We start from the raw sequence: 230,686 nt of genomic DNA on the forward strand, positions 1-230,686 counted from the left end.
TGAAACAGTACCTGAAACCGGACGCCTACAAGCAGTCGGAGCCGCCTTGAGCGGTGACGGCGTACCTTTTGTATAATGGGTCAACGACTTGGTCTCACGAGCAAGCTTAAGCCGTTAGGTGTAGGCGCAGCGAAAGCGAGTCTTAAAAGGGCGCATGAGTTCGTGGGATCAGACCCGAAACCGAGTGATCTAGCCATGGCCAGGATGAAGGTAAGGTAACACTTACTGGAGGTCCGAACCCACACCTGTTGAAAAAGGTCGGGATGAGCTGTGGCTAGGGGTGAAAGGCCAATCAAACTCGGAGATAGCTGGTTCTCCGCGAAAGCTATTTAGGTAGCGCCTCGGACGAATACCTTGGGGGGTAGAGCACTGGATGGGTGATGGGGTCCCACAGACTTACTGAGCCTAACCAAACTCCGAATACCCAAGAGTACTATCCGGGAGACAGACGGCGGGTGCTAACGTCCGTCGTCAAGAGGGAAACAACCCTGACCTACAGCTAAGGCCCCCAATTCGTGGCTAAGTGGGAAAGCATGTGAGACGGCCAAAACAACCAGGAGGTTGGCTTAGAAGCAGCCATCCTTTAAAGATAGCGTAACAGCTCACTGGTCTAGATAAGCTGTCTTGCGGCGAAGATGTAACGGGGCTCAAGCCACGAGCCGAAGCTTAGGATGCACACTCAGTGTGCGTGGTAGCGGAGCGTTCCGTGATATAGTTCCATGTCTCTTTGATCCCCTCGGGGAGATTGGAGACAAGGAGCTTACTGTGAAGCCGGGCCGTGAGGCATCCGGTGGAGTGATCGGAAGCGAGAATGTTGACATGAGTAGCGACAAACAGGGTGAGAGACCCTGTCGCCGAAAGTCCAAGGGTTCCTGCTTAAAGCTAATCTGAGCAGGGTAAGCCGGCCCCTAAGGCGAGGCCGAAAGGCGTAGTCGATGGGAACCAGGTTAATATTCCTGGGCCAGGAGATGGTGACGGATCCCGAAGGTAGTTCATCCTTATCGGATTGAATGGGCTGCTTAGGGGTTCCTGGAAATAGCCCTCCATGAGACCGTACCCTAAACCGACACAGGTGGACTGGTAGAGAATACCAAGGCGCTTGAGAGAACCACATTTAAGGAACTCGGCAAAATACCTCCGTAAGTTCGCGAGAAGGAGGCCCCATTCGCAGGCAACTGTGGGTGGGGGGCACAAACTAGGGGGTGGCGACTGTTTACTAAAAACACAGGGCTCTGCGAAGTCGCAAGACGACGTATAGGGTCTGACGCCTGCCCGGTGCTGGAAGGTTAAAAGGAGGGGTGCAAGCTCCGAATTGAAGCCCCAGTAAACGGCGGCCGTAACTATAACGGTCCTAAGGTAGCGAAATTCCTTGTCGGGTAAGTTCCGACCTGCACGAATGGCGTAACGACTTCCCCGCTGTCTCAAATGTGGACTCAGCGAAATTGAACTGTCTGTCAAGATGCAGACTTCCCGCGGTTAGACGGAAAGACCCCATGAACCTTTACTCCAGCTTCGCACTGGCATCAGGATTGCGATGTGCAGGATAGGTGGTAGGCTTTGAAACCGGGACGCCAGTTCCGGTGGAGCCACCCTTGAGATACCACCCTTCGCACTCTTGATGTCTAACCGCGGCCCGTTATCCGGGTCCGGGACCATGCGTGGCGGGGAGTTTGACTGGGGCGGTCGCCTCCCAAACAGTAACGGAGGCGCGCGAAGGTTGGCTCAGAGCGGTCGGAAATCGCTCGTTGAGTGCAATGGCAAAAGCCAGCCTGACTGCAAGACTGACAAGTCGAGCAGAGACGAAAGTCGGCCATAGTGATCCGGTGGTCCCAAGTGGGAGGGCCATCGCTCAACGGATAAAAGGTACTCTGGGGATAACAGGCTGATGATGCCCAAGAGTCCATATCGACGGCATCGTTTGGCACCTCGATGTCGGCTCATCTCATCCTGGGGCTGGAGCAGGTCCCAAGGGTATGGCTGTTCGCCATTTAAAGAGGTACGTGAGCTGGGTTTAGAACGTCGTGAGACAGTTCGGTCCCTATCTGCCGTGGGTGTAGGAGACTTGAGAAGAGTTGCCCCTAGTACGAGAGGACCGGGGTGAACGCTCCACTGGTGGACCAGTTGTCGTGCCAACGGCAGTGCTGGGTAGCTATGAGCGGACAGGATAACCGCTGAAGGCATCTAAGCGGGAAGCCCCCTTCAAAACAAGGTCTCCCTTGAGAGCCGTGGAAGACCACCACGTCGATAGGCCGGAGGTGTAAGCGCGGTAACGCGTTCAGCTGACCGGTACTAATTGCTCGATAGGCTTGATTTGATCCAGTGGAAGACAGGCATAAGCCTCCACTGTCAAAAGCAAAACAAAACGCGGAAAACAAAACTGATGTCCCCGGACAAAAAATCCGGGGGAGCTTCTCCTCAGGTCTGGTGGTCATAGCACGAGCAAAACACCCGATCCCATCCCGAACTCGGCCGTTAAGTGCCGGCGCGCCAATGGTACTGCGTCTCAAGACGTGGGAGAGTAGGTCACCGCCAGACCTGACGAGAAGCTCAATCTCTGAACGATAACAAACCACCGCGGGGTGGAGCAGCCCGGTAGCTCGTCAGGCTCATAACCTGAAGGTCACAGGTTCAAATCCTGTCCCCGCAACCAGAAAATACCGATATATCCAAGACTTACAAGCCACCCGATGGGGCGGCTTTTTGCGTTCCCGCGACGACTCAACACCAACTCAACAAAAGCAGGCTGGGTGGGGAAAATGAATTCGGGCCGCAGTATGGCAGGCGATTGGCCCTGACCTGCCCCCCGCGAGATCCCTCAGTCGTAAGCGTTGCATCTGGCCCCCGCCACGCCACCTGAAAACCTCGTTCCAAGCATGGTATGCTGTCTCTCAGCCCATGAGGAACAAATGTCAGTCAACAGCAATGCCCCCCTTGAGGCCTTCGGCTTCTCCATCCCAGTCACTCCTGCCGGACGGAGGGTCTGGCCTCCTAGGTTCAAGCGGTACGTTCTCGAAAAGATGGATGCGGGCGAACTTACCTTGGAACAGATCACGCAGACATGTGGGGTGTCGAGATCCTATGTCTATCAATGGCGCATGCAGGCCCAGGGCAAACCGGTGACTGCGGCGGAATGGCGCGCAAAGGCGCAGTTTGCCGAGGTCGTAGTCTCGGAGGATGACCAACCCTCCGCAGCGGCGATCGCCCCGCTGGATCAGATCACCGTGTCTGGATCGAGAACGGAGATCACCCTACCCGGCGACTACCCTGTCTCTGATCTCGTTCAGATCATTCGGGTCCTGGAGGCCCCGGACACCGCCGGAGTTGGCTCGTGATTTCGCCGTCTGGCAATTTCAGGATCTATCTGGCAGCCCAGCCAGTGGACTTCCGCAAGGGAATGGACGGTCTGGCCGCAATCGTGCAGTCGGAATTCGATCTCGACCCGTTTTCCGGCGCCATTTTCGTCTTCAGATCCAGGCGGGCCGATCGGCTGAAGGTTGTGGTCTGGGACGGCACCGGGCTGGTGCTGGTTCACAAACGCATCGAAGGCGCCGGATTCGTCTGGCCGCCGAGCCGTGACGGTATCGTCTCGCTCACTCGCTCACAATTCGAGGCATTGTTCGAGGGGCTGGACTGGACCCGCGTTAGAGCCCGTATGCAGCGAAAGCCCATATTTGCCTGAGGAACTGGGAATGTCGAATTGGGCGGCTAGCCGCCTGAGGGCAGTGCGGCGTTGCACCTGCAGCAAATCCGGGAAGGCGGCCATCCATAACGTAGAAGAATTTCCGGCGCGAGCTCGATACCTTAACTGAAATTCATCGCATGCTACGGCTGAGCCCGTTTATACTGAGTGTTTCCCATGATCACGAACCTACCCACACACGAAAGCCTGACAGAAGCCGCCCTGAAGGCTTACTTCCGCGCATGGGAAGACCTACTGGCGATCTGGAGTGACTTCGACGGATACTATGAGAGCAGTGAGTATCCGGTGATAAGTTCAGAGTGGCAGCAGGAATGGGATGAGTATCTCGTACAGTGCCAGTCGGACTTGCAAGCCATCACTTCCCTGTTGCAGCAGTCCATGGAGCTTGGTCTCAAAGCCCGCATCTGTGCAGTCAGCCCGTATTTGTTGCTTCTGGATAGCGGCCTGAAGCTCTCGAGCAAAGGAGGCAGCATCGACTACTCGGAGCTCAGGACGCTCGATGCCGTGGATCTTCCGGGTGCTGTGAACACATTGGCTTCGACGCCTGTGTCCGATGCGTTCATCACCGAATACACACAGACACGCGTTCTCCGGAACAAGATCATTCATCAGGGGGGCACCAGTGTCACCCTGCACCCCAAAGCCGTTTTCCAGAAGGCTATCAAGATTTACCGTTTGCTTTGGAATGACAGGCTGTGGCTTCAAGATCGGGTAACCTTTGCCATGCAGACACGGATTGGATTCCTGCACGACGGAAAATACACATCGGCCCACATGATTGTTTTTCATGAAATTCCGACTGTCATGGCTTTGCTTTCGAAAAGCGAATTCAAGACCCTCTTCAAGCAAGAAAAATCGAAGCGTCGATATCTGTGCCTGAGTTGCCTAGATGCAGGGAACACCCGATACGCGGACATCGACATCGAAAAGGTTGGCACTGCCTACCTGGCGCCAGATGGCTCTGTGGTTCACTGTCTGATGTGTGATCAGGTCTACAAGATCAAGCGTGTGCCTTGCACCCAAAATTGCAAAGGCGACGTCATGGGTGCCAACGATGACGACTGGAGCGAACACTGCCACACTTGCGGTCAACTGAACGAAGATCCTAAAGAGTCAGGGAAACCACTTATCTCTGTCGTGCAGTAGCACTCAGTCGCAGTGCTGGTGCCAGATTTCTTTTTGGCTTTTGCGTATGTTAAGAACAAGTAGTCGCTCAAGATCACTTTTATCAATGCCCCATGACGCGCCATCCTGCGGAGCGACCTTTACTTCGATCCAGCTTTCTGGACCGCCCCGTTTCCTGATGGCATGGCGTCGTGGCTGTCGGGGACGACGCGAGCCCATGTCTTAATTGACATCGACGTGGTCTGGTACAACGCCCGCCGCACCCGTGAGGGCGCCATTGGCACCAGCCTGGGCCTCCGCTGGAGCAAGGGCCGCTTGACGGCCAAGGGAATCTTGGTCGCTCCCTTGTTGGAGGGAGGCGTGTCAGGCTGGGCGACGCGTTAGCGAAGCAGCAGGTCGGGCAGACCCAAGCGGGAAACTCGTCGGATCAGCTTGAAGACCGGGTGAAGACGAACCGCCGCGATGCCGTCATGGTGGCGGACTTGCATCGAGCCGGCGATCTGACAGCCCTTTAGAACGGTCTTTCCTGTGGTTAGAACCTCAACTGAGCTCTCAAAAAAGGAGTGTACGAAAATTAGGGCTAGGGTCAGGACCCATTGATCATCTGCTCGCGGCGTGATTCAGGCTCCGGGAGGAGACTGACCAATGAGCAACCTTTTCTGGCTGACGGACGCGCAGATGGCGCGGCTTCAACCCTTCTTCCCGAAGAGCCATGGTAAGCCGCGGGTCGATGACCGGCGGGTTTTGAGCGGCATAATCTTCATTGATCGCAATGGCTTGCGTTGGCGTGATGCACCTAGGGAATATGGCCCGGCGAAGACCCTCTACAACCGTTGGAAACGGTGGAGCGACAAAGGTGTCTTCGCCCGGATGATGGACGGCCTGGCAGCCGAGGCGGCCGTTCCGAAGACGGTGATGATCGACGCGACCTATCTCAAGGCGCACCGCACGGCGACCAGCCTGCGGTCGAAAAAGGGGGACCCGGCGACCAGAGGGGTCGTCTGATCGGTCGAACCAAGGGCGGCATGAACACCAAGCTGCACGCCGTCGCCGATGCCGATGGTCGCCCGATCCGCTTCTTCATGACCGCAGGTCAGGTCAGCGATTATACTGGAGCAGCCGCGCTTCTGAGCTGCCTGCCTTCAGCGGACTGGCTCCTGGCCGACCGGGGTTATGATGCCGACTGGTTCAGGGAAGCGTTGAAACACAAAGGGATAAAGCCCTGCATCCCCGGCAGGAAGTCTCGCGCCAAGCCCATCAAGCACGACAAGCGCCGTTACAAACGCCGCAACCGGATCGAGATCATGTTCGGGCGGCTCAAGGACTGGCGGCGGGTCGCAACTCGCTACGACAGATGCCCGAAGGTCTTCCTCTCCGCCGTCGCCCTCGCCGCAACAGTCATGTTCTGGCTATGAAACGAGAACGAGTCCTGACCCTAAGGGCCGAGTTGCAGTTGAGGCAACGATGTTCGTCCTGTGCCCCGGAATTAATGAGAATCCTTTCTTGCACGCTTTCGGACGGCGTCAATAAGCTTCATGCCGAGGTCTCTCCCAGCTTCCGTCGTAGACGGCTTCACCGCCAAAAGCTGTGCCAGCCTATCCCGTGTCCTCAGGACGTCGGGGGCGAGCGCATCTGTCATCGAAGCCCGAACAAGCAGTTCCAAGGTGGATCGCATAGTCGACGGAGCTTGCATGCTGTCGCGGATTTCCATCGCGGCAATCACATCGTCCGCCATTCGCGCCTCGAGCCAGGCGAACAGCGGATTTGTCCGATCACCACCAGCACGGCGAAGCCGTCCCAGACGGCATGATAGCGCGCCGATCTGACGGTCGCCTGCGGCCTGCAGGGCCGTGTGAAGGTTTTGCGCCGCTTCAAGCACTTCGGATCGCCATTCCCTTCTGATACCCATGTCCAGCAGATCATGGGCCCGCCCCGTGCCCATCAGTGCCGCAACACCTGCTACTGGCCCAAGAACCAAGGCCCCGGCGGGGCCCAGTATCACAAGCCCCAACAACGCGCCTCCGGCTTGTCCCACGCCGGCCAGGCCCCCGCGGATCGTCAGATCGATGACTAGCCATGCCGGCAGGTCTTCCATCGGGATCTGTCCTGTCCATGCCCTGTGCGCAGCACGCGCGCCGCCGATCAGTGTCGCGTAAAGCGGCACCGCGACGTCTCCCAGCTCTGTAGCAGCCAAGAGGGACTGTTCGACCAGGCTCTGCACCTGATCGAGGTCAAAACCTGTGGCCGTCGTCACCATCGGCGCCCAAGCCTCGTCCGATGCCTGTGCCTTCAAAGCCAGAGCGTTGTCTGCGATGACGGGTATGTCGGGGTATTTCGCGAAATGCTCCTTGAGCAATGAGATGTCGGCGCCGCACTTGATCTGGACCTGAACGCCATCGACGATGAGGTCGTAGCCAGGGGTCGTTGCGCCATCGGCAAGCATCACATCGTGACCGTCCTCGATCAGCCGCGCCATGACGACCTGCTCGGCGCTGTAGCCTCGAAGCGAGATCCGGGCACCTTGCGAGGCGAAGCTCGCAACACAGACCGCAAGGTCAAGCGGCGTTTCCAATTCCGCGACCCTCGAAAAATCTGCGGCCGCCAGAACAGCCGGATCAACCGCCGCTGCGTGATAGAGCATATCGCCTGCGGTAAGCCCCGCCACGAGAGCTACATCCTGACGATCTGTCACCTCGTCGAGCACGAGACCTGTTCCCCAGAGGCCCGGCGCCGCCCGCGACGCGGCCGGAATCTCCATCAAGAGGGTCCCGGCGATCGATCCAGCCTTTAGCCGGATCTCCTCGCGTTGCTGCTTGTCGAGATGGGAAAGGTGCGCGTCGCTCATCCGGTGAAGCCCGCGGAATGCGTTCACGAGTGTGTCCACCCCGTCCTCTGCACCCAGCCCCCGCACGGCCAGAAGAGTGGCGACCCTGGCTGCAGCGACCTCACGCACCAACCTTGCCGCTGATCGCCCAATAGCCAAGGGCGGCGCTGCCTGCCAGCACCGTCATCGGGTTGATCATGACGAACAACAATGAGGTGAGGGCCGGCCCCGAGACGAAGGGGAGCACGGCTGAAAGTTGCGCCGCGACGATATATGGCGCAAATCCCGCGGCCCCGATCGCCCCCGCCAGCGCCGCCCACCCGCCTCCCGCAATGACTGCAGTGGAGACCGCCTGCTGGCCTTTGCGTATGGCCTCCGCGACTTCGGGGTCCAGCTCGCCCCGGCTTTCGGCTGCCAGCAGGCTTTCCATGATGGTGGCAAGCTCGTGCGCGACGACGTCCGGAAACGTCACGGCCGAACAGGCACGCTTGCGCACACCCGGAACGGCGCGGAGGAGCTTTCGTCCCGCCCGCGCTAGGATCGACACGTCGGCCTCTGCGCTTTCATGCTGTGCATCTGCAATGGCAGGAGCGAGAATCTCCGACGCCCGCACGGCGATGGCTGCGGCCTCCTCAACCATGCCTCGCATCGACAGAGGGTAAAGGCCCGGCAGGCCAAGGCTCCGCTTCACGCCGAGCCAGAGCTGAGCCCGCAACGCATCCGTCGGGACCGATCCCTCCATCAAGCCATTGGCGAACTCAGCCACTCGATCAGCCGCAGGGGTGACATCCGACACAAGCTTCCGTCGCGCGACTTCACCTAGGGCGCCTGTGATCTTGACCAGTCGCGCGGCATCCAGCAGGGCGAGAAGACCGCAGATCTCCTCGCGAGAGGCATCGCCCAATCCTGCGGCTATATGGCGGGGTGACGGGAGGGCGCGAGGTTGGATCAAGGTCAACATCCTAGAAAACTACAGAGAGCGTGAGATTCAGGGAACCCCTGCAGTGCCTAAGCCACGCGCAATTCCACCGGCGGTCGCTGCCGACGTCGGCAGTTCGATTCCGTGGCATCTAGCACGACGGTCCAGCCTGAGAGTGTTTCATCGTCGCGTTTGGAAATGTCCAACTGTCTGGTCGGGGGCCAATGCCGACCTTCCCGCCGGTGGATTTCCGCACCCAGCTTCCAACGACCGCTTTGGGGAGGCCGCCACACAGCATCCGCAGCTGGCGACCGTCAGCTAAGGGCCGAGGCTGTGTCAAAACTCGTCTTTATGACAATGCCTTAGAATAAAACTCTCCAAAAGTGTCCGGGCGAGGCAGATAACGCGCACCCACGTGAATCTATAGACCGCCGAAGGGAACAACGTTCTCCTCCGCGTCGCCAGAACCGAGTTTTGACACACCCTCGGCCGAAAGCAGATCTTGGGGTTAGCGATGCTCTGATGTGTCTGGCGAAGGGTTCCCGGAGCGCTGTGTTCTCAGAATTCTTCGGATTGTCGAGCGATCAATTCGGAGCGCTGCCGCAGCTTTCGAAATCCCGCCGTGCTCGGCGATAGCAGCCTGTACCGCCGCAACGCTTGGAGACCTCGTTCCCCGACCCGGCCTGACTTCGACACCGGCTCGGTTGAGGATGTCGATTATGGCTTTACGAGTACAGGCATGGCCCAAGCGTAGCTGTTCTACACCGCAGCCTGCCCGGTACTGATCTGCCACCAGCCGATCAAAATCGAAGCCCGCATATCGCAGCGCCTTCCGAATTCTCCCCGGCGTCGAGTCCGCCCAACGACATAGGTACGCAATCGAATGACAAACCTCCATGGCCATAGCGACATCGGCCGCGCGGCGCGACAAATCATCCGCCGGATGCTCGTTGGGGGAGTGGTATCTGATCTGAAGATCATATTCCGTATCGCCCCACGGAAGGATGGGTTGCCTCATTCGAATCTTAGCCCTCCATGCGGCGTTCGCGCACATCTCTTTTTGGTTGTCGCCTTTTGGTCCCCAAAAATGAAAATGCGCGAGAACGCACCAACTTGTTGATAATAAAGAATACTTGCACAGGAAACTCCATTCGAAATATAGCCTATTAAAGGTGATTCGCATGGGGCATGTGGAGGGCTCTGAATCGATGGAAGCCGATATGCGCTCACATCTCGCTGTTAAAAGAATGCTTAAGGCGAGTGGCCTGAGCTTCTCCGAGGTTGCGAGGCAAATGGGGCGAACTACAACGACTGTGCTCACCGCCAGCATGGGGCGATGCCGGTCACGTCCCGCAGAGATCGCTATCGCGACAGCTCTAGGGACCACACCTGAGGCGCTATGGCCGCATCGATATCACACACGCAGGAGATTCTGATGCCGAAATGAAAGTTTGAGTGGCATGAAAGAGCGAGGCCCGGCAGGTTGCAGCCTGAACCGAGCCTCTAAAATCGCTTAGCTGACGATCTGATCTTTCATCCCACCGGTCTCGCCGAAAGTCAAGGTAAGACGCGCTTTTCTGCGCGTCGCCAGACGAGCTGTTTGTCAGCTCCACGGGGTGAACATAATGGATACGATACAGGACGCCTGCGCGAGCTTGGCGGGCCATCGGGATAACTTTGTGCGAGATAAAGCGGAGGAAATCGCTAGTGCGGATCGTCTTCGCTCAGGTGAGCATATGAAGTTGCAGGCGCGGATCACCCATCTTGCTGCTGAAGTGAAAACACTCCGAAAAGCGCTGAAGAAGGCCAATCACAGGCTCTACAGCCCTACGGCGGATCGTCCGCCCCAGAAAGCCGACACTGCTGAAGCGCCGCAGGATGCCCCCATCACAGATGACGCACCTCATGCGGAACCTGCGCAGGCCATCGCAATCGCGCAACCGGCCAGAAGGACAAATGCTTATCGCGGCGGCCGCGCGCCCAAAACCTTTGGCCTCGGTGTGGAAGAGCGCGAAATCCTGATCGAAACGCCAGACCGAACCTGCCCCTGCAGCTGCGGCGGAGGTATTCGCGGTTATGACATTGATCGAACTGTCGAGTGCATTCCCGCTCAATACTACGTCGCCGTGCGGAAATATGCCCGGTATCGCTGCCGGAGGGAGGATCGGATCATCGGCACCCGCTTTGAGGCGAGGATTCTGGCGCAGACGGGCATGAGCACCAGCTTCCTCGCCCAGATCATGTGCCTGCGCTATGCGTGGTATCTGCCCTGGTTCCGTCAGGAACAGATCATGGTGGCGCAGGGCTTCCGTTTCCAGCGTTCGACCATGGCTCGCTGGGCCAGCCGGGTGGCACTTGAGGCTTTCAAGCCGATCTATGATCTCATGCTGGAAAATCTTCTGGCGCGCTCGGCGCGTCTTTTCATGGATGAAACGACCGTCAAACAGCTGTCACCCGGCGACGGCAAAACGCGAACCAGCTACATGTATGCGTTGCACCGCGATGATCGTTCCTTTGGCGGCAATCTCCCGCCGGGAACGGTCTATTTGTCGCGCAGAACGCGAGCGATGTACAATATCAATCAGTTGCTCGCCGACAGGAGCCTGATCGTTCACCATGATGGCTACGCCGGGTACGGCCATCTGGGGCGCGCAGAAACGCCCTATGCCCATATCGTATCTGTTGACTGTTGGGCGCATGTACGGCGCCTCTTCACCGATGAGATCAAGGCAGAGAAATCCCTATATGCAACGGAGATCGTCGACTTGATCGCGGAACTTTATGCGGTCGAAAAGCCGATCAACGGCAAAGCGCCTGATGTTCGCGCCGAGATCAGGCAACGACAATCAGTACCAATCCTGGACCGGATCCGGTTCCGGCTCGCTGAAGTCGAAAACAAGTATCTGGGAAAGAGCGATATGGGTAAAGCGATTCGCTATGTCCAGGACCGTTGGACCGGCCTTACCCGTTTCGTCGAGAACGGATATATCGACCTCGACAACAACCCCGTCGAGCGGCAGTTCAAGCAAACGATCCTGCTTCGCAACAATGTCTTGTTCATCGGGAGCGACGAAGGCGGAGAAGCATGGGCAATTACCTCGTCCCTGCTTCAGAGCTACAAACTGAACCGGGTCGATCCACATCGCTATCTCGTCTGGGTGCTGGAGCAGGTGCGTGCCAGGAAGCCGCGCGCCGAATATGCCGAGCTTCTGCCGTGGAACGCGCCGCTGAGTTGCCGGATTGACGTGCCAAGAACCAGATAAGAGCTGGGCCGGGGGACACTTGCTCACTGCCTCCCGAAATTCTTGGCACGTCGCCAGAGTGGTTCGGGCGCGAAGCGCCTGTTGCTGTGGGTGCCGCCGCCCTGTAATCATCGCCCATGACAACGTGGCGCCCAGTACCCAGAATTCGCTTCAAAGCTCTCGGCCTGCACTGGCGTGACGGTCGGCTTCTTGCTGCCGAAGTGCTGGATGATGCGGGCCGCGTGAAAGGTGTTCGCCCCCTTGGCGGCTCCGTTGAGTTCGGTGAAACCGCTGAGGCGGCGGTCATTCGCGAGTTTCACGAAGAGCTCGGGATCGCGGTGACGATCCTCGGACCTCCTGTTTTCATGGAGAATATCTACGCTCATGAAGGCGCCCAGGGGCATGAAGTTCTGGCGATCTTCGACGTGGCATTTCCCAACGAAGCCCTTTCAGGCGCAATCCGCGTCGAGTTTCACGAGGATGATGGCAGCAGATGCTTTGCAGAGTGGTATGATCTCGACGCGTTGGATCTGCCTGACGGCCCGCAACTCTACCCGGAAGGGTTGAAGGCTCACCTGCTACGGCCTCGATGAGCGTTGGCTATCCGCTCTGCGAGATCAGGTACCGACGCGACCCAAATGGCATGGCAAGGGTGCGCGTGAAGCCCGTCGCCGAAAAAGTTAGTAAAAACAGCATCCCGTATTGGCGCGTAGCGCCAATATACGCCCTAGCGGCAATCCTCAAAAGAAGTGAAAGCGGGGGCCAGTTGCAACGCTTACGCCGCACCGGCTTGCGCCTGCGGTTCATTTATCGCCGCAGAGGGCCGAGCCTTCTAGTGGCCGAGGGGCGGCTGAACACCAAGGGTCGCGCCGTGGCGTCACGGTCGAAAACCGGCCGGGGCGTCGTGACCGCGCCGATCTTCCTGCTGGTGCCGCAGGTGAAGCTGCCGAAACGGCTGGATCTGGCGCGGGATGCAGAGCGGGCTGTAGACGGTGTGCCGGGGCTGATCGTGGCGAACTGGGTTGACGGCAAACTGGCTTAACGTGGGCTATGCAGACGAAGCGGTCGTTCGGGACGCGACGATAGGGTTAGCGCTGAGCTTTGAGGCACACTAGACTGACACCAAAGGTCCGTCTGCCGAGGCGAGTCTTTCTTCATCCAAGGGACGCTACCGCTGCCCGGCGCTTGCGCTCCATCTCCGCGATCGCGGCTTGGATCTCTGGGGAAACCGGGTTGTTTGGCCCCGACGGCGGCAGGTAAGCTAGGTGCCGCCAACGCTCATCGAGGCCAGCAAGTGACACCTCGTCGGTATGTCCGCGCCGGGCTTGTCGGCGGAACAAGCTTTCCAACTCGCTCGATACGGGTTTGCCTTCGCGCATCCGTTTGGCGGTCCAGAGCGTGACGTCGACCAGTTCGAGTCCTGCGCTTTCATCGCCAGGTTTGTATTCAGGCGGAATTTCCGGAAGCATCGAGTAATTAAACTCGGGCATGCCAGGGCCCAGACTCGATTTGTGGCCGCGTAGCTTTTGGTAGATATCCGCCAATTCCGCCTGAGCCTTGTTAAATTCGGTTTGGCGGTCGACCGTTACCCTATGCACTTTCTGCCCCATAGCGGTTGCCTCCCTTCCGATGCCTTGTAGAACCGGCTGGAAGCCCACTAAGTTTGGGGATATCTGCAACGAGGTGTCGTAGTTTCCAACGCCGTAGCTGATTGCGTCCGGATGTGCGTCTGCCCAGCGGATGGCTCCGTCTATGATCTCTCGCGAACGAGCATCGGGCAGCCTGTTGATGTTCGCAAGAAGCTGCCTGTGGACGTTCTGAAGCATAGTGGCACAGCGTGCAGGATTTTTCTCGAGTCGGGCCTTCCATGCGGCTTTTGCGATGTCATCATCAAAAAGATGCGCTACTTTGAAAAGCAATGGATAGCGCAACGGCGTCCAATAATGGTTCCATGCGACTGCATCATTCAGGCCAGCAGCGAAGACTTGGTCGAAGTAGCTGATGATCGCATGGTCCTTCTTATTCACTGTGAAGACAGAGAATCTTAGGTCGTTTTTCTTGCTAAATTGTTCGATGCGCCCGGCGATAGTTGTCAACTTTGCGACGCCGAGTTCGTTGGAGTGGATGCGGTTCACACCCAACTCCCTTCTAAGCGCCCGCAGCAAAGGTTCAGCAATGACGTCTAGATTGGCACGTGCTCCGAGGACGCCATAATAGAGCAGGGGTTGGTCAGGGTCGAATAGATGCAGCCCGGTATTACCGCTCTCATCGACGAAATAATACATGCCTGCCCTCGATAGCCTGACCAACTCATAGCTATTCGGGAGTCTCGCATTCAGCCGCCCGGCTGCCAAGCCCATAGTCTGACGATCCGCACAGGAAACCGCGATTGGTTGAGTACGAAGGTTCGCTTTGGCGGGCACGACTGTCGGCCAAGACCTAAGAGCCGCTTTGGCAGAGCCTCGACATTGAGAACAGAAAATGTCCACCCCCCGTGAAACCATCCTCACCACGCTGCACGCGCGGCTCTCGGCGCTGCCCGCCACGGCCCTGCGCGGCGACGTGCTGCCAGAGCGCGTGCCAACCGCAGGCCTCCTGATCCTGCGCGACGGCGAGCCGGGGGAGCCCGAGGTGACGCTGTCGCCGCTGCGCTACCACTACCAGCATCGGGCCGAGATAGAGGCGGTCGTCCAGGGGGCCAACCGTGACGCCGCCTTCGACACTCTCTGCGCCAGCATCGGCGCGGCGGTTGCCGCCGACCGCACGCTGGGTGGTCTCTGCGACTGGGTCGAGGCAGAAGCGCCGCGTCCGGTCGATCTGCCGGTCGAGGGTGCCGCCAGCCTGAAGACGGCGGTGATCCCCGTCATCTTGCACTATTCCACGGCCGACCCGCTCGGCTGACCCCAATCACCAAAGGAGAACATGATGGCACGAGCCCATGGGGCGCGGGCGCAGATGGCGCTTGCGTTCGAATCCGTCTATGGCACCGCGCCCGCCACGGGCTATCGCACGGTGCCGTTTGCCAGCACCACGCTCGGCTCCGAACAGCCGTTGATCGCCTCGGAACTGCTGGGCCAAGGGCGCGATCCGCTGGCCCCGATCAAGGATGCGTTCACCGCCGACGGCGATGTCGTGGTGCCGATCGACGTCGAGAACCTTGGGCTGTGGCTGAAGGCAGCCTTCGGTGCACCTGTTACCTCTGGCACCACACCAAAGACCCATACGTTCCAGTCCGGCAACTGGACGCTGCCGAGCATGGCCATCGAGACGGCGATGCCCGAGGTGCCGCGCTATGCGATGTACACTGGCTGCGTCTGCGATCAGCTGTCGTGGCAGATGGCACGCTCCGGCCTGCTGACCGCCACGGCGCGGCTGGTGGCGCAGGGCGAAAGCGTTGCAGTCACCATGGCGGCCGGTACGCCGACCGCGCTGGCCCTGCAGCGGTTCGGCCATTTCAACGGGGCGATCACGCGCAACGGCTCGCCGCTCGGCAATGTCATTTCCGCCGAGGTGACCTATTCCAACGGTCTCGACCGGATCGAGACCATCCGCTCGGACGGCCGCATCGAAGGGGCTGACCCCGGCATGGTCGCGCTGACAGGCCGGGTGGAGGTGCGCTTTGCCGACAGCACGCTGATCACGCAGGCCATCGACGGCACGCCCTGCGAGCTGGTCTTCGCCTGGAGCCTTGGTGCCAACGCCAGCTTCACCTTCACCGCCCATGCCGTCTACCTGCCGCGCCCCCGGATCGAGATCCCCGGCCCGCAGGGCATCCAGGCCACCTTCGACTGGCAGGCCGCCAAGGCCGTCAGTCCCGCCCGCATGTGCACCGCCGTCCTCGTCAACACCGTTGTGAGCTATTGATCATGATCAGACTGAACCTGACCGCAGCCCCTGTGTGGCTTACCCTCGCCCCCGGCCTTCGCTTGCAAGTCGCGCCTCTGACCACCGCACTGATGGTCTCGGCCCGCGCCGATCCTGCCATCGAAGCGTTGCCGGACACCGCCACACAAGAAGAACTGGCGCTGGCAATGGCCAAGGCCGTCGCCCGCCGCGCGGTCCTGGATTGGGAGGGGGTGGGTGATGACGCGGGGGATGCTGTCCCGGTCTCGCCCGAAGGCATCAATGCACTCTTGGAAATCTGGCCCGTCTTCGAGGCGTTCCAGACCCAGTACGTTGCCAAGGGCCTGATCCTGGGCGCGGAAAAAAACGTCTCCGCGCCCTTGCCGAATGGTCCTTCGGCGGGGGCGACCGCTACTGCGCGGCCTGCACCGGGCGCTGCCCCGACTGCCCCGCACGACTGAACCGGCCGCAGACGAAAGAAGGCTGGCAGGTCTGGGATCTCGTCGGCCGCCTTGGTGGGCAACTGCGGGTGATCCCCGGCGCGGTGCTGGGCTGGGACATGGGCGCGGCGCTGGCGATGGCGCAGGCCCTTGGGATCGACACCCTTATCGCCGCCGAACTGCTGCCCGAGATCGAGGCAGTGATGGTGCGCAAGCTGAACGAACAGATCGGAGAGGGACATGGCTGAGAAGAGGGTCTCTGTCCGACTGGTCGCGGAAGGCGGCCGTCAGGTCCGGGCTGAGTTGGAAGGCATCGGCGAGGCTGGCACGCGCGGGTTTGGCCGCCTGTCTTCCGAGATGGAACTGGCCAATGCCCGCCTCGGCAGCTTTGCCCGCAAGGCCGGGATCGCTCTGGCGGCGGTTACCGCCGCCGCTGCCGCTGCGGGCGTGGCGATGGTCCGCTCAGGGCTTGATGTCATCGGCGCACAGGCCGACATGGCCGCTTCGCTCCGGACCACTGTCGAAAGCCTGCAGGTGCTGACATGGGCTGGCGAGTTGGCCGGTGTCTCGATGGGCGACATCGACCAGGCCACCAAGAAGCTGACCACGCGGCTTTCCGAAGCAGCAGCCGGATCGGGTTCGGCCGTTGGGGCTTTGCAGCGGCTGAACCTGACAGCCGCCGAACTACAGGCCTTGCCGCTCGACCAGCGCATCGTCGCCATCCAGGACGCCTTGGCCCGTTATGTTCCCGAGGCCGAACGCGCCGCCGTGGCGTCCGACCTGTTTGGCGACCGTGCCGCACTGGCGTTTCTGCGCATCGACTCCGCGACCTTGCGAGAGGCGGCGCAGGATGTGCAGGATTTCGGGGTGGCGGTCAGCGCGGCTGATGCGGCACAGATAGAACGCACCGGCGATGCCATCGCCAAGTTGAGCCTGATCTGGCTTGGCCTGACCAACCGCCTGACCGCTGCTGTCGCCCCGGCACTGGAAACGGTGGCGAACGCGCTGTCCAACATGGCGCGCGGCACCGGGCCCATCGGCGGTGCAATCACCGCAGTCTTCGATAACCTCGCACGCCTCGCCACCTATGCCGCGACGTTTACCGCCTTCATGGCGGGTCGTTGGGTGGCGGGGTTGGCAGTGGCGGCCCTGTCCGTACGCGGCCTCGCCACGGCGCTGGTCTTTCTGCGCGGGGCGCTGATCCGCACGGGCATCGGCGCGTTGATCGTTGGCGCGGGGGAACTGGTCTATCAGTTCTCGCAGCTTGTGACCCGTGTCGGCGGTGTGGGCGAGGCCTTCCGCCTGCTCGGCGATCTGGCATCGGAGGTCTGGTCGCGCATCGGCCTCGCTCTCGACGCCGCATTCGCCAACATGGCTGCGGGCTGGGAGGGTCTGAAGGCGGCCGGGCTCTCGGCCCTCGAGGGCACCATCGCGGGCGTGGTCAGTTTCGGGGACCGGACGGCTGCGATCTTCCAGGGCGCTTATGATGCGGCGGTCGCAATCTGGGGCAGTCTGCCCGGCGCCATCGGCGATTTTGCCTTCCAGGCCGCGAACGGGCTGATTTCCGGGGTGGAGGCGATGCTGAACGGCGTCGTCACGCGCATCAACAATTTCATCAACGGATTGAACGCTGCCTTGGACCTTCTGCCCGACTGGGCGGTCGGCGAAGGTGGGGTGCGGATCGGCACGCTTGACCCCGTGGAACTGGCGCGGATCGGCAACCCGTTCGAGGGTGCCGCAACCGCCGCCGGGGCGGCCGCAGCAGATGCCTTTTCAGCCGCGCTCTCGCGCACCTATCTCGAGCCACCCGACCTCGGGCTTGGCACGATGGCAGATGACGCGCGTGGCCGGGCCGATGGCTATCGCGAGGCGGCTGGCATGTTGGCAGATGCTGCCGGCCGTCCACTGGCCAATTGGCAAGCCTTACGCGACGCGGTGACCGGCACAGGGGCGGAGGCAGAAGCCGCGCTGGCAGATGCCGCCAACTCTGCGGATGCCCTGAACACCGAACTGGACGACACCGCTGCTGCTGCCGGGAATGCAGGCGCAGCGGCGCGTGACGCCGGGACTGACGCTGCCGCAGGGGCTGACCAGGCTGCGACCGGATGGGGTGCCGTATCAGCCGCGCTCGCCGACTATGCCGCCAAGGCGCGCAACATCGGCGGTGATATCGGGAGCGCGTTGGTCGGGGCCTTCACCTCGGCGGAGAACGCCGTGGGCGAGTTCGTCAAGACCGGCAAGCTCGACTTCCGCGATCTGGTCACGTCGATGATCGCCGATCTGGCCAAGCTGGCGGCGCGGCGGTTCATCCTCGGCCCCATCGCCAATGCGCTGTCGGGAGCGCTGGGCGGTGCGGGTGGTATCTTCGCAAACATCCTCCACGCCGGTGGCATGGTCGGATCGCCGGGGCCGGGCCGCATGGTCCCGGCGCTGGCCTTCGCCAATGCCCCGCGCATGCATGCAGGCGGCTGGGCCGGGATCAAGCCCGACGAAGTTCCGGAGATCCTTCAGAAGGGCGAGCGCGTGCTCTCCCGCCGCGAGGCAGCAGGTTACGGCCAATCCAGCGCGCCTGCGGTCAACGTCACCATCATGGCGCGCGACGCCGAAAGCTTCCGTCAGTCGCGCACGCAGGTGGCCAGCGACATCGCGCGCGCTGTGTCCCTCGGCCGGAGGGGCATGTGATGGCATTCCATGAAGTCAGGTTCCTCGACAACATCAGCCGCGGGGCACGGGGTGGGCCGGAACGGCGCACGCAAGTGGTCGAACTGGCCTCTGGCGACGAGGAGCGCAACGCCAGCTGGGCCAACAGCCGACGCCGCTATGACGTGGCCTATGGCATCCGCCGCGCTGACGATCTGGCGGCGGTCGTGGCATTTTTCGAAGCCCGCAACGGCCGCCTGCACGGCTTTCGCTACAAGGATTGGGCCGACTACAAATCCTGCCTGCCCTCGCAGGCGGTGGCCCCGACCGACCAACCCATCGGCACCGGCAATGGCGCGGTCACCACCTTCGCCCTGCTGAAGCGCTACACTTCCGGCGCGCAAAGCTGGACCCGCGCGATTGCCAAACCCGTGGCGGGCACTGTCCGTCTTTCCCTGAACGGCGTCGAACAGATGTCGGGCTGGAGCGTCAACACCGCCACCGGCAGCGTGACCTTCACCACCGCCCCGGGCGCGGGCGTCGCAATCACGGCGGGCTTCGAATTCGACGTCCCCGTCCGCTTCGACACCGACCTGCTCGACGTCACACTCGACCTCGAGCGGCTGGGTTCGATCACATCCATTCCCCTGCTGGAGATCCGGCGATGAACGAAGAAACTGGCTTTGTTGCCGCCGTCTTGCGCGATCTGGCGACCTCCACCGCCGTCATCCTGGCGGCCTGGGGTGCACTGGGCGGTGCGACCAATGCGCTGACTACGCGGATGCGGCTGCGCGACGCTCTGCGCCACATCCTGCTCGGCGGGCTGATTGCCGCCGGGATGGGCAGCCTGTCGATGGCGGTCATCACCGCATGGCTCAGCCTGCCGTCGCAGGCGATCCCCGCCGGGGGTGCGGCGGGGTCAGCCGCCTATCTGGTCGGTGTCTTCGGCCCCGCCTTCATCGAGGTCGTCCTCGCCCGCCTGCGCAGCGGGAAGGGGGCAACCCCGATGCATGAACTTCTCCGTCTCGCGCGCGCCATCCGCTGCGAAGCAGCCGACCCGGCACAGGCCTTCAGTCACCGCCTGCGCATCGGCCTTCTCGTCGCCGTCCTGATCCTGATCCTCTCAACACTCTTCGGGTGATCCCATGCACATGACTGATCGGGGCCTGCTGGCTCTTGTCCGGCACGAAGGACTCGTTCCCGGACCCTATCTCGACGTCAAAAACATCTGGACCTTCGGCATTGGCCACACCGCTGCCGCCGGTCCGCCCGATCCCGCGCGGCTGCCCCGCGGCATGCCTGCCGATCTCGATGCGGGGATCCGTGAGGCCTTTCGGGTCTTTCGCACCGACCTCGCCGCTTACGAGGCCGAAGTTCTGCGCGCCGTGAAGGTGCCGCTGGAGCCGCACGAGTTCGATGCGTTGGTCAGCTTCCACTACAATACCGGTGGCATCGCGAAAGCGTCGCTGACCCGCCACCTGAACGCGGGCAACCGCGCCGCCGCTGCACCGTGCCTATCTGCAGGCGAATATCGCGGGCGGTGAAGGGTTCGACTGGTTCTATGCCAGCGCCGCTGACCGCTCCGCGCAGATCCGCACGCCCATCACCGATGGTGCGGCGGCCAAGCCTTGGGTCTTTCGCCCCAAGGATATCCGCGCCTGGTGGACGAACCCGCACTACAACCGGCCGGGCGGGGTGGAAAGCGGCTTGGCCACCGCATGGGTGCCGCAATCGAAACCCATCCGTTTCACCGAACTGGGCTGCCCGGCCATCGACCGGGGTACGAACCAGCCCAATGTCTTCTTCGACCCGAAGTCGTCCGAGAGCTTCACGCCTTATTTCTCGCGCGGCTGGCGGGACGACGCGATCCAGCGCGCCTATCTGGAGGCGAGCTACCTGCATTGGGGTGACCCGGCCAACAACCCGATTTCCGCCGTCTATGGCGGCCGGATGGTCCACGTCCCCGAATGCGCCGCGTGGACCTGGGATGCGCGACCCTATCCGTTTTTCCCCGAACTGACGGACGTCTGGACCGACGGTCCGAACTGGCGGCTTGGCCACTGGCTGACCGGGCGGCTGGGGGCAGTGTCGCTGGTGGCCCTCATGCGCCACCTCTGCCTGCGCGCCGGAATGCCGGAGGCGTTGATCGACGTATCCGGCCTCTGGGGCGCGGTAGAAGGCTATGCCATCACTGCGCTGGAAGCCCCGCGGTCCTCGATCAGCACGTTGGCCCGGCATTTCGGGTTCGATGTCATCGAGACCGAGGGCATGATCCGCTTCGTCATGCGCGGGCGGGCGACGGTTCTGACCTTGGCCCATGACGACCTTGTCGCCTCCCGCGAAGGCGAGGCGCTGGAACTGGTCCGCGCGCAGGAAACCGAACTGCCGCAGGCACTGAAGTGGCAGGTCGCGCGCGCCGATGAGGACTATGACGCAGCGCTCGTCGAATCTCGCCGCATTACCGTCGACACCACCCGCATCGCGTCCGAATCCTTCCCGATGGCGATCCCGCCCGAAGAGGCCGAACGCCGCTGCCGCCGCGCGCTGATGGAAGCCTGGATCGGGCGCGAAAGCGCCACCTTCCGCCTGCCGCCCTCACGGCTGGCGCTGGACCCCGCCGACGTGATCCGGCTTGTGCATGATGGCCGCGAGATCGAGTTGCGCCTTGTGTCCATCGCCGATTCCGATGGCCGGGGCGTTGAGGCCGTCCGCCAGGATCGCGGTGCCTATGACCTGCCGCCCGGCGATCCGCGCCCGGCATCGCTGACCCGGTCCGTGGTCTTCGGTGCGCCGGATGTGGTTCTGCTGGACTTGCCACAGCTTTCCGAGGACCAGCCCGCGCACCGGCCAATGGTCGCGGCGCATGCCGTTCCCTGGCCAGGCGAGATGGCGGTGTTTCGCAGCCCGGGGGCGGATGGGTTCGCCTTGCTGACCACCTTCGGCAGCCGCGCCAGGATCGGCACGCTGGTGTCGGACTTCTATCCGGGCCCGACCTCGCGCTTCGATCTCGGAAATGCGCTGGTCGTCGATCTGGTCTCAGGCACGCTGGAAAGCGTCACCGATCTGACCCTGTTCGGCGGCGCCAACGCGCTGGCGGTGGAATCCGCGCCAGGCTTCTGGGAAATAGTGCAGGCGGGTGCCGCCGAACTGATCGCCCCCGGCCGCTATCGCCTGACCCGCATCCTGCGCGGTCAGCGAGGTACCGAAGCTGCGATGGGCAATCCCACCCCGGCCGGGGCACGAGTGGTGGTGCTGGATTCCGCCCTTGCCCCACTGCCCATCGCGGAGGCCGATCTCGGTCTGCCGTGGAACTGGCGTATCGGCCCCGCGGCGCGGTCCGTCAGCGACGCCAGCTACACCGCGCTGGCCTTCACGCCAGCCGGTCGCGGCCTCGTTCCCTTCGCCCCGGTCCATGTCGCGCAGCCGTGGCGCACGGCGCGCAGCCCGGGCGATTTGACGATCCGCTGGACGCGGCGATCCCGCGCGCTGGTGGCTGATGCCTGGGAGCAGGTCGAGGTGCCGCTGGCCGAAGACCTGCAAAGCTATGACGTCCAGATCCTCGACGGGGAAGCGGTCAAGCGGACGCTGACCAGCACCACGACATCCGTCCTCTACACTGCTGCCCAGCAGGCCGCCGATTGGGGCGCGCCGCTCAGTTCCGGTCAGTCACTCGCGATCCGCATCTACCAACTCTCGAACCGCCTCGGTCGCGGCGATCCCGCCACCGTCACTCTCCAGTTCTGAAGGCCCGCCATGTCCAACACCTCCACCCATCTTGGCCTGCCATATCTTCTCGCGGCTCAATCCTAGAAGCATGTCACCCACAACGAGGCGCTGCGCCTGCTCGACGCCATGGTGCAACTGTCAGTCCTCGACCGCACGCGCACCACGCCCCCGGCCAGCCCCGCTGATGGCGACCGGCACCTCGTCGCATCCGGCGCGACGGGCCTCTGGGCGGGGTGGGATCTGAACGTGGCCTTCTGGGTCGATGGCGTCTGGCTGCGCCTTGTTCCGCGCCCCGGCTGGCTGGTCTGGATCGCGGCAGAACAGATGTTCCTAGTCTGGAACGGCAGCGCCTGGGATCCGGTCGGTGTGCCCCAGGACGTTTCCGACGCGATCTTCAGCCTCGTCAGCGACGCCGATCCGACGAAGAAGGTGCTGTTTTCGCTGTCGGGGATTACCACGGGCACGACCCGAACCTACAGCCTGCCGAACACCTCGAGCGAACTGGCAATCCTCGCGGGCACCCAGACCTTCACGGGCAATAAGACCTTCTCCGGCACGCTGACCGCCTCGGGCACTGTCACGGTTTCGGCGGCCTCAGCCAGCATCGGCACAGCGACGACGACCGCCACTTACGGCATGGGCACCGGGGCGACGACCACCGGCGTCACCAAGACCGTGAACCTCGGCACTGGCGGCGCATCCGGATCGACCACGGTCGTCAACATTGGCTCGGCCACGGCAGGGGCCGGGGGCCCCACGGTGGTGAACACGCCCACCGTAACTTTCGCCAATGCGGTGACACAGGTCGGCATGCCCCAGGCAAACCTGACCGCGCAGCTTCTCGGCCTCGGCGGGGCGACCGCCGACAGCGACAACCGCGTATCGGTCAACACCCCGGCGCTCCTGTTCAACAACGCAGGCGCCGGGATCGAGGCCACGGTCAACAAGGCGGCGGCCGGGAACGATGCAGCTTTCGCCTTCAAGACCGGGTTTTCGGCCCGAGCGCTGATCGGCCTCTTGGGCAACGACGATTTCAGCTTCAAGGTCAGTCCGGATGGCTCGGCCTTCTTCGATGCCATCAGGATCGACCGCACCAGCGGCCAGGTGGAACTGCCGCAGCCGACAATCCTGCCGGGGCTCAGCGCCGCTCCATCCCCTCCGCCCACCGGCAAGGCGGCCGTCTATGCCCGCAACCGGGCGGGGGCACCGTGGATCGACGTGATGCGCCCCTCCGGCCGAGACTTCCCGCTGCAACCGCATTTCGGTGTCAACCGGATCGCCAACTGGTCACCATCTGTCACCACCACGATCACCACCGAAGGCTTGCCCGTCACCTCGGTCGGCACCGTGTCCACCCCCACGCTTGCCGCAACGAACCTAGCCGCCAGCATGCGCCGCTGGCGGCTGACTTCGGCGGCGGTGGTGGACTCAGCGGCCGAGCAGCGTTCTGCCGGTTGGGCCTGCTGGCGCGGCAACGCGGCGGGGCTGGGCGGTTGGACCTTCGTCACGCGGATTTCGCTGACGACGCTGCAGGCAACCGGCATGGGCTTCTTCGGGCTTTACGGATCGACCGCCGCTCTCGCCACCACGCTGGCGCTGGCCGCCGCCATCAACTGCATCGGCATCGGCTTCCAGCGCGGCACCCACACCCGCTGGCAGCTGGTCGCAAACGACGGCACCGGCGCGCCCACGCTGATCGACATGGGGGCGAGTTTCGCCATCGCGACTGGCGGGGTGCTGACGCTGTTTATCGCGGCACCGCCGAACGGCAGTTCCGTCTGGGTGCGGGTGGTCGACGAGGTTTCCGGTGCGGTCTTCGAGCAGGAGATCACCGCCGACCTGCCCGCCGCGACGCAGTTCCTGTCGCCGCGGCTGTTCCTGAACACCGGGGCGACCGCCGCCGCAGTCGCCTTCGATTGTGCCGGAGTCTACCTGGAGACAGACTTCTGACACGCCGAGAAGCACCTGAAAATGAGCGGACCATGCGGGCCATCTCCTTCCGATGACAGCCATGTCAGGCCTCGCCGCCGATCTCGATCTGTCCTTCGCCTCCTCGCAGCCATTCTTCGAACCTGCTGACAACCTCATTCACCCGATCGGGCTTCCGCAAGGCGCACTCCCAGATCGTCGCGACACGCCAGCCTGCCTCTACAAGTTCTCTTCGGACAGCGCTGTCTCGTGCAATGTTCGCTGCGAACTTCGCCTGCCAGAATTCCGGTCGGGTAGAGGGGCTGGTTGTGTATCGACACCCCTTGTGACGATGCCAGAAGCAGCCGTGCACGAAGACGACTGCATGGTGCTTTGGCAGCACGAGGTCCGGCCGTCCGGGTGCGCCGGTGAAATGAAGCCGGAAGCGAAAGCCGCGCGCGTGTAATGCGCGCCTGAGAGCGAGCTCCGGCTTGGTGTTCTTTCCCCGTATTCCGGACATCATCCGGGAACGGGTCTGCTGATCGACGATGTCCGCCATTGTATCCTGGTCTTCGTCCCTGAACCTGGTATACACCGGCTGGATCAAATTCGTCAGGAGCCCGATTTGCCTTCCACTTTTGGCATTGTCGATCTGTTTGCCGGTCCGGGCGGACTTGGCGAGGGGTTCGCTTCCCTCATAGAGGACGGTCATGCGCCGTTCCGGATCGGCATCTCGGTCGAAAAGGAGGCGTCGGCTCATCGAACCCTGACCTTGCGCGCATTCCTGCGGGAACATCGCGCTAGCCATGGCACCCTTCCGGCACAGTTTGTCGATTTCCACGCTGGACTCGCTTCCGAGCCGGACTGGTCAGCCGTCGATCCGCACGCATGGCGTCACGCCGTCGAAGAGGCGCGTCCGCTCGAACTCGGTACTGAAGTCGCGGCGACCGCAATCGACCGGGCAATCGAGAAGTTGAAAGCCGCTTACGACGACACAATCCTGATCGGGGGCCCGCCTTGCCAAGCTTATTCCCTCGTGGGGCGCGCTCGGTCGAGGGGCAAGGTCGGCTATATCCCGGAGGAGGATGCGCGGCACTATCTCTTCCGTGAATACATCCGGGTCCTCGACAAGCTTCGCCCCGCAGCCTTCGTGATGGAAAACGTCAAGGGCATGCTCTCGTCGACGGTCGAGAGCCGACTGGTCTTCGAGATGCTGATGGAGGACCTGTCCTCTCTCGGTACTGGGCGTGACCATCATTACGAGCTGCGTGCAATCCGTATCCAAGATGGCAAGGCCAGCCTGAACGAAGCGATGCAGCCATCTGACTTCATTGTCCGGGCCGAGGCGTTCGGCGTCCCACAGCGCCGCCACAGGGTGATCATCGTCGGGATCCGCTCTGATCTCGCGCACCGAGCCGCAGGTGCCGAGATCGCCGTGTCAGGAGAGACCAGAACGGTCAGCGATATCATCGGCGCCTTGCCTGCCCTGCGCAGCGGCATCAGCCGTGGTCACGACGACTCATCGGCGTGGCAGCAAGAAGTCACCGATGCCGCAAGACTGTTAGCCAGCATCTACAAGGGCAAGGATGACGGAGCGCTTCGTGAAGCCTTTCAGTCCATATCAAGCCGTATGCGAGTTGCGCCACCGGCTGTTCGAACGGCCTCGTGGCTTCCCGAAGGCTATGGCACCGCGAACGATGAATTGCTGCGATGGCTGGAACGGCCGGGCCTGCGCGCGATAGCTCAGCACGAAACCCGCGGGCACATGAAGTCGGATCTGGGCCGCTATCTCTTCGCGGCCGTGTTCGGGTCTGTCCGTGGCTACAGCCCGAAGGCGGCTGATTTTCCCTTGGTGCTCAGCCCGGACCACCGCAACTGGCACAGCGGTGTCTTCAATGACCGTTTTCGCGTCCAGCTCGCCGACGAGGCATCGACCACTGTCACGAGCCATATCTCGAAGGATGGTCACTACTTCATCCATCCCGATCCGTTGCAGTGCCGTAGCTTGACGGTTCGCGAGGCGGCACGACTGCAAACCTTTCCCGACGACTACCTTTTCCTAGGAAACCGGACACAGCAGTATGTGCAAGTTGGAAACGCAGTGCCGCCCTATCTTGCACGTCAAATCGCCAGACTGTTGATAGCCGGTATTGACGGAGTCTAGTCTTGCGAAAATGCATCGTGCGTGCAGACATTGTCTATCGGTAAGATTTGTCTCGCTATCAAGTCTCCCTGATTGCGGCACCCTCTCTTGCTGAAATAATGAGTAATTCGCTGGCGCTCGCAGTACTGATTATTGCCGAAGAGTGGGTCGCAACGAATATCTGGCCAAATCTCTGTGAAGCGAAATCCATCATTCGAACCTGCAGGTCTGGGTGAAGATAGATATCCGGCTCGTCTAGGATCAAGACGGCACTGGCTGAGCCACGCAGGAACTGAAGAACCATCTGCATCCAAACCTGGAGGCCAAATCCTGACCAGAAGATCTCTCGCGGAATTCCGTTTTCGAAGAACATCATCTCCAGAGGCTCTCCGCTGCCAAAAACTTTAGGGCGATCGAGAGTTATCTCTGGCCAAGCGGCTGAAACATTCTCTGAAAACTCGTGAAACTCTCTATCTGTTCGTCGTACAAGGATATTCCGAAGGTGCCGATGTGCGGTGCGCGTATTCTCACTGCTAGAGATGGTCTTGTCGGTCAGATAGTGCTCGCGTTCTTCAACCGGACCCAAGGTAGGCACTACCACCAACGATAAAGGGAACTGGCGTTGAAAGGCTGCGGTTGTTCTCGGCGGCGGCCCATCAGCAAGCAAGTAAGCCTTGATTGGATGATCCGGATGGAGAATGATCACAAGCTGCGCGCCATTTCTCAAGGTTATACGCACTGAAGCCGGATTGTCCGAGTAGTTCCACGCAATGTTTGTTATTGGAATCCTTAGTACTGTGGTGGGCAGCGTGAAGCAAGCGCAGCTTCTGCCCTCAAATTCAGTTAGATCCGGCACTCGTCTAGACGCAAACCGAAGGACATCGTGTGTCACCCTTAGCGCGTCAAGGATGCTCGACTTACCAGCATTGTTTTTTCCAGTCAGAATATTCTTTGGGCCTGCATCTAGCCGAAATCCTCTGAACTTCTTGAAGTTCTTCAATTGAATGGACGCGATATGTCCGTCAGTTATCGCGCTCCTTGTGCTTCCACTTTCATTGACCACCCCTCTCGAAGAGGTGACCTTGGGTTTGGAGGTGTGCCTGTCCTGCTCTCGAAGTGCAGGTTGTCCTTCAACTTCATATGTTACGACTGGTGTGTGTGAATTTACCCAGTCGATTGACCAGTCAGATTCTTCATGTTCCCAGCTGGTGTAATTGACCTCGGAGAATCCACCATGTGAGGCGGGAGCAGATCTCGCTCGATGGAAAGCTTCTGCGGCGGTTTCCGATTCGAACTCCGATGGCGAGTACTCTGGGGAACGGTCAGAGGTCATCTCTACATCAGTAGTTGATTCTTGGCGAACTCGGCGAGGTTTATGATCTTCTTGCATCTTTCACCTTGTAGTGGCCTCGAGGAAGACCTGAGTGTCCTTTACGGGATTGGAGTGGCTCAAGGGCAAATCCATGCTGTAGGTATCCAAGTCACAATCCCTAAATAAAACACCGTTCTTCCCGTTGCGCTCGATGATGTGATAGTTCTGGAGGCATAGCCAACTGTTTGGCTCAATGGCTCTTCATCTCGCTTATTCCCTCTACTTGGTGTGTGAAGTCTGCCGACTTAATTCGATCCCAGACATCGCGGCGTTTTGCCACCTCTGATATCTGCTGGCCTGGAGCTATTCTGTTGAACTCGGCGTTTACGACGACGGCCCAGTCCCACAGAAGGTCGCGCAAGCCAGCAGAAATCCCTTGTCGCATCCAGATTTGTTCGAGGTCGAGCCGATCACCAAGACGGTCCGAGACCACCGCTAAGACGTAAGTGGCGATGTCGCTCCAAGCTTGTGTGAAAGTCGATTTCGCTGCTTTCGCATTGATCATTTGCTGGATCGAGTTGTACAAGATGGCCTTTGCGATCATTTTCCGATACCAGATCACGTCGAGTGGTTCAGGAACGATTGATGGGTCTTCATCAAGCGCCTTCATGAAGGCGGCAAAATTCTTCTCACCTTTCAGCGCCACTTGGTTCGGCTTGCCGCGCCACGCTTCGTGGTATTTCGCTATGTCGTTTTTGGTCAGCTTGCGCTTCGGCGGAATCATTTCCTGAAGCTTTCTGCGCCTTGCAGGCGTGTTGCCGTCCCTGAGCAGCATGACATTGTAGGCACCCGCTGCCCGTTCGTAGAACCAGCGTGTTGCGCCATCCGGGCACCAGGTCTCGTTCGCGAGCTTTTCAAGCTGGACGTGGAAAGGCCGGTTTGCCGAAAGATCAGACATCTTCACTGCGTTCTGACTGTTTGCGTAACGAGAGACGTTGCTGATCAGCCGTTCGCGTGCATCGTCCTGCGATCCCTTCAGGATGATGATCTTGGCCGGAACCATGACGTGGCTCAGGTCGATGGTCCTGTCATCACGCGATGCGAAGTAGATGGACGAAGTTGTCTGCCCTCCATTGACGATTTGCAGACCCTTGAGGAAAGAGAGTCCAAGATTCCCGTCATCGGCGCGCTCGAATTCGGCAACGTCACAAACGAGCACGAGGCCGTTATTGAAGGCTAGAAAGTGCTCAGGCTCCTTGCGAAGCGTCTCGACGATCCCCTTGTTCACGGCCTTCTTGGTGCCGAGGAATGTCCTGACATTGGCCTCAAGGAGGCGTGGTCCGAAGCGCAGGTAAAGATCGCGGATCAACTGTCCCGGAATTGCAGTCAGGGCATACTCGTAGTCGGCATCGGGATCAGGAACGTGGACGCAAGGAAGCGGCCTGCCGATTGACTGGACGAGGCTAAGGGATAACTCGTCTCGGGGTTTACCATCGGTATGCCGGAACAACCTCTCCATATCCATGGCCTCGACGGCCACCATCTTGTCATGGACTTCCTTGTTCGAAAAACGCTTGGTCTTTGTCTTGCCGTCGGTGATTACGAACACACGGAGGCGGTCGATATCTCCCCATCTGGAGCGAATGGTTGCAACCAGGTCTCGCACCGAATGAGTTGGGTCGATCCTTGCATCAAGGTTTCCACTTGCCGCGCGAAATAGGAAGCGAACACCTTCGCTGGCGGTGGCTGTTGCATCTGAGTCGACCAGGTCCTGAAGGTTCTCAGTCCCGAAGTAATGGGTGACAAAAAGATCGAGGGCCGTTTCGTCAGCGCTGAGGGCATAGCCTGTGATGCGCAGCTTTGCATTGCCGACCTTGCCGTTCCAGTGACAGACTATGGGCTCTTCGCAGATGCCGGTCTCTGCCACATGTTCCATCACCTTTTCTGCAAAGACGAGTTCTTCCGAAGGAAAAGGTCCTTCACCAGCTTCAATACGCTCTGCAATCGTCGCTTGAAGATCGGAACGGAAATTGCGGTGGAATTCCTCAAGGCTCATATCATTCCAATCCAAATGCGATGATCAACTCTGGCATTCCGGCATAAGGGACTTCCAGTGCGTCAATGTCGAGGACATAGGCTGCCGACCGGATGGCCGCTTGCAGTGCGGTGCGTGTGAGGCGCGGCATATCGCCCTCCACAGGGATAGCTTTCGAGTCCTTCAAGATGAGCGTGCGGCCGTAGAGAGCTGCATGTTCGTCGAGGTATCCCATCACCATGAGCAGTGCTTCGAAAGCTCGCTGGACTCCCGCTAGACGGAACTTCTCCCGGAGTTCAGCCACGAGATCGACAAGAGACATCCCGTCCGTATTCTCTTCGAAGCGGAGGGCGCAGAGGAACAGTGGCTCCCTATCGTCATCCAGCTGCTCGATACTGTTGATGCGAGCGAGGAAGCTACCAGTACGGACTGTGCTCTTCACCTCGATCGCTCCTGCTCGAACGTGGAAATCCTGTGCCGCTCGTAGCGGCCCCTGCCAGCAGTTCAGAGCACCCGCGCCCAGTGAGGTATCGATGAGGCGTCGAAGAATCCAGAGTTCGCCAAAGAGTCCGATCTGCGCGTCTGGGGAGAGCGGGCGCTGGGTTCGCGCCATGAACGACTGCCACTCTCGGACCCGCTCGAGAAAGGCCTCTATCACGTCCTTGGTCGCGTTTGCAGCTGAGAATTCGAGCGTTCTCAGAACATCAACCACCATGATGGCAAAAATGTCCGGAGACCCCTCCGGCCTTCGTACCAGTGCGATGGCGGTCTTCCCTGCGAAGGCGTTCTGACCCTCAATGCTGGTGACATCGAAGCCCTTTCCTTCCGGGAGCCGCGCGGCATTTACCGGCGAGGATCCTGGAAAGGAAACGATCAGCGCTTCGCGGCCGAGCGGAAAGTGGCACCCCGCCTCCACGGACACCGCTCCCATGTCTGTCAGATGGACAAATCGCCAGTCTTCTGCGGCTTCCTGTCGAGCGAGTGCTCGCCATGCGCGCGTCAGTCCCTCTTCAGTCCACCCACTCATTGAGGCCTCCCCACAGCACGCTATTGGCGATGTACCTCGAGTTGGAGACTCTTCTGTCTGAAGTGCTTGATGGGAAACTTATTGCCCATGCAACGATGGGGTCTGCATCCTTCAACTCATCGACCCCCGCGCCGTCAGGATCGAGCAGATAGAGCATAAGCAGTCCGCGTTCCCTGCGGGCTGCGATGCCTGCTTCTGCTATGCCTTGGCCAAGGATGTGACGGATCTGCGGACCTCTAGGCTCTGACGGTGGCTCTTTGCCCTCGTTCCGATCAGTGTCGTTGCGCCAGGTTTTCTGGCTAAGCTCCAACGCTGCCTTCCATTCGGCTTCCGTCAGATCTATGGCCTGATCACGGGGGGAGATCAGGGTCTTGATCGAGTATCTATCAGCGTGTTCTGTGGTGCGCTTGCGCTGGAGCATGTTGACAGAACAGCCGCCAATCTCTCGAAGCTTGTCGTCCGGGCCACTATCCTTGCCGATCAGTGCTACCGTCCAGCGCGAGAGCTCGTCATCCTTGTTCATTTCCTCGATGAAATCGGCAATCAGCGGACTCATGATCCTGAAACTCGCTGGGTGTGTCCGGTAATCTCGGAGAAAAGAGATGACGCTGAGCGAAGGTGCTTCGCGCCAGAGATGGCCATTCCACTTCTGATTTTCTGGAACATAGAACTGGTCATTCAAGTCCCGCGAGGTTCCAAGCGCAGCGATGAAGCGATCTGTAGCTTTGAAGTTTGCCGTGATGTCGTCCTTGCGGTTGGGAAAGACGATGGTCTGCAGGAGGTCGCCCGAATAGGTCAGCTGCATCGCCCGAGCGTTTCTCATCTTGGCAGGCGATGTCACGGTCAACACTGAGTGCGACTTGACGCGAAGGCCAAACTGCTTCGGCGTTGCCCCAGCAGCGACCATGTTGTCGAACTCCTGGCGCAACTCTTCGGCGGCATCGGCGATGTGGCCGAACCACTCCACCATTTCCTGGGAGGTGTAGAGGCGGCAGACATCCAGATAGCCGTCACGGTAGCCAAACCAACGCCCCATCTGCATGAGCGTATCGTACATGCGTGCAGTTCGAAGGAAGTAGCTCGTGCAGAGGCCCTCTAGCGTGAGGCCGCGCGCCAACTTGTCGCCGCCGATTGCAATGACCTTGAGGCCGGTGCCGTCATTTTCGGCGTAGTCGAGTGCGTCCTTTGCAGTGCCGTTGATCTCACGGACACGAATGTCGGAAAGGACATCCGGCAGGACGGCGCGCAGATCATCCCACGAGAAATCCGTCAGAGTTTCGCCTTCCACCAGGGCCGACCGGATCGCCTGCATTCCCGGAACGAATGTGTCCTGGTACTCCTTGCACATGGACGCCTCGAGTTCCGCAAGCTCGATGCCGCGGGTGAAGCGGCCTTTCATGTTTCGTACGTACTCGGCAACCTGGGTGACCACTTCACTCTGCACCGAAGTGTAGCGCGTCACGTGGATGAGCATTGAAGAATGCTTGTTACCTTGTCCGCGCAGCTTTCGTACAGCACAGGCGTAGACGAATGATCGGATTGCCTCCGCGAGCGAGTCCGGCACCCGGTCTTCACCTTTCCACCTGGGCCGATGTCCGTTCTTGTGCGGTTTGATCTCCGGCGAAGTCGTCGTCTTGCTCGGCATCCACGGCTGGAACTCTTCTTCCGTCAATGGGCGAACGAGCGGCAACTCCTCAGGTGTGCTTGATGCCGACCCAAATACGCGACCCGGTCCAACATAGTTCGATGGCGCTGCGAGGTTCGTGATGAACGCAGCCGGAAACAGGTCCGGTCCGTGCTCCTGTGTTTCTCCGCGGTCATGAATGAAGATGTTTGCGAAAGGCGTCGCAGTGTACCCGACGTAGGCCTTCCTCGAAAAGTGATGAAGGATGGAGCGGATCAACCTGTTGATGGTCTTGGGCTGATGCTCAAGGTCAGGGTTGCCGTTCTCATCCACGACGTCTTCGCCAGTGTCGACCGAACCGTGATCCGACTCGTCGTCGATCACGAGCAGCGGCAGGTTCGTAACGAGTTTGCGCCCGGTCTCGGGATCGACATGATTGGCGACACGGTTGCGGATCCAGTGGAGCAGCCGCTCGAGCACGGTCTTGTTCTTCTTTACGACGAACAGCCACGGACGCTGTTCCGGGCTGATGTTCATCTTCGCCGCAACCGCAGTGTTGAAGTCTCCCTTTTCACTTCGATTGGTCGCGGCGTTTGGACGGACGGACACGTCCTTGTCGATCAGCCCCACCCCAACCGCAGGGAGCTCGTCAGCGTCAGCGATGGTCGCAAAGCCAAGAAACCCTTCGTCGAGGCGGATTTGTGTCTGTGCTCTGAGGTTGTTGTGGAGACCAGCCAGCACGATGATGATCTTGTAACCGGCGTCAGCAGCCTTGCAGATCAGGCCGGTGTAGTTGCCGGTCTTTCCCGACTGGACATGGCCGACGACCAGCCCGCGGCGATCCCAGGCACCCTCCCTGGTAGGGTCCTCAAGCTGTGAGAGGACTTCGTCCGTGGCGACATCGAGGGCATCGAGGGCGGTCCATGGGATCCGCGCTTCCATGTACTCGGAGTAGCGCTGCCAATAGGTCCAGCCCTTCTTCCTCTCCGCATCAAGCCACGCGACATGGTCCTCTCCGCTGGAAAGGGTAGCATTGTCGCCCACGGTGCGGCTTGAACGCCGGATCAGTTCATCAACCAGCGCGTCACGATCGACGAGCACGAAATCGTCCTCCATCATGATCGCAAGCTTGTTGAGTTCCTTCTCGATCATTTCCGGCGTGACCGGGCTTTGGGCGCGCTCTGCCGCGAGTCGCAGCATGTTCTGCGCCATGGAAAGGATCGAGTCGAAGGCCTTCTGGTTTGAAATCGTCATTTGGCATCTTTCACTTCAAGTGCCGCAACCAGATTTAGGTGGCGGTCGAATGGGGGCGTGCGACCCAGCCGCTCGCGTGCCTCGGTCGGGCTGAGCCCTCGGAACTTCACCAGGGCTTCAAACATCGAAGACAGGGTTTCCATCACTTCGCTGTCGGGCGCCCCTGCAAATCCAGTTCTCGGCGTTTCCTTGTCTTCTGCCGTATCGAGCCAGATGCGCTGCACCGGTACTGTCTCCTCAATCAACCTGAGAAGCACGAGGATGTCGGACTTCAACGGGCCTGCCCTGTCGAGGATCGAAGCAACGAGATCATGGTCACGCGCAATCCGGTACGATGTCCCTTGTGCCGTTCGGCGCACTTGCCACGCGTCGGCAACTGCGCTCGAGCGAATGCCTGACACCGGGGTGATGTGACCCCGGTGGGCAAAAACACGTCTGGCAGTGTCTCGGGTTTCAGAGGCGAGACGGTGGAGCTGTGAGCGCAGCCGAACGGGTGGACTAGCCGTCGACTTCAGGACATTGATCTTCCACTCGGCGTCGGCAGTGTTGGGAATGTCGAGTCGGATGCGAGCAAGACGATGAGCTTCATCCCGTGGCCATGGCTTGCCGCCATCGCCCAAGCCAAGCCAGCCTCCGGCGAGAAGCAGCCGCCTGTTGCGATAGACGTAGAAGCCTTCCTGCTGCGTCCAGCCACCGGGTCCTGCAGCAGCTTCCTGTTCGTTCGTCTTGAGCATGTCGCGATGAGGAAGCACGTGACATTGAACAGTGACGCCGGTGGTGTGGAGTATGCGATATTCGGGGCTTTCGAGCGCCTTGCCAGGATGGCCCATCAGATACGGGTCCCAGGGCCTGATCGCTTGCCCGTTTAAAAGCAGGCGAAGTGCAGGTGTCTGGCCGTCGAGGAGACGATGGAAGACCATTGCAAGATGCGCGTCGATGCGATCTGCAAGCTCGATCATGTCGCTGGCGACGAAACCGTCTGTCACGATACGGTCAAGCTTCTCCCAGAGGACAATGGTGCCGTGTTTCATCTGGCCAAGAGGCTCAAGCAGATGTTCTGATCCAGGCGCGGGCCCTTCGAAAAGCGGCCAATCGGCGTCGGGCTCCGTTCCAATCAGGTCCAGATCCCAGCGTAGACAAACGACCGGTCCGTCAGCGCGTCGGCTTGCGACTGTCAGCCGTCGAGCTTGCGAGAAGCTCGCAGTCTTCAGCCCCAAGCCGAAGCGCCCAAGATCGCTGGCTGCACGCTCACTTCTTGGATCACGCGCACCGAGCCGCATCCCGGCTTCGAGGGCCGCGTCGTCCATTCCCTCACCGTCATCGACGATCCTGATCCAGCTTTCCGGTCCAGCCCATTCCAGACGAATAGCGACATCGCCCGCACTCGCTGCGATCGAATTATCGACAAGATCGGCAAGGGCAGTAGGGGTGGCATAGCCGAGACCGCGAAGGGACTCGAGCATCGAACTGGCATGGGGGGGAGCATTTCTAACAGCCATCAATAAGCCTATCTTTCAGCTTCTACCAAGCCAAGGCGACTTAGCTTGCCAATGACAGCATTCCGGCTGGTGCCCCCCAATTTCTTGGCGATCTCATTCGCACTCATCCCGGCTCCCCATAGCCGCTTGAGGCGATCCACCCGTTCATCTGTCCAAGGCTTCATTGTTCTGCCGTCTCCTTGAACTCCGTCCGGATTCTCTTCACCAAGTTCAGTCGAAGTGGAAGGAGTGGATCTCCTGCCACCATCATAGGCCAACAAGGTACGGAGACGGCGAATGCGCCCCGGGTGAGAAAGAAAGTCGAGAGCCTTGGCCTCGATCTGACGAATGCGCTCGCGCGTTACTCCGTAAATCTGGCCGACTTCCTCTAGGGTCATGTCAGATTCACGCCCTATCCCAAAACGCATACGGATTACATCTGCCTGCCGATCCGGCAGCTCACCAAGGATTTCAGTGATGACGCGTTCTGTCTCCGCCCGACCAAACACATCTGACTCGGCGGGCTCCGGTAGCAGAGTATCCCACTCGTCACTGCCATCCGGATATTCGGCCGCGCGCGGAATCCTGCGGAACTGTCGGACCTGATCAGCGGTCCATTCCAATTCTATGGCGAGGTCATCGTCTGAGACCGTGCCGTGGCCACGGATAGCGAGCCTGTCAATCGCCGCATCAAGTTTAGCCAGGTCCTCGTGCCGGTGCACAGGTACGCGAATAGAACTGCCTTCATCTGCGCGCCATCGTGTCAGCGCCTGTTTCATCCAGAACGCACAATAGATTACGAAACGGACCCCACGATCTGGGTCGAAACGTCTTGTTGACCGCTGCAATCCCGTGAACGCCACCTGAAAGACGTCTTCCGGATCCTCGGCAGGCTCTACGTTCCTTGCCGCAAAACGCCGAGCATAAGGCAGGTGCTCGACGATCAGGCGCTCATTCGCGGTCTCGTAAGCCGAAATCAGCCGATCCAGCTGGGCCGCCTGATCGAAGTCCATCTCTCTTGCCTTGAGAGAAGCGACCAAGGTCTTCTGGTAGGCTAGGGAGAGGTCGAGTGCGTCCAGCGCCGCAAGAGCCTCCCTTCGTCGTTTCCCGTCCATAACGCGACCACTGATGTGCCAGGACTTCAGAGCTTCCGAAGCTGCCATCACTTCAGACGTCTCGGAGTGTCCCGGGCCCGAAGGGATAATCGTTCTCAGGGAGAAAGAACCAGGATCTCGCGAACCGTCAGCAATCTTGTCGACCGCCTCAATGATCGCGTCGACAGCAGCTTTCGAGGCAAGAATCCCAAGCAGGAGTTCTTGCTTGGCCCGCATCATGGGCTCGAGCAGCTGTTGCTCATCAGACTTGTCCATGACGAAGCGCTGCGTACCGGGAAGGCGCGTCGCGCGCGTCAGCGTGGCCTCTAGGATATCGGCGAGATCGTCAGCTGATACTTCAGACTTGGCGTCCCAAAGGCCAGCCTCTTCCGGGTCCTCGCCATCAGGTGTCAGGCCAACAAGTTCGAGGTTGCGCTCAAGATTGATGCGAAGCTCGTCTGTATCACCGTTCCCTTCGCAATTGTCGATGAGTTGATCCAAGTCACCGCCAGAACACCAGCCCTTCGCGAGCACTTCTTTTGCCCACGCCAAGCAGAAGTCCGGATCTATCGTCAGCTGTGTGCCGGTCTGAATGACAGCCTTCTTGGTCGACTTCCGCCCTCGGTTGCGGGTCTTGAGGAAGCCATGTTCGTCACCCTTGTCTGGCAACGATTGGCCGGTCGACCCGATGCCATCTCCGGCAATCTGTGCCGGCGACAGGTCAAGGTTCCAATCCCCATCCTCTTGATCTGGAACTGAAGGTGCCGAACTGACAAGCGCGACGAATGTCCCGGAAGCTTTGGTGCCGACCGACTGACCGAAGTAGGCCTCTGGCTCTTCCTCCGCCTCGAACTGGAGGAGGTCATCAAGCGAGTCCAACTCCGCACGAATTGCAGGCTGTTGTTTGCCTGTCTTCGGCTCTTCTACCTTCGCGCTTAAATGCGCCACGGCCTCTGCCTTCGAAGCTGCCCTTGAGGTATCTTCGAAATCACGGCGCCTTTCATCCAGCAACGGTTCGGCTCGGAGCTGCTCGATATCGGGGCCGTAAGTCTCGAGGGACGGCTGAGGCCCATGGGGCTCCGGAATGCTGTCGCCCGTTGGCAGGACTATTGCCTCTCGCGGCTTGTTCAGTAGCCCCAAGCGGAACAGTTTGCTCAGGACGGCATTTCTGCTCGTATTCCCAAGTTCCCTGGCGATCTGGTTTGCACTGTGCCCCTCCGACCACAGCTTTCTCAACAGGACGACGCGTTCTGTGGTCCATGTTGTTGTGGCGCTCTGTGCGGGCTCCCCTTGATCTCGGTCTTCATGCTCTCTTGACTCGAATGCATTGGTGTCGGGCAGATGCGTCGGACTTGCCGTCTGTCTTGACGCATCTGGATGCGGTCCAATTGTCTGCCCCTCGATACCTTCGGTGCGTCCGGAGTTGGCAGAAAGTGAATACAGAAGCTGCGCTACGAGCGCGTGACCTTCTGCAAGAGCCACATCGGCAGATGTCTGTCTGCCATGGTTGAGGGCAAGAGGATCGGCGCCAGCCCTTACCAGGATATCACAAAGCGCAAGCTTACCCATTCTCGCGGCAAGGTGGAGTGGGCTATCACCCTTTGGATCGACAGCGTGCAGTCTGCCAGAAGCAATGAAGCCACGAAGTGCCTCCGGTTGACCAGAAATCACCAAGCGGACTTCCGACGGCGACAAAGGCAAACAGTCGGCTCGCACTATTGGCGCGATGGCACCAGCGACGCTGGGCTTGCACCCGTCAGGAGAAGCCAGGTGATGCACCCGAGGTTGCTCTGGTGCCGATGGGTTGGTCTGAGGTGGATCAGTCTCGTCACAGGTGTCCGAAGGATGGAACCATTCATGATTGCAGTTCGAACACTGCATGTCACGCCCGTCCGGAGGGATCAGTTCGCCGCCAACCTCATAGATCGCCTTGCACCCAGGGCATTCGATCTTGACCAATGCGACTATGGTTTCTTCGAAGGCTCCGGGTTTCTGCTCACAATCAGCTGGCTCAGTAGAATCCGATTCAATCCTATCATCGTTTTCATTTGTCGCGCCTGCAGTTGTATCTGCGTCAACTATCGTAGGAGCAAGATCGGCGATGAATTCCGAGGTATCGTGCTCGGTTTCCCGCCAGCTCAGGCGTTCTGACATCTCGACGTTTGCCTCGTTGCTGGCTCTCGAACCCCGAGGGTTGTCCGCTGAACGAGGATTATTCGTGACAATAGAGTGGCATTGGCCGGTTGCAGATACCGTTTGCCCCTGATCAATCGATGAAGCTTCGCCCGAAGATATGGTCTTTTCGGAGTGAGGGGCTTCATGCGGCGCCACCAGATCCGGCGGTTGTGGGTGAGCGAAGCTTCTGTCACCCGACCCTGATGCCCCCTTGTGACCTGATGAACTATCGTCAGCAGCAACGATTTCGATATCACTCGTCGCAGTCTGCTCACTTTGATGTTGGGGTCTGTCTGCTTCTGTCCTGATGCTATCCGGAAGGCGACCCAGGAGGCGAGACAGCCTATCCATGAATTTCATGCATGCCCTCCCTGTTCAGCAGAACAATCTGCTGCTCGTGGGGCTTCCTGGCCGCGGGATCGGTGTCAAGCCCTAGCCGCCGGAGCGCATAGTAAAGCAATGCCCGTCGAACCCTGATCTCTGCCTTGCCACCGCTCATGCCGTAGTCGAGCGCGATCACCTTGGCCTGCGTCTCTGACAGGGCAGGGTGGGGGCCGATTTCCAGCGTTGCGAAGGTGTGCCAGTCCTGATCGTTGTCGCCCAGAACGTCGGACGTGCGCGATCCGCGGATGTCGAGGATCCGCGACAGCAGGAAATCCTTGAACACCTCGTCACTGGAGCAGAATGCGCGGGCATGCCAGCGGAAGCCATCGAAGGCGATTGCATGCGGCGCGATCCAGCGCCACCGGGGCTCTGGGTTGGACAGGGACTGGTACTGCACTTCGATCGCTTCGCATCTGCGGATTGCGTCGACCACGGACCGAAGGGTTGCAGGATCGACGCCGCGCGCTGGGGTGGGGGCGGAATCGTAGGTGGGCAGACCCGCGATCCAGCAGTCGTCCTGATCGAGGATGCCGTCGGCGACCGAGCGCAGCTGGGCCAGGTATCGACCAGCATCGAGCTTGTCGAACACAGGCTTGAAGCCCGGTTGGCGCACATATGTCCGCAGGCTGCGATCATAGTCCATGTTATGAGGGGCGAGGCCGATGTAGCGGCTCAGGTCGGAGGATGCCTGGTTCACCGACAGCCCGAACTGCTCCATCACATCGCTGCGGTTCACATGCCCCTCCCAGAACAGGCGGAACTCGATGAACTCGAGCCTTTGCTCGACCCCCCAACGAAGCTCCGACCTGTCGTTGCTCACCACGCTCTCCCGTCATCGGTCGATGCGCATGGAAATTATGCGCGCCCAATTTCTGGGCTTTCTTCGACCGTAGCCGCGCGAGGCTTGGTGATCAATCAAAAAGGGAAGGGTTTGTGCGTAGTTATCCCAAGGATTGCCGCAGGTTCTGCGCGACGGCGTCGGCCGCCATCCGCACTGGTTCCGCCGCGAGATGTGCGTATCGCGCCGTGGTCTGGACCTGCGTGTGGCCAAGGAGCTTGCCGATCATCGGCAGGCCTTGACCCGACGCCACGGCCGTGGACGCGAAAGTGTGGCGCAGGTCGTGGATGCGGACGTCCTTGACCCCGGCACGGGCGCGGACGCGCTGCCAGAAGGGTTGCAGATCGCTCGGGGCTTGCCGGGCAGGGTGCCGGTGATCACCCACGGGTTGCCGTCAATGCGCAGGGCGTGCCGCAGCAGGTCCGCCACCGGCTGGCCGACGTGCACGACCTTCGCCCCTGTCTTGGAATCCGGTAGGCGCAGGACAGGGACGTCGAGATCGACGTAGGACCATTTCAAGGACATGATCTCGTTCAGGCGGCATCCATTCAGGATCAGCAGGCGCGCCGCGAGGATGGCCGAGGGCAGTTCCACCCCTTCTACTTCCATTTCGCGCAGCACCTCGCCAATCCGCCGCAGCTCCGCCGCGCTCAGGAACCGTTCGCGCTTCTCCTCGAGGTATTTCCGGATGTGCTTGCGCGGGTTGGTCCCGTCCGGACGCAGGCCCCACATTTCCGACAGGCTGAACATCTTCGAGATCACCTCGAGGCAGCGGTTGGCCTGATAGGGGATGTGGCGCAGGTCGTGGTGGAACTTCGCGACATCCGCCCGCGTGATCCCCGTGACCGTCAATTGCCCGAGCGCGGGCAGGATGAAGCGCTGCAGGTTCCGGCGATACTCTTTTCCCGTGCTGGCCTTCACACGGATGGCGATGTGTTCCTTGTCGAACCTCTCAGCCAGTTCCTTGATCGTGATCGCCTTGCGCCCGGCGTCGCGTTCGGCCGCCGGGTCCAGTCCGTTCCGTGCTGCGGCCACGATGGTGATGGCGCGGGTGCGTGCCTGTTCGCAGGCCATCACGGTGCTGGGGCCAAGGCTGATGCGCCGCGACCGGCGGCCAGCGCGGTATTGCACGACGTAGCCTTTCCGCCCGCTTGGCAGCACCCGAAGTCCGAAGCCGGGGATGTCGCTGTCCCAGACGAAGTATTCGGCGGCTTGGGCTTCTGCGGCGTCGACGATGCGCTTTGTGAGTTTGGGCATGGGGGTGGCTTCCGGGTTCTCTGGCTTCCACAGTGCGCAATGCGGGGGGTTAGTCAACGAACACATTGATATTGCGTGTAAAAAGGAAAATCCGCGCAATCTCACGCAGGGGGTGAATCGCTGCCGTGGGCGAAAACTCTGGTCCCCGCGAATCAGAACGCAGGTTCCGGTCTTTCGACCACGCTGCTAAGGTCTGCGAAAAGAAACGGAATTCCGATGGCGTCGAAATCCACCCTGAATGCAAAGAACCTGGAGGCGCTGGGGACTGAGCGTCTGGCGCAGCTGCTGATCGAGATCAGCACTGGCGACGCCGCTGCCAAGCGAAAGCTGCGGCTGGCGCTCGCCGGAGCGGAGGGCCCGAGGGAAGCGGCGCGGGAGCTCACCAAGCGGCTGACCAGCATCGCAAAGGCGCGGACCTTCGTGAACTGGCAAAACCGCAAGCCGTTGGTGAAGGATCTTCAGACCCAGCGTAGCGCCATCATGGAACAGATCGCCCCGCATGATCCCGGTGAGGCGCTGGCGCTCTTGTGGCGGTTCATGGGACTGGCCACGCCCGTGTTCGAACGCTGCGACGACAGCAGCGGCACTGTCATTGACATCTTTCACCAGGCCTGCGCCGATCTGGGCGAGGTGGCCAAGGCGGCTGATGCGGCGCCGGAGGCACTGGCGCGACAGGTTCTCGATGCGTTGCAGGACAACGGTTTCGGTCAGTATGACGGTCTGATCGCCATCATCGCCCCGGCGCTGGGCCCCGAGGGCGTCGCGCGCCTCAAAGAACTGGTCGAAGAGCTTGGACGTACGCCCGTGCCGGTGCCGCCGAAGAGCGAGTGGCAGGCCGTTGGCTGGGGCAGTGGTGGCACGCGCTATGCCCACGAGATGGAGGAACGCGCGCGGCAGAGCACGGTCGAAATGGCGCTGAAGGAGATTGCCGACGTGCAGGGTGAAGTCGATGGCTTCATCGCCCAGTACGACCCAAAGACCCGCAAGGTGCCGAAGATCGCGGCCGAGATCGCGCAGCGATTGCTGGCGGCGGACAGGGCAGGGGACGCGCTTGGCTTCATCGAGCGGGCGGAGGTGGACAAGGCGCGCTGGATCCCGCCCGAGTGGCAGGACGCACGCCTTGCCGTGCTGGAGGCGCTTGACCGGAAGGATGAGGCGCAAGCATTCCGCTGGGCGTGTTTCGAGCGCGACCTGTCGGGGGAGCACCTGCGGGCCTATCTGAAGCGCCTGCCGGATTTCGAAGATATCGAGGCCGAGGAACGCGCGTTGGCGCATGCTGCTGGCCATACCGACCTGCTGGCTGCGTTGGCCTTCTTTCTGAACTGGCCATCGCTAGCCCATGTCGCGCGATTGCTGATCGACCGGCAGGACGAGGTCGACGGCGATCACTACGAATTCCTGGCACCAGCGGCCGAGACATTGGCCGAGAAGCATCCGCTGGCCGCGACGGTGGCGCTGCGGGCGATGATCGATTTCACGCTGACCGAGGGGAGGCAGAAGCGCTATGGCTATGCTGCCCACCACTTGGCAACCTGTGCCGACCTGGCCGGACGGATCGAGGACTTCGGACCGGTCGAGCCGCACCCTGCCTATGCCGCGCGCCTGAAGGCCGAGCATGGCAAGAAGACCGGCTTCTGGTCGCGGATAGACGGATGATGGACGTGCTACCGAAAAATCATTCCGCCACCCATTGGAAGCATGGTGGAAGCACGAGGGGGAAAACCGCTGCGCAATCCTGACAATCCGCGCGCAGTCCAAGCTTGTGGGCCCATCTCGCAACTGGCAGGATATGCGAAAGAAAACGCGATTCGTCGCGCCTGATCGTGTTTCGTTTGACACGACTCATAACCTGAAGGTCACAGGTTCAAATCCTGTCCCCGCAACCAAAATACACAAACCTCCGTAGCAAAAAGCACGGAGGTTTTTTGCATCTGGGCCGCCGCACCAACAACCTCACGCATAGGCAGTCCGCAGGCCAGACGCAGCAGGCTCGCCAGTGCCCCGTGAAGGTGGATCGCAAGGCCAAGTTTGCCGCTGATTGCGGATTTGGCGCCCCAGGCGTCCTCGGCTGGAAACCGGCACCAGTTCCACTTTCTCGACCAAGGCCCGCAGCGCATCCTTGAACACCTCGGGCGTCTGCAGGACGCGCCGGACCTTGGTGACGATGGCGTCCTCGACCATGCTCGCAGACAGGCGGGTCGGCGCTTGACCTGCGCCGCTGTCGTCCTCCGTCGTGCGGTTCTTGATCACGTCCATCGACACGTAATAGCGGTAAAGCTTGCCTCGGTTCTTGGTCGCGGTCGGGGTCATCGTCGCGCCGGTATCGGTGAAGATCAGGCCCTTCAGCGGCGCGGGCGTCTGCATGCGGCTGTTGCTGGACCGCGCGTGGCGGTTGGCTTCGTTCATCGTTCATCGTTCATCGTTCAGCCGTCCGGAGGCGGCTTCTCAACTTCAGAACTTATATCCGATATCGAGGCACGCATTCAGGTTTACGACCTAATCCTCAAACTTCGCACTGTGGTTGCCGATACGCTAGGACGCGACATGCAGTCGGCGCTCAGCTGGTCGTCCGACCTTCAGCGCGCAACCTCCTTGATGCGGATTTTCGGCGTGAGTACGATCCCGGCGATTAGGGACCCACTGCCGGCGGGCGTGTCAGGGGCGCGATTTCTCGTCGATCTTGCGGGTTGTCGCCAACTCCCCAGGGCGCGGATCGACGCACTCGTTTCTGCTGAACGGGCGCTGATGCCTCCTTGAGGCCTCGGAACCTCGCTATTCGGCGAGGCAACCCGCCAAAGCCTGATGCCTTCGGTCCATCACCGCCATGACGTTGGATTCAAGAGTGATTAGGCTTGAGTTCGACTTCTGTTCCACGTCGCGAATGCCACTGGCATGGAAGTGTTCAGCCCGTTTTCCAAGAAAATCATCTTATATCAGACACCTAGAGGCTAAGCACTAGAATGCCCCAATCAAGAGGTCCGGAGAATATCCGCCTTGAGAGACCACTTCCAGCCCTCCTGGCGCCGGTGCCAGTGCTCAGCCCCTCCCGCATAACCCTCGAATACAACGAGAAAATCCGGTTGCAGCCGGATCAGGAGAACGCTTTCGCGAAGGCAAGTGGCGGGCCGAAGCCGACGAAACGGAGAACTACACCTACGCCATAGCCCTCCAAGACGGTGCCTAGGAACAGAATCTAACACGCGGAAATCGTCGATCGGCACGAACATATAGTCTAGATCACTCCTCCGCGAGTTGATAGATTTGCTTCACGAGGTCTCCCCTCGCATACGCGCTGTAGTAACTGCGGCGTAAGAGCTAATGTCTGCACATATCGTGCGCGCCATATCGACAATGCGACACATGGCGTGATTGGAAGGGAGACCTCGTGCCGCCGTCCTTTTTTGGTATCCCCGTCGTACGAATTGCAATTCCTCCCGAACTGGCTAGTGAGGCGGCGCTTCTTACCTACCTGGGCGTATCGGCCAAAGAACTGAAAAAGATCTGGTGGTTTCGTGGTCGCATGTACCACCAATTCGAGATCGCCAAGGGGAACGGCAAGTCCAGAATCATCAGCGCGCCCGACAAGCGCCTCAAATACATTCAGCGGAAGATCGCGGCGCTGCTTGGCCTGCTCTATCGCGTCCGGCATCCCGTCCATGGCTTTGTCGCTGGAAAATCCGTGAAAACCAATGCATTAGCCCATCTACGCAAACGCTTTGTGCTCAACATCGACCTGAAAGATTTCTTTCCGTCGATCACCGAAAATCGGATTATCGGCGTCCTCGAATCACTTGGCATAGACAGCCGGGTGGCAAACATCATTGGCCGACTGTGCTGTCACAACTCTCACTTACCGCAGGGCGCGCCGACGAGTCCCGTCCTCTCCAACATGATCTGCTTTCGCTTAGATAAGGAGCTACTCGCTTTCGCGAAGGCGTCGCGGTGTATCTATACTCGCTACGCGGACGACATCACGCTTTCGAGCCACCAGCCAATGACGGCGCTGTTCGAGGCGGTCCCACCCTCGGGACATTTCGCGCCCGATCAGCTTTCGCTGGATTTCCGCAATATTATCATTACGAACGGATTTGCGATAAACCCCGACAAAGCACACTATGCCGACCGGCACTCGCGTCGAACAGTTACGGGACTCAAGATTAACGAACTTCTCAATGTTGATCGCCGCTATGTCCGGAATATTCGTGCGGCACTCTATTCAGTGGAGACTCTGGGGAAGAAGACTGCGCAGAATAAATTTGAGAGCAGTCATCGCGGTACATCCGATCTAGGTAAACATCTTGAGGGAAAGATCACTTGGCTCCGACACATCCGAGGCCAATCTGACCCTGTATTTCGTTCGATCGCAGTTCGATTCAACGCTAGTTTCCCAGAGCGTAAGATCGAGGTGACACCGACTGCGGCTGAGGTCCGCGACAGGGCTGTATGGGTTGTCGAGCATTTCGAGGGCGATATGGCGCAGGGAAGCGCCTTCTTCCTCAAGGATGTCGGCTTAGTCACTGCTGCCCATTGCGTCGCGGGCGTGGAAGAAGTCGAGGTATACCATCCGAGCAAGCCGTCTAACACCTTCAAGGCGAAAGTACTGAAGCGCGACGAGCCTCGTGACCTTGCTATTCTCGAACATGCAATCCCGCCTACCGAGTATTTCGAACTTGAACAGTCGAACCATTCCGTCGTGGTCGGTGAAGGGCTGGTTGCTTTCGGATATCCAAGCTTTGGCCCAGGCGACAGGCTAAATGTTCGGGACGGGAAGGTGAGTTCGCTGCCTGTCAAACATGGTGTCAAGCTGATCGAGGTAACACAGAAGCTGTCGCAAGGAATGTCAGGCGGCCCTCTGCTCGACCATAACGATGCGGTCGCGGGAATCATTCATAAAGGTGGCCCCGGTGAAGGTCGTGACTTCGCTATCCGGATTGAGATGCTGAACGATTGGCTCGCTGAATAACTTCGAGGTGGACAAGGGGAAGACGTTCGATGCTCACAACCGAGACGGTGTGTGTTTAATATTCACAGGCAGGGTGGCATCCGATAGTCTTCGTAGTGGGGGGAAACGATGTACCTACATTCCTATCGACTGAGAAATTTCCGACGGCTTCGGGACGTGCATGTCGAGCTTGCGTCCGACATCTCCATTTTCGTTGGGGCGAATAATAGCGGAAAAACCTCCGCGACGCAGGCAATGCAGATGTTCCTTGCCGGCGGTAAAGATTCTTTCTCACTGTACGATTTTAGCTCGCACGCTTGGCCGCTGCTCGACGAGATTGGCGAACGAGAGGGGGAGGTCGCCGAGGCTGAGTTCCCAACCGTCTCGCTCGATCTTTGGTTCGAGGTGGGAGCCGATGACCTTTATCTTGTCATCCCCATTCTGCCTTCGACGTCTTGGGCCGGGACGCTTGTTGGCATCCGCGTCGAACTCGCGCCCAGAAACATCACCGAATTGATCCAGCGTTATCGCACCGCTCGCGATGATGGTCGAGCCAAAGCGGCGGCGCTAGTCGGCGGCGCAGGCGATTATGTGCCTTGGCCAAAATCGCTGTCGGCTTACCTGCTTAAAGAACTGAGACACGAGTATGAGCTGCGATATTACGTCCTCGACCACAGGCAATTTGATGCGAAATTTCAGGCGGTGGAGGGATATCAGCCGCTGCCGTTGGGTAACGAGCCCGGCGGCAGTGCTGTACTAAAATCGCTCATCAAGGTAGACTTTCTCAATGCACAGCGGCACCTTGCGGACCCTTCAACTGCTTCCGGAAGCGGCCGTTCGGAGGATTTGTCGAAGCGTCTGAGCCGCTTCTATCAACGCAATCTCGATCAACGTCAGGACGATCATCAGGCGCTCAAAGCGCTGTTTGAGTCTGAGGTGGGCCTCGACAAGCATCTCGCGGAAGTTTTCAAAGGCACATTGGAGCGGTTGGGGCGTTTGGGTTATCCCGGCCTCAATAACCCAAGGCTAGAAATCAAGTCAGCCCTGAACCCCGCGTCCATCATGACACAGGATGCGCGCGTCCACTACATCGTGGGCGAAGCCGCGCAGACGGTCATGCTGCCCGACACCTACAATGGCCTCGGCTTCAAAAACCTGATCTATATGGTGGTCGAAGTGCTCGACCTTCAGGAACGCTGGAAAGCCGAAGAGGAGAAGCGTGCGCCTCTCCATCTCATATTCATCGAGGAGCCAGAAGCACACCTTCACGCGCAGCTCCAGCAGGTTTTCATTCGCAACATTCTCGACTTGCTGGTCATTCCGGGCGAGGCGGGAGGATCATTCGTCACACAAGCGGTCATTACGACCCACTCGCCGCACATCCTGTACGAACGCGGCTTTCAGCCGATCCGCTACTTCCGGCGCGATTTGGTCGGAAACGATCAAGTCACTGAAGTGCTCAACCTCTCCGCGTACTATGCGAAGGAAACCGAACACCGCGATTTCCTGCAAAGGTATCTCAAACTTACCCACTGCGATTTGTTCTTCTCTGACGCCGCTGTGCTCGTGGAGGGCAATGTCGAGCGATTGCTGCTCCCGATCATGATATCAAAGACGGCGACATCGTTGCGATCCTCCTGCATTTGCATTCTGGAGGTGGGCGGTGCCTTCGGCCATAAATTCAAATCGCTGATCGAATTCCTCGGGATCGTCACGCTGATCATCACCGACGTAGACAGCGTTACCTTGTTGCCTGCTGATCATGACGGCGATGATGACGACGATGACGAGCTGGAGATCGAAGTCGAGGCCCTTGAGGTGGACGCTGCCAACGATGTCGATGAACTACTTGGTGGCGATGCTCCGGCCGCACAAGCTGGCGATGCCGCCGATCCTGCCCCCGCCCGACGTTACGGAAAAAAGTGCTTGCCCGGTGTCGCCGGGGCAATCACGTCTAACCAGACTCTCGTGAAATGGCTTCCGGCCAAGCTGTCGATCGACGAGCTTTTCGCAGCACTGGAGCAGGAGAAAGAAACGCCGGCGGATGTAACGCCCCGTGTCCGCGTGGCGTATCAGACGCCCGTTCCAGTCGCATGGAATGGTCAGAACGTAGAGCTGGCTGGTCGGACGTTGGAAGAATCGTTCGGACTGGAAAACGCCGAATGGTGCCAGAGCGCAGAGCAGAGAAGATTGGGTCTACGCCTCCGCGGTGCACTAGCGGACCCGGCGGCGTTGGCGGCCGGCCTTCACAAAAGGGTCAGCGGCGATAAGTTCGACAAGACCAAGTTCGCGCTTGGAGTGCTTACGGCTCGACCGGAAGAGTGGCAGGTTCCGAAGTACATCCGTGAAGGTCTGGTTTGGCTTAAGGCGCAGGTCGATCTCGAAGTTGAGGCCGAACTGGAAGGCGGTGTAGTCGGTGAGTAGCCGCGCGCAACAGCCCGACACACAGGCCGACGTAGATCTTCGGCAGTGCTTGGAATCTCAGCCGCCGACCAGTTTTAACATGGTCGCCGGCGCGGGTTCGGGCAAAACCACTTCGCTGATCAAGGGGCTCGCCTCGATCCTTGCCATCCATGGCGAGCGTTTGCGACTACGCAGGCAGCGCGTGGCCTGCATAACCTATACAGAGATCGCCGCCGGAGAGATTTGGGCTGACGTGGGAAACAATCCTCTCGTCCACGTCTCCACGATTCATAGTTTTCTTTGGTCCATCGCACGCGGCTTCCAACAAGATATCGCCGCTTGGGTTGCAAATAGGATCGACGAGCGGATCACGGAATTACAGCACGATGCCGCCAATTTTGACCCACGCGTTCAGCAGAAAACGCGAGACAAGAACGCCCGCGATATAACGCGCTACGAGCAGCAGCGTGAGGCTATCACTCAAGTTCGTAGTTTCACTTATGGAACAGGAAGTGACTACGCCAAAGGCATCCTCGGCCACGATGACATCATTAAGATGGCTTCGCAGTTGATGATTCAACGGCCGCTTTTCCGAACTCTCGTCGCACAACAATTTCCGTTTGTTTTCGTGGATGAGAGCCAAGATACCTTTCCCGTTATCGTCGAAGCGTTGATGGCGGTTCAGCAGCAGGAGCAGGCCCGCATCTGCCTCGGGTTCTTCGGCGACCCGATGCAGCGCATCTATCCCACCGGCATCGGCACAGTTCCCAAACCCGATGATTGGCGGGCGATCCCCAAGCCGGAAAATTTCCGCTCGCCCACCTCGATATTGAACCTCGCAAACGCCATTCGGCGTGAAGGTGACGATCTGGTTCAGATTGGTGGCCGAAAGGAAAAAAGTGGTGACCAGGAAGTGTCGGTGATCGGAACGGCGCGATTGTTTGTCTTGCCGACTGATGCTCATCGCGACGAACGCGTGGCTCAGGTTCGGGCGTGGATTTCGAACGCAAACGATGACGAGTTGTGGCAGCCCGCCGACGAGAACGACCCAGTGAAAATGCTGGTGATCGTGCATCGCATGGCGGCGAAGCGATTGGGGTTCGGCGATCTGTATGCGGCGCTCAACGATAAAGCGCCTGAGGCCTTCAAGAATGGCTTTCTGGACGCGTCCGCGTGGCCGCTGCGCCCGTTTGTGTCGTTTCTACTGCCGCTTGCGGAGGCCGTTCGGGACGCGCGAGACTTCGAGACGATGCGGCTGCTTCGGCTTCATTCGCCGTTGCTAGCAAAGGCCAACCTTCAAGGCGTGAACATCGCCGAGCGGCTCAATGAACTTCAGGCGGTGAGCAATCAGGTCGGTGAGCTGATGGGACCTCAGTCGCAGGCCACCATTCGTGACGTGCTGACGCTTGCCAAGGAAAGTCGCTTGGTGGAGTTCGACCCGCGCCTGTCCGCGTACCTTGAGGATGTTGCTGTGAACGAGGCAGAAGTCGAGGCCGATGACAATTTAGACGAAGGCGAGGAAGGCCTTTCAAACGAGATCAATTCAATGGCCGCGTTCCTAGCCTGTCCGGCTAAGCAGCTTCGACCCTATCAGGCCTACGTCAACGAGGAATCGCCTTTTTCCACGCAGCAGGGCGTGAAAGGGGCCGAGTTCGATCGTGTGCTTGTCGTCCTCGATGACGACGAAGGCACGCACTTTCAATTCTCCTACGAGAAATACCTTGGATTGAAAGAGCTTTCTGCGCGAGACAAAAAGACTTTGCAGGACGGCGGCGAAACAGGCGTCGAACGGACGCGGAGACTTTTCTACGTTTGCTGCACACGAGCGCGGCAAAACCTAGTGGTTATCCTTTTCGTGGCTGATCCTGCAGCGGCGATTGCGCATATTCGCGGGCTCGGACTCTTTCCAGAAGCGGATATCCTCTCGCAGGATGCACTCGCTTGACTGAATCGAGAGCCAAGTCAGATGAGGCTGCGGGCGTAATACTTGAATTACCCTTTTCCTAGAACTTAGGGCTCCGCCCTCGGCGCACTTCGAGAGGCTTCCGCCCAGCTTCCTCCACGCGTGCCGCGCTCCGTGCAGCCGGTTCCCCGCGAAGCCTCCCTCCGTTTGCACACCCGGTCTCGGCGACGGCCAGAAGGTCAGGCGCGGCGTTCCGCTTCGCTGACCTTCAGACCCGAGGATCAGAGACATGACCAACGTATCCGACAACAGCCCCCGCATCTATGTCGCCTGCCTTGCCGCCTACAACAACGGCTATTTGCACGGGGCTTGGATCGACGCGGATCAGGACGCCGGCCAGATCAGGGACGAGATTGCGGCGATGCTTGCCCGTTCCCCTGTCGAGCACGCGGAGGAATACGCCATTCACGACTACGAGGGCTTCGAGGGCGTCAGCATCTCCGAATATGCCGGCATCGACAGCGTGGCACGGATGGCCGCTTTCATTGCAGAGCATGGCGCACTCGGCGCGGGCCTGCTGGAGCAGTTAGGCGGCGACATGGAGCAAGCGGAATCCACTTTTGAGGACTGCTATCATGGTCTGTTCTCCAGCCTTGCCGACTACATGGAAGAGCTGACCACCGGAAGCCTCACGATCCCCGAGGCGCTGCGCTACTATGTCGATTGGGAGGGGATGGCGCGCGACGCCGAGATGGGCGGCGATCTGTTCACTATCGAGACCGCGCGCGGCGAGGTCCATGTGTTTTCAAGCAGGTGAAAACATGACTGCCTGTCCGTGCTGATACGGGCAGGCATCTCGAAAGCCCCAGCTGTTGCGAAGCTAAAAACACCAAAGAATGATCGGGTTAGCCGCTCAAGGTATCTGCTTTGAGCGGCTTCTATATTTCCGGTGATCCTTGAACCTCTTTTTGCCGGGCGCTGCCCAGCATCCCGGCTTGGGGAGGTGACGCCATGCTCAGCATCGATTGGCGATCTCCGGCGGCATATGGGCACACAAAACACATTCCAGCCGCTGGCTTCGCTTGGGAATATTTGCGCCGCAACGACGAATATCGTCGGGACTGCCAGACCATCGCACTGACCGGACAGCCGGGTAGCCGCGACCTTGAAGCGTTCGCGCATCGCTGGGGGTTGCGATTTCCCGTGCGATCCCGACGCGCCGCATGACCGGCAATCGCCGATCTGGAGTCCGGGCCTTCAACCGCAAGTCGTGATGTTGTCGCCGGTCGTTCACAAAAACGACGACACCGAGCCGATATTGATGTTGGCGCATCTTGAAGGTCTCGACCTGCGCCGCGCCGCAGATGGCTGGCACGGCATCTGGCAGGTGGATGGCGTCAAACATCAATTCTGGCTGCCCGAGGCGGTGCCCGACTCAGCCGCCTTCTATGCCGTCACCCTGCCGATGGATTCCTTTCTGGAACTGCGCGCCCACGCCGCCCGCCGTCTTTGGCGGTCCGCGATCACTTCGAGCTGGAGTTCAACGTTCGCAAGCTCGCCAAGAATGGCGTCCGGCTGGTGTCCATCACGCAGGAAATGGGCGACGACCCCATGCACGTCATGATGCGGCAGATCATGGCACTGTTCGACGAATACCAGTCGAAGGAGAACGCCAAGCACGTCCTGCGCGCCTTGAAGGAGAACGCCCGGCAAGGCTTCTGGAACGGCTCGCTGCCGCCCATCGGCTACCGCGTCGTCGATGCCGAGCAGCGCGGCACGAAGATGAAGAAGAAGCTGGAAATCGACCCGCTGCACGCCGACACCGTGCGGCTGATCTTCCGCCTAGCATCGGAAGGCGACGGCACGTCCGGCCCCATGGGCGTCAAGAACATCGTCAGCTACCTCAACAGGCACCGCATGTTCACCCGCAGCGGCGGGCGTTGGGGCATCGGCCAGCTTCACCGCGTCCTGACCTGCCGCACCTATATCGGCGAACACCGCTTCAATCGCCGGTCCAAGAAAGGCGAGGTGAAGCCCGAGGAAGAAGTCGTCACCGTCGCGGTGCCGCCGCTGATCGACCTTGAGATATTCGAGGCGGTGCAGAGGCGGTTGCAGGTCAACAATCCGAAGGTGACGTCGCCGCGCGTCGTCAGCGGCCCGAACCTGCTGACTGGTATCTGCTATTGCGGCAATTGCGGTGGGGCCATGACGCTGCGCACGGGCAAGAACGGCCGCTACCGCTATTATGCCTGCTCGATCCGGGCGCGGCAGGGTGAAACCGGCTGCAAGGGCCGCGCGATCCCGATGGACAAGCTGGACCGCATCGTGGTCAGCCACATCGAGGAAAGGCTGCTGGACCCCGAGCGGATCGAAGACGTGCTCGCCTCGCTGCTGGATCGCCGGCAGGAGAGCGTCGAGCGGCGCAGCCAGCACATCACCGAGTTGAACCAGCGCGCGGCCGAGGCCGATATGTGGCTAAAGCGGCTCTACGAGGCTATCGAGGCGGGTTCGCTCGACCCGGCCGAATCCGCCCTCGGCGAACGCATCGCGGGCCTTACGGCGATACGGGATCAGGCACGGGCCGACGCCGTAAGGACCGAGGCCATGCTGAAAAGCTCGGCCCACAAGGGCCTCACAGGCGCGGCCGTGCGGGAATTGGCGAGCGAGGCGCGCACCGGGCTTCGGCTCGAAACGGGCGGCTATCGGCGGGATCACGTCCGGGCTTTCGCGCAGCATGTCGAGGTCGCGGACGATGCGATCTACATCAACGGCAGCAAAAACACGCTGTTGAGGGCGCTGATAGCCACTAAGGGAGGGAAATCGGCGGGAATCGGCGTTCCCGGTTTTATACCGAAGTGGCGGAGTGGAAGGGATTCGAACCCTCGAGACGGTTTCCCGCCTGCACCCTTAGCAGGGGTGTGCCTTCGACCACTCGGCCACCACTCCGCTGGCCGGTATAGGGGGGAAGAAACGTGAAAACAAGGTCAAATCCTCCTTCCGTGAAGAGACGAACATTATCGTTATACCCCAGTACAGTATGCGTTGTTTACAACTTGGCCGCTCTTGTTGATGTCCTCCTGAGGCGGGGCAACACCGTTGTTCAAATGCGGCGATAGCGTTGGAGCGGTGAGGCTATCCTCCCGCACTGAAGGTTCCGCTTGATCGTGCCTCCGGCATCACCAGCTTGGTCTGCCAAGACTATATTATCTTCTGCAAGCTGAAGCTCGATGGCAGCCTTAGTGTCTCCGATATCCGAGCGGTCTGTGAGGTGCGGACCTCTGTCCCGAGATGCGTCTCCTGAATGAAGCTCAATGCAGCGAACAGCAGTTCGGGAGTTGCGCCAAGCCACTCCAGCGCGTGGTGCGGGGGCATCCTTCGACCTATCGGATATTGGCCGAATACAAACAGACAACTTCCGGCAGATCGCCGGCTGTCATCGAAACAAGAACCCGCCACCGGCGAAGCTCATCGGGGTGCCGCCGCGAGGGAAGTGTCTCCGTGCTGGCGGGAGCGCGTCCGCCCGTCATGCAGCGTCCGTTCGATCTCGATCAACCGCTGCTTTCGCCACAATCCGCCGCCGTAGCCGGTGAGAGAGCCGTCGGCGCCGATCACGCGGTGACAGGGGATCATCAGCGCGATTTGATTAGCGCCATTGGCACGCGCCACGGCCCGCGTGGCTGCGGGGCGGCCGATCTGGCGCGCTATGTCGCTGTAACTTCTGGTTTCGCCTACGGGTATCTCACGCAGCGCCTGCCACACGTCACGGGTAAAGGGGCTGGCCGCAAGCGCCAGCGGAACAGTGAATTCTGCCGAGCGTGCGGAGAAATAGGCCTCCAGCTCCGCCGCCGCCTGTTCCGAGGGCGGGGCGCTGCCCACGCCAATCCCTCCGGGTGCGGAGGACCGCAGGCGGGACAATTCGGCGGGAAGCGCCTTGCGGTCGATGAATTCCAGCAGATGCAGGTGGGTCGGGCTGCTGACGGCGATCATGTCGCCCAGCGGGGTGGGGATCCATGTCGCCTGCAGCAGCGCCTGGCTTCGGAGCGCACCGGGAGCGCAGCCCATAAGCCGGGCAAAGGCAGTGCGGAAAGCGCTCGGGCTGTCGAAACTCGCCTCGTGCTGAGCGGTAATGACTTTCGCCCCGGCGGCGAGTGACTGAAAACCGTCGCGAAGCCGCCGTTGGCGCGCCATTTCGAGGAAGGTCATCCCGAACTGTCGCCGGAAACTGCGCCGCACGGTCGAAGGGTCGTGGCCAAGACGTTCCACCTCCGCTTCGGTCCAGCGGAAGCCGGGCCGTTCCTCCATCGCGGCAAGCAGCGCGGCGATGGTCGGATCGGCCAGCGCTGCGGCCTTCAGCGGGTGGCAGCGTCTGCAGGGACGGTAGCCCGCCTCGATACATTCGCCGATGGTGGCATAGAACGTGCAGTGTTTTGCCAGCGGCTTGCGGGCGGGGCATGTGAGCCGGCAGAAGATGCCGGTGGAGGAGACGCAGACAAATGCCTGCCCGTCGAAAAGCGGGTCCCGCGCGAGCAGGGCGTCATACAGCGTGGCGGGATCAGGAAGATTGAACAGCATGGGCCAGTATCTACCACACACGCATAAGACGTGACGCCGGAAATCGGGCGTCTATTCTTTTCAGGGCAGGGGGAGCTCCTCGCTCCACTCCTGCGAGGTGATCCAGTCGCAGAGCACCGCAATCATCGGGCGGCGGCGATGAGCGCGCGGAAGGACGAGCGAAAAGGCGGGCACATCGGCGGGCGCCATGTCGGAGAGGGCGTCGATACCGAGGGGGGCGACAAGCCTGCCCGCACGGATATCATCGAGCGCATCCGCTCGTGAAAGCAACCCCACACCCAGCCCGGCAAGTGTTGCGCGGCGCATGGTCTCGGCATCCTGGAACGACACGCCGCCCTCTCCGGCAGACAGATCGACCCCCAGATGCCCGAGCACCTTGGCCCACATCTTCGGCGCCGCCATTGTGTGCAGCAGCGGCGCATGTTGCAGATCGTCCGGCCTAAGGAGGGTCTCCGCGACCGAAGGCCGGGCCGCGATGACCTTTGGATCCCGGATGAGCAGGTGGCTCTCATGCCCCGGCCAGTTTCCGAAACCCCATTGTACCGCGACGTCCACCTCGTCCCGCTCGAAATCCGGCAGTTCGACCATGGTGGTGAGGCGAATATCCGCAGCGGGCGCGATCTCGCGAAAGCTGGCAAGCCGTGGCAGCAGGTAGCGGGTGGCGAAATAGGGGCTGGCGTTCAGGGTGATGCGCGCGCGTCGGGGGGATGTCACGCGGCGGATCCCTTCGGCCATCTCCTCGAAGCCTGAAGCGACGTAGTGGCCCAGCAGCAATGCCGCTTCCGTCGGCTCCGCAGCGCGCCCGCGCCGCTCGAAAAGCGGCAGGCCGAGCACGCTTTCCAAAAGCCTCACCTGCTGGCTCACCGCCTGAGGGCTGACGCGCAGCTCGTCCGCCGCGCCGCGAAAGCTGCGCGCACGCATCACCGCGTCGAAGGCGCGAAGGGAGTTCAACGGGGGCAGGGAGTTTCGATCTGTCACCGTCTCTCTCGCCCGCGCGCGGCAGCCGGGGGCGAGGGGGCTCGATGCCCCCGCGGCGCCGATCTCCCCGCGGTCAGGAGATCACCGCCTTTTCGAGAAACGGCCGCCCCGCCGCGATCCTGTCGAAACCGGCGTCGCTGAGGTCGAGCGTGCGGAACCCGCCATAGGTGATGAGCTCGGAAATCCCCCGGCCCGCTGCCGGTCCCTGTTGCAGCCCGTGGCCTGAGAAGCCGGTGGCGAAGTAGAAGTTCGGCAATTCGGGCGCCGGCCCCACGATCAGGTTGTGATCGAACACGTTGAAGTCGTAATGCCCCGCCCATTGGTTCACCACGCGGATCGCCTCGAAGTTCGGGGAGCGCTCGGCCAACGCAGGCCAGATGATGTCCTCGAATTCCGAATAGATCGGCTCGAAATCGTCGTAATCCACCGCCACGTCGTTTACGGGCGGCGCTCCCGCCAGGAAGTAGCGCCCCTCCGGCCGACAGAAGATGCCGGTCGTGTCGATCATCAGCGGAAGCCGCCCGCCCGCGACCGTTGCCGTGCCTTCCGGGCTTCTCTCGCAGGAAAAAACGAAGAGTGTACGCTTGCGCGGCTCCACCGGCACGGTGAGGCCCGCCATCTCCGCCGTACGCTTCGACCGCGCACCGGAGGCGTTGACGACGATCCCCGCGCCGATGACCCGGCCCGATTTCAGCGTGACGGAGGCGACCTGTCCCCCTTGGCGCTCGATGGCCACCACCTCATCGGTTGTGTATTCCGCACCGAGCGCCGCCGCCTTCTTGCGGAAGCCCCACATCAGCCCGGTGTTGGAGAACCATCCCTCGCCCGTCCGCCCGTAGGAGGCGAGGAGGAGGTCGTCCGTGTGCAGATGCGGGAAGGCGCGCGACAACTCCTCCCGGTTCCAGAGCACGGTATCGGCGCCGCAGGCGGCCTGCACGGCATGGGCTTCGTGAAGATAATCGGCCATGCCCTGCGTATTGGCGAGGTAGAGATATCCCGCCTCATGGAAGTTGAGGTCGGGCCGTTCATCCCCGGGCACGCCCATGATCTCGGGGAAGCGCTTGATGAATTCCACGCCGAACTTGCCGATCTCCACATTGATCGGATTGGAATACTGCTGCCGGATGCCCGCGGCGGAAAGGGAAGTAGAGGCGGTGCGATAGGTGGAATCCCGCTCCACCACCAGGATGCTACCGTTGAAATCGGGGTTGGCGGCAAGGAAATAGGCACAGGCGGAGCCGATTACCGCCCCTCCCACGATCACCACGTCATATTGGTCGCGCATCGCTTCGTCTCATCATCAGGGCGGGCCGCCCGGGGGAAACCGCCCGGGCCGTTCGCCGGGCGGGAGGTTGTCTCAGAGCAGCGGACCCGGTCCGGGTCGGCCCCGTGTTGACGGCAGGTCGCCGTTCGCGCCTGCCACCGATCCTTGCCTGTTCCGTCGTGTCAGGCGGGACGGCGATCAGGCCCGGAAACCCCCGTCATGGGTGGTAGCTCGTGGTGCGCCGGTGGCGGAACCCGTGGTATGGCCAGGCTCGTCCCAGATGCGGATGCCCGCTGCGCCCGCCCGTGACGGAACAGGCGCCGAGCCCCGTCACGCCGGGTCGTCCGGATGCGGGAAGGTCACATAGACGCCGCCGTAGCGCTTGACTTCGGGCGCGTGCGGGTCGGGCCAGGGGACCGATCCTTCCACCTTGGCGCGGAACGCCTCCGTATTGTCCTGCGGCTGGTAGCCGATGTGGCCAGCCTTGGAATCGTCCACAACTTTCAAGCGGTTGTCCGACATGCCGAAGGCGATGGTATGGCCGACGCGCGGCGCCATCAGCCCGCGGGTGACATACTGCACACAGTCCCTGAAGGAGAGCCAGGACCACAGGTGACGGTGGTCTTCCGGCTCCGGGAAGGAGGAGAAGATGCGCAGGCACAGCGTCTCGATCCCCCATTTGTCCCAGTAGAGCCGCGACAGGTCTTCCACGAAACATTTCGACAGGCCGTAGAGCGTGTCGGGCCGCGGAGGTGTCGTCGCGTCGATATGGCTTTCCAGCTTGTGGAATCCGATGGCATGGACGGAGGAGGCGAAGACGATCCGCTTCACACCATGCTGCCGCGCGCTCTCATAGATGTTGTAGCTGCCGGCGATAGTGGAGTTCAGCACGTCGTCCCAGGGGCGCTCGCGGGAGGCGCCGCCGAAATGCACGATGGCATCGACGCCCTCGACCATCCCGCTCACCGCGGCCATGTCGCCCAGATCGCAGATCACGGCTTCTTCGTTCGGCTGAAGATCGGCGATCTCCACCCGGTCGTTCAGCCGCAGCTTGCGGGCGAAGGGTGCCAGACCCTTGCGCAGTTCCGTGCCCAGCATCCCGGCCGCGCCGGTGATGAGGATCGTGTCATAGCGGGGGGTGGTCATGCGGCCTCCGATCTGGTTTCTGGCGATGGTATGCCGAGGCGCGCGCCGGCGCCAGAGACTGCTGTTCGGCGGCCTCCGGGCGGGCAGGCATGGGCCGTCCGTGTGGGCCCGGCGCGTTCGGGGCACTGCTTGCTGGACGGGCTGCCGCGGTGATCTGCTGTCGCAGACGAGCCTGCCGCCTCGGGGCGGGTGCCCTTCCCATCGGCGGCACCACGGAATGCTCCGCGCGGAAGTCCCTGGCGGCAATGCCCGTCATTGATGCGCAGGAGCGTATCCGGCGGGGCGGCATCGTGATCCACAGGGTAATTCAAGTGTCGGTCTCCCCACGCCCCGCTGCGGTGGCCTCCCCCGTATCCCCGGTCGTATCCCCGGTCGCGCCGGTCTCCGTCACATAGCCTTTCCGGCGGTCGTTCGCACGATCCTCCGCACGCCTGTCGGCCGGATCGCCGAACCCGCCACCGCCCGGAGCCTTCAGGATGAGCCGTCGGCCCGCGGGAACATGTTGCCAGCCCTTCGGCCGCATCACCGTGCCGTCATCCAGCTCCACCGCGCCCTTTGCACCATCCTGCCCGCCCTCACGCCCCTTCGGCGCATGGTGGACCCGGTCGAACATGGCAGAGAAGTCGATCTCATGGCCCGCTGCCGGCGCGATCTCGATGATCTGGCCCAGCCCGCCGCGCTGCGCGCCCTCGCCACCCGAATCCGGGCGGAGCTCCTTCCGCCAGATGACGATCGGGCCGGTCTGCTCCGTCGCCTCGATCGGCATGGTCATCACGCCAGAGGGGAAGGCGGTGGCCGACAGCCCGTCAATGGCGGGCCGCGCGCCGCCGCCGCCCGAGTTGAACATCAGCACTTCCGCCCGTCGTCCCGCCTGTCCGGCCACCGGCTTCACCGACAGATGGATGTTCCACAGCGACCCGGCCCCTTCCGCTTGCACCTGCCCGGGAAGCGCCTGCGCCACCGCGCCGAGCACTAGGTCAGGCACCATATGACCCATGACGTGTCGCAGGCTCACCGGTGCGGGCCGTTCGGCGTTCAGGATGGAACCTGCAGGCGCCGCCACGGTGAAGAGCGCGAGCGAGGCGGAATTGTTGGGAATATCGGGGGCCACCACGCATTTGAGTGCGTAGCAGGCATAGGCCTTGGTATAGATCACCGGCACGTTGATGCCCCAGCGGCTGACAGGATCGGTGCCGGCGAAATCCACATGCACCCGGTTGTCGCCGATCGTCACCTCGCAGGCCAGCTTCACCGGATCGTTGTAGCCGTCCGTGACCAGCACGTTGGACCAGGAGCCCTTGGGCAGCGCGCGGATCCGCTCCAGCGTAGCGGCATGGGTCCGGGAAAAGATGAACTCGCCCAGCCGGTCCAGCGTGTCGATCCCCACCTCGCGCATCATGGCCACCAGCCGGCGGTGGCCCACCTCATTGCAGGCGGAGAGCGAATAGAAATCCCCCACGACCTGATTTGGCTCCCGCACATTGGCGCGCAGCAGGCGGATCAGGTCGCGGTTGACCTCTCCGCGCTCAGCGAATTTCATGATCGGGATCTGGATGCCTTCTTCATAGACGGATTTCCCGTCCGCGCCGAAGCCGCGCCCGCCGACATCGACGACATGGGCCGTGCAGGCAAAGAACCCGACCAGCCGACCATCCAGAAACGACGGTGAAACCATGGTGATGTCGTGAAGGTGCCCCGTGCCCAGCCAGGGATCATTGGTCACATAGGTATCGCCCTCATACATCTCCTCCCGCGGGATTTCCGCGAGGAAGTTCAGCACCGCCTCCGCCATGGTGTTCACGTGGCCGGGCGTACCGGTGACGGCCTGTGCCAGCATCCGCCCTTCCGGGTCGAACACCCCCGCCGAGAGGTCTCCCGCCTCCCGCACCGATGTGGAGAACGCGGTGCGGATCAGCGTCAGCGCCTGTTCCTCCACAACGGAGATCAGCCGGTTCCACATCACCTGCATGCGGATTTCGTCAACGCCCGTCATCTCGTTCATCGGATCGTCTCCTGCGCTGCGGCGTATGGGGCGAAAAGCGAGGCGGCCGGGAAAGACGCAGCCGCGAGCGGGAGGACGGCAGGCTTCATGCCGCGTCCTTACGGGTGAGGAGGAGGGAGCGGTCGTCCTGCATGGTGACATCGAAGGGGTAGGTCACGACCGTCGATGTCTCCCGCTCCACGATGATCGCGGGGCCGGCAACATACGCGCCTGGGGTCATAGACCCGCGATCCACGATGGTCGTCGGCAGATGCCGCCCGGCGGCCGGGTCGAATACCTCGCGCGTCGGGCCGCTCGCGGTCTCCGTTCCTGTGCGGATCGTCCGCGTCTCGGGCAGGGGACGTTCGTCCTCCACCCGGACGGACCAGGTGACGATCTCCACCTCCAGCCCGCCCAGCCCGTCGATGGCGCGCCCGAAGAAGCGGGCGTAAGCCGCGCGGAACGCCTCGCGCAGTGCCTCGGCATCGCCTTGTGCGAAGGGCCGGTCGGCGAGCGGAACCGGGATCTCCCAACCCTGTCCGGCATAGCGCATGAAGGCGGTGATCTCGCGCCGGATCGGCCCCGTCGCCCCCTCCCGTACGAAATGCTCCGCTGTCTCCTTCAGCTCCGCGAGCATCGCGTTCACCGCCGCCACATCGAAATCCGACAGCCGCGTCAGCTTGGAGGCCAGCGCCTCATATCCGAAGGGCGCACGCAGGAAGCCGATGGCGGAGCCGACGCCCGCCCCCTCCGGGATCAGGCAGCGGTCCACCCCCAGCTTCTCGCACAGCCGGGCCGCATGCAGGGGCGCCGCGCCGCCGAAAGCGATCATCACGTTCTCGCCGATGACCTTTCCGTTCTCCACCGCGTGAACGCGGGCGGCGTTGGCCATGTTCTCATCCACCACCTCGGCGATGCCGAAGGCCGCGTCGAGCGGCGTGAGGTTCAGCCGTGCGGCCACCTCCCGCTCCACGGCGCTGCGGGAGGCACCAGCGTCCAGCACGATGGCACCGCCCGCGAAATTGTCGGGGTCGATCTTACCCAGCAGCACATCCGCATCGGTGATGGCGGGACGCTCGCCCCCCCGGCCGTAACAGGCGGGCCCGGGTTCGGAGCCTGCGCTTTCCGGCCCGGTCTGGATGCGGCCCATCGCATCCACCCAGGCCAGCGATCCGCCGCCCGCCCCTATCTCGATCATCTCGATCACCGGGATGGAGATCGGCATGCCCGAGCCCTTGGCAAAGCGGGTGGTGCGGGCGACCTCGAACGTGCGCGCGGTCTTGGGCTGGAAGCCTTCGATCAGGCAGATCTTCGCCGTGGTGCCGCCCATGTCGTAGCTGACGACCTTTTCCAGCCCGAAACGGCGAGCGATGTCTGCAGCAAAGATGGCGCCCCCCGCGGGGCCGGATTCCACCAGCCGCACCGGGAACTCCGCTGCCGTCTCGACCGAGATCAGGCCGCCGCCCGAGTGGATCATGAAGACGGGGCAATTCGCGCCCATTTCCCGCAGGCGGACCTGAAGCCGGGCGAGGTAGCTGGCCATCTGCGGGCGGACATAGGCATTGGCGGCGACCGTGTTGAACCGTTCGTATTCCCGCATCTGTGGGGATACTTCGCTGGAAAGCGAGATCGGCACGTCGAGCCGGGCCGACAGGATCTCCCGGGCGCGGCGTTCATGCGCAGGGTTCATGTAGGAATGGATGAACCCCACTGCGACGGCGCCGAACCCGTCTGCCGCCAGCCGTTCCGCCAGTGCCTCCAGCGCCGGTTCGTCCAGCGGTTGAAGTTCGGAGCCGTCCACCGCTATGCGTCCGCGCACCGGAAAGCGGTGCTCTCGCGGGATAAGCGGCTCCGGCAAGCGGATGTTGAGGTCATACTGGTCGAAGCGGCTCTCCGTCCGCATCTCGATCACGTCGCGGAAGCCTTCCGTCGTGACAAGCGCGGTTTTCGCGCCCCGCCGTTCGATCAGCGCATTTGTGGCAAGCGTGGTGCCGTGGATCACCAGATCCAGATCGGCAGGCGACAGGCCGGCATCGGCGAGAACGACGGCTATCCCATCCAGAATGGCCTGTTCCGGCGCGGTATAGTTGGTCAGAACCTTGGTGGAGAAGATGCGTCCGTCACGTTCCAGCGCGATGTCGGTGAAGGTGCCGCCGATATCGGCGCCAAGACGGACGGGCGTTCGGGTCATGCTGTCTCCTGAAGGCGGCATCGGCGCAGAGCGCCGTTTTGCCCGTCAGGTTGCGCCCGCGACTTGCGTCACACAAGCAAGAAACGCTGAATGGTGACAAGAAATACTTGTCTCCCCAGCGCAGCCGCTCCGAGTATGAGTCAGCGTATGAGTCAGCCGCAGGGGCGGCGGCGTGCCTCTACAGTCGTTGCATCGCCCGAGATCAGCCGGGACACCAGCAAGGCGGCCTGAGCGCGAATATCGACGATGGCCAGCCCCTCCCAGCTTGCCGCCCGCGCGGCGGGGCCGATGGCATGGAGCGGCGCGGCGGGCGTGCCCGGGCGCGGGAGAACCTGTCCCTCGGCCGTCACCTCCAGCCCGATGCGGAGCGCATCTATCCGCGCCATACCGCCGTCCACGAGCGACCGGACGAGCGGTGTCGCATGGTCCTCCGGGTCGCGCAGCAGGCCGCGCCCGTCGGTGATCTGCGTCACCTCCACCGTTTCCAGTTCGCCCCCGCGATGGCGCAGCGTCACGCTGTGCCTGCCCTCCCGCTCGGCGGCGGAGAGGAGGGTGCCGGTTACCAGCCGCACCTGCCCGGCAAGGCGCGCGGTATCCAGCCGTGCGGCCACGGGCGCGGGAATGCGATGGCGGTGGATTTCCCAGAAGCGGCGGGCGTGGCGCAGGAAGCGGCCGCGGGTTTCGGGCGGTACGCTCTGCCACCAGAGGGCAAGATGACCGCGCGCGCCATCCACGATGTCACGCCAGTCACCGCCGCGCCCTTCATGCCAGCGCACCTGCTTCCGCAGCCAGCGGAGCGCGTAGCCCGCCCCGGCGCCAAGCGGCAGGTCCGCCCTGTCCAGCTCGATGGGTCTGCTCGGACCGTTGACGCGTGGAAGCAGTCCGCGGCGGGAAAGGATCACGATCTCCCCCCGATGACCCGCCTCCAGCAGACGCATGACCCGGTCCACCATCGTCAGCCCGGTGCCGACGATCAGCACTCGCGCCTCTGGACTTTCGGGAAGCGGGGCGTGCCAGGGGTCGAACTCCGCGCGTTCGAGCATGTCCGTGCCCGCCTGGAGGAGGGGATGTCCGGTCGCCAGCACCGCCCTGTCGGCGAGGATCATCCGGCCGTCGGCCAGATGGGCGGCGATGCGTCCATTGCTCCCGTGGGTCAGCGATATGCATTCCTCCTGTTCCCGTCGCAGCCGGGCCGCGGAGGAGACGAGGCTTTCCAGATAGGCGGCGTAGAGATGGCGGGGCACGAAGGCGTCCCTGTCGCCAGGTGTCCCCTGCGCGGCCAGCCAGTCGTGGAAATGGTCTGGCCGGTCTGCGAAGGCGCTCATCGCCCCGACGCGGGTATTCAGCAGATGGGCGGCATGCGGCGTGTCATAGGCGATGCCCCGCCCCAGCCGTTCCCGCCGCTCGACCAGCGTGAGTCGCAGGCCGGGCGGCCCGTTGCGCAGCAGATGCGCGGCAAGGATGGTCCCGCTCGCCCCGCCGCCGATGATGAGGATATGGTGCGGCTCGGTCATGCCGTGCTCCCGCCGCGTGTCAGCCCCGCGCGGCTCGGAGAATGGTGTCGTCCTCGTCCTCCGCATGAAGCGGAAGCTCTCCCATGGCCCGCAGATCCGCGATGGATTTGCTGTCGAGCACACTGACGATCGCCTCCCGCACCTCGAGCATCGTCAGCCGCACGGCGCAGCGTGTCTCGTCCGGGCAGTCGTTGCAGCGCACATAGGCCGTCCGGCTCGCGCAGGGGATGGGGGAGAGCGGGCCTTCCAGGACGCGCAGCACATGCCCGGCCATCAGCTGTTCCGGGGGGCGCGCCAGCATGTAGCCGCCGTTCCGCCCCTTGCGCGTGGCGACGAAGCCTGCGTTGCGCAACTCGCCCAGGATGGTGTCCAGGAACTTCTTGGAGACCCCCTCGGCCTCGGCGATCTCCACGGACTGCGCGAGTTCCCCGCTGGGCCGCCCCGCAAGGTTGATGAGCGCCTTGAGCCCGTATTTGCCCTTCATCGTCAGCATGGCAGCCCCTGAAAAGGCGGTATTCCGCCGCGTTCGTCCATAGCATTTCTATACGGAGGCCGCGCCGAAGGCGAGACGGAAACGGACGCTGCGGCGAACGGGTCATGCCATGCTCCCAAGGCTGCGGATCGCGCGGAGTCTAACGCAGCTGGCGCCTCGTGCGAATTCCAAGGTTTCGCGCCCCGCAGCGATGGCGTTCTCTTTCCCTGACTTCCGCCAGTGAAAATCCTCTGCCGCCCCCGGTGCCGCTTACCCCTCAGGTGAGCACGTAGTCATCGGGGCGGGGGATGGGGGGCAGGTCCGTCTCTCCCAGTTCCCGGCGAAGCGTGATCTCTATCCCCGTGGCATAGGAGGCGATGGGCAGGTCGTTGGGCATCAGTCCGAACGGTTCCTCCAGCTCATCCGCCAGCGCGTCCAGCCCGAAGAACGTATAGGCCATGAGCGCCACCGCCAGCGGCGTGGCCCAGCCCAGACTGTCGGCAAAGCCGAAGGGCAGCAGGAAGCAGAAGATATAGGCCGTCCGATGAAGGAGCAGCGCATAGGCGAAGGGCAGCGGCGTATTGGCCAGCCGCTCGCAGCCGACCATGCCCTGCGACAACCGGACGAGGCTTTCGTTGAGCGCGAGCGACTCCACCGGCTCCAGTGCTCCCGCCCGCAGGGATCGTGCCACGATGAGCGTTGCGCGTTTCAGCAGCGTGTCGGCCGTGGGTTCGGGCATTTCGCCTCGCAGGCTGCGCGCGCCGGCATGGGCGAAGCTCATGACTGCATACAGAAGATCCCGCCGCGTCTCGGGCGCGGTATCACTCAGGATCGCGGTCTGGCGGGCGATGTCGCGCGCCGACTGGATGATCTGACCCCAGAGCTTGCGCGCCTCCCACCAGCGATCATAGCTCGCCCCGTTGCGAAAGCCGAGAAAGATGGACAGCGCAATCCCGATCAGTGCGAAGGGGGCGGGGTTCATTCCCGGCACCCAACCCGGCAGCCATCGGTGCGCGGCGACGATGAAGGCGGAGAGCAGTGCCACGCTGAGAAGCTGCGGCCAGATACGCTGGACGATGGAACCTTTCATCACGAAGAACAGGCGGAGCGCGCTGGGTCTGTCTCGGACGATCATCGGGCCATCGGTTTTCGGGCCGCAGGGCGGGCGGCATGGGAACGGCCCCGGGGCGACTCGCCGCCGGGGCTGCCTAGTGTCCTGCGCCGCCTCGGGAACCGCAAGGCGGCTTCAGCGTCAGGCCCGTTTAGCGTCAGGCCCGCTTGCGGCGCGCCACCAGGCCGAGTGCGCCCAGCCCGGCCAGTGCCAGCGGCAGGGCGGCCGGCAGCGGTACGGGCGCGACCTCATAACTGGCCACCACGGCGACGGCATAGTCGGGATTGTCGGTGATGATCCCGTCGATACCCCATTCGATGAACTGCGCCATCTGGGCGAAGGCTGCGTTCAGATCGGCAGGGCGGAACGTCCAGGCATAGACCGGCAGGCCCAGGTCATGGGCGGCGTCGATCAATTCCTCCGTGATGCTGCCCGAGGTCAGCGACAGCGCATCGGCATAGGTCGCGAGGCCCGCGAGCGTGATCTTGCCGTCGATGTAGAACTGCCCGTCCAGCCCCAGTGCCGCGCCGCCAAGCTGGGAGACCGGCAGCGTCAGGCCCATTTCCTCAAGCTTGCCCGCGACGTCGTGGACATTCTCATGGCTGAAGGATTGGAGGATCGCCTTGTCCGGCGTGTCGTAACCATGGGCGATCAGCGTGTCGATGGCCTTCTGGTTCGACACCGGATCATAGCCGTATTTCAGCTCCGCCACGATGCCGACATCCGTGCCGTAGGCAGTATTGTACGCGGTCAGCGCGTCGAGCTGTTCGGCGAAAGTCGGCACACGGAAGGGGTTTTCGGTCGTCGGGGTGAAACCGGGATAGTCCTGGCTCTGGGAATCGACCGTCAGCGTGCGGATTTCTTCCATCGTGAAGTCAGCGACCTTATAGCCGCCGTTCCGGGGGGCAAAGAGCGACTCCACATTGGTGGTCCGCTCCAGCGTGCTGTCGTGCATGACGACGAGGACGCCGTCCTTCGTGGGCTGCACGTCGTTCTCGATCCAGCCGGCGCCCTGGCGTACGGAAAGCTCCGTCCCCGCCAGCGTATTCTCAGAAAGATAGGCGGGAGCGCCCCGGTGGGCGATCACCGCGGGTGCGGCGCCGGTCAGTGTGTCGAACCGGGCGCCGAAGGTCGCGGCCTCAGTGGAGAGCGGCAGCACGAACGCGAAAGTCACGCCAAGTAAGGCATGGGAAAGTTTCATCTTGTACCTCTGGAGTTGTGCGCGCCGCGGCGTTTCCACCGCGACAGTCAACGCCGGCAAGATCACAACCGTTTGAAACGAAATGGTTTACGGATGATGACGGTTCTGGGACAATCCGCGGTGGTTGTGCGTCCGTGGTCATCGGCACGCCATGTCCGCCGGGGAAGAAAGCGGCAGCGCGATTGCCAGCCGCCGCCGCCGGGGATAGAGGCGGAGGATGGCCACACAGGACACAATCATACTTGGTGCGGGCGCGGCGGGACTGTTCTCGGCGATCGAGGAGGCACGGCGCGGGCGACGGGTGCTCCTGATCGACCATGCCCGGCGAGCGGGAGAGAAGATCCGCATTTCCGGCGGCGGGCGGTGCAATTTCACCAATCTCGGCATCGCCCCGGAGAAGTTCCTGTCAAGGAACCCGCGCTTCGCACTGTCGGCCCTCAAGCGCTATACCCAGTGGGATTTCATCGACCGCATGGCGAGCTGGGGCATCCCGTGGCACGAAAAGACGCTCGGGCAGCTGTTCTGCGACGGTTCGGCCAAGGATCTCGTGGCCGCGTTGCTTCAGGATCTGCAACAGGCGGGCGGTGATCTTTGGCTTGAGACGGCGGTTGACGGGGTCACACGGCGCGGGCAGGACTTTGCGGTGGCCACCTCTCGCGGGGTGCTGACGGCAGGCAAGGTCGTTGTGGCGACGGGTGGCAAGTCCATCCCGAAGATGGGCGCGACCGGCATCGGCTACCGCATCGCGGAGAGCTTTGGCCTCCCTCTGGTGGAGACGCGGCCCGGTCTTGTGCCGTTCACGCTTTCGCCCCCGGATCTGGAGCGCCTGGCCCCGCTCGCCGGTACTGCCGTTCAGGGCAGCGCGCGCCACGGGCGCACCGCGTTCGACGAAGCGATCCTGTTCACGCATCGCGGCCTCTCCGGCCCCGCGATCCTCCAGATCAGCTCCTACTGGCGGGAGGGAGAGGAGATCCGGCTCGATCTGGCCCGCGGTCAGGATGCCGGTGCGCTGCTGCGGGAGGCGCGCGCCACTGCCGGTCGTATCGCGCTGCGCACCGCCCTGTCGCGGGTGATGCCGGAGAAGCTCGCGCGGCATGTGGAGGCGATCAGCGGCCTGTCGGGCAACCTTGCCGAACAGCCGAATGCGGCGCTCGACCGGCTGGCCGCGCTGGTGCATGACTATCCGCTGCGCCCCGCCGGAACGGAAGGCTACCGCACTGCGGAGGTGACGCTGGGTGGCGTGGACACCGACGCGCTGGATGCCCGGACGATGCAGGCAAAGGCCGTCCCGGGCCTGCATTTCATCGGCGAGGTAGTGGATGTGACGGGCTGGCTCGGCGGCTACAACTTCCAATGGGCATGGTCGTCCGGCTGGGCGGCGGCTGCATAGGCGCGGGGCACCGGATCGTGCCGCTTGTTCGACGCGCAACGGGCGGCGTGTAACGGTCGCGATGGCGGGGCCTTCGACGCTTCAGAACCACCATCCGGGACGGACCCGCCCGGGACGGCAGGCGAGTGATCCCATGCGGCAATGGCTTCCGTGCCGGATACCGCCTTTCGGATTGGGCGCGCGGGCGGGTGGTTTTCAACAGGCGGCTGAAAGCTTGGTTTCGGCAGCCGACGCGGTGGCCTATGCCGAAAGTACGTATCTCCGCTTGCATGGCCGGAGCCTTGACAGGAGATGTCCCTCGGACGCTGTCGAAAGACCGGCGCAGGTCATAGGTGACGCGTACCGCCCTGCGCGGCCGAATGTCTCGAGGGGTGCGATACTCGGGTGCGTCCCGGCCCGCGTGGACGAAGGCCCGAAAGCCGATCCGGACAAGCACATGGAGCGGAGGCCGGCGGCCTGCGCGCGGGTCATGACCGACGACCTTATCCCCGCCTGTCCGGCCCGCGCGTCACAGGGGCCGTCTGGCCATTCCCTGTGGCCTGCGCGCCGCGCGGGCGATAGGCTCCCGCCGGATCAAGCGGAAAGGATAGCCGTGAGCAGGTTGTGGAGCCCCTTCGTCCAGCATCTCGTCCCCTATGTCCCCGGCGAGCAGCCGAAGGGGGAGCGGGTGGTGAAGCTGAACACCAACGAGAACCCTTATGGTCCCTCGCCTCTGGCGCTGGAGGCGATAAGGGCGGTGACGGATGATGGCCTGCGGCTCTATCCCGATCCCACAGGTTTCGCGCTTGCGACGGCAATCGCGGAACCGCTGGGCCTTGCGCCCGATCAGGTCTTTCTCGGCAACGGCTCGGACGAAGTGCTGGCCCATGCCTTCAATGCCTTCTTTCGCGACAAGGGGCCGGTGCTGTTTCCCGATGTGACCTACAGCTTCTACCCCACTTACTGCAGCCTTTATGACCTGCCGTTCCGGCGGCTGCCTCTGGATTCGGATTTCTGTCTTGGCGGGGGACAGTATCACGGTCCTTGCGGAGGCATTGTCATCGCAAATCCGAATGCGCCCACAGGGATCGCGGTGGGGCTTGATGTGCTGGCGGATATTCTGCGGCGGAACCCTGATGTGGTCGTTCTGGTCGATGAAGCCTATGTCGATTTCGGTGCGGAAACCGCGACGTGCCTGATCGGGGAGCATGACAATCTTCTGGTGGTCCAGACATTCTCCAAGTCGCGGAGCCTCGCTGGGCTCAGGGTCGGTTTCGCGCTTGGCCAGCAACCGCTGATAGAGGCGTTGCGGCGGATCCGGGACAGCTTCAATTCGTATCCCCTGGACAGGCTCGCCCTTGCCGGGGCAGAGGCCGCGTGGCGCGACCGTGACTGGTTCGACCAGACCCGCACCCGTCTGATGGCCGACCGGGAGCGGATGATCGTGGGATTGAGGGCGCAAGGCTTCGAGGTGCTGCCCTCGCGGGCGAATTTCGTCTTTGCCCGCCATCCGGATCTGGCTGGAGAGGCCGCGCTGGCGGCACTGCGCGCGCAAGGCATTCTTGTCCGCCGCTTCGGTCAGGACCGGATCGCCGATTGGCTTCGCATTTCTATCGGCACGGCGGAGGAATGCGACCTGCTTCTCTCCGCGACCTCCGGGCTTCTGTCCCGCTGAAAGGCGGAGAGATCGAAACAAGGACGAATGCGAATGCCGTGCTACATAGTTCTTCGCATGATTCCGATGCGAAAGGGAGAAAACCCATGACTGGACTCGATGCCTTTGATCCCGCTGATCGGGACCGCATAGCTGCAATGCCCATGTTTGCTGGCATGGCGGTGACCGCTGCGGATCCCAGTGGCCTCTTCGGGGCCATCAAGGAGAGCGCGGCGATGGCGAAAGCGCTCAACAAGGCGCGAGATTCGAAGGATAATCCGTTGATCTCTGCGGCTGTGGAAAGTTTTTCCGCCCCCGAAGGACGTTCCGCCGTGACAGCCATCCTCAAGGAACAGGTGAAGGGGAAGGATCCGAAAGGCATCGCGGACAGCCTGATCGGGGAGATCAGCCGGCTGTCGGGCATCATTGCGGAGAAGGCTCCGGATGCCGCGCCCGGCTTCAACAGCTGGCTTATCGACATCGCGCAGAGCGTGGCTGAGGCCTCGAAGGAAGGCGGCTTTCTTGGCTTCGGCGGGGTAAAGGTCAGCCCGGAAGAAACCGCGACAATCGAGCGGCTGAAATCCGCCCTGTCCAGCACCGCCGCCCCCGCCCCGACGAGCCAGACGCCGCCGCCTGTGGCCTGAACTCGGACGAACGACGCTCCGCGTTGATGCCCGAAGGGACTCCCGTGCCACCCGGCACGGGAGTTTCTTTTGGGGCGCCCTATGGATCTGCGTCAGATGGTGCTTTTGCCGATCCGGCGCGGCTGGTTCGCCCGAAGCCGCGCGAGGCGTGGAACCCGCGCTGAGCTTTCGACCGGAGTATCCGGTTGTGGAGACAGGGTTTCAGGCCCGATCGGCGGTAAAAGTCCGGCCCCCTGTCGCGGGGGGCCGCTGGCTCATTGAGGGCCGATGGGGTTTTCAGCCGCCGCTACCCGATAGGGTCACGTCCTGAAACTTCGGCTTGCCCAGCAGGTTCGGCGCGAAGTTCGCGACCTGCTTCGTCGCTGCATCCGTCTCATAGCGGAAGGAGATCGGCGCGGTGAGCGCGTTCTGCATGACGAGCTTTTGTACCTTGGCAAGTGCAGTCGCGCGGGCCGCCTGATCGTCGGTGGCGCGACTTTCGGCGATGGCTTCGTTGAAACCGGGCAATGGCGCGACCCGGCCCGGGTTATAATAGGATTTCTCGTCATAGAGCGTGACATAGGTCACGGTCGGGTCCGCGCGTCCTGTCCAGGCGGAGAGATAGACATCCCCTTCGCCACTGCCAAAGACGCGGCTGTCGGCCTCTGCAATCGGCGCATTGAGGAAACGCCCCCGGATCCCCACCTTGGAAAGCTGGTTGAGGATCACCTCCTGACGCTGCACCGCCGCCTGATCGGGATAGCTGCGGAAGTCGAGCTGCAACCCGTCGGCATGGCCCGCCTCCGCCAGCAGGCGCCGGGCAAGATCGGGATCGTAGCGGGTGTATTCCTCGGCTTCCGGCGCATAGGCCCAGTGGGATTTCGGGAGGTTCATCGCCGCGGCCTCTCCCAGCCCCTGTTGCACGGCCTGAATGAAGGAGTTGCGGTCGATCGCATGATTGATCGCCTGCCGCACACGCACATCCGCCAGCGGACCCTTGGATCCGTTGAGGTAGAGTTGATAGATGTAGGCCGTGGGCCGCGTGATGGCCGTGAGTTTCGGGTTGCGCTCCACCACCGGTATGAAACGCTCGGAGACCAGATAGGCGATGTCCACTTGCCCGGACTGCACCGCGCGAAGCCGCGTCGCCGCGTCCGGGATGATGAAGAACTCGATCTCCGCCGCGCCGGGGCGATCCTGCCGCCAGTAGGCGGGGTTGGCTTCGCCGATCAGCCGCTCCGCATCGGTCCAGGTCACGTATTTCCAGGCGCCGGTGCCGACCGGATTGCGGTCGATCCGGCCCTGTTCGCTGGCCTTCAGCGCGGTGGGCGACGCGACCATGCCGGGCCGGTCCGCGAGGATGAGCGGCATCGCGCTGTCCGGCACCTTGAGGCGCAGCGTCACCTGCAGCGGGCCGGTGACCTCCACGGTGTCGATGGTGGACATCTCGGCCTTGTGGTTGGACAGCGGCGAGCTGCGCATCCGGTCGAGGTTGAACTTGACCGCTTCGGCATCCATCGGCGTGCCGTCATGGAAGGTGACACCATCCCGAAGGTCCAGCACCAGCGTCTGCGGATCGCTGAAAGCATAGCTTTTCGCAAGGCCGGGGCGCGGAGCGAGCGTATCGGGGTCCCATTCCACCAGAGTGTCGTAGAAATTGAACAGATAGACGTGGTCGGAGCCAGAGCCGCTCGTCGCCGGGTCAAGGCTGGATGGGTTGGCGATCCCCGCGATCCGCAGCCGGCCCGTCGCCCCCGCAAAGGCGCGAATCGGCAGGCCGAGGCTTGCCACGGCGCCCGCCGACGTCATGCCGATCAGCAGCTTCCTGCGGCTGAGGGCGGGAAAAAGCCCGCGCGAAGCGGATCTGTGCTCACCAAAATTCACCCTGTTCCTCCCTGTCATGTCCGGCCGCGATCTGCCGCCAAGCGGCAAAAGCACCGTTTGATCTGCGAAATCCCTTCTCCTCCGAAGGGTCTCCACCGTCACGACAGCATCCGACAGCCTGCATGTCAACGGATTCCTTACAAGCGTCAGGATTTCAGGGAGGGCATGGTTCCACTCTGCGAAACACCAAAGGAATAAGGCGATCCGGTAAAACGGGTTCGAGAGAATTATCGGCGTTGTCTGCCGCAGGATTTGGATCTACGGTCGCCTTACATTTGTCAGGAAACGGGGAGGCAGGTGGATGGAGATGTCGCCGGCGGAGCTTGCGGAGCGCGTGGGAGAGGAGATCGGGCTGTCCGACTGGGTGGTCATCGACCAGCCATTGATCGACGCCTTCGCCAAGGTGACGGACGATCACCAGTTCATCCACGTCGATCCCGGCCGCGCCGCCGCCGAAGGGCCGTATGGGACAACGGTCGCCCATGGGTTGCTCACGCTCGCGCTCCTGCCCGCCCTTGCGAAAAGTGCGTTGCCGAAGCTCACCAATGTGCGCTCCAGCGTGAACTACGGCTTCGACCGGGTCCGCTTCGTGGCGCCTGTTCCGGTCGGCGCGCGCATTCGGGGTCGGTTCCGGCTGACGCGGGCTGACTGGAGGTCACCCGACGCTCTCCTTGCCGTCTGGGGGGTGACTGTGGAAATTGAGGGGGCCGACCGGCCCGCGCTCCTCGCTGACTGGCTCGGACTGCGCTATGTTGGAAAGGAGGCCGCATGATGCGGACACTCAAGGATCTCCCCGCCCCGTTCCGCAGGCTTCGCCTGCCGCTCGTCGCGTCGCCCATGTTCATTCTCTCCGGCCCGGATCTGGTCATCGCCCAGTGCAAGGCGGGGATCGTTGGCAGCTTTCCTGCGCTCAATGCGCGCGAAGGGGCCGGCGAGCCGCCGCTTCTGGAGGCGTGGCTCCGCCGCATCACGGAGGAACTGGACCGCCACAACCAGGCCAACCCCGATCGTCCCGCCGCCCCCTTCGCAGTGAATCAGATCGTTCACCGCTCCAACGCACGGTTGGACCGGGACGTGGAGATCTGTGCCCGGTGGAAGGTGCCGATCTGGATCACCTCGCTCGGCGCACGACCCGAGGTGAATGCGGCGGCGCATGACTCGGGCGCGATCGTGTTGCACGATGTCATCAACAACACCTTCGCCCGCAAGGCGATCGAGAAGGGCGCGGACGGGCTGATCGCGGTTGCTGCCGGTGCGGGCGGCCATGCCGGGATGCAGTCCCCCTTTGCGCTGGTGCAGGAAATCCGGTCCTGGTTCTCTGGCCCGCTGCTGCTGTCGGGAAGCTTGGCTACGGGGCAGGCGCTGCTGGCGGCACAGGTGATGGGCGCTGATCTGGGCTACATGGGTTCCGCGTTCATCGCGACCCAAGAAGCGCAGGCCCCTGCGGAATACAAGGACATGATCGTGGGTTCCGGGGCGGAGGACATCGTCACCTCCTCGCTTTTCACGGGCGTCTCGGGCAACTACCTCAAGGCGTCGATCCGCCGCGCGGGCCTCGACCCGGACGCGCTGCCGCAGGGCGACGTGAGCACGATGAACTTCAAGGATGGTGCCTCCAAGCCCAAGGCCTGGAAGGAGATCTGGGGTGCGGGTCAGGGGATCGGCGCGGTGAAGGGCGTGGTGCCTGCCGCCGATCTGGTCGCGCGGCTGGAGCGTGAATACCGGCACGCCGTGGAGGGTGTCGTGGCGCTCGACGAACGCGTGCCGGGCTGAGATGGTGGAGATCACCCTCGTCCGGCATGGGCAGGCGTCGTTTGGGGCGGCGGATTACGACCGTCTCTCGCCGCTTGGCCATGAGCAGGCCCGCCTGTTGGGCGAGAGTCTTGCCTTGCGGGGCAGGGCGCGCCCAGCCCGGGTGTTCCTCGGAAGCATGCGCCGCCACCGGGAGACCCTGGAAGGGCTGGCCCCCGCGCTCGGGCTGGATCCTGATGCCGCCACCGTTCACGAGGGCCTGAACGAGTTTGACGGGGGTGCGCTGCTTGCCTGCCGGTTCGGCTGCGCGCTGCCCGAGGATGTGCGGCGCGACAAGCGTCTCTACTTCCGCACCCTGCGGGAGACGGTGCTGGCCTGGCAGCGGGATGAGGTAGAGGCCCCGCCCGAAAGCTGGCGCGATTTCTCCGCCCGCGTGTCCGACGCGCTTGCGTCGATGCGTGCGGCGGGGGGCGATGTCCTTGCGGTCAGCTCGGGGGGCGCGATCAGCCGAATGCTGGTGGAGGTGCTGGGCGCGCCCCCCGCGCAGATGATCCTGCTCCAGCTTCAGATGAAGAACTGTGCGGTATCGCGTCTTGTCGGCAGCGGGCGGGGGCTGTTCCTGCATGCGTTCAACGAAGTGCCACATCTGCGGACGGAAGAGGACGACCGGCTGCTGACCTATGCCTGAAGGAGACAATCCATGGATCAACCCGTGTCCGGCACCTTGCTGACCGAAGATCCCTATCCGTTTCAGAAGCTTCTGGGCTTCCGCATGCTCGATTGGGGTGCCGATCGCGCCCGGTTCGAGCTTCCGCTGGGGGAACATCTTCAAAACCGCTACGGCATTCCGCATGGCGGCGTCTATGCGGCCCTGCTGGACACGGTGATGGGCTACAGTGGCAGCTATACCGGCGATGCCGAGAACCGGCGCAAGGCGATGACCCTGTCGCTGACCACCAACTTCCTCTCGCGGCCGGCCGGCACGGTAATCGTCGCGGAAGGCTGGCGTGTCGGCGGCGGTCAGAAGACCTTCTTCGCAGAAGGGCGGATCACCGATGCCGAGGGGACGATCGTAGCGACCGGCAGCGGCGCCTTCCGCTACACCGGCGCGGGGAAGTGACGAGACCTGCGGCAGCGACCGCAGGTTCATGCCAATCGCCTGCAGCATAGGGCGCGGCATGGCCCTTAGAAACTTTGCTGCCGCAGGATAACCGGCGCGGCGCGAGGGAGGAGAAACCCGCGCTGCACTGCACCACGAGGGGGGAGAGAATGGCTGAGATAGCCGCGATGTCCGGCATGGCCGGAGGGCAGATGGCATGCGGGTGGCCGAAATGAATGGCGCGGAGATGCGCCTCTGGCCCGTCCCGGTGGAGGAGGAGGTGCTGGACATTCCGCACCGGATCCGCACCGCAGCCAGTCGTCGGCCTGAACATATCGCCCTGATCGACGGACCGCTGGAGATCACGGCAGCCGCACTGGTGGACCGCATGGATAGGGTGGCGGCGGCGCTGGCTGCCCTCGGTCTGGCCGAAGGCGACGTGATCGCCACGGTGGGTGGGCTGACCGCTGACCATCTGGCGCTTTATCTGGGTGCTGCGGCGCTTGGCGTCTGTGTCGCGCCGCTGCCGACCTCCGGCCATCCCGAGGCGCTGGCCCGGATGCGGGAGAATGCGGGTGCCGCGCAGGTCTTTGCCGACGCCGCCGCGCCGGAGACGCCGGGCGCTCATGATCTGGAGCGTTTCGTCGCGGAGGCGCAGCACCTAGCGCCCCTGTCAGCCCGGCGCATCGGGGCGGATACCCTGTTCGACATCATCTACAGCTCTGGCACCACGGGCGCGCCCAAGGGGATCGAGCACGACGTCCGGTTCCGGGACAATCAGGTGGACCGGTTCCGCCGCTTCGGGTTGAGTGAGGATTCGACGGTTCTCTTCTCGACGCCCCTCTATTCCAACACCACGCTCGCGACACTGATCCCGGTGCTGGCGATGGGGGGTCGGGTAATCCTGATGCGCAAGTTCGACGCGCGGGGGTTCCTAGCGCTTGCAGAGACGCATCGCGTTACCCACAGCATGATGGTCCCGGTTCAGATCCGGCGGGTTATCGAACACCCCGATTTCGACCAGTTTGACCTGTCCTCCTATCAGGCGAAGCTGTCGACCAGCGCGCCGTTGAACCCGGCGGTGGTGAAGCAGGTGCTGGCCCGCTGGCCGGGCCGGATGATAAATATCTACGGCATGACGGAAGGGGGGGTGAGCGCGGTGCTCGACTGCTCCGCCTGGCCCGACAAGCTTCACACCGTCGGCAGGCCGGGAGCGGGGGCGGAAGTCCTGATCCTGGACGAGGCCGGCCGCCCGCTGCCTCAGGGCGAGACAGGAGAGGTCGTGGGCCGGTCTACCACGATGATGCGTGGCTATCGCAACGCGCCGGAAGCCACGCGCGATCTGACCTGGATCAGCCCGGAGGGTGTGCCCTATATCCGCTCCGGTGACATGGGGCGGCTGGACGAGGACGGCTTCCTGACGCTGCTCGACCGGCGGAAGGACATGATCATCTCCGGCGGCTTCAACATCTTCGCCGCGGATATCGAAGCGGTCCTTTCCACCCATCCCGATGTGACGGACTGCGCCGTGATCGGTGTGCCCAGCCCTGAATGGGGGGAAACACCGGTGGCCTGCGTCGTGCTCGCTCCCGGTGCGCAGGCGGAGGCGGTCCGGGACTGGACTAACGCCCGCATCGGGCGGTTCCAGCGGCTTGTGGGGATCGCCGTCCTGCCGGAACTGCCCCGCAGCGTGATCGGCAAGGTATTGAAGCGGGAGCTGCGGGACCGCTGGCCCGAGCTTTCGGCCCGCCCCGATGCGTCGCGCAAGGAGGCCGCCGATGTCTGATCCCGCCCGCCCCTGGCCTGCGGGTGTCCCCGACCGCCTCGACGCCCCCCTGCACAACGTGGCAGAGAACCTGCGCCTGTCGGCGGAGCGGGTGCCGGAGGCGGTCGCGCTCATCTATCACGGTGCGGAGATCACCTATGCCGGGCTTCAGGAGCGGGTCTTGCAGCTCGCGGGCTGGCTTCAGGAGCAAGCGGGTGTGCGACGGGGCGACAGGGTCGTTCTCTACATGCAGAACAGCCCGCAATTCATCATCGCCTTCTATGCCATCCTGCGGGCGAATGCGGTCGTCGTGCCGGTGAACCCGATGAACCGGCTACGCGAGATCGAGCATGTCGTTACCGACAGCGGCGCGCGCGTGGCCATCGTGGGGCAGGAGCTTCTGGACTACATCGCGCCGCTCATTGGAACGTCGCTGGTGGATGTGCTGGCCACGGCTTATGCCGACATGGCCGATCCGGCCTGCGACATCCCGCTGCCGCCGGGACTTCAGGAAGGCGAGCGGGAGGATTTCCCGGCGGGCATCACCGGCTGGCGCGCGATGGAGGCGGCGGGCCTGACCCCCGGCCCCGTCACCACGGGCGGAAATGATCTCGCCGCGATCCCCTACACCTCTGGCACGACGGGCCGGCAGAAGGGCTGCATGCACAGCCATACCACACTGCAGACGACGCTCGTCGGCAGTGTGGTATGGAACCCGCTGGGGGAGGGGGGTGCGACGCTTTCCGTCCTGCCGCTGTTCCATGTCACGGGGATGCAGAACTCGATGAACGGGCCGCTCTATGCGGGGGAGACCATCGTGCTGATGTCCCGATGGGACCGGCGCGTGGCGGTGGAATTGATCCGTCGCTACCGTATCGCACGCTGGCGCAGCATCTCCACCATGATCGTCGATCTGGTGAGCGATCCCGGCGTCCGGGCCGAAGATCTGGCAAGCCTCCAAACGCCGGGAGGAGGCGGCGCGGCCATGCCAGCGGCCATCGCTCAGCGTCTGAAAGGGTTGACGGGGCTCGATTATCTCGAAGGCTACGGCATGACGGAGACGATGGCGGGTGTCATCATCAATCCGCATGACGCGCCCCGTCCGCAATGTCTTGGCATTCCTGTATTCGACGTCGATGCGCGGATCATCGACCCCGATACGGACCGGGAACTCGGCCCGGAGGAGCCCGGGGAGATCATCGTCAGCGCGCCGCAGGTGTTCCATGGCTACTGGAACAATGAGGAGGCGACTCGCGCCGCCTTTCTGGAGCGGGACGGCAAGCGGTTCCTGCGCACCGGGGATATCGCGCGTTATGACCGGGACGGCTATTTCTACATCGTCGACCGGGTGAAACGGATGGTCAATGCCTCCGGATTCAAGGTGTGGCCGACAGAGGTGGAGGCGCTGATGCACGCCCATCCCGGTATCGTGGAGGCCTGCATCGTGGGCTATCCTGATCCGCGGCGGGGGGAGTCGGTGCTGGCCTATGTCGTGGCCAAGGACGAACTGCCGGAGGCCGAGCTGATCGCTTGGTGCCGGGAGCAGATGGCCGCCTACAAGGTACCGCGCCGCGTCGTCTACGTGGAGACGCTGCCCCGCTCCGGCAGCGGCAAGGTCCAGTGGCTGGAGTTGCAGGAGCGCGCGGCGCGCGACTTCGGGCAGCTCTCCGCCGCCGAATGAGGGGGCGGCGCTTCCGCAGCGCCGCCCGTTTCCGCCCTACGCGCCCGCGAAGGCCGCCTTACGCTTCTCCACAAAAGCCGCCGCCGCCTCCCGGTGATCTGCGGTCAGCATGGAAAGCGTGTGGTTCCGCGCCTCCTGATCCAGACAGTCCGCAAGGCTGCCCCCAGTGGCGGCGAGCGTGAGGTTCTGCTTCATCCGCCCATAGGTAAGCGTCGGCCCGGCGGCGAGATCGGCGGCAAGGCCGCGCGCCGTTTCCATGACGGCGCCCGCGGGAAGCGCACGGGTAACGAGACCGATCTCCGCAGCCTCCACTCCGGAAAGCAGCGGCGACAGCAGGTAAAGCTCCCGTGCCTTGGCCCCGCCGAGGATATGGGTGAGGAAATAACTTCCGCCGAAATCCCCCGACAGCGCCACCTTGGCAAAGGCGGTGGTCAGCTTCGCGTCCTCCGCGCAGATCCGCAGGTCGCAGGCCATCGCCAGCGACAGGCCTGCCCCGGCGGCAGAGCCTTCAATGGCGGCAATGGTGGGCTTCGGCATGGTGTGAAGGTAGAAGGCCGCGCTCATCCGGTCGCGGAGCGTGTGGAGACGCTGGCCGAGCGGCCTGTCCGCGCCTGCGCCTTCGTTCATCGCTTTCACATCGCCGCCCACGCAGAAGTGCCCGCCTGCTCCTGTCAGCAGGACCGCCCGAACCGCATCATCCTCGGCCGCGGCTGCGAGCGCCTCGGTCAACGCCGCCGTCATCGCGGGTGTCATGGCATTGCGCCGTTCGGGCCGGTTCAAGGTGATCGTCAGCAGGCCGTCCTGCCGGTTCAGAAGAACTTGATCGGTCATGGCTTCTCCCCCTATATAGAATCCTGACAATCGTCAGTCTATTCAGGTTAGCGGTGCCGCGTGCCCGAGGCAACACGGGCCTTCGACGGATGTGCGGTTTCCGCGCGGATGGTTGAGGTGCCGTCCGCCGCCGCATAGATTGGCGCCACCCTAGTGACGGAGCCACAGCGTGACATCGCCCCCCCCGACCGGAAAGCAGAGGAAGCCCAGGACAGGCTTTCTTGACGAAGCCGACGTGGATGTCGTGCGCAACGAGGATCTTGTCCGGCGGCGGCGTGAGCAGATCTGCGATGCCGCGCTCGACCTGTTTCTGGAGAAGGGCTTTGCGTCCACCACCATCCGCGACATCTGCGCGCGCTCTGGCGTCAATCACGCCAGCATCTATGATTATGTGGCCAACAAGAACGACGCGCTGCGGCGGCTTTTGAACCAGCTCTGGTTCCGCAGCGATGTGCCGCTGCTGACTGACCTCCTCTCGGATGAGGACAGGCCGCTGGAGGATGCACTGGCTGAATATCTGCGGGAGACATGGGACAAGAAGCGCAAGGGCACGCTGCTCATCTACCGCTCCATTCCGCATATGCTGCCGGAGGACCGTGCCGCCATGCGAGAGCGGGAGGAGAAGCTGATGGCCGAAGGGGGAGCGCTGCTGTCCCGCCGGGCCGGATTGCCGCCTGATGATCCGCGTGGGATCACGGCGGCGAACCTGCTGGTGTTCCTGTCCGCTTTCGCGCCGATGCGGGACTGGCTGCAGCCGCGGGCTACCCGTGGCGACCCTCTGGTGGCCGCGGTGGCCCGTGGCTCGGCCGTGATGGTGACGGCCATTCTGGAAGGGCCGGAGATTACAGAAGAGCCTGCCGACTGAGCAGGGCGGTCGCGGGCGACAACCGGCGCCCGCGATCCTGTCACGCTTGTCCGGCCTCATAGGCCCGTGCGATTTCCGCGCCGCGCTCGGCGACCATCCGCGCCCGCGCGCCATCCCTGACGGGGTCGGCGCTTGCGCTGCTGGCGGTACCCTGCGCCGCCCGCGCCGCCACGCCCTGCACGATGGCCGCGTAGCGGAAGCAGTTGAAGGCAAGGAACACCGGCCAGTCGGGAATGTCCTTCCGCCCCGTCCGCTCGACATAGCGGGCGAGCATCTGCGCTTCCTGAGGCAAGCCCGAAGCTGGCAGATCGGGCGCACCGGGAAGCGCGCCTGTCAGCCGGTAGGGAAGGCACAGATAGGCCAGATCGGAAAGCGGATGGCCGATGGTTGAAAGCTCCCAGTCCAGAACCGCCACGACCTTTGGTTTCTCTGGATGCAATATCGTGTTGCCGACGCGGAAGTCGCCATGCGTGATCGCGCTTTCCTCCTGCACGGCGGAGTTTGCGAGCAGCCAGTCCCGCAGCCAATCCATGCCCTTGTAGTCGAAATCCGCGGGCAACGCCGATTTCGACGCCTCGTATTGCCCAGACCAGCGCGATGTCTGCCGCGCGAGATAGCCTTCCGGGCGACCGTAGTCCTGAAGCCCGCAGGCCTGCCAGTCGATCTTGTGCAATTCCGCCAGCGTATCGACGAGTGAGAATGCCACGTCCCGCCTGTCATCCCGCGCGACCGGTGCCATGGCCGGATCGGAGATGATCCGTCCTTCCACGAATTCCATCAGGAAGAACTCAACCCCGATCACCGATGGGTCGTCGCAATAGGCCACCATCTGGGGCGTGGGAACGGCTGTCGGGCCAAGCGCGTGCATGATCCGGTATTCCCGGTCCACGGCATGGGCCTTGGGCAGCAGGTCTCCCGGCGGCTTCTTGCGCAGGACAAATCGCCGCCCGTCCGCCAGCCGGACGAGGAAGGTCGGGTTCGACATCCCGCCCTGGAACTGCAGGAGCTTTATGGGTTTCTCCGGCTCGTCCAGGGCCTGGGCCATCCATGCTGAAAGCGCGGCTTCGTCAAAACGATGCTTCGCGAGCGGCTCGATGAGCATGATGTCCGAGGGCTGCGCCGCCCTCTGGCCCGCATGCTGATCCGTGGTGCTGCGCAATGGCGTCGCGCGCGCTGTGCTGTCCTGCGCCGTCATGTCCTGTGCCTCTGGTGGCAGGCCCGCCTTGGGCCTGTGAGTGGGGGTCAGATCGCCTTGAGGGCGGTGTGCGTGAAAAGGCTGGGTGCCAAGCCCCGTGCCTTTATGCGGCTTGGGCCGATGGTCCGCGCCGCAGCGGTAAGCGCTGTCGGTGTCATGTCGCTGCCTCCCCTCTGCCGCGCATTGCCCGCAGCGGTTCCGCGCCTTTTCCGGCGGCGCCCGTTTATTGACTGACAAATGTCAGGAAGCACCTTAGGGGACCGGTTGACAGCCGTCAATCGGCTTCTCGCAACGGATCAAGTTTGCCGAAATTACGCCAAGGCAAAGTTTTCTCTTGTCCGGTGCGGGGTGGCTGTCGTAACCCTGACATGTGTCAGGAATGCACCCCGCATCGATGCGCTCCGGGGAGGGAGCGGATGCCGGGTCGGTTGCCTGACCCTACTGCCTGGGAGGATAAGATGACCGAAGCCTTGCCGAGCCATGCCTCTGTCGCCGCGCGTCTCATCCGCGAGGACAACCGTTTCGCGGTGGAGCGGAAACAGATCAATGGCACGGAATACACGGTTTTTGCCAATGCTCCCCCGAATGTCCGCGCGCTGTTCGAACAGGCGGAGGAAGCCTATGCGGGGCGAGAGATGCTCGTCGCGGGCAACCGCCGCTGGAGCTATGGTGAAGTCCGCCGCGATGTCGCCGCGCTGGCCAATGCTCTCATCCACCATCACGGGATAGGGCCGGGCGACCGGGTTGCCGTCGGCTCGCGCAACCATGCGGAGATGATTCTGCTGGTCCTCGCGATAACCGCGACGGGTGCCAGCGTCGTGCCGCTGAACTCATGGGGAAGCGGGGCGGAGTTGCTCCGCGCACTCAACGATTGCGGAGCACGGCTTGTCTTTGCGGATGCCGAACGCTTCGCGCGGCTCGCCCCTGTGATTCCCGAGGGGCTGACGCTCATCGGGATCCACGATGCGCCCGACACCTCCCGCTATGAGCAGATGCGCGCCTGCGATCCGGTCTGGCCGGAGGTGGAGATCGGGCCGGAGGCGGAGTTCGCCGTGATGTATTCCTCCGGCTCCTCGGGTGTACCGAAGGGCGTGATCCAGACGCATCGCAACGTCATCTCGGCCATCTGGAGCTGGTATCTGCTTCGCGTCATGGCGCCGGAACTCGCGGTTCCCGCCCGTGCCCCGGCGATGCCCGCCTGGCTCATCATCTCGCCGCTGTTCCATGTCACGGCACTTTACGCGAACTTCTTCCAGGGGTTGCAGATGGGGGCGAAGATCGTGCTCATGCCCCGCTGGAATGCCGATGAGGCCGCGGAGCTGATCCGCGCGGAGGGCATCACGCGTATCAGCGGCGTGCCCACGCAGTCCGCCGACCTGGCCGAAACCGTGGAGCGCCGCGGGCTGACCTTGCCGTCGCTGGAAAACATCACTGGCGGGGGCGACAAGCGCCCGGCCGCGCAGGTACAGGATCTGAACCGTGTCTTTCCGGCGACGACCATCGCCATCGGCTGGGGCATGACGGAGACCTGCGCCCTGGGCATCAACCTTTCCGGCCCGGAATATCTGGAATACCCGGACGCGGCGGGGCGGCTGGCCCCCCCCGTGCAGGAAATGCGCATCGTCGATGACGCAGGCCGGGACGTGGCGCCGGGCGAGATGGGCGAGCTGCTGATCCGCAGCCCCGCCGTGACCCCCGGCTATCTGAACGATCCCGAGGCCACGGCGGCCGCGCTCCGCGATGGTTGGCTGCTGACCGGGGATCTCGCGCGTTTGGGGCCGGAAGGGTTCATCCACTTCTGCGGTCGCAAGAAGAACATGATCGTGCGGGGCGGCGAGAATATCGCCTGCGCCGAAGTGGAGAACGCGATCTACGAACATCCCGCCGTGGAAGATGCCTGCGTCTTCGCCGTCCCTCATCCCCGGTTGGGAGAGACGGTGGGAGCGGCCGTGCATCTGTTGCCCGGTACGACGCTGACGGTGGAGGAACTCGCCGTGTTTCTCGCGCCGCTCGTCGCGCGTTTCAAACAGCCCGAGCGGCTGTGGGTGCTGGAAGCACCCCTGCCGCGCGGCGCCACGGAAAAGATTGATCGCAAGGTAATCCAGCGCCACTGCCTGTCGTTGCAGGCGGATGGTGCTCGCTGAGAAAGGCAGGACAATGGACAGACCCTCCCTGACGGATGTCGAAAGCTACGTGGCCCGCGCCACCCGCGAGGCAGCGGTGGTCGAAGGGCTGGACCCGGCAACCGCACTGCGCCCGATCAACCGGGTGGGCATCATCGGCGCCGGTACGATGGGTGGCGGCATCGCCATGAACTTCGCCACCGCCGGCATACCGGTCACCATCGTTGAAACCGCGCAGGAGGCGCTGGACCGGGGCATCGCGCTGGTCCGCAAGAACTACCAGAACAGCGCCGACAAGGGCCGTTTCCCGCAGGCGGAAGTCGAGGCGCGCATGGCGCGCATCACCCCGGCGCTGGACCTCGACGCGCTGGCCGACTGCGACCTCATCATCGAGGCCGTGTTCGAGAACATGGATCTGAAGAAGCAGATCTTCGCCCGTCTGGATGCCATCGCGAAACCCGGGGCGATTCTCGCCACCAATACGTCCGCTCTGGATGTCGATGAGATCGCCTCCGCCACCTCACGGCCGCGGGATGTGATCGGCCTCCACTTCTTCTCCCCCGCGAATGTCATGAAACTGCTGGAGATCGTGCGGGCGGACGAGACGGCGGACGATGTGGTCGCGACCTCGATGGAACTTGCGGGCAAGATCGGGAAAGTTCCTGTGCTCGTCGGTGTCTGCTACGGCTTCGTGGGTAACCGGATGCTGGCCGCGCGACGGGAGCAGGCCAACAAGCTGCTGTACCGGGGCCTGATGCCCTGGGATATCGACGCGGCCATTACGGGTTTCGGCTTCAAGATGGGGCCTTACCAGATGTCGGACCTCGCCGGCTTGGACATCGGCTGGTCAAAGGGAGCGAAGACCGCGAACCCCATCCGCGACGCGCTCTGCGAAAAGGGCAGGCGCGGGCAGAAGACGGGCGGCGGCTTCTACGACTATGACGCGGCGCGCAATGGAAGCCCGTCGGAGGAAGCCGCAGCCGTCATCCGGGAAATCACCGGCGCCGCGCCCGCCACGCTTCCCCCGGAGGAGATCGTGGAGATGCTGATGGCACCCATGGTCAATGAGGCGGTCAAGATTCTCGAAGAGAACAAGGCGCAACGCCCGTCTGACGTCGATGTGGTCTGGCTGAACGGCTACGGCTTCCCGGCGTCAAAGGGCGGGCCGATGTACTGGGCCGATCAGGTTGGTGCGGCGCGCATCCTCGCGCGGATGGAGGCACTGGGCGCCGAGGATCCGGCGTTTGCGCCAGCAGAATCGTTGCGGCGGCTGGCAGCGGAGGGCGGGCGATTCCTCGACCTCGAGCTTGGTGGTCTCAAAACGGGGGGGAAGGGCTGATGGACCTCGAATTCACCACGACGCGGCGGGAAGGGAACATTCTCGTCGTCACCATGAACCGGCCGGATGTCTACAACGCCGTCCACGCGCCGATGCACCATGAGATGTCGCGCATCTGGGATGCGTTCGAAGCGGATCCGGAGCTTTGGGTTGCCGTGCTGACCGGGGCGGGCGACAAGGCCTTCTGTGCGGGCAATGACCTTAAATACACCGCGCAGGGCGGCAACATGAAGGGGCCGGAGACCGGCTTCTCGGGCCTCTCCTCCCGCATCGACCGGCTGAAACCGATCGTTGCGGCGGTGAATGGCTTTGCCATGGGCGGCGGGTTTGAAACCGCGCTGGCCTGCGATGTCATCATCGCGTCGGAAAAGGCCCGTTTCGCGCTGCCGGAGGTGAAGGTAGGTTTCTTCGCGGCAGCGGGCGGCATCCAGAGGCTGAGCCGCGAGATCCCGCGCAAGCAGGCGGTGGAGATGTTCCTGACCGGCCGTCAGGTCGGCGCGGAGGAGGGCGCGCGCATGGGCTTCGTGAACGAGGTCGTGGCGCCTGAACGCCTGATGGAGCGGGCAATGGAAGTGGCGGGAGAGATCGCTGCCGTCTCCCCCTCGTCCATCCGGGCCTCGCTCCGCGTGCTCCGGGCGATGGACGACATGGACAATCTGCAGACCAGCCTCCGTTACAGCCGCCAGGTGATGTCCGACCTGCGCGAAACCGAAGACTTCCGTGAAGGCGTCACCGCCTTCGTCGAGAAACGCAAACCGAATTGGGTGAACAGATGAACGCGATCGACACGAAGAAAAAAGGTGCCAGCGCCGCATCGGAAGACATGCTGAACAACCTCGGCATGTCGGAGGGCGCGCGTCCCCTGCTGGCCCGCGTGATGGAGCATATCCGCACCAACTGCGATCCGGCCTATGAGGAATACGAGCGCCTGGGCCGGAACCGTGCGGAACGGTTTTCCTACGCGCCGGGGCAGCTCGAGATCCTCGCCGATCTGAAGGCGAAGGCGAAGGAGGCCGGGCTGTGGAACTTCTTCCTGCCCAATGCCGAGACGGGCGAGGGGCTGTCGAACCTCGACTACGCCTATATCGCTTTTGAGCTTGGCCGGAACCCGCTTGCCTCGCAGTCTCTGAACTGTTCCGCGCCCGATACCGGCAACATGGAAGTGCTGGAGCGTGTGGGCACGCCCGCGCAGAAAGAGCGCTGGCTGAAACCGCTGCTCGCCGGTGAAATCCGCTCCGCCTTCGCGATGACGGAGCCGGACGTGGCCTCCTCCGATGCGCGCAACGTCTCCACCACCGCGGTGCTGGAAAACGGCGAATGGGTCATCAACGGCGAGAAGTACTACATCTCCGGGGCTGGCGATCCGCGCTGCAAGATCATGATCGTCATGGTCAAGACCTCTCCCAATGCGGAAGCGTTCCGCCAGCAGAGCCAGATTCTCGTCCCCATGGACACGCCCGGCGTGGAAATCCTCGGGCCGATGAATGTGTTCGGTCACGATGACGCGCCGCATGGTCACATGCATCTGCGCTTCACCAATGTGCGGGTGCCGGAGGAGAACATTCTCTGGGGCGAGGGGCGCGGGTTCGAAATCAGCCAGCTTCGTCTCGGGCCGGGCCGTATCCACCATTGCATGCGCTCCATCGGTGCGGCGGAAAAGGCGCTCGACCTGATGATCGCGCGCGGCCTCTCTCGCGAGGCATTCGGCAAGCGGATCATCGACCTCGGCAAGAACATGGAGACGATCAGCCGCTCCCGCATCGAGATCGAGGCCATGCGCCTCATGGTGCTGAAGGCGGCCCGCGCGATGGATGTGCTTGGCAACAAGGAAGCGCGCATCTGGGTTTCCATGGCGAAGGCGATGGTGCCGGAGCGCTGCTGCAAGATCATCGACGACGCGATGCAGGTCTATGGCGCCACGGGCGTGAGCCAGTGGACGGACCTGCCCGAGATGTACATGAAGCAGCGCACCCTCCGTCTCGCCGACGGGCCGGACGAGGTGCACCACGCCGTCGTCGCCCGGGCCGAGCGCAAGGCGTTCGAGGAGTCCAATGCGCGCCGCGCCGCTGCAGCCACCCGGCGCGCGGGTGGCATGTTCGAAGGGCCGTGACATGAAGGATCAGCAGATGGAACGGGGCCTGTTCGACCTGACCGGCAAGGTGGCGCTGCTCACCGGCGCCTCGCGCGGGATGGGCCGCCAGATGGCAGAGGCGCTTGCGCGGCAGGGGGCGACGGTCGTCATCTCCGCCCGCAAGCAGGATCAGCTGGATGCGGCGGCGGCGGAGATCAACGCCGCCATCGGCGAGACCCGGGTGTATGCCGTCGCGGCCAATGCCGGACGCAAGGAGGATCTGGAACGGCTGGTGGAGGAAACCCACCGGCTCGCCGGGCCGATCGACATCGTGATCGGCAATGCCGGGGTCAACCCGCATTACGGCCCGATCGGGGAAATCCCGGACGACGCCTATAACAAGATCATGCAGACCAACGTCCAGTCGAATCTGTGGCTGGCGCGGCTCGTGGCACCCGACATGGCCGCCAAGGGGTCCGGCTCGATGATCTTCACGGCCAGCGTCGGCGCGCTGAAGCCGTCGCCCACGCTTGGCACCTATGGGATGTCCAAACTGGCGCTGATCGGGCTGGTGCGGAACCTCGCGCTCGAATACGGGCCGCAGGGCATCCGTGCGAACGCGATCTGCCCCGGCGTGGTCAAGACCGAGTTCGCCCGCGCCCTCTGGGACAGCGAAGCGGGGGAGGAGCGCGCGCGGACGCAGGTGCCGCTCCGCCGCTTCGGCCAGCCGGAGGACTTCGCGGGTGTGGCCGTGTTCCTGGCCTCCGACGCCAGCAGTTACATGACCGGGCAGGCGCTGACGCTCTGCGGCGGCACCAACATGTGGAGCTGAGCATGGACGTTCAGGGGAAGGTCGTCGTCGTCACCGGCGCAGCAGGGGGGATCGGCCGGGCGCTCGCCCTCGCGCTGGCGGAGGCAGGAGCGGCCCATGTCGTTTGTGCCGACATCGACGCGGAAGGCGCACGCCAGACGGGGGAGGCCATCGGCGGCACCGCGATGACGGTGGACATGGCCAGCGATGCCGATATCCGCCGCCTCGTCACGGAGACGGAGCGCGACATTGGCCCCATCGCGCTTTTCTGCGGCAATGCAGGCATCATGGCACGGGGCGGTGAGGAATTGTCAGACGAGGTCTGGCAGCGCATGTGGGACGTGAACGTCATGGCCCATGTCCGCACGGCCCGCGTTCTCCTCCCGTTGATGCGGGCGCGCGGTGCCGGGCATTTCCTTATCACCGCTTCCGCGGCGGGGTTGCTCAATCAGGTGGGTTCGATGCCCTACGGGGTGACGAAACATGCGGCGGTCGGCCTTGCCGAATGGCTGGCGCTTACCTATGGCGACGACGGGATCGGGGTCACCATCCTGTGCCCGCAGGCCGTCCGTACGGCGATGACCGCGGGCCGGGAGATGGGCGTGGCCAGCATCGACGGCATGCTGGAGCCCGCGGAGGCTGCGGCCGTCGCGCTCACCGCCGTGGCGGAGGGGCATTTCCTCGCCCTGCCGCACCCGGAGGTGCTGGGCTACATGCGCCGCAAGACCGAAGATTACGACCGCTGGATCGGCGGTATGCGCAAACTCAACCGTCAGTTCAGTCCGCGCGCGAAGAGCGCCTGACGGCATCACAGGATACAGGGGAGAAGACAATGCGCGAGGCGCTCATCGTTTCCACGGCACGCACGCCGATCGGCAAGGCCTTCCGGGGCGCGTTCAACAACACCCAGGCGCAGGAGCTGATCGGCCATGCGGTGAAGAACGCGGTTTCCCGCGCGGGCCTTGAAGGCGGCGAGATTCAGGACAGCGTGATCGGCTGCGCCATCCAGCAAGGCTCCACCGGCGGCAACATCGGCCGTCAGGCGGTGATCCGTGCGGGGCTTCCGACATCTGTCGCGGGCATGTCGATGGACAGGCAATGCGCAAGCGGCATGATGGCCATCGCCACCGCCGCCAAGCAGGTCGTTCATGACGGCATGGAAATCGTCATCGGCGGGGGCGTGGAATCCATCAGCCTCGTGCAGAACCAGAACATGCGGCAGGACCGGCGCACCGATCCATGGATCGTGGAGCATGTGCCGGAGCTTTACATGTCCATGCTGGAAACGGCGGAGATCGTGGCCGACCGCTACGGGATCAGCCGCGATGATCAGGACGCCTACGCGCTCCGCTCCCAGCAGCGGACGGCCGCGGCGCAGCAGGCGGGCCTCTTCGATGACGAGATCGTGCCCCTGACCTCCACCATGGCGGTGGTAGACAAGGAGACGAAGGAGGTCTCCTACCGTGAGGTGACGCTGGAGCGGGATGAGGGCAACCGCCCCTCCACCACGCTGGACGATCTCACCTCGCTGAAACCGGTATTCAAGGACGGGCTGACTATCAAGGAAGGCCATCACATCACGGCAGGCAACGCCTCGCAGCTCTCGGACGGGGCATCCGCAGTTGTCATCATGGAGGGCAAGGAAGCGGAGAAGCGCGGCGCGCAACCGCTCGGCCGTTATGTCGGCGTGATGGCCGCCGGGCTGGATCCGGACGAGATGGGCATCGGCCCGGTCTATGCGGTGCCGCGTCTGCTGGAAGCGCATGGTCTGACCATGGACGATATCGGCCTGTGGGAACTGAACGAGGCATTCGCCTGCCAGGTGCTCTACTCCGCCCGGAAGCTCGGTATCCCGGAGGATCTGCTCAACGTCAACGGCGGCGCGATCTCCATCGGCCATCCCTACGGCATGTCGGGAGCGCGCATGGTCGGCCACGCGCTGATCGAGGGCAAGCGGCGCGGCGCGAAATACGTTGTCTGCACGATGTGTGTCGGCGGCGGCATGGGCGCGGCCGGCCTCTTTGAAGTGCTGTAAGGGAGCGATCGCGATGGACCTGTCTTTCAGCCCCGAGGAAATCGCCTTCCAGCAGGAAGTTCGTGACTTCCTCGCCTCGCATCTGCCGGAGCATATCTCCGATGCCGTCCGCTCGGGCGTGGAACTGCCGCGCGAGATCTATCAGGAATGGCACGAGATCCTCGGCCGCAAGGGTTGGCTGTGCACGAGCTGGCCCAAGGAATACGGCGGCCCCGGCTGGACGCCCGTCGAGCGCTACCTGTTCGACGTGGAATGCAGCCGCGCCCATACGCCCCGGATCGTCGCCTTCGGCCCGCATATGCTCGGCCCGGTGATCCAGGAGTTCGGCAACGATCGCCAGAAGGCGGAGATCCTGCCCTCTATCGCCTCTGGTGAGGTCTGGTGGGCGCAGGGGTATTCCGAACCCGGCGCCGGGTCCGACCTTGCCAGCCTCAAGACGCGTGCCGTCAGGGATGGGGACCACTACGTCGTCAACGGCCAGAAGACATGGACCACGCTCGGTCAGCATGCCGACAAGATCTTCTGCCTCGTGCGCACATCGACAGAGGGCAAGCCCCAGCAGGGGATCAGCTTCCTGCTCATGGATATCGACACCCCCGGCATCGAGGTGCGGCCGATCCGTCTGATCGAGGGCGGCCACGAGGTCAACGAGGTGTTCTTCGACAACGTTCGCGTGCCTGTCGAGAACCTCGTGGGCGAGGAGAACAAGGGCTGGACCATCGCCAAGTTCCTGCTGACCCATGAACGGACCAACATCGCGGGCGTCGGCACCTCCATGCAGGCGTTGGTGGAGGTCAAGGATCTCGCCCGCCAGATGAAGCGCAACGGCCGCCCGCTGATCGAGGATCCGCTGTTCGCTGCCCGCATCGCGCGGGTGGAGGTCGATCTCGAGGCGATGAAGATCACCAACCTCCGCATGCTCTTCCAGGCGCAGAAGCAGGGCCATCCGGGGCCGGAAACCTCCATCCTCAAGATCAAGGGGACGCAGGTGAACCAGGAATTGCGCGACCTTGCACGCCGCGCTCTGGGGCCAGTGGCCGCGCCCTTCCCGGGCCAGATGACGGAGACGAACCTGCTCTTCGGGCCGGCGGATACGGAACACAATGCGGCCATCTACTTCAACAACCGCAAGACCTCCATCTTCGGTGGATCGAACGAGATCCAGCGGAACATCCTGACCAAGACAATGCTGGGGCTGTGAGCGATGAATTTCGACCTGACCGAAGACAGGCAGATGCTGTCGGAAAGCCTGAACCGCTACCTGGCCGACCGTTACAGCCTGAAGGAACGCAATCGCATCGCCTATGAGGCGCCGTTCAGCGATACCAAACGCTGGGGAGATATGGCGGAGCTTGGCGTCCCGGGCGCGCTTGCGATGGAGAAGGACGGCGGCTTCGGCGGCACGGGCTTCGACATCGCCGTGGTGTTCGAGGCGCTCGGCCGCCATCTCTGCCCCGAGCCGTTCCTCGCAACGCTGCTGGCGAGCCGGCTGCTGTCGGCTGCCGGAGCGGATCAGTCTGGGCTTGTAGACGGCTCCATCCGCTACGCCGTTGGCCTGTCGGAGATCGACGCGCCTTATGGCCTGGCCGGGACCGCCACCACGGCGCGCAAGCAAGGTGACGGGTATCGCCTCTCGGGCCGCAAGTCTGCGGTCTATGGCGGCCAGGTCGCAGACGTGCTCCTCATCGTGGCGATGCTTGACGGCAAGCCTGCGGTGTTCAGTGCTGCGGCGGGGGATGTGAACGTTGTCTCCTATGGGATGATGGATGGCGGCGGGGCGGCGGAGCTGCTGCTCGACGATACCCCCGCCACGCTTCTGCTGGCAGATGCCGAGGCCGCGCTGACGTCGGCCGTGGCCGCAGGGCAGGTGGCACTCTGCGCCGAGGCGGTAGGTGCGATGACCGCTGCCTATGATCTGCTGCTCGACTATCTCAAGACCCGCCGTCAGTTCGGGACCACGATCGGGAGCTTTCAGGCGCTTCAGCATCGCACCGTGGATCTGCTGGCGGAAATCGAGCAGGCGCGCTCCATCACCATCGCCGCAGCGGCGGCGCTGGACAGTCCGGAGGCACGGCTCAAATCCGCCATGGCCAAGAACCTCATCGGGCGCGCGGCGCGGCTTGTGGCAGAAGAAACCGTGCAGATGCACGGCGGTATCGCCATGACCTGGGAATATGCCGCCTCCCATTATGCGAAGCGGCTCGTCCTGCTGGATCATCAGCTTGGTGACACCGATTACTGCCTTGAGATCGTGATGCAGTCCTACGCCGCCTGAGCGCGGTTGCTGTCGGGGGAGAGAGATGGCGGTCGCAAGCAGGCCCTTTGCCGGCCCGGCCAGCAGGCCGATTTCTCTCGACCCCCGCAGGATCAGTGCGATTGTCCTTATCGCGCTGATCTTCGCCGTTCTGGGAGAGGCGGTGTTTCGTTCCGATCTGCTTCGGCAGGCCGCGCGGGTGCTGCTGATCTCCTATCTCGCGCTCGAATGGCCGGGTATTCAGCGCACCGGGCGGGTGATGATCGCCGTTGCCGCGGCACTTACCGTCGCAGGCGGCGTGCTTGCCGCCGATCCTGTGGCGGCCGTTTTCCGGGCGCTGGACCAGGCGGCGTTCTTCGCGACCTTCTTCGCCAACCAGTTCTTCCTGCGGGAGCCGGCGCGCACCTCGCCGCTCGTCCGCCGCTCCGCCTCCTTCTTCATCGACCAGCCGCCCGCGCGGCGCTACGGGCTGCTGACCTTGGGCGGCTTCCTGTTCGGCATCATCCTGAACATCGGGGTTTTGAGCCTCCTGGGCCTGATGATCCGCCGCTGGCTTTCCGCCGCGGGGGGAAGTGCCGCGATCCGCGCGGTGAGGGAGCGGCGTATGGTGCTGGCCGTGCTGCGCGGCTTTTCGGTGGCGCCGCTCGGCTCTCCCATCTCCATGGTCATGGCCGTGGTGCTCTCTGTCATGCCAGGGCTGTCGTGGACGACGGTCTTTCCGCTCGGGCTGATGACGGCGGCACTGCTCCTCACGCTCGGTTGTGTGCAGGACCGGCTGGAGGCGCCGCGCCAGGGGGCGCCCGTTGTCGTGGTCAACGGCGCGCGCGATCCGATGGCGCTGCTGGGCATCGTCGGCATCGTGCTTGGCGTCTTCGTGCTGGCGGTGTGTATCGAATTCGCCGCCGACATTCCGCTGGCCCGCGCCGTGCTGGTGGCCGTGCCGCTCTCCGGGTTGATCTGGCTCGGCTGGCAGCATCGCCGCTTTGGTCCCGTAACGGGGACGCGGCTCGTTTCCCGCAGGCTGGTGCGCGAAGGCGCGCGGCTTTTCCCCCGTTACAGGACGGAGATCGCGGTGCTCTCCTCTGCCGGGTTCATCGGAACGCTGTTCTCCCTCCTTATCCCGCAGGGGCGGCTGGCGATGCTGCTTCTGCACCTGCCGGTGCCGCTGATTTTGCTGCCGGGACTGCTTACTGCGCTGGTCGTGGGGGTTTCCCTGATCGGCGTGAACCCGATCGTGAGCGTGACGATATTCGCCTCCGCCTTTCAGGGTGTACCTGATGTCGGCATTCCCACGGAAGTGCTGGCGCTGGCGCTGATGGCGGGTTGGGCTATCGGCGTGAACGCCTCGCCGCTGACCGCCTCCGCCATGATCATCGCGGATATGGTGGATCGTACCGCGCGGGAGGTGACGCGGGACTGGAACGGGCGCTACGTGGTGCGCGCGCTGCTGCTGATCGCCGTCTGGCTGGCGGCGTTGACGGTCTGGCTTGGCTGATCGAGAGTGGTGACGAAGCGGGTGAAGGACCGGGCGGGTTCACGCGGGACCGGAAAACAGTTCTCCGGCGCGGTGGTATCTGCCACGCCAAGCGCCATTCCGCAGATCACCTGCCGCTCCGCTGGAATGGACAGTAGCCCTGCGATGAGGCCCGGATAGCGTGAGAATGCTGCCTGAGGGCAGGTATCCAGCCCGAAAGCCCGGGCCGCGATCATGATGTTCTGCAGGAACATGCCCAGATCGAGCCAGCTCCCGATCTCCATATCCCGATCAAGGGTGAAGATCAGCCCGACCGGAGCGCCGAAGAACCGGAGATTGCGAGCGTTCTGCGAAGCCATCGCCTGCTTCTGACCCCGCTCTATGCCCAGTGAGGCGTAGAGCGCCCACCCCACCTCACGCCGCCGCGCCAGATAGGGCTCTCGCCACGCCCGGGGGTAATAGTGATATTCGGGATCAGCGGCGCCGCCCGCAAGCTCATGAGCCTCAAGCGTCGCGCCAAACGTCTGGAGCGCCTCGCCCGTCAGGACGATCACCTGCCATGGCTGGATATTCGATCCTGATGGCGCGCGCGCGGCAGCTGTCAGGATACGCTCGATCGTCTCGATCGGAATTTCGGCAGGAAGGAAGGCGCGAACGGAACGCCTGCCTTCGATCGCTTCAAGAACGACGTCATTCACTTCGTGCATTACCTCCCCCAGTTGAAGGGGAGGCTAGACCATTCACAGAGGGTCAGGCAATCGGTTCAGATTTCATAATCCAGATCGCCGATGCACGCCATTTCCGGCTCATCCGGAACGACCTTGCGACGGGATTTTACAAGTTTCGGAGCGACAGGCTTACCGGAGAGCGACTTTTTCAGGACAACCGTCATGGCGATTCCTCCATTGCTTCACAGAAGAATACGCCTGTTCTTTCGTTAGCGCAAACATTTAATGCTAGCGGTAACAGAAACCCGCGGTCTGACGCAGGTCGCCAGACTCGAAACTCCGCCTTCTGAGGAATTGCCGCTTACGGTCCGACCTTCACATCCATGACGAAGCCGTCGTCGGAAGGTGTCAGGTCAATGGAGATCGGCCCGATCGCCCGCGGATCGAGCATGTGGACGCCACCGCAAGGGATATCGACAGTGCCGTTCTCCAGCGTCGCGCGCCATGTCCGCCGGCCGGAGAGCGCGTCCTCTGCCGGAAGCACCTCGATCCGCCGGATCCTGCTCAGCATGGCATTGGCTTCCGTCGCGATGGCATTGGCAAGGCCGGCGCTGTCCTGCCGGAAACGCTCGGCGTCAAACCCCGCCTTCCGGGCGCTCTTGCCGATCCTGTAGGTCTCCCGGCTGCCATAGGGCGCGATACGCGAAGCGGCGATGAGCTTCTGGTCGGTGTTCGGCTGCCCCTGACCATCCTCCGAAATCGGCTTTTTCCAGTAGGACGCGAGCACCCGGTTGAGGGCCAGCGCGGCTATATGGGCGGCGGTATGGCCTGTAGCCAGCGCATCGCGGCTTGCCGGATCGACGCGGAGAGTGACCTCCATCCCTTCCACCAAGGCAGACGTGTCGCCGACGATATGGCCCACCTGAAGCGCCACTCCCTCCGCGCCGCGCGGTGTGGTGGCAGGATCGACGACAGCGCCATCGGCCAGCACGATTGCCTCGGGCACCTCCAGCGTCACGCCACCCGCAAGCATCACACCGCTGTCCGACGGCTGGTCGGGCCACCAGGGATCAATGGGGTGGAAGGGCGTGCGGTCGGTGACGACCGCGCTCCGCCCCTCGGCCAGCGGCAGGATACGGAGGACGGTCGCGGTCTCCTCCAGTCGACCTGCGGGAAAGGTGACATGTGTGTCCATGCCGCCGATATAGCGCAGCGTCATGGCTCGTCAGCCCTTCATCCCTCTTTGCACCACCCATGAGGCTCTTTATTTGCATCGCGCCGATGTGATCGAAATCGCCGGGGCCGCCGCGCGACCCTCGCCCGAACGGAGTCCGCGATGAGTTACTTTCCGAAATGGCCCCTGACCCGCAATACCGTCGTGCTGCCGGATGAGCGACTCTCCTGGGGTGCGACGGTGCCGATGGGGGTGCAGCACCTGCTGGCGATGTCCGGCTCCACCATCCTCGCGCCGCTGCTGATGGGGTTTGACCCGAACCTCGCGGTGCTGTTCTCGGGCATCGGCACGCTGATCTTCTTCGTGCTGACAGCGGGGCGGCTGCCGAGCTATCTCGGCTCCTCCTTTGCCTTTATCGCAGTGGTCATCGCCGTGACGGGTTATTCCGGTACGGGGCCGAACATGAATATCGGCCCGGCGCTTGGCGGGATCATCGCGGCAGGGGCGCTCTATGCGGTGATCGGCCTCATCGTCATGGCTGTGGGGACCGGCTGGATCGAGCGGCTGATGCCGCCTGCCGTGACCGGGGCCATCGGTGCGGCCATCGGCCTGAACCTCGCGCCTGTGGGGGTGAGCAGTCTTCAGGGCAGCGGGGCGCATATGGTGGCCGCCCTTCTGACGCTGGGCTCCGTTGCGCTGTTTTCGACCTATGGGTCCATCGTGACGCGCCGGGTCTCCATCCTGCTCGGGATCACGGTGGGCTATCTTGCGGTGCTCGTCATGGGCAACGGCTTCGGCTGGCTGCCGCCGGTCGATTTTTCGGAGCTTGCGGCCGCGCCATGGGTGGGCATCCCGACCTTCCACAGCCCGACGTTCAACCTCTCCGCGATGAGCCTGATCGCGCCGGTGGCGCTGATCCTCGTTGCGGAGAACCTCGGCCATATCAAGGCGATTGCCGCGATGACGGGGCAGAACATGGATCGTTACATCGGGCGCGGCTTTCTGGGCGACGGAATCGCGACGATGGTTTCCGGCTCCGGCGGCGGAACGGGCGTGACCACCTATGTGGAGAACATGGGCGTCATGGCAGTGACCAAGGTGTTCTCCACCCTCGTCTTCGTCGTGGCGGCGGTGGTGGCCATCGCGCTCGGCTTCTCACCGAAGTTCGGGGCGCTTCTGCGGACCATTCCCGCGCCGGTGCTGGCGGGGCTCGGCGTTGCGGTGTTCGGGTTGATCGCGGCGGCGATGATCCGTCTCTGGGTGGACAATCGTGTCGATTTCTCGGACCCGCGCAACCTGTTCACCGTTGGGATCGCGCTGATCTTCGGTGCGGGGGATTTCTCGTTCTCCATCGGTTCCTTCACGGTCGGCGGGATTGGCACCGCGACCCTGGCGGCGCTCATCATGTATCAGCTTCTGGGCATCGGCAGGCGCGATCAGGGCTGAAGCCGCGGATCGAGGGCAAAGCGTCCCTGCGTGATGTCCGTCATCATGTCTCCCGTCGTCGCTCCGGCGATGAAGATCACGTTCCAGCTGTGCCGGGACACCGCGCTCGGGATCAGGACGAGGGGATGCGCGGTCAGCAGGGCGTCGCCAAAGGTCTGCTGATTGCGGTTCGGCGTCGCGGGAGAAAGCCAGTTGGGGTTCGGCACATCCTCGGGCCGGACCACGTGGAGGGCGGCCGGGTCGATCCGGGCGGAGGTGAGCACATGCGGCTCCGTGTCCAATACGTGGAATCCCTTGTGCACTGCCACTTCCAGCACTGCCGTGGCAGGGTCGAGCGAGGCGTAGACCGCCCGCACGCCGGGAGAGTTCCATCGCCCGCCCACGCGGAAACTGCCCTCACCACTCGCCCAGACGGGGGCGTGGATGGCCCGGTCCAGCCGCCAGAGCCGTAACTCCCCCGTCCCAAGCGGCGGGGGGAGTGGCGTCACGTATAGACCCCGTAGTCGATCCGGGTCAGGTAGTCCTCAACCGCTTCCACACCTATGGCAGTGGCCAGCAGGTCAATAGGGCGGCGGTTGTCCAATCCGAGGGCAGGGGTGCTCATCCAGCCCTCCGCCGCCTCGCGGGAGCCGAAGATCTCCGTCGCCCGGCCGAGGATTTCGGCGAATTTCCATGTCCGGCTGCTTTGCTCCGTATTCAGGACGCGCTCTCCTTCCTCCCGCTTGCGGCGCTGAAGCGTGCGTGTGCTGATGCCGATGGCCTTTTCCAGCGCGGCGTCGGAGCCAAGGAAGCTGACCTCTCGTGTCAGGTGGACGAGCGCGGAAGAGGGCAACCCGCGCATCAGCAGGTCATGGGCTTCAAGGCTCGTGCGGATGGGTCGGCGTATGGTGCGCTGCCCCCCGAGGAGCGCGTAGGTCCGCTCAATGTCGTGTTCGATGGGAGCCAGTTCGTTCATGGAAGTCTCCCCAAGATGACATATGACGGATATTATATGACAGGTGACGCCGCATTTTTCAAGCGTCTCGACAATAGCCCGAACATGATGCATCATGTTTGGATGACGCCACTTTCCATCCCCGATCATGACAGCCTTGGCGGCGCGGTCTACGCGATGCTCTGCGACGGGCTGATGAAGGGACGGTTTCAGCCGGGGGACCGGCTTCGTATCCGGGAGCTGGCGGAGCAGCTCGGCACTTCCGTCACCCCCGTACGGGATGCGATCCTTCGGCTTGTGCATGACGATGCAGTGGTTTTCCGCTCGCCCCGCGATATCCGCATCCCGGCCATTACCGCTGACCGCTACCGGGAGATCCGCGACATGCGCCTTCGGCTGGAGGCGATGGCAGCGGAAGCCGCGGCGCTTGCGGCGACGCCGGACGATATCCGTCGTATCGAGAAGACCTTGAACGACAACGAGAATGCGCTCCTTTCCCATGACCGGCGGGCGGCGACCGCGCTCAACCAGTCCTTCCATTTCCTGCTGCCGGAAATCGCAGGGATGCCGGTTCTGCATGGCGTGCTGCGCCGGCTCTGGCTCCAGATGGGGCCGCTGATCGCTGATAGCTACGATGCGGGCGGCCGCGCGATGATCGACTATCACTACCCTGTCCTCGATGCGATACGGCGGCGTGACCCGGCGGGGGCGGCGGTGGCGATCATGAGTGATATCACGCTTGGCGGCGCGGCCATCGCCGCGAGGGTCGGACAGGCGACGGAATCATTGCCCCCGCGCCATGCTCCGATTATGATGCATCAAACTTCCTGAGGTGCCGCCGTGACCGCTGAACGCCCCATCATGCTGCTGACCGGTGCAAGCCGGGGTATCGGCCATGCCACCGTCAAGCTTTTCCAGCAGCGCGGCTGGCGCATCCTCACCGTCTCGCGCCAGGCGTTCTCCGCGGAGTGCGCCTGGCCGGAGGCGCGCGAGAGCCACATTCAGGCCGATCTCGCCGATCTGGACAGCATCGAGCGACTGGCAGAGGATGTCCGCGCGCGCCTGCCGGACGGCAAGCTCCACGCACTGGTCAACAACGCCGGTATCTCGCCCAAGGGGCCGGAGCGGACACGGCTCGGCGTGATCGGCACCGATGCCCATGCCTGGACGCAGGTGCTCAACGTCAACCTCGTCTCCACAGCACTTCTGGCGCGCGCGCTTCTGCCGGAGATGGAGCGGGCGAAGGGTTCCATCGTCAATGTCACCTCCATCGCCGGGTCACGCGTGCACCCGTTCGCCGGGGTGGCCTATGCGGCCTCGAAGGCGGGGCTGGCGGCGCTCACGCGCGAGATGGCGCATGAGTTCGGTGGGCGGGGTGTGCGCGCGAATGCCATCGCGCCGGGAGAGATAGAGACCTCCATCCTTTCGCCCGGCACGGATGCGCTGGTGGCGGCAGAGGTGCCGATGGGGCGGCTCGGCAACCCGGCGGAGGTTGCGTCCACCATCTACTTCCTGTGCTCGGATGCGTCGTCCTATATCAACGGCGCGGAAATCCACATCAATGGCGGCCAGCATGTCTGACCGGCTGCAGGAGGCGGCCCGGCTGCTGCTGGTCCCTCCTCCCGGCGTATCGGAGGCGGAGGCGGAAGCCTTCGCGCGTCAGCATTATGGCCCGGCCGCGTGGGATGGCCAGAGTGCATCGGGCGGTCAAGGGGCACGGGATGGCCAAGGCGCAGGGGCGCAGGCGCTCAATGGTGAGCGGGACAGGAACTTCCGTCTGGGCGGCGCGGTGCTGAAATTCTACAATCCGGCGGAGGAGGCGAGCACCCGCGCGCTTCAGCATGGCGCGCTCCGCCATCTCGCGGCGGAGGGGCTGCCCACGCCCCGACTGATCCCGACACTCACCGGGGCTGAGGAGGCGGTGGCGGAGATCGGAGGGCAGGCGGTCGCGGCGGTTATGTTGACCTGCCTTCCGGGCCGGATGCCTGCAACCGTGACGCCCGCGCTCCGCCGCGATGTCGGCGCAGTCGCGGGGCGCCTGATGGCGGCTTTGGCAGGCTACACCCATCCGGCGGCGGAACGGGTGATCCTCTGGGACATGATGCGTCTGCCGCTGCTGCGACCTTTGGCGGAGACGGAACCCCGCCTGCTGCCTTGGTTTGAGCGGTTCGAGGCCGAGGTGGTTCCCGCAGCCGCCAGCCTGCCGCATCAGGCGATCCACAACGATCTGAGCCTGTCGAACCTGTTGGTAGGGTCGACGGGCGCGGTCACTGGCGTGGTCGATTTCGGCGATCTGGTCCTTGCCCCGCGCGTGAACGAACTGGCCATCGCTGCGAGCTACTTCATCACCCCTAGGGACGATCCCGTCGCCGCGGTGGCGGAGATGCTGGCGGAGGCCGCCCCCTTCGTTCGGCTCACGCAGGCGGAACTCCTGCTGCTGCCCGACCTGATCCGGGCGCGCCTTGCCACGCGCATCCTGCTCTCCACCTGGCGCGCGGGACTGTTCCCGGAGAATGCCGCCTATATCCTGCGGAGCAACACTGCCGCCTGGGCGCTATGGGCCCGGTTGGAGGGGGAGGGCGACATGGCCCCTCACCTCGCCGCGCTTGCGGGGGAGACGGCATGAGCGACGAGACCCTGATCGCGCGGCGGGAAAAGGTGCTCGGCCCCGCCTACCGGCTGTTCTACGACCGGCCCCTGTATCTTGTCCGCGGGCAGGGCGCCCGCGTCTGGGATGCGGAGGGACGGGCTTATCTCGACGCCTATAACAACGTGCCCTCCGTCGGCCACTGCCACCCGAATGTGGTGGCTGCGCTGGCGGAGCAGGCAGCGGCGCTGAACACCCATACGCGCTACCTGCACGACAACGTGGTGGATTACGCCGAACGGCTGGTCGCTACCTTTCCCGCGCCGCTCTCACAGGTGATGTTCACCTGCACGGGGAGCGAGGCGAATGACCTCGCCCTCCGCGTTGCTCGGTCGGTGACGGGGGCACAGGGGATCATCGTGACGGCCAATGCCTATCACGGGGTGACTGCGGCGCTGGCGGAGATCTCTCCCTCCCTGGGCCCGGCCAATCCTCTTGGCGCGCATGTCCGCGTGGTGCCCGCCCCCGACAGCTACCGGCTGGGCGCCGAGGGTGCAGAGCGCGCGCTGACCCAGGGTGTAAAGGACGCCGTGCGGAGCCTTCAGGCTGCCGGACATGGCGTGGCCGCCTTCCTCTGCGACACGGTGTTTGCCAGCGACGGGGTCTTCACCGATCCCGTTGGGCTGCCTGCCGGAGCGGTGGCTGCCGTCCGCGCGGCGGGCGGGCTCTTCATCGCCGATGAGGTGCAATCCGGCCTCGCCCGCCCCGGTGGGAGCATGTGGGCATTCGAGCGGCACGGGCTGATCCCGGACCTCGTGACGCTGGGCAAGCCCCTGGGCGACGGACATCCGATCGCGGCTCTGGTCGCCCAGCCACAGTATCTGGAAGAGTTCGGCAGGAAAACACGATATTTCAATACGTTCGGAGGCAATCCTGTTTCCGCCGCCGTGGGGCGCGCGGTGCTGGACGTCATCGCGGAGGAGGGGTTGCAGGAGAATGCCCGCCGGGTTGGCGCCGCTCTGCGCGCAGCGCTTCAGGGTCTTGCCGCGCGGCATGAGGTGGTGGGAGATGTCCGCGGGGCCGGTCTTTACGCGGCGGTGGAACTTGTGTCCGACCGTGCCGCGAAAACGCCGGATGGTGCGCGGGCCTTGCGAATGGTCGGCGCGCTGCGGGAGGCGGGCGTGCTCGTCGGCTCCTGCGGGGCGGCGGCGAACTGTCTGAAGATCCGCCCGCCGCTCTGCTTCTCTGAGGCTGATGTGGAGGAACTGGTCGCGGCGCTTGACCGCTGCATGACGCAGATCGCGGCGCCCGCCTGATCCTCAGCCCGCCTGATCGTCAGCCGGGTCGTGGCAGTCCCGCCACCTCACCCCGCTACACCAGATCGCGGCAAAATGCGGCAAACCGCGCGATTACCAGCGGCGGGTTCAGGCCGCGCATCGTGAGCAAGCCGATACGGATGGGGCGGCTTTCATCGGTGATAGGCACGAAGGCCAGCCGCCCGCCATCCAGCGCCAGATTGGATTCAGGCCGGATATTGGCGATGGAATAGCCAAATCCATTGGCCACCATCGCCCGCATGACAGACATGTCGCGCGTCCGCTCCGCGATCCGCGGGACAATGCCGCGCTCCCGAAAGAGCGACAGGAAATAGGCCGTGCTGTGCGGCAGGTCGAGCAGGATCATCGGCTCGCCTGCCAGTTCGGTCACGCTGATCGCCGCGCGGGAGGCAAGTGGATGCGTTTCCGGCAGGACGACATGCGGCGGGAGGGTGGCCAGCGGTTGAAAGGCCACGTCGGGCGGAATGTCCATGTCATAGCTGAGCGCCACGTCGAAACGGCCGGAGCGCAGCCCTTCCAGAAGTTCCGCGTGGTCCCGCTCGAACTGCGCGAATTCCACCTCCGGGTGCGCGTCGCAGAAGGCGCGGCGCAGGGCGGGGATCACGATCTGTGCGAAGGTGACGAGACAGCCGACATTGAGCGGCCCCCTGACCTGTCCGGTCAGCGCGTTGGACAAGGCATTGAGCTTGCCCGCCTCCGCCAGAATGTGCCGCGCCTGCTCGACAAAGCGCCGCCCGGCTTCCGTCATCGCCAGCCCGTGTGCGTGACGGCGCACAAAAAGCGTGAGGCCGAACTCCCGCTCCAGCTGGGAAATCGCGGTAGAGACAGAGGGGGCTGAGACATTCACCCGCTCCGCCGCCTCCGTGACGGAGCCAAGCTCGCCGACGGCGACGAGGTATTCCAGCTGACGGAGTGTGAACCTGAGCATCGGTCTCCCTCTCTGCCCGCTGAACTTAACGGAAGTGCAAGAAGCGGGATCAGGCCGCGCTTTCCGCACGCTGCTCCGCGATATGATCGGCAAGATACGAGGCGTCGTGCCATACCCCCCAGATGAAGGAGGATGCGCGGCGCGAGAGCCATGGCAGGCCGAGGAAGTAGAGCCCCGGAACTTCCGACACGCCACGCTCATGCCGGGGGCGGCCCTTCTCATCGAAGGTGTCGAACGCGATCCAGCCGTAATCAGGAACATAGCCCGTGGCCCACAGGATGGTGGTGACACCCGCTTCCGCCAGATCCAGCTGCGCGAGCGGATGCGTAACGCAGTCCGGGTCCGGCGGCAGGTGACGGGCTTCAGGCTCTTCGGGAAGGTCGAGTCCCTCCTTCGCCACATAAGCATCCGCCTCATCCATGAGCGACGAGTGGTTGGCATCGCCAAGCGCGATGTTTCCCGCCAGATCGGGGGCGAAACGCAGCATGCCGCCCTCGAACGCTTCCGCCCGGCCGACCAGGGTCATCCCTTCGGCGGCGAGGCGGCGGAAATCCACCGTGCGCCCGCCGTTCGCGCCGCTGACGGCGATCGTCACATGCTCCGTACCGGGGGCGGGCACCTTCTTGTCCCAGATGCCCAGCACCCCGAGCCACCACACGAAATCCTTGCCGCGATAACTGCGGAATGGCCGGTCATGCGGCCCGACCGAAAGATACACCCGCCGGCCGGAGGCAAGAAGCTCTTCGGCGATCTGCGTCCCGGAGGATCCCGCGCCCACGACCAGCACCGCGCCCGCCGGCAGTTGCGACGGGTTGCGGTAGCTGTGGGAGTGAAGCTGATGCAAACCGGCGCATTCCGGGACGATGGCTGGGATCACCGGCCGCTGGAAGGCGCCTGTTGCCACGACCACGGTGTTCGCCTCCACCATTCCGGCGGAGGTCGTGGCCCGGAAACCACCACCCGGTGCCGGTTCGAGCTGGGTCACCGTCACCCCGGTGCGGATCGGTGCATTGATCCGGCCTGCGTAACTGACGAAGTAATCGGCCACTGTTTCCTTTGGGGGGAAAGCCTCGGGATTGCCTGCGAATTCCATTCCCGGAAAGCGGTCATGCCACGCCGGGCCGTTGGCAACGAGCGAATCCCAGCGTGCCGTACGCCAGCTTTCCGCGATGCGGCTTCTTTCGAGCACGAGATGCGGAATGCCTTGCCGGGCAAGGTGTTCACTCATTGCGACCCCGGCCTGTCCGGCCCCGATCACGAGCGTATCGACTTTCTCGACGGCCATAGCGGCATTCCTTTCGCGGGCATGTGAATGTGAGACCGGATCTACAGCAGCGCTCCCGGGCCGCACATGATCCTTTCGCTCACCTCTGCTTAGGGCGCGGCTAACCAGCGGGCGCTTCCTTCGGACTGCGTTCTTTCGCGGTAAAAACAGGCAGAAACGCCCGTCGCTTTCTTTGCCCTGCCCGGAGAGGATTGTTCTCTTGCGAGCGGCATGAGAAGCGAGGATTTCTCGCGCTCAGCTGGGCGGATGTTCAGCCAAAATGGCGAATATTGAATTATAAACAGTATATTATGGGGATTTCTTCTTTCTACTTTTGCACTCCTTTGCCCCTCCGCCACGCGCCTCCTCCGTCTATTGACGTAGAGGATTTTTACTGTCGTTTCTGCTTCCCATATCCCGAAACCCGCAGACCGGGCAGGAGCAGGAAATGAAGATGATGAAACGGACCCTCGGCGTCGGCACCGCGCTGCTGGCTGCGACGCTCGCCGTGGGGGCGCAGGCGGATGTGCTGAAGATCGGCTATCAGAAGGCTGGCCTTCCCGTCATCGCCCGGCAGCAGCACCTGATCGAGGATGCGTTGAAACCGGCTGGCGTCGATGTGCAATGGGTGGAGTTCTCTGCCGGGCCGCCGCTGGTGGAGGCGCTGAACACAGGCGCGATCCAGGTGGGCTGGACGGGCGATGCGCCGCCGATCTTCGGGCAGTCCGCGGGCGCAGCCATTGTCTATGTCGCGGCCCTTCCGTCCAACGGCAAGGGGGAGGCGATCATCGCGCGGGCGGATTCCGGCATCGCGACACTGGCTGATCTGAAGGGCAAGCGTGTGGCGGTTGGCAAGGGAACCAGCGCGCACAACCTGCTGGTCGCATCGCTGGAGAAGGCCGGCCTCGCCTTCACCGATATCGAACCGGTCTATCTCAGCCCTGCGGATGCCGCAGCCGCGTTTGCATCCGGCAAGGTCGATGCGTGGTCGATCTGGGATCCCTTCCTCGCCATCGCTGAGACGCGGCAGAAGCCGGTCGTGCTGGTGAAGTCGAGCGATGTGCTGAACGTCAACACTTACTTCCTCGCCAACCGGGATTTCGCCGCCACGCATGGTTCGGAGATCACCTCGGTCATTGGCGCACTGGAAAAGGCGGCTGCATGGGCTGACCAGAACCGCGAGAAGGTGGCCGAGGCGCTGCACGAAGTGACGGGCGTACCGATGGAGGCGCAGACGCTCGCGGCCAATCGTGCGGTCTTCGGCGTGTTCCCGATTACGCCCGAGATCATCGCCAATCAGCAGGAAACGGCGGACCGGTTCTTCTCGCTCGGCCTCATTCCCAACAAGATCAAGGTTTCGGAGGCGGTCTGGACCGCCCCGAAAAGCTGAAGCACCCTCAAGGACGGCAGCCATGACCCTCATCGCCCCCCCCTTCCGCGACGGCGCGGATCCGCTGAATTTCTTCTGGTTCATCCCGACCCATGGCGACGGCAGCTATCTCGGCTCCGAAAGCCAGCAGAGGCCACAGGATCCGGGTTACTTCCGGCAGGTGGCGCAGGCCGCAGACCGGTTGGGCTATCAGGGGGTGCTGCTGCCCACGGGGCAGAACTGCGAGGACAGCTGGATCACCGCCGCCGGGCTTGCCACGGCGACGGAGCGGCTGAAATTCCTCGTGGCGCTGCGCCCCGGCGTCACACTGCCGAGCTTCGCCGCGCGGCAGACGGCGGCGCTGGACCGGCTTTCGGACGGGCGGCTGCTGCTCAACGTCGTGGTGGGCGGCAATCCGGTGGAGCTGGCGGGAGATGGCGTGTTTCTCGCCCATGACGAGCGTTACGATCAGGCGCGCGAGTTCCTGACCATCTGGCGCGACCTGCTGGACGGGCGGACGGTGGATTTCAACGGCAAATACTATCAGATGGAGGCGGGGCGCCTGGACTTGCCGACGGTGGAGGGCAAGGCCCCGCCGCTCTGGTTCGGCGGATCGTCGGAAGCGGGGCAGAACCTCGCCGGGGAGCTGGTGGAGACCTATCTCACCTGGGGCGAGCCGCCCGCGCAGGTGGCGGAGAAGGTTGCCGCCGCACGGGCAAAGGCCGCCCGTCACGGCCGCAAGCTCCGCTTCGGGATCCGGCTGCACTTCATCGTGCGGGAGACGGAGGAGGAAGCCTGGGCCGCTGCCGACAAGCTCATCAGCCGCGTGACGGAAGAGCAGATCGAAAAGGCGCAGGCCCGCTTTCTCAAGGAGATGGACAGCGTGGGCCAGCGCCGCATGTCGGAGCTGCATGGCGGTCGGCGGGACAGGCTCGTGGTCGCGCCGAACCTCTGGGCGGGGGTGGGCCTTGTGCGGGGGGGCGCAGGCACAGCGCTTGTTGGCACGCCGGCGCAGGTGGCGGAGCGGCTGCGGGAATATCAGGCGGTCGGCGTCGATACGGTGATCGGCTCGGGCTATCCTCATCTCGAGGAAGCCTACCGCGTGGCTGAGCTGCTGTTCCCGGAGCTCGGCATCCATCGTGACGGCGCCCGCGTCTCCCGCGCCATCGCCAATGAGTTCTCCATCGGTGACCATGGCCGCCGGCTCGCCGGGGCCGTGTCATGAGCGCGGTCGCCGATCTTCCGGCGGAGGAGGCGCGCCGCCCCGCGCCCGCGCTGAGGCTCTTTCGTGCCTGGGTGGGCTGGCTTCTGCCGCTCGCGATCCTGCTGGTATGGGAGGGATGCGCGCGCCTTGGCCTCATCGATGGCACGGTGCTGCCCGCGCCCTCCGACGTTGTCGCGGCCTTCTGGAAGCTGCTGCTTTCGGGAGAGCTTGTGCAGAATATCTGGGCAAGCACCTACCGGGCGCTGGCCGGGTTTGTCATCGGCGGTTCCATCGGCTTTGCCTTCGGGCTGGCGAACGGGCTGTCGCGCCTGTCGCGGGACGTGACGGATACGACGCTTCAGATGGTGCGCAACATCCCCCATCTCGCGCTCATCCCGCTTGTCATCCTGTGGTTCGGCATCGGAGAGGAGGCAAAGCTGTTCCTCGTCGCGCTCGGTGTCTTCTTCCCGATCTATGTCAATACCCTGCTGGGCATTCAGGGCGTCGATCCGCAGCTGGTTGAGATGGGTCGTACATACGGAATGGACAGGGGCGAGCTGTTCCGCAAGGTGATCCTGCCCGGCGCGCTGCCCTCCATCTTTGCCGGGCTGCGCTATGCGCTCGGCATCATGTGGCTGACGCTGATCGTGGCGGAGACGATCGCCGCTTCCTCCGGCATCGGCTACATGGCGATGCAGGCACGGGAGTTCCTCCAGATCGACGTGGTGGTGCTGTCCATCCTGATCTACGCGGTGCTGGGCAAGCTCGCCGATACGCTGGCCCGAGGGCTGGAGCGGCTGACGCTGCAATGGCACCCCGCCTTCCAGACGAAAGGGTGATGCGATGACCGGAATGGCAGTCCGCTTTCGCGGCGTAAGCAAGCAGTTCGGCACAAAGCGCGTGCTGGATGGGCTGGACCTCGACGTACCCGAGGGGCAGTTCGTGGCCATCGTCGGCAAGTCCGGCTGTGGGAAGTCCACCCTGCTGCGGCTGCTGGCAGGGCTGGAGACGCCTGATGCGGGCCGGATCGAACATGGCGCCGTGGGCGAGGGGCAGACCGATACCCGCATCATGTTTCAGGAGCCGCGGCTTCTCCCCTGGGCGCGGGTGGAGGAGAATGTGGCCGTCGGCCTGACCGGGATTGCCGGCGGGCTGACCACCCGTGTCAGAAGCGCGCAACTGCTGGAGGAGGTGGGTCTCGCCGACCGGGGCGGGGACTGGCCATCCGTCCTTTCCGGCGGGCAGCGGCAGCGGGTGGCGCTGGCGCGTGCGCTGATCGGCCAGCCACGGATCCTCGCGCTGGACGAACCTCTGGGTGCTCTGGACGCGCTGACGCGGATCGACATGCAGCGGCTGCTTGAACGGATATGGCGGCGGCAGGGGTTCACCGCGGTGCTCGTTACCCATGATGTGGCGGAGGCCGTGCTGCTCGCGGACCGGATCGTGGTGCTGGAGGAGGGGCGGATCACGCTCGACCTTCCCGTAACGCTGCCGCGCCCCCGGCGCCACGGCGGTGCCGAGGTGGCGGAGGTGGAGCGCCGTGTCCTGTCCCGCCTGCTGGGCGCAGCCGAGGCCGCCTGAATAGAGGCGCGCGATCTGCGCGGCTGGGGTCGCGTCCTGAAGCTCGGCGGTGACCACCTTGCCGGTGGCCAGTCCCCCGGCCCTCGCCATCTCGGTGTAGTTTGGGGATTGCCGGGAATCGGCTGATATGACGCCGTTATGGGTCTTGGTTTCAGCCGCTCAGTCGGAGCGTGAGGCGGCGGGATCCGCGACACAGATCGGTTCGCCGTCCTTGCCGCGTGGGGAGTGCCTGCACTGACCGGTGACAGTCAGCGCTTTGATCCCCGCGGGAGAAGGCGCCTGTGCCCCGACCCACATTCCCCTTGGTTATCTCAGGGTCTTCCATGCCCTCGCCAGTCCGCAGGATCACACCCACGCCGGACCGGGCGACAGGACCGAAGGCGGAGCCTTCGTCATGTCGCTGTTCAGCCGCCATGCTGGCTCGCACCCCGATGGACATGGTCGGAGAAAGTAGCTGGCGGAGCCCGGGGTATTCGGCGTTGATCGCGGACCGGCAAGCGGCCTGGCCATCAGAGTGGCGCGAGCGCGATGGAAAGCAGCAGCGGACTGGGAATGGCTCCTGAGCCTTGGTCCGTGGCTATGGTGCGCTTCTCCGCAGCAGGTACCGCCGTGTCTGGGGCGGAGGCGACGGGACGAGAGGCTCACTCTGCTTGCGGCTTTTGCACTCAGAGACGATATGCCGCATTCCCTCGACGATCACCTCCCGAAGATGTGAGCAGAGCCCACGCAGAGTTCCCTTGTTTCATTGGCTATCGCATATGGCGGTACAGCAACCTTACCGCTTGTCTAAAGCCGCCCGGCGGGTGTAGCGCTATTTCCGACCGGATTCGTCGGAAGTCATTTTGCTCCGGCAGGAGTGCTCCATGCTGCCAACATTTCTGATCATGCTGCGAGAGGGGCTGGAAGCGGCACTCATCGTCGGCATCATCGCGGGCTATCTGGGCCGAACGGGCCGTGCCGGGTGGCTTCCAGCCGTCTGGGTGGGCGTGCTGCTGGCGGTGGCGCTGTCGCTTTTCGTCGGTGCGGGGGTGCTCGTGCTTGGCGCGCAGTTCCCGCAGAAGACCCAGGAGTTGTTCGAGGCGCTGGTGGGGCTGCTCGCAGTCGTCGTGCTGCTCTCCATGGTCCTGTGGATGCGCAAGGCGGCGAAGTCCCTCAGCCGCACCATGGAGCATGACATCGACATCGCACTTTCCCACGGGCGGGGCGCGACATGGGCGCTGATCGGCATGACCTTCTTCGCTGTGGCGCGGGAGGGGCTGGAGTCGGTGTTCTTCCTGCTCGCGCTGTTTCAGCAAAGCCCCGGGCCCGGCGCACCGCTTGGCGCGCTTCTGGGCGTCGCGGTGGCGGTGGCGATTGGCTACGGCATCTATCGTGGAGGCGTCAGGATCAACCTTGGGCGATTTTTTCGCTGGACGGGAGTGTTCATCATTCTCGTCGCGGCGGGGCTGGCAGCGTCGGTATTGCGCAATCTGCATGAGGCGGGGCTGTGGAACCATCTGCAGCAGCCGATCTGGGATATGACGCGCACCCTGCCGGTGCAGTCGGTTCTGGGCACGGTGTTGAGCGGGCTTTTCGGCTATCACGATGCGCCGGTGCTGGGGGAGGTCATCGTCTGGGCGCTGGTCCTTGCGGGCGGGCTGTGGTTCTTCCTGCGCCCCCATGCGGAAACGCCGGGCCAGACCGTGCGGCGGGGGGCCTGACATGGCGCGGAAGACACAACGGCGCCAGAAGACACGCCAGCCCCAAGGGAAATCGCGTCATCGACAGCCCGCGCCGGCGACAGCCGCCGCACGGAAATCGTCGTCGACGCCGCCCACCGGCCGGGGGATGACGCTCGCGCTGGCCGGGTCGGGGCTGCTCGTCCTGCTGGGGGTTGGCGCCTTCTGGCTTGCGGCGCGTGGCGCGGTGCCCGATGCCGCTGCCGACGAGATCGCCGTAACGGTGACGGACAGTACCTGTGAGCCAGCGAACCTTACCGTTCCCGCCGGGAGGCGGACCTTCCGTATCCACAACGCCTCCGATCGGGCGCTGGAATGGGAAATCCTGGATGGCGTGATGGTCGTGGCCGAGCGGGAGAACATCGCGCCCGGTCTCAACGCAACGCTCACCGAGCGGCTCGTCCCCGGCACTTACGCCATCACCTGTGGGCTGCTCTCCAATCCGCGGGGAACGCTGACCGTCGTGCCAACCGAAGCCTCCGAAGCCTCGCGCGTGCAGCCGGAGACCCGCGCCTTCATCGGTCCGCTTTCCGAATACCGTGTCTATCTGAGCCGCCGTGCTTCCCTGCTGGTGGAGGCGACCGCAGCTCTGAGGGACAGCATCGCGGCAGGTGATCTGGAGGGCGCGCGGAGCGCGTGGCGCGCCGCGCGGGAGCCGTGGCGGCAGATGGCCCCCGTCTCCGCCCGGATCGCTGATCTGGCCAACAGCATGGATCCGCTGGCCGAATACCTTGCGGAGCGGGAACAGGACGCGGCATTCACCGGCTTCCACCGCATCGAATACGGCCTGTGGTCGCAAAACACGACAGAGGGGCTTGCCCCGGTTGCGGACAGGCTTGCCGCCGATGCCCTGACCCTGAAGGATCGGCTCCGCACCCTGGAAGTGGCGCCAGCCGATCTGGCGGCGAATGCCGCGGCCCTTGCAGGCCGCCTTGCGGATCAGGCAGGGGCAGCGCAGACCCCCTATGCCGCAGACGATCAGGCGGAGTTCGCAGCGGCGCTGGATGGGATCCGCAAATCCGCGCTGCTCGTCGACCCGCTGGTCATCGCCGCGCAGCCCGAGGCCTCCGCCGCCCTTCACGCCGCGCTGGAGGGGGCTCAAGCGGCGATTGGCGGCTATGCCTCCGATCCCGCAGGCCGGGAGCGTGTGGCGCAAGCCTTCCGCCGTGTCGCGGTCGCGGCCGGGGCGCTCAACCCCGCGATCGGGCTGGAGTAGCGGGATGGCGGAATTCCGTGCCAGCAGGCGGGGCCTTCTGACCGGCGCGGCGGCTCTGGCGGCCGGTTTGCCGCTTGCCCTTCGCGCAGAGACCTCGAACGTCGCGACCGCGCCCGTCGCCGGCATGGCCGCGGAGGCCGATCGCGTTTCCCCCTATGGCGCGCATCAGGCGGGCATCGTGACGCCCCGTCCCGCGAATGGCATGGTGGCCGCTTTCCACGCGATCGCGGCGACGCCAGACGATCTGGAACGGCTGTTCCGGCGGCTCACGGAGCGGATCGTCTTTCTCACCCATGGCGGCCCGGTCCCGGAGCTGGATCCGAAGCTTCCGCCCGCCGACAGCGGCCTGCTCGGCCCGGTGATCCGCCCGGATGCGACGACCATCACGGTATCGCTGGGCGCATCGCTTTTCGATGACCGGGAATGGCTCGCGCCCCACAAGCCGCGCGTGCTGAGCAGGATGGTTCAGTTCCGCAATGACGCGCTTCAGCCGGATCTCTGCCACGGCGATATCGCTCTCCAGATTTGCGCCAATGCGCAGGACACGGTGATCCATGCGCTCCGCGACATCGTGAAATCCCTCCCCGATCAGCTGGTGCTGAAATGGGCGCAGGCGGGCAGCGTGCCGGTCATCCCGCCGAAGCCGGGCGGCACGGCCGAAAGCGCGCGGAACCTCCTCGGCTTCCGCGACGGCTCCGCCAATCCCGACAGTGGCGACAGGGGGCTGATGCGCCGGATCGTCTGGGCGAATGAGGGGGAGCCGGACTGGGCACGGGGCGGCAGTTACCAGGCTGTCCGCATCGTGCGGACCCTTGTGGAGCGCTGGGACCGGACCCCGCTGGGCGAGCAGGAGCGGATCGTCGGCCGGACCAAGATGACCGGCGCGCCGCTCGACCGTCCGGACGGGACGGAGACGGACGTGCCCGACTATGCGCTGGATGCCGAAGGCGCCAGAACCGCGCTGAACAGCCATATCCGCCTTGCCAATCCGCGCGATGCAGGTTCTGCGGACCAACTCATGCTTCGCCGCCCGTTCAACTACGTCAACGGTGTGCTGAAAAACGGGCAGCTCGATCAGGGGCTTCTGTTCATCGCATGGCAGGCGGATCTCGAACGCGCCTTCGTGGCCGTGCAGCACCGGCTCGATGGAGAGCCGCTCGAGGAATATATCAAACCTGTGGGGGGCGGCTACTTCTTCGCGCTTCCGGGCTTCGGCGATGGCGATTATCTCGGCCGTTCGCTGATCGACGCCATCTGAAACCCGACACGCCAGCAGCCAGTCGGACTGTCCTGCCCCAAAAGGGGCCTCAAGAAAGGAAGTTCCATGCGTCTTGTCACCCTCGCCTTCGTCGGCGCGCTCATGGCCGGGCAGGTGGCCCATGCCGCGGCGCCGCTCGATCTTGTCGGCCCGATCAGCGACTACAAGATCTACGTCTCCGAGCAGACGGATATCCTCGTCAAGAACACCCAGACTTTCGTGGATGCCGTGAAGGCGGGGGATGTGGAGAAGGCGAAGGCCCTCTATGCGCCGACACGCGTGAATTATGAGGCGATCGAACCGATCGCGGAGCTGTTCTCGGACCTCGACGTTTCCATCGACAGCCGCGCTGACGACTATGAAAAGGGTGAGGCCGATCCTGCCTTTCCGGGTTTTCACCGCATCGAATACGGCCTGTGGGAGAAGAATTCCACCGAGGGGCTGGCACCCGTGGCGGACAAGCTGCTCGCGGACGTGAAGGAACTGCGCTCCCGGATCGACGAGCTCACCTTCCCGCCGGAAGTGGTTGTCGGAGGCGCCGCCGCGCTCATGGAGGAGGTCGCCGCCACCAAGATCTCCGGCGAGGAGGACCGTTACTCCCACACCGACCTGTGGGATTTCCGCGGCAACTTCGACGGGGCGAAGAAGATCGTCGATCTCGTCCGGCCGCTCGTGACGGACAAGGCCTTCATGGCGAAGGTCGACGCCAACTTTGCCACCATCGACACGACGCTCGAGAAATACCGGGAGGGCGATGGCTATGTCAGCTATGACAAGCTGACCGACGCCGACCGCGTGACGATGGCCGCCGCGGTGAACGTGCTGGCCGAAGACCTTTCCACCCTTCGGGCGAAACTCGGGCTGGACTGAGACCGCAAATGATGCTTGCGGGTCTGCGGGTCTGCGGGTCTGCGGGTCTGCGGGTCTGCGGGTCTGCGGGTCTGCGGGTCTGCGGGTCTGCGGGTCTGCGGGTCTGCGGGTCTGCGGGTCTGCGGGTCTGCGGGTCTGCGGGTCTGCGGGTCTGCGGGTCTGCGGGTCTGCGGGTCTGCGGGTCTGCGGGTCTGCGGGTCTGCGGGTCTGCGGGTCTGCGGGTCTGCGGGTCTGCGGGTCTGCGGGTCTGCGGGTCTGCGGGTCTGCGGGTCTGCGGGTCTGCGGGTCTGCGGGTCTGCGGGTCTGCGGGTCTGCGGGTCTGCGGGTCTGCGGGTCTGCGGGTCTGCGGGTCTGCGGGTCTGCGGGTCTGCGGGTCTGCGGGTCTGCGGGTCTGCGGGTCTGCGGGTCTGCTCTGGATATGTGCCGCAGAGCTTGTGGTTGATGAGCTTCGGTAAGGGGTTTCGTCGCTCGCCAATGCGCCGCTTTTTTCCGACCAGACACGCCGGGTTCCCACAGCTCCAGCGGAGTTACAGCATCCAAGCCTATTGGGCCGGTGCCGGCACTTGCCAGCACCGGCCCAACGACCAAAGGCAGTCCGTGCGCGCTTCATCGGGACAAAGTGTTGTCGTGCGCCGCTGCCGGTCGGAAACCACGCCCTCAGGTGCAATCGGGTGAGGCGTGACCCATAGCGGATTGCGCGCGGCGTGGTGAAGTCGCCGCCCTCTCCCCTCGCGCCTGCCGGGGCATGGACGGTCAGCCCGGTGGGCAAGCTCGGCACCTTGCTTCAGGCCACGCGTATCGCCATCCGCGGGGTGAGAACATGCGGAACCGGGCCGCCTCACGGAACCGGGGAAAGCATCGCCGCCGCGCTATTGTCGACAAGCGTGAGACGTGGGCGCCATCGGACGGGTTTTGAACTCTCTTCCCGGGCCAAGGGTCGACCGATCTGGTAACCGGGCCTCTCCCTCATCCTGCGCGAGTGTATGCAGGTCGGGGTGTGTAGCGCGTGCATGCGGCGGATTGCCGCCGCGCGGCAGCGGTGCTAGGGCATCAGGGCGCGCGCGCCGATCTTGCGCTCAGGCGCTTCCCGAAAACCGAACGCGGAGCCTGCAGTCTTGACGTTTGATTTCTTTTCTGGGTGTCGTCCATCGACGTTGACGGGTGGCGCTATGGTGGCGACATCGCATCCGCTGGCAACGGCTGCCGGGCTTGAGGCTCTGTCCGCAGGCGGAACCGCGGTCGATGCGGCGATTGCCGCGGTGGCGGTTCAGGCAGTGGTCGATCCGCTGATGACGGGCATCGGAGGGGACTGCTTTGCGCTTTATGCGCCGGCTGGCGGAGCCGTCAGGGCGCTGAACGGTTCGGGCAGGGCCCCTGCGGCGGCGACGGTGGAGGCCGTGACGGCTGCCCTGGCGACGCAAGCGGGCGAGGACGGCAGCAATGCTGCTGCCGGCGCCGCAGGGATCTCCGCCGGACTGACGGAGATTCCACAGAATTCGGCCCATGCGGTGACAGTGCCGGGTGCGATTTCGGCCTGGTGCAGACTCCATGCAGATCATGGCACGCTCCCGCTTTCCCAGCTGTTCGCCCGCGCCATCCGCTATGCGGAGGAGGGCTACCGTGTGACGCCGCGCGTCGCGATGGACTGGGCGGCGGCGCAGGCCACGGTCGCGGGCGACGCGGGCGCGGCGGCGCTGTTTCTGCCGGAGGGCAGGGCACCCGTTGCGGGCGAGCTGCGCGCCCAGCCCCTGCTTGCCGCCCGCTACCGGGAAATCGCGGAGCGCGGACCGCAGGCCTTCTACCGTGGGCCAGCGGCGGAGAGCATGGTCGGATACCTGCAGTCGCTCGGCGGGTTGCATACACTGGAGGACTTCGCCGAAGCCATGGATGGGGCGGATTGGGTAACGCCGGTCAGTGCCACCTACCGCGGTTATGAGGTCCATGAATGCCCCCCCAACGGCCAGGGTCTGGCGGCGCTTCTCATCCTGAAGATCCTCGAAGGCTTCGACATGGCCGCTCTGGACGAGGTGGACCGCATCCATCTGCAGGCGGAGGCGACGAAGCTCGCCTATCACCACCGCGATGCGCTGATCGCCGATCCGGCCGCTTGCCCGGATGTGGCGGAGCGGCTGCTGTCTGAGGAGGTCGTCGCCACCCTGCGCGCCCGGATCGACATGAGCCGCGCCCGGCCGCCCGTGCTCTGGGACGAGCCGGAGCACAAGGACACCATCTATCTCTGCGTGGTGGACGAGGCAGGCAATGCCATCTCCTTCATCAACTCGATCTTTCACGGCTTCGGATCCGGGCGTCTCGATCCGGCGACGGGGGTACTGTTCCACAGCCGCGGTGCGTCCTTCCGGCTGATCGAGGGCCATCCGAACGCCATCGGCCCCCGGAAACGGCCGATGCATACGATCATCCCGGGTATGGTCACGCAGGGTGGCCGTGTCGTCATGCCCTTCGGCGTGATGGGCGGGCATTATCAGGCGGCGGGCCATGCGGCCTTTCTGTCCGGCGTGATCGACCGCGGTCTGACGGTGCAGGCAGCCATAGACGCGCCGCGGAGCTTTGCCTTCAACGGTGTGCTGGAGGTGGAGCCGACGATCCCCGCCGCGACACGCGACGCGCTCGCTGCGCGTGGCCATGTGCTCAAGGTGGTGACCAGCCCGATCGGCGGCGCGCAGGCCATCCGCATCGCCGGGGGGCTGCTTGAAGGCGGTTCGGACAGCCGCAAGGACGGAATGGCGCTCGGCTACTGAGAGCGCCGGAGAGAGGACAAGACATGCAGTTCCTGAGACGCATCGGCATCGACACCTATATGCTGCTGCTGGTTGTCATGGTGGCCGCGGGCGCGATCATGCCGGCCCGTGGCGAGGCGGCGCTCGTGTTGGGGCAAGTGACCTTCTGGGCCGTGGCGCTTCTGTTCTTCCTCTACGGTGCGAAGCTCGACATCGCCTCGGTGCGGGCTGGGCTTCTGAATTTCAAGCTGCAGGGGCTGTCCTTCGCTGCGACCTATATCCTGTTTCCGCTCATCGGCATCACGCTGGCCTGGACGGCGGGTGGCGCACTCGGGCCGGAGCTCACTCTCGGGCTGCTGTTCCTTTCCGTCCTGCCCTCCACCGTGCAGTCCTCCGTCGCGTTCACGGCGATGGCGGGCGGCAATGTGGCCGGCGCGATCTGCTCGGCCTCCCTCTCCAACCTCGTGGCGGTGGTCCTGACTCCCGGGCTGATGGCGGTGATCCTGCATCAGAGCGGCGGGATCAGCGGCGATGCGGTGGTGAAGATCGCGGTACAGATCCTCATCCCCTTCGTGCTGGGTCAGTGCCTGCGGCCCTGGATCGGCGCCTTCATCCGGCGACAGAAGCTGCTGAGCATGGTGGTGGACCGTGGCTCCATCCTGCTCATCGTCTATGCAGCGTTCAGCGCGGGGACGGTTGCGGGCATCTGGTCTGCGATCCCGCTGCCGACCTTTGCCGCCCTTTTCCTGACCATCGGGGTGTTCCTTGCCCTTGTCATGACGGCGATGGTCTTCGCGGGGCGCGTCTTCGCGCTCGACGGACCGGACCGGACGGCACTCTTCTTCTGTGGATCCACCAAGAGCCTTGCCAGCGGCCTGCCCATCGCCACCGCCATTTTCCCCCCGGCCAGCGTGGGCGCCATCGTGCTGCCCGTCATGCTGTTCCACATCTCGCAGCTTCTTGTCTGCGCGATTGTCTCCCAGAAACTTGCAAGGCAGCAGGCGGCCACGGCCTGATGTCAGCCGTCCATGCCCGGGAGTTGAGCGAGATTCTCGCTAAGCAGCGCGGCAAGGGCGGCATGGGTCCGGGCGCGCGGCGTATCGCGCCGCCAGGCCATGGTAAGCGCCCGCGTTGGTGCGTCAGTGGCCAGGGGGCGCGCCACGACAAGCTGCTCCCGCATCACCTCTGAGCGGATGTAGAGCGTCGGGAGAAGCGACAGGCCCATTCCAGCCGCCACCATCTGCCTCAGCGTATCGAGCGTCGTGCCTTCGTAATCCCGTGCCTGCGCCGCCCCTGCCATCGTGCAGAGGCGCGTCACCTGCGCCTGCAGCTCCGCGCTGCCCTCCATGGTGAGCACCGTCTCCCCCGCAAGGTCAGCAGGCTGAAGCACGGGCTGCATCGTCAGCCGGTGATCTGCGGGAAGCACGACCTGCAACGGTTCCACGGCCAGCAACCGGCTTTCCAGATCCGGGCGCTCCACCGCCTCGGGAAGGAGGATCGCGTCATGCGCCCCGTCCAGAATCTGGCGGAGGAGCATGTCGAACCGCTCTTCCCGCACCTGCAATCGCAATCTGGGAAAAGTCCGGCGCAGCGCGGGCATGGCGACGGAGAGCACATAGGCCCCGACCGTCTGCACGACGCCCAGGCGCAGCGCGGCCTGCGGCGCCTCCGGATCGTCGCGGCGCGCGATCTCCCGCATGTCGTCGATCTCGGCCATCACGGCACGGGCGCGGCGGGCCACCGCCTCTCCCACAGGGGTCATGAGCACATGCGCGCGGGTCCGCTCCACCAGCCGCGCGCCGAGCCGCGCCTCCAGCTCACGCAACTGCATGCTGAGCGTGGGCTGGGTGACCCGACACATCTCCGCCGCGCGGCTGAAACTCAGGGTGTCTGCAACGGCGACGAGATAGCGAAGTTGCTGAAGGGTGGGCATGCAGAGCTTCTTATAGACAACCTCTATAAGAAGCCAGTGAACTTTCGATTTCCCTCATGTTGCCTCTCCGGTTACCTAGGTCGGATACAGGGCGGGACGGGACGACTTGATGGCAGAACGACAGCGGAGCACCGTTTCCAGCGGAAGGCTCTGGGGATATCTGGGCGCGGCGGCGGCTTTGGTCTTCGCCATCGGTTTTTCATCCTGCATGCCCGCCGTTCTGGCGGGAGAGACGCTGCGCGTTGGCTGGAGCTGGGCGCCGAGCCTCGGCGTATCGCTGGCGTTCATGCTGGACGGGCTGTCGTTGATCTTTGCACTTCTCATCAGCGGCATTGGAGCGCTGATCTTGCTCTACGCGACCGGTTACATGGGCGATCACCCGCAGTTCGGGCGGTTCGTGCTTTATCTGTTCGCCTTCATGCTGTCGATGCTGGGGCTGGTGCTGGCTTCCGACCTCATCACGCTTTTCGTGTTCTGGGAGCTGACCAGCGTCACCTCCTACCTTCTCATCGGCTTCAACCATGAGGACAGCGTGGCCCGCCGCAACGCGTTGCAGGCGATGCTGGTGACAGGGGCAGGCGGGCTGGCGCTGCTGGCGGGGTTCATCCTGATCGGCATGGCGAGTGGCAGCTACGACATCGGCGCGCTGCTGGCGGGGGAGGGGTTGCAGTCCCATCCGCTTTACACGCCGATCCTGATCCTCGTGCTGCTCGGCGCCTTTACCAAATCGGCGCAGTTCCCCTTCCACTTCTGGTTGCCGAACGCCATGGCTGCGCCCACGCCCGTGTCGGCCTATCTGCACTCCGCTACGATGGTGAAGGCGGGGATCTATCTGCTGGCCCGCCTGCATCCGGTGCTGGGGGGTACGACGGCATGGGTCGCGACGCTGACCACCGCGGGGCTGGTCACGGCGGTCATGGCCTCGCTCCTCGCGCTGCGGCAGACCGATCTGAAACAGGCGCTGGCCTATACGACGTTGATGGCGCTCGGCACGATCACCATGCTGCTGGCCGGCGGCTCGCCCTATGCGCTGACGGCTGCGGTGACGTTTCTCATCGTCCATTCGCTTTACAAGGCCGCGCTGTTCATGGTCGTCGGCGCGATAGACCACGGCACCGGCACGCGGGAGGCGGGGCTTCTCGGCGGCCTTGGCCGCGTCATGCCGATCACGGCGGCGGCTGCGGCGCTGGCTGCGGCGTCCATGGCCGGGTTCCCGCCGCTCCTTGGCTGGATCGGCAAGGAACTGATCTATGCGGGAACGCCGACCATCGCGCCCTGGGGTCTGGCGGTGGCGGGAGCGCTCGTGGCGAATGCGCTGATGGTGGCGGTGGCGGGCGTGGTCGCACTGCGGCCGTTCTGGGGTGCGCCCGGCAATCCGCCCCATGCGCCGCATGAGGCGGGCTGGCAGATGCTGGCCGGTCCGCTGCTGCTGGGCGGTCTCGGGCTGTGCCTTGGCCTTGGCGCGGGGCTGCTGCAACCGCTGATCGACCGGGCGGTTGAGGGGAGCCTCCAGCTTTCCCGCGCCGCGGAGCTGCATCTCTGGGCCGGCGTGAATCTGCCGTTCGTGCTGAGCCTTGTGACCTTCGCGCTCGGCTTCTTGCTCTACGTGGGGCGGGAGCGGTATCGGGCCACCTTCGCGGCACTGCTGGCCCGGCTTCCGGTGTTCGACCGCGGCTGGGATGCTTTCCTTAACGGCTTCCGCGCCTTTGCCGCTTGGCAGACGCGGGTCATCCAACCGGGGCGGCTTACCGGCTACCTCGCCGCGACCTTTGTCATGGTGGTTCTGGCGCTTGGCGGGACGCTGATCCTCAAAGGACCGGTGATCGTGCTGGATTGGTCTGCGCCCTTGCTGCTGTGGCTCGTCGCCGGGATCATCGTGGCGGGGGCGGCGCTTGCCGCCGTCGCCATGTCCCGCATCACCGCGATCTCGGCAGTGGGCACGGTGGGGATCGGCGTGGCGCTGATCTTCATCAGCTTCGGCGCGCCGGACGTGGCGACGACGCAGCTCATGGTGGAGACCCTGTCCGCCGTGCTCTTCGGCATCGCCATGCTGCGGCTGCCCGGCATGGTGGAGCGGCGCCCGCGCGCCCGGAAGATCCTGCATGGCGGCATCGCGATTGCGGCGGGCCTGTCGGTGACGCTCATCATTCTGGCAGTTACCAGCCACCCGCTTGACCGGCACATCACCAGCTATTTCGAGGCCTCGTCCTATGCGCTGGCGCATGGCCTCAACATCGTCAACGTGATCCTCGTGGATTTCCGGGCCTTCGATACGTTTGGAGAACTGACGGTGATCCTGCTCGCCTCCATCGGCGCCTATGCGCTGCTCAAGCGGAGGATGTCCAAATGAACTCCCTGATCCTGACAACCGGCGCACGGCTTCTGACGGCGCTGTTCATCGTGTTCTCCCTCTACATCCTGCTCCGGGGCCATAACGCGCCGGGGGGCGGATTCATCGGTGGGCTGATCGCCGCCTCCGGCTTTGCGCTGCTGGCCTTTGCGGCCGGGGTGCGGGAGGCGCGGCGTGCGCTCCGCATCGATCCCCGGACGATCGGGCTCGCGGGCCTGATCGCTGCGCTGATCGCGGGGGTTACCGCAGCTCCCTTCGGTCTCGCGCCCTTCACCGGCGTCTGGGCGGAAGTGGGCGGCTTCGCGATCTCAAGCGTGCTTCTGTTCGACATCGGCGTCTATCTCGCCGTGGTGGGCGGCATCCTCACGCTGATCTTCGCGCTTGAGGAGACGCACTGATGGAAACCGTTCTGGCGCTCGTTGCGGGCGTTCTGGTGTCTTCGGCCGTCTGGCTCATGCTGTCTGGCAACCTTCTGCGGTTCCTGTTCGGGCTGCTGCTGCTGTCCAACGGGGTCAACGTCGCGATCTTTGCGGCCGGACGGCTGACGGAAGCCACCGCACCGCTGCTCACCCATGGCGGCGGCCTGCCGGAGCAGGTCATGGCCAATGCTCTGCCGCAGGCCCTGCTGCTCACCGCCATCGTCATCGGTTTCGGCCTGTTCGCCTTTGCCCTTGCCCTTGCCATCCGCGCCTACCGCAGTTTCGGCCATCTCGAGGTGGACCGGATGCGCCTGGCGGAGCCTGAAGAATGATCTGGAGCCTTACTCTTCCCATCCTCATGCCCTTCGCCACTGCGGCGGCGGCTTTCCTTGCCCGCGACAGGCGGGGAAGCGGCTGGATTTCCGTCGCGGGGTCCGTCGTGTCGCTGGGGCTGGCAATCCATCTTGTGATGCTTGTGCTCCACCACGGTGTGATCGCCGGGCAGGTGAGCGGCTGGGCGGCCCCCTTCGGCATCACGCTGGCCGCCGATTACCTTGCCGCCGCGATGGTGCTCATCACCGCGATCATCGCGCTCGCCGTCGGGCTGTGGTCGCTGGCGGAGGTCGGCCAGACATCCAGGCGTCTCGGCTGGCACGGCTTGTTCCAGACACTGATCGGCGGGGTGACAGGCGCCTTCCTGACGGGGGATCTGTTCAACCTGTATGTCTGGTTCGAGGTGCTGCTGATCTCCTCCTTCGGGTTGCTCGTCATCGGCGGGCGGAAGGAGGCGATCGACGGCGCGGTCAAGTACGTCACGCTGAACCTCATCTCCACGGTGCTGTTCCTTGGCGCGGCAGGTCTGCTCTATGGGGCGACGGGCACGCTCAACATGGCCGATCTGCATGCCGCCGTGGCCGCCCATCCCGATCAGCGGCTGATGACCGTCATCGCGATGATGTTCATGGTGGCGTTTGGGCTGAAGGCGGCGGTCTTTCCGCTCTTCTACTGGCTGCCTGCCTCCTACCATACGCCGCATTACGCCGTTTCGGCCGTGTTCGCGGGATTGCTGACGAAGGTGGGCGTCTATGCGCTGATCCGGGTGTTCACGCTGATCTTCACCGGGGACCAGTTCTATACCCATGGCATCCTGCTTTGGATCGCCTGCCTGACCATGCTGACCGGCGTTCTGGGCGCGGCGGCGCAGAGCGATTTCCGCCGCATTCTGTCGTTCCACATCGTGAGCCAGATCGGCTACATGGTGCTCGGACTGGCGCTGATGACGCCGCTCGCGCTGATGGGGGCGGTGTTTTACCTCGTCCACCATATCATCGTGAAAGCGAACCTGTTCCTTGTCGCGGGTGTCTCGCGCAGGCTCACCGGATCGTCGGATCTCTATGCCATCGGCGGCCTTTACCGCGCCGCGCCGCTGCTCGCCGTGCTGTTCCTGATCCCGGCGTTTTCGCTCGCGGGCTTTCCGCCGCTCTCCGGGTTCTGGGCCAAATTCGTGCTGGTCCGCGCCGCGCTGGAGGTGCAGGACGCCGTTGTCGCGGGAGTGGCGCTGCTGGTCGGGTTGCTCACCATCTTCTCCATGACGAAGATCTGGGCGGAGGCGTTCTGGAAAGCCGCCCCGGATGGCCGGGAGCCGCGCCTTTCCGCCATCCCGGTCCGCGAACGCTGGATCATGCTTACCCCTGTCGCGGCGCTGGCAGCGATGACCATTTTCATCGGCCTGTTTCCCGAACCGTTCCTGCAATTCGCCACCACCAGCGCGGAGCAGCTTCTGGATGCCACGCCCTATGTTGCGGCAGTTCTCGGGGAGGGCCGGCCATGACTCTCCTTGCCATGAACGGCCTGCTCGCCATCGCCTGGGGCGCGCTCTGGGGCAGCTTGTCGCCGATCAATCTCCTCACCGGTTTTCTGCTGGGCTATGCCGGCCTGTGGTTCGCGCGCGACCTGATCGGGCGGGGGGAGCAACGCTACTTCCGGGCGTTGCCGCAAAGCGTGATCCTCGCCGTGTATTTCGTGAAGGAACTGGTGAAATCCTGCGTGAACGTCGCGCGGGACTGCATCTCTCCCCAGCCGCGGCTGCATCCCGCCATCGTGCGCATGCCGCTCGACGTGACGAGCGACATCGAGATCTTCCTCGTCGCCAATCTGATCTCGCTCACCCCCGGCACGCTGACGCTTGACGTGGCCGAGGATCGTAGCTTTCTCCTCATCCACTCCATCTATGCCGAAGACCCGGAAGCGCTGGTCGCGGAACTGAAAACCGGCATGGAGCACCGCGTCAGGGAGGTCTTCCGCAAATGACCGCATCATTCAGCGCAACGGGGTTCATGAATGTCTGCGTGACCATCGGGCTCGGCCTTGTCATTCTGGCGGTTCTGGTCGGGTTCATCCGTCTCAGGCGCGGCCCTTCTCTCGCTGACCGCGTGGTGGCCCTCGACATGATGACCGCGGCGGTCATCGCCTTCTGCGGGCTCTTCGCGGTGAAGGCGCGGGCGGAGGCCTATCTCGACATTGCCGTGGCTCTGGCGCTGGTAAGCTTCGTCTCCGTCGTGGCGCTGGCCCGCTATGCCGCACGTCAGGCGCGCCGGGATGATCGCAATGATTGAGGTCATTACCGGCATTCTCGCGTTGCTGGCGGGTGGTTTCGCGCTGGTGGCAGCTGTCGGGGTGGTGCGCTTTCCCGATGCGCTGACGCGGATGCATGCCTCATCGAAGGTCGGCGCCTTCGCCGGCTCGCTGGCCCTGATCTGCGCGGCAGTGGATATCGGCAGTGTCAGCGCGGTGACCCGGGCCGTCATCGCCATCCTGTTCCTGTTCCTGACCGCCCCGATCGGCGCGCATCTTCTGGGTCGGGCGGCGGCCTGGCGCTCCGGTCAGGAGGCCAAAAGGTGAACCCCGCTGACCCGAGGGAACCGGAAGCGTCTGGAGTGGTTTTGCCCACGATGTATCAGTCACGGAAAGACACTATGAAACGCGTTCTTGCCGCCGGCCTTCTTGGTTCCGCTCTCCTTTCCTCCCCCGCTGTGGCCCAGACTTCGGTGCAGGACGTTCCGGCCAGTCTTCAGCCGCTTGGCCTCACGGATGTGGAAGTCCGCCCCAAATTCGGTGACCGGGGCCGGGATATCATCGGTACGCTCCCGGGCGGTGCGCGGATAGAGATCGAACTGGATCGCAACGACCGGGTCGAGGAGATCGAGGCCACCGATCGGCAGGGCTTTCCCGCCAGCGGAGTGGAGAGCCTGATCCCAGAAGCCGTGCGCGCCAATCCGAGCTATCCGGGCGATGGCACGTTCCGCAAGGTCGATTTCGACGACGACGAGATCGAGCTGGAAGGCACTCATGCCGACGGTCGCCGCTTCGAGGCCGAGTTCCTGCCGACGGGTGAGCTGCGGAAGATCGAGAACCGCTGACCTATCAGCCGCTGAGTTTCGACCGCTTCCGGTGTCCAGGCCGGGAGCGGCTTCCTGTTGGTCTTCATCAAACTTCCTGTTGGTCTTCATCAAACATGGTGGGAGATGGAAGGCGGGCCTACAGCTCGCCGGTTGCGATCCTTCGCTCCGCGCGCCGTTGATCGTTACAACAGGGAAAAAAGGCACCGCCTCATCCCTTGGCGCGAACTCTTCATCAGCGGGATAGGGTAGACGGGTCCATCCCCGGCTTAGTTCGCGCCTCTCCCGAGGGGGCCAGTCGTACGTTAGACCTTACGCTCGAAGATTTCGTCGGCCCGTTTCCTTAGCGCACGACCGACAGTCCGCAGTTTTCGTGGGCCTTGCCGCCTCCAGCTCCAAAGGCTAAGGTGAAGCCCGTATTCAGCTTTCGGGAGCTCATGGCCCGCCTCATCGCCCTTTTCACGGCCGTGTCGTTGTGCCTCTCCCTGTTCGCCGGCCGGGTGGACGCTGCGCCCCATGGCGGGTGCCTCTCCTATCGGGACATGCCGGTCTGCACGCCGCTCGGCGAGGCGTCGGCGCCGACAAAGCTCAAGTCCGGCAAGTGCTTCGACGTCTATCTTGCTGATCAGGCAGAGATTTGTCCCGCAGTCGATGGTGTGCTGCCATTTCCTGTAGTCGCTACCAGCCTTTCGCGCTTTCAGCCTGACGTCCCCCGCCGCCCGCCGCGGGGCTGATCCTGCCAGAAAGTTCGGATGTCTGGAGTCGTGTCCTACACGTGGGACAGTTTCCATCATCCCGCTGGTCAGCAGGAAAATTCATGCCATTCGCCGCCCTCGCGCGGCACCTTCACACGGCGCAGGCCCCGAAGTGGCGCGCCATCGGAGAATTCACATGTCTTATATCCAATCCCGCCTCGGCAGCGCCGAGGGCAACCGCTTCTTCATCCCCGCGCTTCGCCCAGTCTACGACGCGCTCTTGCCGGTGTCCGAAACGCTGCTTCGCGTGATAGCCGGTTTTGCATTGGCCGTGCACGGCTGGCCGAAAATCCAGAACCCGATGGGGCTGGCAGGTATGGTCGAAAACATCGGCTTTGCCCCCTCCTGGTTCTGGGCCTTCGCATTGGCGATCACCGAGTTTGTCGGCGGCATCCTGTTGCTGCTCGGCCTGTTCACCCGTCCTGCGGCGGCGGCTGCGACGGTGGTGCTGCTGGTAACCGTGTGGTTCCATTGGGTGCTGCGCGGCGAAGGCTACAGCGGGGCGGAGCTGTCGCTGATCTGGGCGGCCGTGACGTTCTTCTTCGTGGCGCGGGGCGGCGGGCGGTATTCGCTCGATCGTGCCTTCGGCCGGGAATTCTGAGGACATGGGGGAGAGGCATCCCGCCTCTCCCCGACATTTCAGAAGTTGACCTTGTCGCCGCCCTTGAGGGCGAGAATATCCCGTGCTTCGGTTGGGGTGGCGATCTCAAGCCCCAGTTCCTCGACGATCCGGCGGATCTTCGCAACCTGCTCGGCGTTGGACGTCGCAAGCGTGCCCTTGCCGATATAGAGGCTGTCCTCCAGACCGACGCGGACGTTTCCGCCCATCATCGCGGCCTGCGTGGCGAACTGCATCTGCGTCTTGCCGGCCGACAGCACCGACCACCGGTAATCGTCGCCGAAGAGCTTGTCCGCCGTCTCCTTCATGAACACCATGTTTTCCACGGAGGAGCCGATGCCGCCCAGAATCCCGAAGATCATCTGAACGAAGAACGGCGGCTTCACCAGCCCGCGATCCACAAAATGCGCGAGGTTGTAGAGATGTCCGATATCGTAGCATTCATGCTCGAACCGGGTTCCGTGGTCTTCGCCCAGCATCTTAAGGATGCGCTCTATATCCCTGAATGTGTTGCGGAAGATGAAATCATCCGTCCCAAGAAGATAGGGCTTCTCCCAGTCGTATTTCCAGGAGCGATCCTTGGCCGCCATGGGGAAGATGCCAAAATTCATCGACCCCATGTTGAGAGAGCACATCTCCGGCGCAGTCTTCAGCGGCGCCTCCAGCCGCTGCTCCACCGTCATGTTCAGCCCACCGCCGGTGGTGATGTTGATGACGGCATCGGTGGCCTGCTTGATGCGCGGCAGGAACTGCATGTAGACATCCGTCGCCGGTGTCGGGCGGCCATCCTGCGGGTCGCGGGCGTGCAGGTGCAGGATCGCCGCCCCTGCTTCCGCTGCCGCGATGGACTGCGCGGCGATGTCCTCGGGCTTGAACGGTAGCGCATCCGACATGGAGGGCGTGTGAATGCCACCCGTGATCGCGCAGGTAATGATGACCTTGCCTTTTTGCGTGCTCATGTCTGTCCTCTCTTTCCTCCGGGGCCGGTGCATTCTGCGCTGCGCCCCCTCCCGGACGATCCCCAGATGGTGGATTGTCTGATGAAATTCATCTGCGCTCCCTTGCCAGCCGTCAAGGGAAGGTTGACGGAAGGACTATCGGTGGCTAGATCATCCGCATGACAAAGATGCGCCCCCTTACCACGGTGTATAACGCGCCCTCCCCATAGGAGCGGCCGCGATCAGTGATGTTCGACGATGCCGCCGCCGGGCGGCATTCTTGTTTCAGGCCTCCCGGTGGCGCAAAGCCACGGAAAGCCAGATGGAACAGACCGACGACCCCGACTTCATCCCCTCGCAGCCGCCTGCGTTACGGCTCGGCCTGTTTGGCTGCGGCGCCTTCGGCGGGTTGATCGCGCCGCATCTGGCGCGGCATTTCGTGCTTGCCATCCACGACCCCGCGCGAGAAGGCAGTGTGCCGCTGCAGGAGGTTGCATCCGCCGATATCGTGGTGCTGGCGGTTCCGCTCGCCGCGCTGCCGGCGACGGCAGCGGCGATCGCGCCGCATCTCCGCCCCGGCGCGCTTGTCGTGGATGTGTGCTCCGTGAAGCTCGCCCCGCTGCAGATGCTGGAGGAGCTGTTGCCGCCGCATGTCGCCCTGGTGGGGAGCCATCCGCTGTTCGGTCCGAGGAGCTTTGGCCCTGAGGCGCGAGTGGTCCTCTGTCCCGCGCGGGGCGGGCGCGGGGTCGCGCCGCTGCGCCGGTGGCTGCGGCAGCAGGGGCGGAGGGTGCTCGTCCGCACGGCGGAGGTACATGACCGGGATATGGCCCTTGCGCAGGGCGTCACGCATATGGTGGGCCGGATCGTTGCCGCGCTATCACAGGAAGCGGTTCCAGGCCATGGCATGACAACCCCCAGTTTTGAGCATCTGCTGACGGCGGCGGGTATGGTCGCGGGCGACGCGCCGGGCGTGTTTGAAACGATCCAGCGCGACAATCCTTTTGTCGCGGCGATCCAGCAGCGGTTTTTCGCGGCGACGGAAGCTCTGCGCGGGGAGATCTCCGCTGTCAGCCCGGCAGCGCCCGCTGTTCCACAGTGTTGACCGGAGGGGGCAGACCCGCCTCCGCCTGCAGCCAGGCCCATGTCTCGGCAAGCCCCGCCTCCAGCGTCATGGTGGCAGACCAGCCCAGCAATTCCCGCGCACGGGAACAGTCCAGCACCACGCGGGGCAGATCGAACTCGCGCCCCGGACGGCGCAGGGGCACGATGGGCCTTCCCGTCGCTTCCGACAGCAGGGCGATCAGTTCGGCGATGCTGCACCCGCGGCCGCTGCCCACATTGTAACATCCGTCAAGGCTGCTCCGGAGCGCCAGCAGGCACAGGCGGGCAAGGTCTCCGACATGGACGAAGTCCCGCACCACGCTGCCGTCGCCCCAGACCTCCGGCATCTCTTCCTGCGCGATCTGCCACAGGAATGTCCCGATGACCCCTTGCACACCAAGCCGGCCCTGTCGCGGGCCGAAGGGATTGGCGGGCCGGAGAATGGCGTAGCCCAGCCCGCTCGCCATATGTTCCGCCACGATATAGCGTTCCGCCGCCGCCTTCACGATACCATAGGGCGTGACAGGTCGTAGCGGATGATCTTCCGTGATCGTGTCGGAGAGCGGGGGGCCATAGACCGTCCCGCCGGAGGAAAGATAGACGAGGCGCTTCACCCCTGTCCGCCGCATGGTTGCCAGCAGTTGCACCAGCGGCAGAAGATTGTCGCTGATATCGCCCGCCGGATCCCGCACCGCCGTTTGCGGGACGGAGGAGCTGGCGGCATGGATGACGCGATCCACCCCGTGCAAGGCCTCCTCCACCACGGACATGTCGCGAAGGTCGCCCAGGTAATAGTGCACATCCGGCAGCGGCGGGCGGTAGCGTTCCGGCATTCTGTCCAGAATGGCGACGTCCTCCCCCCCTGCGCGCAGCACGTCTACGATGTGGGAGCCGATGAAGCCGTTCCCGCCGATGACAAGCGTGGTCATGCTGGTATCTCCGCCTATGCCGTACGCGCGACAAGGCGCGGGTTGCCGGCGAATGTGTTGCGGATCCATCTGCGCGCAGGTTGTTCGAGGAACTGGAAGCTCATCGCCGCCAGTGCCGTGCTCACCGCCAGAACGATCACCGTATAGAGGACGAAGCCATCCGCCGTACCCGGGTTCAGCGACGGGGCCAGCCTGTTGACCGCCATGATGACCAGCGCGTGGATGAGATAGATGGAGAAGCTGATATCGCCCCAGTAAACGAACCACTTCTGCCCGAGAAACCGCTGCAGCCCCCCGCGGCAAAGCACCAGCGCAAAAATCATCACCGTAAAGGCCGCGACCACGCCGACATCCGGCAGATAGTAGCGGGTGCCGATGAATGCTGTCGCCATGGCGAGTATGGCAATGATGTCCCAGCTCACACCCTTTGGCAGACGCCAGTGAAGCGCCGCGGGCGCAAGTCGGGCAAGAAGGCAGCCGATGGCAAAGTCCACCGTGTTGCGCAACAGCGCTCCCCAGCCGAGCTGGATCGCCCATGTCCGTCCGGGATGCAGCGCCACGAAGGCGGTCATGAAGGCGAACAGCACCGCAATGGCGAGCACCTGCGTCCGCGTGCTGTTCAGCCGGTTCAGCGGCAGCGCAAGAAGGGGAAACAGCAGGTAGGTGAACCACTCTGTGCTGATGGACCAGGCCGGGTAGTTGAAGCTGAGCGTCGGCAGCGTGCCCCATGCCTGCATCAGCAGGAGGTTCCAGAAGAACGCCTCTCCCGAAAAGGACGTCCCCGGCGTGTTCGGCGTCACCACCAACACCGCAGCGCCCAGAACCAGCAGGGTCGCAAGATGCAGCGGATAGAACCGTGCGATCCGCAGGACGAGGAAGTGTCTTACAGTGCGGGCATCCATCCCTGGGTGTTTGGCACTGAAGAACTCCTCCCGGTGAAGCATGGCGATGAGAAAGCCGGAGAGGATGAAGAAACAGTCCAGCAGGAACTCCCCCCGTCCGATGAAGCCGGGGCTTTCATGCAATGACGCGCCGTAGCCGAGCGCCTCGAGGCAGTGGCGATAGACAACGATGAAGGCGAAGGGCCCCCGGATGGAGGTCAGCAGCGAAAGGCCGGGAAAGCGGATCATGATGCGCCTTTCATCCAGCGTTCTGGGCATGAAGTGCAGGCCCGCCGGCCAGGGCCAGATCCCCCTCCGGGAGCGACGGAAGCGACAGCTCCCGTTCGGCGCCAAGCAACGGCACGGGATATTGCTGGACAAGCATCGCCTGATAGGCGCGCAGCACCGGCTCCCAAGTGAATCGCGCGGCGTGGCGCATCCGCGCGGCGGCGGACATGGCGCTGCGCAGCGGCGGGCTATCGATCAGCGCGGTGATATGCTGATCCAGCTCCTCGACGTCCGCGAAGAACCGCTGCTCCTCCCCCGCGACCCAACCGTTGAACATGTTCCGATGGGCGATGACCGGGCAACCTGCGCCAAGCGCTTCCACAAGCGACGGGTTCGTCCCGCCGACGGTATGTCCGTGGATATGGGCGAGCGTATGCACGCGGAGCGCGGCGACCGCTTCCTTCTCGAATACGGGGCCGAGGAAAACGACTTCCTGGCTGGCGGCGGCGCGGACCGCGTCATGGTAGCCGTTGCCCGGTTCAAGCCCCCCCGCGACGGCGAGCTTCACCCCCCGCGGCCGGGCGGAGAAGGCGCGCACGATCTGCAACGTCTGGTTTTCCCGCTCCACCCGCGCGATGGAAAGCATGAACTTCTGCGGCTCCAGGCCAAAGGCGGCGAGCGGAGCGGGGTCGGCCTCCGGCAGGCTCTCCGCGCCATAGGGGATCATGGTGATGCGGGAGTGATCCGTCATCCCCGACAGCCGCTTCGCGATCGCGGGATGGTCGGCCACCAGGTGGTTGCCCAGCATCACCGCCGCCCGCTCGTTCAGGCGGAACCACTGGCGGACCGGCCAGGACCACTTGGTCCGCTTCCACTCCAGCCCGTCCATGTTGATGACGTTCCGCACCCCGCTCAGCCGATAGAGCAGCCCTATGAGCGCCGTGTTGTAGCCGAGCGTAAGCACCAGCGGCGCACCTTTCACGGCATGCCTGGCGGAGATCCAGTCGAACTCGATGGAGCCGAGCGACCCCTTGCGGCGCACAGGCAGCTGGATCAGCTTCACCCCTCGCCATTCGGAAGCGCCGTCGCCGGTCTCGTCCTGACAGTAGACATCCACGCGCCAGCCCTGCTCCACGAGCCAGGGGGCCAGCTCTTGCGCAAAGGTCTCGAACCCGCCGTGCCACGCGGGGATGCCGCGGGTTCCGAGGATTGCGAGATGGGGCGGCTTGCCTTCCGCGTCACGAAGCCCGGCGGGCGTGTTCAGCGGCAGGACGACGGGCCGTCGGGAAAAATCGTTAGCCATGGGAAACGCCGTGCTCTTCGGGGTTTGAACTGGCGATCGGCAGGGATCGCGTTGCGGGTGGCGAAAGATCAGGTCGTCGCATCGTCAGGACATGGCTGGCATAGCGGCGCATGACCTTGGCCTTTCGTCGGAGACGGGGGTCGCGGCGAAGAACGCCCGCGGCCCCGTAAGCTGCTGACCGGAGAGAGAATCCTGCTCCGTAGCCGAAGCGGAAGGGGCCGAAACTGCCCGGATTTTCCCGCAGGTAGAGCCGTGCCAGCGCGTCGAGCCAGGTTGTGGAAATATCTGACCCCTCCTGCGTGCCGCCCTGCACATGCACGGCGGAAAGGTCCGGGAGATAGGCGACCTGCCATCCCGCGCGGCGCATCCGGCAGCCCCATTCGACATCCTCGGCATACATGAAGAAGCCGGCATCCAGCCCGCCCACCTGACGGACGACATCGGCACGGACAAGGATCAGCGCCCCGCTGAGCCAGTCCACCTGCCGGGGGGCTGTCCCGCGGCGGGGCGTGAGGAACAGGCTCCGCGCGGCCGGGAATAACCGGCCCAGACCAAGGGCATGGACCAGCACCGCGGCCGGCCGCGGCGCATGACCGCCGTCGCCGACCTGATGCCGCCCGTCGGGATAGGTCAGCCGACAACCAACGGCGGCGGTCCGGGGATGCGCCTCCAGATGGCTGAGCAGCCGCGCGATGGTACCGGGCGTCTGCAGGAAGGCATCCGGGTTCAACAGCAGTATCCTCTCCGACTGCGCCAGAGCGAAGCCACGGTTATTCCCCCCGGCAAAGCCAAGGTTCTCAGCGGTTTTCACCAGATGCACATCCGGGAACTCGGCAGCGACCATCTCTGGCGCGCCGTCGGTTGATCCGTTGTCGATCACGATGATCTCGCGGTTCAGTTCAGGTGAATCGGCCGACGCCAGTTCCAGGCACCGGCGCAGGTAATCCCGGCCGTTCCAGGCGACGATCACGATGGAAACCTTCGGCTTATGCGGCGAGCAGGAAAGGTGCGAGAGCGTCTGCGATGTCATGACTTTCCTCCGCAGCGGTGTATTGAATTCTGACGTATGAAACTGCCGGTAGATTTCTTGAAATAATTCTCATCTTGATGTCGCCTCTTGAGGCTTGAGCGACCGCAGTGCGCGAATTGGCGGACTGGCCTCGCGTATGGGTATAGGTTCTGAGATGAAGGTCCGCTCGTGGAGTAGTGCCGCCTGAAGAAGCCCAAGCAATACGGCGATGGTCTGTGAAACCGGAAGGCTCAAGCGAAAGCCCGGATCGATGGTGCCGTGAAGAAGATGGGCTATAAGACCTAATGCCACACCAAGAGATATGGAACGGCTCAAGGACGACCGGTAATTACGGAAGCCGATAATTCCAAGATAGATACCGATCCCGAATATTCCCAGAAACCCGATAAACCCGATGACCCCAACCTCTACGGCGGCGAAAAGATACATGTTGTGGACGACGTGATTTACGGGGCCGAAAAGCCCTGTCGCGCCGGTTTTGTCCAATCTGGCGAAGGCAGGCGCGAAATTGTTCAGGCCCTGACCGATGAATGGCGAATCCATGAACACCTGCCACGCCGCATGGTTCATGGTTGATCGGTGAGAGAGGCTGCCGCCGTCATCGCCGAACATGCGCTCCATCGCCTGGCCCCCGAACAGCCCGATCATGATAAGCGTCAGGAATATCCCCGTGCCGATGACCGCCAGCCCGCGGGGGGTCAGGAAACGGTGTCGCGCGAGCAGCCATGCCTCTATCGGCAGCAACAACCCCATGGCGAGCCAGCCGCCGCGTGAGAGGCTGAGTGCCAGGCCCGCCAGCCCGAGCGTGACGGCGAGCCCGAAGAGGATGTGGTTGCCCAGTCCCCGCGCCATCAGCCATGCGCCGAAAAGCAGCGGCAGCAGCAGCTCATAGAAATAGGCCAGCATGTTGGGATTCCCCAGCGTCCCGGTGGAGCGCACCTTGGCCTCGAAGGCCACGGATTCGATCGCCACCCCCTGATCGCCGAGAAAACCCAGGCCCAGCCCCGAGCCGCCCACGCCCTGCGCGATGGAGATCAGCGCCTGAAAGATCATCGTCACGGCCAGGGCCTGCAGGAAGAACCAAAGCCTGTCGGGCGTGATATTCGCCACCGTCATCATGAGGAGGAGCAGCATCGACAGCCGCATGATCTCAAACCAGACCAGTGCCGGATCGGGTGCTTTCAGGAGGCTCAGCACACCTGCCGCCGCATAAGCCAGCCAGGGCAGCATGGTCAGCACCGGCATCCTCAGGCTCCGACCCTCCAACACCCGCAGGCCAAGAACGGTCAGGGCGGCAAGGAAGCTCAGCGTGATGGTGACACCTGCGGCGCCGCCGACATTCTCCACATAGTGCCCGGCCGTGTTGACATGCAGAAACAGCGTGAAGGACACCGCCAGCGGCAGGCCGAACGCCATCAGCAGCAGCATCCAGCGCTCTGCCTGACCGATGGCGATCAGCCCCAGAAAGCCTGCCAGGCATCCAAAGGCCAGCCCGCCCGCGATGAAGATCTTCGTCGGCGCGAAGATCAGCACCATGGTCAGCACACCCGTCGCTAGGCCGGTCAGCAGGACCGGCAGGAGCATCGCGGCCTGCGGGCGGGAGAGGGCAGCGATGCTCATGGAGCGGCCCGGTTGAGGATCAGCCCGTCGATCCGTGCACCCACCGTCGCCAGCGACTCTGCGGCGGCGATCACGGCATCGCTGGTGCTCTGTCCGGCATCGACGACCAGATATATCTCGTCTGCCTTCTGGCCGATCAGCAGCATGTCGGGCGCGGCTCCGATCGGGGGGCAGTCGAGCAGAAGGAAATCGAACCGCCCCGTCGCGCTGTCTATCAGCGACTCCAGCCTGCGTGGATGGAGAAGCGCGGCCGCATCCTGTGTCTCCTCCAGCCCGGCGGAGATGACTGGCGGGCGAAGATCGTTCGGCAGTTGCAGCGCCTCGGCCAGCGGAAGGCGACCGGTGAGAAGTTGCGCGAGCCCGGGACGGCGGGGCAGGGCGAGCAACCCCTCTACCGCGGGCCGGCGCAGGTTGGCCTCCACCAGCAGGGCGCGGGCACGGAATTCCGCGTGCAGTGCGGCGGCGAGCCCGGTGGCGAAAGTGGTGACACCGGCGCCCGGCGTCAGCGCAGTGATCGCGACGGTGACCGGCCTCTCCTCCACCCGCCGCGCCTGCCGCGCGATGAGCGCCCCGGCAAGCCCGCGCGCATGTCCGGCCGCGGCACGAAGCCGTGCGGCACCCGGGGAGGTGTCATAGAGAGCAAGTGGAAGGGAGGGCGCGTTCATGACAACCTCGGAACGGTTGCAACCACGGGAAGGCCGAGGCGACGCTCCACATCGGCGGGGCGGCGCAGGCGCCGGTCGGTCAGGCCAAGGAAAATCGCGAGCGCCGTACCCGCCAGCAGGCCGAACAGCCCGCCGATGGCGAGCACCATCGACCGTTTCGGCGCGGCAGGCTCCACCGGCACGTTCACGGCACCGAATTGGGCGGTCGAGGTGACATTCAACCGGTCCAGGGCTTCGTTCATGCGCAGGCGTTCGTACTGGCGCTGATACTCCTCCAGACGTTCGCGCTGACGGGTGACGTTCTGGCCCAGTGACTCGAATTGCAGCGCGCCCTCGTTGATCCGTTGCAACGCCGCGCGACGATCACCGATGCGGGCCTCACCCTGCGCCAGCCGTTCGCCATTGGAGCGCAGAAGTCCGTCGATCTGGCGGTTGAGCGTGTCGTGCTTCCGGTTTCTCAGGCTCGAGATCTCCGCCGTCACCTCGCGGACTTCGCGGGCATCGTCCGAATAGCGGCTGGCAAGGCGGCTCCGCTCCGTCGAGGCCGCGACATAGCTTTCATCGAGCGCGGTCAGCGGGGTCGCATTCAGCATGGTGGGGGTTTCGATCCATTCCGCGCCGCCGTCGAAATCCGCAGCCACCTGCGCGCGCACCTGCCGCAGATCCTCCATCTCGGCCCGCAGCCTGTCGCGGTCCTTCTCCATCTCGGAGATGGCGGTCAGGGCAAGGTCGCGTTCCACGTCGAGCCGGCTCATGTCGGAATCGCGCTGGAAGCCCGAGAAAGCATCCTCCGCCCGGCGCAGATCCTGCTCGGCGAGCGCCACCTGATCGCGGTAGAAATCAGCGGAGGCCGTGGAGGAATGGATGTCCACGTGACGAGCCTGATAGGCGTTCAGGTAACTCTGGAGAGCATAGGCCGCGAAACGGGGGTCATCCCAGACGAACTCCGCCTGGATGATGTCGGTTTCCTTGATGTAGTTGACGCTGAACGCATCCATGTAGGACTGCGCGATCTTTTCTTCCGGGTGTTTTCCGGCGCCCATGCCAAGCGCCATGCGAAGCCCGCCCACCCCGGTCTTCACGACGCCCACCACCCCGCCCAGCATCCGCCCGACAAAGGAAGAGGCGGCGATGTCATGCCCGGCAAGCTCCGCCTGTTTCGCCTGAAGATCGGCAAAGATCTCATGTGTGAGGGTCGGATCCCGCAGGATCTCGATCTCGTTGTTGATGCTCTGCGGACGTTCCTGAAAGATCACGTTCTGCTGGGGCACCTGTGCCACCTGAAGAGCGCTGAACTTCTCCCGCCCGACCTTCACCAGCATCTTGGTGGAGGCGACATAAGCCGGGCCGGTCATCATCAGGTAGCCAAGCGCTGTCACCGCAGCCACTGCCGCGACCATGAGGATCAGCCGCCAGCGCTCGCGGATCATCGTCGCCAGTTCTGCGAGCGTCAGCGGCCGGTTGGAGGCAGAAGGCAATGCGGGAGAGCGGGGAGGGGTCGTCATCTGGATTACCGCGCTTGCAGGGGCTGAAGGGGATTGCGAACCTCTCCGGCGCGCAGAAGGCCGGAGAACAGGATGATGACGGCATAGACCGCCAGCCCCGCGATGCCGCCCAGCGTCTCCGACAGGGGGCGGAGGGCGAGCATGGTGAGTGTCATCGCGGCACCGGCAAAGAGAACCCAGAGGATGAGGCGGCGGGAGAGCAGCCCCTCTACATGCGCGCGCACGACGATGAGCGGGATGCCGGCAATGACCGCCTCTGCCGCCACCGCGCTCCACGCCGCCCCCTGCGGCCCCAGGCGGGCGACCAGCAGCGGGCAGAGCACGAGGTTCACCGCGAGTGCCGCCGCCGCCGCCGGGATCAGTATCCCCTGCCGTCCGATTGCGACGATCACCGGCAGCAACGCCATGCCGATCGCGGTCAGTGCGAGTTGCATCGACAGGATTGCCGCGACAGGAGCGCTTGCCGCGAAAGCAGGACCATAGATCAGGCCGACCACAGGGCCGGAGAGCAGCGGTGCCGCCAGCACCACCGGTAGGCCGAAGGCCAGCGCCAGAGCCAGAGCCCGCTGCGCCGCGCCGGTGATGGCGCCGTCCTGCTGAAGCCGGGTGAAGATCACGAACATCGGTGTGATCGCAGTGGCCACCAGCGCCGCCCCCAGCTCCAGAAACCGTTGCGAGGCAAAAAAGATCGCGAGGTCCTCCGGCCCGCGCAGCCATTGCAGCACCGCGATCGCCAGACGCAGGTTCAACATGGCGAGCAGGCCGGACAGGCCGAGCGGCCCGGCGATACGCAGGATCGGCAGCGCATGTTCAGCCACGCGCCCGAAGCCGACACCCATCAGCCGCCAGCAGAGCGCCAGACCGAGCGCGGCATAGGCCAGCCCCGCCAGCATATGCGCCCCGATCAGCAGATCCGGCCGTTCGGGCGCGAACCACAGGACGGGTGCTGCCGTCGAAACCAGCACCACCACGTAGAGATACCCTGCCAGACGCGAATATTGCGGCTGTCCGCCCACCTGAAACACCGGCTCAAAGAAGCGGGCGCCCAGAAGCGGCGTCAGCAGGCAGGCGAGCGTCGTGACGGGCCAGAGCAAGGGGGGCAGGAACAGATACGTCGCCCCCACCCCCACAAGTCCCGCGACAAGGGAAATCGCCAGACGGAGCGCCACGAAGCTGCCCAGCATCTCCCCCTGCTCTGTCGCGGGTGTGGCGGTCAGCAGCGTTCCAAGCGCTGCCGTGGTTCCCAGATCGGCGAAGGACCACACGATGGCCAGAAAGCCTACGCCAAGCGCATAGGTGCCCACATCGGCAAGGCTCATCACATGGCTCGCCGCGATCAGGATGCCCGCGCCGCCCGCGACATACAGAAACCGGCCCAGAGCTTGGGCGGCAAGGTTGCGGCGGTATTCGCGGGCGTCGCGGTTCATACCGCCTCCGCCTGTCCGGCGCGTTGCACGCGGCCACCCGGAACGGCGGGGCCGCCGATCCATGCCTCGCCCTCGCGCACCCGCTCGAATAGATGCACATAGTCCCGCGCCATCCGGGCCACGTCGAAACGCTCCTCCGCCCAGCGGCGGCAGGCCGCGGGGTCGAGCTGGCCGACATTGCGCATCGCCTCCGCCAGCTCCTTCGCCCCGTCGACAAGGAAGCCCGAGACGCCGTGGTCGATCTGCTCCGGCAGCCCGCCGGAGCGGTAGGCGATCACCGGCGTCCCGCAGGCCAGCGCCTGGATCACCACCATCGGCAGCGCATCCATCCAGCGCGGCGTCTGCACCAGGGCCCGCGCCGCGCCCAGCACGGTGGGAAGGTCGCTCGTCTCCCCCTTCCAGCTGATCCCGCGGCCCAGCACGGTGAGCGGACGCACGACGGCGGAGTAGTACAGCCGATGCTCCGGCACGCCGTAGATGTCGAGCGGCACGCCCGCCCGAAGCGCAGCGAGAATGGCCTCGTGCTGCGCCTTGTAGGGGGCGACCTTGGCGATATGCACGATGGGCGCGGTCTTCTGACGTACGAAGCGGTAGCGGCTGAGATCGACGCCATAGTTCACATGCGGCATCCCGCCGCCGATCGCCTCCGCATGGCCGCGCCCTGCGGCGACGATGTTGGGGCGCTGGTACTCCGGTCCCACGGGGATGCAACTCGATATCAGAAAGGGGAACCGCTCGGGATGCCGGAGGACGTAGAGGTTCTCGAACGACCAGTCGTGGATCACGTCCACCGGGTCTGCTTCCAGCGCGGTCTTCATGATCTCGTAGAGCGGCTCCTCGCTCAACTTGTCGGCGGCCTTGTTCACGCCGGTCAGCTCCCGCCCGGGCGCGGGGATCGGGATGAGCCGGCCGCTGCTCCGGCTGCCCTCACGGGCGAAAAGCGTCACCTCATGGCCCTGTCGGATCAGCTCTTCGCAATATTCGTGAACCACGCGCTCGATCCCGCCGTAGCCGCTGGGCGGTGTCGCGCGATAGACGGTGGAGACGACGGCAATACGCAGGGGCTGGCCTGATCGAAGGGGCCGAAATGTCAGCATGAGAACCACTCCAGAACGCGCCGCACCGCGGTGCAGGCGGCTTCGACCTCGTCATCCGTCATGGCGCTGGACAGCGGCAGCGAGAGGGTGCGCGCACTCACCCGATCCGCGTTGGGCAGGTCCTGCCATCCGATCACCTCTGCACAGCGGAAGCCGGTCAGCAGATGCACGCCCCGGTAATGCACGCCGACGCCGATATTCTCCGCCTGAATGGCATTCAGTACGCCGTCACGATCGGTGCTCAGTTCCTCTGGCCGGATCTGGACGGCGAAGAGGTGATAGGCATGGTCGGTCTCCGGGTCGGGCAGGGGCGGCAGGTCGATGGGCAGGCCCGTCAGCACGGCCCGGTAATGGGCGACGATCTCCTTCCGCCGCCGCAACCGCCGCTCCACTCCCGCAAGCTGCACCCGCCCGAGGGCCGCAGCGATATCGTTCATGTTGTATTTCCAGCCGATCTCCTGCACGTCGTAGTGCTGGTATCCCGCCGCCGAAAACCGTTTCCACGCATCGCGGCTCAACCCGTGAAGGCTCAGCAGGCGCGCCCGCTCCAGAAGCGCCGGATCACGGGCGACAAACATGCCGCCCTCTCCGGTCGTGAGCGTCTTGTTGGCGTAGAAGCTGAAGCAGCCGACCGCCCCGATGGTGCCCGCATGGGCGCCGTGCCAGGTGGTCTCCACCGCATGGGCGCAATCCTCCACCACCGGCAATCCGGCGGCATCGGCAATGGACATGATCGGCCCCATGTCGCAGATCCGCCCATACATATGGACGACGATGATCGCCCGTGTGCGGGGGGTGATGCGGGCGGCAATTTGCTCGGGCAGGATATTGCCGGTCTCCGGATCGCAGTCACAAAGCACAGGCGTCGCCCCGGCATGGAGAATGGCGCTGACCGTTGCGCAAAAGGTCATGGCGGTGGTGATGACCTCGTCTCCCGGTCCAACGTCTAGAACCTGCATCGCCAGATGCAGCGCTGCTGTCGCGGAGTTCACGGCCACAGCGCCCTGAGCGCCGATGTAATTCGCAAAGGAGTCCTCGAACCGCCGGGTCTCGGGGCCGGCGCCAATCCAGCGGCTGGATATAACCGCGGCCACGCTGTCTATTTCATCCTGTCCAATGTCAGGTTTTCCAAAGACAACAAAGGATCCCCGATCCCGAATGGGAGCGTTCCCTAATACGGCCGGTTTTTCCTTGGCGTGGATATCTCTCATATCCATTGGAAATCCTTTGTCAAAATTCTCGATACGCTTATCAGGGCGTCAACAGGAAAGCGGGCGTTACGGCGGTAATGATGTTAGTCGTTATGACTATGTTGGATCGGGCTTAATCTTGGGCTGAACGTCTTGTTGATAATTATCAACGTAATAATCGTAAACTTGCTAAACCTACAAGATTGGATGGCATTATCAATGTGTGGTTGTATTGGCAGCTAACGTGGATATCGCGATGTGGTTAGCAATTCACGACCAGCGGGCCGACTTGTCAAGAAGACATTTGCATGTATTATTTGATCTTATTCATGATTGCCTTCGAAAGGGGGGTGTCCGGGAAATGGAACAACCCGAGATTTCAGTTGTTATCCCGACTTACAACCGAAAGGACGCATTGGAACGATGCCTCAATGCATTGCGCAAACAGATTTTGCATAATGCTACATTCGAGGTTCTGGTTATTGATGATGGTTCCGCGGAAGACGTTCAATCTCTGGTTAAAGAATGCGCAGACGGCCGAATCACCTGCATCCGGCAGGAACAGTCGGGCGCGAATGCCGCCCGGAATCGCGGGCTGGCAGAAGCACGGGCGCCGGTCATCTTGTTTCTCAACGATGACACGATCGCGGAGCCGGACCTGCTCGCCCGCCACCTGGCGCTTCACGCCAGCTACCCGGAGCAGGAAGTGGCCGTATTGGGCCGCATGACCATCCATCCGGATTTCGCCGCCAATCCGCTTTCGCCGCTTCATCATGATGCGTCATTTGCGCCGCTCGCAGGGCAGGAGGAGGTGGGCTGGACCGCTTTCTTTACCTGCAACCTTTCGGTCAAGTCCGCATTCCTTGCGCGCCACGGCCAGTTTGATGAAAGGCTCCGCTGGCACGAGGATATCGAGCTCGGCCAGCGCCTTGTGCCGCACGGGCTGCGTCTGCTCTACGCGCCGGAGGCCCTGGGCTATCATTGGCATTCGCTGGACGAGGCGCAGTTCCTCCGCATTGCGGAGCGGGAGGGGACAGCGCTGGCGCTGTGGTGGAAGAAGGCCCCCGACCTTGCTCCCGTTCTCGGCGCGCTTGGCATGGTCGGGCCGGAGGCTCTGCCGCCTGCGTTGCGCCACCGGCTCGGCGATGCCGCCTTCGCCACCTTCGGCGATACGGCGGCGCTGCGGCTGGCGGAACAGGTGAGCCCTGTCGCCCCCGGCCTGTCCCGCGCGATCTGGCGCAAGGTCTTTCAGTTCCGCAAGCGCCGCGCCATCCGGGAAGAGCTTTCGCGGGTGGCATCGTGAACCTCGCGCTCTCCCGCCGTTCGCTGCTCGCGATGGCCACTCTGCCACTTCTGGCGCCCCTTCGCGCGCGGGCGGGCGAGGTCATCTTCACTGATCGGCCCGCCGATCTTCCGTGGTCGAGTCTTCCGCCCGGCACCGAGGTGGTGATCCGCGCGGGGCGCTACGACATGCCCCTTGTCATCCCCACGAGGGGGACTGCGGATCGACCCGTTCTGATCCGCGCGGAAAATCCCGGTGCCGCCCGTTTCACCCAGCCCATCCATCTCGACGGCGCGCGCCACACCATCCTCCGTGATGTCACAATGACGGGCACGGAGCATTCCGCCATCGTCCTGCAACAGGGGGCGGAGGCCGTGACCGTGGAGAATTGTCTGCTGCAGGATACCGCGCTCGGCATCTGGATCGGCAACGGGGCGGGAGCCGGGCACAGGCTCATCGGCAACCGGCTCGAGCGCTGCCGGACGATGGGCATCGCCATCGACGCGCTGAATGCAGCGCCGGGGCGGGAGACGTGGATACAGCGCAATGAAATCCTCGATACGGGTATTCATGGCATGGAAATTCACGGCAGCCACTACGTGGTGACTCATAACGCCGTGCGCCGCAGCGGACAGGGAAGCGCCGGTTGCTCCGGTATTCATACCTTCTGCCGTGCGCCGGAGGATGATCATGGAAAGCACAACATCATCGCCTTCAATATCTGCTCCGACACGCGGGAGGTGGAGGCGCAGGATGGCAATGGTATTCAGGCCGATCAGTGGTGTGACGATAACCTGATCGCCTTCAATATCTGCTACGGAAACCACGGGGCGGGAATCAACATTTACGACGCCTCGCGGACGGTGGTGGTCAACAACACCGTCGTCGGCAATATGCGGGATCCGGGCCGGACGCATGCCTATCCGGCGGAGATAACGCTCTCCTCCGATTATACCCGGCGCATGGCGCGCCCCTCCGGTAACCGGATCGAGAACAACATCTGCGTCGCCACGCGGAGAGAGGCGACCGCCCTTTGGGTGGAGGCGACGGCAGGGTCCATGCCGCAGCGGATCGGCAACAACCTGGTCTACAATACTGCGGGAGGCGAAGCGTTTTCCTGGGCAGCGCGCCGGTGGCGCGGCAGTGCGCCGGAGGTCTGGGCCGACTTTACCGGCGGAGTGGATCGCGTGGCCGACCCGCTTTTCTACGATATAGACCAGCCGGGACAGGAGGGGTTCCGTCTTCGCCCCGACTCACCCGCCTGGGGACTGGCGGTGAACGATGCGGCATTGGCCCTGCTTGATGTCACGCCCAATGCCCTCGGCGCGGTGCAGGCATGAGACCGTTTCGCATCGCCGTGGATGCCCATGTTCTGGACGGCAAACCGCAGGGGAGCCGGACATGGCTGCGCGAAACGCTCGCCCGCGCCGTCCCCGCGGCGCCCGAGATCCGGTGGCTGCTGCATGCCCATGACAGCGCTTCGCTTGGCCCGCTCGCCGCTCTGCCGAACGTCGCGTTCCGTCCTATCCCCTATCGCCGCAGCATTGCGCGGCTCGGGGTCTACTGGCCACGTGTGATGGCGCAGAGAGAGGCGGATTTTTACCTGTTCCAGTATCACGGCCCACCGGTCTATCGGGAACGGCAAATCGTCGTGCTGCACGACCTGCTGTTTGAGAGCCATCCGGAATTCTTTCCCCCCCTCATGCGCAAACGCCTGCAGACGCTGGTTCGCGGCGGGGCGCGGCGGGCGGCGGCGGTACTCACGGTTTCCGACTGGACACGGGGGGAAATCGCCCGGCGTTATGCGTTGCCTCCTGGACGGGTATTTCTGGCACCGAATGGTGCACCGGTTTTCCGGGGGGGACGTGCGGGTGATGGCAAGACGGTGCTCTTTGTCGGGCGTATTGAGCCGCGCAAGAACCTTGCACTGCTTCTGGACGCGCTCGATCTGATGACCACGCCGGACAGACGGCTCGTTGTCATCGGCCGTCCCGATTTCGGCAGTGAGGCTGTCATCGCGCGGATGGAGGGGCGGGAGGATGTCGCCTTTCTGCCCGATGCCTCGGACGAGATACTTGCCGGCTGGTATCGCCGCGCCGGCGTGCTGGCCTATCCCAGCAGGGGCGAAGGGTTCGGCATCCCGCTGGTGGAGGCGTTGTCCCTGGGCCTGCCGGTCGTCGCCAGCACGGCCACCGCGATACCGGAGGTCGCAGGCCCCTTCGCCCGGTATTTCGATCCGGATGCGGTGGAGGCCCGGCAGCGTCTCGCCTCCCTGCTGGACGCGGCACTTGCCGACGCAACTCCCCCCGCCACCGATGCGATCACACATCACCTTTCCCGCTTCACATGGGAAAAATCGGCGGAGGGTCTCTTGGCGGCCATCTTTCATGCGGCGGATCAGCGGGACGGGCGCCGCGCCTCCTAGGTCAGGATCCAGTCACCCACCAGCCCTACGGTGCTGTCCCATCCCTCCAATTCTGCCGCGCGACCATCGAGGATCAGTTGCAGACCGTTCAGATCATGCTCCATCTCACCGACCGGCGCTGCGGCGAGGGTAAAGCCCTCGGCCCGATCCTCCCCATGTCGCGCGGAGGCCTCAAGTGCCTCCGCCGTCGCGAGCGTCAGGGTGCCGTCATGTACCAGCGGACCGTTGGGACTTTGCCAGAGATTGCCATCGAATGCGTTGTCCAGCGGCGCGGATTCCGCATCCACATAAAGCGCAAACCCCTGGGCATGATCGGAAAGAACGGTGTTGTCCGTGATCACATTGTCATGGGTCAGGTTGTTGCCAAGCGCGGGATTGCTGTTGATCAGCATTTCCGCAACGACCGTATGGCTGTCGCTCCGATCCAGCAGATTGCCAAAGAGCGTGTTGCCGGCGACCGTATTGCCAGCGGCACCGTGGATGCTGATGCCTGCCCCGTCGTTCGAAAAGGCGAAGTTGTTTTCGACAAGATTGCCGCTCGTGTAGTGATCCAGAAGAATGCCGATCCCGTCATTCCCCCCGCTGTCCAGATTGCCGTAGGAAACATTGCCGGAGATAACGTTGTCCTGCCCCAGCCCTTCCGAAAGCGCGCGGGCGTAGACATGGATGCCGGAAGCCCCCTCAACCAGACGCCCGTTGCCAAAGACAGTATTGTCGTCCACCAGCGTGTTGTTGGCGTAGACGTCGATCCCGTGGCTGCCGTTGTAGGCTACGGTATTCCCCTCGATCCGGTTGCCATGTCCCGCAGGTGTCGCCACGCGATCCAGTGCGATACCGAAGCCCAGATTGCCCGAGACGCTGTTGCCCGTGATCACATTGTCGCCGCCCGAGGTCTGGGAAAACCAGACGCCGCCCGCATTCTCGGTAACGGTATTGCCGCTGATCGTCACCCCGCTCGCGCCCGCTGTGAGAGTGACGCCTGCGTAATCGCTGCCCCTGACAGTGAACCCGCTCAGCCCACCACCGGTCGCGCCGTCAAATACCACGCTTCCCAGGAGCGTCGCGTTACCGGCGCCATAACTTCCGATGGAGATGTCGTCGCCAGAGACAAGGATATTTCCTTCCCAGGCCGTGCCTGCTTTCTGGAGATAGCTGGCGCCGTCATTCCAGGTTACGTCATGCCAGCTCCGAAACGGCGCATCTATGCTGCCATCTCCGGGCCCGGCCGCTGTCGGATCTATGTAGATCGGTGACGGTGAGGCGGCGGGCGCTGCCTTCGCCATTGCGGCGGCTTCAGGGGGCGAGGGGTTCTGCCCGGCCTCGACCGTCAACGGCACTTGTTCGGGTGACGTGATCGTGGCGATGTCGTGCAAAAAAAGATCGGGGAGAAGCGGCGCCTTCTCCCCCGCATCTCCCCGGTAGGTGTCGTCGAGCTGGACGGTGTGATCCGGTGGCGGTTTTGCCTGAATGCTCGCGGTCAAGGATACCTCCATCATTTCGGGAAAGCCCCCCGCGATCAGAGTCCTCAGACCTCGGAAACGCGACGGGCCTACTGACTGACGCTCCTGCGCGCGACCATTATCACATCCCCCGGTTGAACCCGTGTCGCCAGCCCTATCGGGCCGCTGACGGGCGCGTCGCCGCGCATGATACTAAAATCATACTGGCCGATTGTGTCGCTATTGGAAAGAGAGTTGGTACCCGTTGCCTCCATCAGGGCCATCTCCGCGCGCAGGGAATTGCTCAAGCTGCGCAGCTGAGTTTCCGTATCGCGCAACTCCGTCAGCAGCGATTCGCGGAAACCCGCCTCGATATCAACCATGCGCTCCTCCAGCTCGATCACCGCGACCCGCGACTGATTGCGCAGGATGTTGCTTTGCATCTGGTTGCCGCGGGTGTTGTCTTCTTCCCGCATGATGTCATTCACGCGCTCCGAAGTGACCATGCCGCGATCCCGTGCGTCGCGCAGTTTGGCCAGTTCGCCAGAAAGCTCATCGAGCATCGCCGTCTGCTGGGCGATCCGGGCATCATGGGCGGCCATTTCCTCCTGCCGCGCGGTGCTGTTGGATCGCAGAATCTCGATCTGTCGTTGCTTCTGGGCGAGGCGGGTGGAGAGGAGCTGGCGCTCTTTCTCAAGCAGCGGCAGGGCGACCGCATCGGTCAGACCGGCCTCAGAAGCGGTCATGTGGAAATCATGGTCCTCTGCAAGCTCGGCCTTCAGCCGGGCAGCTCGGATGAGGAGAGCGCCCCTCTGAAGCACCGCGTCGGCATGGGCCTGCTCCGCCCGCGTGCCGATGACCATCTCGTTCAGCGGATCGCCGGAGTCGAGCCGACGTCCAAAGCCTCCGGCAAGGGCAACCGCCTGCATGACCGTCAGCTTGTTGCGGTGCGGATAGCCGCCGGGCTGCGAAACGGCTCCGGCGATGTAGAACGGGCGGCGCTGGACAAGCTGGATCGCCACGGATGGGTCTCGCAGCGTCTCCGCTGCTTTCGATGTCACGACGGCCTCGAAATCCCGGAGCGTCAGCCCCTCGGCCGATACAAGCCCTACGCCGGGGAGAGAGATTGCCCCGTCATCCTGCACGACATAGGTGCCGTTCGCCTCTCCCCGCTGCAGGATCGTGATCGCGATTTCATCCCCGGGACCGAACCGATAGACCTCCGGTTCGGCGGCGACGGGCGCCGCCGACAGGGCGAGCAGCAGAAGTATGGCGCCCCGCAAGGTCATGGGAAAACGCACCGGGCGCCAGCCCCCTGCCAATCGACTGCACAATCTCACGGTAAGTCATCCTCGTCATCTCGCCGGTCGCTGGATGCGGCGCCGGACCGGTTGTAATAGTCGCTGAAAATAAGTTCCTACAAAGATTATGATGTATGGATCTGCCGGTCCATCACGAACATTGTCCGGGGCGGCGTGTCGGCAGATATTTCCTGAGATACGCCCCGTTTCTGAGCAGGTTGGATCGCTGCGGCTGCAAAGCCGGGCCGGCGCTTCATCCACAGCGTGTGACCTTGGCGGCTTCCCCATCGGGCGGCGAGTCGGTGATGGCTCTGACGGCCGCGAGCGCTGGCAGAAGAGCCTGCTCCAGGGCCGGCAGTTGGGTCATCGCCTCCTCCACGGCGCCGCGGTCCAACATATCCTCGATGTCGCTGGCGATGTCGCGCACGGCCGCCGCCTCTATCGTCGCGGCGTCGCCCCGAAGCGCATGCACAAGCCGTCGCGCCTCGGTCGGTTGCTGAAGATGCAGCAGCCCCGCTATATCGTTCGGGGCCGACGCATAGGCCATCGCAAAGTGCTGGAGCAGGCGGCGAAGGAGGTCGCGCTTCCCGCTCACCCGTCGGAGCGCGGCGGTGATGTCTATCGGAGGCGCGCCAGTGGCAGCCGCGCTCTGTGGCGCCTCGATCAGCCCCGGTTTCAGCCATCGGTCGAGCGTCTGGACAAGTAAAGCGGGGTCGACGGGCTTCGCGATATGGTCATCCATTCCGGCATCGAAACAGCGCTGCCGCTCATGCTCATGTGCGTGGGCGGTCATTGCAATGATCGGCAGGCCCGAAAAGGCGGGCAAGGCTCGGATTGCGCGCGTCGCGGCGAGCCCGTCCATCTCCGGCATCTGCACGTCCATCAGCACCGCGGCGTAGCTGCTACCCTTCGCTGTCACACGCTCGACCGCGATCCTGCCGTTCGCGGCGGTATCAATGCGAAGGCCGGCATCGGCCAGAAGCGCCATTGCTATCTCCCGGTTGATATCGTTGTCCTCAACCAGCAGCACATGCGCACCCTGCAGCTGCGCCGAGACCATGGGCGCCCTGACGGCCGCCCGCCGCTCGTCCGGGAAAAGACGCGACAGGGTTGTCACCATTGCCTGCGGATCCACGGGTTTGGGGAGGAAGGCGGCGATCTGCTCCGCGACATGTTCCCCGGCGAAGGTATCGGCGCCGTACGCCGTGACGACCACGATGGCGGGCAGGCTTGGCAGCGCCAGCGCCTTGAGCGCTTTGACGGTATCCATCCCGTCCATCCCGGGCATCTTCCAGTCGAGCAGCAGCAGGTCATAGGGTCTGAAGGTCTGGGCGGCGTCAGCCACGGCGGCTACGGCCTCCGACCCGGAGGCAACCAGGTCCGCCTCGATCCCCCAGCCGGTAAAGAACTCCGCCAGCAGCTGCCGGGCTGCGGGATTGTCATCGACCAGGAGCACGCGAAGGTCGCGGAGCCGTTCTGAGGGGATCAGCGGCGCCTCCTGCGCCAGACCGAATGTAACGCTGGCCACGAAGGTACTACCGCGCCCCGGCGCGCTCTGCACCGAGATGCCGCCGCCCATGGACTCCACGATCTGACGGCAGATGGCGAGGCCAAGTCCCGTCCCTCCGAAGCGGCGGGTGGTGGAGCTGTCTGCCTGTGCGAAGGGGGAGAAGAGCCTCGCCTGCTCATCGGTCGTCATGCCGATGCCGGTGTCGATGACGCAAACCTCCACCCTAGCGCGCTCATCGGCTACCGAGGTGAGACGAGCGGAGACGGTGACGGTGCCGCCGCTGGAGAATTTCACTGCGTTGCCGATGAGGTTCAGCAAGACCTGTCCAAAACGATGGGCGTCGCCGACGACGACATGGGGCAGGTCATGCCCCAGCCGGAGTTGCAGGGCGACGCTCTTGATGTCGGCCTCTGCGCCCATCATCTGAACTTGCGCTTCGATCACCTTGCGGATGTCAAAGGGACGCTCTTCCAAGAGGAGCCTGCCCGCCTCGTTCTTGGAGTAATCGAGGATATCGTTGATGACGCGGAGCAGCGTTTCCCCCGCGTCGCTGATCTTGCGGACGTGTTCGTTCTGCCTGCTGGTCAATGTACCGCGCTGCAGCAGATGGCAAAACCCAAGAATAGCGTTCATGGGCGTGCGGATTTCGTGGCTCATGTTGGCGAGGAACAGGCCCTTGGCGTGGTTTGCGGCCTCCGCCTCCCGTCGGCGCTCCGTCAGCTTCTCATTCGCGCGGCCGAGTTCGTCGTGAAGCTGCCGTATTCGGTGGAAACGATAGACGACCATCCGCACGAGCCAGACGAGCACACCGGTCTGGAATGCAACGATTGCGGCATGGAGCAGCACGCGGCCCAGATGCGCATCGCTGGGGAATATCAGCCCCGGCAGGATAAAAAGCAAAAGCAGATGATGCAGCCCGGTCACCACGGCGGCCGTCAGTGTGGCGCGCTCATCGAACCAGGCGATGGTCAGGGCGAGCATCGCGAAGAAGTACATGTGCCAATCCATCTGCCAGGAATGGCCATCCAGCAGCCCAATGATCACCGCAGGCTCCGCCATCAACACCACGGCGGAGAGAAAGCGCGTTGGCGGCGCGATGCCGTGGCGGCGCCATGTCAGGTGATAGGCGCCCGCGAGGAAAACACCCGTTGCGACTGCGGTAATCACCGATCGCCCGCCCAACTGCGCCATCACCGCCAGAAGCGGCACATGCGCCCAGAGAAGCGGGACGAGGAACCGGCCGAAGCGGCGGCGGAGGGCATCAAGTTCCGGGTTCATTGCGCCACCCCCCAAGCGATGCATCCCGCGCGCCTTGGCGCGGGCAGCACAAGCCAGGCGCCCGCCTTCCGCGCTGTTGTGGGAAAGGAGGGCGAAGCGGAGCCTGCAATGAGGAGATTGCCCACGCCACCCAGCTCGATCAGCGCCCCACCCGATTCGCCCACGATGCGGAGAACCTCCCCAGGCCCGGCCCATGGGGGGCCGAAGACCAGGTAATGTCCCGGCACGCCCGGCCAGAAGGACGCGGCCCCCAGTGCAGGAAGACCCAGGGCGACCAGCAGCATCGCTGGCATCATCTCCCGCAGAGAAAAGGGGTGATCCGTCATCCGTCCACTTCATCCCGCCAAACGACTCCGACGCTGTGAGACTAGCGGCGAAGGTTTGCCGGAAGGTTAACCGCGCGCGCGGTTCCGGTTGAAAATACGGTGCGCCGAAGTCACGGCGGAAAGTCATCTCGCCAGGGAACGTGTTGCCTCGCGGCGCGGCGCATGTTTCTCTCACCGGAAAGAGCGGAGCAGCGCGTGGCCGAAGCGACGGTAACGATGGAAGACACCGGCGACGGTGCACGGGCGACGTTGTCCGGCGATTTCCGGGTCGAGGGGGTCGAGGCACTCCGCGACCGTTTTGCCAGCATCGGGGGGCCGGGCCCCGTCACCGTCGATGTCTCCGGCGTTGAGAAGCTGGATACGGCCGGTGCCTGGGCGCTCGTCACCTTGCAGCGGCGACTGAAGGCAGAGAAGGTCGAACTGCGGTTCGAGGGCCTCGACGAGCCACAGCGCGCGCTTCTGGACACGGTAAGTGCGGCGCTGGACAAGACCGCTCCGCCAGAGGAGGCCCCGCACGGCCTCCACGTCTGGGTGGAGAGTGTGGGCCGCTCTGTCGTCGATGGGTGGAACGGCACGCTGGAGATCATCAACCTGCTGGGTGTGGTGCTAGCACGGCTGGGGGGTGACATCCTGCATCCGAGCCGGCTCAGGATCACGGCGGTCGTCTCCCATATGCAGCAGGCCGGGTTGAACGCCGCCCCGATTGCGGCGCTGATGTCGTTCCTGATCGGCGTGGTGCTGGCCTATATGGGCTCGATGCTGCTGCGACAGTTCGGGGCAGAAATCTTCGTCGTCGATCTCATCGCCATCGCGGTGCTCCGGGAGCTGGGCGTCCTGCTTACCGCGATCATCGTGGCGGGACGCTCCGGTTCGGCTTTCACCGCGTCCATCGGCACCATGAAGATGCGGGAGGAGATCGACGCGATGCGGGTGCTGGGGCTCGATCCCATCCAGATGCTCGTGCTCCCCCGCGTGCTGGCGCTGTTCATCATGTTGCCGCTGCTGACGGTGATCGCGGATTTTGCAGGGCTGCTGGGCGGTGGATTGATGGCGTGGATAACGCTCGACATTTCGCCGGGCATGTTCATCGCTCGCCTCTCCGACGCGATCGGGGTCTGGCACTATCTCGTCGGAATTATCAAAGCGCCGTTCTTTGCGGTCATCATCGCTCTCATCGGCTGCAAGAACGGGCTGAAGGTCGGCGGCGATGCGGAAAGCCTTGGCCGACTGACCTCGGCCTCCGTGGTGCTCGCGATCTTTCTGGTGATCCTTGTGGATGCGCTGTTCGCCATCTTCTTCGCCACGGTGGGGGTCTGAATGGCGCAGGATACTGAACGCGAAGTGGTGATCGAGGTGCGCGGCCTCGTCAACAAATTCGGCAGTCAGGTCGTACATGACGGTCTGGATCTCGACGTCTACCGGGGGGAAGTACTGGGCATCGTCGGCGGCTCCGGCACGGGGAAGTCGGTGCTGCTGCGCTCCATCGTCGGTCTGAACCGGCCGGCGGCGGGGACGATCAAGGTGTTCGGAACCGACGTGCTGAACGCCACAGATGCGGAGCGGGAGGCGATCAGCCGCCGATGGGGGGTGCTCTTTCAGCAGGGCGCGCTCTTTTCCTCCATGACGGTGCAGGAGAACGTGGAGACGCCGATGCGGGAGATGGCGCATATCGACCCTGATCTCCGCCCGGAGCTTGCGCGCCTGAAGGTGGCGATGTCGGGGCTGCCGGCAAACGCCTGCGCAAAATACCCCTCCGAACTGTCCGGGGGGATGCAGAAGCGCGCCGGCCTGGCCCGCGCCCTCGCCCTTGATCCCGATATCGTCTTTCTTGACGAGCCGACCGCGGGGCTGGACCCGATCGGGGCGACCCAGTTCGATGAACTCATCAAGCAGCTGAAGGAATCGCTGGGCCTGACGGTGTTCATGGTCACGCATGACCTAGATAGCCTGCACGCCATCTGTGACCGCGTGGCGGTGCTGGCGGAAAAGAAGGTGTTGGTCACCGGTACCATGGCCGACATGTTGAAGGTCGATCACCCCTGGGTGAAAGAGTATTTTCACGGACCCCGCGCCAGAGCCGCGCTGTCGACGTCGGAGTAAGGAGAGGGCATGGAGATCCGCGCCAATTACCTGTTGATCGGAACCGTGACCATTGCCCTCATCCTGGCGGGGCTGGGGTTCTTCCTGTGGCTCGCGAAGTTTCAGGTCGATCGTCAGTATGCCTATTACGATATCGTGTTCGACAGCGTATCGGGCCTTAGCCGCTCCTCCGATGTGCGGCTGAGCGGGGTGTCTGTGGGGCAGGTGGCCTCTCTCGCACTCGACCCGGACGGGCGAGTGCGCGTACAGGTCGAAGTTGCCGCCGATACGCCCGTGCGGGAGGATGCGACGGCACAGCTTCGCGCCCAGGGCGTCACCGGCACCTCCTTCGTCTCGCTCGCCCCGGGAGATCCCTCCAAGCCGCTTCTTCGGGAGACGCAGTCCGGCACGCCGGAAATCCAGGCACAGCGCTCCATCGTTGAATCCTTGGCGGAAGACGCGCCGGACCTCGTGGCGGAGGCGCTAAGCCTCATCAAGCAGGTGCAGGGCATCGTCAGCCCGGAAAACCAGCAGCACGTGACCCAGATCCTTGCCAATGTGGAAACGGCGTCGGGCGCGTTTCAGCAGGCGATCGGCGATTTCTCGAACATTTCCAACGCGGTATCTTCTGCCACAGGAGAGATTTCCACCTTTACCGACCGGCTCGGCCCTCTGGCGGACTCGCTTCAGGCAGCGCTGGGGGAGGCGGAGACGACGATGACTTCCATGAGCGGCGCCTTCGATCAGGCGCGTACCACCCTTGCGACCGCCGATGGAACCCTCAAGACCGTGAACGACGCAGCGACAGCGGCGGACGGGGTGATCCGCAACGATATCGCAGGTGCCGCCGCACGCATGCGAGAGACGATGGATACCGTCAAGACGCTGGCCGACGAGGCCGGCCGTCAGATCCCCGCCGTGGTCGCCGCCTATGGTGACACGGCCAATCAGGCGACGGAACGGCTGGTCGAGCTGCGGACGACGCTTGCCGCCTTGGACGGAGCGGTGGCGGAAGCCACACAGGCGCTCAGCAGCGTGAACGATGCAGCGGGAAGCGTGAACACGCTCGTCTCCGGCGATGGCGCGGCCCTGGTCGCAGATGCGCGCCGGACCCTTGCCGGGGCGGAGGAAAGCGTTAACGCCGTGCAGCAGGCCACCACTCAGGACTTGCCGCAGGTCATGCAGGACTTGCGCCAGGCCATCGCCACCGTGAACACGACGGTCACGGGGATGAGCGGGCAGCTCGGCCGTTTCGGTGAGAGCCTCGGGCCGGTGACTGAGGATGCGTCTCGCACGCTCAACACGGCGACCGAGGCTTTCTCTCGGGTGAGCCGGACGCTCGATACGTTGGACCCAGCCATCACCTCCGCGGAGCGCACGCTCGCCGCCGCCGAGGGCACCTTCACGGGCGCCAGCCGCGTGATAGACGAGGACGTCGGCCCCGCGGCGAGTGACATCCGCGCCTCCGCCGCCCGCATTAGCACATCCATCGAAGGAATATCCAACGATATTCCCGGGATAACGACTGATATGAAAGCAGTGCTTGAGGAAGTGCGCACCACCGTTCGCAACATAGACAGCGTGGTCCGGCAGAGCGGTGCGCCGCTGGGACAGTTCACCTCTCAGGGTCTGCCGCAGATCTCCCGCTTCTTCGTCGAGGCACAGGGGCTTGTTGCCAAGCTCGACCGTATCGCCGCGCAGCTTCAACGGGATCCGGCACGGTTCCTCCTCACCCCTTCGGCACCGGAATTCAGGAGATAGACCGATGCGCCTTCCGCTGATCCCCCTTGTCGCGGCGCTGGCACTTGCCGGTTGCGGCCCTCTGTCGTCCTTCGGCAACGCTACGCGGGCACTCGACACCTATACGCTCCAGACCCTCCCGGCGCAGGGCGGTGTGCAGACCTCCTCGCGGTCGCTGTTCGTGGCGGAAGCCTCCGCCCCCGCGGCGATCAGCGCGGATCGCATCATCATGAAACCCGGCCCGGTTCAGATCACGCTGCTGCCAAACGCCCGCTGGGCCGATACCGCGACCGGACTTGTGCGCGACCTGCTCACCCGTTCGCTCTCCGACAGCGGCAGGCTCGCCTATGTGACATCTGCCTCCACCGGTCCGCTCCCCGCCTATACCCTGATGACCGGCATCGCGGATTTTCAGGCCCAGCTCACTCCGGAAAGCGCCACGCCCGCCGAAGCGGTGGTCACGCTCAACCTCAGTGTCGTGCGCAATTCCGACGGACGGCTGATGGCGAGCCGCCGCTTCACCAGTCGGGTTGCGGCGGAGGACACCAAGGCCCTTCCGGTGGTCGCCGCCTTTGACCGGGCAATGAGCGGCGTTCTGGCGGAAGCCGTGCCATGGGTGGCGCGCGCCGTCGGCGGACAATAGCCACTCTGCACTGACGCTCGGAAATTCCGCGACGGAAGACGATCTGTGCGCCGTTGCACTCTTTGCCGGTTCATGCGACCGCTTGCCCCGACTTGTGCGCGCAAGCGGACAAACCCGGCATGGTTGCATCATAACGAACGAGCACTGACGTGAAACGACTGTCTCTGAGCTTCCTCCTCCTCGCTTCCGCCTGCGCTGTCGGGCCGGATTACAAGTCGCCGGAAATCGGACTTCAGGCGGGCTTTGCAGAGGATGCGGGTGCTGCCAGCGTGGGGGATGTCGCGCTTGACAGGTGGTGGACCTCGTTTGGGGACCAGCGGCTCGATGCGCTGGTAACGCGGGGATTGGCGCAGAACCTGGACATCCAGACGGCTGTTGAGCGGATCAATGCAGCAGGCGCCGCCGTCCGGGCCTCCGGCGGGGCGGCTCTGGTCTCCGGCAGTGTCTCGGGCGATTACAGCCGCTCAAGCTCCCCGAGCGGAAACATCAGCACAGACGGCTCGGGGTCGGCGGCGGCAAATCTCGTCGTGGATATTTTCGGTGGCCAACGGCGCGGGCTGGAGCGTGCGCGAGCGGAGTTCGACGCGGCGGAGTTCGATGTGGGAACGGCACGGCTCGCCTTCCTGTCCAGCCTTGTCGGCAACTATATCGACGCGCGGTATTATCAGGAGGCGCTGGCCATTACGCGCAACCTCGTCGCCGCGCGGCAGGAAACGGCGAGCCTTGTGCAGCGGCAGTTCGACCTTGGCAGCGGGACGCAGCTTCAGGTGTTGCAGGCACAGGCGCTGCTGGAATCCACCCGTGCGAACCTCCCCTTGCTGGAGAAGGGGTTTTACACTGCCGTATATGCGCTGGCGACGCTGCTCGCCGAACCCGCTCAGCCGCTGATGACGGAGATGGAACGGGGCGCGGCCCAACCCCGCCCGCGTGGCAGGGATGCGACCGGCGTGCCCGCCGACATCCTGCGTAACCGTCCCGATGTGCGCTCCGCCGAGCGTGGGCTCGCCGCCGCCGTCGCCGCTGTCGGGGTCAGCACGGCGGATCTCTATCCCTCCGTCAACCTCTCGGGCAATGTCACGGCAGGCAGCTCCCATAGCTGGAGCTTCGGCCCCTCGATCAGCCTGCCGGTGTTGAACCAGCCGCTGCTCCGCGCCAACCGCGATGCCGCTATCTCCGCTGCAAAGCAGGCGGAGCTGGGTTGGCGGAGCACGGTTCCTGCGGCGGTGGAGGATGTGCAGGCCGCGCAGGCCGCCGTTTCCCGCGACCGCCGTCAGCTTGCCGCCATTGCCCGCACCGCCGAAGCTTATGCCCGCGCCCGCGACCTCTCGCGGGAGACCTATGAGGTGGGAACGACCAGTTTCCTCGATTTTCTGGATGCAGAACGGTCGATGGGGGATGCGCAGCTTTCGGTGGCGTCATCCGTACGGACGCTGGCGAACGACTGGACGAGCCTTCAGATTGCCACCGGGCGCGGCTGGGCCACGGCGCGCTGATCCTGCGGGTGTGAAACCGCGCCGCCTGAGCGGGTGGTGCGGCTTTCCGGCATCAGGCCCCTGGTTGGCAGGGATGCAACCTTCGACTTCCTGCGGCCCGAAACCCGTTAAACCCGGCTTCGGGCTTCTGCCAGGCTAGCCTGCGGTAGAAAGCCGATACTGCGCCCGGCCAAAACCCTCCAGTCACGATCCTATTTCGAGCCGCTCACGGCCTGTCTGCCAAAGCTTCGGCGCCGCGCAGGGTCCGGTGTCACGGACGACGCGCCCGCGTCAGCCACCGGCAAAGCAGGCAGCACGCGACTTTGAGCGGCCCTCCGCACTGCCGCGCCATCGGCCAGTCGCGTCAGGGGGCGATCTTATCCGACCGGTTGCCGCTCCTCCTCCGCCAGTCGTTCCGCCCTTTGACGGAGGTCCGCGCGGATGATCTTGCCAGTGGTGGTCATCGGCATGTCGTCGATGAAATGCACGCGCCGAGGATATTCATAGGCCGCGAGCCTCTGGCCGACATGCCGCGCGATCTCCTCCTTCAACGCGGGAGACGGGATGTGACCCGCCGCCAGCGTGACGAAGGCCGCGACGATATGGCCCCGAACGGCATCCGGCTGGCCGACCACCCCCGCCAGATGCACGGCCGGATGGGTGAGCAGGCAGTCCTCTATCTCAGCGGGACCGATCCGGTACCCTGCGGAGGAGATGACATCATCATCCCGCCCGACAAAGACGAACCGTCCGTCCGGCAACTGCCTGCCCCTGTCGCCGGTGAGCAGCCATCGCCCGGCGTTCTCGGGGCCGTTCACGAACTTCCGCGCCGTCGCTTCCGGGTTGCCCCAATAACCGAGGAACATCACCGGATCCGGAGCGCGGACGGCGATGTCGCCTTCCTCCCCCACAGGCAGGCCGATCCCGGTCTTGCCGTCGATCACCGCGACGATGTGACCGGGCGCCCTGCGGCCCATGGCGCCGGGCAGCGGCTCCTCCATTTCGATGCAGCAGGAGACGGTCATATTGCATTCCGTCTGACCGTAGAATTCGTTGATGGTCGTCCCGAAGGCCTGCCGGCCCCAATCCAGAAGTTCCGCGCCGAGCGGTTCGCCCCCGCTTGCCACGGAGCGCGGCGAGAGCCCCTCGGGGAGCCTCTCCAACCGCATCAGCTTCAGTGCCGTGGGGGGCAGGAAGGTGTTGCGGATGCCGTGGTTTCGCATCAGGTCGAAGGCCGCCTGCGCCGTGAACTTGCGGAAGCGGCAGGCAACGACCGTCACCCCATGGTAAAGCCCCGGCATCAGCACATCCAGCAGCCCGCCGATCCACGCCCAGTCGGCAGGCGTCCAGATCCGATCGCCCGGCTGCGGAAACAGGTTGTGGCTGACCTCGACCCCCGGCAGATGGCCGAGCAGAACGCGGTGGGCATGTAGCGCCCCTTTCGGACTGCCGGTGGTGCCGGAGGTATAGATGATGACCGCGGGATCGTCCGCGCCCGTATCGGCCGCCGGATAGCTGTCCGGCTCCGCCGCACAGGCGGCATCGAAATCCACCACCTCCACCCCGGGCAGGGACGCGTCCGCCGGCATGTCCTTGCACAGCACGAGCCGCAGGTCCGGCAGATCTCCCACGATGCCCGCCAGCAGGCCCAGCCCTGAGGGATTGGTCACCACGGCCCGCGCACCTGAGTCGCGGAGCCGGTGCAGAAGCGCCTCCGGCCCGAACAGGGTGAAGAGCGGAAGGGACACGCCGCCCATCCGCATCACCGCGATATGCGCCACTGCGGTTTCCAGCGACTGTGGCAGCAGTACGCCCACCCTGTCGCCTGCCTCTCCCGGTCGATGACGGGCGATGCCGCGGCGGGCGAGCGCGTGGGACAGCCGGGCGCTCCGGGCAAGAAGGCTGGCGTAGTCATGCGCTACTGCCGTGCCGTCCTCCCCGACCTCCAGAATGGCAGTGCGGCCGGGATCCCGCCCGGCCCAATGGTCGCAGACCGCCGTGCCGATGTTGAACCGCGCCGGAACGTTCCAGGTGAAATCGCGGGCCTCTGCCGCTGTCATCGCCTTGCCCTGCAAGCCGATCCTCCCTCTCTCCCCGACGCCCCTCCACGCCGTACGCCCGGACGGGCATCAGGGGATGCTAGGGTGTGGGCAGGAGACGGTCAAGGCGGGGCGCTCGAACCGGGCTGGCGAACCGGGCTGGCGGCCCATGCCTGCCTCTGGCAGAGCCGCACCGCGCAGATCGTGGCCAGGTCAGAAACGGGCGGGCAGGGGTGTCAGCCCCTCGGCCTCAAGAGCAGCGTGCGCGCAGATCTCGTCATTGTCCCCGGTATCGCCCGACAGGCCGATGGCGCCCAGAACCTCTTCTCCCTCCCGCAGGATCAGCCCGCCCGGAGACGGCAGAACCCGCCCGCCCGATGTCGCGGCGAGCGCCGCGACGAACTGCGGGATCTGGTGCGAGAGGGCCACGATGTCCCGGGTGTTGAGGCCGAGGCCAAGCGCACCCCAGGCCTTGCCCTCCGCGATGGCGATGCGCAGATGACCCGCCCCGTCGCCTCGCTTGGCGACGATCGTGTTGCCGCCCGCATCCAGCACCGCGACGGCGAGCGGCGCAAACCCGCGTCGGCCGCCTTCGGCAAGGGCATGGCTGGCCAGCCGATCCGCCCGCTCCAGTGTCAGCCCCTTCATGCCTGACGCTCCGGCACGCGCACGGTGAGGCCGTCCATAGCCTCCGTCAGGCGGATCTGGCAGGAGAGGCGAGAGGTCTCGTCGGCCTCCAGCGCGAAATCCAGCATCTCGGCCTCAGTCGCCGAAGGTGTGCCGGTGAGGGCCAGCCATTCAGGTTTGACGTGAACATGGCAGGTCGCGCAGACACAGGCGCCGCCGCATTCCGCGACGATTCCCGCGATCCCTGCGTCCCGTGCGGCCTCCATCAATGTCGTGCCGGGCCGGGCAGTGATAGCGCGGGGGCCGTCCGGCGTCACGAATGTCAACCGCAACGCAAGCGCGGTGGGGGGTGTCATCAGCATCGGTGGCCTCCTCTGGGCAGTTTCGGGCGGATAGTTTCGGCACGGCAATTTTGGTGGGGCAGGTCTCGGGGAGGCAGTTCCCCGAGCGGGCGAAGATGCAGGGTGGTGGTGTCCCGTTCGGGGCGTCGCAAAGAGTGCAGGGCGGGGTTCATTTGCCGATTTCGGCCGCCTGGCTCCGATCGCCTGACTTCTTCTAACTCACTTCTCCCGCCGACTTCGCCCACCTGATCGAATGGCTCTCTCGTCATGCGGGCAGCGGCTCGCTCAAAAGGTCCAGTTCCGCATGATCGGGGAGCGTGGTGTCCGCCACGCACCCTTGCCGCAGCACGGCGCGATCAGATTGGGGGCGGGCAAGCAACTCGCTCATCCCCCGCCCGCGGAACAGAATAAGGTCGGCGCTCATCCCCGGTGCGATACGGCCCTGTGAAGAACCCATGATCCGCGCCGCGTTCCGCGTGACCGAACCCACCCAGTCGTCATAGGAGAGGTCGAGGTGGGCGATCCGGGTAAACTCACGGAACACCTCCATCACGTCGTGATCGCCATAGGCAAAGAACGGATCGCGGCAGTTGTCGGAAGCCGCGGCTACGGCGACACCCGCCGCCGCGAGTTCATGCACCCGCGTCAGGCCGCGCCATTGCGGCGTCCGCGCAGGTCTGCGGCCCTGCAGATAAAGGTTGACCATCGGCAGCGTCACGATGGAAATGCCCGCCTCCGCCACTTTGGCGATGACGCGCGCCGCATCCTCGTCGCTTTGCATCGACAGCGAGCAGCAGTGGCCCGCCGTGACCCGGCCGCGAAAGCGGTTGCGCATCACCGCTTCCGCCAGGCGTTCGAGTTGACCGGAAGCAGGGTCTTCCGTCTCGTCGATATGCAGGTCGATATCCAGCCCTTCCGCATCCGCGAGGGCCATCAGACGGTCGAGGCCCGTATTGAGACCCTCGGGCGTCGGTGCATCCATCTTCAGGATACCGCCGAGAGCACCGCCCGTCTCTGCTGCGAGCCGCAGAAGACCCCGCTCGCGCGCTTCGGCATAGTGGTCAAGCCGCGCCATGACCACCGGCTGCAACACCATTCGCCCACGCCATTCGGCGGCCATGTCGCGAAACACGGCAAAGGAGATGGCGGCTTGTTCCGGCTCGTAACTGTCCAGATGAGTACGTATGGCCCCGGTGCCGTGGGCATGGGCGCAACGTAGACCGAAGTCGAACCGCCGCGCCACATCCTCCCGCTGCCAGTGGGCCTTGCGGTCGGCCGCGACGGTACGGGCGGCTGTGGCATGGGTGCCGTCAGGGTTCGGGGCGCGGTTCCAGATATGCCCCTTGTCGAGATGGGTATGGACATCGACGAACAGCGGCCAGACCTGACCGCCGCGCATGTCGATAACCGGCACATCGTTGCGGGGTGGCGCCATGCCATGCTCCGCGTCCTCCGCCCGCGCAGGCGGCATCTTTGGGACGGGGCGAATGGCGGCGATACGACCGCCCGCGATCTCGATCTCCGCCGGAGCCAATCCTTCCGCATCGGGGATGAGCGCCACGCCCTCCACCAGCGCGACGGGCAGGCGGAGGTTACGGATCAGGCGGGGCTTCAGCCCCGGTCGAAGAAAGGAGGTCATCTCACACTCACCTGTTTTCTTGATGTCGCGCCCCTCAGGGGCAGGAAGGTTCGTGGCAGGCGCGACTGAAGGGAGGCCCCACAGCCGGCACCCTCGCGGGGAGCTCGACAACTGCGATCTGCCCGGCAAAGGGGCGGCGAGCCGCTCCAACCGGCGGTTCTGGAAGGTGGTCAAGGGCTTGGAGTCCCCTTGCCACAAGCAGCTCATACAGGAGGAGTTCACGGTGAGCCCCCCGCGCCGGCAGCGGAACGTCAGAGCATACTCTCCATTGGCGCACCGCCTTCACCAGCCTGCCGTAACGGGAAGACCCTCCGGACGGGGCGGAGGTATTCTCGCTGCAATCGGCGTGGTCGGGGCTTTGGCGGCCGTGGAGCCCGATATGTCTCGGCCAGAGCTGGTCCAGCGATGAGCTGCCTCCCCGCCTGCGAAGCCCTTGTCTCGCAGCAGCAGCCTCCCGCGCGGCGATCAACCCGCAATCCTCCACTCTGGCCGCCATGCCCTCACGCCCGCCGGTAGCTCCAGCCGGTGGTGGGGAGCGCCACGCCCTTGCCTTTCACCTCTGAGTGGGCGGCGGTGATCTTGCCGGGATTCATGAGGTTGTAAGGGTCCATCGCGGCCTTGAAAGCCAGTTCCGCCTCATCCACCGGCTTCATGCCGTTTTCCTTCACATGCATGGTGTGGGTGTTGGCGGCCTCCACCCCCTCCTCCTGCATCATCTCGATGACGCGGGCCATCTGCTCCGGCCCCTCATAGTGGAAGAGCGGCGAGCCCTGCGCGGCCAGATGCCCGTCCATCCGCTTCATGTCGAAGCGCATGGGGCCGAGGTCGTAGAACTTCTCATGGCAGGCGGCGATGGACTCCATCAGCCGGTCATGGGGAAAGACGCCGATATTGGCGACGTAAGTGGGATCCACCTTGATCGCGTTCATCCGCGCATGACCGAAGGAATATTCGTAAAGCGGCTTGCCGAACACGCCCTGACCCTCCGGGCCGGAATAGACGATGGTGCCGCCGAAATCGGCCGCAAGGCTCTCGAACGCCTCCAGGAAGGGCGTGGCGATCATCACATGCACCGTATGGCGCCCGTCGCGCAGGATGCCGCCCAGCCCGGTCTGGGTGAAGAGCTTCGCGTAACGCCATTCGTTCATCGCCACCATCTTCGGCACGATGCCGTCGGAGCGGTTCAGCGTGATGCCGAAGTCGCAGGCACGCAGGAAATCGGCGAAATCGACGATGGCCTCCGTCCAGCCATAGGCGGGGGCGAGCGGGAACTCGATCTCCGTGATGATGCCGTTGGAGCCATAGGCGTGGTGGACGCGGTTGACCTCCGCCCCCTTCAACTCCACCACCCGCGGTTCCTCCTCGACGGAGACGACCTCGACGCGCTGGATATTGCCCAGATCGCGCAGGATGCCCCAGGTGCAAGAGCCGAGCCCCACATGCCCGCCGCCGACGAAACCGCCGATGGTGGAATAGCGGGTGGAGGGGTGCATCCGCAGCTCCTGCCCCTTGGGTTGCGTGGCGCGGTCGATGTCGTGGCAGATCATGCCCGGCTCCACCCGGACCGTATGGCCCTCATGCCGCACCAGACGGTTCACCCCGGTCATGTCCAGCACCGCGCCGCCTGCCAGCGGGATGCCCTGGCCCCAGTTGCAGGTGCCCGCACCCCGCGGCATCAGCGGCACCCGGTGGCGCGCGGCGGCGCGGGCGATGCGGATCACGTCGTCCTTGGAGCGGGGCGAGATCACCATGTCAGCGAAGCGGTCCTTCAGCTCCTCCTTCATGATGGGGGAGAAGGCCTGCGTCATGTCGCGGCTCTTGCGCTTCACCGTCAGGCTGTCGGTGGTCTGCGGGATGTCGGAAAGGTCGGACTGGAAGGCGTCGAGGTTCATGACATGTCCTTTGGCATTGCGGGGCCGGTCGCCCCGGGGCGTTCAGTTGTCTGGAAAAAGGGCGATGCGGTCAGCGGGCGCTTTCGTGCCAGCTGCCAAGGACGAGGCGGGACACCCCCACCATGGTTATGAAAAGGAGCACTCCCGTAACCGTGATGAGCAGGAGCGCGGCGAACATCAGCGGAATGTCGAGCTGAAACCCCGCGAGCATGATCTGATAGGCCAGTCCAGCGCCGGAACCACCGGTGCCCGCCACGAATTCCCCCACCACCGCGCCGATCAGCGCCAGCCCGATGGAGATGCGGAACCCGCCGAAGACATAAGGCAGCGCCGCAGGGATCTTCAGACGGGTGAGCGTCTGCCACTTGCTCGCACGGTTGACGCGGAACAGGTTCTCCAGCCCCTGATCCACCGATTTCAGCCCCAGCGTGGTGTTGGAAATGATCGGGAACAGCGCCACGATGGAGGCGCAGAGGATCAGCGCAGCCTCCGTGTTCTTCACGAGGATGATGATGAGCGGAGAGATCGCGGCGATCGGCGTGACCTGAAGCAGCACGGCATAGGGAAAGAGCGAGATTTCCAGAAACCGGCTCTGGACGAACAGTACCGCAAGCAGCACCCCGGCCACCACTGCACAGAGAAAGGCGATGAGCGTGATCCTGAGCGTCGTCCAAAGCGCGGCGAACAGCACGGGCGCCTGATCCACAAGGCTTGCCGCGACATCGGTGGGCTTGGGGAAGATATAGACCGGTACGGACCAGAGGCGGCAGGCCAGTTCCCAGACCGTGACGACCATCAGACCGACGAGCAGCGGGCCAGCGATGCGCAGGAAGACTTCGTTCTTCATGAGCGGCATGTCGCATCTCCAGCGGGATCCAGCCCGGATGCTTCTCCCAGCAGGCGGGTGAGTTCGGCGCAATACTCGGCGAAGCGGGTGGAGACGCGGAAGCTTTCCGCCCGAGGGAAGGGTTCGTCGATGGTCAGTTCAGCATGGATGCGGCCGGGATTGGCCGCCATGACGACAACACGGGAGGACAGGAATACAGCCTCGTAGATCGAATGGGTGACGAAGACGAGCGACAGGTTCCGCTCCGCCCTGAGCGCCAGCAGGTCGCTGTCCAGCCGGTTGCGCGTGAACTCGTCCAGCGCACCGAATGGTTCGTCCATGAGCAGCGCATCCGGCTCCGCCACCAGCGCGCGGGCAATTGAAACCCGCATCTTCATGCCGCCGGAAATCTGGCGGGGATAAAGACGCTCGGCGCCTTTCAGCCCGACCCGCTCCAGCGCCGCCTGTGCGCGGGCATTACCCTCCGCCTTGGGCACATGGGCAAGGTCGAGGGGCAGGCGCACGTTGTCGATGACTCGCGCCCATGGCAGCAGCGTCGCATCCTGAAACACGATGCCCAGGTTGCGCCCGGGCTGCCCCACCCGGTCATAGCCGCCGCGCCACCAGGCGATGCGCCCGTCCGTCGGCTCTGCCAGATGGGCCATCAGGCTCAGCAGGGTCGATTTGCCGCAGCCCGAGGGGCCGATCAGCGTGACCACCTCCCCCTCATGCACGGTGAGGTCAATAGGGGAGAGGACGCGCCGGTTGCCGAAGCTCTTTTCGGCGGAGAGCACTTCAATGACCGGTGGCGCGGGTTCGGGGTGGATGGAGGTGACAGGCGGTTTTGGCATGACGGAGATCATGGCATCCCTCGCAGGCAGACGTCTTCACGGCGGGTATCGGGATTGCGATTGGTCGTCACAGGTCGCGAGCGGACTCCATGGGCGGGCGCGGAGTGAGGGAGGGCGGCGTGGACCGTCAAATTCCGTAGCAGCGGGGGCGAAGCGCTGGACAAAGGAGTCGACCTGCGCACGATGGCGGCGGGAGGCGAGCGGCGTGCAAGCAGCGCTTCAACGGTGCCGCTATACCCGCGGCGCAGCGGAGCGGCCTGAGGAGAATTCTTGCGGGCGGGATACATCGGACCCCTCCTCACTGGCTCGGCAGAACGTTGATCTCGTCGATGATCCGCGTGGTGAAGGCGGATTGCCAGTCGGTTTCCGCAGGCAGCAGATCGGCGCCGACCATATAATCATAGCTCGCCTTCCAGCGGTCGGGGTTCATCGTGCCGATGCCGTGAATCGCGGCATCCTCCATGCCGACGGTGTTCATCTCCCGCAGATGGGAGACGGCGAAGTCGAGCTGTTCCTCCGTCATCTTCGGGTTGGCCTCCCGGATCAGCACATTGCCGGGGGCCGGATCGGCGAGGTAGCTTTTCCAGCCTTCCATGGAAGCCTGAACGAAGCGGCGGAGCGCATCCTCCCGCTGCGCCAGAACGTCATGCCGGGTGGTGATCGTGCCGCCGTAGGGCGGGTAGCCCTCTGCATAGAAAGGCAGGAAGTTGTAGGACATGCCAAGCTGCGTCAGCCCATATGGCTCAGAGGAGGCAAACCCTTGCTGCACCGCATGGCCGTCGGCGACAAAAGGCTGAATGTTGAACGTATAGGGTTTCACCTGATCGTCGGAGAGCCCGTATTTTGCCTTCAGCCACGGCCACCAGGAAGTGCGGGCAGAGGTCGCCATCATCACAGTCCGATCGCCGATCTGATCGAGCGCGGCCACGTCGGGATGCGTAACGAGCCCGTTCATGTCATGCTGGAACACCGCGGCGACGGCGACCAGGGGAAGACCCTGTGATACGCCGTTCAGGATCTGGAAGTCGAAGCCGGAATAGGCATCCGCCTCTCCCGCCAGCAAAAGCTGCATGGAATTCACCTGCGGGCCACCCATGCGGATCGTCACATCCAGCCCGGCCTTTTCGTAAAGACCGGTGGCGAGCGCCTGATAGAACCCGCCATGCTCCGCCTGTGCGAACCATGACGTCATGAAGGTGAAAGGCTCGCCAGCGAACGCGGGCGTGGCGGCGGAGAGCAGGAGCGCGCCCAGGACGGGGCGGAAATGGCGGGTCATGGCGGTCTCTCTGTTGGATCGTTGTTTTTGTTACACGAGCTATGCGGCCCGAAAGCGCTGAGGAAAAGCAGCAAGATCTGCCATGCCTGTAAACATTTGGTTGACGCTCCGAACGGTGCTGCCTAGCCTCGCGGACAGGGGGCATCCATGCTGCACGGGCGTTTGTTGAACTATCTGGATGAGGTCGCGCGGGCAGGATCCATCCGCAAGGCCGCGGAACGGCTGAATGTTTCACCGACCGCCGTCAACCGCCAGATCCTCCAGCTGGAGGAGATGCTGGATGTGCAGCTTTTTCAGCGCCTGCCGCGAGGGATGAAGCTCACCGCCGCGGGGGAGGCACTGCTCAGCCATGTTCGTCAGACGCTCCGGGATTACCGCGCGCTCGAATCACGGCTGGAGGACATGCGCGAGATGCGGGGCGGGGAGGTGCGGCTCGTCACCATGAACGGGCTGGCGAGCGGGCTTGTCGCCGCCGCGGTGCGCGATTTCGCTGCCCGCTTTGCGCGGGTGCGGATCGAATGCGGCGTGACCTTCATCTCGGGCATCATTCGCGCGGTGATCGAGGGGGAGGCCGATTTGGGGCTGGGTTACAACCTGCCGGATGATCCGCAGCTTGCGGTCCTCGACCGCTATGACGCGCCTCTGGGTGCGGTGGTGGCGCCGGATCATCCACTGGCCCGTGCCGAAAAGCTCCGCCCGGGGGATTGTGCCGGCTATCCGCTCGTCCTGGCGGATGAGACAATGGTCATGCATCGCACGATCCGCGACGCGCTCCTGCGTGCGAACCTCAGCTTCCGCCCGCAGTTTCAGTCCAACTCGATAGATTTCATGCGGGAGATCGCGGCGGCTGGCGAGGCTATCGCATTTCTGAGCGCCTTCGACGTGGCGATGGATGTGGCGGAGGGGCGGCTGATCCATGTGCCGCTGCTGGACCCGGCGATGCGGCCCAATGTCCTGATGCTGGTGACGCGGCGCGCGCGGGTGCAGGAACGCCCGACGCTGCAGTTCGTCGAGACGCTGCGCGGCTATCTGGCTGAGTGACGGGAGCCAAGCGAGCATGTCGCCGGGCCTCTGAGAGTGTCCGCGGGGAGGCTGTCTGAGGTACGGCCGCGCGAAGGGGCGGAGGGGCCGTGCGGTTCTTCCGCAATCAGAGCGGGAGCGTTCAGGCGTCGTGCAGGATTTTCTCAAAGAAATGATCCGGATAGGGGTCTTCGTTGAAGCGATCTATCTCCTTCCAGCCGCTGGACCGGTAGAGGGTGATCGCCTCGGACAAAGCGCTGTTGCTGTCGAGCCGGAGGGTGCGGAGCCCAAGCGCGCTGGCGCGCGCCTCAAGCGCTGCCATCATTCTCCGCCCATAGCCGAGGCCCCGTGCTGACGGATCTGTCCAGACGCGCTTTACCTCCGCAAAACCCTTGTCAGTACCCTTCACGCCGCCGCAGGCCACCGGCAGACCGTCTGAGAGGGCGATGAGGAACGTGCCGCGCGGCGGCTCCATGTCCCGCGCTTCCGGGTCGGCGGAGAGCGTGACGTCAAAGCCCTGTGCAAGCCGCTGGCCAAGCTCCGTATAATAGGCCTGCAAACAATACACCGCTCGCGGATCCCGGGGAGAGACCTCGGCAAAGGTGACACTGTCGCGCCCCAGCGCAGAGGCCACGAGATCCATTGCCGCCAGCAATGCCTGCGGCTGGGGGTGGCGAGAGAGGATATCCGCCGCCTGCCTGTCCGACAGCGCCTCATAGGCCGCATGTTCGCGCCACCCTGCCTCTGTCAGGCGGGCAAGGCGGCGGCGGGTGTCAACGGGGTCCGGCAGCGTCTCCAACAGGCCCTCTGCCTCCAGCTGGCGGAGCAGGCGGCTCATCAGGCCGGAGTCGAGGTTGAGATAGCTCCGGATCTCCCCGATCTCCTCCATCCCCTGACCGATGGCGTTCAGCACCCGCGCAGGACCGAGAGGCCGTCCGCGGCCCAGAAAGGACGTGTCCAATGCGCCGGTCTCACGGGTCACTGCCCGATGGAAGCGGCGGATACGAGCGACGGCTGAGGGCATTTCTCTGACCTTGGTCTGATAATTTTACCTGACTTAGATCAGACATTCACGGGACGCAAGGGAGGATCAAAGCGTGAGCCGCTCCCGCAGCCGCTCCTGCAGGGGGGCGTCCACGCCGTTGGCGGTGAGATAGGCAGTAATACCACCGTGCCGTTCATCAATGTGATCGAGAACCCCCACCATCGCCGCAGGGGGCGAGGAGAGGAGTTCGTCGACCTGTGCGGGGGGCAGCCCCCGCCCCAGCGCACCGGCCCGGAACCCTGCCAGCAGCGGGCCGGCAATGCGCTCGGTCAGGGCGTAATCCTCCACCACGGTTTCCGGCGCCACCCCGGCAAGCGACAGGAGCAGACCGGCGATCAGTCCGGTGCGGTCCTTGCCGACCGTACAGTGGAACAGGACCACACCCGGCTCCGCCATGGCGATGCGGGTAAGGACTTCCGCGATGCGGGTGCCGCACTGGTCTATCGCCTCCAGATAGCGGCCCAGAAGAGTATAGCTCCCCGCCGAAACAGCCATGTCGATGGGCGAGAGCTTTTCGAACAGCGGGACATTGGCATAGGAGATACCGGCCCGCGCGGCATAGGGGCTGGGCTGGCGCGCCAGCTCCGCCGGGCCGCGCAGGTCGATGACACTACGCACGCCCAGATCGTGCAGGTTCAGAAGATCCTCGGGCGTCAGCCCGTGCAGACCGTCGCCGCGCAGCATCCGCCGCCACCGCGTCGTCCCGCCTCCGGCGAGAGCATAGCCGCCGAGGTCACGCACGTTCTCCGCTCCCTGCAACGGGACCAGACGGTTGGTGAGGGAGGGGGTGTCAGCCATGTGCGCCTCGCAGTGTCGTGGGTTCCAGGCTCACGATGCCCCGGTCCAGCGCCGAATGGTAGAGGGCACGGCCCTCGCCGAGGATATCCCGCATCACGGCTTCGGTATCGCCGCCCAGCAGCGGCGCGGTGCCACGGAAGGGCATCCGCCGTCCGTCGATCAGGAAGGGCAGAGCAACCTGACGCTGCGGCCCGAGATGCGGACGCTCCGTGTCGTGATAGCTGCCGGAGAGCGCGAGATGGGGGTCCGCCATCGCTTCCTCCGGGGTTCGGACGGGGGCGGCGGGAATGCCAGCGGCCTGAAGCGCGGCGGCGAGGTGTTCGGCCTCCTGCGGCGCTGTCCATTCGGAGAGGGTGGTTGCCAGCGTCGCTTCCGCGAGACCGGTCAGCCGGGAGAGCGCGCGTCGCTGTCCCTCATTGGCGGCGATGGCGATCCAGCGTCCGCCAGAAGCGGGGTAAAGCCCATGGAGCGCCAGAGCCACATGGCCGGTGCCGGGCCGCGGCGGTTCCCGGCCGGTGGCGGAGCGCGTCAGCACGGGTGCTGCGGCAAACGGCAGCAAGAACTCCACCTGGCTCAGGTTCAGCCACTGGCCGCGTCCCGTCCGCTGCCGATGATGGAGCGCGGCGAGCAGGGCCACCGCCCCGTAAAGCCCGCCGACCGGATCGCCGTAAGCGACATGCCCCAGTACCGGCGGCTCCCCCGGTTCGCCCCGGAAGCTGGGCAGGCCCGATGCCTGTTCCAGCGTTGAGCCATAGGCCCGCGTATCTGAGAGCGGATTGCCGGTGCCGAAGGCGGACATCGACAGCATGACCAGATCGTCGCGCCCCTCGGAGAGCACGTCCCAGCCGACACCAAGCCGTGCGATGACGCCTGCGGCATGGTTCTCCACCACCGCATCGCTCTCCGCGACCAGCCGCCGGGCGAGTTCCGCGCCTTCCGGCGTGGTGAGGTCGAAGCTGACGCTCCGCTTGCCGCGGTTCATCGCGGCGAAACGGTGGCTTTTCTCGAACTGGCGGTCGGCGATGGCCTCCGGCGTCCACTGCGTCGCCCGCCACCAGTCGGGGTAGCGGCCCGCTTCGATCTTGATGACCTCGGCTCCCAGATCGGCGAGGATGCGTGTCGCCAGCGGCCCGGCCCAGCCCATCGAGAAATCCGCGATCCGCAGGCCCGCGAGCGGCGCATCGGCGGTGGAGCGGGGCGGCGGGGCATGCCCGTCTCCCGGCGGTGCGGCCACATGCAGCGGGGAGGCCGGGGCGTCGAGCACCCGCTCCCCCAGACGCACCGGAGCCACCGCTCCCCGTTCAGCGAACACCGGGTTGGCCAGGATGCCTGCCGCATCCGGCACCACGACGGCGGGGATGCGGAGCCGTCGCGCTTCCTCCGCCCATTCCTGCGCCGTTCGCGCGGGAAGCGCCGCGTCGATCGCTGCCTCCACCGCATCCGCGCGCTGCTCGCGGAGCGTGGTCGTGGCGAAATCGGGGTTCTCGGCCAGATCGACCCGTCCGATCATCCGGCAGAATGCCTCCCACTGCTGCGGCGTGATGAGCGTGACGCCGAGCCATCCCTCCCGGCAGCGGTGGATGCTGAGCGGGCAGGTGGGCGAGAAGCGGTTGATCCCGGCGCGCGGCACCGCCCGCCCGTAATAATCCACATCGGCGACCTGCAACTCCCCGAGCAGCAGCGCGGTTTCCAGAATGCTGACATCGAGGGTCAGGGGAGGCCCCTTTGCCAGCAGCGCCGTCAGCGCCGCAGCAGCCCCGGCAACGCCGCCCAGCATGGCGGATTGCAAGTCGCCCAGCGGCCGGGGAGCACCGTCCTTCGGCCCGGTGGGATGGAGAACACCGGAGAGCGCCTGCACCACCAGATCCGCACCCTGCCATTCCGCATAGGGGCCGGAAGCACCGAGCCATGACAGCCGCACCGTGCCCCGTGTGGGCGTCACGGAAGGCGTGCCACGATGATCCTCTCCGATGATGAGAAGGTCCGGTTGAGCAGATGGCGTGACCGCTTGGGTTTCCGCGCTGCCGTCCGTGCCTTTGCCAATGCGCTTGCCCGCCATCAGCCAGTCGTGGACGAGGCCGCGGGTGGCGGCGTCGCCCGGGACCTCCTCCCGCGTGGCAAGGGGATCGCCGTCGGGTGGGGGCAGCACCGTCACCTCCGCCCCCAGGCCGGCGAGCAGCCGTCCGCACCATGCGCCCGCCACGCCCGGACCCGTCTCCACCACGGTGATCCCTGCGAGCGGCCCGATTCCTGCAGACCTGTCCATCCGGTTCCTCCCCTGTCAGACCGTCACGGGCCGGAACCGCTCGGCCCTCCTCCGACCTGCGGCTCCGTTCATGGATCGCGCCATGGTGCCCGGCGCCACGGTAAGCTGACAGATGTCAGCCTCGCAAGCCATTTGTTGCCGGCGGCCTGTTTACAGCTTGACCCGCTGGGGGGCAGGATCTATCCTGACAAGTGTCAGTAATTCCCGGACGCGGCTGCATGGCCCCCGCGCGAATGGCTGACAGGGGGAAGACAGGGGGGTTGCATGAGGATCATCGGGCTTAACGTCCCGGTCGGATGAGGCCATGGCCCCCGACCGCAAGCGACCTGCTCCCGCACCCCGGCGCCCTGGCGAACCGGGACCACCAGCCATTTCGAGGAAGCCGACCATGACCATATATCTTCAGGTGCTCGCATGATGCCCGTGACCCCCGTCCGCAAACTGCTCGTCGCCAATCGGGGGGAGATCGCGCTGCGCATCTTCCGGACCGCCGCCGAGCTGGGCATCGCGACCGTGGCCGTCTATGCGCCCGATGACCGGGAGAGCCTGCATGTGCGCGGTGCGGATGAGAGCGTGGCGCTTCCCGGCAGCGGCGTGCGCGCCTATCTCGACATGGACGCGGTGATTGCGGCGGCGGAGCAGGTGGGCGCGGATGCGATCCATCCGGGCTACGGCTTTCTGGCCGAGAACGCGGAATTCGCCCGCCGGGTGAACGCGGCAGGCATCCGTTTCGTAGGCCCCACGCCGGAGGCGCTCGCGCTGCTCGGCGACAAGATCGCGGCGAAGGCGCGGGCACGCGAAGTCGGCGTGCCCGTGCTCGAGGGGACGCTGGGGGCCACGTCGCTTGAGGAGGCACAGGACTTCTTCGCAGCGCTCCCCGCAGGGACGGCGATGCTCATCAAGGCCATCGCGGGGGGCGGCGGGCGCGGCATGCGCATCGTTCAGCGCTCGGAGGATGTGGCGGAAGCGTGGCAACGCTGCCGGTCGGAGGCGGAGGCGGCCTTTGGTGACCCGGGCGTCTATGTGGAGCAGTTCCTGCCCGCCGCGCGCCATATAGAGGTGCAGATCCTCGGCGACGGCACGGGCGCCTGCGTTCAGCTCGGCGAACGGGAATGCACCCTGCAACGCCGCCATCAGAAGGTGCTGGAAATGGCGCCCAGCCCGTCGCTTTCCGCCGATGAGCGGGAGACGCTGGCGGAGCGGGCGCTGAAACTGGCCCGGAGCGTCGATTACCGCTCCCTCGGCACGTTCGAGTTCCTGATGGGCGAGGGTCCGGGGGAGCGCCTGTTCTTCATCGAGGCCAACCCGCGTATCCAGGTCGAACACACCGTGACGGAGGAGGTCTTCGGCCAGGATCTCGTCGCGCTGCAACTGGGCATCGCGGGCGGGCGGACGCTGGAGTCCCTGGGTATTTCGCAGGATGCGCTCCGCCCCCGCGGCTATGCGGTGCAGGCGCGCGTCAACATGGAGCATATGGATGCCACGGGCGGCGCGCTGCCCACGGGGGGCGTCATCGCCCGCTACGAGCCCCCGAGCGGGCCGGGCGTGCGCGTGGATGGCTTCGCGCGGGCCGGCTACAGGACATCGGCGAGCTATGACAGCCTGCTGGCCAAGGTGATCGTCCATACCACGGCGGCGGATCTTTCCGTCGCCCTCCGCAAGGCGGATCGGGCGCTCGCCGAATTCCGCATCGACGGTGTGGAGACGAACATCCCCTGGCTCCGCGCGCTGATCGCGCGGCCGGAGGTTCAGGCCAATGCGGTGACGACACGCTTCATCGAGGCCCATGCCGCCGAACTGGCGCAAGCGGCAGAAGCCTATGTGCCGGTGGCAGAGGCCGCGGATGCGGCGGCCGCCATGGCGCAGAAGCCGGAACTGGTGCTCGAAGGGGCAGAGCCGGTGCGCGCGCCCATGCAATCCACCGTGGTATCCATGGATGTGAAGGAAGGCGACGAGGTCCGGGCCGGTCAGCAGCTCGCCATCCTCGAAGCGATGAAGATGGAGCATGTCGTGTCCTCCCCCTGTGCGGCACGTGTCGTGGCGGTGGGCGCGGGGGCGGGCCAGACGGTCATGTTCGGGGAGATGCTCCTTGCCCTTGAACCTGCGGATGGCGGGGCGGAGGAGCAGGCGAAGGATGCGGCGCTCGACCTCGACCATATCCGCGACGACCTGGCCGAGATGGAGCAGCGCCGCGCCTTCGGCCGCGACGAGAACCGCCCCGATGCCGTGGCAAAACGGCACCGTCAGGGCAAGCAGACCGCGCGGGAGAACATCGCCCAGATCTGCGATCCCGACACCTTCGTGGAATACGGGGAGCTTGCCATTGCCGCGCAGCGGCAACGCCGCTCGCTCGACGATCTGATCCGCAACACCACAGGGGACGGGATGCTGACCGGCCTCGGCACGGTCAATGGGGATGCCTTCGGAGCGGAGCGCGCGCGGTGCGCTTTCGCCGTCGGCGACTACACCGTGCTTGCCGGAACGCAGGGACAGCGGCATCACCGCAAGCTCGACCGTATCCTGCATGTGGCCGAGCAGTGGAACCTGCCCGTCGTGCTGTTCGCAGAAGGCGGCGGCGGACGGCCCGGCGATACGGAGCGCGCGACCTATGCCGGGATTTCCAACGGCACCTTCTCCCGCTTCGCCGGACTAAGCGGGCAGGTGCCCCTGGTCGGTGTGGTCTCGGGGCGGTGCTTTGCGGGGAACGCGGCGCTGCTGGGCTGCTGCGACGTGATCATTGCGGATGAGACGAGCAATATCGGCATGGCGGGTCCGGCGATGATCGAGGGCGGCGGGCTTGGTGTCTATCCGCCCGAGGCGATCGGCCCGATCGACGTGCAGACCGCGAATGGCGTCGTCGATATCCGCGTGAAGGACGAGGCGGAAGCCTGCCGCGTCGTGCGCCAGTATCTCTCCTATTTCCAGGGGGATATCGCGGAGTGGGAGGCCCCCGACCAACGCCGCCTGCGTCACGTGGTGCCGGAGAACCGCCTCCGGGTATACGAGGTTCGGGACGCGCTCGAGACCATCGCCGATGTGGGTTCCCTGCTGGAACTCCGCCGCGAATTCGGCGTGGGGATCGTCACCGCCTTCATCCGCATCGAGGGCAAGCCTTTCGGCGTGATCGCCAACAATCCCAAGCACTTGGGCGGCGCAATCGACGCGGATGCATCGGACAAGGCCTCTCGCTTCATGCCGCTTTGCGACGCGTTCGACATCCCCCTGGTCTCGCTCTGCGATTCGCCGGGCTTCATGGTGGGGCCGGAGGCGGAAAAGACCGCTCTCGTGCGCCATGTCTGCCGGATGTATGTGACGGGCCGTTCGATCACGGTGCCGCTTTTCACCGTGGTGCTGCGCAAGTTCTATGGGCTCGGTGCGATGAGTATGGCCGGCGGCGGCACCTACGACAACTTCTTCACCGTCGCCTGGCCGACGGGAGAGTTCGGTCCGATGGGGCTGGAGGGTGCCGTGCGGCTTGGCTTCCGGCGTGAGCTTGATGAAGTGACCGATCCGGAGGAGAAACAGCGTCTCTATGACCGGCTGCTTGAGGAATATCGGGAGCAAGGGAAGGCGATTTCCGTTGCCTCCAGCCTGGAGATCGACGCCGTGATCGACCCGGTAGAGACACGCGCATGGATCCTTGCGGGGTTGCGTTCGGTCAAGCTGCGTCCGCCGCTGTCGGGGCGCAAGCGGCCCTTCGTCGATACCTGGTAGGTTCGCGCCCGCAGCATTGCCAATTGTTGACAATTGGCAATTGACTTGCTGCACGATCTGTTGATGCTTCTGCAAGGCGGGTGCGATGCATCCGCCTTTCGGCCTGCGGAGACGATCCACCATGACCTTGACGCTTTTGAGAAGTCCGAAGACCATTCCCGAGCAGATCGCCGACACCTGCGGCGTGATGATCGTGGACGGGAGTTTCGCGGCCGGGCAACGCATGGTGGAGCAGCAGGTGGCGGAGCAGTTCGGTGTCAGCCGCGGCCCGGTGCGGGAGGCCTTCCGCATCCTTCAGAAGCGGCGCCTCATCGACATCACGCCGCGGCGCGGCGCGCATGTACTGCCGATCTCCCTCGCCTCCATCTCCGATCTGTTCAACGTACGCATGGCCCTGGCCTGTCTCGCCGTCCGCACACTCGGCGAGCGGGATCGGGAAGAGGCGGCGCTGGAAAAAATCCGTGTGCGCATTGAGACCTTGGCTCAGATCGCGGCGAATGAGGAGAGCACGCATCTGACCTTCGGGCTGGGTATGACCCGTGCTGTTCACGCAATTTCTCAGGCGAGCGGCAACGACCTTGTCGTCCAGCTCATGCGCGAGATGAATGAGCAGACCCTTTGGACGACGATCTGGCGCAAGCCGCTTGATTACGCGACCCCGGCGGCCCGGGAGCGGCGCGCTACGCAGATGCGCACTGTCTGGGACGCAATCCTGACAGGTGAGACGCTGACGGCGGAATCCCGGCTGCGTATCCTGCTGGAGGAAAGCCGTGACGGGGCGCTTGCCCGCCTTGCGGCGACCCGGAGGTTTGAGGTTGGCTAACCGCTAGCTGGACAGAAAGAGCCGCGAAACGGAGGTGAGAAATCACCTCCTTTTTTATTGTCGGCAGAATCCTGACAAATGACAGGTTACCAGCAGGTATGTTGTTGACAGTTGACGGTGTGGATGTTTCTGTCTCCTCACACGGTATGCGCCGGGGAGGGCGCGCGCCGTTGGGGGAGGACTGCCATGCCAAGACCGCTGCGACATTTGCCGCCTCCGCCAAGCATTCGGCGCAGGCCCGCCTTCGGCCAAACGGCCTTGACCCGTGCCCGCAGATGGAAGGGAGAGGGAACATGACCATTGCCTATGCGCAGCCCGACGCTGCGGCGCGTCCGGTCTCCGGCAAGACTGCAGATACGCCGCTGCTGAGTGTCGAGGGGGCGAGCATCGCCTTTGGCGCCGTGCAGATCACGAAGGACGTCTCCTTCTCCATACAACGCGGCGAACGCGTCGGGCTGGTGGGGGAAAGCGGCTGCGGAAAGTCCGTGACGGGCTTGTCGCTTCTGCGCCTGCTGCCCCGTACCTCCCGATTGGGCGGACGCATCATGTTCGAGGGGGAGGACATCCTCACCATGCAGCCCCGCCGGCTGCGGCAGGTGCGCGGCAATCGCATGGCGATGATCTTTCAGGAACCCATGAGCGCGCTCGATCCGGTTTTCACCATCGGCGACCAGATCAGCGAGGCGCTCCGCCTCCATCGCGACGTAAGCCGGGCGGATGCACGCACCGCGGCGATCGACGCGCTCCGCGACGTTGGGATCCCCGCGCCAGAGCGGCGTTACGACGAATATCCGCACCAGCTTTCGGGGGGCATGCGCCAGCGGGCAATGATCGCCATGGCGCTGATCTGCCGTCCGCAACTGCTCATCGCCGACGAGCCGACGACCGCACTGGACGTGACCATCCAGGCGCAGATCATGGACCTGCTCCGCCGGCTGAGCGAAGAGGCGGGCACGGCCTTGCTGTTCATCACGCATGACCTTGGCGTGGTGGCAGAGACCTGCACCCGGATGCTGACGATGTATGCCGGCCAGATCGTAGAGGATGCGCCGGTGGACGATGTGCTCCTGAAGCCGCGCCATCCCTATACATCGGGGCTGCTGCGCTCGCTTCCGCGGCTGAACCAGAAGCGGGGGGAGCTGGCATTCATCCCGGGTCGCGTCCCCGCCCCCGCGCAGATGCCGGAGGGCTGTCGTTTCCGCGCACGCTGCGACTTTGCCCGTGCCGGATGCGAGCGGCCGCAGATGCTGGAGCCGTCCGGCCCGGACCGGCTGGCCCGCTGCTGGCGGCAGCGCGATCTCGATCTGGAAGGAGCTGTCGCATGAGGGACACCACCATGACAGAGGCGCGGGAGACGGTCATCGCCGTCCGCAACCTCCACATCCGATTTCCCGTCAACGGCGGGGCGGAGACGGTGAAGGCCGTGGACGGTGTCGATTTCTCCGTTCTCGACGGTGAGACCTTCGGAATCATCGGCGAGTCCGGCTCTGGCAAGACCACCATCGGTCGGGCGCTCGCCGGATTGCTTGAGCCGACTGAGGGCGACATTCTTTATGAGGGGGAAGACCTTCGCCGCCTCTCGCGCAAGGCGTATCGGGAACGGCGGCGGCACTACCAGATCATCTTTCAGGATCCGAACGCGTCGCTCAACCCCCGCAAGACCATCCTGGAAAGCCTCCTGGAGCCGATGGTCATCAAGGGCGGGATGAGCCGGGAGGACATGCGACGCAAGGCGATGGAATCGCTGGACCGCGCAGGGCTACGCGCCGATCTGGCGGAACGCTATCCCCATCAGCTCTCGGGCGGACAGAAGCAGCGGGTAAACATTGCCCGCATCCTGCCGCTGGAGCCGAAGTTCGTTGTCTGCGACGAGGTAGTGGCCGCACTGGACGTGTCGATCCGGGGCGAGATATTGAACCTGTTCAATACCTTGCAGCGTGACCTTGGCCTGTCCTTCGCTTTCATCGCGCATGACATCTCCGTCGTCGCCCATGTCAGCGACAGGATCGCGGTTACCTATCTGGGCCGATTCATGGAATTGGGGAACACGGATGATGTCATCCACCGCCCCCTCCATCCCTATACCGCCGCACTGCTTTCGGCAGAGCCGGAGCCACTGCCCGCTGCCATGCGCACCTCGCGTCGCATGCAGCTGAAGGGGGAAATCCCGAGCCCTATCTCACCGCCCAGCGGTTGCCGCTTCCGTACACGCTGCCCCTTTGCGGCGGCGCGCTGCGCGGAGCAGGTGCCCGAATGGCGAGAGATGCGGCCCGGACAGTTCGTCGCCTGCCATTTCGCGGGCGAACTCGATTTCACGGTCGCCGCCTGAAAGCGGTCGATCAGAGAACGTCAAACGGTGCCGCCTGAGCGCGGCTGCAGGAGACCGGGGAGGGTGTCCTATGAGCTTCACCACTGAGGAACGCCGCAACATTGCCCGGCTGCTTCCAGACATGCGTCGCCGTCAGATCCTGATCGGCATGGGCGCCACCGCGGCAATAGGTGCCATCGGTCTGCCGCGGGGCTTGCGGGCGGCTGCTTCCGGTACCTTGACCGTGGCGGCGAATGCCAACCCGTCGAGCCTCGATCCCGCGACGGGCGGCTCCGGGTCCGACCACGTGTTCCTGTTCAACTTCTACGACACTCTGATCGACTGGACCCCCGATACGCTGGAGCCTGTCCCCGGCCTCGCCCGGGCCTTCTCCTTCTCCGACCCGAAGACCCTGGTGCTGGATCTGCAGGAGGGAGTGACCTTTCACGATGGTACGCCGCTCGATGCAGAGGCAGTGAAGCTCAACCTCGACCGCAGCAGGGAGGCGCAGGTTTCCAACATCCGCGCGGATCTGGAAACCGTAGAGAGCGTGGAGGTGACCGGCCCGCTGCAGGTTACGCTGCACCTCAAGGAGCCTGACAGCGCGCTGCCGCTTATCCTCTCGGACCGTGCGGGCATGATGATTTCCCCCAAGGCGCTGAGCGAAGCCGAGGGTGGCCGCGTCGATCGCGCGCCCGTCGGTGCGGGACCGTGGAAATTCACCGGCTGGACGGATGGAGAGCGGGTGGCCGGCGAAGCCTATTCCGGCTACTGGCGGCAGGGCGCGCCCGGCGTGGGGAATATCGAACTTCTGGTCGTGCCCGAACCCACCACGCGGCTTCGCGCGGTGCAGTCCGGGCAGGCACAGATCGCCTATCAGCTTTCGGAACGCCAGATCCCCATCATCAAGCGCACACCCAACCTGACGCTGATGGAAACGCCGACGCTATATGTCTACAACCTCTACCTCAACGCCGGTCGCGGAGCGTTGCAGGATCCGCGCGTGCGGCGGGCGCTGAGCCTTGCCATCGACCGCGATGCCTTTCTGCTGGCGACGCAGGCGGGTGTGGGAGAAGCGGCCTATGGCCTTCTGCCGAAGATGCACTGGGCCTATTCGCCGGAGCCTCAGACCCTCAACGCTCATGATCCGGACAAGGCGGCGGCGTTGATGAAGGAGGCCGGCGTCTCGGGGCTGGAACTCGATTTCCGCGGCTATCCCGATCAGGCCTCCGTGCAGCGGCAGGAAGTCATCATGAGCCAGCTCGCCCGCATCGGCGTGAAGGGGCGGTTCACCAACGCGCCCATCGCGGAATCCTCCGGACGTTTCTTCGGGCCGGAGAAGATCGGCGACGTGCTTCTGTCCGCCTGGACCGGGCGTCCGGATCCGAGCATGTCCTATGATCTCGTATTCTCGCAGAATTCCTACTTCAATACCGGCAAGGTCGCGGCGCCCGACGGCTTCGACGCCGCCATTGCCGCCAGCCGGGCTACCCCTGACCAGGCGGAACGGAAAGCCGCGCTCGCCACAGCGCAGAAGCTCGGGGCGGAGTCCTCCATCTCCATCCCGCTCACCGTCCGGTATGAGGTCGACGCTTTCGCGGAGGGCGTGGAAAACTTCACCGCCAACCTGCTCGGCAAGCCGAAGTTCAACGCGGTCACGCGTGTCGGTTGATCCCGACATGCGGCCCAACAGCGGAGGTCGCCCATGCTGACCAAGGTCCATCGCAGGATCATCGTCAACCGGCTCCTGCAATCCATACCGGTGCTCATCCTCGCCACCTTCATGGTGTTCACGCTGATGAAGCTGCTGCCCGGCGACGTGGCCATCACGCTCGCCGGTGAGAACGCGACCCAGGAGCGGATCGAGGAAATCCGCGCGCTCTATGGGCTCGACCGGCCCTTCTTCGTCCAATACCTGTCCTGGCTCGGCCATGCGGTGACGGGGGATTTGTCGAACTCCCTCCTCTCGGGCGAGGCGGTGCTGGAAACGGTCAAACGCGTGTTCCCGAATACGCTGTTCATCGTTCTTTATGCCGTGGTGGTCTCCATCGTCGTCGGGGTGCCTCTTGGCATTCTCGCGGCAAGCCGCCCGCGCTCGCGGCTGGACGGCTTCGTGATGACGCTGTCCTCCATCGGGATCGCGCTGCCGAACTTCTGGATTGCGATGATCTTCGTCGCGACCTTCGCGCTGAACCGGATGTGGTTCCCGGCGACGGGCTTCGTCTCGCCGCTCGACAACATCTGGCAAGCGATCTGGTATTCGACGCTGCCCGCGCTGGCCCTCGCCTCCAGCGGGATCGCCGAAGTATCCCGTCAGCTTCGCAGCTCGCTGACTGAAATCCTGTCCTCGCAATATGTCCGCACGCTCCATGCCAAGGGGCTGTCGCCGGCGGTGATCCTGTGGAAACACGGGCTGCGCAACGTCAGCGTCAACCTGCTGACCGTGATCAGCCTGCTCATCAACCGCACGCTTGCGGCCACGGTGGTGGTTGAGGTGGTGTTTGCCATCCCCGGCATGGGTAATTCCATCGTCAACGCGGCGCTGCAGCGGGATTTCCCCGTGGTGCAGGGCATCGTGCTCGTGATGGTGGTGACGGTGATCCTCGTGAACCTCGTCACCGACATGCTCTACAGCGTTCTCGATCCGAGGATCAGCCAGAAATGACCGATATCTCCACCACTCCCATGCGGCAGGAAACCCGGTGGAAGCCGGTTTGGAACTGGCTGCGCCACGACACCCGGACGCTGTTGTCGGCAATCGCGCTTACCATCATCGTGGGTGCAGCGCTGCTCGCCCGCTGGATCGCGCCTTACGATCCGACAGCGCAGGACTACATGGCCATTCTGGAGCCGGCGAGCATGGCGCATCTGCTCGGCACCGACGACCTTGGCCGCGACATCTTCAGCAGGTTGGTCTATGGCGCCTCCGCCTCCATCTATGCGTCGTTCCTGGCCGTTGGGGTGGCCGCCGTCCTGGGGGTTCCGATCGGGCTGATCGCGGGCTATGCAGGCGGCTGGACGGATACAATCATCAGCCGGGTAATCGACACCTTCCTGTCCTTTCCCTCCATCGTGCTTGCCATTGCCGTGACGGGTGCGCTCGGAATCGGGCTGACCAATGCGATGATCTCCGTGGGCATCGTCTTTGCGCCACAGCTCGCGCGGCTCGTACGCGCACGGACGCTGGTGCTCCGGCAGGAGCTGTATGTTGACGCCGCGCGGTGCTTCGGGGCCTCCACACCGCGGATCCTGCTTCACCATATCCTGCCCAACGCGATCCAGCCGGTGATCGTGCAGATGACCATGCTGATGGCCGTGGCGCTTCTGGCGGAAGCGAGCCTGAGCTTCCTCGGCCTCGGCATGCAACCGCCGGATTCAAGCTGGGGCTCCATGCTGGCGCGGGCCTATCTCTACATGGAGATCGCACCTGCCCAGATGTATGCGCCCGGCATTGCGATCCTCGTGACCGCGCTCGCATTCAACGCTCTCGGTGAATCGCTGCGCGAAGCGCTGGACCCGACATCGCGCGAGCAGTGAGACGCGCGGGTGGCCCCAGGGCCTCCCGCATGAGTTGACGCACGCCCCCCGTGACGCGGGAGCAGCCGCCGTGCGCCCGAACAAGGGAAATGACATGCCAAGCACAACGATCGACGAAACCGCATATCTGGCCGATCTCGCCGCGCGCCGCGCGCAATCGTGGCCGAAGGACATACCCGCCGAAATCACCTATCCGCTGGGGGAACGCCCGCTTTCCGACTATCTGCGGCACTGGGGCGCTACCCAGGCGGCAGAGACCGCGCTCATCTACTACGGGACGGAGATCACCTGGGGCGAACTGGACCGGCTGAGCGAAGGATTTGCCAATCTTCTGCAGGGTCTTGGCATCGGCAAGGGCGACAGGGTGGCGGTATTCCTGCCCAACTGCCCCCAGTTCCACATCGCCTTCTTCGGCATTCTGAAGCTAGGCGCCGTGCATGTGCCGATCAGCCCGCTTTCCAAGGGCTATGAGCTTGCCTACCACCTGAACGACTCCGGCGCGGAAGTGATCGTCGCGCAGGATACGCTGCTGCCCATCGTCGATGAGGTGCGGGAAGAAACGCGGCTGCGCAAGGTGTTCGCCACCAGCCTTTCGGAACTGGTGCCGGAGGTGCCCGCCTTCAACGTTCCGGGCTTCGTCCGTCAGCCCTCCGCTTCGATGGCAGGAGCGGAGCCGTTCCTGCCGGCCGTCCGCAGCGCTCCGAAGGAGCAGGTTACGGGCGCGGATCTGGATGGCGTCGCCGCGCTCAACTACACGGGCGGCACGACGGGGATGCCCAAGGGCTGTGTCCACACGCAACGCGACATGCTCTATACCGGGGCTGCCAACTGGTCTGTTGCCATGGCGGGCGACCGGGAACTGACCTTCCTGAGTTATTTCCCCGAATTCTGGATCGCGGGCGAAAACGCCGCACTGGTGTTCCCGGTGGTCACGGGGCGACCTCTGGTGTTGTTGTCACGCTGGGATCCGTTGGGCGTGATGCAGGCGGTGGACCGCTACCGGGTGACCAGCATGGCGATGATGGTCGATGGCGCGGTGGAACTCATGGATCATCCGCGCTTTGGGGAGTTCGACCTGTCCTGCCTGAAACGGCTGCGTGTCACCTCCTTCGTCAAGAAGCTGAACGTGGATTACCGCCAACGCTGGCGTGAGCTGACCGGCACGACGCTGGCGGAATCGAGCTGGGGGATGACGGAGACCCATACCTCCAACACCTTCACCACGGGTATGCAGGAGGACGACTACGACCTCAAGGCGCAGCCGGTATTCGTCGGCCTGCCGATACCGGGGACGGAGTTCAAGATCTGCGATTTCGACACCGGCGCGATCCTGCCGCTGGATGCGGAGGGGGAGATCGTCGTCCGGGCGCCCTCGCTGCTCAAGGGCTACTGGAACAAGCCGGAGGAAAGCGCTGCCGCGTTGCGGGACGGCTGGCTGCACAGCGGCGATATCGGCGTGATCGACAGCGCAGGGTTCCTGCACTACCTCGGCCGCCGCAAGGAGATGCTGAAGGTCAAGGGCATGAGCATCTTCCCTGTGGAGATCGAGGGTCTTCTGGGCAAGCATCCCGCCGTCGTGGGCAGCGGCGTCATCGGGCGCGACGACGCGGAGAAGGGTCAGGTGCCCGTAGCCTTCGTCGAGCTGAAGGAAGAGCACCGGGGCCGCGTCTCCGCCGCGGATCTGACTGTCTGGCTTGGCGAACGGATCGCGGCCTACAAGGTTCCGGAGATCGTGGTCATCGCCGCTCTGCCGCTCACGCCGACGGGCAAGGTCCGCAAGACCGATCTGCCCCAGTTCCTGCCCATGCCCGAACCCGCGGGAACCTGATGGCGGTTCCGGCGATGCCGGTGCTCTCTCCGGGCGGGTGGTGGCGGCTAGGGCTGCCCTTGGGATGACCTGTCAAGCAGCCGCGACCCGACAAAGGCGTGTGCTGGTCTGGACAGGGCGTGCCAGTCTGCGGCGAGAGGTGAGCGCGCTCTGCCATGACCTGTCGTGGACAACGCCTGACCGGAGCCTCGGCCTGCGGAGGCCGCCCCACTGCGCCGCCGCCTCGCGCCGTTGCGCGGGACGCGGCGGCCCGAAGCCGGGTGCGGCCCCGGGTGCGGTCCTTGTCTCGGGCAATGGAAGCGGCGGCTTGCCGATATATCGACCAGACGGAAAACGGACGGATCTCTCCGTCCTGCGCCAATTCGCGGGGGCCGCGTCGCGCCCTCGCACCCCATTCCTGCCGGCGGACAAGTCCAGACCAGCCGCCGGGCACCCTTGCAAGGAGATGAGATGACCAACCTCTTTCCCACCCCGCTGACCGAAGCCGATGGCTGGCTGACAGGGCCGCTCCGCGCGCCTGTCCAGATGCTCTCCGCACAGAGCTATGACGGCCACGCCTCCATTCACGATGACAGTGCGGCGCAGATACTGGGCTTCAAGGGCGGCACGATCGAGGGGCCGACCCATTTCAGCCAGTTCGACCCGCTCGCCGTGCACCTGTTCGGGGAGAGCTGGCTGGAAACCGGCTGTATCTCTGCCCATTTCCGCAACCCCGCGTTCGAAGGCGACAGGCTCCGCGCGATGGCGCGGCGGATCGCCCCGAACAAGGCCGAGATCCGCATGGAGCGGGAGGACGGCACCGAGATTCTGCGTGGCAGCCTCTCCGTCGGCCCCAACCACCCGGCCTCCGCCCTGGAGGAGCGAATGGAGACACTGCCTCCGCTGGAGGGGGCGCGGATCCTCGCCGATGTGCGGGTGGGAATGCAGACGCCTCGCCGCCCGGTTTCCATGGCCTTCGATCAGAACATGGGCCATCTCTACCCGTTCAGTCTTGCCGAAAAGCTGTCCCGTATCACCGAACCGTCGCCTGCCTACCGGGGTGCTGTCGGGCGCTGGCGGGAGGCGGTGATCCCCTTCGAGATGTTGAGCGTGTTGTTCTGCTACACCAACAAGCAGGATCCCTTCCCGGTGCGCGGCCCCGCCATCGGCCTGTTCGCGGATCAGGAGATCCGGCTGCTGGAGGGCCCGATATTCGTCGGCGAGCCTCTGGAGATCGGGCGGGAGGTCGTCGCCCTTTCCGGCAGCCGCAGAACGGAAAGCATGTGGGTCCGCTCCTCCATCTACCGCCCTGGTATGACGGCCCCGATCGCGACGATGCTGCTGAACCTCGCAAGTCTGAAGGATTCCTACAAAGGCGATGCGGATAAGGTTGTAACGGCCTGACTTAGCGTCCGCGGGAGCTGCCATCACCCTCCCGCCACTTGGGAGGTCGCCACCGACCTCCTCGTCCGTACGTTCTGGGGCGAGGCAGACTGGGATAGGCGGGACGTTTGAACCAAGTCGGGAGACGCGCTCTAATATACACAGAGCCGAAGCGGAGACAGAGGCTGCACAGGCGCTCCTGCGCCAGCGCGCGGCGCAGGACGGGCCGAACCGGTTTTGCGCGCGGGCGGGGGCGTATGCCCCAGTGCGCGATGATCGGGGAGAGTGCGCTCAATGTTTGTGGGGATGCAGGTATCCGGCCGCAGCCCGAACAGCTATTTGCCCATGCTCTCCCGGCGCGGGGGATGCCTATCGTGATATTCGGCCCGAAGCACGATGAGATCCTCCGCCGTTACGAGCGTGACGGTCTTCGCGCTCGACAGGGTCTGGCTGCGCACGCTCGTGGCATTTATTGGCCGAGGGACTGGCCCGATAGCTGATGGACCAAAGCCCCGGTTCGCCAGCGCGCGAGAAGGCGCATCCCGTTGGCTTCGGGTCGACCTGCGCGCGAAGGGGTATGCGAGCGGGTAGGTCAGATCGCCTCGTGCATGGAGACGGTATGGTCCTTTCCGGCCCTGACATACCGCATCCCTTGTCCCGTCGCCGCCCGTCCCGATCTGGAGGAACCCTCCACGCCCCTGCGGTTCGACAGCCTGCGGAACACTGCGGGAATTTTCGCGGCGCGCGGGCTGGACGGCGCGCCGGATTCAGGCTCATCTGACACCGGTTACGACCCCTGATACGCGCGTGAACAGCGAAGGCATCGCATCGACATGGAACTTACCGAACTATCCGCCACCCGCCTGTCGGCGCTGATCCATGCGCGATCCGTCGCACCCTCCGAGGTGATGGCCGCCTATCTGGAGCGTCTGGAGAGCGTGAACGGCGCTGTGAACGCCATTGTCTCCCCCCGGGAGCCGGATGTTCTGATGGCCGAAGCGCGGGCGCTGGATGATACGCCGCCGCAGGGCTGGCTTCATGGTATTCCTTTTGCCATCAAGGATTTGGCGCTTACGGCGGGGATCCGCACTACCTGGGGCTCACCGCTCCATGCCAAGCATGTGCCGCTGAAAGACGGGTTGCTTGCCCAGCGGATCCGGGCGGCGGGCGCGATCCTCACCGGCAAGACCAATGTGCCCGAATGGGGGCAGGGCAGCCATACGTTCAACCCGGTCCATGGCACGACGCTGAACCCCTATGACCTGACGCGGAGCGCGGGGGGTTCCTCTGGCGGTGCGGCGGCGGCGCTGGCGGCGCGCATGGTCTGGGCGGCGGACGGATCGGACATGATGGGATCGCTGCGCAACCCTGCCGCCTTCTGCAACGTCTATGGATTCCGCCCGACATGGGGATTGGTGACCGATGAGGCGGAGGGGGACGGCTTCCTTTCCACGCTCGCCACCAACGGGCCGATGGCGCGCGATGTGGAGGATCTGGCCCGCCTGCTGACAGTGATCGCGGGCGAGAATCCGGAGAAGCCCTTCCCGCGCGCGAATGCCGATTGGGCAGCCATGCTGGAAGGGGGTATCTCTGGGCTTCGCATCGGCTGGCTGGGCGACTGGGGCGGCGCCTATGCGATGGAGCCGGGTATCCTGCCGCTGTGCGAGGCGGCATTGCGGCAGATGGAGGCGATGGGCGCCCATGTGGAGCCGCTTCCCCCGCCGTTCCCGGCAGAGAAACTGTGGGATTCGTGGATCACTCTTCGGGCCATGCTCTCGGCCGGAAGCAAGGCCGCACTTGCCAACGATCCGGAAAAACGCCGCCTGACCAAGCCGGAAACCATCTGGGAGGTGGAGAGGGGCGCTGGTCTCTCTGCGGTGGCGGCCTATGAGGCCAGTCTGATCCGTAGCCGCTGGTATGCCCATGCGGCGCGGCTGTTCGAACGGTTCGACCTGCTGGTGCTGCCATCCGCGCAGGTCTGGCCCTTTCCGGCAGAGTGGCGCTGGCCGGAGACGGTGGCCGGGCGCGCGATGGATACTTATCACCGCTGGATGGAAGTGGTCATCCCGGCGAGCCTGGCGAGCCTCCCCGCCCTGTCCGTGCCGGTCGGTTTCAGCGACGGGGGGCTGCCGATGGGGATGCAGCTCATCGGACGGGCGGGAGCGGATGGCGCGGTTTTGAGCGCGGGCCATGCGTGGCATCTGGCGACCGGCTGGCCGCAGGCCCGGCCGCCCGGCATCACCGCTGCGCCCGAATCCGCCGGGGTTCCCGCCACATGATACCGGGGCCGGTCGGCGGTGGCGGCTTCATCCCGACAGGCGCTATCCCGGCAGGGGCTCGGGGCACTCCAGCGGGATGCGGTCTGGAAACGCCATTTGGGAGCATACAGAAGCGGCCCTTCCCAAGTCGCGACGTGAGGCCACCCGCGCGGCGCGGCATTCATCGGAGATCGGCGTCGGCTTGCGGCAGGAACAATCGCCATGCGGAACGGTGACGTTTCCTTCTGGTTCGCGGATATGGGGGGCCTGCCTGCGCCCCGCCCGCCACTTGACGGCGACAGGCAGGTGGATGTCTGCATCATCGGCGCAGGCTTCACCGGTCTCTGGACAGCCTATTATCTGAAAGTGGCGGAGCCAGCACTCTCCATCGCCGTGGTGGAGAAGGATTTCGCGGGGTTCGGCGCCTCCGGACGGAACGGCGGCTGGTGCTCGGGGGAGTTCGGCTGGTCCCGCGAACGCTACCGGGACCGCGCAGGGGTCATCGCGATGGAGAGCCAGCTTCGCGCGACAGTGGAGGAAGTGATCCGCGTCGCGGAGGCGGAGGGGATCGCCGCGGACATCCGCAGGACGGAACTGCTGACCTTCGCCTGCAACCCGGCCCAGCTTTCCCGTCTCCACAGCGCACTGGCGGAGGCGCGGGCATGGCAAGTCCCAAGAGAGCGCTTCGCCCTTATCGATGCCGGAGCCGCCCGGGCACGTATCCGCATCGCCGGAGCGGAAGGCGCGCTCGTGACCCGCGGGGTCGCCCGCGTGCAGCCGGCAAAGCTCGTGCGCGGCCTCGCGGCGGCGGTGGAGCGGAGGGGCGTCGTCATCCACGAACAGACTGCCGTGACCGCCATCGCGCCGGGATGTGTGACCACGGATCGCGGCCGGATCACCGCTGGCCGGATCGTCATTGCGACGGAGGGTTTCACCGCGCGCCTGCCGGGGCGGCGGCGCGATCTTTTGCCGCTCAACAGCGCGCTGGTGGTGACCGAACCGCTCTCCAACGCTTTGTGGGAGGAGATCGGCTGGCGGCAGCACGAGCTCCTGGCCGACAATGCGCATGCCTATTGCTATGCGCAGCGGACGGCAGGGAACCGCATCGCCATGGGCGGGCGAGGGGTGCCCTACCGCTTCGGCTCGGCGCTGGACCATCGCGGAAAGACGCAGGCCGCGACCATCGCCGATCTGCGCGCCATCCTGCACCGTCTGCTGCCGCAGACGAAGGGCCTGCGGCTCGACCATGCGTGGTGCGGTGTGCTGGGCGTCCCCCGCGACTGGTGCGCCGCCGTCGCCTTCGATCCGCAGAGCGGCATAGGGCGGGCAGGCGGCTACGTGGGGCTTGGCGTTTCCACGACCAATCTCGCGGGGCGGACACTGGCGGAGCTGTTGCTTGACAGGCGCACGGAACGGACGGGGCTGCCTTGGGTTGACCATGACACGCGCCTGTGGGAGCCGGAGCCGCTCCGCTGGCTGGGCGTCATGGGAATGTATCGGCTCTATCGCCGGGCCGACCGGAGGGAAGCGAGGGCAGGGATCACCCGGACATCCCGCCTTGCCGCGTTGGCGGACCGGCTCACGGGACATTGACGGGGGCGCCGGATGACGATGGAGAGCCTGATAGCCGATTACGGTCTTCCCGCGCTCTTTGCCGGATCAGCGCTGGAGGGCGAGGCGGTGACCATGATCGGCGGGGCTGCGGTACACCGCGGCCTGCTGGCCTTCTGGCCAGCCGTTGCTGCGGCCGCGCTGGGATCCTTTGTCGCCGATCAGGCCCTGTTTCTGGCGGGGCGCTATCTGCGGGAGAAGCCCTTCGTACAGAAACTCATCAGCAGCGCCGGGTTTCAGCAAGCGAATGCGATATTCGACCGCCATCCAGCCGCTTTCGTGTTCGGCTTCCGCTTCATCTACGGGATGCGGACGATCAGCCCGATCGCGATCGGCGCAACCGACTATCCCGCGCTCCATTTCCTGGTACTCAACGGCCTTGCCGCGGTGGTCTGGGGTTGCCTGTTCGTGACGCTGGGATACTGGTTCGGCTCAGGAATAGAGGCAGCGTTCGGCAGGCTCCATGTCGTGAAGCATCTGGTGCTGGTGCTGCTCGTGGCAGGCGGCGCAGCCTTCCTGCTTCACCGTTTCATCAAACGGAAGGCGCGCTCCCGCTCGCCCTGACGGGAACCGCCGGGGCATCCGGTGCAGAAGGGTTTCGCGGCGGAGCCGCCTCCGCGATGACCACGGTCTGGGAGGGTGCGAGATCATCCTCAACATGCATGTCAGCCTCCTTCCGCCAGCCCCCGTGGAAGTAGAGCGCCGCCGCCATCAGCATGGTGGAAAGCATCGCCGCCGGAAAGCTCAGCCACAGCGCATCGGACCCGAACCACTCCTGCAGGCCAAGCGCCACGCCGATCCGCACCGGGTACATCGACACGAACAGGATGATGAGCGGCCAGACGACCTGCCCGTTTGCGCGAACCGTGCCGAACAGCACCATGGAGACGCCAAAGGCGATGAACCCCCAAGTGGCGAGGGCGCCAATATGCTGCCCGATCGGAATGGCCGGGCTGTCCGGCCCGAGGAACAGGCCAAGTGCCTGTTCATCCACCAGCGCCAGTACCGCCACCAGCCCGCCCGTCAGCACGATGTTGAACCACACCCCCGCCCGCGTCACGCGCGAGACACGGTCCCACCGGCCCGCGCCGATATTCTGCGCCGCCATGGCGCTTACTGCCGCGCCAAGTGCCATGGCGGGCATCTGCACATAGGTCCAGAGTTGCTGGGTGGCACCGAAGGCGGCCGTCGTATCCACGCCCAGCCTGTTCACCAGCGTCATCATCGTCAGCATGGAGCTGGACACGACAATCATCTGGATTCCGATGGGCAACCCCTTGCGGAGCATGATCTTCAGCACCGCAGGCGCGGGAAGGAGATACCCCAGTTCAGCCCCGCGGAGCCGGAGCGGCAGATCACGTGCATAGATATAGGCCAGCATGGACAGCAGGCTGATGTAGTTCGCGAGCGCCGTCGCCATGGCCGACCCGCCGATTCCCATGGCCGGCGCAGGGCCGAGGCCCAGGATGAACACCGGGTTCAGCACCACATCCAGCACCACCGACAGCGCCATGAAGACGAGCGGCGTGATCGCATCGCCGCTGCCCCGAAGCGCCATCATCAGCATGGTCTGCATCAGGATCGCCGGCATGGCGAAAAACGTCACGCGCAGATAGTCGCGGGCGAGCAGCGTGATCTGGGCCTGTGTGCCGAGCACTTCGAGCAGCCGGGGAGCAAAGAACCAGCCGGCGATGGAAACCAGCACCGCCAGCGGCACGAAGGTGCCGAGCGCTGTCCCGACCACGCGTCGCGCCCCGTCAAGCTCTCCACGGCCGATGGACTGGCCCACAAGGATCGTGGCGGCCATGCCGAAACCGAAGACAAAGGCCGTCAGCATGAACATGATGAGATTGCCATTCGTCGTTGCGGCCAGCGCATCCTCTCCCAGGAGCCGCCCGACCCACACCGCATCAATGGAGCCATTCGCGGACTGCAGGATCGAGGAGCCCAGCGTGGGGAGCGCGAAAAGCAGGAGCGTCGTCCCTATGGGGCCTGTCACCAGCAGGCTGGCCGCTCCCTTGTCGTCCCGTCCCGCCATGCCACTCTCCCCGCTGACGAGACGGATATAGCATGGAAAATGGCAGGGTCGCGGGGGATTGCATGGTGCGACCGGACACCTTCGCGGCCTGACTTCCGATATCGTTGACCGCTTTTATCGCGTGAGGACGCCAGCTCATGGCCGGGAGGGTTGGATGGTCTTCCGGCGGTCTATGGCTCGGCGGGTTCCTCCAGACCCTTGACATCAGCGCATCCCGCCGGAGGGGAGGCGGCTCAGGGTCGCGCCCCTGCCTGCCATGGGCTTCATCGGTCAGGCCGCGTGGCGCAACACCCGCTTGCGCCACTGCGATCGTCCCAACGTGGGCGGCTGCATCGTGGCGAAACAAGAGAGATTTCCCTCTCAAGGCGTCAAATGCTGGCGGGGATCGGTCGTGGCAGCCCCGCGTCAGAACCGTGACATGGCGGCGGACGCGGAAATCAGCCTTTGCGCGAGGATGGAGGCGCTTTCCGCCTAAATGCCCGCGTCTGGGCCTGCAAGATGATCGAGGTGGCCCGGTTCGCCCCGTGCTCCGGTTTTCTTTACAGGAAACAGTATGTTGTTGGTCTGGCGAGGATCGACGGGCGGGATGCTTTTATCATCAACAGCGGGACCAATCGTGCGAACGAGGGGAACGCGGCCGCCGTCGCCCTGAACATCTGCGCCACGATCCTCACCATGCGGGCTGAGAACAGCGCGATCGCAAGGGGGCGATCGTCGACAGGTGTTGCCATGTCTGATCTGCGTTTCAAAACCGCTGGACAGGTTCATCAAACCGCCGTCGATGGAACAGGATCCGAAAGGCATCTGCGCCACGCGCTGCCCAAGTTCATCGGGGCGCGGACGATGGATGCTCTTGGACGATGCCGCTTTCCGCCTCTCCGGTAGGTCGATTGGTCAAGCGCGTCGGCTTTTCCCATGAAGGATCATGAAGGATGGGGTCGGCCTATACTCTCCGGCCCGTAATGCATCCACCCTGATGGCGAGATCGGCGCGGATGCTCGACGTGGCTGGACATGCGACCGGGGCGGGCAACGGCCATACCGTCGCCCCGCTGCTCCAAGGCGGTCAGGGGAAGAGGCCGCGAGTCTGTTTCGCGCGCCGCACGGTATCCACGCCGATGGCCAGCGCCGCGTTGCGGTGCGACAGGTTCCGGGCCTTGGCGCGCGACATCACCTGCGAGAACGAGCGGTCGAGCGCGGCATAGAGCCGCTCCATCACCTCGGCCTCGTCCCAGAAATAGCGTTGCAGGTCCTGCACCCATTCGAAGTAGGAGACGATGACACCGCCCGAGTTGCACAGGATGTCCGGGATCACGAAGATCTCGTCGCGGCGCTCATCGAGGATCGCGTCGGCCTCGGGCGTCACCGGGCCGTTCGCGCCCTCGGCGATGATCCGGCAACGCAGCGCGCCGGCATTCGCCCCGGTGATGACCTGCTCCATGGCGCAGGGCGCCAGCACGTCGCATTTTTGCAGGAGCAGTTGATCCGGGTCGAAGGCGAGCTCGGTGGAGAAGCCTTCCAGCGTCCCCTTCGCGGCGACATGGCGGCGGAGCGCGGCGATGTCGAGACCCTTCGGGTCATAGTAAGCGCCGGTATGATCGCTGACGCCGAGGATGGTCACGCCCCGCTCCGCCAGCGTATAGGCGGCGTAGGAGCCGACATTGCCGAAGCCCTGGACGATCGCGGTGGCCTTGGCCGGATCGATCCCTACCATCTCCATCGCGCGGAAGGTGCAATGGGCGACGCCGCGCCCGGTGGCCTCCCGCCGGCCGACGGTGCCGCCGCACCAGACCGGCTTGCCGGTGACGATCTCATTGACCGTCTGGCCCTGATACATGGAATAGGTGTCCATGAACCAGGCCATCACCTGTTCATTGGTGCCCATGTCGGGCGCCATGACGTCGGTGTGCGGGCTGACGAAGGGGATGAGTTCCTGCATGTAGCGCCGCGACAGCGCCTCCAGTTCGCGGGGCGAGAGCGCGCGCGGATCGACGGTGATCCCGCCCTTGGCGCCGCCATAGGGCAGCCCGGCGAGCGCGCATTTCCAGCTCATCCAGACCGCGAGCGCCGCGACCTCGCCCACGTCGACGGAGGGCGCGAAGCGGGTGCCGCCCTTGGTCGGGCCGAGGGTCAGGTGGTGCTGGACGCGGTAGCCCTGGAAGACGGCCTCCGTGCCGTCATCGCGGTGGATCGGGCAGGAGACCGCCACGAGGCGCTTCGGCATCAGCAGCCGGTCGCGCTCGCAATGAGGGATCTCCAGATGGTCGGCGACGGCGGAGAACTGGGTCTTCGCCATGTCGAAGACGGGGCCGGAATACATGTTGCCTCCTGAGGGGCTGTTGCGCGGGGCAGGATGGGGTCGGCAAGACCGATCCGGTCGCGCGCCGGGGCATCGGCGCGCGGGAGCGGGGACGGCGGAGCGGTCGGGGACGCCGCCCCGAAGCGGTCAGTGGCGCAGGTCGGAGAGGAATTTCTGCGCGCGGGGATGCTGGGGATTGGTGAAGAAGGTCTCGGGGTCCGCATCCTCCAGAATGACGCCCTTGTCCATGAACCAGACCCGGTCGGCGACCTCGCGCGCAAAGCCCATCTCATGGGTCACGCACATCATCGTCATGCCGGTATGGGCGAGCGACTTCATCACTTGGAGCACCTCGCCCACCATCTCCGGGTCGAGCGCCGAGGTCGGCTCGTCGAAGAGGATGACCGGTGGATCCATGGCCAGCGCCCGGGCGATCGCCACGCGCTGCGCCTGTCCGCCCGAAAGCTGGCCCGGAAAGGCGCCGGCCTTGTGGCCGAGGCCCACGCGTTCCAGGAGCTTGTGCGCCTTCTCCTCCGCCTCCGCCTTTGCCAGACCGCGGATCTTGCGCGGCGCCAGCATCACGTTGTCGAGCACCGACATATGCGGGAAGAGGTTGAAGGACTGGAACACGAAGCCGATGTTGGAGCGCAGCTTGTTTATGTTCGCGCCCTTGGCGTTTACATCCGCGCCGCTCACGGTGATCCGCCCGCCCTGGATCGGCTCCAGCCGGTTGACCGTGCGGATGAGCGTGGTCTTGCCGGAGCCGGAGGGGCCGCAGAGCACGACGACCTCCCCCTGTTTCACATTGGCATTGACCTGGGTCAGGCACTGATAGTCGCCGTACCATTTGTCGACGTTCTCGAAGGCGATCATGGCGTGGGCTCCGTCTTGAGCAAATCGGGGGCGAGGATTTCGGTTGTGTCGGCGCGGGTGCCGGAACGCCCGGCGCGGCGGCGGGCGATGCGGCCCTCAAGCGCGCGGGCGGCCGAGGTGAGGGTGAAGCAGAGCAGAAAGTAGGTGATGGCAAGGATCGAGAAAACCTCGATCGGCCGGGTCAGCAATTCGTTGTTCACCTGCACGGCGGCGAAGGTGAATTCGTTCACCGAGATGACATAGCCGAGCGAGGTCTCCTTGATCAGCGAGACGAACTGGCTGAGCAGGCTCGGCAGGGAATTGTAGAGCGCCTGCGGCAGGATGATGGTGAACATCGTGCGGAAATAGCCGAAGCCGAGCGAACGGGCGGCCTCTGTCTGGCCCTTGGGCAGCGCCTGAATGCCGGAGCGGATGACCTCGGCGAGATAGGCGCTCTCATAGAGGACCAGCGCGCCGATCAGCGTCCAGAAGCCGGAGATCGGGATGCCGATGAGGAGCGGCAGCGCGAAATAGCTCCAGAAGATCACCATCAGGAAGGGCGTGCCCCGCACGATGTTAATGAGCGCGGTGGCGATGAGAGCGACCGGCCGGAAGGGGCTGACCCGGGCGATGGCCAGCGCCAGCGCACAGGGAAAGGCCAGGATCAGGCCGATGACGGCGAGGAGCAGCGTGGCGGCGAGGCCGCCGAGGGGCCCGTTCGGGTATTGGCCGATCAGGAGCAGAAGCCAGTTGTCGTGGATGATGTCGAGCATCTGGTCCTCCTATCGGGCGGCAAGGGAGACACGGCGCTCATAAAGCGTGCCGGCCGCCATGATGACGAAGGAAAAGAAGAGATAGATCGCCGTTGCGATGGCGAAGACCTCGAAGGTGCGGAAGGTGTCGCTCTCGATCTGCCGGGACTGATAGGTGAGCTCGTGCACGCCGATCGCCATGGCGATGGAGGTATTCTTGAAGAGTAGGAGCGAGTAGTTGACCAGCGGCGGCACGGCGACGCGCAGCGCCTGCGGCACGACAACATAGCGCATGGTGGAAAGGTAGCCGAAGCCGAAGACCCGTCCCGCCTCATACTGGGTGCGGGGCACGGCGCGCAGGCCGCTGCGGATCGCCTCGGACATATAGGCGGCGAAGCAGAAGCCGAGCGAGAAGAGCGCGAGGATGAATTCGCTGCTGTGCTCGTTCAGCCACATCCGCGCGCCTTCGGGCAGCAGTTCGGGCACGGCGAAATACCAGAACAACATCTGCACCAGCAGCGGGATATTCTGATGAACCTCCACATAGGCGGCGACCAGCAGTTCCGCAGGCTTCCAGCCGGTAGCGCGGATCACCGACAGCACCAGCGCGAGGCCGAAGGCAAGCGCCCAGGCGCCTGCCGCAAGTTGAAGGGTGACGAGGAGGCCGCTCAGCAGCCAGTCGAGATATTCGCCCGTGAGGACGGAGGCGAAGTCGAGATTGCCCATTGGCCGGCCTCCCCGGTTCGGGCCGTCCCCGCGGGCCGCAGGGACGGCGGTTCGAGGGGAGGGATCAGACGCCGGGCTTCAGCACGGGTTCGGAGGCGGGCACGTCGAGGGTGAAGGCGCGCTTCATCTTGTACGTGGTGGCCTCGCCCAGCCATTTGTCGAAGATCGCCTTGCCTTCGCCGGAGGTTTCCAGCCGGGTGAGCGTGGCGTTCACCGCCGCCTTGAAGGCTGGCTCATCCTTGCGCAGGCCGAGGCCCCAGTATTCCTCCGCCACCGGCTGCGCGATCAGGGTGAGGCCGCCCGCCTGGTTCATGAACTTCACCAGCGCGATTTCGGACAGGATCATGCCCGCGACCTTGGATTGCTGGAGCGCGAGGAAGGCCGCCGGCGGATCCTGGAAGGTGAGGACATTGGCCTTCGGCAGCACGGCGCGCAGGTATTTCTCCGAGGTGGAGCCCTTCGGCGCGCTGATCTTCTTGGTGGCGAGGTCGTCGAGCTGCGAAATGCCGCTGTCAGCTTTCACGAGGATTTTCTGAAGGCTGACATAGGAGGTGTTGGAATAGTCGATCTGCTTGGCCCGGTCGGCGGTATAGCCGAGTGCTGCGGAAACGATGTCGACCCGGCCCTGTGTCAGTTCGGGGATGCGCGCTTCGACGGCAATCGGCTTCACCTCAAGCGTGACGCCGAGATCGGTGGCGACCGCCCGGCAGAGGTCGACATCATAACCCACGGTCGCGCGCGTGGCGGGATCCTGGAAGCTGAAAGGTTCCAGCGTGCCGAGCACGCCGCAGACAAGCTTGCCCGCCGCCTTGATGTCGGCGAGCTGGTCGGCCACGGCGGCGGAGGTGAGCGCAGTGGTGGCGGTGAGCGCGAGGCCGGCGGCGAGCGCGAGGGAATTGAAGATGGACATGATGGTTCTCCTGTTGGGTTCTTTTTGAGGTTTGTTATTTCGCGTAGGCGCCGGTGTAGGTGCCTGCGCGGATGCTGGTCAGAATGGCGGCTTCCTTCGCCTCCTGGGCACGTACGGCGTCTAGAAGCGCTGCCGCGCCCTCGACCGGGAAGGCGACGACGCCATCGGCATCGCCGATCACGATGTCGCCGGGATGGACCACCTGGCCGCCGACGGCGACCGGCACATTGATCGCGCCGGGGCCGTTCTTGTAGGGGCCGCGATGGATGGCGGCCCGGGCGAAGACCGGGAAGGAGCCCGCGCCGATCACCGCCGTGTCGCGGATCGCCCCATCAAGCACGAAGCCCGCCGCGCCGCGCACCTCCGCCAGCGTCGCCATGATCTCGCCGATCAGCGCGCGGGCGGTGTCGCCGCCGCCGTCCACCACGATCACGTCGCCGGGCTGAACCAGATCGAGCGCCTTGTGGATGAAGTAGTTGTCACCCACCGCCGTGCGCACGGTCAGCGCCCGCCCGGCCATCACGCCCTCCAGGCGGTGAAAGGGGCGCAGCCCGACAAAACCGGGCAGCCGGGAGAGGTTGTCGCTGATCGTCGCCGTGGCGGTGGCGCGGAAGGCCGCGAGCAGCGCGTCCGGTGCGGTGGCGGTGTCAAGGGCGGTCGTCATGAGGCTTCTCCCGGTTGCGCTGTGGATGGCCGACTGTAGTCATTGCGTTACATGCAAAACAGCGATTTTATTTTGTGATTTATCATTCTTTTTTGGAATGTTGATCACGGGTCGATTGAGACCGGCCTGTTGCCGGTGGAAGGCCCTGCATCAGAGCAGAGCCTCAGGCCAAGGGCTTAGGCTGGGAGCCTCAGACCGTGGCCTCCTGCCCGACCAGCGCGCGGCAGGCGTCCACGATGGCCTTCGCGCCCGCCTCGACCTCCGCCATGGAGGTGCCGAAGGAGAGTCGCAGATAGGGCGAGAGCCCATAGGCCGTGCCGTCCAGCACCGCGACATTGGCCGCCTCCAACAGGTAGAAGGCCACGTCCACATCCGTCTCCAGCCGCTTGCCCGCCGGCGTCACGCAGCCGATCAGCCCGGCCACCGAGGGGTAGAGGTAGAAGGCCCCGTCCGGCGCCGTCACGCGGAGGCCCGGGGCCTGCGACAGGATCTCCACCATCCGGTCGCGGCGGGTGCGGAAGATCGCCGTCGCCTCGCGCACGCAGGACTGGTCGCCGGAGAGCGCCACCGCGGCGGCGGCCTGGCTGATGGAGCTGGCGCAGGTGGTGCTCTGGCTGATGAGCTTCGTCATCGCCGCGATCAGGTCCTTCGGCCCGACCGCATAGCCGACGCGCCAGCCGGTCATCGCATAGGCCTTGGAGACGCCGTTGATCATCAGCATCCGGTCGGCCAGATCGGGGGCAACGGCCATCGGCGTCACGGCTTCATTGCCGTCGTACGCAATATGCTCGTAGATCTCATCGGTCATCACCCAGACCTGGGGGTGGTCGCGCAGCACGTCGCAGAGCGCGGCGATCTCGTCGCGCGAATACATTGCGCCGGTCGGGTTGTTGGGCGAATTCAGCACCAGCCAGCGGGTGCGAGGCGTGATCGCCGCCTTGAGCGCCGCGGGCGTCAGCTTGAAGCCGTCCACCTCCGGGCAGGGGACGATGACCGGCCTGCCGCCCTGCACCGCCACCATGTCGGGGTAGGAGACCCAGTAGGGCGCGGGCACGATGACCTCGACGCCTTCCTCCACCGTCGCCGCAAAAGCCTCGAAGATCAGCTGTTTGGCACCGGAGCCGACCGTGATGTTCTCAGGCCGCACCGTCACGCCGCTGTCGCGTTTCAGCTTCGCGATGATCGCCGTGCGCAGCGCCGGGGTGCCGGGGGTGGAGGTGTAATGCGTGTCGCCCTCCTTCATCGCCGCGATGGCGGCGTCGACGATATGCGCGGGCGTGTCCAGATCGGGCTCGCCGATGGTCAGGTCGATGACCCGACGCCCGGCCGCGTTCAGGTCCGCAACCATCTGTTTCGCCGCGAGGCTGGCCGAAGGTTTCAGCCGCGCGACACGCTCGGCAAGGATGACAGTCATGGGATGGATCTCCGCGAGTTTTCAGGATGCTGGCTTCGCGGGCAGGTTATGCCTGGATTATAATCCATAAAAGCGATATAAATTTATCTGAAGATATTCCTATGGAGAATGTTCATGGTCACGCTGCGGCAGTTGGAAGCCCTGCTCTGGGTCGTGCAGCTCGGCACATTCGAGCGCGCGGCGATGCGGCTCAACACTACCCAGTCGGCGATCTCCAAGCGCATCCAGGAGCTGGAGCTGTCCACCGGCCTTGCGATCTTCGACCGTTCGCAGCGTGGCGCGCGGCTGACCGAGCAGGGGGAGCGGCTCCTTGACCTCGCGCGGGAGATGCTGGCGCTGCAGGACGGGATCATGGCGCTGAAGGCCGGCGGCGGACAGGCAGTGCGGCGCCTGCGTCTGGGCGTCACGGACCTTACCGCGTTGACCTGGCTGCCGCGGCTGGTGACGCTGTTGCGCCAGGTGCATCCGCTGGTGACGATCGAGCCGGAGGTGGACATGAGCCGATCGCTCTATGAGCGGCTGATGGAGGGGTCGGTCGACCTCATCGTCATCCCGGAGGTGATGAGCGACCCGGATGTCGCGGTGGTCCGCCTGACCGAGGTCGCAAATGTCTGGATGGCGCGGCCGGGCCTGATCCCGCCCGGCCGCACCTTGACGCTGGCAGAACTCGCGGAGCATCCGATCCTGACCCAGGGCGGCCGCTCCGGCTCGGGCCTCTTCTTCAACAAATGGCTGAAGACCGAGGGGATTGTGCTGCAAAAGACGCTGACCAGCGACAGCCTGACCGCGGTGGTGGGGCTGACCGTCGCCGGCCTCGGAGTCGCCTATCTGCCGCGCCAGTGCTTCCGCCCGCTCGTGGAGGAGGGCAAGCTAGTGGTCGTGCCGGTCACGCCGGAACTGCCCCCGGTGCCCTATGTGGCGATGTACCGCCAGGACCTGCCCTCCGCCTTCGTTTCCTCAGTGGCGGAACTTGCGCGGGATGTCTGCGACTTCTCACGGCAGTTGCAGGCTTAGGTGGAGAGGCGCCGGGTCTTTCCTTCGCTATCTGCGATGCGCTCGCCTCGACAAGCTGGGAACGGGTTAGGTGACAGCCGTTCCCGTATCTCAGCACGAATATTGCAGGCGGCACGCTACCGAGAGCAAGGAGTCCGCAGCCTTCGACGATGCAGGAGGACGTGCCGGGTCCGCCTTGGCCCCAGCTAAGGCAAACCTCGACCCGGTTCCGGAGATCATTGCTTCAACGCCCTGCGCCGCTGAAGCCGCAGACGTCTCATGCGTGAGCAACCTGTGATCGCCCGTAAGTTCACGAACTTCCGCGCCATGACAGGGGTCGGGCGTAGCAGCCCTGCGCGCGCCGCCGCGGCGATCTCCGTCGCGTCCATGGCGGCATCCCCGCCAGAGTGCGATCATGCGACGTTCATTGTGGGAGGAGGGCAATATCCGATCCTCATTCCGCCTGTTCTCTCGCTTTCCAACACAGCGTCAGAAATACGAGTACCGCTCTGGAATAGTACACTCTCCCCATCGGCCTGAATTCATATGTAATAAACATTATGTAATATGTTGATGTCGCCACATCAGCGAAGCAAGTTCGCCGCGCAACGGGAATGGACTTCATCCGCCGATGCGCCAGTTAAGCGCCGAAACACGGATAAGGCATATGATTGACTGGCGTTTGTTCTTTGCGCGGCTGGCGCGGCGTATCTGGTTTCGAGCGGCGACGTTCAGCATTCTGGCGGTCCTGCTGGCTATCGCCGCGAAATACCTCGGACCATTTCTGCCGGATGAACTGAACGCAGACCTCGGTCAGGATTCCGTGGGCAACATCCTGCAAATCCTCGCGTCCTCCATGCTTGCGGTCACGACATTCTCGCTGACCGCCGTTGTATCCGCCTATTCATCCGCGACCAATCTTGCCACGCCACGCTCCACCCAGCTGCTGATCGAGGATCAGACCGCGCAGAATGCGCTGTCCACATTTCTCGGCACCTTTCTGTTTTCCCTCGTCGGGATCATCGCGCTCTCGACGGGGTTCTACGACGAAAAGGGCCGGATCATCCTGTTCATCGGCACGATCGGCGTTGTCATCCTGATCGCCGTGACCCTGCTCGGCTGGATTGCCCATATCACCAGCTTCGGACGGATGTCCGACGTGATCGACCGGGTGGAAACAGCCGCCACGCGTGTTGCGCGTCAGCATGCGTTCAATCCCTGCCTTGGCGGGGTGCCAGCAGTTCCCATACCCGAAATGGCGAGACCGATCTTCATCGACCAGACAGGCTCCATCGTCCGCGTCAACACGGCATGGTTGATCGAACTCGCCGAGAAACATGATCTGAAATTGCATCTGCCGGTCATTGCGGGCACCTATATCCATCCCCGCCGTCCGGTGCTTTTCGCAGAGGGCAAGCTGGATGACGCTGTGCTCAGGAACCTCCGGCAGTCCTTTACAGTGGAGCGCCATCGGAGTTTCGGCGATGATCCGCGCCTCGGCTTCATCGCCTTGTCGGAGATCGCGAGCCGGGCGCTTTCCTCCGCCGTCAACGATCCGGGCACTGTGATCGAAACCATCAACGCCATTCAGCGCGTATTCGTCGTCCTGCTTCAGACCGAACGGACGGAGGAGAAGGGTTCGGAGCGGCTGCATGTCGCCTGCCCCTGGGTCAAGGATTTTGTCGAAGACGCCTTCCGGCCGATCCTTCGCGATGCGGCCGAGCTGGAGGTCTCCGTCCGGCTGCAGAAAGCGCTGGCCGCTCTGGCCGCGCTCAGCGATGTGGACGATGCCGCCGTCTTTCGCCGTGCGGCGGACGAGGCCGCGATCCGGGCGCGAGACGGTCTGCATTATCCCGCCGACCTGATGGCTTTCGAGGCCGGTCGCCGGGAGGCCTGGGAACTCCCGATAGAACATGGCGGCGTGGCAAAAAGGTGAAAATGGGCGTGGCCTCGTCTGACACCGGCGAGGCATTCCATTGACCGCGTGTCGACGGGCCCGGTCATCCGGTCTTCCCGCGGTTGCACCCCGATGCAACGTTATGCGGAACCCTGTTCAACCCCGGCGGTGAGCTTCTGCATATCCTCGAACAGCGCCGTCCAATCCTTGGCACTGAACTTGACAAGGCCAAGTGTCTTGAGCAGGAAAGCCCCCTCTCCCGCAAGGAAGGCGACTGCGGTCCGGCGATCCTCAGGCCGAGAAAGATCAAGCCCCGCCAGACGGCTTGCATACCAATCGCGGGTCGACGCCACCTGATCGGGCCGCTCGAGCAGCGCCGTCATCATCGCGGCGGAACGGGAATGATCGGCGATTTCATCCGTCTCCGTCACGCGGAGATGGGCGCGGATCAAGGCTTCAGGCGCAGGATCCGGCCCCGCAAGTGCCTTGACCTCACCTTCGAACCCGTCCGACCAGCGGGAGATCATCGCGCGGATCAGGTTTTCCTTGGTACCGAAACAGTATTGCAACCCGCCCTTGGTGATTCCAGCAGCTTTCGCCAGCGCATCGAAGGTCAGGCCGGAGGCGCCTTGCGCCATCACGATGTCCTCCGCCGCGTCCAGAACCTTGTCCCGGTCTATCGTTCGTGGTCGTCCGGCCATTTCACCTCTTCCATTTCAATACATACGTATTTATTTAATTGAAACGCCGCCCACAAGGGTTGCGACGCCCTGATCTTGCCGACCTCAGAAGGACTCTATCTCATGTTGCCCCGCAACCGCTGGCTGGTGCTCGCGCTGCTTTCCAGCGCGCTTTTTCTCATCTCCGTGGACATGACAGTGCTCTACACGGCCCTGCCCCGCCTTACCCATGATCTGGGCGCCACGGCTACGGAGAAGCTCTGGATCGTCAACGCCTATCCGCTGGTCGTCGCCGGACTGCTGCCCGGACTGGGAACTCTGGGGGATCGGTTGACGCACAAACGGATGTTCCTATGGGGATTGGCGGTCTTCGGGCTGGCCTCGCTCTGGGCCGCGTTCTCACCCACACCGGGGTTGTTGATCGGCGCAAGGGTCGGGCTGGCGGTCGGCGCGGCGCTGATGATGCCCGCCACGCTGTCACTGATCCGGCTCACCTTTACCGACGAAAAGGAACGCGCTTTCGCCATCGGCGTCTGGGCCGCAGTGGCCTCCGGCGGTGCGGCGCTCGGGCCAGTCCTGGGCGGGCTCTTGCTGGAGCATTTCTGGTGGGGGTCGGTCTTTCTGCTGAACGTTCCGGTGGTGGCGGTCGCACTTCTGGCAGGCCCGCTGCTTCTGCCCCGGCGGCCTGGAAACAGCGCGCGGCGCTGGGACATGGCCGGGTCGGCGCAAGTCATGGTGGGCATCGTCGCGGTCGTTTACGGTATCAAGGAAATCGCACGGGCCGATGGCTCCCTGCTCATCGCCGGCGTGACGCTGGCTTGCGGAGGGCTGGTTCTTACCCACTTTGTCCGCCGGCAGCTTGCCTCGCCCGAGCCGCTCATAGACTTTCGCCTGATGACCGGCCGTCGTTTCTCCGCCGGCGTGATCTCGGCCCTGGTCGCCTCCGCCGTGCTGGTCGGCATCGAGCTGGTCTATAGTCAGCATCTTCAGCTTGTCCGGGGTTTCACTCCGCTGCAGGCGGGGTTGATGATCCTGCCGATCCCGCTTGCCTCCTTTGCTGCGGGGCCCTTGGCTGGACTTGCCCTCCCGCGCATGGGCGGGGAGCGGGTGCTCTGGCTCTCCCTGCTGCTTTCGGCGCTTGGGCTGGGGTTGTTCGTGATAGGCCATGACTGGCTCTGGATAGGGGCACTGGCGGTGCTGGGATTTGGTCTCGGGGCGACGATGACGGCTGCCTCCAGCATCATCATGCTCTCCGCGCCGGAAGATCGCGCTGGCATGGCGGCCTCCATCGAGGAAGTGTCGTTCGAGCTGGGCAGCGCGCTTGGCGTGGCGGTGTTGGGCGGGTTGATGGCGGCCATCTACACCCGGATGATGACAGTTCCGGCAGGCGTCCCGCAGATCGCACGTGATGGCATCGACGAGGCGCTGATCCTTGCCGAAAATCTGGAGCCGGAGATGGCGTCACGAGTGGTTTTGCTGGCGCAGACGGCCTTCGACAGGGCGTTTGACGGTGTGGTCGTGGTCGCGGCCGTACTGATGGCCGTCGTGGCGTTGCTGCTCCGCTGGCGGGTGCGCAATGTCTGAGGGATAGGGCGTCCGGACCGCCGACAAAGGCCATGACCCGCAAGATGTCCGAGACATACGGCGCCGGTGGAGGAACCGCCCGCGGTCAGCGTGCCTCCTCCTCCTTCGCCTCCCTCTCCTCCTGATCGGGGTTTCCGGCGGTGGTCGTCGTTGCGGTGCCCTGGGTGATGAGACGGGAGCCACGTTGATTGCGCAGGTAGATCCAGAGCCAGCTTAACGCAACGCTCAGCCGGTTCCTGACGCCGATCAGGAAATAGATATGCGCGATGCCCCAGATCCACCATGCCAGCGCGCCTTTCAGCTTCCACTTGCCGAAATCGATCACTGCCAGCCGTTTCCCGATCGTGGCGAGGCTGCCTGCATGATGGTAGGAGAACGGCCCCGGCAGTGCCTGCCCCCGAAGGCGGGCGGAGATCACATCGGCCACATAGCCGCCCTGCTGCTTGGCAGCCGGGGCAATGCCCGGCACCGGTTTGCCGTCCGATATGACCGCGGCGGTGTCACCGATCACGAATATCTCCGGATGCCCTTCCACCGTCAGGTCAGGGCCAACCTTGGCACGACCCGCGCGATCTGTCTCCGCCCCGACCCACTGGCCCGCGGGAGAGGCGCGAACCCCCGCCGCCCAGATGACCGTGTCGGCAGGCAGGCGGGTATCACCGAATGTCACCCCCTCCGCGTCGCAGGCAGTCACTGGCTGTCCCAGCACCACCTCCACCCCCAGCTTCTCCAGCGCGCGCGCGGTATAATCCGACAGGTCTTCCGGGAAGGTCGGCAGCACCCGCGGGCCCCCTTCGATCAGCACGATGCGGGCGGAAGCGGGGTCGAAGCTGCGGAACTCCCCCTCCAGCGTTTTCCGTGCGACCTCTGCCATGGTGCCGGCCAGTTCGACGCCGGTCGGCCCGGCCCCAACCACGACGAAGGTCAGGAGCGCGCTCCTGCGGACAGGATCCTCCTCGCGCTCCGCCCGCTCGAAGGCGAGCAGGAAGCGGCGGCGGATGGTGGTCGCATCCTCCAGCGTCTTCAGGCCGGGGGCGTCCTCCTCCCATTCGTCATGGCCGAAATAGGCGTGTCGCGCGCCGGTGGCGAGGATCAGCGTATCGTATCGCACCCTGCTGTCGTCATCGAGCAGGACCTCCCGCGACCCGGTATCCACGCCCTGCACATCGGCGAGCAGCGTCGTCACCTCATGCCTCTCGCGGAGCAGGTGGCGGATGGGCCAGGCAATTTCGGACGTGGTGAGCGCTGCCGTCGCGACCTGATAGAGCAGCGGCTGAAACAGGTGATGGTTGCGCCGGTCGATCAGCGTGATGCGAACCGGCGCCCCTTTGAGGCGCACCACCGCCTGAAGGCCGCCGAAGCCGCTCCCGACCACGACCACATGATGTTCCGCTGTTCTGCCCGTCGTCATGTCCTCTCCTTGCAGTTCGAAAGCTTCAGATAGAACAGTTCAGGAAAAAAGCTGCCGGCAGCGACGAAAGTAATGCGCCACACCCCCCGTCCGCAGTGCCGCAGGGGGTGGGAGGCAAAGCCGCTCCCCGGCGATCCGGTCCAGCAGGGGGGCGTCGTGGCTGATGGCAAGGATGCCGATCCCGCGTGCGGAAGCCACGGCGAGGAGCGCCCGCCAGATCCGCGCCTGCGCCACGGGATCGAGCGGGGCCGTGATCTCATCGGCGACCAGATAGGCGGGCCCTGCCGTCAGCGCGCGCAGCAGGGAGACGCGCTGCAACTCTCCCCCCGACAGCTCGTGCGGGAAGCGCTCCGCCCAGTCGGACCGGATGCCGAGCGCGGCGGCCACGGCGGGGTCCGGCCTGCCCGCCTCCGCCACGATCCGTGCGATCCGCCAGCGGGGGTTCATCGCCTGTCCCGGCTCAGGGTGGAGATACTGCACCGCGCCACGGTGCGGCGCCCGGCCGTTCAGCAGCACCTCCCCACCCACCGGGTGATGCAGCCCGGCGAGGGCGCGGCCGAGCGTCGTCTTGCCCGAGCCTGAGGGGCCTTCGACCCCCAGCACATCACCCGGTTGCAGGCGAAGCGACAGGCCACGGATCAACGGTGCACCGCCATGGGAGAGTGCGAGGGCGCGGGCCTCAAGCATCGGCCAGAAACCCGTTTTCCGGCAGCGCACGCCAGAGCCTTTGGGCGGTCGGCGACAACCCATCCCCCGCGCCCATGAAGGCCCGCGCCGGTTCCACTGCTGCAAGGGCCCCCTTCTCCATCACGGCCACCCTGTCGGCGCGGGCGAGGGCCGGAGAGAGATCATGCGTGATGAGCAGCACAGCCGCACCCCGCTCTGCCTCCGTGCGGAGGCGGTCGAGAATGACATCCCGGTGGTGCGGATCCAGACCCGCCGTCGGCTCATCCGCCACGATCAGCCCCGCCTTCTGCGCCAAGGCCGCAGCCAGCATCACACGGCGCGCCATTCCGGTGGAAAGTTCATGCGGGCGAAGCGGCGCCACCCCTGCCGCAAGCCCTACCTCCGCCAGCGCCGGGGCAACTGCCGGTCGCCGCCCGGCGCGGTCCGCAGCGCGCCCGATCTGCCGCCCGGCGGAGGCAAGCGGGTCGAGATGCGCCGTGCTCTGCGGCAGAAGCGTCGCCCGCCCGCCAAGGCGCACGTGCCCTCGCAAAACCGCGTTGGCGGGCAACAGGCCGAGGATTGCATGGGCGAGGATGCTCTTGCCCGCACCGGAGGAGCCAATGACCGCCAGCACCTCGCCCGGGCGGAGCCGGAAGCTCACGCCCGTCAGGCAGGGCTGTTCCACCTGCCGGAAAAGACCGCTGTAGCGGCGGAAACTCACCGAAAGGTCCGACACGTGGAGCATCAGGTCTGGCCCTCCCGCGGATCCGTCAACCGCTCCGCCGCGGAGCCGAGCGCATCGAAGGCCAACACCATGGCCAGCAGCCCGAGACCGGGAAACACCCCCAGCCACCAGCGCCCTGCCGAGAGATGCCGCATCGCCTCTGCCAGCATGACACCGATAGCAGGCCGCGACGGCTCCAGCCCGAAACCGAGGAAGGTCAGCCCCGCTTCGTGCAGGATGGCATGCGGGAACATCAGCAGGAACCCCACCAGCATCTGCGGGGCCAGATGCGGCAGGATATGCTGGTGCAGGATAAACAGGCGGGAGCGGCCGAACCCGCGCGACGCCTCCACATACGGGGCGGCCTGAAGCTGGAGCAGTTCCGCCCGCAGGATACGCGCGAGCCGGGGCCAGTGCGACAGCGCCACCGCCCAGATGACGGCCCCGGTTCCCCCGCCGAAGGCGAATGACAACAGCAGCAGCAAAAGCAGATGCGGCAGCGCGAGCATGACATCCGTCACGAATCCCGCCGCCCTGTCGGGCCAGCGTCCCAGAGCAGTGGCACCGGCCATCAGCACCGCGATCACCACGGAAATGCCCGCCGCCAGCAGCCCGATGCGCAGGCTGAGCACAAGGCCGCTGAGCACCCGCCCGAACATGTCCCGCCCCATCGCATCCGTGCCGAACGGATGCGCCAGCGACGGGGGCAGGTTCCGCTGTCCGAAATCCGCCACTCCACCTGCACCCGGAAGCAGCGATGCCGCAATCAGTCCGAGCAGCAGGAAGGCCACCACAACTCCGGTTGCCGCTGCCCGCGCCCGCCCTGTGATCACACCAGAGTTCATGGTGTGTCCCTCCGGATGCGGGGATCCACCAGCCGGTAGAGCAGGTCGGCCACGGTATTGGCGCTCGCCACGACCGCCGCTGTGACGAGCGTGATCGCGAGGAGCAGCGCGACATCCCCCTCCAGGCCCGCCTGCACCGTCGCCCGCCCCAGCCCCGGCCAGGCAAAGACCTGCTCCGCAAGGATGGAGCCGCCGAAAATCTCTCCCGTGGACGCGAAAAGGATGGTGATCGCAGGCAGCGCCGCATTGGGCGCGCCATGGCGCAGGAGGATATCCCACCGCCCTGCCCCCTGCGCGCGGGCGAGCAGGACATGATCGCTCGCCAGCACGTCCACCAGCTTCGCCCGCACATGCAGCGCCACCTGCGCCACGCCGAAGAGCGTCAACACGGTGAGCGGCAGGATCAGGTGTGCAAGGCGCAGGGCGAATGTCACTGCCTCCGCAGGCACGCCGATCGGTCCCGCACAGCACACCGGCGTCCAGCGGAGCACGACGGAGAACAACAGAAGGAGCAGCATGGCCAGCCAGAAGGTCGGCGTCGCGGCAAGCAGGTAGCAGTATGCCTTGATGAGCCTGTCCGGCCATCGCCCGCGCCAGCCTGCCGCCACCAGGGCCAAGCCGAAGCCGAGCAGCCCCGACAGCAGCCATGCCCCGCCGGCGAGCAGCGCGGAGGGGCCGAGCCTTGCGCGCAGCACCTCGGCGACCGGTGCATTGAAGCTCGTGCTGAAGCCCCAGTCTCCTGCAAACAGGTTACGCGCCCAGTGGAGGAACTGCTCACCCGCCGGTCGGTCCAGTCCCCAGCGGGCGGCGATCTCCGCCTTCCTCTCCGGCCCCAGATGGGCGATCGCGGGGCCGAGATAGGCATCCACCGGATCAACGGGAGAGATCTTCATCAACAGAAACGCGGCCAGTGCAACGGCCAGCAGCACCGCAGGCAGCCTCAGAAGCGGCCAGATGAGACCGCGTCCCGTCATGCGCGCAACCGTAAAGCCGGGACGCTGCCATGCGCCGCCCGCGCGGGACGCGTAGCCGAAAGCGCCCGGTTCATCGCCGCATTAAACCGGTTGAAACGGACGGCGGCGGGTGTGCCGTAGCTCCCCCGGCGGTCAGACGGACGGGGGGCAGGCGGGCGGGAGGCAGACGGGCCGGAGGCGGGCGCAGCAAAAGCCGGCCGGGGCGCGGCAGAACCGCCAGAGGCCGGGATGACGATGCGAACGGAGCATCGGCCCCGTGCGGGATGCACCAACCTCACCGGGGATGGGAGGGAAGGGTCACCATGGGGCGCGCTTTCATGGTGGTCCGGTCTGCGCTTCGGCTGGGAGCGCACGGCCGGCCCAGGTGGGGCACACGTGTCTGACGGGAGACAATGTGAGGTTTGACCATGCGCGCCCAGTTTACCCGACCGCAAACTTCCGGGCGCAAGACCGCGAGGCAGGCAACCAGTGGACGCGCCGAGACCACGAGCTGCCATAGGGGCGGAGCGACGGGGAGCGCGCGAATTGGCACGATTCACGCCCGGTCCGCAGGTGTTCCGGCAGAGGGGCGTAGCGGGGGAATCCCCCCGGCAGAGGAGGATCACACCGCGGGCAGCGCTGCGGATCAGACGAAGAGGGGCGACGTAGCTGAAGGAGCGACCTGACGGATCGCTATAGCAATGTGCGAAGTGACTTCCGTGCGTGCGCTGGCGGGTATCCCGTGTCGGAGGACTGACGGAACATGGCCTCCGCGCGTCGCGGCGGCGGCATATGGAGGAGCGGCAGCACGGAGCGCCGCCCGTTATCACCGCGCGGGATGAGAGTTCGGCTCCATAGGCGCCGTCATCCGCCGGCCCGCAACTCACACTGCCACCGAGGGAAACGCCCGCGCCGCTCCATCGGTGGGTGTTTGAAGGGTCGCAGGGTGATACTTCGCGTTCGGATCCTCTGCAGCGCGACGGGAGGATAGCCGTCCATCCGAGACATGATGGTCGCAGCATTTCCGGATGGTCCGATGGGGTCCTGCTGATGGAGCTCCGGATATTCCCTGACCTCCCGGTGATCACCCCGTCGGCGGTTCTCGCCCCCTTGCGGCCTTGAACATATCCGCGAGCCGTCATTCGCAGGTCCAGCGCCATTCGGCGATACCCGCGGTGATCGGCCAGCCATGGCCGTGGGGTTCCACCTGCAGCGGGCCAAGGTCGAGGCAGTTATCGATGAGATAGACATGATCGAGATTAACCAGCCACGCCCATGCATTATCGCCCGCCATTCCGTAATGCTGCGCGGCCTCCGCCCAGAACGGATAGGACGCCTCCAGGCTTTGCGCCGCCTGCGCCCGATCAAACAGGGTATCCACCTCCGGGTTGGCATAGAAGGTCGGGTTCAGATACTCCATCCCCTGCAAACGCCCGGAATAGAGGGCATAGACCTGATAGGGCGAATGGCTGCCGAAGCCAAAGACCACGGGTTCCGCATGCATGACGCGGCCGATGCTCTGCCAGCTTCCGCCCTTTGCCACCGCGGCAATCCCAAGCGGGCGGAGGAGTTCGACCACCGTTTCCGCCAGCGCCTGCCGTGTCGCATCGCTTGCGGGATAGTTGATGGCGAATGCCGCGCGTGTCCCGCCCTTGACGCGGATCCCGTCCGGCCCGGGCAGCCAACCTGCCTGCTCGAGCAGGGCAAGTGCCCCGTCTCCATCTCGGGCGAACGGAGCCTCGCCCCCCCAGGGCAGACCATCGGCGGGGCCGAAGGCAGGCGTGCCATGCCCCTCCAGAGCCACGTCAACAATCAGCTCGCGGTCGAGCCACAGGTTGATCGCCCGCCGGATCGCCGGGTCTGCGGTCACGGCATTGCCGATCTGCCGCCCCGCCTCCTCACGCGGGGGGGTGAAGGGCAGGCTGATGCCCCGGTTGTCCACCGTGCGCGCGGCGATGGAGTGGAAGCCCGGCGGCACCGCCCCGGCAAGCTGTGCGGGGACGGCGACCATCTGCGCGGCCCCCGCCTGCGCCGCAGCCAGCCCGCCATCGGCGCCGGTGAACAGGAAGGTGATCTGCCGGAAGGCGGGCTTCTTCCCGTAATAGTCATCGTTCCGCGCCACGATGAGCTGTCCGCCCTCCGACCAGGACACGAAGCGGTAGGGCCCCGACCCGACGGGAGCACGTCCATAGCCCGGCCCGTAGCCTGCTTCCGGCACGATGCCGAGGCTGTAGAACGTCTCCGCAAAAGTGATCCATGGGCGTGAGAGGGTGAGGCGGAGCGTGCGGTCATCCACCGCCTCCGCCCCCTCCATCACGGAGAGGTCGAGCGGGCCCGCCGCCTCTCGCGCGGTGCGGAAGGTGAAGGCCACGTCCTGCGCGCGAACGGGGCTGCCGTCGCTGAACCGTGCATCGGGGCGAAGGGTGATCGTCCAGACGCGGCGATCCTCCGAAAGCTGCCACGCCGTCGCCAGATCAGGAAGGGTCTCCAGTGCCGGGCCACGCTTCAGCAGGGTGGACTGGAAGAGCGGGTTGCCATAACTGCCCCAGCCCGCCATCGGATCGAAACCCGTCTCCGGCTCCCCACCGATCGCCAGAACCAGATCCTCCCGCGCGGGTGCCATGCCGGCAGTCACAACAAGGGGTATGAAAAGAGCGATGAGGAGCTTCTGGCGCATGGATCCCCGTTGACCTGTAAAGTGTCGCCGACCAGATCGCGCAACGATCCCTGCGCATTGCGCTGGAAACGGTCATCGCAGTCAGGTTGTATGACGTATTCAGGAAAAATGCCTACTGCAAGCCTCGTGGAACCGGCAAGCGGTATCCGCTAGACTCCGCGGAAGAATTGGATGGAGGCGGTGATGCAACGGGTGACCATGACAATCGACGCAACGCAGCTTGCCACGCTCGATGCCTATGCCAGCGCGCGGGGCTACTCCAGTAGATCGGAGGCGATGCGCGACATTCTTCGAGAGGTGGAGGCGCGGCAGATCGCCAAGGAAGCGGAGGGCAGCTGCTTCGCCACGCTCACCTATGTCTATGAGCATGAGACGCGGGAACTCGCACGGCGGCTCACCGCGGCGCAGCACGACCATCATGATCTCTCCGTTGCGGCGCTGCATGTTCACGTCGATCAGGATGATTGCCTTGAAGTGGTTGTCCTGAAAGGCGCGACGGCCGAGGTCCGCGCCTTTGCCGATGCGGTGACAACCCAGCGCGGCGTGCGGGCGGGAAACCTGCATGTGATCGCCCCTGCGCGACGGGCCTCCCCCGGTGCCCCGGTTTCGCCGCGCGGAACATCCGCCGGGCATGACCACGCGCCCCCTGCAGAGGCAGCGGATGGCAGGGAGTTGTGAAAGGTCAGATGGCGAGGCTGGAGTAGAACACGTCAGAGATGTCGGAGAGATGCCGGCCGGGGGTCGCCGCGAGCCTACCTCGCCATTCCCCCACGCCAAGACCGAGCACCGTCGACGCCATCCCCAGTTGATAGCGCGCCACGCCAGTAAACACCCCTGTTCACCGCCCGGTCCATGCCCGCGACAAGCGCGCCCCTATGCCGGGCCTTCCGGCTCACGGACCATGCGCTCCGGGAAAACGATCCGCGTTCCATCCGCGCGGGCGGCGTTCCCACCGTGCCATCTTATTCTACTGCCGTCTTTCCATACAAGCGGGCGGTCCAGAGGGATTGCCCTATGTACCCGGAGCATCAGCCCAGACCTGCCCCACAACACCCGCGCCTTCGCACTCGCCAGGTGGGCGCCGGGAGTCCACACATGGACCGACCTTGGCGCCCGATTATACTGTGCGTAAACTGCTGCCTGGAGGGCACACCCGATGTCCCGTTCCCCGTCGCCGCCAGATTGGCTGGACCGTCTTCCCCATCGCCGCTGGCTGGAGCAGGAGGCTCAACGACTGCTGGATTTCTCCAAGCCCTCGCGCGTGAGCGACGGCTTCGTCGCGCTGGACAGTCGCGGCCGCGTGCCCCCCGGTGCGGTGGCTGATACGGTCATCACCGCGCGGATGACCCACTGCTATGCGCTGGCCGCCTTGCAGGGTATCCCGGGTGCCGAGGCGCTGGTGGCGCATGGTGTGGCGGCGCTCAACGGCCCGCTTCGCGACACCGTCAACGGCGGGTGGTGGGCCACGGCGGCGGGAGGCGGACGCAAGTTCGCCTATCTCCACGCCTTCGTGGCGCTTGGCGCGTGTTCCGCCGTCGCAGCGGGGGCGGAGGGTGCGGAGGCGCTGCTGGCGGAGGCCGCCAAGGTTCTGGAAACCCGGTTCTGGTCCGAAGAGGAGGGCGTCCTTCGGGAGAGCTTCGCCTCCGACTGGAGCGGAGAGGAAGATTACCGCGGTGCCAACAGCAACATGCATGGGGTGGAAGCGATGCTCGCTCTGGCCGATATCGCTGGCCAACCGTTTTGGCGCGACCGTGCGCTCCGCGTGGCCGAGCGCCTCATTCACGGCGCAGCCCGGGCCAACGGCTACCGCCTGCCCGAGCATTACGGACGCGACTGGTCGCCGATCCCAGACTACAACATCGACCGGCCCTGGGATGATCTCCGCCCCTTCGGCACCACGCCGGGGCATGCGATGGAATGGGCGCATCTGCTGCTGAAGCTGGAGGCGGCGCTGCTCCGGCAGGGCGCCGCGCTGCCGGCATGGCTTCTCAGCGATGCCGTCGCTCTCTTTGACACCGCCGTGGCAGACGGCTGGGCGGCAGATGATCTGCCGGGGCTGGTCTATACGCTGGACTGGGCAGGGCGGCCCTCCATCGCCAACCGCGCGCACTGGGTGCAGGCGGAGGCTGTCGTGGCGGCGGCAACCCTCCACCGCAGAACGGGGGAGCTGCGGTTCGAGACATGGTATCGGCGGCTTTGGGACTACATCGACCTCACCTTGATCGACAGGCAGGCGGGCGGCTGGCTGCATGAGGTGGATGCGGCGGGAAACCCGACGGAGCGGATCTATCGCGGCAAGGCCGACCTCTACCACGCCTATCAGGCGCTGCTCGCCCCCGTACTACCGCTTGCACCCTGCTACGCAGCGGCTCTTGTTGAACTGCCTGCGCCCCGTGACCCCTTTCGCCCATAGCGGGCAGCGGGCAGCGGGCAGCGGGCAGCGGGCAGCGGGCAGCGGGCAGCGGGCAGCGGGCAGCGGGCAGCGGGCAGCGGGCAGCGGGCAGCGGGCAGCGGGCAGCGGGCAGCGGGCAGCGGGCAGCGGGCAGCGGGCAGCGGGCAGCGGGCAGCGGGCAGCGGGCAGCGGGCAGCGGGCAGCGGGCAGCGGGCAGCGGGCAGCGGGCAGCGGGCAGCGGGCAGCGGGCAGCGGGCAGCGGGCAGCGGGCAGCGGGCAGCGGGCAGCGGGCAGCGGGCAGCGGGCAGCGGGCAGCGGGCAGCGGGCAGCGGGCAGCGGGCAGCGGGCAGCGGGCAGCGGGCAGCGGGCAGCGGGCAGCGGGCAGCGGGCAGCGGGCAGCGGGCAGCGGGCAGCGGGCAGCGGGCAGCGGGCAGCGGGCAGCGGGCAGCGGGCAGCGGGCAGCGGGCAGCGGGCAGCGAACGAAATCTCACCTCCTAAGAAGGTGCAACCCTGAACCTTGCCGTGTAAACACACCCCCGGTGCTCAGCCGAGCAACTGACGAAGAGGTTCGCGAGGTTGTGCATCATGGGTGGAGCACGATACGCGCCTCCGTCGCTGCTGCGATAGCCTGGGTGGTGTAAAGGAGCGGGTGGTAACGGCCGCCGTGCCAGTCCGCCTGCAGGTCGCCGTAGTGGGCGGTTCCCGGCACGCCGGACTGGCCGGGGGTATTCACGAAGCGGCTCTCGTCCCAGTTGCCGACGTCGATCAGCATACGGACCGAAGGGCCTGTTGTTACTTCCAGATCCCCCGCGCGATAGGCGGCGTAGTTCGGGCTGGCGCTCGACCCGCCAAGCGGCAGCGGCGCAAAGGACCAGTCCCCCGGCGCCAGCCTGTGCAGCGGATGCCGGAGCGTCAGGCGGTGGATGTCACCCCAGCGCCAGCGCGCGGGATCCTCCCCCATCAGCGCGGCACAATCGTCCCAGGCGCGCTCCAGGCTTGCCACGACGATATCCGGGAGCGGCCGTGTCTCCTCCAGCCAGCGGGCAAGGCTCGGGATGTCGTAAGGCGCGAGGAGCGGCAGCACATCCTCCGACGCGCCCTCCTCTCGCGCGATGGCGGGGCCGAGATGACGGGAGAGCCAAAGCTCCACCAGCGCGGCAGCACCGCTTCCGGCCCCCAGATCGCCATCGAAACCGTCGAGCAATGCCGTTACGCGCGGGGACAGCGCCCCTCGAGCCGTCCCCAGTGCGCGGACAGCCCTGAGTGCGGAAAGCGCCATCGTGTCGGTCTGCATCGTGGCGCAATCGTCGAGCGTCACACGCTCGTTCTCCGCCAGGGCACCGTTCAGGCGGTCATGGCGCGAACTGTCCAGCCACTCGTATCCTGGCCATACCCCTTGCCAATCCTCCGGCACGTTCATGGCATTGGCCGTCGCGATGAAGCCGCGGGAAGGGTTGACTTCGACCGGACCGTCGTCTGGCCTGACAAGGCCTCGCCATTCGTGGCTTCCGTCGCCCGGTACGGGCAGCAACCCCTCCCACCCGTCGCGGATCGGCGCGGCGCCGGAGGGCTTCCACACGATATCGCCCTGCGTATCGGCGTAGATATGGTTCACCGAGGGGCAGCCCCAGCCCCGCAGCGCGGCCAGATAGTCCTGATGCGAACGGGCGCGCATCACCGCAAGGCTCGCCATGTAGGGGGCCGTTCCCGGCTCCGTCCAGACGGTGCGCAGCGCATAGGCCCGGGTGCCGTCGCCGTGCAGCACGGGACCGTGGCGGGTGAAGTGCAGCGTGACCTTCTGCACGCCATGGCCTCGGACGGGAATTTCTTCCTCGACGCTGCGCATCCGCTCCCACCCCTCGCCGTAGCGGTAGAGCAGCGGATCGTCGGGATGCAGGTCATGGACGCAGAGGTCTTCCTGATCGTGGCCATAGATGGTCAGACCGAAGGCCGCCGAACCGTTGTGGCCCATCGAAATGCCGGGTACCATCGCCTCCCCCGCCCCGATGGCGTCAAAGCCCGGCATGGTCAGGTGGACGATGTAGCGCACGGAGGGGAGCGTGTGCGTGCGGTGCGGGTCGAGGCAGAGGATCGGCCGCCCCGTCGCCGTCCGCGCGCCGGAGATCGCCCAGTTGTTGGAACCTTCTGCGGTAGCGATACGGTCGATCTCGCCGAGGGGGGTCGGCCGGGCCCAGAGCGGCGCCTCCGCCAGCGTCGCGGAAAGACGCTCGGGCGAGAAGCTGACCGGGCTGACTGCCAACAGGAAATCGCGGATCACGCGGGCGGAGATGAGCGACAGATCCACCACGGGGTCCGGCACCACACGCGGCTCCAGATCCTTGCGCAGCAGGTCGAGCCGGGCGCCCTTCTCCACCCCCGCCAGCGCCATGACCCGCGCACGCAGCACCTCGGACGTGACATTGCGGGTCAGCGAGTGGCTGCGCACCCGCACGACATCCTCCGCCTGCCAGCGGGAGGGGCTATTGCCCAGCAACGCAAATTCCGGCGGCAGCGCCAGATCTCCCGCCAGCACACCATCCACGTAACTGTTGATGCCCGCCGCGAACGCCGTGCAGATCGCCTCTGCATCCGGCCCGTAGGCCGCCCATTCCGCCGCCATGTCGCCCCGGTAGAGCAACAGACGGGAGGCGCGGTCCTGTTCCAGATAGCCGGGACCGAAATCCCCCGCCAGCAGGCCGAGCCCGCGTTTGCGCGCAAGGTCGATCTGCCACAACCGGTCACGCGCAGCGTTCCAGCCCTGCGCGAAGAACAGATCGTCCTGCGTTTCGGCGCGGATATGGGCGATACCCCAGCGGTCGATGCGGATCTCGACCTCTCCCGTCAGGCCGGAGAGGCGGTGCATGGTGTCTTCTGGCATTGGGTCACACGGCGAATGGAGAAAGGGAGGCGCCCTCCTGAGGGCGCCTTCAGGGGGCACTGCCCTGGATCAGGTAAGTTCCAAGAACAGACCGGCGTGGAACTTCGCACGCTCCACGAGGCTGTCCTCAAGGATATGCTCATTCAGCGTATGAAGCCCCGCCCCCCGTACGCCGGTGGAATCGATCGTCGGGATCCCCAGCGCACCCGTGAAGTTGCCATCCGACCCGCCGCCGGAGGGTTCATGCGTCAGTTCGAATCCGATGCGCCCGGCAATGCCTTTCGCCACGTCGAACAGCGCCATGTCCTGTGGCTGACCGGGTTTCCAGACAGGCCGCGTCACGCCACGGGTGACGATGAACTCCACATCGTTGACGCTGGTGGAAAGCCCCAGCATCTTCGCCACGCCCGCCTCCAGATCCGCATCCGTCTTGGCCATGGAGAGCGCCTCGGCGAAGCAGGTGGAGGAAACGCAGTTCACCCATTGGCCCGCGTGGATCACGCCGACGGAGAAGGTGCAATCCTCCGTCGTCATCGCCTCCACCTCCAGCAGCTTCCGCGCCATCAGAGCGATGGCCGACCGGCCGTCCTTCAGCGCCCAACCCGCGTGAGAGGGCACGCCCCGCGTCTCCAGATTGAACCGTGCGATGGCATAGCGCCCGATGACGCAGCCGTTATCCTTGTGGGCGGGTTCCGGCACGATGACGTATTTGTTCATCAGCGCTTCCTGCTCGATCAGGTCGCGCGTGGCCGGAGTGCCGATTTCCTCATCCGGGGTCAGCAGGAAGGTGACCGGCAGCGGCGTGTGCAGGCCGGCGCGCATGATCTGCCGCATGGCCTCCAACGCCACGAAATTGCCGCCCTTCATGTCCTGGATGCCGGGGCCGTAGATGCGCCCCTCCTCCCGCCGCCAGGGGTTCTGCGCGAGCGTTCCGACCGGGTGGACCGTGTCCAGATGGCCGGAGACGAGGATGCCGGGCTTGCCCTGATCCGCATGGGGGAACTTCGCGCGGAGCGAAGGGCCGCAGCCCATCCGCCCCGGGATCACCTCAAGGCTCGCCCCGGCAGCGGCGGCGTCATAGGCCACGACATCGACCATGCGCGCCACCGCCTCCGCGTCGAAGGTCGGGCTTTCGGTCTCGATCCACGGGCGCAGTCGGCGGATCATGTCCTCGCTGTCGAAGGCGAGGTCGAGGAAGGAGGCCGGTTTCGCGCGGTCCAGAGCCATCACGCCGCCTCTTTCGTCAGCGGCATCCGCCGCTCGACGATCTTCGCATAGATCGAGGAGCCGATGGGCAGAGTCGCCGGATCGAGAACGAAGCCCGGATTGTGGAGCGGCTGCTCCCCGCCATGCATCACGTTGATATAGGCGCCAGGCACCTGTCCCAGCATGTCGGCGAAATCCTCGCTGCCCATGACCAACGGCGCATCGTCCGAGACGTTCTCCGCGCCCAGCACCTCTGCCGCGGCGGCAACGTAATCGTCCGAAAGCTCAGGCTCGTTCACCAGCACGTCGAACACATTGCGCATGTCGAGCCGGATTTCGATCCCGTGCGCGGCGGCAAGGCCGGCGCAAACCTCTTCCATCCGCTTCTCCACCAGCGTGATCACGTCGCGGTCGAAGTAACGCACCGTTCCGGTGATCGTCGCCGTCTCCGGCACAATGTTGTAGGCCGACCCGGTGTGGAACTGGGTGCAGGACAGAACGCAGGGCAGCACCGGGTTCACGTTCCGCGACACGATCGTCTGGAGCACGCCCACCAGTTCCGATCCGATCACCAGAACATCGCGGGAATTTTGCGGTTGCGCCGCGTGGCTGCCCTTGCCGATCAGCGTGATGTCAAAGAACGACGCGCCCGCCATCATCGCGCCCTTGCGGATGCGTGCGCGGCCGAGCTTCGACATCGGCTGATTGTGCATCCCGTAGATCTCGTCGCAGGGAAAACGCTCGAACAACCCTTCGGCCAGCATCCGCCGCGCGCCGCCCAGACCTTCTTCCGCCGGTTGGAAGATCACGACAGCCGTGCCGTCGAAATCCCGCGTCGCGGCAAGGTATTGCGCGGCGCCGAGCAGCATCGTCGTATGGCCGTCATGGCCACAGGCGTGCATCTTGCCGGCGTGAGTGGAGGCATAGCCAAGACCCGTCGTCTCGGTGATCGGCAGCGCGTCCATATCGGCACGAAGGCCGATGCGGCGGTTGCCCTGCCCCCGGCCGCGCAGAATGCCCACGACCCCCGTGGTGCCGACGCCGGTATGCACCTCGTCGAAGCCCCAGTCGGTCAGGCATTTCTCCACGATCGCGGCTGTCCGGTTCTCCTCGAACCCGATTTCCGGGTTGGCGTGCAGATCCTCGAAGATCTCCCGCATCTCCGGTGCCTTGTCCTCGATGAACTTGATGAGTGCCATGTCTCTCTCCCGATCAGGCGACGAGCGGCCGTCCGGCCGCGAAATCCCAGAAGCGCCCCGGCGCCGCGTCGATCAGCGACCGGGTGTAGTCGTTCTTGGGTGCATGGAGCACCTCGGCGGCAGGCCCCTGCTCCACCACCCTGCCACGCTGCATCACCAGCACGTCGTCACAGATCTGGGCGGCGACGCGCAGGTCGTGGGTGATGAAGATGATGGCGATGCCCGTCTGTCGTTGCAGTTCGGCCAGCAGGTCGAGCACCTGTGCCTGCACGCTGACATCAAGGGCCGAGACCGCCTCATCCGCCACCAGAACGTCCGGCTTCAGCATCACCGCGCGCGCGATGGCGAGACGCTGGCGCTGACCGCCCGAAAACTGGTGCGGGTAGCGGCGGAGCGCGTCTTCCGGCAGCGACACGATCTTGAGCAGCCGCTTCGCCTCGGCGATCGCCTCCTGATAGGGAGTGCCGTAGTTCAGCGGCCCCTCGGTCAGCGATCGCGCAATGGTCCAGCGCGGATTGAGAGAGCGGAAGGGATCCTGAAACACCACCTGAAGCTTGCGCCGCTGCGGTTTCATCCGGGCGGGCGTCAGATGCGCGATATCCGTCCCGTCGAGCAGGATTTCCCCCTCCGTCGGTTCGATAAGCCGCATGATGGAGCGGGCGACCGTCGTCTTGCCCGACCCCGACTCCCCCACGATCCCCAGCGTCCGCCCCCGCGGGAGCGAGAAGGTCACGCCATGAGAGGCATGGACCTCAGTCTTGCGGGTGAGGAACCCGCCGGAGCGATAGGTCATGCCAAGCGCCTTGGTCTGGATCACCGGAGCTGTCGCGGCCTCCGCCCGCTGCTCCCGCGGGACGAGGCTCGGCACCGCGGCGAGCAGGCTTTTCGTATAGGGATGGCGCGGGGCCTCCAGCACCTGCCGGATGCGCCCCTGCTCCAGTATCTCGCCATGGCGCATGACGCAGACCCGGTCCGCGATTTCCGCAACCACGCCCATGTCATGCGTGATGAACAGAACCGCCGTCCCGTGCTTCTCCTGCAACTCGGCGATGAGCGAAAGGATCTGCTTCTGCGTCGTCACGTCGAGTGCGGTGGTCGGCTCGTCCGCGATCAGCAGCGCGGGCTCCAGGATCAGCGCCATGGCGATCATGATCCGCTGCCTTTGGCCGCCGGAAAGCTGGTGCGGATAGCTCTCGAAGATGCGCGGCACGTCGGGCAGGTGCACCTGCTCCATGATGTCGATGACGCGCGCCTTCTTCTCCGCCGCAGACAGGCGGGTGTGGAGGTCCAGCACCTCCATGATCTGCGCCCCGACCTTCATCACCGGGTTCAGCGCCGTCATCGGCTCCTGAAAGATCATGGCGAGGCTCGCCGCCCGCATCCGCTTCATCTCCGCCGGAGACAGCGCGAGGAGATCCGTCCCGTTCAGCCGGATAGAGCCGCCCGCCACGTTCAGCGCGTCCTTCGGTAGCAGCCCCATGGTGGTGAGGGAGGTCACGGACTTGCCCGAGCCGGACTCCCCCACGAGGCAGACCGTCTCCCCCCGGCGGATGTCGAAGCTCACACCCTTCAGCACCGGGATGGGCTGGCCGCCCGACACTTCCACAACCAGCCCCTCGATATCGAGAACCACAGGTTCGGCGGAGAAATCCCTGTCGCGAAGCTGCATCTCAGGCCTCCCGTTTCTTCATGCGAGGGTCGAGCGCGTCGCGCGCGGCATCCCCGATCAGGTTGATGGACAGCACGCAGATCGTCAGCAGCAGCCCGGGCCAGAGCACGATGGCGGGACTGATGCGGAAATACTGCCGCCCCTCCGCCATGATGTTGCCCCAGGTTGGTATCTCCGTGCTGATCCCCGCGCCAAGGAAGGAGAGCAGTGCCTCCGTCAGAATGGCGGAGGCCACGATATAGGTGCCCTGCACGATCATCGGCGCCATCGTGTTCGGCAGCAGATGGTGGAACAGGATCTTGCCGGTGGAGGAGCCAAGCGCGGTCGCGGCCTCCACATAAGGCTCTTCCCGCGCGGACAGGATGACGGAGCGGACGAGGCGGACGACGCGCGGCACCTCCGGTATGGTGATCGCTGCGATGACAGAGCCGATGGACGGCCCGTTCAGCGCCACCAGGGCGATGGCGATCAGGATCGACGGCATGGCCATCAACGCATCCATCGCCCGCATGATGATCGAATCCGCCAGCCGGAAGAACCCCGCGACCAACCCGATCAGCACACCGATCGTGAGGGCGACCACCGCCGTGCAGATCCCGATGAGCAGAGAAATCCGCCCGCCGAGGATCATGCGCGAGAACAGGTCCCGCCCGAAGTTGTCGGTGCCAAGCAGATGCGCCTCGGACGGAGGTTTCAGCCGGTTCAGCGGATCCATCGCCAGTGGATCATGCGTGGCGATCCAGGGCGAGAAGATCGTCAGCAGCAGCACGGCTGCCAGCAGGATCAGCGCGATGAACGGCCCCCAGCCGCTTTTCGCGGGGGAGGAGAAGGACAGAAGCCGGAGCGCGAGCGACTTCTCCACGAGGGAACGGTTGGCTTCCATCAGTAGCGGATCCTCGGGTCGAACAGCGAATATGACAGGTCGATCAGCAGGTTGACGAAGACATACAACGTCGCCGTCAGCAGGATCATCGCCTGGATCACCGGGTAGTCGCGGGCAAGCACCGCATCCACGGTAAGCCGCCCGATGCCGGGGATGTTGAAGATCGTCTCCGTCACCACGACGCCGGAGATCAGCAGCGCGAAGCCTGTCCCGACGATGGTGGCGATCGGCACGGCGGCGTTCTTCAGCGCGTGGACGAAGAGAAGCCGCCTGTCCCCCACCCCCTTGGCGCGGGCGGTACGGATGTAATCCTCGTTCAGCACATCGAGCATGGCGGCCCGCGTCATCCTGGCGATGAGCGCGATGTAGATGGAGGCGAGCGTCAGGGCAGGCAGGATCGCGCGTTCAAGGAATGGCCAGATCCCCGCGGAGAGCGGCCTGTAACCCTGCGGCGGCAGCCATCCGAGCCAGACCGAAAAGATGAGCAGAAGCACATATCCCACAAGGAATACCGGCACGGAGAAGCCCAGCACCGAGAAGGACATCACCAGATAGTCGACCCAGCTCTTGTGCTTCCAAGCGGCAAGCACGCCCATCGGGATCGCAGCGCAGATCGCGATGAAGATGGTCAGCAACGCGAGCGCTATGGAAGGCCAGACCCGCTGGGCGACCAGTTCCAGCACCGGGACGTTGGAGATCAGCGAGGTGCCGAAATCCCCGCGCAGCAGGTTGCCGATCCAGCGGAAATATTGGGTCACAACGGGTTCGTTCAGGCCCATCGCCTCCCGGATCCGTTCGAGCTGCTCGGGCGTCGCCGCGTCGCCCGCAATGATCGCCGCCGGGTCACCCGGGGTCAGACGCAGGAGAAAGAAGACGAACAGGGAGACGAGAACGAGGACCGGGATGACCGACAGGATGCGTTTCAACGTGTAGGCGAGCATCACATCTCTCCGGGGGTATGGAAGGATTGCGCCCGCCGGGAGGGGGCGGGCGCACTGGCAGGTGTCAGTCTTCGGCTTTGGTGATGCTCCAGAACACCGGCACCTGGTTGGGCAGCATGTTCTCCACCACCGCGCGGCGGGCCTGCGGGAAGTTGTACTCGCCGAGCGGGATGTAGATCACCTGATCGAGCGTATGGACCTGCATCTTGTGGGCCGCTTCCTTCTGGGCCTCGGGCGTGGTGGCGGCGATGAAGCCCTTCTTCAGAGCTTCCAGTTCCGCATCCTCGGGCCAGCCGAACCAGCCCGCATCACCACGACCGTTCAGCATGGGCGAGATCGTCGGAGAGGCGATTTCCGCAAGCATCCAGTTGGTGAAGAAGATGTTCCAGCCGCCGTTCGCGGGCGGCTCCATGGAGGCGCGGCGCGTGACGAGCGTCTGCCAGTCCATCGGCTGCATGTCGACGTTGAAACCGGCGGCGCGAAGCTGCTGGGCCGCAACGACGGGCTGCGCGCGGAGCGTCGGGCTGTCGGTCGGCTGCATCAGCACGATGGGCGTGCCGTCATAACCCGCCTTCTCCAGCAGCGCCTTTGCCGCCGCCGGATCTCCCGCGCCGGTCAGCGTGGCGGATCCCGTGTCGTCGGCCAGCGGCGTATCGCAACCGAAGATCGCCCCGCAGACCTTGTAGTAGTCCGGGGAGCCTGTCAGCGCGGCAAGCACCGGCTCCTGCGACAGCGCCATCAACGCCGCCCGGCGGATATCGGGGTTGTCGAAAGGCGGATGCTTGAAGTTCACCCGTCCCATGGTCTGCATCCCATAGGCCGAACGCTTCTCCACCACCACGGTATCATCGCCGTCCAGCAGCGGGATCAGGTCGGCGGGCATGGACTCGATATAGTCGATGTCGCCCGATTGCAGCGCGTTCACCGCCGTCTGGCTGTCGGACATGGTGAGCCAGCGGACCTTGTCCACATTGACGACCTTGCCTCCTGCATAGCCGGAAGCGGGCTCGTCGCGCGGGATGTAGTCCTCGTTCTTGACGTAGCTCACACCCACGCCCGGCTGGAATTCCCCGGGTACGAACTTGAACGGGCCCGAGCCGATATGCTCCTTGATCGCCTCGTTCGCCGGTGTCTCTGCGATGCGCTTTGGCATGATGAAGGGCGGCAGGGCCGATTGCTTGCCGATGGTGGCGAGGAACGGGCCGAAGGGCTCCTTGAGCGTCCAGACGACCGTCTTTTCGTCCTGCGCCGTCAGCGAGTCCGTCACATCCATGATGAGCTGGCCGCCCGCGTCCCGCTTGGACCAGCGGGTGAGCGAGGCGACGACATCCTCCGCCGTCACCGGCGCGCCGTCGTGGAATTTCAGCCCGTCCCGCAGCGTGAAGGTATAGGTCAGCCCGTCGTCGGAGGCCACGACATCCGCCATCTGCGGCTTGATCTGGAAGTTCTCGTCCTCCGCGACCAGCACATCGTAGATCATGTAGGCATGATCGCGGGTGATATGTGCCGTTGTGATGACCGGGTCCAGCACGCGCAGGTCGGAGTGCATGACCGCGGTCAGCGTGGTTTCCGCCAGCGCACCGCCCGCAGCCAGCGCGAGGAAGGAGGCGGCAAGACCGGCCTTGGCCATGTATCGCGGAAGATAGCTCATGTCGTTCCTCTCTGTCGGTTCGTTTTTATGATGGGATCAGCTCCGCCCCGAAGGCAGGACCGTTCGGGCGGAGCCGGATGCCGGGGCGCAGGCGCGTCCAGGGCAGGGCGGAAGGGCAGAGCGGCATCGCGCCGGGCGCTGTCGCGACAAGGATCGTCTGCGCGATCGGCTCGAAATCCGCCCTGAAGTGCACGGAACTCTTGTTGACCAGAATGCGCTGCGCCTCGGGCTCCACGCCCACCATGCGGTAGAAGTTGCGGTCGGCCATCTGCGCGATATGGCTGGTGACGACCACCGTAACGCCGCCGATCTGCAGCGCCGCGGAAGGGCCCATGTCGATCATCGTGCCGCCGTAATAGGGGCCGGTCGCATGGACGCTGCCGGCTGACAGGGCCGCCACACGGAACCGCGCGTGAAAGGGCGCATCGCCCTTCAACCCGGACCGGCCGCCGAGGGGGATCTCGATCTCCGCACCCACCCCTGCCGCATGGGCGGCCCGCGCCGCCTCCGGGTCGTGCAGGTTACCGAGCGCCGCACCTTCTGCCCCGCAGGCGACAAGCGCGCGGAGCATCCCCGTGGTGTCGGAAGAACCGCCCGCGCCGGGATTGTCCTGCGTATCCGCGATGACCACGGGCCGCGTCGCATCCACCGAAAGGCGCATCGCTTCCCGTACGGCATCCTCGGGGGAGAAAGCCTCCCCTGCAAAGGCCCCTTCCCGCTCCCCCAGCGCAGCGGCGAGACGGTCGGCATGGGCAGCGACCGCCGCTGCATCCGGCCCATAGGCAAAGACCGCCGGACCGCAGTCGGGAAAATCCGCCGCCGGGAAGCCAAGGAAAACCGATGCGCTTGCCACGCCCTCCGGCAAGTCATGGGTCAGGGCATAGAGGCTCCGCGCCGGCTCCATGTCGGTGCATTGCCAGCTTATCGGGATCAGATAATCTCCGCGCCGCATCGCCCGAGACCAGCCCCTGCCCGCGTCCATCAGACCGTCCAGCGCGGCCGCCGCGCGCTGCCCGGTTTCGGCCATGTCGACATGCGGATAGGTGCGGAACCCGACCAGAACATCCGCCAGCTCGAACATGCGCGGCGTGATGTTGCCATGCAGGTCAAGCGCACAGGCGATGGGGTGATCGGGGAATTCGGACCGGATGCGCGCCAGAAGCTCCCCCTCGCCGTCGTCCACGTGATCGGCCACCATCGCGCCATGCAGGTCAAGGAAGATGGCGTCGAACGGTGCGGCAGCCCGAAGCCCGTCAAGTATCTCGGCCACGATCGCCTCATAGGCGTCCCGGGTCACCGGTGCGGAAGGAATGGCTCCGGCCCAGAGGATGGGAGCCACATCCCAGCCGGCCGCATCCGCATGGTCAAAGGCCCCTGCCATGCCGAGGTTCACGCCTCGGATCGTCTCCCGCAGCGGCGCGCCGCGGGTGTAGGGGATATACCCGCCCCCCTGTTGGAAGGCAGCCATATCCGCCGGAGCGGAGGCAAACGTATTCGTCTCGTGCAGAAAGCCCGCAAAGGCCACACGTCGTTGCAACGGAGATATTCCCTGGTGGTGTTCACCTGTATTGACAGGCGATACTTGTTTATTGAAATTCAGCTTACGCAGACGCCACGCGCTGTCAACCGGGTTTGTTACCATAGGGAAGCAGAATGTTCCGTGATCTGATCGGCGTGCCTAATTTCGATCCAGCAGAGGCGCAGAATGCGACGGACGATCCGCTTTTCGTACGGGCGGCAGCACGGGCGATCTCTGTCCTCACGGCATTCGAAGCGGCTCGCAAACCATTGACACTGGAAGAAATAGCCGTGCTTTCCAGCCTTGACCGGAGCGCGGCGCAGCGCATGGTCCACACCCTCATGTCCCTTGGCATGATCGTGCGCGACCGGGAGGGTCGGGGCTATCTTCCGGGCAAGCGCGTGCTGACCATGGCGCATTCGGCGCTCCGGCTGGACCCGGTTTGTCAGCGGGCGACACCGGTTCTTCTGGAGCTGCGCCGCCGCACGCGGGAGCGGGTGGACATGTCGTTCTGGGATGACACGCGGCTGATCTATGCCCTGCGGATGCCGTCGAAGCACGAGATTTTCACCGCGACCCTCACCGGAAATACCGTACCGGTGTACTGCACGGCCGGGGGGATCGCCATTCTCGCGCATCTGGGGGATGACGAAATCGCGGATATTGTCTCGCGATCCGACCTCATGCCATTTACCTCCGCCACCGTCACGACTCTTGCGGAGGTGATGACGGCGGTGACCGCGGCGCGGGCAAGGGGCCATGCGAGGATGGTCGGGCAGCTTCTCCGCCATGAGATCGCTCTTGGTGCGGCGGTGCTCGACGCGGCGCGGCGGCCGATCGGGGCCGTGCATGTGGCGGGGACGCTGGAGGAATGGACCGAAGAGGCGTTCTCCAGCGAATTCGGCGGATTGCTGGAAACGGCGGTAACAACCATCCGCGGCTGACATCCCTGCGCGACTGCCCCGGCTCGGGGCTGGAAAACCCGCGTGGAGGCTGCTACATATCCCTCATCCGTGCGGCGCGTCCGCCCGGAGTTCCAAACAGGTAAACCAGATGTCCAGCGACAGTAGTCGAAGACCCCTGCCGCAACGGCTTTCGGACCGGGCCTGAGGAAAGGCTCTGCCGATGGCCCGCGCGGCCATTGAGGAGAGAGCCATGACCCACGCTATCCCCGCGCGGAACGGCATCATTGCCCGTTACCTTACCCGTTTCACGTCCCGCACGACCTCGCAGAGCCAACCGGAACTTTGCCAGGATGAGCATGTCCCGGTCTGGCGCGTCGATCCCGGGACCGGACGGATCGAATGCCGCTGGAGCGCGGAGCCTGCCGAGATCGACGACTGGACGTCTCGCCCGTGGATCGCCCGGGCCAGCCTGATCCGCGCGATGGGCCAGCAACGCCGGTTGCGCGGCCAATGAAGAACTGCCGGTCGCGTCTTTGGATGCGACCGGAACCCCTTTGGCGATCAGTGGCGCTGCTGCATCGCTTTTCCCTTCTTTTGCGGGCTTTCGGGAAATCCGGGCCGCTTGCGCTAGCTTGCTGTCAAATCTCCATGAACGGTTACCGGATGACACCGCAGCAGAAAAGCAGACCCTCCGCCCCGCAACGCTCCCGCTCAAGGCTCACCCCACCCGTTTCGCTCGTCCTCGTCTCCCTTCTTCTCGCCGGATGCGGCGGGGGGGCGCGGCAGGCGTCGCAGCCAGTGCGTTACATCAGCGAGCAGACCGTCGCCATGTATGCCGCCCAGCCGGACGGGGACATGACGATCCCCGCGGTCAACCCCGCCTGGCTTTCTGACGACAAGGTGCGCCGGGAGGTGGACTACTGGTCGGATGAGAAACCGGGCACGATCATCGTCGATCCATGGGCGCGATACGTCTACTTTATTCTCGGCGACAACCGCGCGATCCGCTACACCGCTGCGGTCGGCAAGGAAGGGCGCGGCTTCGCCGGCACCGCCTATGTTCCGATGAAACGCGAATGGCCGCGCTGGACGCCCACGGCCAACATGATCAAGCGCGAGCCGGAGGTTTATGAACCGCTCCGCGGCGGCATGGAGGGCGGGCTGGACAATCCGCTGGGCGCAAGGGCGCTCTATCTCTATCGCAACGGGCGCGACACGCTCTACCGTATCCATGGCACGCCCTATCCCTGGACGATCGGGACGGCCGACAGCTCTGGCTGCATCCGGCTCTTCAATCAGGACGCGCGCGACCTCTACGACCGGGTAGAGACGGGGGCCAAGGTCATCGTGCTGCGCCGGGATCAGTTCGGGCTGGGGACCGTGCCGCCCGGCACTCCCCTGCCCGCACCCCCCGCCGACGACCTCTCCGTTGCGGCACCAGAAGCCACCGCGGACACGGAAGCCGGAATCGAGGCGGGCATCTAGCGCTCCTGCCGCTCCAGAACGCGCCTTGCCGCCCAGCCGGTGGCAAGGTGCAACGCGACTGCGATGACGGCGATCAGCAGAACCGCCGCGAACATCAGGTCCGTGCGCGCCCGGCCATTTGCCAGCAGCATAAGATAGCCCAGTCCCCGTGAGGCGCCTACCCATTCGCCGATCACTGCACCGATCGGGGCATAGACCGCGGCGATCTTCAAACCCGAAAGCAGGCCGGGAAGGGCGGCGGGTATCTGGACGCAGCGCATCCTTGTCCAGCGGCGGGCCTGCATTACGCCTGCCAGACGCAGAAGGGGCGGCGGCGTGCGCAGGAGCGCATCCAGAAAGCTTGCCGTCACAGGGAAGTAGACCACGATCAGCGCCACCGCGATCTTGGATTGCATGCCGTAGCCGAACCAGAGCGTGAAAATGGGCGCGAGGGCAAAGACCGGTATCGCCTGGCTCAGCACCAGCATCGGCTCCGTGATCCTTCTGAGCGGGGGTGACAGCGCCAGTCCCACTGCCGTTGCCGCACCGAGCACCGCACCGAGCACCAGCGCCACCACGATCTCCCCGAGCGTGACAAGGGCGTGGCTGGTCAGCAACGCGGCATTGTCCCTTACCGCTGCCGCAACACGAAGGGGTGAAGGGAGGATATAGGGCGGAAGACCCGTAATACTGACCACCCCCTGCCATAGCAGCAGGATCGCGGCGACAGGTGCGAGCCAGCGGATCATGCGGTCTCCATCAGCCTCCGGGTCAACTCCCCCGTGGTCGCCAAGGTCCGGGGACAGTCAGGCGGCCGGGGGATCGCCCCTTCCGGCGGGGACAGCGTGCACAACCCATTAGCGGTGAGAAGCAACAGATGTTCGCCCAGCCGAGCGGCCTCCGCAGGATCATGGGTGACATGCAGGACGGTCCTGCCCTTCAACGCGCCTGCTGCCAGAGACTGCATGCGCGCCCGATTGCCCACGTCCAGCGCCGAAAACGGCTCGTCGAGCAGGATCACCGGCCGATCCTCATAGAGCGTGCGGGCCAGAGCCGCCCTCTGCCGCTGCCCGCCGGAGAGCGCCTGGGGTTTGCGCTCAACCTCCGCCTCCAGCCCGACGGCATGAAGCAGCCTCCGCGCGCGCTCTGGCTCCGCGCGCTCCCGCCGAAGCCGCGCGCCAAGCATCACGTTGTCGAGCAGGCTGAGCCATGGGGCGAGCATGTCTGCCTGTGCCATGAGCGCCACGCGACCGGCGAGGCTCCTGCCGTCCTCCGCCCTTGCCTCCCCCTGAAGCCGCAGACCGGGATCGAGGCCGGAAAAGCAGTGCAGCACGGTGGACTTCCCCACCCCTGATGGCCCGAGCAGGCAGGTCCAGGCCCCGCCCGGCACCGTCAGGTCAATCGGCCGAAGCAGCATGGTAGGGCCGGAACGGACGCTGCCTTTAAGCCGCAGGCCTGGCGTCATGCCACCGGCGGCGCGGCGAGATCGCCCATCGCCAGCCCCATGTCCCAGAACCGCGTCTCCAGTTCCGTCGCGATGCGGAACCGCGAGGTGAGAGAGGGCCAGCGCGGACTATCCTCCGCCGGGCCGATCCGCCGGGTTGCCGCGCTGTCCATCAGGCGACCAACCTCCTGGCAAAGCGCCTGATAATCATCGCCGCCATAGGTTTCGATCCACTCCGCATAGGGGCCGCCCGCGCCGCTCGAACGGAGCCGGAGGCCGATCTCTCCATAGCCCATGACGCAGGGCGCCAGCGCGACCAGCAGGTCGAGGAAATCCCCCGCATATCCCGCGTCCATGACGAAGCGCGTATAGGCGAGCGTTTCCAGCCGCTCCTCTGCACGCTCCAATGCGTCCTCGCCGATCCCCGCGCGGGCACAGAGCTGAACATGCAGGGCCATCTCGCCATTCAGCAGCGCGTTTACAGCAGCCGCCGCGTAGCGCATCTCCTCCAGCGTTTCGGCCTTGGTAACCGCCAGCGCCCATGCACGCGAGAAGTGGCGGAGAAACAGGTAATCCTGGACCAGATAGCCCAGAAAGGACTCTCGCGGCAGGCTGCCGTCCCCGAGCGAAGTGACGAAGGGGTGGCCGACATAAGCCGACCAGGCAGAGCCGCTCGCGTTACGAAGTTGCGTGAACAAAAGGCCGTAAGTCATTGGGAATAGCCGAGGTCAACCGCCAGATCACTCACGCTCGCCTTGCCGTCCGACAGGCCCGAAGCGGCGAGAAAGGCCTCGAAACGGGCGTATCTACCATAGTCCAGAGCGGCGGGGCTGTGGGCAAAGCGGGGCAATGTGTCTCGCCACGCCATACGGTTCAGATCATCATTCAACTCCGGGGCGTAAGAGGCGAATATTTCCCAGCTTTCCTGCGGATGATTGACGATGTACTGCACCGCTTCCTCGGTGGCTGCGAGAAAGCGCGTGATCTTTTCGGCATCCGCCTCCGGCCTCGCAACATAGATCAGTTCATCATAGGCGGGGACGCCATGCTCCTCCGGGTAGAAGCAGCGCCCCTCCACGCCATTGAGCGTCATCTGATTGAGCTCGAAGTTGCGGAACGCGCCGACAACCGCGTCCACCTGCCCCGACAGCAGCGCAGGAGACAGCGACCAGTTCACATTAACCAGCTCGACATCGGCGCGCGTCATCCCGACGGTGCCGAGCATCGCCGCCAGCATCGCCTCCTCCACCCCCGCGATGGAGAAGCCAACCTTGCGCCCCTTCAGGTCAGACAGGTCCTGGACCGGGCCGTCAGCCCGCACCAGCAGGCAGTTGAGCGGCGTGGCGATCAGCGTTCCCACCCGGCGCAGCGGCATACCCTCCGCCACCTGCAGATGAAGCTGCGGCTGATAGGAGATGGCGATATCCGCGCGTCCCGCTGCCGCCATCTTTGGCGGATCGGCCGGGTCCGCTGGCGCCACAATCTCCACGTCCAGATCGCGGTCGGCGAAGTAGCCCTTTTTCGCCGCGACGATGAGCGGCCCGTGATCGGGGTTCACGAACCAGTCGAGCATCACGGTGAGCCGGTCTGCCGCCAGCGCGGGCTGAGCGGCAAGACAGGCGGCGAGGATGAGGTATTTCATGGTTGCTCCTTATGATCGCCCAGGGCGACAAGCACGATCTCACCTGGCCAAAGCGTTGCGAGCCTTTCCGCCGCAGACCATGCCCTTTGGCCCGAACGGCAGCAGAGCACGGCGCGCTGTCCTGCTTCCGGCAGAGGCGCACCGTCAACGAAGTCAGCGACCGTCAGGCGTCTTGCATCGGAGCGAACGATCTCGCCCTCATGCTCCGCACGAAGATCAACGGTGAAATCATTGTTTCTTATTTCAGATAGGTGAATAAATCCCGGCCCGGATACTTCCTCTGCTCTGAGAAAGGAGAACCCGCCGAACCGTTGTGCAAGCCCGTCATAGCTTACGATGCGCCCGCGGGGCGTGGGTTCCAGCCCGGCGAGCAGCGTCAGCGCCATTTGTGCCTGCACCGCTCCCACCACGCCGACCACCGGCCCGAGAACCCCATCCTCTGCGCAGGAACCCAAGCGGGGCGGCAGCTCCGGGAAGACCGCGCGCAGGCTGGGAGCCCCGTCGCAGAACGTGCCGGCATAGCCCTCCGTCCCGATTACGGAGGCGCTGACGAGGGCCAGGCCCGCGCGAAGGCAGGTGTCCGACAGGATGTAGGAGACGGCGAAGCTGTCTGCGCAATCCAGCACCACATCCGCACCGGCCACCAGGACATCGACATTGCCCGGATGCAGCGCCGCGACGACCGGTTCCGCCACCGTCTCCGGGTTGAGATCGCCAAGGGTGCGGGCCGCAGCCTCCGCCTTCGGATGTCCGATATCGGCATGGCGGAACAGGGTCTGGCGGTGAAGGTTACTCTCCTCCACCCGGTCGGGATCGACGATGCGGAGTCGCCCGACCCCTGCCCCGGCGAGATATTGCAGCACCGGTGCCGCCAACCCGCCTGCCCCCACGACGAGTGCCGTGGCCCGGCCCAGCCGCTCCTGTGCCGCCGCGCCAAAGCCCGGCACGGCGATCTGGCGGGCATAGCGGCTCATCGGGTCGCCTCCATCCATGCCCGGATCCGCGCCTCCGGCTCCGGGTTCAGGGTGATGTCCGTCACGACGGAGACAACATCCGCCCCCGCGTCAAGGGCCAGCGGCGCGCGATCCACCGACAGCCCGCCGATGGCGACGAGCGGGATCTGCCCGATCCGCGCCTTCCACTCGCGCACCCTGTCCAGCCCCTGCTCATGCCATTTCATCTTCTTGAGGATGGTCGGCCACACCGGCCCCAACGCCACGTAATCCGGCGCATGGGAAAGCGCGCGATCCAGTTCCGCCTCATCATGGGTGGAAAGACCGAGCCGGAGCCCCGCCCGCCGGATCGCGGCAAGATCGGCCGTGTCGAGGTCTTCCTGCCCGAGATGCAGCCAGTCGCAGCCCGCGTCGATCGCCAGTTGCCAGTGATCGTTGACCACCAGCACCGCCCCGGCAGCGCGGCAAAGCGCCTGCGCCTCCACGATCATGGCGCGCGTCTCCGCCTCCGTCCGGTCCTTCACCCGGAGCTGGACGAGTTGCACCCCGAGCGGCAGTGCAAGCCGGAGCCAGTCGGGATGGTCGAAGATCGGATAGAACCTGTCGAGCTTCATGCCAGCACCGCCATCCCGATCACGGGCGTGGAGGGGGCGGCCATGTCGCGAGGCTCCATCGGATCGGCCTCGAACGCCAGCCGACCGGCTTCCAGCGCGCGGGCAAACCCCTCCGCCATGGCAGCCGGATCACCGGCCTTTGCGACGGCGGTGTTCAACAGCACGGCGTCAAACCCCATCTCCATCGCCTGCGCCGCATGGCTGGGCAGGCCGAGACCCGCGTCGATCACCATGGGCACGTCGGTGAACTGCGCCCGCAAGGTGCGCAGCCCATAGGGGTTGGAGAGGCCACGCCCCGTGCCGATGGGCGCGCCCCAGGGCATCAGCACCTCGCAGCCCGCGTCCAGCAAACGTCCCGCCAACACGCCGTCCTCCGTCGTGTAGGGGAACACCTTAAAGCCCTCGTCGGTGAGGATGCGCGCGGCCTCCACCAATCCGAACGGGTCCGGTTGCAGCGTGTCGGGATGTCCGATCACCTCCAGCTTGATCCAATCGGTATCAAAGACCTCCCGTGC

At 64.6% G+C, this 230,686-nt stretch carries 189 protein-coding genes, 2 tRNA genes, 2 rRNA genes and 6 pseudogenes (2 of these 199 cut by a window edge); 106 read left to right on the plus strand and 93 right to left on the minus strand.

The window, feature by feature from the left end; all coding sequences use genetic code 11:
* The 7 genes from CN97_RS09745 to CN97_RS20220 all read left to right on the plus strand — a co-directional run.
* Positions 1-2,314 (plus strand): 23S ribosomal RNA (locus tag CN97_RS09745); it begins 519 nt to the left of the window's first position.
* A gap of 106 nt (positions 2,315-2,420) precedes the next feature.
* Positions 2,421-2,535 (plus strand): 5S ribosomal RNA (rrf, locus tag CN97_RS09750).
* Between the two features lie 38 nt (positions 2,536-2,573).
* Positions 2,574-2,650, plus strand: a tRNA-Met gene (locus CN97_RS09755).
* 256 nt (positions 2,651-2,906) lie between these two features.
* Entirely contained in the window at positions 2,907-3,332 is a 426-nt protein-coding gene (locus CN97_RS09760) for a hypothetical protein (RefSeq protein WP_035710603.1), read from the plus strand.
* Positions 3,329-3,679: an IS66 family insertion sequence element accessory protein TnpB gene (gene tnpB / locus CN97_RS09765; protein WP_035710604.1), complete on the plus strand. Its 351-nt coding sequence runs from the start codon at positions 3,329-3,331 to the stop codon at positions 3,677-3,679. Before CN97_RS09760 ends, tnpB begins: the two co-directional genes overlap by 4 nt.
* 177 nt (positions 3,680-3,856) lie before the next feature.
* A complete protein-coding gene (locus CN97_RS09770) occupies positions 3,857-4,846 on the plus strand; it encodes a hypothetical protein (protein ID WP_035710607.1) in 990 nt (329 codons plus the stop codon).
* 624 nt (positions 4,847-5,470) lie between these two features.
* Positions 5,471-6,240, plus strand: a protein-coding gene (locus tag CN97_RS20220; protein WP_248700079.1) for an IS5 family transposase whose coding sequence is annotated in 2 segments (ribosomal slippage) — positions 5,471-5,792 and positions 5,792-6,240 — 771 coding nt in all. Because the reading frame shifts where the segments join, the coding sequence is not laid out codon by codon here.
* 71 nt (positions 6,241-6,311) lie between these two features.
* Here the strand turns inward: CN97_RS20220 and CN97_RS09790 are convergent.
* Together CN97_RS09790 and CN97_RS09795 are read right to left on the minus strand one after the other, a co-directional pair.
* Positions 6,312-7,670, minus strand: coding sequence for a hypothetical protein (locus CN97_RS09790; protein ID WP_140418225.1), 1,359 nt, complete (start codon positions 7,668-7,670; stop codon positions 6,312-6,314).
* A gap of 100 nt (positions 7,671-7,770) precedes the next feature.
* A complete protein-coding gene (locus CN97_RS09795; protein WP_140418226.1) occupies positions 7,771-8,601 on the minus strand; it encodes a hypothetical protein in 831 nt (276 codons plus the stop codon).
* Between the two features lie 1,214 nt (positions 8,602-9,815).
* On the opposite strand from CN97_RS09795, the gene CN97_RS21460 reads away from it, so the two are divergent.
* The 4 genes and pseudogenes from CN97_RS21460 to CN97_RS09810 form a co-directional block, all read left to right on the plus strand.
* On the plus strand, positions 9,816-10,004 hold the full coding sequence (locus CN97_RS21460; protein WP_368073686.1) for a helix-turn-helix domain-containing protein: 189 nt from the start codon (positions 9,816-9,818) through the stop codon (positions 10,002-10,004).
* A 189-nt stretch (positions 10,005-10,193) separates the two neighbouring features.
* Entirely contained in the window at positions 10,194-11,831 is a 1,638-nt protein-coding gene (tnpC, locus tag CN97_RS09800) for an IS66 family transposase (RefSeq protein ID WP_084684081.1), read from the plus strand.
* Positions 11,832-11,947: 116 nt separating this feature from the next.
* Positions 11,948-12,403, plus strand: coding sequence for an NUDIX hydrolase (locus CN97_RS09805; RefSeq protein WP_035710628.1), 456 nt, complete (start codon positions 11,948-11,950; stop codon positions 12,401-12,403).
* A 185-nt stretch (positions 12,404-12,588) separates the two neighbouring features.
* A pseudogene (locus CN97_RS09810) lies at positions 12,589-12,852 on the plus strand (DUF6441 family protein); the annotation flags it as partial.
* Between the two features lie 112 nt (positions 12,853-12,964).
* Here CN97_RS09810 and CN97_RS09815 read toward each other — a convergent pair.
* Positions 12,965-14,095 carry a DUF3800 domain-containing protein gene (locus CN97_RS09815; protein WP_035711077.1) on the minus strand — a complete coding sequence of 377 codons (1,131 nt, stop codon included), beginning with the start codon at positions 14,093-14,095 and terminating at the stop codon, positions 12,965-12,967.
* A 196-nt stretch (positions 14,096-14,291) separates the two neighbouring features.
* Between CN97_RS09815 and CN97_RS09820 the strand changes: the two genes are divergently transcribed.
* The 10 genes and pseudogenes from CN97_RS09820 to CN97_RS09860 all read left to right on the plus strand — a co-directional run bounded on the left by CN97_RS09820 (position 14,292) and on the right by CN97_RS09860 (position 24,409).
* Positions 14,292-14,711 carry a hypothetical protein gene (locus CN97_RS09820; protein ID WP_035710631.1) on the plus strand — a complete coding sequence of 140 codons (420 nt, stop codon included), beginning with the start codon at positions 14,292-14,294 and terminating at the stop codon, positions 14,709-14,711.
* A gap of 24 nt (positions 14,712-14,735) precedes the next feature.
* Positions 14,736-15,674 (plus strand): phage tail tube protein, encoded by a 939-nt coding sequence (locus CN97_RS09825; RefSeq protein WP_035710634.1) that lies wholly within the window; start codon positions 14,736-14,738, stop codon positions 15,672-15,674.
* A gap of 2 nt (positions 15,675-15,676) precedes the next feature.
* A complete protein-coding gene (locus CN97_RS09830) occupies positions 15,677-16,114 on the plus strand; it encodes a hypothetical protein (protein ID WP_035710636.1) in 438 nt (145 codons plus the stop codon).
* Positions 16,115-16,182: 68 nt separating this feature from the next.
* Entirely contained in the window at positions 16,183-16,341 is a 159-nt protein-coding gene (locus tag CN97_RS20640; protein ID WP_156969583.1) for a DUF7697 family protein, read from the plus strand.
* Positions 16,334-18,775 carry a phage tail tape measure C-terminal domain-containing protein gene (locus CN97_RS09835; RefSeq protein ID WP_035710640.1) on the plus strand — a complete coding sequence of 814 codons (2,442 nt, stop codon included), beginning with the start codon at positions 16,334-16,336 and terminating at the stop codon, positions 18,773-18,775. The genes CN97_RS20640 and CN97_RS09835 overlap by 8 nt, the downstream gene beginning before the upstream one ends.
* The gene (locus CN97_RS09840) at positions 18,775-19,401 is read left to right on the plus strand and encodes a DUF2460 domain-containing protein (RefSeq protein WP_035710642.1); all 627 of its coding nucleotides are present in this window, start codon (positions 18,775-18,777) and stop codon (positions 19,399-19,401) included. Before CN97_RS09835 ends, CN97_RS09840 begins: the two co-directional genes overlap by 1 nt.
* The gene (locus tag CN97_RS09845) at positions 19,398-19,874 is read left to right on the plus strand and encodes a hypothetical protein (protein WP_248700080.1); all 477 of its coding nucleotides are present in this window, start codon (positions 19,398-19,400) and stop codon (positions 19,872-19,874) included. Before CN97_RS09840 ends, CN97_RS09845 begins: the two co-directional genes overlap by 4 nt.
* 10 nt (positions 19,875-19,884) lie before the next feature.
* Positions 19,885-20,277, plus strand: coding sequence for a lysozyme (locus CN97_RS09850; protein ID WP_248700088.1), 393 nt, complete (start codon positions 19,885-19,887; stop codon positions 20,275-20,277).
* Positions 20,243-22,477: pseudogene (locus CN97_RS09855) on the plus strand (baseplate multidomain protein megatron); the annotation flags it as partial. The gene CN97_RS09850 and the pseudogene CN97_RS09855, both read left to right, overlap by 35 nt.
* Positions 22,478-22,486: 9 nt before the next feature.
* Positions 22,487-24,409, plus strand: a pseudogene (locus tag CN97_RS09860) (DUF2793 domain-containing protein).
* Positions 24,410-24,473: 64 nt separating this feature from the next.
* Here CN97_RS09860 and CN97_RS09865 read toward each other — a convergent pair.
* Positions 24,474-24,926 (minus strand): very short patch repair endonuclease, encoded by a 453-nt coding sequence (locus CN97_RS09865; protein ID WP_035710646.1) that lies wholly within the window; start codon positions 24,924-24,926, stop codon positions 24,474-24,476.
* Positions 24,927-24,992: 66 nt separating this feature from the next.
* Here CN97_RS09865 and CN97_RS09870 point away from each other — a divergent pair, with 66 nt between their 5' ends.
* The gene (locus tag CN97_RS09870) at positions 24,993-26,531 is read left to right on the plus strand and encodes a DNA cytosine methyltransferase (protein ID WP_035710648.1); all 1,539 of its coding nucleotides are present in this window, start codon (positions 24,993-24,995) and stop codon (positions 26,529-26,531) included.
* A 58-nt stretch (positions 26,532-26,589) separates the two neighbouring features.
* Here CN97_RS09870 and CN97_RS20230 read toward each other — a convergent pair whose 3' ends face one another.
* From CN97_RS20230 to CN97_RS21510, 8 genes and pseudogenes are all read right to left on the minus strand, one after another.
* Entirely contained in the window at positions 26,590-27,900 is a 1,311-nt protein-coding gene (locus CN97_RS20230; protein ID WP_084684083.1) for an ATP-dependent nuclease, read from the minus strand.
* A gap of 172 nt (positions 27,901-28,072) precedes the next feature.
* Positions 28,073-29,878, minus strand: coding sequence for an AIPR family protein (locus CN97_RS09880; protein WP_035710652.1), 1,806 nt, complete (start codon positions 29,876-29,878; stop codon positions 28,073-28,075).
* Between the two features lies 1 nt (position 29,879).
* On the minus strand, positions 29,880-30,884 hold the full coding sequence (locus CN97_RS09885) for a PD-(D/E)XK motif protein (RefSeq protein ID WP_035710655.1): 1,005 nt from the start codon (positions 30,882-30,884) through the stop codon (positions 29,880-29,882).
* Positions 30,868-33,762, minus strand: coding sequence for a Z1 domain-containing protein (locus CN97_RS09890; RefSeq protein ID WP_035710658.1), 2,895 nt, complete (start codon positions 33,760-33,762; stop codon positions 30,868-30,870). Before CN97_RS09890 ends, CN97_RS09885 begins: the two co-directional genes overlap by 17 nt.
* Positions 33,759-35,225: an ATP-binding protein gene (locus CN97_RS09895; RefSeq protein WP_248700082.1), complete on the minus strand. Its 1,467-nt coding sequence runs from the start codon at positions 35,223-35,225 to the stop codon at positions 33,759-33,761. The genes CN97_RS09890 and CN97_RS09895 overlap by 4 nt, the downstream gene beginning before the upstream one ends.
* Before the next feature lie 44 nt (positions 35,226-35,269).
* Complete coding sequence (locus CN97_RS21115) at positions 35,270-38,869, minus strand: sigma-70 family RNA polymerase sigma factor (protein WP_084684084.1); 3,600 nt, start codon at positions 38,867-38,869, stop codon at positions 35,270-35,272.
* Positions 38,853-39,713, minus strand: coding sequence for a WYL domain-containing protein (locus CN97_RS09910; RefSeq protein ID WP_035710665.1), 861 nt, complete (start codon positions 39,711-39,713; stop codon positions 38,853-38,855). The genes CN97_RS21115 and CN97_RS09910 overlap by 17 nt, the downstream gene beginning before the upstream one ends.
* Before the next feature lie 121 nt (positions 39,714-39,834).
* Positions 39,835-40,988 (minus strand): annotated as a pseudogene (locus CN97_RS21510) (tyrosine-type recombinase/integrase).
* Between the two features lie 216 nt (positions 40,989-41,204).
* Between CN97_RS21510 and CN97_RS09920 the strand changes: the two are divergent.
* Entirely contained in the window at positions 41,205-42,644 is a 1,440-nt protein-coding gene (locus tag CN97_RS09920) for a DUF6880 family protein (RefSeq protein ID WP_035710667.1), read from the plus strand.
* A 297-nt stretch (positions 42,645-42,941) separates the two neighbouring features.
* Here CN97_RS09920 and CN97_RS19865 read toward each other — a convergent pair whose 3' ends face one another.
* Entirely contained in the window at positions 42,942-43,394 is a 453-nt protein-coding gene (locus CN97_RS19865; RefSeq protein WP_051911121.1) for a hypothetical protein, read from the minus strand.
* 979 nt (positions 43,395-44,373) lie between these two features.
* Here CN97_RS19865 and CN97_RS09930 point away from each other — a divergent pair.
* From CN97_RS09930 to CN97_RS21230, 6 genes and pseudogenes are all read left to right on the plus strand, one after another.
* Positions 44,374-45,951, plus strand: coding sequence for a reverse transcriptase domain-containing protein (locus CN97_RS09930; RefSeq protein WP_035710669.1), 1,578 nt, complete (start codon positions 44,374-44,376; stop codon positions 45,949-45,951).
* A gap of 108 nt (positions 45,952-46,059) precedes the next feature.
* On the plus strand, positions 46,060-48,354 hold the full coding sequence (locus tag CN97_RS09935; protein ID WP_035710672.1) for an ATP-dependent nuclease: 2,295 nt from the start codon (positions 46,060-46,062) through the stop codon (positions 48,352-48,354).
* Positions 48,347-50,278 (plus strand): UvrD-helicase domain-containing protein, encoded by a 1,932-nt coding sequence (locus CN97_RS09940; protein WP_035710675.1) that lies wholly within the window; start codon positions 48,347-48,349, stop codon positions 50,276-50,278. The genes CN97_RS09935 and CN97_RS09940 overlap by 8 nt, the downstream gene beginning before the upstream one ends.
* Positions 50,279-50,525: 247 nt before the next feature.
* A complete protein-coding gene (locus tag CN97_RS09945; RefSeq protein WP_035710678.1) occupies positions 50,526-51,053 on the plus strand; it encodes an antirestriction protein ArdA in 528 nt (175 codons plus the stop codon).
* A gap of 194 nt (positions 51,054-51,247) precedes the next feature.
* Positions 51,248-51,463: a transcriptional regulator domain-containing protein gene (locus tag CN97_RS21465; RefSeq protein ID WP_084684087.1), complete on the plus strand. Its 216-nt coding sequence runs from the start codon at positions 51,248-51,250 to the stop codon at positions 51,461-51,463.
* Between the two features lie 351 nt (positions 51,464-51,814).
* Positions 51,815-52,516: pseudogene (locus CN97_RS21230) on the plus strand (recombinase family protein); the annotation flags it as partial.
* 576 nt (positions 52,517-53,092) lie between these two features.
* Here the strand turns inward: CN97_RS21230 and CN97_RS09960 are convergent.
* The 11 genes from CN97_RS09960 to CN97_RS19870 all read right to left on the minus strand — a co-directional run bounded on the left by CN97_RS09960 (position 53,093) and on the right by CN97_RS19870 (position 66,666).
* Positions 53,093-53,182 (minus strand) — tRNA-Ser (locus tag CN97_RS09960).
* Between the two features lie 519 nt (positions 53,183-53,701).
* Positions 53,702-54,808, minus strand: coding sequence for a bifunctional transcriptional activator/DNA repair enzyme AdaA (locus CN97_RS09965; protein WP_084684088.1), 1,107 nt, complete (start codon positions 54,806-54,808; stop codon positions 53,702-53,704).
* 60 nt (positions 54,809-54,868) lie between these two features.
* Positions 54,869-55,786: a LysR substrate-binding domain-containing protein gene (locus CN97_RS09970; RefSeq protein WP_035710688.1), complete on the minus strand. Its 918-nt coding sequence runs from the start codon at positions 55,784-55,786 to the stop codon at positions 54,869-54,871.
* Between the two features lie 73 nt (positions 55,787-55,859).
* Positions 55,860-57,071 carry an NAD(P)/FAD-dependent oxidoreductase gene (locus tag CN97_RS09975; RefSeq protein ID WP_035710689.1) on the minus strand — a complete coding sequence of 404 codons (1,212 nt, stop codon included), beginning with the start codon at positions 57,069-57,071 and terminating at the stop codon, positions 55,860-55,862.
* A 309-nt stretch (positions 57,072-57,380) separates the two neighbouring features.
* Positions 57,381-58,196, minus strand: a complete 816-nt coding sequence (locus CN97_RS09980; protein WP_035710692.1) for an NAD-dependent epimerase/dehydratase family protein — start codon at positions 58,194-58,196, stop codon at positions 57,381-57,383.
* Between the two features lie 307 nt (positions 58,197-58,503).
* A complete protein-coding gene (locus tag CN97_RS09985) occupies positions 58,504-60,189 on the minus strand; it encodes a hydantoinase B/oxoprolinase family protein (protein ID WP_088217187.1) in 1,686 nt (561 codons plus the stop codon).
* A 94-nt stretch (positions 60,190-60,283) separates the two neighbouring features.
* Positions 60,284-62,368 (minus strand): hydantoinase/oxoprolinase family protein, encoded by a 2,085-nt coding sequence (locus tag CN97_RS09990; RefSeq protein ID WP_035710694.1) that lies wholly within the window; start codon positions 62,366-62,368, stop codon positions 60,284-60,286.
* A gap of 152 nt (positions 62,369-62,520) precedes the next feature.
* Complete coding sequence (locus CN97_RS09995) at positions 62,521-63,882, minus strand: FAD/NAD(P)-binding protein (protein ID WP_051911122.1); 1,362 nt, start codon at positions 63,880-63,882, stop codon at positions 62,521-62,523.
* A gap of 19 nt (positions 63,883-63,901) precedes the next feature.
* Complete coding sequence (locus CN97_RS10000; protein ID WP_035710697.1) at positions 63,902-64,375, minus strand: RrF2 family transcriptional regulator; 474 nt, start codon at positions 64,373-64,375, stop codon at positions 63,902-63,904.
* Between the two features lie 256 nt (positions 64,376-64,631).
* Positions 64,632-65,489 carry a bestrophin family protein gene (locus tag CN97_RS10005; RefSeq protein ID WP_035710699.1) on the minus strand — a complete coding sequence of 286 codons (858 nt, stop codon included), beginning with the start codon at positions 65,487-65,489 and terminating at the stop codon, positions 64,632-64,634.
* 133 nt (positions 65,490-65,622) lie between these two features.
* Positions 65,623-66,666, minus strand: a complete 1,044-nt coding sequence (locus CN97_RS19870; RefSeq protein WP_051911123.1) for a glycerophosphodiester phosphodiesterase family protein — start codon at positions 66,664-66,666, stop codon at positions 65,623-65,625.
* A gap of 217 nt (positions 66,667-66,883) precedes the next feature.
* On the opposite strand from CN97_RS19870, the gene CN97_RS10015 reads away from it, so the two are divergent.
* The 3 genes from CN97_RS10015 to CN97_RS10025 all read left to right on the plus strand — a co-directional run bounded on the left by CN97_RS10015 (position 66,884) and on the right by CN97_RS10025 (position 70,333).
* Positions 66,884-68,056, plus strand: coding sequence for a BaiN/RdsA family NAD(P)/FAD-dependent oxidoreductase (locus CN97_RS10015; protein WP_035710701.1), 1,173 nt, complete (start codon positions 66,884-66,886; stop codon positions 68,054-68,056).
* A gap of 592 nt (positions 68,057-68,648) precedes the next feature.
* The gene (locus tag CN97_RS10020) at positions 68,649-69,710 is read left to right on the plus strand and encodes a pyridoxal phosphate-dependent aminotransferase (RefSeq protein ID WP_035710703.1); all 1,062 of its coding nucleotides are present in this window, start codon (positions 68,649-68,651) and stop codon (positions 69,708-69,710) included.
* 86 nt (positions 69,711-69,796) lie between these two features.
* Positions 69,797-70,333, plus strand: coding sequence for a hypothetical protein (locus CN97_RS10025; protein ID WP_035710707.1), 537 nt, complete (start codon positions 69,797-69,799; stop codon positions 70,331-70,333).
* 276 nt (positions 70,334-70,609) lie between these two features.
* On the opposite strand, the gene CN97_RS10030 is transcribed toward CN97_RS10025, so the two are convergent.
* Positions 70,610-72,196 (minus strand): ABC transporter substrate-binding protein, encoded by a 1,587-nt coding sequence (locus CN97_RS10030; protein ID WP_211253674.1) that lies wholly within the window; start codon positions 72,194-72,196, stop codon positions 70,610-70,612.
* Between the two features lie 301 nt (positions 72,197-72,497).
* Here CN97_RS10030 and CN97_RS10035 point away from each other — a divergent pair, with 301 nt between their 5' ends.
* From CN97_RS10035 to CN97_RS10060, 6 genes are all read left to right on the plus strand, one after another.
* A complete protein-coding gene (locus CN97_RS10035; RefSeq protein ID WP_035710710.1) occupies positions 72,498-72,968 on the plus strand; it encodes a MaoC family dehydratase in 471 nt (156 codons plus the stop codon).
* Positions 72,965-73,969 (plus strand): NAD(P)H-dependent flavin oxidoreductase, encoded by a 1,005-nt coding sequence (locus CN97_RS10040; protein ID WP_248700085.1) that lies wholly within the window; start codon positions 72,965-72,967, stop codon positions 73,967-73,969. Before CN97_RS10035 ends, CN97_RS10040 begins: the two co-directional genes overlap by 4 nt.
* Before the next feature lies 1 nt (position 73,970).
* Entirely contained in the window at positions 73,971-74,636 is a 666-nt protein-coding gene (locus CN97_RS10045; protein WP_035710712.1) for a histidine phosphatase family protein, read from the plus strand.
* Positions 74,637-74,648: 12 nt separating this feature from the next.
* On the plus strand, positions 74,649-75,068 hold the full coding sequence (locus CN97_RS10050) for a PaaI family thioesterase (protein WP_035710714.1): 420 nt from the start codon (positions 74,649-74,651) through the stop codon (positions 75,066-75,068).
* A gap of 196 nt (positions 75,069-75,264) precedes the next feature.
* Entirely contained in the window at positions 75,265-76,833 is a 1,569-nt protein-coding gene (locus CN97_RS10055; protein WP_211253675.1) for a class I adenylate-forming enzyme family protein, read from the plus strand.
* Positions 76,826-78,493, plus strand: coding sequence for a long-chain-fatty-acid--CoA ligase (locus CN97_RS10060; protein WP_035710717.1), 1,668 nt, complete (start codon positions 76,826-76,828; stop codon positions 78,491-78,493). Before CN97_RS10055 ends, CN97_RS10060 begins: the two co-directional genes overlap by 8 nt.
* A 36-nt stretch (positions 78,494-78,529) precedes the next feature.
* On the opposite strand, the gene CN97_RS10065 is transcribed toward CN97_RS10060, so the two are convergent.
* Positions 78,530-79,324, minus strand: coding sequence for an enoyl-CoA hydratase (locus CN97_RS10065; protein ID WP_035710720.1), 795 nt, complete (start codon positions 79,322-79,324; stop codon positions 78,530-78,532).
* Positions 79,325-79,493: 169 nt separating this feature from the next.
* Here CN97_RS10065 and CN97_RS10070 point away from each other — a divergent pair, with 169 nt between their 5' ends.
* A complete protein-coding gene (locus CN97_RS10070; protein WP_035710722.1) occupies positions 79,494-80,189 on the plus strand; it encodes a TetR/AcrR family transcriptional regulator in 696 nt (231 codons plus the stop codon).
* Positions 80,190-80,229: 40 nt separating this feature from the next.
* Here the strand turns inward: CN97_RS10070 and CN97_RS10075 are convergent, their stop codons facing one another.
* Positions 80,230-81,384 carry a phosphotransferase family protein gene (locus CN97_RS10075; protein WP_248700086.1) on the minus strand — a complete coding sequence of 385 codons (1,155 nt, stop codon included), beginning with the start codon at positions 81,382-81,384 and terminating at the stop codon, positions 80,230-80,232.
* A gap of 458 nt (positions 81,385-81,842) precedes the next feature.
* On the opposite strand from CN97_RS10075, the gene CN97_RS10080 reads away from it, so the two are divergent.
* From CN97_RS10080 to CN97_RS10125, 10 genes are all read left to right on the plus strand, one after another.
* Positions 81,843-83,528, plus strand: a complete 1,686-nt coding sequence (locus CN97_RS10080) for a class I adenylate-forming enzyme family protein (RefSeq protein ID WP_051911124.1) — start codon at positions 81,843-81,845, stop codon at positions 83,526-83,528.
* Positions 83,529-83,541: 13 nt separating this feature from the next.
* Positions 83,542-84,846, plus strand: a complete 1,305-nt coding sequence (locus CN97_RS10085) for a 3-hydroxyacyl-CoA dehydrogenase (RefSeq protein WP_035710726.1) — start codon at positions 83,542-83,544, stop codon at positions 84,844-84,846.
* Complete coding sequence (locus tag CN97_RS10090) at positions 84,846-85,622, plus strand: enoyl-CoA hydratase-related protein (RefSeq protein ID WP_035710728.1); 777 nt, start codon at positions 84,846-84,848, stop codon at positions 85,620-85,622. The genes CN97_RS10085 and CN97_RS10090 overlap by 1 nt, the downstream gene beginning before the upstream one ends.
* A gap of 65 nt (positions 85,623-85,687) precedes the next feature.
* Complete coding sequence (locus tag CN97_RS10095) at positions 85,688-86,956, plus strand: acyl-CoA dehydrogenase family protein (RefSeq protein WP_176408599.1); 1,269 nt, start codon at positions 85,688-85,690, stop codon at positions 86,954-86,956.
* A 1-nt stretch (position 86,957) separates the two neighbouring features.
* Entirely contained in the window at positions 86,958-87,749 is a 792-nt protein-coding gene (locus tag CN97_RS10100; protein ID WP_242685265.1) for an SDR family NAD(P)-dependent oxidoreductase, read from the plus strand.
* 2 nt (positions 87,750-87,751) lie between these two features.
* A complete protein-coding gene (locus tag CN97_RS10105) occupies positions 87,752-88,531 on the plus strand; it encodes an SDR family oxidoreductase (protein ID WP_035710730.1) in 780 nt (259 codons plus the stop codon).
* A gap of 29 nt (positions 88,532-88,560) precedes the next feature.
* On the plus strand, positions 88,561-89,763 hold the full coding sequence (locus CN97_RS10110) for an acetyl-CoA C-acyltransferase (RefSeq protein WP_035710732.1): 1,203 nt from the start codon (positions 88,561-88,563) through the stop codon (positions 89,761-89,763).
* A gap of 13 nt (positions 89,764-89,776) precedes the next feature.
* Positions 89,777-90,964, plus strand: coding sequence for an acyl-CoA dehydrogenase family protein (locus tag CN97_RS10115; protein ID WP_035710735.1), 1,188 nt, complete (start codon positions 89,777-89,779; stop codon positions 90,962-90,964).
* 3 nt (positions 90,965-90,967) lie between these two features.
* Positions 90,968-92,038, plus strand: coding sequence for an acyl-CoA dehydrogenase family protein (locus CN97_RS10120; protein ID WP_035710736.1), 1,071 nt, complete (start codon positions 90,968-90,970; stop codon positions 92,036-92,038).
* A gap of 25 nt (positions 92,039-92,063) precedes the next feature.
* Positions 92,064-93,512, plus strand: a complete 1,449-nt coding sequence (locus CN97_RS10125) for a hypothetical protein (protein WP_035710738.1) — start codon at positions 92,064-92,066, stop codon at positions 93,510-93,512.
* Here CN97_RS10125 and CN97_RS10130 read toward each other — a convergent pair.
* The 3 genes from CN97_RS10130 to CN97_RS10135 form a co-directional block, all read right to left on the minus strand.
* Positions 93,446-94,198: a nitroreductase gene (locus CN97_RS10130; protein WP_084684091.1), complete on the minus strand. Its 753-nt coding sequence runs from the start codon at positions 94,196-94,198 to the stop codon at positions 93,446-93,448. The genes CN97_RS10125 and CN97_RS10130 overlap by 67 nt on opposite strands.
* Before the next feature lie 56 nt (positions 94,199-94,254).
* Positions 94,255-94,383 (minus strand): hypothetical protein, encoded by a 129-nt coding sequence (locus tag CN97_RS21325; protein ID WP_254915483.1) that lies wholly within the window; start codon positions 94,381-94,383, stop codon positions 94,255-94,257.
* 137 nt (positions 94,384-94,520) lie between these two features.
* Entirely contained in the window at positions 94,521-95,378 is an 858-nt protein-coding gene (locus tag CN97_RS10135; protein WP_035710740.1) for an alanyl-tRNA editing protein, read from the minus strand.
* A gap of 117 nt (positions 95,379-95,495) precedes the next feature.
* Between CN97_RS10135 and CN97_RS10140 the strand changes: the two genes are divergently transcribed.
* Positions 95,496-96,779, plus strand: a complete 1,284-nt coding sequence (locus CN97_RS10140) for a solute carrier family 23 protein (RefSeq protein WP_035710742.1) — start codon at positions 95,496-95,498, stop codon at positions 96,777-96,779.
* Here CN97_RS10140 and CN97_RS10145 read toward each other — a convergent pair.
* Both CN97_RS10145 and parS read right to left on the minus strand, forming a co-directional pair.
* Positions 96,770-97,267: an RES family NAD+ phosphorylase gene (locus CN97_RS10145; RefSeq protein ID WP_035710744.1), complete on the minus strand. Its 498-nt coding sequence runs from the start codon at positions 97,265-97,267 to the stop codon at positions 96,770-96,772. The two genes, CN97_RS10140 and CN97_RS10145, sit on opposite strands and share 10 nt — an antisense overlap.
* The gene (gene parS / locus CN97_RS10150) at positions 97,264-97,734 is read right to left on the minus strand and encodes a type II RES/Xre toxin-antitoxin system antitoxin (protein ID WP_035710746.1); all 471 of its coding nucleotides are present in this window, start codon (positions 97,732-97,734) and stop codon (positions 97,264-97,266) included. Before parS ends, CN97_RS10145 begins: the two co-directional genes overlap by 4 nt.
* A gap of 102 nt (positions 97,735-97,836) precedes the next feature.
* On the opposite strand from parS, the gene CN97_RS10155 reads away from it, so the two are divergent.
* The 4 genes from CN97_RS10155 to CN97_RS10170 are packed head-to-tail and all read left to right on the plus strand — an operon-like array spanning position 97,837 to position 101,616.
* Positions 97,837-98,544 (plus strand): GntR family transcriptional regulator, encoded by a 708-nt coding sequence (locus tag CN97_RS10155; RefSeq protein ID WP_051911162.1) that lies wholly within the window; start codon positions 97,837-97,839, stop codon positions 98,542-98,544.
* A 30-nt stretch (positions 98,545-98,574) separates the two neighbouring features.
* Positions 98,575-99,294, plus strand: coding sequence for an SDR family NAD(P)-dependent oxidoreductase (locus CN97_RS10160; RefSeq protein WP_035711123.1), 720 nt, complete (start codon positions 98,575-98,577; stop codon positions 99,292-99,294).
* Positions 99,287-100,339 (plus strand): phosphotransferase, encoded by a 1,053-nt coding sequence (locus CN97_RS10165; protein ID WP_165496721.1) that lies wholly within the window; start codon positions 99,287-99,289, stop codon positions 100,337-100,339. Before CN97_RS10160 ends, CN97_RS10165 begins: the two co-directional genes overlap by 8 nt.
* Positions 100,336-101,616: an aspartate aminotransferase family protein gene (locus CN97_RS10170; RefSeq protein WP_035710749.1), complete on the plus strand. Its 1,281-nt coding sequence runs from the start codon at positions 100,336-100,338 to the stop codon at positions 101,614-101,616. The genes CN97_RS10165 and CN97_RS10170 overlap by 4 nt, the downstream gene beginning before the upstream one ends.
* Positions 101,617-101,671: 55 nt before the next feature.
* Here CN97_RS10170 and CN97_RS10175 read toward each other — a convergent pair whose 3' ends face one another.
* Both CN97_RS10175 and CN97_RS10180 read right to left on the minus strand, forming a co-directional pair.
* Positions 101,672-102,565, minus strand: a complete 894-nt coding sequence (locus CN97_RS10175; protein WP_051911126.1) for a LysR family transcriptional regulator — start codon at positions 102,563-102,565, stop codon at positions 101,672-101,674.
* A gap of 49 nt (positions 102,566-102,614) precedes the next feature.
* On the minus strand, positions 102,615-103,850 hold the full coding sequence (locus tag CN97_RS10180; RefSeq protein ID WP_035710752.1) for a flavin-containing monooxygenase: 1,236 nt from the start codon (positions 103,848-103,850) through the stop codon (positions 102,615-102,617).
* A 433-nt stretch (positions 103,851-104,283) separates the two neighbouring features.
* On the opposite strand from CN97_RS10180, the gene CN97_RS10185 reads away from it, so the two are divergent.
* The 4 genes from CN97_RS10185 to CN97_RS10200 are packed head-to-tail and all read left to right on the plus strand — an operon-like array spanning position 104,284 to position 107,983.
* A complete protein-coding gene (locus CN97_RS10185; RefSeq protein ID WP_035711131.1) occupies positions 104,284-105,219 on the plus strand; it encodes an aliphatic sulfonate ABC transporter substrate-binding protein in 936 nt (311 codons plus the stop codon).
* Positions 105,220-105,241: 22 nt separating this feature from the next.
* A complete protein-coding gene (gene ssuD, locus CN97_RS10190; RefSeq protein WP_051911128.1) occupies positions 105,242-106,423 on the plus strand; it encodes an FMNH2-dependent alkanesulfonate monooxygenase in 1,182 nt (393 codons plus the stop codon).
* Positions 106,420-107,241, plus strand: a complete 822-nt coding sequence (locus CN97_RS10195; protein ID WP_084684093.1) for an ABC transporter permease subunit — start codon at positions 106,420-106,422, stop codon at positions 107,239-107,241. Before ssuD ends, CN97_RS10195 begins: the two co-directional genes overlap by 4 nt.
* Before the next feature lie 4 nt (positions 107,242-107,245).
* Positions 107,246-107,983 carry an ATP-binding cassette domain-containing protein gene (locus CN97_RS10200; protein ID WP_035710753.1) on the plus strand — a complete coding sequence of 246 codons (738 nt, stop codon included), beginning with the start codon at positions 107,246-107,248 and terminating at the stop codon, positions 107,981-107,983.
* Positions 107,984-108,001: 18 nt separating this feature from the next.
* Here CN97_RS10200 and CN97_RS21470 read toward each other — a convergent pair.
* Positions 108,002-108,121, minus strand: a pseudogene (locus CN97_RS21470) (alkaline phosphatase); the annotation flags it as partial.
* A 725-nt stretch (positions 108,122-108,846) separates the two neighbouring features.
* On the opposite strand from CN97_RS21470, the gene efeU reads away from it, so the two are divergent.
* The 6 genes from efeU (at position 108,847) to CN97_RS10235 (ending at position 116,799) form a co-directional block, all read left to right on the plus strand.
* On the plus strand, positions 108,847-109,683 hold the full coding sequence (gene efeU / locus CN97_RS10205) for an iron uptake transporter permease EfeU (protein WP_035710756.1): 837 nt from the start codon (positions 108,847-108,849) through the stop codon (positions 109,681-109,683).
* A 127-nt stretch (positions 109,684-109,810) separates the two neighbouring features.
* Positions 109,811-110,917, plus strand: coding sequence for an iron uptake system protein EfeO (gene efeO / locus CN97_RS10210; protein WP_035710759.1), 1,107 nt, complete (start codon positions 109,811-109,813; stop codon positions 110,915-110,917).
* Positions 110,918-110,921: 4 nt separating this feature from the next.
* Positions 110,922-112,175, plus strand: a complete 1,254-nt coding sequence (efeB, locus tag CN97_RS10215; protein ID WP_035710762.1) for an iron uptake transporter deferrochelatase/peroxidase subunit — start codon at positions 110,922-110,924, stop codon at positions 112,173-112,175.
* A gap of 66 nt (positions 112,176-112,241) precedes the next feature.
* Positions 112,242-113,045, plus strand: coding sequence for an iron uptake system protein EfeO (gene efeO, locus CN97_RS10220; RefSeq protein WP_035710763.1), 804 nt, complete (start codon positions 112,242-112,244; stop codon positions 113,043-113,045).
* Positions 113,046-114,214: 1,169 nt separating this feature from the next.
* Positions 114,215-115,804, plus strand: a complete 1,590-nt coding sequence (locus CN97_RS10230) for a gamma-glutamyltransferase family protein (RefSeq protein WP_051911129.1) — start codon at positions 114,215-114,217, stop codon at positions 115,802-115,804.
* 23 nt (positions 115,805-115,827) lie between these two features.
* A complete protein-coding gene (locus tag CN97_RS10235; RefSeq protein WP_035710769.1) occupies positions 115,828-116,799 on the plus strand; it encodes a bile acid:sodium symporter family protein in 972 nt (323 codons plus the stop codon).
* A gap of 2 nt (positions 116,800-116,801) precedes the next feature.
* On the opposite strand, the gene CN97_RS10240 is transcribed toward CN97_RS10235, so the two are convergent.
* Positions 116,802-117,716 carry a hydrogen peroxide-inducible genes activator gene (locus CN97_RS10240; RefSeq protein ID WP_035710772.1) on the minus strand — a complete coding sequence of 305 codons (915 nt, stop codon included), beginning with the start codon at positions 117,714-117,716 and terminating at the stop codon, positions 116,802-116,804.
* 109 nt (positions 117,717-117,825) lie between these two features.
* Here CN97_RS10240 and mbhE point away from each other — a divergent pair, with 109 nt between their 5' ends.
* The 10 genes from mbhE (at position 117,826) to CN97_RS10290 (ending at position 125,239) form a co-directional block, all read left to right on the plus strand.
* Positions 117,826-120,066, plus strand: coding sequence for a hydrogen gas-evolving membrane-bound hydrogenase subunit E (gene mbhE / locus CN97_RS10245; RefSeq protein WP_035710774.1), 2,241 nt, complete (start codon positions 117,826-117,828; stop codon positions 120,064-120,066).
* Complete coding sequence (locus CN97_RS10250) at positions 120,063-120,464, plus strand: MnhB domain-containing protein (RefSeq protein ID WP_035710776.1); 402 nt, start codon at positions 120,063-120,065, stop codon at positions 120,462-120,464. Before mbhE ends, CN97_RS10250 begins: the two co-directional genes overlap by 4 nt.
* Entirely contained in the window at positions 120,464-120,817 is a 354-nt protein-coding gene (locus CN97_RS10255; protein WP_035710777.1) for an NADH-quinone oxidoreductase subunit K, read from the plus strand. Before CN97_RS10250 ends, CN97_RS10255 begins: the two co-directional genes overlap by 1 nt.
* Complete coding sequence (locus CN97_RS10260; RefSeq protein ID WP_035710779.1) at positions 120,814-122,316, plus strand: Na+/H+ antiporter subunit D; 1,503 nt, start codon at positions 120,814-120,816, stop codon at positions 122,314-122,316. Before CN97_RS10255 ends, CN97_RS10260 begins: the two co-directional genes overlap by 4 nt.
* Positions 122,313-122,795 (plus strand): Na+/H+ antiporter subunit E, encoded by a 483-nt coding sequence (locus CN97_RS10265; RefSeq protein WP_035710781.1) that lies wholly within the window; start codon positions 122,313-122,315, stop codon positions 122,793-122,795. The genes CN97_RS10260 and CN97_RS10265 overlap by 4 nt, the downstream gene beginning before the upstream one ends.
* On the plus strand, positions 122,792-123,100 hold the full coding sequence (locus tag CN97_RS10270; protein ID WP_242685266.1) for a monovalent cation/H+ antiporter complex subunit F: 309 nt from the start codon (positions 122,792-122,794) through the stop codon (positions 123,098-123,100). Before CN97_RS10265 ends, CN97_RS10270 begins: the two co-directional genes overlap by 4 nt.
* Positions 123,093-123,386 (plus strand): monovalent cation/H(+) antiporter subunit G, encoded by a 294-nt coding sequence (mnhG, locus tag CN97_RS10275; RefSeq protein ID WP_051911130.1) that lies wholly within the window; start codon positions 123,093-123,095, stop codon positions 123,384-123,386. The genes CN97_RS10270 and mnhG overlap by 8 nt, the downstream gene beginning before the upstream one ends.
* A gap of 74 nt (positions 123,387-123,460) precedes the next feature.
* Positions 123,461-123,904 carry a hypothetical protein gene (locus CN97_RS10280; protein ID WP_035710785.1) on the plus strand — a complete coding sequence of 148 codons (444 nt, stop codon included), beginning with the start codon at positions 123,461-123,463 and terminating at the stop codon, positions 123,902-123,904.
* Between the two features lie 416 nt (positions 123,905-124,320).
* Complete coding sequence (locus CN97_RS10285) at positions 124,321-124,617, plus strand: hypothetical protein (protein ID WP_035710787.1); 297 nt, start codon at positions 124,321-124,323, stop codon at positions 124,615-124,617.
* A gap of 157 nt (positions 124,618-124,774) precedes the next feature.
* Positions 124,775-125,239, plus strand: coding sequence for a DoxX family protein (locus CN97_RS10290; RefSeq protein WP_051911131.1), 465 nt, complete (start codon positions 124,775-124,777; stop codon positions 125,237-125,239).
* Positions 125,240-125,277: 38 nt separating this feature from the next.
* Here CN97_RS10290 and CN97_RS10295 read toward each other — a convergent pair whose 3' ends face one another.
* Positions 125,278-126,216, minus strand: coding sequence for a BKACE family enzyme (locus CN97_RS10295; RefSeq protein WP_035710789.1), 939 nt, complete (start codon positions 126,214-126,216; stop codon positions 125,278-125,280).
* A 301-nt stretch (positions 126,217-126,517) separates the two neighbouring features.
* Between CN97_RS10295 and CN97_RS10300 the strand changes: the two genes are divergently transcribed.
* Positions 126,518-127,297 carry a prephenate dehydrogenase/arogenate dehydrogenase family protein gene (locus CN97_RS10300; protein ID WP_035710791.1) on the plus strand — a complete coding sequence of 260 codons (780 nt, stop codon included), beginning with the start codon at positions 126,518-126,520 and terminating at the stop codon, positions 127,295-127,297.
* On the opposite strand, the gene CN97_RS10305 is transcribed toward CN97_RS10300, so the two are convergent.
* From CN97_RS10305 to CN97_RS10350, 10 genes are all read right to left on the minus strand, one after another.
* A complete protein-coding gene (locus CN97_RS10305) occupies positions 127,263-128,225 on the minus strand; it encodes an NAD-dependent epimerase/dehydratase family protein (protein WP_051911132.1) in 963 nt (320 codons plus the stop codon). The genes CN97_RS10300 and CN97_RS10305 overlap by 35 nt on opposite strands.
* 14 nt (positions 128,226-128,239) lie before the next feature.
* The gene (locus tag CN97_RS10310; RefSeq protein WP_165496722.1) at positions 128,240-129,355 is read right to left on the minus strand and encodes an acyltransferase family protein; all 1,116 of its coding nucleotides are present in this window, start codon (positions 129,353-129,355) and stop codon (positions 128,240-128,242) included.
* A 10-nt stretch (positions 129,356-129,365) separates the two neighbouring features.
* Positions 129,366-130,637, minus strand: coding sequence for a DUF1972 domain-containing protein (locus tag CN97_RS10315; protein ID WP_084684095.1), 1,272 nt, complete (start codon positions 130,635-130,637; stop codon positions 129,366-129,368).
* On the minus strand, positions 130,630-131,667 hold the full coding sequence (locus CN97_RS10320; RefSeq protein ID WP_051911133.1) for a glycosyltransferase family 2 protein: 1,038 nt from the start codon (positions 131,665-131,667) through the stop codon (positions 130,630-130,632). Before CN97_RS10320 ends, CN97_RS10315 begins: the two co-directional genes overlap by 8 nt.
* A 69-nt stretch (positions 131,668-131,736) precedes the next feature.
* Positions 131,737-133,287 (minus strand): O-antigen ligase family protein, encoded by a 1,551-nt coding sequence (locus tag CN97_RS10325; protein ID WP_035710795.1) that lies wholly within the window; start codon positions 133,285-133,287, stop codon positions 131,737-131,739.
* Complete coding sequence (locus CN97_RS10330) at positions 133,284-133,952, minus strand: tyrosine-protein kinase family protein (protein WP_035710796.1); 669 nt, start codon at positions 133,950-133,952, stop codon at positions 133,284-133,286. The genes CN97_RS10325 and CN97_RS10330 overlap by 4 nt, the downstream gene beginning before the upstream one ends.
* On the minus strand, positions 133,949-135,457 hold the full coding sequence (locus CN97_RS10335) for a GumC family protein (protein ID WP_084684096.1): 1,509 nt from the start codon (positions 135,455-135,457) through the stop codon (positions 133,949-133,951). Before CN97_RS10335 ends, CN97_RS10330 begins: the two co-directional genes overlap by 4 nt.
* A gap of 5 nt (positions 135,458-135,462) precedes the next feature.
* Positions 135,463-136,884, minus strand: coding sequence for a lipopolysaccharide biosynthesis protein (locus CN97_RS10340; RefSeq protein WP_035710802.1), 1,422 nt, complete (start codon positions 136,882-136,884; stop codon positions 135,463-135,465).
* Positions 136,881-137,981, minus strand: a complete 1,101-nt coding sequence (locus CN97_RS10345; RefSeq protein WP_035710804.1) for a glycosyltransferase — start codon at positions 137,979-137,981, stop codon at positions 136,881-136,883. Before CN97_RS10345 ends, CN97_RS10340 begins: the two co-directional genes overlap by 4 nt.
* A complete protein-coding gene (locus CN97_RS10350) occupies positions 137,975-139,198 on the minus strand; it encodes a DegT/DnrJ/EryC1/StrS family aminotransferase (RefSeq protein ID WP_338085393.1) in 1,224 nt (407 codons plus the stop codon). The genes CN97_RS10345 and CN97_RS10350 overlap by 7 nt, the downstream gene beginning before the upstream one ends.
* Before the next feature lie 334 nt (positions 139,199-139,532).
* Here CN97_RS10350 and CN97_RS10355 point away from each other — a divergent pair, with 334 nt between their 5' ends.
* From CN97_RS10355 to CN97_RS10365, 3 genes are read left to right on the plus strand one after another with little or no spacing between them, the layout of a single operon-like run.
* Positions 139,533-140,474 (plus strand): glycosyltransferase family 2 protein, encoded by a 942-nt coding sequence (locus CN97_RS10355; RefSeq protein ID WP_035710806.1) that lies wholly within the window; start codon positions 139,533-139,535, stop codon positions 140,472-140,474.
* Positions 140,471-141,793, plus strand: a complete 1,323-nt coding sequence (locus CN97_RS10360) for a right-handed parallel beta-helix repeat-containing protein (protein ID WP_051911134.1) — start codon at positions 140,471-140,473, stop codon at positions 141,791-141,793. The genes CN97_RS10355 and CN97_RS10360 overlap by 4 nt, the downstream gene beginning before the upstream one ends.
* Complete coding sequence (locus CN97_RS10365; protein WP_051911135.1) at positions 141,790-142,878, plus strand: glycosyltransferase family 4 protein; 1,089 nt, start codon at positions 141,790-141,792, stop codon at positions 142,876-142,878. Before CN97_RS10360 ends, CN97_RS10365 begins: the two co-directional genes overlap by 4 nt.
* Here CN97_RS10365 and CN97_RS10370 read toward each other — a convergent pair.
* The 4 genes from CN97_RS10370 to CN97_RS20935 all read right to left on the minus strand — a co-directional run bounded on the left by CN97_RS10370 (position 142,875) and on the right by CN97_RS20935 (position 148,732).
* A complete protein-coding gene (locus CN97_RS10370) occupies positions 142,875-144,359 on the minus strand; it encodes a right-handed parallel beta-helix repeat-containing protein (RefSeq protein WP_165496723.1) in 1,485 nt (494 codons plus the stop codon). The genes CN97_RS10365 and CN97_RS10370 overlap by 4 nt on opposite strands.
* A 68-nt stretch (positions 144,360-144,427) precedes the next feature.
* Positions 144,428-145,606, minus strand: a complete 1,179-nt coding sequence (locus CN97_RS10375; RefSeq protein WP_035710814.1) for a polysaccharide biosynthesis/export family protein — start codon at positions 145,604-145,606, stop codon at positions 144,428-144,430.
* Positions 145,607-145,871: 265 nt separating this feature from the next.
* Positions 145,872-148,406, minus strand: a complete 2,535-nt coding sequence (locus CN97_RS10380; RefSeq protein ID WP_051911136.1) for a response regulator — start codon at positions 148,404-148,406, stop codon at positions 145,872-145,874.
* Positions 148,403-148,732, minus strand: coding sequence for a hypothetical protein (locus CN97_RS20935; RefSeq protein ID WP_051911137.1), 330 nt, complete (start codon positions 148,730-148,732; stop codon positions 148,403-148,405). The genes CN97_RS10380 and CN97_RS20935 overlap by 4 nt, the downstream gene beginning before the upstream one ends.
* Before the next feature lie 216 nt (positions 148,733-148,948).
* Here CN97_RS20935 and CN97_RS10390 point away from each other — a divergent pair, with 216 nt between their 5' ends.
* From CN97_RS10390 to CN97_RS10410, 5 genes are all read left to right on the plus strand, one after another.
* Complete coding sequence (locus tag CN97_RS10390) at positions 148,949-150,049, plus strand: ABC transporter permease (RefSeq protein WP_035711163.1); 1,101 nt, start codon at positions 148,949-148,951, stop codon at positions 150,047-150,049.
* Positions 150,050-150,832 (plus strand): ABC transporter ATP-binding protein, encoded by a 783-nt coding sequence (locus CN97_RS10395; protein WP_035710816.1) that lies wholly within the window; start codon positions 150,050-150,052, stop codon positions 150,830-150,832.
* 9 nt (positions 150,833-150,841) lie between these two features.
* Positions 150,842-152,572, plus strand: coding sequence for an MlaD family protein (locus CN97_RS10400; RefSeq protein WP_035710820.1), 1,731 nt, complete (start codon positions 150,842-150,844; stop codon positions 152,570-152,572).
* A gap of 4 nt (positions 152,573-152,576) precedes the next feature.
* A complete protein-coding gene (locus CN97_RS10405) occupies positions 152,577-153,194 on the plus strand; it encodes an ABC-type transport auxiliary lipoprotein family protein (RefSeq protein ID WP_035710823.1) in 618 nt (205 codons plus the stop codon).
* 149 nt (positions 153,195-153,343) lie between these two features.
* Positions 153,344-154,687, plus strand: coding sequence for an efflux transporter outer membrane subunit (locus CN97_RS10410; protein ID WP_035710825.1), 1,344 nt, complete (start codon positions 153,344-153,346; stop codon positions 154,685-154,687).
* 356 nt (positions 154,688-155,043) lie between these two features.
* On the opposite strand, the gene CN97_RS10415 is transcribed toward CN97_RS10410, so the two are convergent.
* The 8 genes from CN97_RS10415 to CN97_RS10455 all read right to left on the minus strand — a co-directional run bounded on the left by CN97_RS10415 (position 155,044) and on the right by CN97_RS10455 (position 164,157).
* Positions 155,044-156,726, minus strand: coding sequence for an AMP-binding protein (locus CN97_RS10415; protein WP_035711166.1), 1,683 nt, complete (start codon positions 156,724-156,726; stop codon positions 155,044-155,046).
* A gap of 192 nt (positions 156,727-156,918) precedes the next feature.
* Positions 156,919-157,353 carry a GlcG/HbpS family heme-binding protein gene (locus CN97_RS10420; RefSeq protein WP_035710827.1) on the minus strand — a complete coding sequence of 145 codons (435 nt, stop codon included), beginning with the start codon at positions 157,351-157,353 and terminating at the stop codon, positions 156,919-156,921.
* Positions 157,350-157,694: a 2Fe-2S iron-sulfur cluster-binding protein gene (locus CN97_RS10425; protein ID WP_242685259.1), complete on the minus strand. Its 345-nt coding sequence runs from the start codon at positions 157,692-157,694 to the stop codon at positions 157,350-157,352. The genes CN97_RS10420 and CN97_RS10425 overlap by 4 nt, the downstream gene beginning before the upstream one ends.
* Positions 157,695-157,938: 244 nt before the next feature.
* On the minus strand, positions 157,939-159,312 hold the full coding sequence (locus CN97_RS10435) for a cytosine deaminase (protein WP_035710831.1): 1,374 nt from the start codon (positions 159,310-159,312) through the stop codon (positions 157,939-157,941).
* Between the two features lie 500 nt (positions 159,313-159,812).
* On the minus strand, positions 159,813-161,204 hold the full coding sequence (locus CN97_RS10440; RefSeq protein ID WP_051911138.1) for an FAD-binding oxidoreductase: 1,392 nt from the start codon (positions 161,202-161,204) through the stop codon (positions 159,813-159,815).
* A gap of 70 nt (positions 161,205-161,274) precedes the next feature.
* A complete protein-coding gene (locus CN97_RS10445) occupies positions 161,275-162,060 on the minus strand; it encodes an ABC transporter permease (RefSeq protein ID WP_051911139.1) in 786 nt (261 codons plus the stop codon).
* Positions 162,048-162,881, minus strand: coding sequence for an ABC transporter ATP-binding protein (locus CN97_RS10450; RefSeq protein WP_211253677.1), 834 nt, complete (start codon positions 162,879-162,881; stop codon positions 162,048-162,050). Before CN97_RS10450 ends, CN97_RS10445 begins: the two co-directional genes overlap by 13 nt.
* 298 nt (positions 162,882-163,179) lie before the next feature.
* Complete coding sequence (locus tag CN97_RS10455; RefSeq protein ID WP_035710833.1) at positions 163,180-164,157, minus strand: ABC transporter substrate-binding protein; 978 nt, start codon at positions 164,155-164,157, stop codon at positions 163,180-163,182.
* Positions 164,158-164,304: 147 nt separating this feature from the next.
* On the opposite strand from CN97_RS10455, the gene CN97_RS10460 reads away from it, so the two are divergent.
* A complete protein-coding gene (locus CN97_RS10460) occupies positions 164,305-165,198 on the plus strand; it encodes a LysR family transcriptional regulator (RefSeq protein ID WP_035710834.1) in 894 nt (297 codons plus the stop codon).
* Positions 165,199-165,319: 121 nt separating this feature from the next.
* Here CN97_RS10460 and CN97_RS10465 read toward each other — a convergent pair whose 3' ends face one another.
* The 3 genes from CN97_RS10465 to CN97_RS10475 all read right to left on the minus strand — a co-directional run bounded on the left by CN97_RS10465 (position 165,320) and on the right by CN97_RS10475 (position 169,286).
* Positions 165,320-166,201 carry a bifunctional helix-turn-helix transcriptional regulator/GNAT family N-acetyltransferase gene (locus CN97_RS10465; RefSeq protein WP_035710835.1) on the minus strand — a complete coding sequence of 294 codons (882 nt, stop codon included), beginning with the start codon at positions 166,199-166,201 and terminating at the stop codon, positions 165,320-165,322.
* A 66-nt stretch (positions 166,202-166,267) separates the two neighbouring features.
* Entirely contained in the window at positions 166,268-167,020 is a 753-nt protein-coding gene (locus tag CN97_RS10470) for a tyrosine-protein phosphatase (protein WP_035710836.1), read from the minus strand.
* On the minus strand, positions 167,013-169,286 hold the full coding sequence (locus CN97_RS10475) for a CaiB/BaiF CoA-transferase family protein (protein ID WP_035710837.1): 2,274 nt from the start codon (positions 169,284-169,286) through the stop codon (positions 167,013-167,015). The genes CN97_RS10470 and CN97_RS10475 overlap by 8 nt, the downstream gene beginning before the upstream one ends.
* 414 nt (positions 169,287-169,700) lie before the next feature.
* On the opposite strand from CN97_RS10475, the gene CN97_RS10480 reads away from it, so the two are divergent.
* From CN97_RS10480 to CN97_RS10540, 13 genes are all read left to right on the plus strand, one after another.
* Entirely contained in the window at positions 169,701-173,000 is a 3,300-nt protein-coding gene (locus CN97_RS10480; protein WP_084684099.1) for a carboxyl transferase domain-containing protein, read from the plus strand.
* Between the two features lie 121 nt (positions 173,001-173,121).
* Positions 173,122-173,823 carry a GntR family transcriptional regulator gene (locus CN97_RS10485; protein ID WP_165496724.1) on the plus strand — a complete coding sequence of 234 codons (702 nt, stop codon included), beginning with the start codon at positions 173,122-173,124 and terminating at the stop codon, positions 173,821-173,823.
* A 293-nt stretch (positions 173,824-174,116) separates the two neighbouring features.
* Positions 174,117-175,148 carry an ABC transporter ATP-binding protein gene (locus CN97_RS10490; RefSeq protein WP_088217440.1) on the plus strand — a complete coding sequence of 344 codons (1,032 nt, stop codon included), beginning with the start codon at positions 174,117-174,119 and terminating at the stop codon, positions 175,146-175,148.
* Positions 175,145-176,152: an ABC transporter ATP-binding protein gene (locus CN97_RS10495; protein ID WP_035710838.1), complete on the plus strand. Its 1,008-nt coding sequence runs from the start codon at positions 175,145-175,147 to the stop codon at positions 176,150-176,152. Before CN97_RS10490 ends, CN97_RS10495 begins: the two co-directional genes overlap by 4 nt.
* A 70-nt stretch (positions 176,153-176,222) precedes the next feature.
* Positions 176,223-177,803, plus strand: a complete 1,581-nt coding sequence (locus tag CN97_RS10500) for an ABC transporter substrate-binding protein (RefSeq protein ID WP_051911141.1) — start codon at positions 176,223-176,225, stop codon at positions 177,801-177,803.
* 33 nt (positions 177,804-177,836) lie between these two features.
* Positions 177,837-178,796, plus strand: coding sequence for an ABC transporter permease (locus CN97_RS10505; protein ID WP_035710839.1), 960 nt, complete (start codon positions 177,837-177,839; stop codon positions 178,794-178,796).
* Positions 178,793-179,668, plus strand: a complete 876-nt coding sequence (locus CN97_RS10510; RefSeq protein WP_035710840.1) for an ABC transporter permease — start codon at positions 178,793-178,795, stop codon at positions 179,666-179,668. Before CN97_RS10505 ends, CN97_RS10510 begins: the two co-directional genes overlap by 4 nt.
* A gap of 94 nt (positions 179,669-179,762) precedes the next feature.
* Entirely contained in the window at positions 179,763-181,496 is a 1,734-nt protein-coding gene (locus CN97_RS10515) for an AMP-binding protein (protein ID WP_035710842.1), read from the plus strand.
* A gap of 450 nt (positions 181,497-181,946) precedes the next feature.
* Entirely contained in the window at positions 181,947-182,879 is a 933-nt protein-coding gene (locus tag CN97_RS10520) for a hypothetical protein (protein ID WP_035710844.1), read from the plus strand.
* Between the two features lie 587 nt (positions 182,880-183,466).
* Positions 183,467-183,658 (plus strand): hypothetical protein, encoded by a 192-nt coding sequence (locus CN97_RS10525; protein WP_035710846.1) that lies wholly within the window; start codon positions 183,467-183,469, stop codon positions 183,656-183,658.
* Between the two features lie 33 nt (positions 183,659-183,691).
* Positions 183,692-185,137 carry an amidase gene (locus CN97_RS10530; RefSeq protein ID WP_035710848.1) on the plus strand — a complete coding sequence of 482 codons (1,446 nt, stop codon included), beginning with the start codon at positions 183,692-183,694 and terminating at the stop codon, positions 185,135-185,137.
* Positions 185,138-185,338: 201 nt separating this feature from the next.
* Complete coding sequence (locus CN97_RS10535; protein ID WP_035710850.1) at positions 185,339-186,709, plus strand: NAD(P)/FAD-dependent oxidoreductase; 1,371 nt, start codon at positions 185,339-185,341, stop codon at positions 186,707-186,709.
* A gap of 12 nt (positions 186,710-186,721) precedes the next feature.
* Positions 186,722-187,291, plus strand: a complete 570-nt coding sequence (locus CN97_RS10540) for a DedA family protein (protein ID WP_035710851.1) — start codon at positions 186,722-186,724, stop codon at positions 187,289-187,291.
* Here the strand turns inward: CN97_RS10540 and CN97_RS10545 are convergent.
* On the minus strand, positions 187,260-188,765 hold the full coding sequence (locus CN97_RS10545) for an MATE family efflux transporter (protein ID WP_035710853.1): 1,506 nt from the start codon (positions 188,763-188,765) through the stop codon (positions 187,260-187,262). The two genes, CN97_RS10540 and CN97_RS10545, sit on opposite strands and share 32 nt — an antisense overlap.
* 498 nt (positions 188,766-189,263) lie before the next feature.
* Between CN97_RS10545 and CN97_RS10555 the strand changes: the two genes are divergently transcribed.
* The gene (locus CN97_RS10555) at positions 189,264-189,650 is read left to right on the plus strand and encodes a hypothetical protein (RefSeq protein ID WP_131389767.1); all 387 of its coding nucleotides are present in this window, start codon (positions 189,264-189,266) and stop codon (positions 189,648-189,650) included.
* Between the two features lie 180 nt (positions 189,651-189,830).
* On the opposite strand, the gene CN97_RS10560 is transcribed toward CN97_RS10555, so the two are convergent.
* From CN97_RS10560 to CN97_RS10590, 7 genes are all read right to left on the minus strand, one after another.
* Entirely contained in the window at positions 189,831-191,084 is a 1,254-nt protein-coding gene (locus CN97_RS10560) for a Glu/Leu/Phe/Val family dehydrogenase (RefSeq protein WP_035710869.1), read from the minus strand.
* Between the two features lie 126 nt (positions 191,085-191,210).
* On the minus strand, positions 191,211-191,936 hold the full coding sequence (locus tag CN97_RS10565; RefSeq protein WP_035710870.1) for an amino acid ABC transporter ATP-binding protein: 726 nt from the start codon (positions 191,934-191,936) through the stop codon (positions 191,211-191,213).
* Entirely contained in the window at positions 191,933-192,688 is a 756-nt protein-coding gene (locus CN97_RS10570) for an amino acid ABC transporter permease (RefSeq protein WP_035710873.1), read from the minus strand. The genes CN97_RS10565 and CN97_RS10570 overlap by 4 nt, the downstream gene beginning before the upstream one ends.
* 9 nt (positions 192,689-192,697) lie before the next feature.
* Positions 192,698-193,393: an amino acid ABC transporter permease gene (locus tag CN97_RS10575; RefSeq protein WP_035710875.1), complete on the minus strand. Its 696-nt coding sequence runs from the start codon at positions 193,391-193,393 to the stop codon at positions 192,698-192,700.
* Between the two features lie 64 nt (positions 193,394-193,457).
* The gene (locus CN97_RS10580; protein ID WP_035710878.1) at positions 193,458-194,303 is read right to left on the minus strand and encodes an ABC transporter substrate-binding protein; all 846 of its coding nucleotides are present in this window, start codon (positions 194,301-194,303) and stop codon (positions 193,458-193,460) included.
* 34 nt (positions 194,304-194,337) lie between these two features.
* Positions 194,338-194,967, minus strand: a complete 630-nt coding sequence (locus CN97_RS10585) for an RraA family protein (RefSeq protein ID WP_035710879.1) — start codon at positions 194,965-194,967, stop codon at positions 194,338-194,340.
* 190 nt (positions 194,968-195,157) lie between these two features.
* Positions 195,158-196,381 carry an aminotransferase class I/II-fold pyridoxal phosphate-dependent enzyme gene (locus CN97_RS10590; protein WP_035710882.1) on the minus strand — a complete coding sequence of 408 codons (1,224 nt, stop codon included), beginning with the start codon at positions 196,379-196,381 and terminating at the stop codon, positions 195,158-195,160.
* 114 nt (positions 196,382-196,495) lie between these two features.
* Here CN97_RS10590 and CN97_RS10595 point away from each other — a divergent pair, with 114 nt between their 5' ends.
* Entirely contained in the window at positions 196,496-197,395 is a 900-nt protein-coding gene (locus CN97_RS10595; RefSeq protein ID WP_035710884.1) for a LysR family transcriptional regulator, read from the plus strand.
* Positions 197,396-198,041: 646 nt separating this feature from the next.
* Positions 198,042-199,310 carry a DUF2254 domain-containing protein gene (locus CN97_RS10600; RefSeq protein WP_051911142.1) on the plus strand — a complete coding sequence of 423 codons (1,269 nt, stop codon included), beginning with the start codon at positions 198,042-198,044 and terminating at the stop codon, positions 199,308-199,310.
* A 101-nt stretch (positions 199,311-199,411) separates the two neighbouring features.
* Here CN97_RS10600 and CN97_RS10605 read toward each other — a convergent pair whose 3' ends face one another.
* Positions 199,412-199,972: a TetR/AcrR family transcriptional regulator gene (locus CN97_RS10605; protein ID WP_035710887.1), complete on the minus strand. Its 561-nt coding sequence runs from the start codon at positions 199,970-199,972 to the stop codon at positions 199,412-199,414.
* A 102-nt stretch (positions 199,973-200,074) separates the two neighbouring features.
* Here CN97_RS10605 and CN97_RS10610 point away from each other — a divergent pair, with 102 nt between their 5' ends.
* The gene (locus CN97_RS10610) at positions 200,075-201,535 is read left to right on the plus strand and encodes an MFS transporter (protein ID WP_035710888.1); all 1,461 of its coding nucleotides are present in this window, start codon (positions 200,075-200,077) and stop codon (positions 201,533-201,535) included.
* A gap of 85 nt (positions 201,536-201,620) precedes the next feature.
* Here the strand turns inward: CN97_RS10610 and CN97_RS10615 are convergent, their stop codons facing one another.
* The 6 genes from CN97_RS10615 to CN97_RS10640 all read right to left on the minus strand — a co-directional run bounded on the left by CN97_RS10615 (position 201,621) and on the right by CN97_RS10640 (position 208,811).
* The gene (locus CN97_RS10615; protein ID WP_084684101.1) at positions 201,621-202,946 is read right to left on the minus strand and encodes an NAD(P)/FAD-dependent oxidoreductase; all 1,326 of its coding nucleotides are present in this window, start codon (positions 202,944-202,946) and stop codon (positions 201,621-201,623) included.
* 39 nt (positions 202,947-202,985) lie between these two features.
* Complete coding sequence (locus CN97_RS10620) at positions 202,986-203,633, minus strand: ATP-binding cassette domain-containing protein (protein WP_084684102.1); 648 nt, start codon at positions 203,631-203,633, stop codon at positions 202,986-202,988.
* Complete coding sequence (locus CN97_RS10625; protein ID WP_035710889.1) at positions 203,626-204,357, minus strand: ATP-binding cassette domain-containing protein; 732 nt, start codon at positions 204,355-204,357, stop codon at positions 203,626-203,628. The genes CN97_RS10620 and CN97_RS10625 overlap by 8 nt, the downstream gene beginning before the upstream one ends.
* Complete coding sequence (locus CN97_RS10630; RefSeq protein ID WP_035710891.1) at positions 204,357-205,181, minus strand: ABC transporter permease; 825 nt, start codon at positions 205,179-205,181, stop codon at positions 204,357-204,359. The genes CN97_RS10625 and CN97_RS10630 overlap by 1 nt, the downstream gene beginning before the upstream one ends.
* Positions 205,178-206,155: an ABC transporter permease gene (locus CN97_RS10635; RefSeq protein WP_035710894.1), complete on the minus strand. Its 978-nt coding sequence runs from the start codon at positions 206,153-206,155 to the stop codon at positions 205,178-205,180. Before CN97_RS10635 ends, CN97_RS10630 begins: the two co-directional genes overlap by 4 nt.
* Positions 206,156-207,272: 1,117 nt before the next feature.
* Positions 207,273-208,811, minus strand: coding sequence for an ABC transporter substrate-binding protein (locus tag CN97_RS10640; RefSeq protein WP_035710897.1), 1,539 nt, complete (start codon positions 208,809-208,811; stop codon positions 207,273-207,275).
* Positions 208,812-208,994: 183 nt separating this feature from the next.
* Here CN97_RS10640 and nikR point away from each other — a divergent pair, with 183 nt between their 5' ends.
* On the plus strand, positions 208,995-209,489 hold the full coding sequence (gene nikR, locus CN97_RS10645) for a nickel-responsive transcriptional regulator NikR (protein ID WP_084684117.1): 495 nt from the start codon (positions 208,995-208,997) through the stop codon (positions 209,487-209,489).
* A gap of 4 nt (positions 209,490-209,493) precedes the next feature.
* Here nikR and CN97_RS20655 read toward each other — a convergent pair whose 3' ends face one another.
* The gene (locus CN97_RS20655; protein ID WP_156969584.1) at positions 209,494-209,631 is read right to left on the minus strand and encodes a hypothetical protein; all 138 of its coding nucleotides are present in this window, start codon (positions 209,629-209,631) and stop codon (positions 209,494-209,496) included.
* 336 nt (positions 209,632-209,967) lie between these two features.
* Here CN97_RS20655 and CN97_RS10650 point away from each other — a divergent pair, with 336 nt between their 5' ends.
* The gene (locus CN97_RS10650; protein ID WP_035710900.1) at positions 209,968-211,224 is read left to right on the plus strand and encodes an AGE family epimerase/isomerase; all 1,257 of its coding nucleotides are present in this window, start codon (positions 209,968-209,970) and stop codon (positions 211,222-211,224) included.
* A 562-nt stretch (positions 211,225-211,786) separates the two neighbouring features.
* Here the strand turns inward: CN97_RS10650 and CN97_RS10655 are convergent.
* From CN97_RS10655 to CN97_RS10690, 8 genes are all read right to left on the minus strand, one after another.
* A complete protein-coding gene (locus tag CN97_RS10655; protein WP_035711257.1) occupies positions 211,787-214,066 on the minus strand; it encodes a penicillin acylase family protein in 2,280 nt (759 codons plus the stop codon).
* 84 nt (positions 214,067-214,150) lie between these two features.
* Positions 214,151-215,308 (minus strand): M20/M25/M40 family metallo-hydrolase, encoded by a 1,158-nt coding sequence (locus CN97_RS10660; protein WP_051911144.1) that lies wholly within the window; start codon positions 215,306-215,308, stop codon positions 214,151-214,153.
* Entirely contained in the window at positions 215,308-216,486 is a 1,179-nt protein-coding gene (locus CN97_RS10665) for a M20 aminoacylase family protein (protein ID WP_035710902.1), read from the minus strand. The genes CN97_RS10660 and CN97_RS10665 overlap by 1 nt, the downstream gene beginning before the upstream one ends.
* A gap of 13 nt (positions 216,487-216,499) precedes the next feature.
* Positions 216,500-218,155 carry an ABC transporter ATP-binding protein gene (locus CN97_RS10670; RefSeq protein WP_035710904.1) on the minus strand — a complete coding sequence of 552 codons (1,656 nt, stop codon included), beginning with the start codon at positions 218,153-218,155 and terminating at the stop codon, positions 216,500-216,502.
* 1 nt (position 218,156) lies between these two features.
* Complete coding sequence (locus CN97_RS10675; RefSeq protein WP_035710910.1) at positions 218,157-219,038, minus strand: ABC transporter permease; 882 nt, start codon at positions 219,036-219,038, stop codon at positions 218,157-218,159.
* Positions 219,038-219,979: an ABC transporter permease gene (locus CN97_RS10680; protein ID WP_035710912.1), complete on the minus strand. Its 942-nt coding sequence runs from the start codon at positions 219,977-219,979 to the stop codon at positions 219,038-219,040. Before CN97_RS10680 ends, CN97_RS10675 begins: the two co-directional genes overlap by 1 nt.
* Before the next feature lie 64 nt (positions 219,980-220,043).
* Entirely contained in the window at positions 220,044-221,630 is a 1,587-nt protein-coding gene (locus CN97_RS10685) for an ABC transporter substrate-binding protein (protein ID WP_035710915.1), read from the minus strand.
* Between the two features lie 25 nt (positions 221,631-221,655).
* Positions 221,656-223,167, minus strand: a complete 1,512-nt coding sequence (locus tag CN97_RS10690) for a M81 family metallopeptidase (protein WP_035710917.1) — start codon at positions 223,165-223,167, stop codon at positions 221,656-221,658.
* Positions 223,168-223,283: 116 nt separating this feature from the next.
* On the opposite strand from CN97_RS10690, the gene CN97_RS10695 reads away from it, so the two are divergent.
* The 3 genes from CN97_RS10695 (at position 223,284) to CN97_RS10705 (ending at position 225,539) form a co-directional block, all read left to right on the plus strand.
* Entirely contained in the window at positions 223,284-224,093 is an 810-nt protein-coding gene (locus CN97_RS10695; RefSeq protein WP_035710919.1) for an IclR family transcriptional regulator, read from the plus strand.
* A 211-nt stretch (positions 224,094-224,304) separates the two neighbouring features.
* Positions 224,305-224,568: a hypothetical protein gene (locus CN97_RS10700; RefSeq protein WP_131389770.1), complete on the plus strand. Its 264-nt coding sequence runs from the start codon at positions 224,305-224,307 to the stop codon at positions 224,566-224,568.
* A gap of 284 nt (positions 224,569-224,852) precedes the next feature.
* Complete coding sequence (locus CN97_RS10705) at positions 224,853-225,539, plus strand: L,D-transpeptidase (protein ID WP_242685261.1); 687 nt, start codon at positions 224,853-224,855, stop codon at positions 225,537-225,539.
* Here CN97_RS10705 and CN97_RS10710 read toward each other — a convergent pair.
* The 7 genes in view from CN97_RS10710 to CN97_RS10740 are tightly spaced (at most 44 nt apart) and all read right to left on the minus strand, a layout consistent with a single transcriptional unit that may run on beyond the window.
* Positions 225,536-226,267: an ABC transporter permease gene (locus CN97_RS10710; RefSeq protein ID WP_035710924.1), complete on the minus strand. Its 732-nt coding sequence runs from the start codon at positions 226,265-226,267 to the stop codon at positions 225,536-225,538. The genes CN97_RS10705 and CN97_RS10710 overlap by 4 nt on opposite strands.
* Positions 226,264-226,935 carry an ABC transporter ATP-binding protein gene (locus CN97_RS10715; protein WP_242685262.1) on the minus strand — a complete coding sequence of 224 codons (672 nt, stop codon included), beginning with the start codon at positions 226,933-226,935 and terminating at the stop codon, positions 226,264-226,266. Before CN97_RS10715 ends, CN97_RS10710 begins: the two co-directional genes overlap by 4 nt.
* A gap of 44 nt (positions 226,936-226,979) precedes the next feature.
* A complete protein-coding gene (locus CN97_RS10720; RefSeq protein ID WP_035710926.1) occupies positions 226,980-227,675 on the minus strand; it encodes a TenA family protein in 696 nt (231 codons plus the stop codon).
* Positions 227,672-228,604 carry an ABC transporter substrate-binding protein gene (locus CN97_RS10725; RefSeq protein WP_035710929.1) on the minus strand — a complete coding sequence of 311 codons (933 nt, stop codon included), beginning with the start codon at positions 228,602-228,604 and terminating at the stop codon, positions 227,672-227,674. The genes CN97_RS10720 and CN97_RS10725 overlap by 4 nt, the downstream gene beginning before the upstream one ends.
* Positions 228,601-229,578: a HesA/MoeB/ThiF family protein gene (locus tag CN97_RS10730; RefSeq protein ID WP_035710932.1), complete on the minus strand. Its 978-nt coding sequence runs from the start codon at positions 229,576-229,578 to the stop codon at positions 228,601-228,603. Before CN97_RS10730 ends, CN97_RS10725 begins: the two co-directional genes overlap by 4 nt.
* On the minus strand, positions 229,575-230,171 hold the full coding sequence (locus tag CN97_RS10735; RefSeq protein ID WP_035710936.1) for a thiamine phosphate synthase: 597 nt from the start codon (positions 230,169-230,171) through the stop codon (positions 229,575-229,577). Before CN97_RS10735 ends, CN97_RS10730 begins: the two co-directional genes overlap by 4 nt.
* Positions 230,168-230,686, minus strand: the 3' portion of a protein-coding gene (locus CN97_RS10740; RefSeq protein ID WP_035710939.1) for a thiazole synthase. Its footprint extends 252 nt past the window's final position; 519 of the gene's 771 nt are visible here — the last part of the coding sequence; the start codon falls outside the window, past its right edge — the gene reads right to left on this strand; it ends in the stop codon at positions 230,168-230,170. The genes CN97_RS10735 and CN97_RS10740 overlap by 4 nt, the downstream gene beginning before the upstream one ends.

The sequence above is a fragment of the Haematobacter massiliensis genome (assembly GCF_000740795.1).
Classification (GTDB): domain Bacteria; phylum Pseudomonadota; class Alphaproteobacteria; order Rhodobacterales; family Rhodobacteraceae; genus Haematobacter; species Haematobacter massiliensis.

Coding starts and splice junctions, on each gene's coding strand:
- CN97_RS10695 (WP_035710919.1), top strand. CDS start 223,284: ATGTTCCGTGATCTGATCGGCGTGCCTAATTTCGATCCAGCAGAGGCG.
- CN97_RS10650 (WP_035710900.1), top strand. CDS start 209,968: ATGTCCCGTTCCCCGTCGCCGCCAGATTGGCTGGACCGTCTTCCCCAT.
- CN97_RS20230 (WP_084684083.1), bottom strand. CDS start 27,900: ATGCAAGAAGATCATAAACCTCGCCGAGTTCGCCAAGAATCAACTACT.
- CN97_RS10080 (WP_051911124.1), top strand. CDS start 81,843: ATGACCGAAGCCTTGCCGAGCCATGCCTCTGTCGCCGCGCGTCTCATC.
- CN97_RS10045 (WP_035710712.1), top strand. CDS start 73,971: ATGGTGGAGATCACCCTCGTCCGGCATGGGCAGGCGTCGTTTGGGGCG.
- CN97_RS10640 (WP_035710897.1), bottom strand. CDS start 208,811: ATGCGCCAGAAGCTCCTCATCGCTCTTTTCATACCCCTTGTTGTGACT.
- CN97_RS10340 (WP_035710802.1), bottom strand. CDS start 136,884: ATGAACCGCGACGCCCGCGAATACCGCCGCAACCTTGCCGCCCAAGCT.
- CN97_RS10380 (WP_051911136.1), bottom strand. CDS start 148,406: ATGAACCCGGAACTTGATGCCCTCCGCCGCCGCTTCGGCCGGTTCCTC.
- CN97_RS09975 (WP_035710689.1), bottom strand. CDS start 57,071: ATGCGCGACCAATATGACGTGGTGATCGTGGGAGGGGCGGTAATCGGC.
- CN97_RS10305 (WP_051911132.1), bottom strand. CDS start 128,225: ATGACCACGCTTGTCATCGGCGGGAACGGCTTCATCGGCTCCCACATC.
- CN97_RS09815 (WP_035711077.1), bottom strand. CDS start 14,095: ATGTATTATTTCGTCGATGAGAGCGGTAATACCGGGCTGCATCTATTC.
- CN97_RS10180 (WP_035710752.1), bottom strand. CDS start 103,850: ATGGCCGTCGAGAAAGTCGATACGCTCGTGATCGGGGCCGGACAGGCC.
- CN97_RS10515 (WP_035710842.1), top strand. CDS start 179,763: ATGCCAAGCACAACGATCGACGAAACCGCATATCTGGCCGATCTCGCC.
- CN97_RS09990 (WP_035710694.1), bottom strand. CDS start 62,368: ATGACCCGAACGCCCGTCCGTCTTGGCGCCGATATCGGCGGCACCTTC.
- CN97_RS09865 (WP_035710646.1), bottom strand. CDS start 24,926: ATGGCGGACATCGTCGATCAGCAGACCCGTTCCCGGATGATGTCCGGA.
- CN97_RS19865 (WP_051911121.1), bottom strand. CDS start 43,394: ATGAACGAAGCCAACCGCCACGCGCGGTCCAGCAACAGCCGCATGCAG.
- tnpC (WP_084684081.1), top strand. CDS start 10,194: ATGGATACGATACAGGACGCCTGCGCGAGCTTGGCGGGCCATCGGGAT.
- CN97_RS09835 (WP_035710640.1), top strand. CDS start 16,334: ATGGCTGAGAAGAGGGTCTCTGTCCGACTGGTCGCGGAAGGCGGCCGT.
- efeO (WP_035710759.1), top strand. CDS start 109,811: ATGACGCTCGCGCTGGCCGGGTCGGGGCTGCTCGTCCTGCTGGGGGTT.
- CN97_RS10365 (WP_051911135.1), top strand. CDS start 141,790: ATGAGACCGTTTCGCATCGCCGTGGATGCCCATGTTCTGGACGGCAAA.
- CN97_RS10500 (WP_051911141.1), top strand. CDS start 176,223: ATGAGCTTCACCACTGAGGAACGCCGCAACATTGCCCGGCTGCTTCCA.
- CN97_RS09825 (WP_035710634.1), top strand. CDS start 14,736: ATGGCACGAGCCCATGGGGCGCGGGCGCAGATGGCGCTTGCGTTCGAA.
- CN97_RS10465 (WP_035710835.1), bottom strand. CDS start 166,201: ATGCCCTCAGCCGTCGCTCGTATCCGCCGCTTCCATCGGGCAGTGACC.
- CN97_RS10350 (WP_338085393.1), bottom strand. CDS start 139,198: ATGGATATGAGAGATATCCACGCCAAGGAAAAACCGGCCGTATTAGGG.
- CN97_RS10585 (WP_035710879.1), bottom strand. CDS start 194,967: ATGACGACCGCCCTTGACACCGCCACCGCACCGGACGCGCTGCTCGCG.
- efeB (WP_035710762.1), top strand. CDS start 110,922: ATGGCGGAATTCCGTGCCAGCAGGCGGGGCCTTCTGACCGGCGCGGCG.
- CN97_RS10455 (WP_035710833.1), bottom strand. CDS start 164,157: ATGACCCGCCATTTCCGCCCCGTCCTGGGCGCGCTCCTGCTCTCCGCC.
- CN97_RS10130 (WP_084684091.1), bottom strand. CDS start 94,198: ATGCACGAAGTGAATGACGTCGTTCTTGAAGCGATCGAAGGCAGGCGT.
- CN97_RS09920 (WP_035710667.1), top strand. CDS start 41,205: ATGGCGTCGAAATCCACCCTGAATGCAAAGAACCTGGAGGCGCTGGGG.
- CN97_RS10355 (WP_035710806.1), top strand. CDS start 139,533: ATGGAACAACCCGAGATTTCAGTTGTTATCCCGACTTACAACCGAAAG.
- CN97_RS10715 (WP_242685262.1), bottom strand. CDS start 226,935: ATGCTGCTTCGGCCGATTGACCTGACGGTGCCGGGCGGGGCCTGGACC.
- CN97_RS10700 (WP_131389770.1), top strand. CDS start 224,305: ATGACCCACGCTATCCCCGCGCGGAACGGCATCATTGCCCGTTACCTT.
- CN97_RS10095 (WP_176408599.1), top strand. CDS start 85,688: ATGTCGGAGGGCGCGCGTCCCCTGCTGGCCCGCGTGATGGAGCATATC.
- CN97_RS10490 (WP_088217440.1), top strand. CDS start 174,117: ATGACCATTGCCTATGCGCAGCCCGACGCTGCGGCGCGTCCGGTCTCC.
- CN97_RS10000 (WP_035710697.1), bottom strand. CDS start 64,375: ATGCTGACGATGAAGGGCAAATACGGGCTCAAGGCGCTCATCAACCTT.
- CN97_RS10625 (WP_035710889.1), bottom strand. CDS start 204,357: ATGCTCCACGTGTCGGACCTTTCGGTGAGTTTCCGCCGCTACAGCGGT.
- CN97_RS10505 (WP_035710839.1), top strand. CDS start 177,837: ATGCTGACCAAGGTCCATCGCAGGATCATCGTCAACCGGCTCCTGCAA.
- CN97_RS09885 (WP_035710655.1), bottom strand. CDS start 30,884: ATGAGTGGGTGGACTGAAGAGGGACTGACGCGCGCATGGCGAGCACTC.
- CN97_RS10560 (WP_035710869.1), bottom strand. CDS start 191,084: ATGTATTCCGGCCCCGTCTTCGACATGGCGAAGACCCAGTTCTCCGCC.
- CN97_RS10160 (WP_035711123.1), top strand. CDS start 98,575: ATGCTGCTGACCGGTGCAAGCCGGGGTATCGGCCATGCCACCGTCAAG.
- CN97_RS10545 (WP_035710853.1), bottom strand. CDS start 188,765: ATGGCGGGACGGGACGACAAGGGAGCGGCCAGCCTGCTGGTGACAGGC.
- CN97_RS10445 (WP_051911139.1), bottom strand. CDS start 162,060: ATGCCGCTCATGAAGAACGAAGTCTTCCTGCGCATCGCTGGCCCGCTG.
- CN97_RS10170 (WP_035710749.1), top strand. CDS start 100,336: ATGAGCGACGAGACCCTGATCGCGCGGCGGGAAAAGGTGCTCGGCCCC.
- CN97_RS10400 (WP_035710820.1), top strand. CDS start 150,842: ATGGAGATCCGCGCCAATTACCTGTTGATCGGAACCGTGACCATTGCC.
- CN97_RS10735 (WP_035710936.1), bottom strand. CDS start 230,171: ATGAAGCTCGACAGGTTCTATCCGATCTTCGACCATCCCGACTGGCTC.
- CN97_RS10375 (WP_035710814.1), bottom strand. CDS start 145,606: ATGACCTTGCGGGGCGCCATACTTCTGCTGCTCGCCCTGTCGGCGGCG.
- CN97_RS09845 (WP_248700080.1), top strand. CDS start 19,398: ATGAACGAAGAAACTGGCTTTGTTGCCGCCGTCTTGCGCGATCTGGCG.
- CN97_RS10100 (WP_242685265.1), top strand. CDS start 86,958: ATGAAGGATCAGCAGATGGAACGGGGCCTGTTCGACCTGACCGGCAAG.
- CN97_RS10110 (WP_035710732.1), top strand. CDS start 88,561: ATGCGCGAGGCGCTCATCGTTTCCACGGCACGCACGCCGATCGGCAAG.
- CN97_RS10285 (WP_035710787.1), top strand. CDS start 124,321: ATGGCCCGCCTCATCGCCCTTTTCACGGCCGTGTCGTTGTGCCTCTCC.
- CN97_RS10720 (WP_035710926.1), bottom strand. CDS start 227,675: ATGACTTACGGCCTTTTGTTCACGCAACTTCGTAACGCGAGCGGCTCT.
- CN97_RS10575 (WP_035710875.1), bottom strand. CDS start 193,393: ATGGGCAATCTCGACTTCGCCTCCGTCCTCACGGGCGAATATCTCGAC.
- CN97_RS10115 (WP_035710735.1), top strand. CDS start 89,777: ATGGACCTGTCTTTCAGCCCCGAGGAAATCGCCTTCCAGCAGGAAGTT.
- CN97_RS10185 (WP_035711131.1), top strand. CDS start 104,284: ATGATGAAACGGACCCTCGGCGTCGGCACCGCGCTGCTGGCTGCGACG.
- CN97_RS10140 (WP_035710742.1), top strand. CDS start 95,496: ATGAGTTACTTTCCGAAATGGCCCCTGACCCGCAATACCGTCGTGCTG.
- CN97_RS21460 (WP_368073686.1), top strand. CDS start 9,816: ATGCTTAAGGCGAGTGGCCTGAGCTTCTCCGAGGTTGCGAGGCAAATG.
- CN97_RS09935 (WP_035710672.1), top strand. CDS start 46,060: ATGTACCTACATTCCTATCGACTGAGAAATTTCCGACGGCTTCGGGAC.
- CN97_RS09820 (WP_035710631.1), top strand. CDS start 14,292: ATGTCCACCCCCCGTGAAACCATCCTCACCACGCTGCACGCGCGGCTC.
- efeO (WP_035710763.1), top strand. CDS start 112,242: ATGCGTCTTGTCACCCTCGCCTTCGTCGGCGCGCTCATGGCCGGGCAG.
- CN97_RS10480 (WP_084684099.1), top strand. CDS start 169,701: ATGATGCCCGTGACCCCCGTCCGCAAACTGCTCGTCGCCAATCGGGGG.
- CN97_RS10680 (WP_035710912.1), bottom strand. CDS start 219,979: ATGCTCGCCTACACGTTGAAACGCATCCTGTCGGTCATCCCGGTCCTC.
- CN97_RS10320 (WP_051911133.1), bottom strand. CDS start 131,667: ATGACATCGCAGACGCTCTCGCACCTTTCCTGCTCGCCGCATAAGCCG.
- CN97_RS19870 (WP_051911123.1), bottom strand. CDS start 66,666: ATGAAACTTTCCCATGCCTTACTTGGCGTGACTTTCGCGTTCGTGCTG.
- CN97_RS09840 (WP_035710642.1), top strand. CDS start 18,775: ATGGCATTCCATGAAGTCAGGTTCCTCGACAACATCAGCCGCGGGGCA.
- CN97_RS10335 (WP_084684096.1), bottom strand. CDS start 135,457: ATGACGACCCCTCCCCGCTCTCCCGCATTGCCTTCTGCCTCCAACCGG.
- CN97_RS10200 (WP_035710753.1), top strand. CDS start 107,246: ATGACCGGAATGGCAGTCCGCTTTCGCGGCGTAAGCAAGCAGTTCGGC.
- efeU (WP_035710756.1), top strand. CDS start 108,847: ATGCTGCCAACATTTCTGATCATGCTGCGAGAGGGGCTGGAAGCGGCA.
- CN97_RS10155 (WP_051911162.1), top strand. CDS start 97,837: ATGACGCCACTTTCCATCCCCGATCATGACAGCCTTGGCGGCGCGGTC.
- CN97_RS10035 (WP_035710710.1), top strand. CDS start 72,498: ATGGAGATGTCGCCGGCGGAGCTTGCGGAGCGCGTGGGAGAGGAGATC.
- CN97_RS10525 (WP_035710846.1), top strand. CDS start 183,467: ATGGAGACGGTATGGTCCTTTCCGGCCCTGACATACCGCATCCCTTGT.
- CN97_RS10570 (WP_035710873.1), bottom strand. CDS start 192,688: ATGCTCGACATCATCCACGACAACTGGCTTCTGCTCCTGATCGGCCAA.
- CN97_RS10470 (WP_035710836.1), bottom strand. CDS start 167,020: ATGGCTGACACCCCCTCCCTCACCAACCGTCTGGTCCCGTTGCAGGGA.
- CN97_RS10310 (WP_165496722.1), bottom strand. CDS start 129,355: ATGATCCGCTTTCCCGGCCTTTCGCTGCTGACCTCCATCCGGGGGCCC.
- CN97_RS10495 (WP_035710838.1), top strand. CDS start 175,145: ATGAGGGACACCACCATGACAGAGGCGCGGGAGACGGTCATCGCCGTC.
- CN97_RS09895 (WP_248700082.1), bottom strand. CDS start 35,225: ATGCTCGAGTCCCTTCGCGGTCTCGGCTATGCCACCCCTACTGCCCTT.
- CN97_RS10235 (WP_035710769.1), top strand. CDS start 115,828: ATGCAGTTCCTGAGACGCATCGGCATCGACACCTATATGCTGCTGCTG.
- CN97_RS21115 (WP_084684084.1), bottom strand. CDS start 38,869: ATGAAATTCATGGATAGGCTGTCTCGCCTCCTGGGTCGCCTTCCGGAT.
- nikR (WP_084684117.1), top strand. CDS start 208,995: ATGCAACGGGTGACCATGACAATCGACGCAACGCAGCTTGCCACGCTC.
- CN97_RS10135 (WP_035710740.1), bottom strand. CDS start 95,378: ATGACGCTGCGCTATATCGGCGGCATGGACACACATGTCACCTTTCCC.
- CN97_RS10090 (WP_035710728.1), top strand. CDS start 84,846: ATGGACCTCGAATTCACCACGACGCGGCGGGAAGGGAACATTCTCGTC.
- CN97_RS09790 (WP_140418225.1), bottom strand. CDS start 7,670: ATGAGCGACGCGCACCTTTCCCATCTCGACAAGCAGCAACGCGAGGAG.
- CN97_RS10535 (WP_035710850.1), top strand. CDS start 185,339: ATGCGGAACGGTGACGTTTCCTTCTGGTTCGCGGATATGGGGGGCCTG.
- CN97_RS10415 (WP_035711166.1), bottom strand. CDS start 156,726: ATGACAGCGGCAGAGGCCCGCGATTTCACCTGGAACGTTCCGGCGCGG.
- CN97_RS10300 (WP_035710791.1), top strand. CDS start 126,518: ATGGAACAGACCGACGACCCCGACTTCATCCCCTCGCAGCCGCCTGCG.
- CN97_RS10620 (WP_084684102.1), bottom strand. CDS start 203,633: ATGCTTGAGGCCCGCGCCCTCGCACTCTCCCATGGCGGTGCACCGTTG.
- CN97_RS10405 (WP_035710823.1), top strand. CDS start 152,577: ATGCGCCTTCCGCTGATCCCCCTTGTCGCGGCGCTGGCACTTGCCGGT.
- CN97_RS09880 (WP_035710652.1), bottom strand. CDS start 29,878: ATGAGCCTTGAGGAATTCCACCGCAATTTCCGTTCCGATCTTCAAGCG.
- CN97_RS21465 (WP_084684087.1), top strand. CDS start 51,248: ATGCTCAGCATCGATTGGCGATCTCCGGCGGCATATGGGCACACAAAA.
- CN97_RS10085 (WP_035710726.1), top strand. CDS start 83,542: ATGGACAGACCCTCCCTGACGGATGTCGAAAGCTACGTGGCCCGCGCC.
- CN97_RS10590 (WP_035710882.1), bottom strand. CDS start 196,381: ATGACTGTCATCCTTGCCGAGCGTGTCGCGCGGCTGAAACCTTCGGCC.
- CN97_RS10330 (WP_035710796.1), bottom strand. CDS start 133,952: ATGAACGCGCCCTCCCTTCCACTTGCTCTCTATGACACCTCCCCGGGT.
- CN97_RS10325 (WP_035710795.1), bottom strand. CDS start 133,287: ATGAGCATCGCTGCCCTCTCCCGCCCGCAGGCCGCGATGCTCCTGCCG.
- CN97_RS10440 (WP_051911138.1), bottom strand. CDS start 161,204: ATGAACCTCGACGCCTTCCAGTCCGACCTTTCCGACATCCCGCAGACC.
- CN97_RS10050 (WP_035710714.1), top strand. CDS start 74,649: ATGGATCAACCCGTGTCCGGCACCTTGCTGACCGAAGATCCCTATCCG.
- CN97_RS10420 (WP_035710827.1), bottom strand. CDS start 157,353: ATGAAGGGGCTGACACTGGAGCGGGCGGATCGGCTGGCCAGCCATGCC.
- CN97_RS10280 (WP_035710785.1), top strand. CDS start 123,461: ATGAAACGCGTTCTTGCCGCCGGCCTTCTTGGTTCCGCTCTCCTTTCC.
- CN97_RS10460 (WP_035710834.1), top strand. CDS start 164,305: ATGCTGCACGGGCGTTTGTTGAACTATCTGGATGAGGTCGCGCGGGCA.
- CN97_RS21325 (WP_254915483.1), bottom strand. CDS start 94,383: ATGACGGTTGTCCTGAAAAAGTCGCTCTCCGGTAAGCCTGTCGCTCCG.
- CN97_RS10055 (WP_211253675.1), top strand. CDS start 75,265: ATGCGGGTGGCCGAAATGAATGGCGCGGAGATGCGCCTCTGGCCCGTC.
- CN97_RS10510 (WP_035710840.1), top strand. CDS start 178,793: ATGACCGATATCTCCACCACTCCCATGCGGCAGGAAACCCGGTGGAAG.
- CN97_RS10065 (WP_035710720.1), bottom strand. CDS start 79,324: ATGACCGATCAAGTTCTTCTGAACCGGCAGGACGGCCTGCTGACGATC.
- CN97_RS10675 (WP_035710910.1), bottom strand. CDS start 219,038: ATGGAAGCCAACCGTTCCCTCGTGGAGAAGTCGCTCGCGCTCCGGCTT.
- CN97_RS10450 (WP_211253677.1), bottom strand. CDS start 162,881: ATGCCAAAACCGCCTGTCACCTCCATCCACCCCGAACCCGCGCCACCG.
- CN97_RS10475 (WP_035710837.1), bottom strand. CDS start 169,286: ATGGACAGGTCTGCAGGAATCGGGCCGCTCGCAGGGATCACCGTGGTG.
- CN97_RS09760 (WP_035710603.1), top strand. CDS start 2,907: ATGTCAGTCAACAGCAATGCCCCCCTTGAGGCCTTCGGCTTCTCCATC.
- CN97_RS10255 (WP_035710777.1), top strand. CDS start 120,464: ATGGAAACCGTTCTGGCGCTCGTTGCGGGCGTTCTGGTGTCTTCGGCC.
- CN97_RS10125 (WP_035710738.1), top strand. CDS start 92,064: ATGGCGGTCGCAAGCAGGCCCTTTGCCGGCCCGGCCAGCAGGCCGATT.
- CN97_RS10485 (WP_165496724.1), top strand. CDS start 173,122: ATGACCTTGACGCTTTTGAGAAGTCCGAAGACCATTCCCGAGCAGATC.
- CN97_RS10390 (WP_035711163.1), top strand. CDS start 148,949: ATGGAAGACACCGGCGACGGTGCACGGGCGACGTTGTCCGGCGATTTC.
- CN97_RS10425 (WP_242685259.1), bottom strand. CDS start 157,694: ATGCTGATGACACCCCCCACCGCGCTTGCGTTGCGGTTGACATTCGTG.
- CN97_RS10040 (WP_248700085.1), top strand. CDS start 72,965: ATGATGCGGACACTCAAGGATCTCCCCGCCCCGTTCCGCAGGCTTCGC.
- CN97_RS10015 (WP_035710701.1), top strand. CDS start 66,884: ATGGCCACACAGGACACAATCATACTTGGTGCGGGCGCGGCGGGACTG.
- CN97_RS10595 (WP_035710884.1), top strand. CDS start 196,496: ATGGTCACGCTGCGGCAGTTGGAAGCCCTGCTCTGGGTCGTGCAGCTC.
- CN97_RS09830 (WP_035710636.1), top strand. CDS start 15,677: ATGATCAGACTGAACCTGACCGCAGCCCCTGTGTGGCTTACCCTCGCC.
- CN97_RS10250 (WP_035710776.1), top strand. CDS start 120,063: ATGAACTCCCTGATCCTGACAACCGGCGCACGGCTTCTGACGGCGCTG.
- CN97_RS10075 (WP_248700086.1), bottom strand. CDS start 81,384: ATGACGGCGCAGGACAGCACAGCGCGCGCGACGCCATTGCGCAGCACC.
- CN97_RS10540 (WP_035710851.1), top strand. CDS start 186,722: ATGACGATGGAGAGCCTGATAGCCGATTACGGTCTTCCCGCGCTCTTT.
- CN97_RS10635 (WP_035710894.1), bottom strand. CDS start 206,155: ATGACGGGACGCGGTCTCATCTGGCCGCTTCTGAGGCTGCCTGCGGTG.
- CN97_RS09945 (WP_035710678.1), top strand. CDS start 50,526: ATGACCAACGTATCCGACAACAGCCCCCGCATCTATGTCGCCTGCCTT.
- CN97_RS10610 (WP_035710888.1), top strand. CDS start 200,075: ATGTTGCCCCGCAACCGCTGGCTGGTGCTCGCGCTGCTTTCCAGCGCG.
- CN97_RS10395 (WP_035710816.1), top strand. CDS start 150,050: ATGGCGCAGGATACTGAACGCGAAGTGGTGATCGAGGTGCGCGGCCTC.
- CN97_RS10025 (WP_035710707.1), top strand. CDS start 69,797: ATGACTGGACTCGATGCCTTTGATCCCGCTGATCGGGACCGCATAGCT.
- ssuD (WP_051911128.1), top strand. CDS start 105,242: ATGACCCTCATCGCCCCCCCCTTCCGCGACGGCGCGGATCCGCTGAAT.
- CN97_RS10655 (WP_035711257.1), bottom strand. CDS start 214,066: ATGCACCGCCTCTCCGGCCTGACGGGAGAGGTCGAGATCCGCATCGAC.
- CN97_RS10600 (WP_051911142.1), top strand. CDS start 198,042: ATGATTGACTGGCGTTTGTTCTTTGCGCGGCTGGCGCGGCGTATCTGG.
- CN97_RS09850 (WP_248700088.1), top strand. CDS start 19,885: ATGACTGATCGGGGCCTGCTGGCTCTTGTCCGGCACGAAGGACTCGTT.
- CN97_RS10685 (WP_035710915.1), bottom strand. CDS start 221,630: ATGAGCTATCTTCCGCGATACATGGCCAAGGCCGGTCTTGCCGCCTCC.
- CN97_RS09995 (WP_051911122.1), bottom strand. CDS start 63,882: ATGACCGAGCCGCACCATATCCTCATCATCGGCGGCGGGGCGAGCGGG.
- CN97_RS09980 (WP_035710692.1), bottom strand. CDS start 58,196: ATGACCACCCCCCGCTATGACACGATCCTCATCACCGGCGCGGCCGGG.
- CN97_RS10725 (WP_035710929.1), bottom strand. CDS start 228,604: ATGAAATACCTCATCCTCGCCGCCTGTCTTGCCGCTCAGCCCGCGCTG.
- CN97_RS10555 (WP_131389767.1), top strand. CDS start 189,264: ATGATCGAGGTGGCCCGGTTCGCCCCGTGCTCCGGTTTTCTTTACAGG.
- CN97_RS10270 (WP_242685266.1), top strand. CDS start 122,792: ATGACCGCATCATTCAGCGCAACGGGGTTCATGAATGTCTGCGTGACC.
- CN97_RS10175 (WP_051911126.1), bottom strand. CDS start 102,565: ATGCTCAGGTTCACACTCCGTCAGCTGGAATACCTCGTCGCCGTCGGC.
- CN97_RS10605 (WP_035710887.1), bottom strand. CDS start 199,972: ATGGCCGGACGACCACGAACGATAGACCGGGACAAGGTTCTGGACGCG.
- CN97_RS10120 (WP_035710736.1), top strand. CDS start 90,968: ATGAATTTCGACCTGACCGAAGACAGGCAGATGCTGTCGGAAAGCCTG.
- mnhG (WP_051911130.1), top strand. CDS start 123,093: ATGATTGAGGTCATTACCGGCATTCTCGCGTTGCTGGCGGGTGGTTTC.
- CN97_RS09770 (WP_035710607.1), top strand. CDS start 3,857: ATGATCACGAACCTACCCACACACGAAAGCCTGACAGAAGCCGCCCTG.
- CN97_RS10005 (WP_035710699.1), bottom strand. CDS start 65,489: ATGATCGTCCGAGACAGACCCAGCGCGCTCCGCCTGTTCTTCGTGATG.
- CN97_RS10265 (WP_035710781.1), top strand. CDS start 122,313: ATGACTCTCCTTGCCATGAACGGCCTGCTCGCCATCGCCTGGGGCGCG.
- CN97_RS10580 (WP_035710878.1), bottom strand. CDS start 194,303: ATGTCCATCTTCAATTCCCTCGCGCTCGCCGCCGGCCTCGCGCTCACC.
- CN97_RS10710 (WP_035710924.1), bottom strand. CDS start 226,267: ATGATCCGCTGGCTCGCACCTGTCGCCGCGATCCTGCTGCTATGGCAG.
- CN97_RS10060 (WP_035710717.1), top strand. CDS start 76,826: ATGTCTGATCCCGCCCGCCCCTGGCCTGCGGGTGTCCCCGACCGCCTC.
- CN97_RS10730 (WP_035710932.1), bottom strand. CDS start 229,578: ATGAGCCGCTATGCCCGCCAGATCGCCGTGCCGGGCTTTGGCGCGGCG.
- CN97_RS10530 (WP_035710848.1), top strand. CDS start 183,692: ATGGAACTTACCGAACTATCCGCCACCCGCCTGTCGGCGCTGATCCAT.
- CN97_RS10670 (WP_035710904.1), bottom strand. CDS start 218,155: ATGCAGCTTCGCGACAGGGATTTCTCCGCCGAACCTGTGGTTCTCGAT.
- CN97_RS10660 (WP_051911144.1), bottom strand. CDS start 215,308: ATGGCTCTGGACCGCGCGAAACCGGCCTCCTTCCTCGACCTCGCCTTC.
- CN97_RS10105 (WP_035710730.1), top strand. CDS start 87,752: ATGGACGTTCAGGGGAAGGTCGTCGTCGTCACCGGCGCAGCAGGGGGG.
- CN97_RS10630 (WP_035710891.1), bottom strand. CDS start 205,181: ATGAACTCTGGTGTGATCACAGGGCGGGCGCGGGCAGCGGCAACCGGA.
- CN97_RS09890 (WP_035710658.1), bottom strand. CDS start 33,762: ATGACGATTTCAAACCAGAAGGCCTTCGACTCGATCCTTTCCATGGCG.
- CN97_RS20935 (WP_051911137.1), bottom strand. CDS start 148,732: ATGACGGATCACCCCTTTTCTCTGCGGGAGATGATGCCAGCGATGCTG.
- CN97_RS10615 (WP_084684101.1), bottom strand. CDS start 202,946: ATGACGACGGGCAGAACAGCGGAACATCATGTGGTCGTGGTCGGGAGC.
- CN97_RS10195 (WP_084684093.1), top strand. CDS start 106,420: ATGAGCGCGGTCGCCGATCTTCCGGCGGAGGAGGCGCGCCGCCCCGCG.
- parS (WP_035710746.1), bottom strand. CDS start 97,734: ATGAACGAACTGGCTCCCATCGAACACGACATTGAGCGGACCTACGCG.
- CN97_RS10345 (WP_035710804.1), bottom strand. CDS start 137,981: ATGCTGACATTTCGGCCCCTTCGATCAGGCCAGCCCCTGCGTATTGCC.
- CN97_RS09965 (WP_084684088.1), bottom strand. CDS start 54,808: ATGCTGTTCAATCTTCCTGATCCCGCCACGCTGTATGACGCCCTGCTC.
- CN97_RS10165 (WP_165496721.1), top strand. CDS start 99,287: ATGTCTGACCGGCTGCAGGAGGCGGCCCGGCTGCTGCTGGTCCCTCCT.
- CN97_RS10295 (WP_035710789.1), bottom strand. CDS start 126,216: ATGAGCACGCAAAAAGGCAAGGTCATCATTACCTGCGCGATCACGGGT.
- CN97_RS10565 (WP_035710870.1), bottom strand. CDS start 191,936: ATGATCGCCTTCGAGAACGTCGACAAATGGTACGGCGACTATCAGTGC.
- CN97_RS10435 (WP_035710831.1), bottom strand. CDS start 159,312: ATGACCTCCTTTCTTCGACCGGGGCTGAAGCCCCGCCTGATCCGTAAC.
- CN97_RS10230 (WP_051911129.1), top strand. CDS start 114,215: ATGGTGGCGACATCGCATCCGCTGGCAACGGCTGCCGGGCTTGAGGCT.
- CN97_RS10665 (WP_035710902.1), bottom strand. CDS start 216,486: ATGGCACTCATCAAGTTCATCGAGGACAAGGCACCGGAGATGCGGGAG.
- CN97_RS09985 (WP_088217187.1), bottom strand. CDS start 60,189: ATGACGGGCGTTGACGAAATCCGCATGCAGGTGATGTGGAACCGGCTG.
- CN97_RS10260 (WP_035710779.1), top strand. CDS start 120,814: ATGATCTGGAGCCTTACTCTTCCCATCCTCATGCCCTTCGCCACTGCG.
- CN97_RS10520 (WP_035710844.1), top strand. CDS start 181,947: ATGACCAACCTCTTTCCCACCCCGCTGACCGAAGCCGATGGCTGGCTG.
- CN97_RS10315 (WP_084684095.1), bottom strand. CDS start 130,637: ATGGCTAACGATTTTTCCCGACGGCCCGTCGTCCTGCCGCTGAACACG.
- CN97_RS09805 (WP_035710628.1), top strand. CDS start 11,948: ATGACAACGTGGCGCCCAGTACCCAGAATTCGCTTCAAAGCTCTCGGC.
- CN97_RS10240 (WP_035710772.1), bottom strand. CDS start 117,716: ATGCCCACCCTTCAGCAACTTCGCTATCTCGTCGCCGTTGCAGACACC.
- mbhE (WP_035710774.1), top strand. CDS start 117,826: ATGGCAGAACGACAGCGGAGCACCGTTTCCAGCGGAAGGCTCTGGGGA.
- CN97_RS10290 (WP_051911131.1), top strand. CDS start 124,775: ATGTCTTATATCCAATCCCGCCTCGGCAGCGCCGAGGGCAACCGCTTC.